We start from the raw sequence: 230,686 nt of genomic DNA on the forward strand, positions 1-230,686 counted from the left end.
GTATTGGTTTGATGTTTTGGGGCGTTGCAGAACCTTTAGCATATTACACCGGTTGGTATGAAACACCATTGAATGTGGTTGCTAATACACCTGAAGCTGCAGAACTTGCACTTGGTGCCACAATGTTCCATTGGGGATTACATCCTTGGTCAATTTATGGCGTGGTAGCGCTGTCTATGGCTTTCTTTGCTTATAACAAAGGTTTACCACTTTCTATTCGTTCGGCTTTTTACCCTATATTGGGTGACCGCACATGGGGCTGGCCTGGACATATCATTGATATTTTCGCCGTATTAGCCACATTATTTGGTCTAGCAACCTCATTAGGTTTAGGTGCTCAACAAGCTGCAGCTGGGTTCCATCATGTGTTTGGCATTGAAGCCGGCTTAACCCTACAAATCACTATTATTGTAGTAGTGACGTTGTTAGCTGTTATCTCGGTAGTACGCGGCCTTGAAGGCGGCGTTAAAGTCATTAGTAATATCAATATGTTACTAGCTGTTGCTTTACTCATTTTTGTAGCACTTGTTACTTTTGCTGTTTCAATGGGTACAATTCCAACAACGGTAATGGGTTATATAAAGAATATTATTCCATTGAGTAATCCAATCGGTCGTGAAGACGAAGCTTGGATGCACGGTTGGACTGTGTTTTATTGGGCGTGGTGGATTTCATGGTCACCATTTGTGGGTATGTTTATTGCTCGTATCTCACGCGGTCGTACAGTACGTGAATTTCTTTCCACTGTATTGATTGTGCCAACCGTAGTCACTATTTTATGGATGTCTGTATTTGGTGGTATCGCAATTGATCAAGTTATCAATAATGTGGGTACATTGGGCAGTAAGGGATTAACTGAAGTTCCGCTAGCTATGTTCCAAATGTTTGATTCGTTGCCTTTAGGTAATCTGTTATCAATGTTGGCTGTGCTATTGGTGCTGGTTTTCTTTATTACTTCTTCGGATTCAGGCTCACTAGTTATCGACAGTATTACTGCTGGTGGTAAAATTGATGCTCCGATCCCTCAACGCATCTTTTGGGCTGTAATAGAAGGTGCTATTGCAGCTGTATTACTTTGGGTTGGTGGTACTCAGGCGATTGAAGCACTTCAAGCGGGTGCTATTTCAACTGGATTACCCTTTACCATTATTCTATTGGTTATGTGTGTCAGTTTGTTGATGGGTATGCGTACCGAAAAGCATAATAAAAGCTAATTGTTGAAATTAAGTCCTTAAAGTGCAAACACATTTCAGGACTTAATAATTCACACAAAAAAGCCGATGATTAATTCATCGGCTTTTTTTTCATAAATATTTCTGTTCAGCTAAACTTTATAACCATAAATTTTTAATCGCAGTGTCGGGACTAAAATGATATTTAATTTGAGCCTGCAATAACTCTGCGGTGGCTATGGCATCAGTTAACGCATCATGAGGGGCATAAGCGGGCAAATGATAACGTTCACGACTATTTGCAAGGCGAATTGATTCTGTGCGTTTTCTTTTAAAGAAATTAAATAATCCCTGCGATTTTTCTCGTTGTACATTAGCCTCAATCTGCATGGTATCGATAACCGGAAACACAATGCCTTCATTAATCAACATGCGTAGCGTATGATCAAGAAAATCACGCTCAATATGACGATAATGCACTACCACGACTTTACCGGCTAATTCATTTAAAAGCTGCTCTAAAATCAATAGTAAATCAGGCGCATCTTGTAAATCAGAGTGGGTGATACCGTGAATAATAATAGAGTCTTCTTGTAATTTATCTTTAGGGTTGAGATACCATTTTTTTGCTTTACGGCAGAAAATACGCTGCAAGGTAAATGGCACTAAGCCAATACTAATGATGCTGTTTTTCTGTGAATCTAAACCAGTTGTTTCAAAATCCAATGCGACAAACTCAATATCACTTAATGGTGTTTCATTGTGATAAGTTCCCGCATGATAGAAATCATGCAGGCGTCTATCTTTACTGTTTTGCACTTTTAATTCTAGAAAGGCTTGCCAGTTTAAAATCGCCTGGTTACTGAAATTAGTCATGAGTTAACCTTTAAAGTTTGTTCGAACTGTAGCGATATTTTAAAAAGTTTTGCGCATTGCTTAACACTAAAAAGGCATCTTTAAGATTTCGTCTTTCAAAATCTGACATACTTTCAGGTTCAATATTATTATCAGGCTCAATCCCAGACTCTATATCCGTTGATTGATGACGTAAACGTACCAGAGAGATAAGCTCCATAGCATGTTGTAAATCTTCGCCCTTTGATGTTGGCAGAATGCCTGCGTCGATAATATCTTCTAAACGTTCAAATGAGTTTTGCGATTGCGAGCCGATTGCTAATGCGTGTACTCGGATCAAATCTGCCAATGGTGCAGTACCACGACGTTTCAAATTAATAGAGTTGTTATGACGACCATCTTTTTCCATCACAAAATCTTTAAAGAATCCAAGTGGTGGTTTTCGGTTGAGGGCATTGTGCGCTAAACAGGCTAGAAAACGGTTGTTTTTCTTGGCCTTACTTAAGATAAATGCATTTAGCTGTTCCGCCCATTTTACTCGGCCATAAACACCGGTAAGATCAAAGAAAATAGAGCAGTTTAATAAAGCTTGCGGGTTAGGATTTTCTATCCAATCACCGAAACAATCTTCCCATTGAGCACGAGTTTTACGGTATTCTGGGTTGCTTGCCATAATATCACCAGTGCAGTAACTATAACCGCAGGCGGCTAAACCATCGCAAACAAAATCTGCTAGCTTCGCAAAATACTCACCATGTAACGCAGCGTTATAGCTGTTATCAAGGATAATGGCATTATCTTGGTCGGTCACCATTAGCTGTTCATCACGGGCCATCGACCCCAGTGCTAAAAAGCAATAAAGAACAGGCGGTGGGCCGAATTTTTCTTCTGCTAGTTCTAACAAACGTTGTTTAAAGTTACGACCAATTTCAGACATTGCCCGTCCGACCATGTGTGAATTGGCATCTTCATTAACCATGCGTACGAAGCAGTTTTTTAACTGCGCAGAAAGTAGCACTAAATCTTCGCAACTATTTTGTTGGAAGATACTGCTTACAAACAACAAACTATTTTGTGATTCGTAGCGAATGATATCCGCAACTTCAATAAGACCAATCGGTTTTTTATTTTTTAAGATAGGTAGATGATCAATATTATTGCGCAGCATAAGCAACATAGCTTCAAAAATGTATGCGTTATGATCCAGCGATATTAAACTGGTCGACATGACTTGTGAAATAGGATTATCTACATTAACTCCGGCAGCGATGACTTTAGCGCAGAGATCATGTTCGGTAATAATACCCACAAAACTGCTATCTTGTTGATCATCTATATCAGGGTCATTTATTAATACCGCAGAAATGTTTTGCTCGGCCATTATTTTGGCCACCACTTGTATGGAGCTATGGCAAGATAGAACCACAGGCTCTCTGGTAACTAAGGTTTTCACTTTTGAGGTGGTTAGTGCATTAGCATCATCGGTTTTACCCTTTACCGCTTGTTTTAAACGGGTGGTATCCTCAGCTTCAACGAAATCAGCAAAATCATCATAATTCTCGCATAAGTCATTGAATACAGACTCAGGAATACAGTAAACCAGCGTATCTTTTACTGCTTTAGCGGGGAAACGTACTTTATTATTGGTTAATAAGCCCATTTGCCCAAATAACTGACCTTGGTCTAAACGATTATAAAGTTCACCTTTACGGCGATATAACTCTACGACTCCGCTGCGGATCATATAAAGCTCTTTAATGTTGTCATTAAAGTTAACAATCATGCTGTCTGTGCGGTAATAAGAAATCTCAACACTTTTGGCAACGTCAATTAAGACTTGTTCTGGAAGCTGATCAAAGGGGGCGTACTGAGCAATAAAGCTCTGAATTTCGAGTACTTCGGCTGTCATGAATAGACCTGCTAGTTTGTGATGACTAAAGAATTGTTAATATCTATTTAGCATTATACGAGTAAACACGACAATATTGACGTTCGACATTGTGGTCGAATATATCGCTGTCGCAGAGGCCATTAGTTATCTTCATTTATTAACCGGTAATGATAGTGATGTAACCAAGGCAAACGATAATCTATTTAGGTTATTCGCTATAGTAGCACTGCTGTTCTGCTATTGTCCGTAAAGCATTTCTGTGTGGTCAGATATTGAGTTAATTTGCTTAAACAAATGACAATGTGGATTATTGACATTAAAGGTGACATTCACTCTTCGAGTTCATTAGAGTTGTTAACTAGATTCCAGTATAACCGGTTGATTTATCTCGCACTGATTGGGACGTAATTAACACCATAGAAGCACAATAAACCGAATTTGCGTTGAGGATAAAGGCTATTCATGACGCAGGGCTTCTATTGGATCTAGTTGCGCGGCTTTACGGGCAGGGAAATACCCAAAGATGACGCCTACAGCTGCAGAGAATAGAAACGATACCACCACAATACTCATGTTGAATACAAACGGAACTTGTATTAAATTTGCTAGCGCAACTGAGCCTGCCAATGCCAGTATAATGCCGACAATTCCGCCGAGTGAAGACAGCACAATGGCTTCGACCAGAAACTGTAATAGGACTTCTCGTTCAAGTGCGCCAATGGCTAGACGAATGCCGATTTCTCGTGTTCGTTCAGTGACCGACACCAACATGATGTTCATAATGCCAATGCCGCCAACCAGTAAACTCACTGCAGCAACGGCACCCAGTAGCATAGTTAATACTCGTGTTGTACCACTTAGCATATTGGCGATTTCTTTTAGATCCATTACCGAAAAGTCATCATCTTCATTGGCTGATATATGGCGACGTTCACGCAGCAATTCAGTCACAGCTTGTTCTACTTTCTGGGTTGATACGCCATCTTTAACTGATATTTGGATCAGTCTGACATCCTGATTACCCGCTAGTCGTCGTTGAAAAGTGCGTAACGGAATCACCACCAAATCGTCCTGATCCATTCCCATTGTTGACTGCCCCTTGGAATTAAGTAGCCCTATGACTTCACATGACAGCTTTTCTAGGCGGATTTTTTGTCCAATTGGGTTTTGTTCCCCAAACAATTCCTTGCGAACGGTTTCACCTATTATGCAAACAGCCTTGCCTGCTCGTAATTCACTTTCGACAAACTGACGCCCCGATTTAAATTCCCAGTTTCCGGCTTCAAAAAGTTGATTGGTTGAACCGCTAATACTGGTACTCCAGTTCTCATTGCCGAAAACGACGGTAACACTCTGCGATGCGGAGGGAGCAACTGCGCTGATGTTGCTTATTTCTCTGCTGATAGCTTCAGCATCATCGAGACGAAATGCCGATGCTGAGGACCGCTGGCCCATTCCCATTCGCTGACCAGGAGAGACCATTAACAGGTTACTGCCCAGGCTCGAAATTTGCTGTGTCACCTGTTGTGTTGCACCGCCACCAATAGTGACCATAATAATCACCGCCGCTACGCCAATGACAATACCCAAAACCGTAAGAAATGACCGCATAACATTGCGACGAATTTCTCGCATAGCCAATAATAAAGCATTCCATAACATCAGCTGTGTCCTTGGTTGTTGGCATCATGAGCGACTAAGCCATCGAGGAAGTGTATTTGGCGTTTGGCAAATGCTGCCATGTCTGGCTCATGAGTCACCATTACGATGGTGATGCCTTGGTCGCGATTAAATGAGCTTAACAGTTCCATTATTTCTCGACTGCGCGATGAATCTAAATTACCCGTGGGTTCATCGGCTAATAACACCGAGGGCTGAGTCACAATCGCGCGGGCAATCGCTACTCGTTGTTGTTGGCCACCAGATAATTCTCCCGGGGTGTGATCTTCCCAGCCGTTAAGGCCTACTACTTTGAGTGCATTCAATGCATGCTCACGACGCTCAGCAGCTGGCATGCCTCGATAGATGAGTGGTAATTCAACATTTTCCAGTGCAGATGTTCTGTTAAGTAAATTGAATCCCTGAAACACAAAACCGAGATAGTTACGTCTTAGTAATGCTAATTGATCGCGAGTTAACGAACCAACATCAATACCATCAAACCTATAACTGCCTGCAGTTGGTGTATCTAAGCAACCTAGCACATTCATGCAGGTTGATTTTCCTGATCCACTAGGCCCCATCACCGCCACAAACTCGCCGCGCTCGATGGTTAAATCTATTCCGCCCAAGGCCTGCATCTCTGCTTGTCCTGAGCCATAAACTTTGGTGACGTCCCTGAGCTCAATCAGGGAGGGTTGCTGGCTTTGCATCATATCCTTCACTGTTTGTTACTGATGGTATCGATAATTAATGCCATGCCCGTTTCAATGTCGCCAGCAGTGATTTCAGTGTTAATTCCATCACTCGATCCGGTGGTGACTTCTATGGAAATGGGTTGGCCGTCGCGTAGTGTCCATATGTGTTGTTGATTTTTGTTGCTGTTTACTGCGTGTTCTTGAGGTTGTGAGCTGCTTGGAGGTCGTGGAAGTAAATTACTCATTAAGCCGCCACTGCTAGCGGCTTGTTGCTCCTGTTCTGGAGGACTGAAACGCAAGGCTGCATTGGGAACCAGCAATGCATCGGATACTTGTTTAACTAAAATATCCGCGGTGGCCGTCATCCCAGGACGCAGTAATAAGGCTGAATTATCGACAATTAGTACGGTTTCATAGGTCACCACACCATCAACGGTTTGAGAAGCAAAATGAACCTCAGAAATTTTGGCTGGAAAATTTCGATTGGCATAAGCATCCACAGTAAACAATGCCTCTTGTCCCACGCTAATCTGGCCAACATCGGCTTCATCTACGTCTACGTGTAATTCCATTTGAGTGAGGTTTTCTGCCAAGGTAAACATCACCGGTGTTTGAAATGAGGCAGCCATGGTCTGCCCTGGTTCAACATCACGAATTAACACAATACCATCAATCGGTGAATGTATGGTGGCTTTTGCTAGTGTGGTTAACTCTGAATCAAGCGCTGCTTGCGACTGTACGACTTGGGCTTTAGCACTTGCAAGATTGGCTACAGTGCGATCATATGTCGCTTGTGATGCTTCACATTCTTGTACTGAACACATGCCCGTTTTAGCGAGTTCTCGGGAACGACTTAAGCTGTTTTTGGTTTCGATAATGGTCGCTTCAACTTGTTTAACCTGCGCTTTTGCCCAGTCAAGAGATGCTTTAGCTTGGTTTACCTTGGCCTGCAATTGATCTGTATCCATGCGCGCAAGTACTTGGTCCTTTTTAACGTAATCATTAAAATCGACCAGTACCGTTTTAATTGTGCCAGAAATTTCTGAGCCCACTTCAACCTGATTGACGGGTTCGAGCGTGCCAGTAGCGGTAACCGTTATACTCAATAATCCACGGTTGGCATTGGCCGTTTTATAGTGAATAGTTTGCGATTGGCCGTTAGTGAATATTTGCCATACTACAATGATAACAATAACAATTCCCCCAACAATCCAAAACCATTTACCCGCAAACTTGTGCTTTGCACTAGACTTATCGAGTCCTAACGTTTGACGAATATCAGTATCGTGTGATGTTGTCGGTTGTTGTTTATCTGATGTCATATTATGGGCCTCTCATTATTTGAGCATCGATACAAGGCTGGAGAACGTGAAGTTAGTCGATAGCACACGCCACACTTGAGGTGTCATTTAAATTAAGTGTAATACTAAGCTGCAACAGCAATGTGATCTGAGTCAACTTGTTGAGATATATCAAGGTAAATCACTCACAATGATGAGTTTACTCTTAACTAATGCTGATTTTTAATCCCCCGAGTTTATGCTGCTGACACTGTTTTTTCGTGCTGTTGTGTCAAGGTGACATCGTGACCAAAACTAGATGATAGTACTGTTTTTGTGTCATTGAGTTAGCTAAATATCGCTAACCAATATGGGCACTTTTTGTGAACAACTCTAAACGTATAATGTGTTGGATATAAATCCATTTCATAGGGTTATGTTGTTGCTGTTTTTAAAAGAGAGATGTTTTTTTAATCATGTAATGCTCATTAACTAAACTCGTTATACTGTAATAGAGTTGATCAAGATCAAGCGTGTTGTTTGTCTGTGGGCCTAAACTCGTTAATGTAGATGGGTTCAAAGTTGTCTAATGATCCGTTGCAAACTTGCTTTTTGTGAGGGGATAAAATGAATTTTAAAGACTATTACACTGTATTAGGCATCGATCCTAAAGCGAATGATAAAGCGGTTAAAGTCGCTTATAAAAAACTCGCCGTGCAGTATCATCCTGACGTGAGTAAACATCCAGATGCTGAGGCGAAATTCAAAGAAATAGGTGAAGCCTATGAGGTGTTACATAACACTAAAAAGCGTGCCGAGTATGACGAATTACGTCATCATCACCTTAATAGAACCCAAAATCGTTATGCCAATCAAGGCGCAGCGAATGGTGCAGGGCAAACCTGGGGACAACAGCAAAGCGATCCACAAACCGATCAAGAGTTTTCAGACTTTTTTAGTTCAATTTTTGGCTCTAGCCGCGGAGGTTTTGAACAAGGTAGCCAACATAGACAGCGCCAAACTCAGCCTCAAAAAGGCCAAGACATTGAAATTGAGTTTCCGATGTTTCTTGAAGAAACATTGGTCGATACTCTAAAGCCAGTCGAGTTTACCTTACAACAACGGGATCCCAGCGGTCGTATCGTTGAGCAACCTAAATTGTTAAAAGTTAAAATTCCTGCTGGCGTTGTTAATGGTGAACGTATTCGCTTGAAAGGACAGGGCGGTCCGGGACCGACCAAGGCAGATAACGGTGATCTGTACTTACAAATTCGTTTTGTGCCTCATCCCATGTTTGATGTTGATGGTCGAGATTTAAGTATTGTTGTACCCGTAGCACCATGGGAAGCAGTGCTGGGTACCAAGCTTAAACTTCCCACGTTAACCAGTCATATTCAACTGACTATCCCTGCTAATAGTCAGTCAGGACAGCGTTTACGTATAAAAGGAAAAGGCTTACTCAGTAAAAAAGTACATGGGGACTTATTTGCGGTACTCAAAATAGTCGTCCCGACATCGCCAGATGAAGCAAGCAAACAATTGTGGACTGAATTAGCAGAGAAAAATATATTCGACCCACGTGCCAGTTGGAGTAAATAACGATGCTGCAGATTAATATAAGCGAACAAGATTGTTGGTTGAGTAGCGATGAACTGTGTGAGTGCAGCGATATCAGCTCAGCATTACTACTTGAACTTGTAGAGCACAGTATTGCCATGCCACTGGAGGGTGAGGTGATAGAACAATGGCGCTTTAGTGTCGAGAATTTACATCAAGTGAAAAAAGCCACGCGCATTCAACGTGATCTGGCACTCGATTGGAGTGGCATTGCATTAATCTTACAATTACTCGATGAAAGAGACCAGTTAGATCATGAAGTCCATATGCTAAAGCAGCAGTTGAGTCGGTTTAAAGTATAATTATAAGCCGCTGACACATGGATGTCAGAGGTAGCTATACTTCTCATTGGCAGTAGCCTAATAAAGCTTGGCCTAATTATTTAAGCACCGCTAATTAGGGCTGCTATTTATTAACCACTACTATTTAAAAATTGCTAGTTAAGCCGTTTATAAAGGTTTATTAAAGCGCTTTACCGCTAATAACACTCCGAATAGGTTACTAAACCAGTAATATTATCCTTGTTAAAATTGAGGGTAATATCTGTTGTATTTTTACAATTAAATTCAATGATTTATCTGTATTTATGAAAACACTAACATTGACATGATGAGCGTTTAGGGACTAGTGTATAAAATATATCGCGAAAGTGTGTGGTAAATATTTAACAGCGCAGAATTTATTCACGTGCTTTTTATGTAGCGTTAGTACAAAAAAGCAGAACGGCGTAAAAGAGCGTCATGGAAAATATTATGGAAAAAATAGTAATAAAAAACCTCTATAAGGTTTTTGGTTCTGAGCCTCGCAAGGGAGTGAAATTACTTGAACAAGGGAAAAGCAAAGAAGAAATTTACGAACAGACAGGGCTTACAGTTGCAGTACAAGGTGCAAGTTTTACCGTAAACAAAGGTGAAATTTTTGTCGTGATGGGTCTGTCTGGCTCAGGAAAATCAACTCTAGTAAGAATGCTAAACAGGCTCATTGAACCAACATCTGGAGAGGTGTTAGTTGATGGTCAAAATATCCTCAAAATGAATAAGGATGAGCTGGTAAGGTTTCGCAGAAGCAAAACCAGTATGGTCTTTCAGTCTTTCGCTCTTATGCCTCATCAGACAGTGTTAGAAAATGCAGCTTTTGGCCTCGAGCTTGATGGCATGGATAAGAAACAGCGTGAAGAGCGAGCTCTAGATGCCTTAAAACAAGTCGGACTTGAAGGCTTGGAGAATGCATATCCCAATGAGTTAAGTGGTGGTATGCAGCAGCGAGTGGGATTGGCGCGAGGCTTAGCGGTTGATCCTGATATCTTGCTCATGGATGAGGCATTTTCGGCGCTTGATCCTCTTATTAAGACAGAAATGCAGGATGAACTGTTGAAACTGCAAGACCGTCATGAGCGCACCATCATTTTTATTTCCCATGATTTAGACGAAGCATTACGTATTGGCGACCGAATTGCCATCATGCAGGGCGGCCGAGTTATTCAAGTGGGGACGCCAGAAGAGATTTTGCAAAATCCCGCTGACGATTATGTACGCGCATTTTTCCGTGGTGTGGATCCAACCGGTGTTATCTCCGCAGGGGACATTGCCCGCGATAGCCAGCCAACGGTCGTTTGGCATACTAAAGCAGGTAGCCCACGAGCCACATTAGAAATGTTGAGTATGAAAGATCGCGAATTTGCCTATGTACTCGACTCAGAACATCGTTATTTGGGTGTTGTTTCTTCTGATTCTCTGCGCGACGCTATTGACCAGGGGAATGGTACCAGCAAACTTGAGCATGCTTTCCTTACAGAAGCTAAATCGGTTCAGGAAACCGATAGCCTTCAGGACATTTTATCTTTGGTAGCATCTCATTCTTGGCCTATTCCAGTTGTAAACTCAGAAAATAGATATCGCGGAGTTGTTTCTAAAAATCTGTTTCTTCGTACCTTAAACCGTGCAGAAAAGGGGACTTATTTTGAGCAGTCAGCATCTTAGAATACTAGCTTCAGGAGTTTTATATTATGTTCAGTTTTGATGAAAGAGTTATTCCCTTAGATGCATGGATCACAAGCCTTGTTGACTGGTTGGTAGAAGGGTATCGATGGTTTTTTCAGATGATAAAATGGCCCGTAGACTTCATTTTATCAAGTGTGTCAGATGGACTTCTGGCAACTCCACCTCTACTTGTTATCGCACTGTTTGGCGTCATTGCTTGGCGGGTGTCAGGTTTCAAACTTGCTGGTTTTACGCTTGCATCGTTGATTCTCATTGGTCTGCTTGGTTTCTGGTCTGAAACCATGATAACCCTCGCCATGGTATTTTCATCTGTTGTGTTCTGTACTGTTGTTGGAGTGCCATTTGGTATATGGGCTGGACGCAGTGATCGTGTTAATAACATTCTCCGACCCATTTTGGATGCGATGCAGACAACGCCAGCCTTTGTCTATTTGGTACCTATTGTGATGCTTTTTTCAATTGGCAACACAGCAGGTGTTCTTGCAACCATCATTTTTGCCCTGCCACCGTTGGTTAGATTAACCAGTCTCGGTATCAGGCAGGTACACCCAGAGTTAGTCGAGGCTGCGCTCGCCTTTGGGGCAACAAGCTCGCAGGTTTTACTTAAAGTTCAGATACCACTTGCTCTTCCGACCATCATGGCTGGCCTTAATCAGACCATCATGATGTCGCTCTCCATGGTGGTTATCGCCGCAATGATTGGCGCAGGAGGCCTCGGGGCACCTGTCGTTCTGGGCTTAAATACACTTGATATTGGTTTGGCCACGGTTGGCGGTCTTGCGATTGTTTTATTAGCAATCATTTTAGATAGAATCACCCAATCAATGGCAACCCCAAAAAATAAGGACGTAAAATGATACTTAAAAAAGTAATACTGGGCGCAGCTTTAGCTGCAATCACAATGACGGGGTCAGTAGCTCTTGCTGATACTCTCAAGCCAGGAGAAGGCATAACCGTTAAACCAGCTCGAGCGACATGGGACACCGGTTTTTTTCAGGAAGCGCTTGTACGACGAGGTCTTGAGACTTTGGGGTATGATGTGGAAAAGCCCAAAACGCTGGTCAATCCAATCTTTTACAAAACGGTCACTCTCGGTGACATTGATTATTGGACCAATGGTTGGTTTCCAATGCATAACGATCAACTACCGAAAAATTTTGATAAAAAAGCTGAAAAGATTGGTTATGTCATGAAAGCCGGTGGACTAGGTGGCTATTTAGTGTCTAAAAAAGAGGCAGATAAATATAATATTACCTCCCTTGAAGATTTTAAACGCCCTGAGGTGAAGAAAGCCTTTGATACCAATGGTGATGGCAAGGCCGATCTGACTGCCTGCCCTCCAGGCTGGGGATGTGAAAAAATAATCACCCATCATATGGACGTGTATGGTCTCAAAGATGCTATCAATCCAGTGAAAGCGGCATATGCAGCAGGAATGGCATCGGCGATGGCGGGTTATAAAAATGGTGGACCAATCTTCTTCTATACTTGGGCACCAAATTGGACCATTTTTAAACTAAAGCCAGGCAAGGACGTTGTGTGGATCAACGTGCCTGAAATCAATCCGACCAAAGCACAAAGTTCTGCTGTTGAACGAATGACGATAAAGGGACTTGAAGGCGCAGTTTCTGACCCGGTAAAACTTGGTTTTGTTGCTTCTGACATCCAGGTCGTCGCCAACAAAAAATTCACCAAGCAAAATCCAGCAGCTAGGAAATTTTTTGAAGTATTTACCCTGCAGCTTGCCGACGTCAACGAACAGAATACTCGGATGAACGATGGCGAAAAGAGTGAACAGGACATTCAACGCCACGTTGATGCGTGGATTGCCAAAAACCAAGATCAATGGAACGGTTGGCTGACTGAAGCACGTAATGCTGCTAAATAGTCTCAACCTGCAATAGCTTATTGGTAACCCGGAGCACACATACCGTGCTTACGGGTTATTTTTATACAACCCCCCAAGTGTTCAGTAAAACGTATGCCAGCGCTTTCAAAATAGAGGACTAAGCTGATAGTGATTTAGCCCCTAAAGAGGCAATGATGTTTTTCAAAGGAACAAGCCTAAGTTCTTATCATATTTTTCAAAATACATTTCGAATTCAACATATTATTTAAAATATAATTCATAAAAAAAATGAATGTGCTTATTTAAGTCCAAAGGTACGGGTCTATTATTGGTAATTATTTAAAGATAATGACCCAATCTATGGCAACAAAAAATAAGGAACGAAAATGATAATTAAGAAAGTAATAATGGGTGTCGCTTTAGCTGCAATGACCATGACAGGGTCTGCAGCTCTTGCCGATAATCACCAGCCAGGTGAAGGCGTAACTGTCAAACCTGCGCGAGCCACGTGGGACACGGGATTTTTTCAGGAAGCGCTTGTACGACGAGGCCTTGAAACACTTGGGTATGATGTAGAAAAACCTAAAGATCTGTCGAATCCGATCTTTTACAAAACAGTGACTCTCGGTGATGTTGATTACTGGACCAATGGCTGGTTTCCAAATCATGATGACCAGATGCCGAAAGGATTTTATGACAAAGGCGAAAAAGTAGGTTTTGTGGTTAAGGCCGGTGGTCTACAGGGCTATTTGGTGTCTAAGAAAGAGGCAGATAAATACAACATTACTTCCCTTGAAGATTTTAAACGCCCTGAGGTGAAGAAAGCATTTGATACCAATGGTGATGGCAAGGCCGATCTTACCGCCTGCCCACCAGGCTGGGGATGTGAAAAAATAATCAGCCACCATATGGATGTATACGATCTCAAAGATGCTATAAATCCGGTGACCGCTTCATATGCAGCAGGAATGGCATCGGCGATGGCGGGTTATAAAAATGGTGGACCAATATTCTTCTATACTTGGGCACCAAATTGGACCATTTTTAAACTGAAGCCAGGCAAGGATGTTGTGTGGATCAACGTGCCTGAAATAAAGCCGACAAAGGCGCAAAGTTCTGCAGTTGAACGGATGACAGTGAATGGAATTGAAGGCGCGGTTTCTGACCCGGTAAAACTGGGTTTTGTCGTGTCTGACATCCAGATAGTCGCCAACAAAAAATTCACCAAGCATAATCCGGCTGCAAGGAAGTTTTTTGAGGTATTTACAGTGCCACTTAGTGATATCAATGAACAAAATACTCGGATGAACGAAGGTGAAAAGAGTACCCAGGATATTCAAGGCCACGTAGATGAGTGGATTACCAAAAATCAGGATAAATGGAACGGTTGGCTGACTGAAGCACGTAATGCTGCTAAATAGTCTCAACCTGAAATAGCTAATGGTAACCCGGAGTACAGAGTATTTCCGGGTATTTTTTAAAATAAAAAATAGAGTATATAAAGACAATTTTAAATATAACCACTAGTCATCAATGCAGAGGTCATTTACTTTTGTGTTTTAAAATAGGGTATGAATAAACATTTATAGCATGCACTATTACGATATAGCCTTTGGTAAGCCATCTCGGTATTGGTCACCATCACGCGCTGATTTCGCATTGGCTAAATGGCTAATACTTTTAAAATAGCTTTAGGAATATAGCTAAGTAGGTCACTGGCTAACATGCCATATTGGCTTAAGTCCTCTGCAGCAATGTTGCCTGCCAAACCATGCAGATACACACCCAAACACGCTGCATTTATTGGGCTAACGCCTTGAGCGCAAAACCCTGAAATCATACCTGTTAACACATCTCCGGTTCCGGCTTTTGCTAGCGCGCTGTTACCTGTTGGGTTAATGAAAACATCATTACCGTCAGTTATCACGGTGTTTTTACCTTTCAGCACCACAATCGTATTTAACTGTTTTGCCGCTAAGCGAGCAAAATGCATCCGCTGTGTTTGTAGTGTTGCGACATCCATATTGAGTAATCTTGCCAGCTCTTTTGGGTGGGGTGTGATAATACTCTTGTTAGGCAAAGTCACCGTAGTTGTTCCGAATGGTACTGGTGGGTTAAGTAAGTGGCTAATAAAGTTTAGCGCGTCAGCATCGAATATTACTGGCTTTGTGCAGGTTTGTATTTCGTTGAGTAGGGCGTAAAAAAAACCATGATTCCCTTGTGGGGGGATTAACTCGTTTGAGTGTGGTTGATTATCTTTGATGACATTACAAATAGGCAACTCTGAACGTAAATCTGAATTCAAATCTGAGTTCAAATCTGAGTTCAAGTCTGTGCTTATCTCTGCGCTCATCTCAGTGCAAAGAGTCACGTCAACATCTACAGTTAACTCAGTGTTAATAGCTGTGATATCGATGCATTGATCGGTACTTTGGCCAATGCTTAAACCACTGCCAATTGAAATGGCGCTGGCTTGAGTCAATTTATCTCTGAGCTGTAAAACAGCTTGTGGTGAAAGAGTTTGTACATCGACGATTTGCGCATCTTTTAGATGTAGATTTGCTGTGCGTTGTAGTGAGTGAACCGATAATGGCGACAACGTTCGTAACGCAAAAGTAACGATGTTGGGTGTTAATGCACTCACACTGTCACATACCGATGGGCTACTGGCTAAGGTGACGTAACCCGCGCCCACTCGTAATGCGGATAGACTCGACAAATAAGCTGCCCCGCGGTAATGCAGCGAACCGGCAATATTCAATACATGGCCAAACGTCATTTTATGACTGTTATCCGGCCGTGGCGGTAATATGCTTTTGATATATTCAAGGGTTAACGTATTCATTATTTAAACCGATTAATATCGATATGAATAAAGTAGCACACACCAAGTTTATTAGTGGTATTTACTGCATACTTTTGATTTAGAGTTAACCTATTTTGTAGGAAATTTTGTAAAAACGACTCTTTGCTATGTGTGACATGAACAAATAGCAAACTAGCTATCTGCTATTTTTTTATAAACTAGCCGGGAATAATGAACTGTATGGGCTGGTGAAAGTAAATCTCAGAAGATAAGCTATCCTTCATGCAGTATATTTTACAAATATAAGCCAAAGGAAGGCATTGATTATGCAACAAATGTTAAAACACAACAGACGTTACTCAGAACTTGATTGGTTAAGGGTAATATTGATTTTTGCGGTATTTTTACACCATGTGTTTATGCCCTTTAATGGTGACGGCTGGCATGTGATGAACAATGAGTCGAGCAAGGTGCTTGACGATATCATGGTGTATTTTGAACAGCTCAGACTGCAAACATTGTTCTTTATCGCTGGTGCAGCCAGCTTTTTGTTACTGCAAAAAATGCCTGTTCGCCAATTTCTATCGAGTAAATTTCACCGGCTTTTTATCCCTTTGCTGGTGGGAATGATATTGATTGTGCCGCCACAAAATTATTATGAGAACATCACTGAATATAGCTCTTTAGCATCGGCCTATGGTCAGTTGCTGTTGTCGTTTGATAGTAATCATTTATGGTTTATAGAGTTTTTAGTCATTTTTATGCTGCTTGCTGTGCCATTTAGGCACTGGTTAACACGTCAAACCGGCAATAAATTACAACAATGGCTTGAACGAATCAGTCGTCATCGTTTTGGCTTACTCTCTTTAGTTTTAGTGTTAATCGTATTACGTGGTGCGCTCAAATATGTTGCGCCATCAGACAGTCATCATATCGAAAACCCGTCATTAAGTGTGTTCTATCTGTTTTTCTTTTTTGCGGGCATGTGTTTTGTTAAAAGTGAGGTTATTTGGCGGGCAATAGCTGAACATCGATACACTTATTTAGTCAGTTTGCTCGTGAGTTCAATCCTGTTTTATGGCTACTATTACTCACCTGATTTAAGCTCGTATTTGTCACTTACAACACGATGGCAATTATGGTGGTTAGTTTGTACGCTAGTGTCTTGGTCTGGGTTATTAACCATGGCAGGTTTTGCGATTGCTCATATTAAAAAGACGCCAACATGGTTACATCAAACCAATGAATTAATCTATCCGTTTTATATTCTGCATCAAACCGTGATTGTTATATTGGCGTTTTATATTGTGCAGTGGCAGGCGTCTATTGCGATTAAATCTGTCAGTGTATTAATGAGTGCTTTTGTGGTGTGTGCCTTGCTATGTTACTACGTGATTAGGCCGTTTAAGCTCACTCGATATTTATTTGGACTCAAAGTATTGCCTGCATCTAAATAGCGAATGAGCAAGATTTGTGCTGCAAGCTTTTGATAAACAAAAAAATGCCATTAAATTCGTTTAATGGCATTTCTCTATCCTTCGTGAGCTAGATACTCAATAATTTGTTCCATGTTCAGGTTAAAATCATCAGCACGTACGCACTTAACAATTAAGTCGTCAGTCACGGTGGCTAAATCAATTTTGTTTCCTGCTTCAAAATGCTCAGGTTTTAAATGATAGAAGGGTCTGACTAACGGACGGATAGGGTCTTTCGGGTTATGACCTTCCACTATAGCGAGTCTATTTGATTCAAGTTGAACCACCGACCCGACAGGGTAAACGCCCATACAGCGAATAAATTGATCGACTAAGTCTTTATCTAATTCATTTTTATCCGCTAACGCGCGCAAAATACTGAACGCTTTAACTTGGGCATAACCTTGTTTGTAACAGCGGTGTGAAGTCAGCGCATCATAAATATCGCATATGCTGATCATGCGGCCATAAAGGGTGATTTTTTCTGCTGGTACGCCAAATGGGTAACCTAATCCATTGAGTTTTTCATGGTGTAAGCTAGCTACTTCTAAACTCAGCGGACTGATCCCTGGGGTGCTTTTCATTATTTCAATTGAGTAACTTGCATGAGTTTTCATAATATGAAACTCTTCATCGGTCAGTTTGTCCGGCTTGTTTAAAATCCGATCTGGGATCATAATTTTTCCAACATCATGTAAAAATGCACCAATAGCTAATTGATTAACAATGTCTTTGTCGATTTTTTTGTACACGGCAAACATGGTCATCAGCACGGACACAGACACAGAATGTTCTAATAAATATTCATCTTTATTACGAATATTAATCACACATGACAAAGCATTTGGATTATTAAAAATTAAATCTGTGGATTCAGCGGTAATTTTTTGTACCGGATCCATGTCCAGAGGCAAACCATGCTGTGCATTATGAAACAGCTTTTTTTGAATGTCTTTTGACTCATTAAACACTTGGCGTGCTCTCACTATTTCTTGATTAAAGAAATTTGCCTTAACATCGGTGCGTGCAGGCGTGAGTTTACGAGGCGGTTGAGGCTTAGGCACACTGATTTTTTGCTCGGATTTTTCGACAATAACTTCAGTTTTACTGGTATCAATAAGCAGTTTAGTAACCGATTTTCGCTTTAATGCTTCAATGACTCGTTCGCTTTTAAGCACACCAGGTTTAGCGAGCGAAAACGTATCTTTGGGTTCGGTTATTTCGACCACATACATTCCAACACAAACGTCAGTAATGTCATGTTCAATCAGCATAAATCGTTTCCTTGGGGTTACTTATCAACGTATGAGCCATGCTAGACATGATATTGTTATAGCAAGATATGTTTAATAATATAGCGTATTCAGTACTGTAATATAAGCGAAATAACTCAATGAAGATCAAGCTTTTACCAAAAACACTTAGGAAGAGTTTATAAATGTATCGACAATGAAATATAAGACTTCATTGCAGTTTATGACGAATTACCTACTACGTCCAATATGTTTGAATTACTGTCATGTGATTGCGGCTATTTTATTCAATAGCTATTATTAATATTGCGAATACATAAGCTTAAATTTTTACTCTATGCTTATTATCTAATACATCCTGTTTAAGTAAACGAGTAAGCATCGAGTGCTAACAATTCATACTCAACATCTTGATGTATTTTTTTGGCAACACTTGCTTCACTTGCTCCTAAAATAGCAATAAGCGGTAAAAAATGTTCCTGAGTCGGATGATTAAACTGGGCAAACGGCGCGAGCTGTATGTAGCTCAACAACGATTCGGTATCATTGTTTACTAATTTCTCTTCAACCCACTTTGTGAATTGATTCATCATATCAACGCCATTGGGTGTTTTAGGCTGACGAAAAACCTCGCTTAAATTATGGCTTATTCCACCAGAACCAATGATAAGAATGTTGTCGTGTTTTAACGATGCTATAAGCTGTCCATAACGATAGTTTTGCGCTGCACTTACACGGGTATTAATGGATATTTGTACAATGGGAATGTTCGCCTGCGGGTGCATTAATTTCAGTGGGATCCACACGCCATGATCCCAACCTTGTGTTATAGATAAATTGACCTTAATACCTGCACTCATAAACGTGTCGGCAATTTGTTTTGCCAATACAGGTGCGCCAGGTGCAGGGTAGCGAATTTGATACAGTTCATCAGGGAAACCATAAAAATCGTGTATTGTTTCAGGACGCGCTCCAGCGGTAATCACCACATCGTCAGTGACATCTAAATGGGCCGAAAATACCACAATGGCTTTTGGGGTAGGGAGCTGTTGGCCTAGTCGTTGTAAAAAACGCGATGTGTTGCTGTTTTCAACAGCCATCATAGGAGAACCATGCGAAATAAACAGGGGGTTTTGATGTTGTTGCATAGTAGGTTTTCTCGTTTAATGTCATTAACTGCGAAGTTATTGTGAACTCAAATAACAATTTTTAAAAGTGTTCATCATCATGCTGAATACGTTAGTAATTGTCGCAAAGAATGTCTGAGTTGCTTAAACACCGGTTCGTGACTGTAGCGATGGTGTTGAATAACATCAACATTTGCTTGCCAACCAATCTCTTTAAATTCAGACGGTAACATGACTAGTTGCCCGCTATCCACGTAGTGATTGGCAATATGATTGGGCAGTAAACACCAGCCATGGCCCTGCAATGCAAGTTCTAGCAAAATATAATAATTGTCGGCGTACCAAACGTCTGGGCTAATGGCGAATTGAAAGCTACTGGATTTAGTATTTCGTGACCGTATCAATAGTTGACGATGCAATTTCAAATGGGCTAAATTATCATATATCTGTTGTGCTAAGAGATGTGTGCTGGCCACATACATATCAAATTTAATTGACCCAATAGATTCAAAATCGATGTGAGCCGGGATCGTTAACTCGCTGAAAATAATGCCGGTGACAGCCCGCTCAGTATCAATCATATCGATAATATCGATGCTTGATGCGGTTAAAAACTCAAGCGTAATTGTCGGAAACTTAGCTTCGAGCTCATTAATAATATTGAACAGCTTTTGTAGAGGTATTCCTTCATCTAAACCAATCGTCAATTCAGATATTGCTTGTTGGTCTAAACTTTGGGCGCAATCGCGCAGTCGTTGATGCTGGCTGAGCAACACTTGGGCATGGGGCAGTAGTTTTTTACCTGCTGGTGTCAATTGAGGATAGCGGCCACTGCGATCAAATAGTTCGCTATTACAGTCAATTTCAAGATTTATCACATGCTGACTGATAACTGATTGTGCTTTATTAAGCGCTCTTGCTGCAGATGAAAATGATCCCGTTTTTACGGTCGCCACAAAGGCCTCAAGCTGTTCAATACTATACATATCGTTTTTACCGATACTTACCAACTTCAATGTATCTATATATTGGATGAAAATAGCCAAAACGTCACCATTAAATAGAGATAAACATGCAAAGAAGAGAAAGAGTGTTCCACGCCGTGTCTTTTGAGGTAATAGCGTTGGCCTTTATTGTGCCAGTGAGTGCGATGTTAGTGGAAAAAAACAGCACAGACATGTTGATAGTGAGTATTTGTTTGTCATTGTTTGCTGTTTTTTGGAACTACGTTTACAACATATTGTTTGATAAGCTCAACGGTTCTGACAGAGTTGAGCGTAAAATTGGCATTAGAGTCGTTCATGCATTGGGTTTTGAAGGCGGGATGTTATTTTTCACCATCCCATTAGTGTCATGGTATTTGTCATTAAGTCTGATTGACACCTTAATATTAGAAGCTGGGGTTTTAGGCTTTATTTTAGTGTATACCGCAGTCTTTAATTGGCTTTACGACGTGTATCAACCGTACCAAAAATGGTTTGCTAATTTGGCACATTAAACTGGTTCATTAGTCTGGCAGTTATAAAGCGTTACCCATTGATGTGAAAGATGATTTAATCAACAAGCAACTTTTTATTCTATTACTATCATCGCTGCTGTGGCATCATAATGTGTGAATAATCAAAGCTGGATGTTAATAGTGAACAAATATTGCCTAAATTGCACTGCTCTGGTTTTCGCCAGTGTGTCGATGCTAGTCAACCCTGCACAGGCTGACGCGCTAACACCTTTCACCAGTGATGGTTGCAGTGCGTTTCCTAATGGGACTTTCGAGCAAAGTGAATTATGGTTGGCATGCTGTCAAAAACATGATTACGACTATTGGAAAGGCGGCACATTTGATGAACGCCTCGCATCAGATAAAGCGTTACGTGCTTGTGTCACAAACGTGGGTCAGCCACAAATTGCTTTATTGATGTTAGCCGGAGTAAGAGTGGGTGGCACGCCTTATTTACCTACTCAATTTCGCTGGGGTTATGGTTGGTCATACCCAAGAGATTATGGTGCACTAACTGACGATGAGCATCAACAAGTCGAGCTGTTATCTGGCCTAGTTATGTAAATTCAAACACCTCTGTTAGGCTGTTTTTCAAACACATGAATTTCAATTCAAAATCACCAGGCCTTTGATACATTAAATAAGAATGGCACCGGTTACCCTTGTACACATTGTGATGCAATTCTTCACCACACAAAGTGCATCTTAAAGAGCTTCATCGTTTCTCCAGATACACGATCTTGCTTTTAGCTACACAAAAATATTTTTGCTACAGCATTACCCTCGCAACAACCTTTTACTCATGAGGGGAAATGACATTGTTAGCGCTTCACTGGTAAGTTGGCTATTATCCCTCGACTTACAGGAACCGAAGCTATTACGTACGACTTTAATACGTCGTTCACCATAAGTATTGTCACTAAATTTGGCAATATCCTTTAGCATTTTAATTTGATTGTTTGAGCCTGTAACCAAGCATTTGAGCGCTAACACCTCAATTTAAACTTGCTTTAGCAGCCGTCACTCTTTGATCTCTAACTAAAAAATACATTAAATGTAAACTCTTAGGTATACCTTTTTCGTTTTTCATTTCTGCTTACTCGTTAGCTTATTATGTCTTAACTGAGGCTGTCGAATCCGTTAAAACACGCCTGTGCTTTGTCGTTTAAACGTGCTTTTTTACGTTTGATGGCTTAGTCCTTTAGTCTTGTTTGCCATAATTGCCATTGAAGTTATTTATAATATTGTTACCTTATCGAGTTAACACTAGCTTGGCGCACATTTACTTAGCTAACACTAAAAGCTCATCAATCTAAATATTAAGTTATAAAATGACATTAAATACTAAGATCATTATCGCAGATGACCACCCACTTTTTAGACAAGCATTGTCGTTCATGTTGAAGTCTAGCTTTGTTTGTTCTTGTTTACTTGAAGCACAGACGATTCCTGAATTAGAGCAAAAATTGGAAGAAACCTCTGATATCGATCTGATACTACTTGATCTTGATATCCCGGGGGCACAAGGTTTTAACACTTTGATTAATATTCGACACACATATCCAGAAATTGGTGTGATTGTTATTTCTGGTTTTGAAGAGCCTGAAACGATTCGTAAGGCCATGAACTTAGGTGCTGCGGGGTTTATACCTAAGTCGACACCTGTACCGACAATGATCAAAGCAATTAATGATGTTATTAACGGGAAGTTATGGACGCCAATCGGAAGTTATAATCCTGATGATGATATCGTAGAACAAGAAGATAAGTTGACATCATTAACACCACAGCAACGGAAAATATTATTGATGTTTGCTGAAGGTTTGCTTAATAAGCAAATAGCTTATGAGCTTAATCTTTCAGAATCCACAATAAAAAGCCATGCAAGTACTATATTTTTAAAGCTAGGCGTAAAAAATCGCACACAAGCCGTTATTCTATTAAATGATCGTCAAATGGCAAATGCATCTTTTACACAGTAGCGATTGTGCTAATTGAATGAGTTAGGAATGTAATTCTGCTCTAGTTTTCTCGTCAATAATGAGCTCATTAAAGCACGTAAAGCGAGTGGTTTTATGATCTTCCTTAAATAGCCAATATCAGCTTGTTGTGCTTGTACTAATACGGACTCATCTGTTGTCGCAGTAATTAATATTGCAGGTAGTGGGTAATGACTTTTCGCGCGTAGACAAGCAATTAACTCAATGCCATTGAGTCTATTTTCATTAGCACAGCGATTATTCTTATTGTGATTATTTGAGAAATTGGTTCTTTTGTGTGAGTTTTTGTATTGCAGATCATCACTTTGCTTTTCGTCAACCAATTGATAATCTACTAATAATATATCGATATCTTCTTCGTGAGCCTGATAAATTTCAAGAGCCTGCTTAGCAGTGCGGGCAGTAAAAACTCGACATTTCCACGCGGTTAATAAGTCACTCATGCCCGAAATTACATCCATCTCGTTGTCAATGCAAAGTACGCCTACCCCTTGTAAAGTTGCACTGGCACGAGTAGCTTTTGCTTGTATTATTTTTGGCTCTTTGGCAATGGGAACTTCAACGCTAAATAAGCAACCGCATCCTACTTTTGAGATGAGTCCAAGGTCATGCTGCAAAATGTTGGCTAAACTTTGTGCTATGTTTAGTCCTAAACCTAAGCCTTTAGGTCCTACCAAATTTGTTGATAACTGAGTGAATTGTTCAAATACTTGTTGTTGCTTATCTTCAGGTATTCCTGGTCCATTATCGAGTACCTGTATACATAAATTTTGACCTTTACGACGACAGCCTAATAATACCTTGCCATGGTTAGCATAACGAAAGGCATTACTTAGGAAGTTTTGCACAATTCTTACTAATAACGTTAAATCACTTTTGATGTATAACTTACTTGAATGACAATGAAAATCGATATGGTAATCTTTAGTTAGCACTGAAAACTCTGACTGCAACATAGAAAATAATTGTTCAACACAGATGATCGAAATATCCGGGATTATATTGCCACTTTCGATACGGGCTATTTCATTTAAGTCTAAGAGTAAATTGTTTGCTATCTCGAGTGAATTGTCTATTTGTTTTATTTGCTGTCGTTCTTGTCGGGACACTCTTGAACTTAAACATACAGCAGATGAAAACAGTCGAGCAGCGGATAATGGTTGCAATAAGTCATGGCTACAGGCACGTAAATATTGACTTTTTTTCAAATGTGCTTGCTCTGCTTTAAGCTGCGCATGCGCTAATTCACGGTTGGCGTTTTCGAGTTCTAAGTTTGCTTGCTCTAATTCTTTAGTGCGTGATAATACGCGACTTTCAAGGTCGGTGTTCTCTTCTTTAAGGTAATTCTCTGTTTGACGAAACTCCGTAATATCGGAGAAAATCATCACAAAACCACCGCCAGGTATTGGGTTCCCCTCAATGTTAATGATTTTATCATTTGGTAGTTTTCGCTCTGACTTATGTTTACTACCAGCCCTTATAAATTGTATCCGTTTTTGAACTTGGGCTTCAATATCGAGTATGTAGTGTTTTTGATTAGCGAGGTTATAACGAATAAGTTGGCTTATTGGGCAACCGATATAAACCAGATCTTTGGGATAATTAAAAATGTCGAGATATTGTTTATTCCATGCGACTAAATTTAAATTTCCGTCAATGACTGATATACCTTCACTGGTATTCTCTATTGCTCCTTGTAATACCGAACGGCTAAATTCTAACTGCTGTGTTGAATTGTCTTTAACAATTTGGGCTACTTGGTCAAATGCTATGTCGCGACCACCTAAAGCGAAGGAAATAACGAGCTTTGCAGATGCTGAGCCCATAACACTGGCGAGAGTGTTTTCTGCATGAAATAACAAGGCTTCGTTGTAGGTTTTATGTTTTTTATTTTTGTGTGATTGATTAAATTGTGCAAAGCAATCGGTTGATTTTTCTTGGCCTATAAAGCGTGCAACGAGATATTCTAATTCGAGCAGATCAACTTTAGGTTGCTTAGGTAAATAAGGGAGCTGATTTTTATCTTCTTTATAAAAAAATTTACTCTGCATTTCTTCACGGATACTTTGCCGTGTTAGTAGTGAAACAATATACAGTACTAAGATGTTAATGCAGAGGCCAAAGAGTGTCACCATGGTTGTTTCAGGCCAGCCTGTATGCGCTAAAGGATGTTGGTAGAAGCCAAGTTGTGGTAATAAATTCAATAATGTCCAGATAGAAAACCCGCTTACTATTCCCCATAACACACCTTTTTGAGTCGCTCTTCGCCAGAAAAAAGCGGCTAAAAGAGCTGGACCAATTTGTGCGATAGCCCCAAATGCAACTTCCCCCAATGACGCTAATGTGTCAGGAGGAGAAAGTAGTAACATACAATAACTGAGTGTGATCACTGCAATGACAAGGGCTTTACGGATCAGTAATAAGCGTGATTGAAAATGTAGAAAATCATGATTTTTACGTGGTGCTAACTTGAACATTAATGGGAATACTATTTCGTTACTTAACATCGTGCTTAACGCTATTGTCGACACGATAACCATAGAGCTAGCAGCAGAAATGGCGCCAAGAAAAGCAAATAAAGAAAGCCATACTTGCCCGTTATAGGCCGGAAGAAACAACACATAAGCGTCTGCATCTATTGATTGACCATAATTTAATGTCCCTGCAAGGCCTATCGGGCCAGCAAAAAAAGCAAAAACAATAATGTAGATGGGGAGCAACCATCTTGCTAAATTACTGGTTTTTTTTTCCTTAATTTCAACAAACATTACTTGAAATTGTCTTGGTAAACATAGGAAGGCAGACATCACGATAATTAATAAACCCACCATACCGATCAGGCTGCTGCTATCAAATTGTTGTGTAAATGAAATATTGTTTTGTGATAGTCGCCAAATGTCGATGGGTGAATCATAGATGACGAAGGAAACAAAGAGGCCCACCAATAAAAAAGCGATTAATTTAACGACAGACTCAAAAGCAATAGCAATCATTACACCGGGATGACGCTCAGTAACATCTATGGTTCTTATGCCAAATATAATCGTGAAGCCTGCCAAAATACCACTCACAACCAGACCAATCTGCCAAACATTAAGATCCTGATTTTGCTGTAATATTTTGTATGAGTAAACAATAGCTTTTAGCTGTAAGGCTATATAAGGCAAAGTACCAATTAACGCAACTAGCGTGACAACAAATGCCAAGCTTTGGGATTTACCAAAACGGGCAGAAAGTAGGTCCGCAATGGAAGTGATCTTGAGCTTGAGACTTGTTGTTATTATGCGTTGAATAAAGGGCCATGCAAAAATAAATAATAATATTGGTGCGAGATATACCGAAATATAAGTAAATGAATTATTTGCTGCTTGTGCCGATGTGCCTAAAAACCCCCAAGAGGTGCAATAAACACCAAGCGATAATGCGTAGATAATTGCATTTTGTTTTTCTAATAATTTATGGCGATATTTACCACCTAAATAGGCAATAAGAAACAATAAGCTGATATAGCCAATACTTACGCTTACCAATAGCCAATTTGAAAACATATATTCCTTATTAATACGCCAGTTGATTTTATTTTATTTGTTCATCTTAACTTTAGCTATTTTCCCTCACAAGATTAATTATACGGAGTTGGACTAAAGGACTAAGTGTAAGGTGCTAGGCCTTATTTCCAATTGTTGATTTGTTCGACTGCCATAGTATTGGTTAAACAAATACAAGGGGAAATAGTTAAATGTTTAATTCAAAATATAAAAAAATTCTACTTGCTTCTTCATTTATGGTAGCAACAAGTCCTGCGATTGCTGGTTACGAAATTGACTTAACAGAAGATGATAAATTAACTTTTGGTGGTTACATTAAAATTGATGCTCGTTATGTTGATGGTGACGTTGCTTATAAAGATTTTTGGATAGGAGATGGCGAACCACTTACCGAAGATGCTTCTAAATTTAAAATTTTTGCCAACGAAACACGCTTCAATACCAAATATGTTCATGGCGATGTTATGGGTTTTATCGAAATGGATTTTTGGGGGGGGTGGCGGTAATGAAATAGTTTCTAATTCAGCCCATCCACGTATCCGTCATGCATTTGTTAAATATAAAGATTTAACGGTTGGTCAAACGTGGTCAACGTTTATGAATACAAGTGCTATTCCTGAGTCCGCTGATTTTGCTGGTGCAACTACCGGCTTAGTGTTCATTCGCCAGGGCCAAATTCGCTATAACATGGGTAATTTTCAAGTAGCAATTGAAAATCCAGAAAGTTGGGGGGGGGATACCGCTAATGACAGCGTACCGGATGTTATTGCTCGATATAATATTGAAGGGGACTGGGGCAGTATTTCTGTTTCGGGTCTCGCACGTCAATTAAATACCAGTTTAGGAAATAGTGAATCCGCTTTTGGTGCCTCAATTGCCGGTCGAATTAACACCACGGGTAAGGATGATATCCGTTTCCAATTTCATAAAGGTGAACTAGGTCGCTATGTTGGCGTTGCTGCTGTTAAAGATCTTTATGGTGAAGAAGTGGAAGATTTAACCTCTGTACTTGTTGCTTACCGCCATTTTTGGACTGAATCTTTACGCTCAACTGTTTTGTACGGAAAAGTCGAAGGTGATGTTTCAAATCGAGAACGTACACAGTGGGGAGTTAATCTGTTTCAAGACTTAACGAAGGAACTCACGGTAGGTTTTGAAGTCGGTAACTTTTCTCTTGATGAGCTAGATAAAAATTCTAACTACATACAAGCAACCATGAGATACGCACTGTGATCTCGTTATCAATTCTACTGTTTAAATTTACGTAACTTTCCCAATCTTTGTTGCGTTTTCGAGGGGGTTTTCCCCCTCTATTTTTTAACATAATAGTTGTGACAGAATTTTATCCCCACTTGAATTTAGGAGGTTGAGTATGACTGTGTCAATACTCAATATAGAGCAAATATCACTGGCGTTTGGTGGTGTGAAAGCCCTTACTGATGTTAGCTTTTCAGTAAAAAAAGGCTCAGTTTTTTCCATTATAGGGCCAAATGGAGCGGGTAAAACTTCAATGCTCAATTGCATTTCGGGGCGCTATCGTCCTAATAGTGGAAAAATAATCTTTGATGGTAAAAATGTTACCGATTTACGCCCCAACGACCGTGCCGATCTTGGTATGGGACGTACTTTTCAAAATTTAGCCTTATTTGGGCATATGTCGGTATTAGACAATATTATCGTTGGTCGTCATCACCTGCTAAAAAATAATTGGCTTACAGGACCTTTATATTGGGTGTCTGGTGCACAAAAAGAAGAGTTAGCACATCGTCGGAAAGTGGAAGAGATTATTGATTTTTTAGAAATCTCTCATATTCGAAAATCAATTGCAGGCACATTATCTTACGGCTTACGCAAACGTGTAGAGCTTGCTCGTGCAATGGCATTAAACCCGAAATTAATTCTTTTAGATGAACCCATGGCGGGCATGAACCTTGAAGAAAAAGAAGATATGGCCAGATACATTCTCGATTTGAATGAAGAGTTTGGTATTACCGTGGTAATGATTGAGCACGACATGGGGGTGGTTATGGATATTTCTCATGAAGTCATGGTACTTGATTTTGGCAAGAAACTGATTTGTGGTTTACCTGATGAAGTGATGGCTGATCCATATGTTAAGCGTGCTTATCTTGGTCTTGAAGAAGAGGAAGAAGACATATTGCAATTAGAGGGGGTTAACTAATGGCTTCATCAATTAGCAATAATGAAAATGATTTTGAAATGGAAAGTTTAAATACTTTCCCTAAAATTTTACAACATAATGCAAAAAATTGGCCTAACGATGTGTCAATGCGTGAGAAAGAGTTTGGTATTTGGAATGAATTCACCTGGAATGACTATAACAATCGTGTGAAATGGCTATCAACAGCTTTACTCGATATGGGAGTAGAAAAAGGCGATGCTATTGCCTTGCTTGGTGATAATAGACCTGAATGGGTGTGGGGCGAAGTCGCTGCCCATGCGATGCGATGTTACTCGATTGGAATCTATCAAGACTCGATGCATGACGAGGTGATTTACCTACTCGATAGCAGTGGCGCGACTGTTGTTATTGCTGAGAATGAAGAGCAATGTGACAAGTTACTTGAGCTTGGTGATGGCATTCCTAAAGTGAAGTACATTGTATATTGCGACCCACGAGGTATGCGTAAATATGATGATCCACGCCTTATTGATATAGAGACACTTTATAAACGTGGTCAAGAAATTGATAAAGCACAACCAACGTATTATGGCCAATTAGTTGCAGCAACAACGCCAGAAGATACAGCTATTTACTGCACGACATCAGGTACCACGTCTAAACCTAAAATTGCACTTTTAAATGGAGGAAATTTTGTTAAGCACTGTAGCGCTTACTTAAGAGCCGATCCTCGTAATGCGGGTGATAATTATGTTTCTGTGCTGCCATTACCTTGGATCATGGAACAGGTTTATGCCGTTGGTCAAGCGTTGATAGCCCGCCAAATTGTCAACTTTGTTGAAGAGCAAGAAACCTTAATGTCTGACTTACGTGAAATTGGTCCGAGTTTTGTTTTGCTTGCGCCTCGCGTTTGGGAAGGCATATTGGCAGATGTTCAAGCGCGTATGATGGATTCAACCCCGCTTAAAAGAAAACTGTTTAACTATGCTATGAAGTTGGCTAAAGAGAGCCAAGCACAGGGTAAAAAGTCTTGGCTTGCTGATGTCTTATTGATGAAAGCTCTACGCGATAGGTTGGGTTTTTCATTTTTAAAATCCGCTGCTACGGGCGGGGCTGCTATGGGACCTGATACTTTTAGGTTTTTCCAAACTATCGGAGTGCCGTTACGTCAACTTTATGGACAAACTGAAATGTGTGGTGCCTACACAATTCATCATGAAGGTGATGTTGATTACGATAGTGTAGGGGTTGCTTTTGATAATGCCCAAGTAAAAGTCATTAACACTGATGAAGAAGGCGTTGGTGAAATTATTGCTAAAACAGTTGGAATGTTTACAGGCTACTTAAATAACCAAAAAGCGTATGACGAAGATGTTATTGATGGTTGGATGCAAACAGGTGATGCAGGCTACTTTAAACCGTCTGGCCACCTAGTGGTCATTGATCGTATTAAAGATCTTGCTTGTACCAGCAATGGCGTCCAGTACTCACCACAATATATTGAAAATAAATTGAAGTTTTCATCATTTATCGGTGAAGCCGTCATCTTAGGAAAAGATCGTCCGTATCTTTCTGCTCTTATCTGTATTCGCTTTAGCATTGTCGCCAAATGGGCGGAACAACAAGGTTATGCATTCACTAACTACACCAATTTATCTACGCTCCCCCAGGTGTATGAAAAAATGAGTGAAGAGATTGCACGTGTTAATGAATCACTGCCTGAAGCACAAAAAATCCATAAGTTTTTACTACTTTATAAAGAGCTTGATGCCGATGATGGTGAATTAACACGTACACGTAAAGTGAGGCGTGGGGTTATTGCCGATAAATACGGCGATATTATTTCATCTATCTATGAAGACAAAGAAAAGGTTGATATTGATACCGTTATTGTCTTTCAGGATGGTACTAAAACGCGTATTCAAACAGCGCTTACAGTGGCTTCGCTTTTACCTAATCCCGATACATCAACAAATGAACTCACATCAGAACGGAGAGCATCATGAATTATGAATTATTAATCCAACTGGTTATCAATGGTTTAATTGTTGGCTTGCTGTATGGCGTAGTCGGTATGTGTTTTGTACTGGTTTATAAATCCACTCAAGTGGTTAACTTTGCCCAAGGTGAGTTTCTATTGGTTGGTGCATGGGTTTGTTGGGCAATGCTGATTTACTTGGAATTACCATTTATCGTCGGCTTTTTAGCAACAATGGTATTTATGGCAATATTTGGTATTTTAATCCAAATGATTGTACTAAGGCCGATGATTGGCGAACCCATTATTTCAGTGATTATGGTCACCATTGGGTTATCAATATTTTTCCAAGCGTTAATGAAGTGGATATTCGGTGTGTCTGCACAGAGTTTTCCAAAAGTATTTGAAACTGAAAATATCCAAATTTTTGGTTTGAATATCGAATCAGCTTACTTAATGAGCACAGTGATAGCGTTAATTATCATGGTCGCGTTCTTCTTATTCTTTAAATATTCCAAATATGGTTTAGCGATGCGAGCAACCGCTTTCGATCAACAAATCGCTCAGAGTTTAGGGATATCTGTTAAGCAAGTGTTTGCTATGAGCTGGGGAATTGCTGCAACAGTATCGGCAACCGCAGGTATTGTTATTGGCATGGTAAACGGTGTTTCAAATTCGCTAGCCGTGATGGGGGTTAAAGTGTTTCCAGCCGTGATCCTTGGCGGACTAGATTCCATTATTGGCGCTATTGTTGGAGGTTTAATTATTGGCGTGCTAGAGAATGTGGCAGAGTTTTTTGATAGTCAATATCTTCATATCGGCAACATGTATGACATCGCACCATTCTATGTATTGTTAATTATTCTTTGGTTTAAACCGTACGGTTTATTCGGAACCAAAGATATTGAACGAATTTAATCTATTTGCAATTTCAAAATAAAACATGAGCAGCGCTAAGGATTAAAAAGTTCTGTTCGTGTATTGCATATTATATGAAATTTTTAGGAGTTAATTATGTCGAGTTTAACAATGCGACCGTGCGGAGATTTTCGTACTAGCTATAAACAAGATAATACTATTTTTGAAACTAAAACCATCAAAAGTATCGCAGTAATTACTATTGCACTGCTATGTCTTGCGCCTTTTGTTGTTGACGCTTACTACTTGACGCTATTTATTCAAATATCGTATTTGGGCATAGCTGCTTTAGGGTTAAACATTCTCGTTGGTTACACCGGACAAATATCCTTAGGTCATGGTGCTTTTTTTGGCTTTGGTGCGTTTGCATCCGCTTGGCTGAATACTTCATTTGGTATACCGGTATTGCTTTGTATTCCACTGGCCGGGTTTTTAACTATGGGGGTGGGCATGATATTTGGTTTACCTGCTTCTCGTATTAAAGGTTTGTATTTAGCAATAGCAACACTCGCAGCACAATTTATTTTGGAAGACTTTTTTGCACGTGCCGACTGGTTCTCAGGTGGTTCATCGGGTTCTTCTGCAGACCCTATTAGTTTGTTCGGCTTTGTCTTTGATACCGATGAAAGCTTTTTTTATGTGGCATTATTTGCTTTAGTTTTCATGTATATCTGGGGTTGTAATTTAATGCGTAGCCGAGAAGGGCGCGCGTTTATTGCCGTAAGAGATCATTACCTTTCTGCAGAAATTATGGGTATTAAACTCAATAAATATCGCTTGTTATCGTTTGGTGTTTCTTCATTTTATGCCGGTATTGGTGGTGCGTTATATGCACATTACTTGGGCTATGTGTCTGCTGAAGGTTTTACCTTATTTATGTCAATTCAATTTCTAGCGATGATCATTATTGGTGGCTTGGGTTCTATTAAAGGCACGTTAATGGGCGTTGTGTTTATGGTGTTTTTGCCAGAAGTGCTAGAAAGCGGTGTTGGCCTAATGAAAATGACTGACTGGGGCAATATTCCTGCCGTGGTTGATGGTTTGGCTTACATCAAAGAAATGGCAATAGGTTTGGTCATCATCTTATTCCTCATTTTTGAGCCCGAAGGTATGGCACATCGTTGGGCACAAATTAAAAACTATTGGAAATTCTACCCTTTTTCTTACTAATCCGTGTGGATAGAAAGGGAAAGAATAAATAAAAATTATTACAACAATTCATTGGCAATATAGCCATTAAAAGAAGAAGGAAATAGTCATGCAACATAAAGCAAAATTAAGTTCTCTATTCGTATACTGTGCTTTGGGGATGAGCACTCAGGTAATAGCAGAAGATTCTGTATTTGTCGGACATTTAGCCGACATGTCAGGACCAACAGCCTTTGTGGGTAAAAACTATGCTGATGGTGTGCGAGATTCACTCGCTTACATTAATGCTAACGGTGGTATTAAAGGCACAACCTTAGAATATGAAACTATCGACTATGCCTACAAAGTACCACAAGCCATCGCATCATATAAAAAATGGCATTCACGTAAAAAAATGGTCGCGATGCAAGGTTGGGGAACCGCTGATACTGAAGCGTTAATTTCTTTTGTTGCAAAAGATAAAATTCCAGTTTTTTCAGCGTCATACTCTGGTCATTTAACTGATCCTACCGGAAAAAATCCACATACTAAAAAACCAGCACCTTATAACTTTTTTTATGGCGCCTCTTACTCAGATGCTTGTCGTGGTTTAGTGCAATGGGCGGCACAAGATTGGAAAGACAAAGGTGAAAAAGGTAAGCCTAAATTCACTCATATCGGTGCCAATCATCCATTTCCTAACGCACCCAAAGCGGCATGTGCGGAATACGCTACTGAACTCGGTTTTGATGTACAACCATCGATTGTTATTTCAATGAAACCCGGTGACTTTAAGGCGCAATGTTTAAGTTTAAAAAGTTCAGGTTCTAACTATGGTTACATTGGTAACTTAGGCGGTTCAGTGCTTTCACTGGTGAAATCTTGTAACACCGTAGGTACTGATATTCAATTTATGTCGAATATTTGGGGCGGGGATAAGAATATCTTCGCAGCCGCGGGCGAAGGGATAAAGGATTATATTTTCCCGACCATGACACCCTTTTGGAATGATGATGCGCCTGGTATGAAGCTAGTACGTGAAATATCTAAGCAGTCTGATAAGTCAGGTACAGAAGAGCGTGTTCATCATTATATGCGCGGTGTTTGTTCAACCTTCTTTATGAAAGAAGCAATGGAATGGGCAAAAGATAACGGTGGTATTACCGGTGAAAATGTGAAAAAAGGCATGTACGTGCATAAAAACTGGGTGCCAAAAGGGTTAGAGGGCGTGTGTTTAGCGGCTAATTGGAGTAATGAAGACCATCGTGGAATTAACCAGGTCAATATCTATAAGGGTAACTATAACGGCGGTGATGTCGTCGTAGAGAAGGTATCGCAAGTTACGCTAGAGCGTCGAGACGATTGGTTAGGTTTTTAATTAACACTTAATTCAATAACGTTTAGGTTGCTGGGAGCACAGCATAGTGTGTGTTTCTCAGTAACCATCTTAATAGCCAAATAGCATCGACGGAGTAGATATGCCACAAATTGCAACAAAAATACAACCCACATCATCTATATTAACGGTGAATAATATTGAAGTGGTTTACGATGACGTTATTCAGGTATTACGCGGTGTAAGCTTAGATGTGCCAGATGGCGAAGTTGTTACCTTACTAGGCCCTAATGGTGCTGGGAAATCAACGACGCTTAAAGCTATTTCAGGTTTGTTAAAAACCGAAAATGGTGAGGTAACGAAAGGTGATATTACTTTTATGGGCGAGCGTATTGACAGTAAAAATGCTGAAGATGTTGTTGCTAGTGGCTTATTTCAGGTGATGGAAGGGCGCCGCATTATTGAGGATATGTCATCAATAGAGAATTTAAAGCTGGGTGCTTTTACCCGTAAAGATTCTCGAATAAATCAAGATATTGAAATGGTATTCCACTATTTCCCTCGCTTGAAAGAACGAACTGGATTAGCGGGTTATTTATCCGGTGGTGAGCAGCAAATGCTTGCAATAGGTCGTGCATTAATGGCGCGTCCAAAGATGATTTGTTTAGATGAACCATCAATGGGTCTATCCCCACTATTAGTCAAAGAAGTTTTCGGTATTATTAAAAAAATTAACCAAGACCAAGGGATCACCATGTTGTTGGTCGAGCAAAATGCCAATTACGCTCTACGTGCAGCAAATTATGGTTATATCATGGAATCAGGAAAAATTGTGCTTGATGGTACGCAAGAACAACTCATGAGTAATGAAGATGTTAAAGAGTTTTATCTCGGCGGCGGTAATGAAGAACGCAAGAGTTTTAAAGGCTTGAAATCTTATAAACGCCGCAAGCGTTGGTTATAACTATTATTGACTAATTAGTTTGTGACGTTAATTAAGTACTCATTTAGAAAAACTCAAATTAAATGAAAAATCACAAATATAGGCTAACAATGAACAGCTATTTTAATAAAAATGCGTGCCAAGATGCAGATGCTCGAGAGCATTCACTATTCACTAAACTGCCTGATTTTCTTAACTTTGCTAAACATGAATGTTTACACTATCAGCAGACACTGAACAATATTGATGTTGATAAAATTGATAGTAGAGCGCTATTAGCTAAATTACCTATTACGCGAAAATCAGATTTGATTAATCTGCAAAAGCTGAATCCTCCGCTGGCAGGATTAAATGCTGCAAGCGCAAAATTTCATCGAATTTTTCAATCGCCAGGGCCTATTTATGATCCTGAACATTGTACTGATGACTGGTGGCGACTCGGGCAAGCTTTCCATGCTGCAGGGTTTAAGCAAGGTGATATTGTTCAAAACTGTCTTTCTTATCATTTAACACCTGGCGGGTTTATTTTAGATTCAGGAGCGCGAGCCTGTGGCTGTGTGGTTATACCGGCAGGGCCAGGACAAACAGAACAACAGCTCGATATAATCGAGGATTTAAAGCCTAACGGTTATTGTGGTACACCTTCATTTTTGAAAATTTTATTGGATAAAGCAACTGCTGACAATCGTGATGTGAGTAGTTTACAAAAAGCATTGGTTACAGGTGAGGCATTACCTACAGCACTTAGACGCGAGTTTGACGCTGCAGGAATTAGTACCTTACAAGCTTATGCTTCTGCAGATGTTGGCTTAATTGGTTATGAAACTATAGCCGACGATGGCTTTATTATTAGCGAGGATGTCATTGTTGAGATTGTGCGTCCAGGTAGCCTATTACCGGTTGCTGATGGCGCAATAGGCGAGGTTGTGATCACAAGTTTTAATCGAGATTATCCCTTAATTCGTTTTGCGACAGGAGACTTATCTGCAATCAAGGCAGGTGAAAGCGCTTGTGGTAGAACCAATATGCGAATAAAGGGATGGTTGGGACGTGCAGACCAAACCACTAAAGTTAAAGGTATGTTTGTTCATCCTGAACAAGTTGACAAAGTCTGTCAAAGTGATGCCTGTATTATAAAAGCGCGTTTAGTCGTGAGTCAGGTTAATCATCAAGATAAGATGCACCTAGTTTGTGAAGTCATTGAATCAGCCCTTCGTGATGGTAATGAACAGGTACTGAAAGATAAAATTGCCCAAACATTAAAGACAGTAACCAAATTAACAGGCTCAGTAGAATTAGTACCCCTTAATAGCTTACCTGATGATGGTAAGGTGATTGATGAACAAAGGGATTTTGATTAACCGTTATCCGCAGTTTTTAATCATTCAAAAATCATAATGTAATTCCAAAGGGCATTACATGAGGGTTTGTTAATCTTTCAAGGTTGTTTTTGCAGCGAGTTGTTGTTCATTACTTAAACATGATCTACAAGGCAGAGGCTTTGTAGTGTAGTTATTCTAAAATAGAAGCCGATAACCCAGTAGAAATGAACAACAAACGCTGCCCAAAGGGTTCGGCTAAAAACGATTTACTCTTTGTTGAGCGAATTTTACTTAGATTGCTAGGCAGCAATCCACTCGCCTCGATTAAAACGTTTTTATCTCGAACAAAATTTAACCCGCAAAGATCAACAGACCCTAGCATAGAAGGAAAATATTGTGAGCGAAGTTGCTTTTCAAGACTGTTACCCAGATGAGCTTAGCCATTGTTATGGCTGTGGAAAAAATAATACTAACGGTCATCAACTTAAAAGTTACTGGCAAAGTAACAATAAAAACCCACAGGGCTTAACCATCGCTCATTATACGCCTGAAGCTTGCTATACGGCTATCCCCGGCTTTGTTTATGGAGGTTTATTAGCATCATTAATTGACTGCCATGGCACAGGTAGCGCCGCAGCGGTGGCTTTTCAGCAGGCAAATCGAGCTATGGGAACATTGCCGCCATTACGTTTTGTTACCGCGGCATTGAATGTGAGCTATCTAGCGCCAACGCCCATGGGCGTTGAACTTGAATTAATTGGGACTTTTGTCGAAGTAAAAGAAAAGAAAGTCGTAGTAGAAATAACAGTCTCTGCAAACAATGTGATTTGTGCTAAAGGCACTGTCATAGCAGTAAAAATGCCAGACTCTATGTTAAATGTTAAATGTTAAATGTTAAATGTTAAATGTTAAATGTTAAAAATTGAATATGAAGCCGTTCTACACTATTTTTGTTGAACATACAGGTGTATACATAATCTATATGGAAATGCAGTTTCTGTGCTAAGCGAAGAAATCAGGGTTGTTATTTAACTAATGTATCTTTTATTGCGCGGTTTTAAGCCAATGACTAAATACTTACGTTGATGTGCTTTAGTATTAATGAGCCATCATAGGCTTAATCAGTATAAGACATTAGGGCCTGGTAAACTTTTTTGGTTAAATTTCGTTCAACATAACAACATTTTAATTGAGGTGCTTACCAAAGAATCGCTCAACAAAGAGTAAATCGTTTTTAGCCGTACCCTTCGGGCAGCGTTTGTTGTTCATTTCTACTGCGTTATCGACTTTTTATGTAGAATGACTACACCTCAACGTCTATTCCTTGTAGCTCCTGTTTAAGTAATGACCAATAATTCGCTGCAAAAACAACCTTGAAAAATCAACCGACCTTAATATAAACCAATCTTTATTTCAGGAAAGCAATAATAATGAAACATTCTGATGGCGGCGTTCGTGCTGTCGCGGTGCTTGAAGCAACAAAAGGCTTACTGGCATTACTGGTTGCCATTGGCTTGCATGTCTACACGGGCCAAAATCTGTCTGCGTTAGCGCTTGAGTTGGTGAGGCATTTGCACCTAAATCCAGCGAGTCATTACCCTGGTATTTTTATTTCTGCGGTGGGTTCAGTATCGCAATCTAGTCTGACGTTAATGGCGTTTGGTGCGGCTGTATATACATCGGTGCGCTTTATTGAAGCCTATGGTTTATGGCATAACATGCGCTGGACCCAATGGTTTGCACTGCTTAGCGGCGCGATATATTTACCTTTTGAGCTTTATGAAATGATTCGCCATTTTAGTATGCTCAGTGTAATTGTGCTGCTGATTAACCTTGTGGTGGTCATGTATATGTATTTTGTGTTGTTTCCTCGTCGTGCAGTAATATGAGATCCACTTCAATGTTTGCTTGTACTTATTAAGATAAAAGTATTAACAGAGTTTAATGGCTAACGGTTGATCCATTAAATGATAATGTTAGTATAAATACTCACTAACATTAACGATGAGTTAGCGAAACCGTAATGAATAGATTCGAGATGATTTAGTTTACGCGAGTTTATTACGTTAATTCATGTAGACATTCAATTAATATATCTGTTTTATAAATGAACATTATTTGAATTGAGTTCAGTTTTATTAGTGGTGTGATATTCGTTTTAACAGCGTGAACTGTTTTCGTTGGTGTCATAAAACGACGACAAAGACACGCTGGGATACAATGTAAGCAAGTTGTTAATAATGTGTTATTGAGCTTGCTGGCTTGTAATCACCATTTATACAAATGCTGTAATGTTATGACTAATTAATTCTACTTTATGAGGAATAAAATGACTGACATCGATATTGGTATAAAAAAAGATGACCGACTAAAAATAGCCGAAGGTTTAAAAAGCTTATTGGCCGACTCTTATACACTTTATTTGCAAACCCATAATTTCCATTGGAATGTCACAGGGGTACATTTTCGCGAATTACACTTAATGTTTGAAGAACATTACACTGAGCTTGCGGTTGCGGTTGATGATATTGCCGAGCGTATTCGTACCTTGGATGTGGCAGCACCGGGAACGTATAAAGAGTTTGCTCGCCTGAGTTCAATTAAAGAAGTTGAAGGTGTGCCGAGTTCTGCTGATATGGTTGACTTACTGACCCAAGGCCATGAACAAGTGGTTAAAACATCGCGACAAGTGCTTAAGTTAGCCCAAGCTGCTGACGATGAGTCAACTGCTGCTTTAGTGTCTGATCGCATGCGAATACACGAAAAAACAGCGTGGATGTTAAGAGCAACTCGCAAGTAACCTGTAACGTACAGATATTTATTTGCGCAATTAATGTTGGCTAATATTATTATCTGAATTGAGACGCAACACAGTACTCAAGAAGACGTTAGCGAGCAAGGTAATCAAGGCATCAACTAAAACGTGAGTTAAAACGTGAATTAAAAAAGCGCCTTAATAAGGCGCTTTTTTGTGGTTAAACGCTGGCGAGTTGCGTAAAAAACTCTTCTTGCTGTTGTCTCACCATATCAACGTCATCGGTAGCTTTTAAATAAGAGCGTAAACCAATAATATTGATTTGAATTTTTTTAGCCGTAAGTTGACTGTCTAAATGGGCAGGTAAGTCGCCTTCAAGTTTAGCTTGGTCAATAATACTGGCAAATCGTTGTTCAAATTTGCTGAGCAGTTCACGGGCAACGTTTAATGTATCAAGATGAGATTCATCTAATTCAGATAACGTTCTTACCAACATGCACAATTCGCTAGGTGAACCTTCACAGCATGGTCTAATCAGTCCACGTAGATAATGGGTTAATCCAACCCACGCACGATCGTGCTGTTCTAACATGTTATTTAAATTCTGTTCGCCAGCTTGGGCATAACGCATAAGTGACGCTTGATATAAATCAGCTTTACTACCAAAAGCGGCATAAATACTGCCTGGTCGCATGTCCATAGCCGTTTGAATTTCTCGCGTGGATGTGGCTAAAAAGCCCTTCTGCCAAAACAGATTCTTTGCTCTTTCAAGTACGTCTTCGCGATCAAATTTAGAAATATTAGCCATTACATCCTCTTTTGTTAGCCTTCTATTTTACGTTAACCCTATGAGATAAGGCCAGTACCTTTTGGCAATTTTTTAATCATAACGGCTATTGCTGCTGATTATGGTTAATTATGGATGTGATATGAACTGAGCAAATAATGTCGATTAATCAACAATGCAGTTTCAATGCTGGACTAATTGAAAAGTTAATAGAGTAGGAGATAACGTAACGGTAAGCAGGCATATTTTTTACTAGTGGTGTTGTCATAGTTCTGTTGTCATAGTTCTGTTGTATTAGTGTGGTCGTAATGGCGCTATTGTAAATATAGGGGCGGAATTGAACTAATTTATTCAATTCCGCTTTAAAACTAACCACTAAATTACACTCAAGTTAACTCTATTGTATAAATACGTTGATTACAGGCTAAGACCACACACCGTCTTCTGTTTTACCTTGTATTTTCACATCGGCCAGTTTGAATTCAGGCTTGTTAGTGGTTTTAAGTTTAACTTGATAATCGCGAGTTAAATTTACGATGGTCGGGGTTAACAGCATTATGGCGCTGATGTTCACTACCGTCATTAAACCTAGTGCCATGTCGGCCATGTTCCACACTTCTTTTAATGAGGCATTGGCGCCCCAATACACCATGCTTAAATACAAAAGTGTATAAATGGTGCGGCCATAGATATTGTCGAGCTTAAATAAATGTAAGTTACTTTCGGCATAAGCATAGTTGGCCACCACAGAAGTAAAAGAGAATAGGGTAATAATGATGGCAACAAACATATCGCCGCTTATTCCCATATGGTAAGTCATGGCGTTTTGAGTGATCCGAATACCTTCCATTTCAGAGCCAATACTGCCTTGAGCCAATAAAATCACAATCGCGGTACAGCTACACAACACCATAGTGTCGATAAACACCCCAAGCATTTGTACGTAACCTTGTGCAACCGGGTGATTAGGAACCGGTGTGGCACCAGCTGCGGCATGCGGCACACTACCGGCGCCAGCTTCGTTAGAATATAACCCGCGTTGAATCCCATTTTTAATCGCAGCACCCAGTGCGCCAGCCGCCGCTTCATTTAACCCAAAAGCAGAGTTAATAATATCCATCAATACTCCGGGTACTTGTTGGATATTAATAATGGTGACCACCACCGCGGATAAAATAAATGCCAATCCCATAAACGGCACCACGAACTCAGCAAAACGCGCAATACTGCGAAGACCTCCCATAACGATGATGCCAGCAATAAACGTAATAACCGCACCGGAATATACCGGCGATAACTCGAAAGTGTGGTTGAGTGCGTCAGTAATTGTGTTGGCTTGCATGGCACTGAAACTAATGCCGTAACCCAGGAATAAACACAGCGCGAATAATACCGCTAACCAAGGTTTATTCAGCCCAGCGCGGATATAATAAGCGGGTCCACCGCGGTATTCTTTATGGTCGTCGCGCACTTTATACAACTGACCTAAAATACTTTCGGCAAATCCAGTTGCCATACCCAGTAGCGCAATAACCCACATCCAAAATACTGCGCCGCTGCCACCCAACGAAATCGCCATCGCGACACCGGCTAAATTACCGGTTCCCACTCGGGCAGAGAGGCCAGTACATAATGCTTGATACGAGCTAATGCCAGATTTGTCACCTTGTGTGCTGCCTTTCATCACTTTAAACATGTAACCAAAATGGCGAAGTTGAATAAATCTTAATTTCAATGAAAACCATATACCGGCAAATACCAATATATAAATGAGTACTTGGTACTCGCCCCATAGCACATTGTTGGCGAGCGATATAATGTCGTTAATCATTGAACAACTTCCTTGGTTTTATCGTTTTATTATTAGATATTTAAAAAGGTTACATTTCGAAAAAATGACCTATGAATGCAAACACTGCCAACGTCCAAATGCGTTAATAACCCTGTAAGAGGGGTTATAATTCAGTTGGTTGATTTTGTTATTTGAATCGATATGCATTGTATCTACATATTTAACGCTAGGCGAGGCGTTTTTGTTAGTTGTTAATTTTATTATTGACTAAAAAAGTGAGTCTGCTTCGCTGAATTAATATCGTTAATATTGGCACTGCAAGGGTAAATTTTTGATAAAATGCTCCACAATTGCAGTGATGTAAGGCTCTAACATTTGAAAGCGGGTTCTTTAGCTTAATGCATCATAAAAATTAGGATAAATAATAGTATGACAAATGCGAGTCTGCCTTTTAATGCAAGTCAGCAACAATTAGCGTTACTGCGATTAGTCAATTGGGGCCTTAAAATCGGCCTTATTCTGTTTGCTACCGACTTATTTGGCTTAACCACGCCTCCAGTAACCTTGTCTTACGTGCTCATATTTGAAGCTTGTTATGTCGGCTTTAGCTACCGATTTTATCGACTAAGCATGAACAACAATGGTTTGTTGTTTTTAACCTTATTGTTAGACACCTTGTTTTGGGCCACCTGGTTATATTTTACCGGTGGAGCAACCAATGCCTTTGTTTCATTGCTGTTATTACCGATTGCGATTTCAGCGATTACCTTACCTAGATGGGCACCGTGGTGCTTAACCATCGTATCGACGATATTTTATACTTTGATGATTGTTGATATCACCGAACAAAATAGTGGCTCGGTAATGGATCATGACATGAGCCAAATGCCAATGACTGCTAATCATGTTATGCCTGCAAGCCACAGTATGGACATGGGATCGCACTATTTAGGCATGTGGTTTAACTTTGTGATTTCCGCATTGGTGTTAACCGTTACCGTAGGCTTTATTGCTAAACGCATTAGGCAAAAAAATGCCGAGCTACGTTATTTACGTGAAGCGCAGTTACGCCAGGAAAAAATATTGGCCTTAGGCACCGCATCAGCGCAAATGGCCCACCAACTAGCAACGCCATTAGCCACATTGCGTTTACTCACCGATGAGTTAGTCGATACCCATCATGATGCAGAACAAATGGAATTGATCAGCGAAATGCAGCAAGCGTTGAATCGCTGCGAGGTCACCTTAGCAGACTTACGTTTAGCGACCGAGTCGATACGAGAGCACAAATTGACAGAGCAGCGTGTCGACAAATTAGTGGCAACCTTAACCGAACAGATAAGTTTGTTGATGCCAGAAGCACAACTGAATATCGCCATAGCACCACAAGTTGAGTCATGTATAGTCATGACCGACATGAGCTTGTTGCCTGCATTAATGGCGTTAATTCAAAATGGCATTCAAGCCAGTGAAGATAACCAACACCAGACCCGCGTAGATATCAATATTGGTTTGTCACAACCCAATCAGCTGAGTATGACTATACGTGATTACGGTGTCGGTATTGCGACTCATTTATTACAAACTTTAGGCAGTAACATGGTAAAAAGTCCCAAAGGGATGGGCATCGCGGTATTATTAAGTCACACCAGCTTTGAGCGTTTAGGCGGTAAGTTATACCTTAAACCACATTCAGAATGCGGCACCGAAGCCATCGTGACGTTGCCGTTAAGCGTACAAAAAACGAGTTGCAGCTATTTTAAACGAATAGACGCGAGTCGAAGTAAACAGACGTTGAAGTAAATACCAGCTGAATTGAGAACATGATGAACAAGCTATTGATTATAGAAGACGATTTAGCCCTAGCGACCATTTTAGCTCGCCGCCTCGGTAAGCATGGCTTTGAGTGTAAAACCTGCCATCACGCCAGCGACAGTTTATTAATGGCCAGGCAATTTGTGCCAACGCATATCGTGTTAGACATGAAACTGGCTGAACATAATGGTTTGTCGTTAATTAAACCGTTAAGACAATTATTACCCAACGTCCACATGGTATTGCTCACTGGCTTTGCCAGCATCGCGACTGCGGTAGAAGCCATCCGCCTCGGCGCAGACAATTACCTCGCCAAACCCGTCGACACTCAAACCTTATTAAATGCATTATTAGTCACACCAGACACTACAACGACTTATGATGATATTGAAGAACTACCCCTTAACCCCAAACGGGTCGAATGGGAACACATTCAACAAGTCCTCGCCACCAACAATGGTAACGTATCAGAAACTGCCCGCCAACTGGGCATGCACCGCAGAACCTTGCAGCGCAAATTGCTGAAAAAGCCAACGGCAGATAATCGATAGAATAGGGGAGTTGGGATTGGATTAATATGGCCTGCGGCCACCAACGTCGTGGCGCTTCACCCACACCAGACTAACATCGCAAGGTTCCACCCTGCACGGGCCAAAAGGGGATCAACAGCAATCCCCTCTTGGATCACCCCTGCCGTTCCGGCAACATTTTCGCTTTTAACCAAACAAAACAGCAGCGAAAAAATTGCGACGGAAATTATCGAGCTTCTGACAGCGAATGTAACCATCTTCAGCCTTATTCGAAAATGCTAACACTTCCGATGGTACATCCTGTACCGCGAAAGCTAGCGGGCCATCCATGGCCAGCTCACGCTATTTTCTTCGACGGCCTCAAGTTCAGAGTTGAATTTAGATATTTTAAAGCAGTGACTAGCTCGTTTTTAGACCGAAGCTAGCTTAATGGACAAGTTTTGAACTGTTTTTATAAAATTTACCCTGACCCTGACGAATCCCCACAAAAGAATGAATAAAAATAATGAGATAGGTTAAAAACTGAGGAACATTCATGGCATTTGGTGATCAAATTTATCGCCAAACAAAAATTACCACGAGTAAATGCCATGAATGCAAAACAAGTTTTATCAAAATGCCTCTCACTTGTCACCCCGTTAATGCACAAAACTCGCCGACAAAGTCTGTTCTCTGCAATTGAAAGCTCAATGAATGGTGGAGCATTATCAATCACAGGGCTTGGCCGTGATATTGAAAGTAAAGCCAAGGAAAAACATAAGATTAAGCGGGTTGATAGGCTTTGTAGTAATCCTTATCTTCATCGTGATATTGAGTTCATTTATACCCGTATGACCTGCTTGCTCGTCGGGAAAATGAAGCAACCCATTATTCATATCGATTGGTCAGATCTTGATGACCGTAAGCAGCATTTTCTCATTCGAGCATCTTTGGCGGCTCAAGGGCGCTCATTGACACTTTATGAAGAAATACATCCGCTAAACAAAAAAGAGAAGCCTAAAACTCATCTATCCTTTTTGACCAAACTTAAGGCGATGCTACCTAATGACTGCAAGCCTATCATCGTGACTGATGCTGGATTTCGAATACCATGGTTTAAACAAATACTGTCACTTGATTGGGATTATGTGGGGCGATTCAGAAACAGAACACATTGTAGAAAAACGATTGTTCATCATTGGTATCCAGTCAAAAGGCTATACATACAAGCAAGTGCAAGAGCTAAGAATCTTGGGGTATATTTTTTAGGTGAGCAGGCGTCTTTCTGTTCACGCTTAGTGATCTTCAAACGTACAGATAAAGGAAGAAAAGATAGAACTGCAACGGGTGATAGAACCAGACGGAGCAAACAATCTCGGTCAAGTGCAGAGCGTGAAAAAGAGCCTTGGTTACTTGCTACATCACTTTGTCATTCAAGTGCTACAGCCAAACGAGTCGTAAAAATTTATGCGACTAGAATGCAGATAGAAGAAAGCTTTAGAGATGTTAAAACGGGTCTAAAAATGAATGATAGTGGCAGTAGAATTAAGGATAAATTAAGCGTTCTACTGCTCATTGCCTGTCTATCTCAATTTATGTTGAACCTGCTAGGTTTGGCAGTTAAAGCAGCGGATAAGCATAGACAATACCAAGCGAATTCAATCAAACATCGTAATGTTTTATCAAGCCAATTTATAGGATTAAGAGCCTACAGAGATAAGTATTTGAGGTTGTTGAAGTCTCACTGGCTAGCAGGAATAAAGACGTTACAAAGTTTAATCAAGGACCCACAAGCATGCTATTAAATTCGTGGGGATCCCTCAGACCCTGACCCCATTAAATTACTGACCCCATTAAATTACTTTACCTGCTTGGTTTGGCTGTCAAAGCAGCTGATAAGCACAGGCAATATCAAGCTAACTCAATAAAGCACCGCAACGTGCTCTCAAACCAATATATTGGCTTGAGAGCCGACAAGGATAAGAATTTGAAGCTGTTGAAATGGCATTGGATGTCAGCAATTAAGATGCTTCAAAATTTAGTAAGGGAACCACAAGCATCCTATTAAATTCGTGGGGATCCCTCAGACTCTGACCCTACTAAATTACAAATGCTTGCCAACTAACAAGGGGGGCCTATTAGTTGCTCTAAAGAATATCAAACTATTTCACACTCACCACTCTCCAACTGAGCTTGAACTTGTTTAAACTTTTTTATTTCCACTTTTCCATCAGAGAACTTAACCCTAACCTTATCATTTCTCTTATATCTTTTGCTTGTATACTTAACTTGTTCAATTGGAGTGTTTTCAAAAATAATTCTATTTGCATTCAACTTAAAATGATTAACTATCTTTCTATTAAGCCTAGCACTCTCATACTCTGAAGAATCCACCTCATCTAGTTTACTATTAATTTTATATGCAAATTGTAATCGTTTTTCAGCAGAATCATGAATTAACATTTTCAAAAATAGGATAGGTATCATTCTCGCACTAATATCGCCTTTCAAACTCCCATCAGAATTTAAAACGATATCACACAATGCGTCCCCTCTTTTAAAATCACTAATACCTCTAAGACGAATAATCTCACGTTCAAATATTGTTATATCTATATTATCTGATATTTCCACATAATTTTGAAATCCTTGAAAATACACACTCTTAGCGCTATCACTATTTTGATCAAAAAATGAAATAAACTTAGAAGCGAAAAAATACTCCTCAGGATCTACGATCTTTCGATTAACAGAAAACACACAATTCAACAACAATAGACTATTTTTATTATCACTTAACTTAATAAACTCGCTAGCAGACTCAATAACAAGAGAGTAAAAATTACCACCACTAACTTTTATATTGCGACTGAATATTTCAACGAGGAGTTGAGTTTTTTCATCATCAAAAACTTTTGCCGAGTATACTATTAAGTCTTTTATAAACTTCCCTGTAATTGTAAAGTCATTTGAATCCAATGATACAACTCTTTCTTTATTACTAGCTAAATCGACAATGATATCGAAATATGAATTAGACACATCTAGTTCAAGATTGAGTATCTTTATAAGTTTCATTAACTCAAAAACCGGAAAAAACTTAGCATCATCATCAGCATGTTTAAGACAGTTTTCAAAACAAAACCTTGCATTTTCAAACATCTTAAGATCTAATCTAAACCTTCCTTCAGTATAGTAAGAAAGAGACAACCAATATGATATTTCAATTGGCTTTAGTGAACTTTCTTCAGACTCTCTCTCTTCTAGAAGTTCAGAAACAAAGTTTCCAAAAATATTATTTACAGATTCTTCTGAAACTTTGTCAAAATCAACTAACTCAAGGAGTATCGCATCTAATTTTGCTCTAAAATAAATATCACTTTTTGTTGAAAAATCTAAACCCAAGATTTCATTATAACATTTTAATGCCAACTCATTATTATTGGTCTTTTCATATGAGCTTCCTTTCATCCATAACAACTCTAAACAAATAGATTTGTTTTCACTTAGACTAAATTTGCAAAGTTCGCTATATTCAATAACTTTATAATATTTTTCAGCTTTAAGATAGCACGCGGCTAGCTTGTAGTACATTTGGTTTTCTTCAATAAAACTTAAATTATCTTTTCGACTCAAAAGCTCTTCATATTGCCTTATTGCAATCGGATAATCCTTGTTAGAATATGAACTATCGGCATTTCCCATAGATAACGACTCAGTCTTACCCAAATTTGCAAGCCATTCATCTTCTAAAGACATATCAATAATTCTATTTTTTATCCGAATAGTCCCTTCTTCGTAATTAGAATCAAGTACTCCTGCTAGGTATAGCTTTGATTTAACATCGTCAGATAAGCTTTCTTCTTTGCCATATTTAATAGCAATAACACCATCCCTAAGCTTTACATCTTTCGATATCAGAGTTCTAATATGATCTACAGGCGGACGGTCAAAGTTTTTCAAGTACATAACATCAACAATATTATCAACATTTACTGCTGTTAATACAACACCTTGATTGACTAAATCCTCTATCTCAGAGCATATTTCCCATGTCAACCTAGGGTTACCATTCGTCCAATAAAAAACTCTATCTTTAACTTCAACATCTAAATGCATATCAGACTTAACTAGCAACTCGTTATATTCAGCCGCAGAAAAATCACCTAAAAATATCTTCTGACCTATGTTAAATGGAGATATAGAGCTATCTTTTATTATATCACTAGGTTCAGCAACTCCTGACAAAATATATGTCAATCGATTGAACTCATTAAAATTAACTCTATCAAAGTATACACTTCTTATTTGAGCAAAAATCTTATCAGAATAATCAGCTTGAGTTAAAGAGTCAATTTCATCTAAACTTATAACCAACTTACCTTTTACATCTTTCAATATACGCCTAAGTTCATAGCTATGTTCTTTGTGTTCAGATGATTTCACGTTCTCGCGTCTTTCAGCAATATCTAACTCTGCTCTTCCCAATAAATTAGGATTTGTTTCAACAATTGTATCGACAATATTTCTAAAACAATCTCTTGCAGTTTCATGTTTATTCGACAAATCAATATAAGTAATAATATCAGAGTCAGACTCCAAATTTCTCTTAGCATTTATTAATAAGTTAGTTTTCCCCATTTGTCGAGAGACCAAAATATATCCAGGCCGGCCCATGTTACCTATTAACTCTCTAATTTGTTTATCCGCATTTCTTGATACATATAGCTCTTGTGGAATAATCGTTTCTGGCTTCAGATTCTTTCTCATATCACGCTCTCATCTCATACAGTGCTAAAAGATTTCTGTAAAAAACCTTAATTTTTCTTGGAGAACCTTCATAACACTCTTTCGCAAAAAAACCTTCATGTGTTACATTCAAATTATCTTCAATGATATCCACTAAGCAGGAGATATTGACATCAGACCAAGAAGAACTCTTAATAACTTTAAATCTTTCTGTTATCTTTTCAAATTCAGTTCCAGTTAGATCTGCTGGTTCAAAGATTGATGACAATATCAACTTTAAATTACCAACTTCTCTTGTCTTAACAAGCACTGAGTATATGACTTTAGAGAATTCATCAAACATAGTTTGGTTTTGGATCGGTATTTCTTCAATATGCAATATTAATGAATCATGTTCACAATGACGTTTTATTATGTCGACAATGCTTTTAATATAAAAACTTAAAGACTGTTCCTTTACTTCAAATTCAGGATTCAGTTCTAAAAGAATTTCGTTAAACATGTAATCAACACTTTCATTCACACATGAACCTAGTGAAATATATCTGAATTTACTATTTGACTTCCAAATAGCTCTCTGCAATGCCACTGTTTTCCCAACACCAGTCGGTCCACATAGCCAAAGGTGATTATTTGTAATGGTCTGAAAGATTTGTTTATCAATTTCACGTTCTAAATAATACTTTTCATTAGAAGGTGTATAAAATTCAAATAACACATCTTCAACCTTATTATCATGTAACTGGCTTAGTGATATTCTAGGATTTTTACTTTCTTTCTGCTCACTAATAAACCAACTAGCATTATTTTGAAAGAATAACACTAAAAGCTCATGAGATGTGTCAGTCTTAGAGCAGGGTTTAACAATACTAGAATGGTCAGTATCAGGTACATTTTTAGGAGCTGAGAAATACCTTCCAGCTGATTGCTTATTCACTACTTTAGGCATACCCAAAAAAGGAGGTTTATTCTCATAGGCTTCATATCCTCTGATCTTCAACTTGTCAGAGTCTAAAAGATCTCTAAACCTACCATCTAAATCATCCAGAACATCACTTCCCCAACTCAACTCCTTTATTAATCTGTGATTAAAAAAAACTGTAATAACAGACAAGTAGCTAGCCAATGAGGAACCAAAGGAAGGAGATGCATATAGAGCTATACCAATATTCTTGTCTTTAAAATTATCCTGATGAGATTCTAGAATATGCCGTGCAATTATTCCTCCAGTACTATGACCTACAAATATAATGTTAGTCTTTTCGATAACAGAATGACCAAATTTTTCATCCTTCAAACACATTGCTCTAAAGACTTCACTTGAACAGTCTGTAACTTTATAATCACCAGAAGAAATGCTAGTATGAAACTCAGCCATAAAAATACTTGGCTCACCAAACCTCAAATCATCCTTAATTAAATCTGGCCAAAAAACCTGCTTTTCATCATTTTTCCAACATTTGACACTATTTGAAAATAGGCCGTGAACAAATACAATTACTGTATCGCTATCTGAATAGTGATACCAACCTTTTAAGTCCGTATACAAAATTGTAATCTCTTTGTAATGTTCCAACTGATTGTTCTAGCTTAACCCCAAACCATTTACTAGTAAAATCAATTACTCTGCAGAATTGAACAAATCCCTCATAGTGCTTTAAGGATAAACATAGGCCTAAAAATTAGAACGTCAGATAATTGAGTACAGTCTAGCTAGGTCGAAGTATTTAACTTCGGATAACTTTTAATAAGGAAGGAACTAACATCATTTGAATGATCTTTTACTCTAACGAATAATGGGGCATATATGATTTGCATACCTTGCTTACAATTGGCGTGATTCAACTCTGAACTTGAGGGCGTTGAAGAAAATAGCGTGAGTCCTGACATGGATGTCAGGCTAGCTTTCGGGGGGAAGGGACGCCCCATCGGAAGCGTTAGCATTTTCGAATAAGTCCGAGGCAGGATTCAAATGAAGTTAAAAGCTGGATCCATTTCCGTCGCAATTTTTTCGCCGCTATTGTTTTGTAAATAGCGAAAATGTTGCCGGAACGGCAAGGGTGATCCAAGAGGGGATTGCTGTTGATCCCCTTTTGGCCCGTGCAGGGTGGAACCTTGCGATCTAATTCAAACGAAGTTTGATAAATCTGGTGTGGGTGAAACGCCACGACGTTAGTGGCCGCAGGCCATAATTCAGATACCATATATCATATGATGAAATAGATACATTACAGATGCAGCAAGCTAAGCTTTCCATTAGTATAACGAGTCGTTACCATGGGTGTCGGTTCCATCCATTTCTCTCAGGCTCTTTCTAATTATACCGCGCAGGCCTTCGACATATATGCTGACAAGATCCGCTTCCAGAAATCGAACAAATCGAATCATCGTCGACACGATGAACCATCAAGTTGTGAACAACCCTTCGACTCAAACAACAAGGTATCCCTATGACTAATCAACTGTCCCAGCAAACTCCCGTTACTGTCGAGACAGTCGACGATCTCGCTAAATTGGTCAACTACTCATTGATGGACACGCTCAACAGCGATCCTGACGCGACAGCTAATGGCGACGACCACGCGCCGCGACAAGTATTCTCTGGCCACTACGTTCCCGTTAAACCGACGCCGATTGAAAATCCAGAATATGTAGCACACAGCAGCAACTTATTTGCTGAATTGGGTTTTGCTGACAGCATGGCGCAGTCTGCCAATTTTATGAGCTTATTCTCCGGTGACCTGTCGAACGTTCCAGAGCCAATGAGCAAGGTTGGGTGGGCGTGTGGATATGCATTGTCCATTTTTGGTACCGAATACATCCAACAATGTCCGTTTAGGACGGGTAATGGCTACGGCGATGGTCGAGCTGTTTCTGTGCTTGAGGCTGTGATTAACGATAAACGCTGGGAAATGCAGCTTAAAGGCGGTGGCCGCACGCCATATTGCCGCGGTGCGGATGGTCGCGCAGTGCTGCGATCCAGTGTGCGTGAGTTTCTCGCGCAAGAACACATGCACGCGCTTGGCGTACCAACGTCGCGATCGCTGAGTTTGTATGTGTCTAAAACCGAGACGGTGCAGCGGCCTTGGTATTCTGAGGGCTCTAACGCACAAGATCCTGACCAAATGATTAGTGAGGCGGTTGCTATCTCGACACGTGTGGCACCCTCGTTTATTCGGGTTGGCCAACTTGAGCTTTTTGGTCGCCGCGCCCGCACGCAGGAACATCCGCAAGCGATGGCAGAGCTTGAACTGTTGATGTTGCATTTAATTGATCGTGAATACGCTGATGTTATCGACCAAAAACTCACTAACGAACAAAAAGTGCTTTTGCTAGCTCGTGAATTCCGTAGCCGTTTAACTTCATTGATAGCGAACTGGATCCGTGTTGGTTACTGTCAGGGTAACTTTAATAGCGACAACTGTGCCGCTGGTGGCTTTACGCTCGATTACGGCCCGTTTGGATTTTGTGATGTGTTCAATCCACAATATCAACCATGGACGGGTGGCGGGCAACATTTTGCATTTTTGAATCAAGGCGTGGCAGCAGAACGTAATTTCTTGATGTTTTGTACAGCACTAAGCCCATTATTGATGTCTACACCAGATTATCTAGAACAGCTCCAGCAGTTGGTCGATGGTTTTGCCACCGAGATGCAAACAAAGATGGAGCAGATGTGGGCGGCTAAGCTTGGGCTTAACACTTTTGATGCGGCGTTATTTAATGAGCTTGAAACGCTGATGCTGCAAACCCCAGTGGATTACACAATATTCTTCCGTGAGCTTTCGTCGTTGCCTGATGATATTGGTCCACTGAAAAAAAGCTTTTACCGAGACTTAGCGCAAGGCCCACAAGGATTGGAGCAACGCTGGTCTGCTTGGTTAGTACAGTGGCAAACACTATTAGGCACCGAGGGCAATAGCACGATGCTTATTGCAGACGAAAACGCTGACACACAGCCACGTAACCGTGATGATATTATTGCGCAGATGCAACGCGTTAACCCTAAATTTACTTTACGCGAGTGGTTGCTGGTGCCTGCTTATCAGCAAGCCAGTGTTGGCAATTATGCACTCGTTCGAGAATTGCAGAAGGTGATGACCCAGCCTTACGCAGAGCAATCTCAAGAAGTTGAAGACAAATACTATCGACTCAAGGCATCTGAGTTCTTTGGGGTAGGCGGATGCTCGCATTTAAGCTGCTCGTCGTAATGCTGAGATAATCTATCAGCTTTGATTGGTGTCATGCTTTATGCCACTTGAGTCAGGATTGTTATCTAACGTATCTGTCGACTTGCCAGGCATATTATCATTAGCCTAAAGTGGCTAAATGTTTATTTTTAGCCATAAACGGCTAAATCAGCCTGTGTACTATCAATGCACGTAGTCGTTATTAGCCAAAAATGGCTAAGCTTGCATTATTAGCCATTTTTGGCTAAATTGGTCTAAGTCTGCAAACAAAGGAGCGTTATGTGGAGCCTACCAATAAACCTATAGCCGTGATTGTTGGCGATGTTGTTGACTCAACAAAGCTAACCTCTGCGCAGTTTGAGCTACTACTTAAACAGATCAAATCTATCCAGTCTTGGATTAGCGAGGGGCATAGCGAAAATGCGCACAGTATTGAGCGCGGTGATGAGTTTCAGTCTGTCGTGCATGATATTGAAAATGCGTTGAGATACACCGTTATATACCGGATTGGTATTAAGGCGCTTGGTAAAGCATTTGATAGCCGGATTAGTTTTGCAATTGCGGCAAATGCCGATTTACGTGAGTCGGTGTCGGAGTCGATGGGGCAAGCATTTGTGCTGTCTGGCCGCGGACTCAGTGGCCTTAAGAATGACCGATTATTGTTTAGCTCCGATAGCATCGCTCTCACTGAGTATTTTGACTTACTGTTTAAGTATCTTGATAAGCAACTTAACGACTTAACTGCGCGCCAATGTGAAGTGATGTTGCCAATGCTTCGAACCAATGAGGATTTGTCGATTAGTGAGTTAGCTGACATGCTTGATGTGGCTACAGCGACTGTTAGCAAGTCACTTAAAGCGTCTGGTTGGCCGTTGATCCATGAGTTAAATTGTCGGTTTATAAAGAAAGTCGCGGGGCTCAAGTATGTTTGATTTTTTCAGCGTGCTCATTCCATTTTTATTAATTCACACCATCTGTGACTTTTATCTTCAGACCGATCGGTGGGTAGAAGCTAAAAAAGCTCGCACTTACCGTTCACCTGAGTTGTACCTTCACGCGACTTTACAGGGCGTTGCATTATTAGTGCCTGCGATGGCACTAGGAATTGATTGGCGTTCAACGGTTTGCTTAATCGTTATTGTCGCGGTAAGTCATTTTATTATCGATTTATGGAAGGTCACTACACCAAAGGGAGATAAGTTAGCCTACTTTGTTATTGATCAGGCTTTGCATGTTTCGGTACTGGCTGCGATTGCTTTTCATGTCGCAGATGGCGCATCGATTGAGGCAGTGTTACAGCATGAACGTTTCTCCGATGGCGTGTTGGTGGTGTTTGCTTATGTACTCATTCTAAAGCCAACTTCAATTGTGATTGGCGCTGTGTTGAATAAGTATCCCATCGTTAACTCAGCAATGGATACTGACACAGACGCCGTTACCGACACCGATGGTGTTGCAGAACCTGTTAGTGATAAGACAGCAAATGTGAGCGGCCTTGTTGCGGGTGGCGAGTTGATTGGTTACCTAGAGCGATTATTAATACTGACGTTTATGTTGGTGGGCAGCTATGCCGCTGTGGGTTTTGTATTAGCCGCTAAGTCGATATTCAGATTTGGTGAGTTAAATCAATCAGCCAATCGAAGCATGACTGAGTATGTACTGATTGGCTCACTGATCTCTGTGGTCATCACAACCTTAATCGGGGTGCTTGTCTCATTGGGTGTAGGTATAAAATTTAAGTGAAAAACCATAAAAAAAGGCCTCTATATCAATAGAGGCCCAATAATCTTATTCAGATTTAAACTGATACCTTTAATCAGCCTTTATCCCCATTCCCATAGCAGATAGAGGCTGAGTAAAGTCACCAAGCATTGAGTAGACATTTGATTGCGACTCAAAGCCATCAACCAAACAACGCCAAAGTGTGTACCAAAAATCGATAACGTCAGTTAGATATAAGTTATTAAAAACGGGGGATGTTTCCGACGTTATCCATCACATGAGTGTGCTTAACCTCAACCATTCTGACAATATAAAAACACCAAACTGCGACACAATGTCGCAGGCTACCGACTTGAATTAATGAACAATGTTAACTACTGGTTGCCATTCATCGATGTATACCATGGTGTTGCACTTATTTATTGCAGATTCATCTGTGAGCATCGGTTTTTGTCGTTATTGATGTGAGCTTTTGGTGCTGATGAAAGTGTTTTTAGATCAAAAGTGAAAAAGTCTGCCGCGATATTTGCTTAATTAGCACTACATTTTATAAGGGTATAGGCATACATTGATAACTCGATAATGAGTCGTTAGCCATTGCTGAGTTGATTTTAAACTCACTCAGATGATGTGTAATAACGCGCCTGGGGATAATACCAACTTATGAAAATAGCACTATTTATACCGTGTCTAGTGAATCAAATGATGCCAGAAGTGGCCATTGCAACGCTGACATTATTAGAAAAGTTAGGCCACCAAGTCATATTTCCTGCTGGGCAAACCTGTTGTGGTCAGCCGATGACAAACTCGGGGTGTTTTGATGAAGCAAAAAACACCACCCTTAAATTACTCAACGCTTTTAAAGGTGTCGATTGTGATGCCATTGTGTGTCCTGCTGCCAGTTGTTTGGTGGCGGCTAAAGAAAACTTCCATGAGTTTGATGGCAGCCAAGAAGCCCAAGAGGTTATTAGTAAGCTTTATGAGTTAACGGAGTTTTTGCACGATATTGCCCCAATTAAAGCATTCGCCCGCCCTGTAGCGGCCAAAATAAGCATGCAAATGAGCTGTCATGGTATTCGTATGCTTAATTTAGCGACGCCGACAGAGCAAATGGGTAAACAACGCTTTAATAAAGTGGAAGCGGTATTGGGTAACATTGCCGGGCTCGAGATTGTCTATCCTGCTCGTATTGATGAATGTTGTGGTTTTGGCGGCACGTTTGCGGTTGATGAAGGCGCGGTGTCGGCCAAAATGGGTAAAGATAAAGCTCAAGCTCATGCGGCAACTGGGGCTAAGTATGTCGTGGGGTTTGATCCTTCATGCTTGCTGCATTTAGATGGCATGATCCGTCGTCAAAAATTACCGATTGAAACCCGTCACATTGCCCAAATCATTAATGATGCTTTATAGGAGCCACTATGACCGAACTATATACCGCATCGGGTTCTAAGGTGCATGCCCATAAAGCTGATATTTTTTGTCGCGATGAAACCCGAGTTGATTGGCATTCTAAAGCCCTGTGGGCATTACGTGAAAAACGTGATCGCGCTGCAGGCAGTTTACCTGAATGGGAACAACTAAGGCTGCTTGGCTCGCAACTCAAACTGCATACTTTGAGCCATTTAGCCCAGTACCTTGAGCAATTTGAACAACAATGCTTGAGTAATGGCATTAAGGTGCATTGGGCTAGCGATGCCCAGCAACACAATGAAATTGTTCATGGGATTTTAGCGAAACATAAGGTTAAAAAACTGGTTAAATCAAAATCTATGTTAACCGAAGAATGCCACATGAATCCGTATTTAGAACGCCACGGCATTGAAGTGGTTGATACCGATTTAGGTGAACGAATTATTCAGCTCGCCAATATGCCACCTTCGCATATTGTGGTGCCCGCTATACACATGAAAAAAGAGGAAGTGGGCGAGTTATTTCACCAACAGTTAGGCACTAAAGCGGGTGAGTCTGATCCGCTGTATTTAACCCGTGCTGCTCGCGCGCATTTAAGAGAGAAATTCCTTACTGCAGATGCTGCCATGACCGGTGTCAATATGGCGATAGCAGACCAAGGTGCGATTGTTGTGTGTACCAACGAAGGTAATGCAGACATGGGCGCTAACTTGCCTAAGTTGCAATTGCACTCGATGGGCATCGATAAAGTGGTTCCTGATATGGATTCTGTTGGGGTGTTGTTGCGTACATTAGCCCGTAATGCCACAGGGCAACCTATTACCACTTATTCATCATTTTACCGTGGCCCACAAGAGGGCGGCGAGATGCATGTGATCATTGTTGATAATGGTCGCACTGAGATGATGAAAGACAAAATTTTAGCTGAGTCGTTGAAGTGTATTCGTTGCGGCGGCTGTTTAAATACCTGTCCTGTGTATCGCCGTTCAGGCGGTTATAGCTACAACTACACGATTCCTGGTCCTATTGGTATTGCGGTAGGTGCTAAGCATGACGATACCAACTCAATTCCTTGGGCCTGTACGTTATGCGGCAGTTGTACTTATGTGTGCCCAACGATGGTGCCGTTAGATAAAATTATTGCCCATCATCGTCGTTTGAAAGCAGAAGCTAAGAGGTTGCCGTATGGCAAAGGTGGCTATATGCCGTTAGTGGGCCGTTTTATGGCTAATGAAACCTTAATGAATACGTCTATGTCTGCAGCAAGATTAGCACTGCGAGTATTACCGGGGAGTTTACTCAAGCCGTTTAGTGGTGCATGGGGTAAATACCGTGAGTTGCCTGTCGCGCCAGAGTCTAGCTTTGCCAGCTGGTATAATAAGAATCGGAGTCGTTAATATGTCGAATAAACACACTATTTTATCTGCACTAAAGCAATCGGCTTTGGATCAACATGCTATGCCTGCCATGGATGTTGTTGCTAATAATGATGATCTTGTTGGCCAATTTAATGCAAGTTTGAACACAGTAGCAGGCACGCTGCATAGTGAAGGCGGTTTAGCAGCGTTACAACAGGCTGTAGATGAATTGATCCAACAAAATATGCAGGTGATCTCGTTATTGGACGGTATTAAAGGTAATCGCCAAGTGCCTGAGACCGCTCACGATCTGGCTGATATTGATTATGCCGTGATCCCTGGCGATCTTGGTGTGGCCGAAAACGGCGCTATTTGGGTTAATCAACCCAGTCATCGAGTAACGCCTTTTATTTGTGAAAACCTGATATTGGCATTGGCCAAAGACAATATTGTCGCCAACATGCACCAAGCGGTTAAACAAGTGGCACTACAGCCAGGCGAATTAGGATTATTTATTGCGGGTCCGTCTAAAACCGCTGATATTGAGCAAGCATTAGTGGTGGGGGCTCATGGTGCCTGTAGTTTAAATGTGTACTTATACTAGACATTAGTGGCTAGTGATTAGTCGCCATCTGTTAGTTGCCAGTGATGTCATTGACTGAGTGTTTCAGTTGATGGCATCACGTTAACCTATAGCGATATTAATCGAACCACTTAAGTTAGAGTAATCTGCTATTAATCAAAATTTTCAGTTTCATATTCCAATTAAAATTCAACTTCCAATTCCAATTCAACTTCGAATGTAGATTTAACTTTCACTTCAAACTCTAAGCATCTAAGCATCTAAGCATCTAAGCATCTAAGCATCTAAGCATCTAAGCATCTAAGCATCTAAGTCTCAAAAATCGAATCGATTAGAACAAGTCGAAGATAGTGGCAGCACGTTGCTGAATAAACTCAATAAACAATTTTACTTTTAAGGGTTGTTGACGACGTTGATGATACAAAATACTGATACGTCGATGCTCACCAGCCCAATCCGCTAGCACAGGCACTAGCTCTTCATTCAATAGTTGTGGTTTAACAAATAATTCTGGCCCATATAAAATCCCGCCATCACCGACAGTTGCCCGTATTGCGCCGTGTAAATCCCCTAGGGTTAATTTAGCGGGTCCATCGTAATAATATTGTTCACCACTGTGATGTTTTAAGGTCCAGTTAAACAGCGGCCACACTTTAATTAACTGATAATCAACCAGCTGCTTTGGGTGGCGAAGCTCAATGAGTTGCTTGGCATACTCAGGTGATGCATACAGGCCGTAATTTAATACTCCCAACGATGTTGATACCCAAGATGAGTCCGGTTGCGCGCCACCGACAATGGCGACGTCGACTCCTTCATCTATCAAATCAATGGTGCTGTTATTTTGGGTGATGTGCAGTTGAATGTGCGGATGTTGTTTGGAAAAGTCATTGATGGCCTCAATTAATATCATCGAGGTTATCGAAACGGGTGTCGATATTCGTAGGGTGCTTTGCGGCTCATTAATAGTTTGACCACAAATACGATCAAATTGCGCCACCACATTATAATAACGGTCAAATAACGCACCACCTTCTTCAGTTAATCGAAGTTTACGGGTACTGCGCATTATCAATTGAGTATTGAGGCTTTGTTCTAATTTACTGATCTTGCGGCTAACAGTGGCAATGGGCAACTTTAACTCTTGTGCTGCAGGTGAAAACCCACCGGCATTAACGACATGGACAAACAAATGGATCAATTCAAGTTGGCAGGCTAAATGTTGGCTCATCAAGAGACCCTTATTGTATTTATTGTTCTATTTATTGTTGGATTAATCGATGTCTCAATCACTTTATAAAGATGAGTGTAACCCAACATAGTGTCTACAGATAGCGGAGTAATCATCGAACCACAATGGCGTGATGAGTCATACCGTGGCGGCTAATATTAGCATGGGCTGACTTAAGGTTTATTGAGTGGTGTCATAAATTGGTAATAGCTAACGCTTTATGATGAAATGGAATAATTGTCGACAAAAAGTGCCTTTCGGGGTTGTTATACGATTTAAAGGTGCTATATTGTCGACAACTTGTTTTGTTTAGCTAATTCTTAATGTCAGTTTTTATTATTCAAGGTATGAATATGATCCAGCCGATTACTTCTGCAGATAAGACTTTTGTAGCCCTTAGAGACGATATAGTCGAAGGTCGTATTCAGGCTGGCTCAAAATTGAGCGAAACTGAATTGTCGACAAAGTATGCCGTGAGTAGAGCCGTGATCCGTGAAGCCATTAACCGCTTAGAGTCGTGCCATATTGTTGAGCGTAAAGCCAACGTAGGCGCTCGTGTGGTGGCGTTATCTCCGCAAGGCTTGATAGAGCTGTATCAAGTGCGTGAATCACTTGAAGGCATGGCGGCACGTTTAGCGGCAAAGAACATGACTGATGATGAAATCGCTGATTTAAACCATTTATTACAATCCCACTTTGACGAGGTCAAAGGGGGCGAGTCTTATTATCAAGAAGCCGGTGATGTTGATTTTCATTATCGGATTATTTTAGGCAGTAAAAACAAACACCTAATTTCAATGCTGTTTGATGGAATTTACCATTTAGTGCGCATGTATCGCGTACAACTTGGCATGGCGGGTCCGCGTGTGACCACCGCTTATGATGAACACAAACACATTGTTCAGGCCATTTTAAATCGTGATGCAGAATTAGCTGAAATGCTGATGCGTCGCCACATTATGTATTCTAAAAATAATATCGAACACAAATTATCGTAATGTCTTGCGTGTGGCGTGTTACGCCCACGGTCATAATTGCATATAAGGAAAATATCATGAGCGCAGGTAAAAAATTTCGTCAAGCATTAGCTAATAACAAACCACTGCAAATTGTCGGTACCATTAATGCTTATGCCGCCATGATGGCCAAGCAAATTGGCCATCAAGCCATTTACTTGTCTGGTGGCGGTGTGGCTAACGCCTCTTATGGTTTACCCGACTTAGGCATGACATCACTCAATGATGTACTGGTTGATGTGCAACGAATTACTTCAGCCTGTGATTTACCTTTGCTGGTGGATATTGATACGGGTTGGGGCGGGGCATTTAATATTGCCAAGACCATTCGTGACATGGAAAAGGCCGGTGCTGCAGCGGTACACATGGAAGACCAAGTGGCGCAAAAGCGTTGTGGTCATCGACCAAATAAAGAAATAGTGCCAGTAGAAGAAATGGTAGACCGCATTAAAGCGGCGGTTGATGCCCGTACCGACCCAGATTTTTTCATCATGGCGCGTACTGACTCGTTTGCTCAAGAAGGGTTAGAAGCCGCTATCGAGCGTGCTAAAGCGTACGTGGCAGCCGGTGCAGACGGTATTTTTGCCGAAGCAATTAAAACAGAAGAGCATTATCGCGCCTTTGCTGAAGCATTAGATGTGCCTATTTTGGCTAACATTACTGAGTTTGGCCAAACTGAATTATGGAATAAGCAACAATTAGGCGAGTGGGGCGCGGCAATGGTGTTGTACCCATTGAGTGCATTCCGTGCGATGAACAAAGCGGCTGAAAATGTTTACAGTGCTATTTTAACCGATGGCGACCAAAAAGCAGTGGTAGATACCATGCAAACTCGTATGGATTTATATGACTATTTGGGTTATCACGATTATGAACAAAAATTAGACAGCTTATTTGCCGAAGGTAAAAATAAATAACGGCCTCAGTACGACAGCAAGACTCGATTACAACTAAAATAACAATACCCTACAATCGCGATTTAGCACGGCTAAATCGTGAAAAGCATAAGAAGGAAGATATCATGGTAGACAAGAAATTATCAGGCGCAGGATTACGCGGTCAGAGTGCTGGCGAAACAAAATTATGTACAGTCGGTAAATCAGGTTCAGGCCTAACGTACTGCGGTTACGATGTCTCTGATTTAGCTGATAACGCTACCTTTGAAGAAGTCGCTTATTTATTATTTAACGGCGAGTTACCAAACCAAGCTCAGCTAACTGCATATAAAGCAGAATTGAAAGCGCAGCGTGATTTACCTGATGCACTAAAAGCGGTATTAAAATTAATTCCTGCTGATGCTCATCCAATGGATGTTATGCGTACTGGTTGCTCGTTTTTAGGTAACCTTGAGCCAGAAGTCGATTTTACTCAGCAACACAAAGCGTCGAACCGCTTATTAGCCGCATTTCCGGCCATCATGTGTTTTTGGTACCGTTACACTCATGACGGTGTAGAAATTGATTGCACCACCGATGAAGATTCTCTGGGTGGACATTTTCTTAAACTGCTTCGCGGTGAAACGCCGTCAGCGCAACATCGCCGTGTAATGGATGTGTCGTTGATTTTGTATGCAGAGCATGAGTTCAACGCATCAACCTTTACCGCGCGTGTATGTGCTTCAACATTATCGGATATGTATTCTTGTGTTACTGGTGCGATTGGTTCATTACGTGGCCCGCTGCACGGTGGCGCTAACGAAGCGGCGATGGATATGATCCAAAAGTTCAGCTCGCCAGCTGATGCTAAAGTGCAAATGGCATTGATGTTAGAACGCAAAGAAAAAATCATGGGCTTTGGCCATGCTATTTATAGCGAGTCTGATCCACGTAATGTGATTATTAAGAAGTGGTCTGAAAAGCTGGCTCACGAAAACGGTGATACCTCGCTATATGACATTTCTGTCGCGTGTGAAGAGTTTATGTGGGACACAAAAAAATTATTCTGCAATGCAGATTTCTTCCATGCCTCTGCTTATCATTTTATGGGTATTCCAACTAAGTTATTTACGCCAATCTTCGTTTGTTCACGTTTAACCGGTTGGGCGGCACATGTAATGGAGCAGCGATCGAACAACCGCATTATACGTCCAAGTGCAGATTATGTGGGCAGTGAGCCTCGTAAAGTGGCGCCTATCAGCCAACGTTAATCAGCATGCCGAGTCTCATTATGATGACTCGGCTTTTTTCGATATAGATTAGCGCTTATTCCTTTCATGTTTATTGTGGATGAAGTTATGAATACTCAATACCGTAAAGCCTTACCTGGCACCCAATTAGATTATTTTGACACCCAAGAGGCTGTTGATGCGATTGAGCCTGGTGCCTATGCCAAACTACCTTATTGTTCTCGTGTGTTTGCCGAGAACCTAGTTCGTCGTTGTTCGCCAGATATGCTTATTGATTCGCTAAAGCAGCTGATTGAGCGCAAAAGTGACCTTGATTTCCCGTGGTATCCGGCCCGTGTGGTTTGTCATGATATTTTAGGTCAAACTGCATTAGTCGACTTAGCAGGCCTGCGTGATGCGATTGCTGAAAAAGGTGGCGACCCCTCAAAAGTGAACCCAGTAGTACCGACTCAATTGATTGTCGATCACTCGCTGGCTGTAGAGCATGCTGGTTTTGAAAAAGACGCGTTTGAGAAAAACCGCGCCATTGAAGACCGCCGCAATGAAGACCGTTTCCATTTCATCAATTGGACCAAAACGGCATTTAAAAACGTTGATGTTATCCAACCGGGTAACGGCATCATGCATCAAATTAACTTAGAGCGTATGTCGCCTGTAGTACATTCGCTAAATGGTGTCGCGTTTCCTGACACATTGGTAGGTACCGACAGCCATACACCTCATGTAGATGCATTAGGTGTTATTGCCATTGGTGTGGGCGGCTTAGAAGCTGAAAGCGTCATGCTCGGCCGTGCATCTTATATGCGTTTACCAGAAATTGTCGGTGTTGAAGTAACGGGTAAACCGCAACCTGGTATTACCGCTACCGATATAGTGCTGGCGTTAACGGAATACTTACGTGCGCAAAAAGTGGTGTCATCGTATCTTGAGTTTTATGGCGAAGGTACCACCCATTTAACCCTTGGCGATCGCGCTACTATTACTAATATGACGCCTGAATACGGCGCTACCGCGGCGATGTTTTATATCGATAGACAAACTATCGATTATCTAACGTTAACTGGCCGTGACGACGCGCAAGTTAAACTAGTTGAAACCTATGCCAAGCAAGCGGGTTTATGGGCTGATACGTTAACGAATGCTGTGTATGAACGTGTATTACACTTTGACTTGTCATCTGTTGGTCGTAACATTGCAGGCCCGTCTAACCCACACAGTCGTGTACCGACATCTGAATTAGCGGCGCGTGGTATTAGTGGCGTGGTTGAAAACGAACCCGGTAAAATGCCCGATGGTGCAGTGATTATTGCTGCGATTACCAGTTGTACTAACACCAGTAACCCACGCAACATGATTGCTGCCGGTTTATTGGCTCGCAATGCCAATGCCCGTGGATTATTACGTAAACCTTGGGTGAAATCATCGCTTGCGCCTGGCTCTAAAGCAGTGCAATTGTATTTAGAAGAAGCAGGTTTATTGCCTGAGCTTGAAAACTTAGGGTTTGGCATTGTCGGCTTTGCCTGTACCACGTGTAACGGCATGAGCGGCGCGCTTGATCCGGTTATTCAACAAGAAGTGATTGATCGCGACTTATACGCTACTGCAGTATTGTCGGGCAATCGTAACTTTGATGGCCGTATTCATCCTTATGCTAAGCAAGCATTTTTAGCATCTCCACCTTTGGTTATTGCTTACGCCATTGCCGGTACGATTCGTTTTGATATTGAAAAAGATATTTTAGGCATCGATAACCAAGGTCAAGCGGTTACGTTGAAAGACATATGGCCAACCGACGAAGAAATTGATGCAGTTGTTAAAGCAAGCGTTAAGCCTGAACAATTCCGTAAAGTGTATGAGCCAATGTTCGACATTAAAGTCGAGTATGGTACTCACGTAAATCCACAATATGATTGGCGTCCGCAAAGCACTTATATTCGCCGTCCACCTTATTGGGACGGAGCATTGGCGGGTAAGCGCACCATGAAAGGTATGCGTCCATTAGCAGTGCTTGGAGACAACATCACCACCGATCATTTATCGCCATCAAATGCGATTATGCTCGACAGTGCCGCAGGTGCATATTTACACAAAATGGGCTTGCCTGAAGCTGACTTTAACTCTTATGCCACTCACCGTGGCGATCACTTAACTGCGCAGCGTGCCACCTTTGCTAACCCTAAACTGTTTAACGAAATGGTGCAGGAAAATGGCAAGGTTAAGCAAGGATCACTTGCGCGCATAGAACCTGAAGGCCAAGTCACTCGCATGTGGGAAGCGATTGAAACCTATATGGAACGTAAGCAACCACTGATTATTATTGCTGGTGCAGATTACGGTCAAGGTTCGTCACGTGACTGGGCTGCAAAAGGCGTGCGCCTTGCTGGGGTTGAAGTGATTGTTGCTGAAGGCTTTGAGCGTATTCACCGCACTAACTTGGTGGGTATGGGCGTGTTACCGCTTGAGTTCACTGCAGGTCATAATCGTCATACTTATCATATTGATGGCACGGAAACCTACGATGTGGTGGGCGAACGCAAACCGGGCGCTATGTTAAATGTGATTATGACTCGTAAAAATGGTGAACAAGTGACCATTCCGGTTAAGTGTCGTGTTGACACTGCCGAAGAGTTGTCAATTTATGAAGCGGGTGGTGTATTACAACGTTTTGCTCAGGACTTTTTAGCTAACGAAACCAAGTGATTATTTGATTTTGTGCCTTATTTAACCGGCAGCTTATAAGCTTATTGCTAGGTTGCCGGTTTGGTCTTTTGTTATTTTAGGAATATGTGATGGCTCATTTACCACAAATGAAAATTCCAGCGACTTATATGCGCGGCGGCACCAGTAAAGGGGTTTTTTTCAGCTTAACTGACTTGCCTGCGGCTGCTCAAGTGGCAGGCGCAGCCCGCGATGCAATATTATTGCGGGTTATTGGCAGTCCCGATCCTTACGGTAAACACACCGATGGGATGGGTGGAGCAACGTCAAGTACCAGTAAAACGGTTATCTTATCTAAAAGTACTCAAGCTGATCACGATGTTGACTATTTATTTGGTCAAGTATCGATTGATAAGCCGTTTGTTGATTGGAGCGGCAACTGCGGTAATTTAACTGCAGCGGTGGGTTCATTTGCCATTAGTAATGGTTTAATCGATCCAAGCCGAGTGCCTGAAAATGGCACCGCAATCGTGCGTATTTGGCAAGCCAATATTCATAAAACCATTATTGCTCATGTCCCTATTACCAACGGCGAAGTGCAAGAAACCGGTGATTTTGAACTTGATGGTGTGACGTTCCCCGCAGCTGAAGTGCAAGTAGAGTTTTTAGACCCTGCTGATGGTGATGGTGCTATGTTTCCTACTGGTAACGTGGTTGATGAACTTAACGTACCTGGCGTAGGGACCTTTAAAGCGACCATGATCAATGCGGGCATTCCAACGATTTTTATTAATGCTGCCGATATTCAGTATCAAGGTACTGAGTTGCAAGATGACATTAATAATGACGATAAAGCCTTAGCCATGTTTGAAACCATTCGGGCTTATGGTGCAGTAAAAATGGGCTTAATTAAGCATATTGATGAAGCGGTAGCCCGTCAACATACCCCTAAAGTGGCTTTTGTTGCACCTGCTGCGAATTATATTTCTTCCAGTGGCAAAGCGGTTAATACTGATGATATCGATCTGGTCGTGCGGGCATTGTCTATGGGTAAATTGCACCATGCGATGATGGGCACTGCTGCGGTGGCGATTGGCACTGCTGCTGCGATTCCTGGCACATTAGTTAATTTAGCTGCTGGCGGCGGTGAGCTGAGTGCAGTTCGTTTCGGCCATCCATCTGGCACTTTACGTGTAGGTGCGCAAGCAGCATTAGTACAAGGTCAATGGCAAGTTAAAAAAGCCATTATGAGCCGAAGTGCGCGAGTATTAATGGAAGGTAAGGTGAGCATTCCACAATAATTACGTTATATGTATGTTATTAATAAAACCTCAGCTTTTGCTGAGGTTTTTGCTTTTAGATAATTAATAGATAAAAAACAATCGATTAGAGTCTAAATTAATGTTGCCATTTGCTGAAGTAATTCAGATGTATATGTTAAAAATATGCAAAAGGTATAAAATGTGATATTGGTCAAAAAAATTCTTGATCCTACTGTTAAATTAGTATGTTATATGCAAAATTTTGTCAGCTGTTTTTAATGGGCTCAAACATATATGCATCAGTTAACTATGTCCCTATGATGAAATAAAAAGAAAGATCAGTAAGTTTTATCGATTAACAGAAATAGATTAATCGCAATTAATGATTTGGCTGATTAAGTTGTTGTAAACAGTCAAGTTGAATGCATTTAGAGCACGATATTAACGTGAGTCGCATTGCTTATTAAGTTAGTCATTAGCAATGATAGCAATACAAAAGGAAACAATTATGGTTGAACACATTACAGGCATGCTGGCATTAATCGGTGTGTTATCGCTTTTGTGTCAATGGGTTGGTTGGAAATTACGTCTACCAGCAATTTTACCACTTTTATTATGTGGTTTACTGTTAGGGCCAGGATTAGGGATATTAGACCCAGATGAAATCTTTGGTGATTTATTGTTTCCTATTATTTCGTTAGGTGTTGCGGTCATCCTGTTTGAAGGTGCGCTGACACTTAACTTTAAAGAAATTAAAGAACATGGACGAATGGTGACCCACCTTGTCACCATCGGCGCATTTATTACCTGGGCGTGTATTGCACCAGCAGCGCATTTTTTGCTTGGGTTTGATTGGGCAATTGCCATGTTATTTGGCGCACTAGTAGTGGTGACAGGGCCAACCGTGATTGTGCCTATGTTACGCACGGTGCAACCAAAATCCAATTTAGCCAGTATATTGCGCTGGGAAGGCATCGTTATTGATCCCATCGGTGCATTATTAGCGGTACTAGTATTTGAGTATATCGCCGTTACAGCCGACCCGACCACGCACGTATTGACTGCATTAGGCTTAACCTTAGTGCTTGGTTTTGGTCTAGGTGCTGCAGGCGGTTACTTAACGGGTTTAGCTATCCGTAAAAACTTATTCCCACATTACTTACGTAACACCGCAGTATTAACCATTATGTTGGGCATTTTTGTTGGCTCTAACATTTTACAAGAAGAGTCTGGCTTGTTAACGGTTACGGTAATGGGTATTTGGTTAGCGAACATGCGCGGGGTTGATATTGCCGACATTTTGGAATTTAAAGAAACCTTAACCGTACTACTGATTTCAGCGTTGTTTATTCTGTTGGCCGCACGCCTTGATTCTGGTGCAATGCTGGACCTAGGATTTGGTGGTGTAGGGGTGCTATTAGTAGCGATGTTTGTCGCACGTCCATTAAGCATTTGGATTTCAGGCTTAGGCACCAATTTGTCGTCAAAAGATAAGTGGTTTTTAAGTTGGGTTGCGCCACGCGGTATTGTTGCAGCAGCCATTTCATCATTATTTGCCATTAAACTAGAGTCGGTTGGCTTAGAAGGTGCCAGTTCGATTGTACCGTTAGTATTCTTAATTATTATTGGTACCGTGGTGATTCAAAGCTTAACGGCCGGTCGTTGGGCTAAGTTTTTAGGTGTGAAAGAGGGCTCTAATCAAGGGGTGTTAATCTTTGGTGCGTCTAAATTCTCACGTGATTTAGCTTCTATTTTAATCTCGAAAAATATTAAGGTTATTCTAGCTGACAACAACTGGGACAGTATTCGCCAAGCGCGCATGGAAAATATTCCGGTGTACTTTGGTAACCCGGCGTCAGAGCATGCATCTAATTTTATGGATTTAAGTGGTATTGGCCGAGTGCTTGTGATGTCGCCTTACCGTCAGTTAAACCCGTTGGTGACATTCCATTTCCAAGATTTAATGGGCACCGAAAAAGTGTATGGTTTAAACAATGCTGACAGCGCCAGTGCTCGTCATCAGTTGTCTGAATCTTATCTTAAGCGCTTATGTTTGTTTGGTGAGAACATATCTTACGCCAAAATTGCCACCTTAATGGCCAAAGGCGCGGTATTGAAAATCACCAATATAACTGAAAACTTTACGTATGATCATTTCAAAAAGCGCTACGGTGACACTGCTATGCCATTGGTTTACTTAACCAAAGAAGGCAAGGTTAAAGTTATATCAGGCGTTGAAGCGATTGTGCTACCTGTGGGCATAGAGTTAATTAGCTTATTGCCACAAGAAGCGCAAGACCAAGCGGTTATTCAGCGCGCATTAGATGACGAAGCCGATCGCCAAGCCAAAATAGTGGCAGAAGCTGAAGCCAAAGCGGCCGCTGAAGCCAGAGCTGTTCGTGAAGCAGAAGAGGCTGAGCAACGCATCATTGAAAAAGCTCGTCGTAAAGAAGAAGAGTTAGCGCAATTTGAGCAACAAGAAAAAGCCCGCTTATTAGCTGACGAAGAGGCTGCATTAGTTAAGCAAGAAACTGCTTTGTTAGCCAAAGAGTTAGCCGCACAAGAGAAGGCTAAACAAGCTGCAAGCGCTACAACTGAGTCGAGTGATGCAGAGACTTCAGCCGATGAAGAAAAGCCACAGCAGCCAAGCGACACTAAAACGGTATAGATTCTAAAACGGTATAGAGACTAAAATAGTGTGAACGTTAGCGCTTAGGCGTTAACGATTTTTCTTAATAGTCTTACTAAAAAGGGCTTAGCAATTTATTGCTAAGCCCTTTTTTATTATTACGTTATAAGCGTATAAGCAAGGTGTTCACCTTGCTTCAATTACTCAGCTAACGTGGCCAGAACCACTTCGTGGTGATCTTTGGTTTTGAATTTATTCAACACATGGCTGATTTTGCCATCTGTACCCACGATAAAACTTAAGCGATGAATGCCATCGTAAATTTTACCCATGAATTTTTTCTGTCCCCATACGCCAAAACCATCAGCAACCGCATGGTCTTCATCACTGAGCAAAGCGAAGTTGAGCTGTTGTTTGTCGGCAAACTTAGCCAGTTTAGCAACAGGGTCTGGGCTAATGCCAAATACGGTCACGTGTAAACCATCAAGTTGTGCTTTGATATCGCGCAGGCCTTGTGCTTGCACTGTGCAACCAGGAGTTGATGCTTTAGGGTAGAAATACACTAGCACAGGGCCTTTAGACAATGTGTCTTGCAGTGATACCGCTTCGCCTGCTTGGTTTTGCAGGGTAAAGTTTGGTGCAGTATCACCAACGTTTAATGTGTTCATGATTGATCCTTTATCAAATGTGATGTGGATATTACGTGACTAGCACGTACAAGGTTCACATCAATGAGAGGTGACTGTAGTAATTATTATGGCGCTGCAATGCCTTGCATACGCTTAATTGTGCACTCTAGAGACATAGACTCTGCCAGCTCATGAATACCTTGTTCAAGTTTCAATAGATTGATTTTATCAGGAATATTGATCGCTAATAAAATAGACTGAGTTTTAAGGTTGTCGTTGTCATCAGCGTGAGAGCGCACTGCCGCTAAGTCGAGGCCTCTTTCGGCCAAAAACTGAGTAATGCTCTTCATGGTTCCGCGTTGGTCTTCACCATTGAATATCACTTCAATACGAGAAACAAAGTTTTTGGGAGTATGTTTGGATGTTCGCTTCATGACGGTCATGAGTTCAAGTTCAACACTCAGCGCCGGTAATAAACTTTCTATTTTTGTTATAGCTGACCAAGAGCCAGATATCATCATAATTAGGGTAAATTCATTACCAAATAATGCCATACGACTGTCGACTATATCGCAATCACATTCGCTTGCTAAACGCGCTAAACGACTTACTAATCCTGGACGGTCAGCGCCCATTGCCGTAACGACCAGATAATTGGTCATGGATTTTCCTCACTTTTGATATCGTAGAGCGAAAACTTATGCCGAAGCATGTCAGTTTTTGTGCGGGTGCTAATGCTATCATTTTTCACTAAAACACCTCAATATAGTAACCTATATCACTCACATAAATGTGATTATTTTTTAGCGCTATGGCTTCAAAGATGCTAGGTTACGCTGCATTAAATAGCATTAATGACTTATTTCAGATTATGGTTACCGAAGAGCTTGTCATTAGTGGTTGGCATCAGTAACATAGCGAATCCTGAAACCGTGGGGAAGATAGATGATAAACGGAAGCATCGTAGCCTTAATCACACCAATGAATAGTGATGGCACAGTAGATTATGCAAGTCTTGAACGACTTGTTGAGTTCCATATTGAACAAGGTACTGATGCCATAGTCGCGGTCGGTACTACAGGCGAGTCTGCAACTTTGCCTATGACAGAACATGCGGCCGTTGTTTGCCAAACTGTTAAGTTTGCATCAGGTCGTATTCCTGTCATTGGTGGTAATGGCGCCAATGCCACTGCAGAAGCAATCGAATTAACCAAATCAATGCAAAAATCAGGTGTTGTCGCCATGCTTGGCGTAACCCCTTATTACAATAAACCAACGCCTAAGGGATTAATTGCCCATTATACGGCCGTTGCTGCAAGTACTGACATTCCTCAAATTCTTTATAATGTGCCAGGTCGTACTGCTGTTGATATGAAACCAGAAACTGTGGCTGAATTATCAAGTGTCAGTAATATTATTGGTGTAAAAGAAGCCACGGGTGATTTAAGCCGCGTTGCACGTTTGCGTGAACTGTGTGGTGAAGATTTCTTACTTTACAGCGGTGACGATGCCACAGCACGTGAGTTTTTATTACTCGGTGGTAATGGTGTTATCTCAGTTGCAAATAATATCGTTCCACATGCGTTTAAAGCCATGTGTGATGCTGCGTTAGCCAAAAATGCACAATTAGCTGAAACAATCGATCAACCATTAACGGGTATTTATCGCTCGTTATTTTGTGAAGCCAACCCAATTCCAGTGAAATGGGCTGTTCATAGAATGGGTTTGATAGCTAATGGTCATATTCGTTTACCTTTAACTGAACTTTCTGAGCAGTTTCATGGTCTGTTAATAGAAACAATGAAACAAGCTCATATTGAGGTAAAATAAATTCATGTTAAAGAAAGTCACTCCGTTACTCCTTGTTGCAGCTGTTTCAGCTTGCAGTACGCCATTAGATCGCCGTCAGGCCAATGGTAATGATGATTTCGTTAATGCTGAAACAACGCCATTATTGACGATCCCACAGGGCTTGAATACGCCTACTTACAGCAAAGAATATGACATTCCTGTTGTAGGTAATAACGTAAATAAGCAGCTTGTAGGCAAGAATCTTGATATTCGTGCGCCATTACAAGTATTGCCAATGGCTGAAGGCACACACATCGAAGAAAGCAGTGATAGTATTCGTGTCGTGATTGAATCGATTGAAAGCACTACTGATTTAAAACAAGAAATCTTTGATGTCATCAATGGCTATCTAAACAAAAATAATATAGCTGTTCGTAGCGAAGACCTTACCGCTGGCTTTATTGAAACTGATTGGATTGAAAATGATGAAATCATCGAATCTAATTGGTGGGGCAGTGACAAAGTTTATCAACTACGTCAACGTTACCGTTACCAAGTGGACGTGAAGCCACATGGTCGCTCTGGTTCTGTGTCAATTGATTTAGTTGAGCATCAAGAGTTTTACGATGATAAAGATCAAAAAATCTTATTAAGCGGTGAAGACAAACGTCGTTACACCACTGATATGCTTAACAATGCTATTGCTTATATGAGCATTAAACGTGATCAAGCTATCCGTGCTGCACGTATTGAGCAAAGCCTTGGTATTAAAGTTGATTTAGTGACTAATGCTACTGAATCTGCTTATTGGTTGGCCGAGGCAAATTATAAGTCGGTATGGGAGCGTTTACGCTTAGTATTACCGGAAATGGGTTTTGATGTTGTTGATACTGATAACAGCAAAGGCCTGTTTTATATTAATTTAGAAGAAAGCGGTGGTTTCTGGAGCTCTTTGTGGAGCGAAGAAAAGTTGTCATTGAAAAAAGGCAATTATCGTTTACTGCTTAAAGAAACTGATGATGTTAATCAGACTAAAATATTGTTACATGATGTAGAAGACAAGCCACTATCGGATGAGTCTATTACCGAAGTGTACAAAATTATCTCTGACTTAATGCAAGAAGACCGTAAAGTTCGCTAAGGTTTAAAATTAAGTTATTAAGCATGAAAGAGACGCATGGAGCGTCTCTTTTTATTTTGTTCACTGGTAAACAACAATGGTATAAACATAAATTTTTATGCTATTCAATAGGACGCTGTTCAGCTCCTATAAACTCAGTTTGAATTAACCTTTTACAAGTAGTATCCCTAACATACTGACTACATTGTTGAGTAATCACAATATTAGGCAGTGCCCATTTCAACAGTGAACACTCTTAATCTGGGCAGCGACAGAATCTGAAGCCCAATACGATTTGTCACAGCATGTGTCGAACAGTTTTGATGTCCATTGTTTAAATATTCAAATAATGAGTAAAACTAATAAAGTATGCATAAATTCTGTTAATAATGTGAATTAAATGCATATTTAGCGCGGGTGAACTATTTGTTTAATCTGTTCGTAATTTGTAAGCAAAAGTAAAACAACTTGATGTGAATGTATTGCGAAGTACAATTACTTTAGATAAAAAAATCATAGATATAATTCATTCAACCTTTGATGGTTACGGACTCGAAATGAAAAAGATAATCGTACTGATTGCCATAGTGCTAGCGGCACTGTCGGCTTACTATTTACTGGCTCCTAAAGAAGCGATAGTTCAACGTCCTAGGCCAATACCTAATGTGGTGGTTGCCAAGGTGGCTATTATGCCTATTCGTGATGAAGTCGAAGCATTAGGTACGGGTAAAGCCTATGAGTCTATTATCGTTACCTCTAAAGTTACTGAAATTGTCACCAGTATTAATTTCAATGATGGCGATTTAGTTAAAAAAGGCTCGTTATTAGTACAACTCAGAAATGACGAACATAAAGCCAAAGTAGCCGTTACCGAAATTAAGTTAGTTGAAAACCTCCGCGAATTAGATCGTATCCGATCATTGGTTACCAGCAAAACGATTGCAGAATTAGAACGCGACCGTTTACAAAGTTTAATTGATACCACTCGTGCAGAAGTGGCTCAGGCTAAAGCTGCACTCGAAGACCGCGCAATTAAAGCCCCATTTCCAGGTAAATTAGGTTTGCGCCAAGTGAGTGTGGGCAGCTTAGTGACCCCAGGTGAGCAAATTAGTACCTTAGATGATGTGAGTAAAATTAAATTAGATTTCTCAGTGCCAGAGCGTTTTATCCAAGAATTACAACCCGGCAAACTCGTTGAAGCTAAAGCTGTTGCTTATCCAGACCGGATATTTAAAGGTGTCGTTACTTCGATTGATAGCCGCGTGAACCCAGATACTCGAGCGGTAGTTGTGCGCGCGGTAATGCCTAATGATGATTATAAGCTACTGCCTGGCATGTTGATGAAAGTGCGTCTTATTAAGCAAAGTCGCGAAGCATTACTATTACCCGAAGCTGCAATTATTCCTATTCAAAACAAGCATTATGTTTATGTAGTAAATGCTGAAAATGTTGTCGAACAGCAACAAGTTACTTTAGGCAGTCGGACACGTGGTTGGGTTGAAATAACCGATGGGCTTAAGGTTGACCAACAAGTGATTATTCGCGGAATTTTAAAAGTTCGACCAGGAGATAAAGTTCAAGTTGAACAAGCCGAAAACTTTAAGTTTGCTCAAGTAGAAGGTATGGAGAAGTCAGCATGATATTAACTGACTTATCGGTTAAACGGCCTGTTTTTGCATCTGTTATCAGTATCTTGCTGATTGTTTTAGGGTTAGTCTCATTCGATAAATTACCCTTGCGGGAATACCCAAACATTGACCCGCCTATAGTGTCAGTCGAAACCAGTTATCGCGGCGCCAGTGCTTCAGTAGTTGAAAGCCGAATCACTCAACTTATCGAAGATCGAATAAGTGGCGTTGAAGGCATCCGCCATATTAGTTCGTCAAGCAGTGATGGCCGTTCAAGCGTTACCATTGAATTTGATATTAATCGTGATATTGAAGCGGCAACCAATGACGTTCGTGACCGTATTTCAGGTTTATTAGAACAGCTTCCAGAAGAAGCTGATGCTCCCTCTATTTACAAAGCCAACGGCAGTGATGAAGTCATTATGTGGCTCAATTTGGTCTCTGACCAAATGGATATCTTGCAGCTTACTGATTACGCGAATCGTTATTTAGTGGATAGATTTTCAGTCATCGATGGGGTGTCAACATTGCGTTTGGGTGGCGGCAAAGTGTATGCGCTGCGAATCTGGATTGATCGCCAAGCATTAGCATCGCGCAACCTAACGGTATCTGATGTCGAAGCTGCATTACGTTCTGAAAACGTCGAGTTACCAGCGGGTTCTATTGAATCGAAAGAGCGTCACTTTACGGTGCGCCTAGACAGAGTATTTAAAACGGCAGAAGATTTTTCTAACCTAGTCATTAAGCAAGGTGATGATGGTTACTTAGTCAAATTAAGTGATGTCGCCAAGGTTGAAATTGGCTCAGAGGAAGAGCGGATTATTTTCCGCGGTAACAAAGAGGCAATGATTGGTTTAGGGGTCAGTAAGCAATCTACCGCTAACACCCTTGAAGTGGCGCGCGCTGCTAATGCATTGGTCGACAAACTTAATCCAACATTGCCAGCAGGAATGGAGATCAAACGCTCATACGACAGCTCGGTGTTTATTGAAGCTTCTATTGATGAGGTTTATCAAACACTGTTTATCGCCATGGTGTTAGTGATTATCGTTATTTACTTGTTTTTAGGTTCTGTGCGAGCGATGTTAATTCCAGCCATCACAGTGCCCGTATCCTTAATGGGGACGTTTATAGTGCTATATGCACTAGGGTATACCATCAACTTACTGACCCTCTTAGCGATGATCCTTGCGATTGGTATGGTGGTTGATGATGCCATTGTGATGTTAGAGAATATTCATCGACGGATTGAAGAAGGTGATTCTCCGCTTAAAGCAGCCTTTCTAGGTGCGCGTGAAGTGGGCTTTGCCATTGTGGCAACGACTTTGGTACTGGTAGCTGTATTTATGCCTATTACCTTCTTAGAGGGCGATTTAGGCAAGTTGTTTAAAGAATTTGCGGTCACCATGAGTGCGGCTGTGATTTTTTCCAGTATTGTGGCGTTAACACTAAGCCCGATGATGTGCTCAAAGTTATTAAAGCCTGCAACACAAGATCCTTGGCTGGTTAAACAAATCGATAAAATGATGAGCAAGATATCGGGCTGGTATTTGATAAGCTTGCAAGCAGGGGTTAAGCGACCTGTATTAGTGTCATTAATCGTATTAATCTCGTTTGCATTAAGTAGTTTTTTACTGAATAAAATCCCTCAAGAATTTGCTCCACAAGAAGACCGTGGCTCGATGTTTTTAATGGTTAATGGGCCTCAGGGTGCCAGCTTTGAATACATTGAAAAATACATGGATGAAGTTGAAGGCCGCTTAATGCCTTTGGTCGAAAGTGGCGATATTAAGCGCTTATTGATCCGCGCTCCGCGCTCCTCGTGGCTTTGGCACCGCATCAGACTTTTCTAACGGTATGGCCATTATCGTTTTGGAAGATTGGGCTGAACGTAGAAGTGCCAATGAAATTATTGTTGATATCCGCAATCGTTTATCAGATTTAGCTGGTATTCGTGCATTCCCGATTATGCGCCAAGCTTTTGGTCGCGGTGTAGGTAAGCCAGTGCAGTTTGTGATTGGTGGCCCAAGTTACGAAGAATTGGCTGATTGGCGTGACATTATGCTCGAGAAAGCCAAAGAAAATCATAAGCTCATTGGTTTAGATCACGATTATCAGGAAACTAAACCTCAGTTGAGAGTGGTGATTGACCGTGAACGTGCAGCAGATTTAGGTGTCTCAATTGCTCATATTGGTCGAACCTTAGAGTCGATGCTTGGTTCGCGCTTGGTGACAACCTTTATGCGCGATGGTGAAGAGTATGATGTGATTGTCGAAGGTAATCGTGACAATCAAAGTACCGCTACAGATATGGAGAATCTTTACGTTCGTTCGGATCGCTCGCAACAACTGATCCCGTTATCGAACTTAGTCTCGATTGAAGAGTTTGCCGATGCTAGCTCGTTAAATCGATACAATCGTATGCGTTCTATCACCTTAGAAGCCAATTTGGCCGATGATTATACGTTGGGTGAAGCGTTAGATTATCTCAACCAGCTTGCAGCGACTTATTTACCTGCAGAAGCAGTGATAAGTTATAAGGGGCCATCGTTAGATTACCAAGAGTCAGGTAACTCAATGAACTTTGTCTTTTTACTCGCATTAGGCATTGTGTTTTTAGTGCTTGCGGCACAGTTTGAAAGCTATGTTCACCCCATGGTGATCATGTTAACCGTTCCGTTAGCAACATTAGGGGCCCTAATTGGGTTATGGTTTACCGGTCAAAGTATTAATATTTACAGTCAAATTGGCATTATCATGCTGGTTGGTTTGGCGGCTAAAAACGGCATTTTAATCGTTGAGTTTGCCAATCAATTACGAGACCGTGGTGTTGAATTTCAACAAGCGATTTTGCAGGCTTCGACTCAACGATTACGACCTATTCTAATGACCGGTATTACGACTGCGGCAGGGGCTATTCCATTAGTGTTATCCAGTGGTGCAGGGGCTGAAACTCGTTTTGTTATTGGAGTCGTGGTGTTATCAGGCATTTTACTGGCAACCTTCTTTACCTTAATCGTTATTCCTGTTGCTTATAGCTTGTTTGCTCGTAATAGTAGCTCACCAGAAGCGGTCGCTAAGCAGTTAGAGATAGAGTTAAAAGAAGGCTAATCGCGTCAACATTGATGTGCAAGTCTTGAAATAACCGGAAATTGGGATAAACAAAAGCCAGTCATGTAATAAGTGACTGGCTTTTTTGTTGCTGTGTTTTGTACGCAAACAACCTTTGATTCAATACAATCTCTAAACTCAGTGACAACACAGAATGACATCACTAATGGAATGAGTATTATGATCCCGTTTCATCTAGTCGTGCAAAGTACAGTTTATCCTACTATCTAAGGGCGAAGAATAAGGCAGGTCGCTGTAGCAGTAGCGAGTAACTTACCTTCTTCAGTGGTTAAGGTGCCTTCAGATATGCCTAACGACTTTGATAAGTTCATTAAGCTTCCCTTAGCGATTAATCGCTGGTTTTGTGGTACAGGGCGAACCATTTTAACGTTCAAATCAATGGTTGAATAACTTACCCCAGCAGGGAGTGCTGAATGAACCGCGCAAGCAGTTACTGTGTCCATAACCGTTGCTGCAAAGCCACCGTGTACGCCGCCCATCGGATTTAAATGACGTTCATCTGCATGCGCTTCAAACGTTACAGCGCCTTCACTGACTTCAATGGCTTTCATCGGTATTGTTTGAGTAATAGAAGGGGCAGGTATGTCGCCATTTAACATGGCTTGCATCAATTGTAATCCGCTTAACTGTTTCATCATTATCCTTCTAACATCATTAAACTGTAGAGATGAAAAAGGGTAAAGCTTGCGCTTTACCCTTTTTATTTTAGGTTTTAACCTAGCAGCTAGGCTGCTTTTTCTTGCTTAGCTTTAGGTGCTAGTTGCGCACGAAGCTCATCGGTATCGAAATCATCAACGTTAATTGATTTTAAGCGGCCAATTTCAGCTCGTTCAAGTAAAGCGATTTCGCTGTCGCTTAACACACCAAGCGCTTTACCTTCTGCAGCAACTTTATCTAACCACATAAATGGCAGACGCTTACCAGCAGCTTTACAGACTTTGTCGTACAGTGGCTCTGCGGCAAGGATATCTTTAAACGTTTGTTCTTGGATACCTACAGCATTAAACTCAGATGCAGTCCAGAACTGGCCTTTACCTAAACGGTCACGGCTAGCACAAGGCGTTTGCATAATCTTAGCCACTTTGTGGTCTAATACATCACTAGGACGCTTAATCGGACGACCGAATGGGAAAATAACGGCACGAAGTGCAATGCCTAATCCCATTGGGAAGTTGTTCAGTAAGTCATCTAACGAATCTTGTAACTTGTATAATGAATCTTCAACAGCCCATTGAACTAAAGGTAAATCTTCAGTTAAACGACCATCATCTTCATAGCGTTTTAGCGTTGCTGAAGTTAGATACAGCTGGCTTAATAAGTCACCTAAACGAGCAGAAATACGTTCTTTACGTTTAAGGTTGCCACCTAACGTTGCCATAGCTAAGTCAGATAATAATGCTAAGTTAGCACTGAAACGGTTCATCTGTTGGTAGTAACGCTTGGTTTTATCTGAGTAAGGGCTATTCGAGAAACGAGATGAGGTTAAGCCCATCCAGAAGCTACGAATAAAGTTAGACGTTGCAAAGCCAATATGGCCAAAGATAGCCGCGTCAAAGTTAGCTAAACCACGATTTGCGTCAGTATCAAAAGCAGATTCCATTTCGGCCAATACATATGGATGACAGCGAATTGCGCCTTGTCCATAAATGATCATTGAGCGAGTTAGAATGTTTGCACCTTCTACAGTAATCGCAATCGGTGCAGCTTGATAGCCACGACCTAAGTAGTTATTCGGCCCTAAACACACACCTTTACCGCCGTGAATGTCCATTGCATCAATAACACACTTTTGCATTCTGTCGGTTAAGTGGAATTTAACGATGGCTGAAACAACCGATGGCTTTTCACCTAAATCGATAGCGGTAGTGGTTAATGTTGCCACTGCATCCATTAGATAAGCATTACCGCCTAAACGCGCCATTGGCTCTTCGATGCCTTCTAACTTACCGATAGGTAATTTAAATTGACGACGAATACGTGCATAAGCACCGGTTGCAACAGCGGCAGTTTTAACGCCACCAGCTGAGTTTGAAGGTAAGGTAATACCACGACCTACAGATAGACACTCAACCAACATTCTCCAACCTTGACCAGCCATTTCTGGACCACCAATGATGAAGCTTAATGGTACAAACACTTCGTTACCGCGTGTTGGACCATTTTGGAACATACAGTTCAATGGGAAATGACGACGTCCAGTTTCAACACCAGGAATGTCAGTAGGAATAAGCGCACAAGTAATGCCTAATTCTTCTTTATCACCTAGTAGGTGATCAGGGTCGCGTAGTTTAAACGCAAGCCCAAGTACGGTAGCAACAGGTGCTAAGGTAATGTAGCGCTTGTTCCAGGTAAGTTTCATACCAAGCACTTCTTCGCCTTGGAATTCACCTTTACATACAACGCCGAAATCTGGGATTGAGCCAGCATCACTACCTGCTTCAGGGCTAGTAAGTGCAAAACATGGCACTTCTAAACCTTGAGCTAAACGAGGTAGGTAATGATCTTGCTGCTCTTTAGTACCATAGTGCTGTAATAACTCACCAGGGCCTAACGAGTTAGGAACACCTACTGTTGAGGCAAGTTCGCTACTTACACCAGCAAGTTTTTGTAATACACAAGATTGAGCATAAGCTGAATATTCAAGCCCGCCGTACTTTTTCTTAATGATCATCGCGAAGAAACCATGATCCTTTAAGAACTGCCATACATCTTGTGGCAAGTCACCTAGCACATGCGATACTTCATGTTGATTAAGCATTTTACACACTTCTTCAACGGGTCCGTCTATGAATGCTTGCTCGTCTGCGGTTAAACGCGCTTTAGGATAGTTATGTAATTTGCTCCAGTTAGGGTTACCGGCAAATAAATCTGCTTCCCACCACGTTGTACCTGCTTCAATGGCTTCTTTTTCAGTAGAAGACATTTCAGGCATGATACCGCGATACACTTTTATCAGCGGACGACTGATAAAATTCTGTCTGAATGATTTGATGTTTAGTGGCAGCGCAATGACAAGGAAAACAATCCATGTAATTACACCAATAATGTCCAAAGTGCTACCGACAACTAACACAATCGCCGCAGCAATTGTTGTAGATAATAACGATACCCGCAGGTATGCCATGGCGCCGAGCACAAAGATCATCGCGATGATCCAAAGTAGGGTGGTCAATGTACTTCTCCTTAAAGCTATTTAAGTAGACAAATAACTTATTTTATTATTGATCTCATTCACAAGAAAGAGCGTGGTCAGACCTGTGTCACGTAAAAGTTAACCTTATGAGCCCTCGAATACAAGTGTTTTTCAAACAATTGTTTAAATATTTGTGTGTCAGAAATATTCCACTCAATAAGCTTAGTAGATACAATACGTTCTTCAAAAGTGTTTAGCTCAACATAGCAACAGAAAAGGCAAGGCAAATGTGTGAATTACTGGCGATGAGTGCCAATGTGCCAACGGATATTGTTTTTAGTTTTACAGGCTTAGCTGAACGCGGTGGTGTTACCGGTCCTCATGTTGATGGCTGGGGAATTACTTTCTATGAAGGTAAAGGTAACCGTACTTTTAAAGATGCTTGTCCTAGCAGCAAATCACATATTGCCGAACTTATTAAGTCATATCCGATTAAAAGTGAAATTGTGATCAGTCATATTCGTCAGGCAAATCGAGGTTGTGTATCGTTGGTTAATACTCACCCATTTAGTCGCGAGCTATGGGGCCGTTATTGGACTTATGCGCATAATGGCCAATTAACAGATTATCAAGCTACCTTCTCAGTATCACGCTTTCAGCCTGTTGGCGATACTGACAGTGAGCTGGCTTTCTGCTGGATATTAGAGTCTGTAGTTAATAAGTTTGGCGAGTTTGAACCTGAAAACATGAACGAAGTGTTTCAGTATATAAGCCAACTTGCGGATGAAATAAGACAGTTAGGTGTGTTTAATATGTTGTTGAGCAACGGCATAGACTTAATGACTTATTGCACTAACAACTTATGTCATATTACCCGCCGCGCTCCATTTGGACAGGCAACGTTGATTGATACTGATGTTGTCATCGATTTTAGTCAGGAAACCACACCGAATGACGTGGTGACTGTGATTGCGACTCGACCATTAACCAACAATGAAAATTGGGTGGTTTTACAACCGGGTGAATGGAAGTTATTCCGTAAAGGCGAGCTAATCAACGGCTAACTGTTTAATTTCGTCTAATTCAGACTCACTAATACCAGCTTCATTTTCAGCTTCAGACATCAGTTCATCCACAGCAGTTGAAGCTTCAGGCTTAGGGCCATCGATGACGACAGGCGTCATGGGTGGCAATGGTTGTTCAAATTGGTAGCTTGCTAGCTGAATATCGAGTTGCTTACTGCCTTTAGAAAAATGGCTTAAACGTACAGGTAGATAGGCTAAATCAGGCGCCATCCAGAAAAATGTTTGTCTTTTGGTACTGTCACGCACCACTTCAACTTTAACCGTATCGTAAGTGCCGCTTTTTATTGTGACTTTTTCTTTGCCTATAACTCTAAATTGATAGTCATCGACTTCTTTTTCTTTGACCATTTTATAATCTAATGGGCGTATATTGGCCGCGAGGTCCATTCTGAATTGTAATTGAACCATTAACGGATCAAACACTTTTTCTTCATATGGCAGTTTTAATGCTTCTTGCTTATAGATGGTGTGAATAAATTTCTGTGCTTTGGCAAATGCAGTCTGTTCGGTGTAATCACTGCCTGTTCCAGTGCGTTCTTGTATGTATCTAAATGGCACCAATTTACCGTTTTCAAGGGTGAATTCGCTGGTAAGATGACGCTGATCAGACAGCATTAATAAGCTGACATCGCTGTCGAAATGATAGCTGTAAAAGCCGCTGTCGGTTGCAGGTAAACGATAATTTGCTTCGCCTAATTCGAAACTGCCATAAAACACATTGTATTTTGCACTGTGGGCCGTTAATGGCGATAAAATAGCAGCCTGTTCAATGGCACTTAATGAGGCCGGGACATCAATTTGCTCGAGTTTTTCTGCAATCACAGCAGTTTCTGACACAGTCAATTTAGCCGTAGACTCAGTATCTGCAGTGAGTTGTCGGTTGTCAGAGGCCTGTACGAATAAGACAGGGCTAGTGCACAACATCAGAGTGAATAAGCGAGTTAATTTATTGACCAATGTATAATTACCTTAAAGTTTAGAATTCTGAATAGGCTAAGATTAAAACGGTAATGTCATTACTAAGGTGGCTAGATCGGGTTTCCATTGATATTGAGACAACGAAATCTTGCCTACGTTCACTGTTATACCTTCTAATCTTAGTAATTCTTGCTGTGTTTGAAAAGGTTCGGTATTTTTTGCGAAGGAAATCCTACCTTGACTACTGATAACCCTATGCCATGGGAGCGCAAGCGTTTCAGGCGCTAATTTCAATGCTCTAGAGACATAACGCGCACGACCAGGTAACCCTGCTAAATCAGCGACAATTCCATAAGGTAGCACAGTGCCTTGAGGGATAATATTAACAATAAACCATATTCGCTCCATTGGCGTCAGTTTAGTCATGTGTTTCCATATAGTGTCTTTAAGCAGAGTTAGCTGTGTATTAGCAACAGATAATAGAAAAATTGCGGCCATAGTACAACCGCAATTTTATGAGAAGTGATATTGTCTTTAGAGCGTTATAGTACGGTGAGATAAATACATAAAAAATGGCTGAATGCCCCACCAAGCACAAATAAATGCCAAATGGCGTGATTAAACGGAATGCGTTTTCCAACATAGAAAATCACTCCTAGACTATAAAATAAACCGCCTATAAGGAGTAAGCTTAAGCCTAAGTAACTCATGTGAGTTTTTAAGTCGCCCATCACAGTGACACATAACCAACCCATCACTAAATACAGCACCACACTAAAGGCCTTAAATCGACCGATAAACAATGTTTTAAAGATAACCCCGCCCAAAGCTAAAGACCAAATGGCAGTAAGTACCACAGTGGCTTGTGTGCTTTGTAAACTGATTAGCATCATTGGCGTGTAAGTGCCTGCAATCAAAGTGTAAATAGCACAGTGGTCTGCCATTTTATAGCGTTTGCGCCACAATGCACTTTTGCTTGAGTGATATAATGTAGAGGCAAGAAACAAAGCGATAATACTAATACCATAAATTACCACACCAGTAATTTGCACAAAGGTTAAATGATCGGGTGCTTTTATCAGCATTAACATTAAGCCGATGATGCCGGCAACAATACCTAATGCATGTGAAAGGGCATTGGCTTTTTCTTCCGCTTGGCAGTAATCTGATCCAGTGGATTCGATAACTGTTTGCTGAGATGCCAGAGTGTTTGATAATGAATTCATAATATCCTGTAAATAGTGCTGATTGGATTTTGAGCACCGCTAGTCTATCAGTCTCAATACTTAATAGCTATATTTAGGTGAACACGTGTAAGCTGAAAATGAAGTATCCATTTATGTTACTTATAATGCTAATTTAACGCTCGATTGGCTAAATATTTGTTAATTCAATTCATCCATAAACCTCATAAAAAGGTGCTACTTAATGAGGTTTATAACGTTATACTTAACCGATCATTCTTGGTGAGTTAGTCTATATGCCTGAAAAAAACCAACAGTCGAGTTCGCTTCAATCTACTACAACTAATAGCGCTGTTCCGCATTGGGGCAACATGCCATCACCGCGGGTTGAAAATGCTAACATTGAATTTAACAAAGACGTGATACCTTTTGTTGAGAAAGAAGATGAAGTGATAGATGAAAATGAATTACAACATCATCAACAACAAGTCGCTGATAATATTCAGTTGCAGTTAACGGGTGCGATTGGATCTGAACCTGCTAGTAGTGAATCGTTACTACAGCCAAACGAATCAATGATGAGTGGCAATGTTTGGCAACGTTTTTTGGCAGTAGTCAGTAAAAGTCGTTACACAACATTGATAGTGATATTTATACATGTGTTCGTTATTACTATTGCGTTGCTATTTGGACGAGTTGATATCAGTGGTATGACAGAAGTTCCTGTGACAGAACCTTCGACTAAACCATTACCGCCATTAAAAAGTTATCTTATTACTCAAGCTGAATACGATAAATTAGTTGAGCGAGCACAATCAAATGCCCCAGTTCAATCTACCGAATCTGAATCTGAAAAATTGACTGTTCCAGGGATGTCTGAGGAAATGGATGGACAAGAGATTGAGTCAGAGTCTGCAGAACCTATAATCAATTAAGCGCACATACCGTTTATCCAGTATGTGCGCTAAAACAACTACGCTTAAGTCAATACAGTTTGCGTGTAGCGTTAAGGCAGGTGGTGATATTTGAAGCGATGGGCAATCGCTGACCAGCACAACGCGCACAATATTCCACAAATAAGACCAACCAGATGTGATTCAGTGGCAACTCTGGCATTAATTAACTGGGTAATACTGCTCGTCGCACCAAATACCTGCTCGTATCCGACTTTAATGATCACGCCAAGCAACAGTAAATAACCTGAACGGTAACCTTTGCGAATGTCCATTACTGCACCAAAAGCAAACAACCCATGCAACAAACCACTTAAGCCTACATAAGCTTTTAGACTAGGATAAAAGAAATATAAACCAATACCTTCTAATAAACATAAACTGAGAAACAGTAATATCAACTTGCCTGGATGACGCTTGTAATGGACTTCATGTAAAAATACAATCACCCAAAATCCTGCCAAATTCATCAGCAAATGCCATAAATTAGTATGCAACAGGTTACCGGTGATTAATCGCCATATTTGTCCATCAGTAATGGCGTTATATTGATAACTTAAATACTGATCAATAGGCAAAAATGCTGGCGTAGGGATATCTGCTGCAAACAGCCCAATACAAATAAGGCTGATGACAACAACAAAGTGATAAAGTCCAACAGTGTTTGATTTATGATTTAGCAAAATATCCTCTTTGCGCACCGTCAAAACAAGCCAATTTAATTTATCCAAAAACACTAAACTTAACTGTAGCGCAAAATTGCCGCATAGCGTTAACCTGTGTGCATTTTTGGTGTCGTCATCAAAATAGCGCTGCGACAGAGCTGCATTAATCCGTTGCAGTTAGTTACAGTATGTTATCGATATTGTTATAGCTTACTGTTTAATGAGTCCATCACTGATTGACTATTTTGCAAGTAATCATCTAGGCCACGTTGACGTAAGACACAAGCGGGGCAGTCACCACAACCTTTACCAACAATACCGTTATAACAAGTTAACGTTTGATGTTGTACTAATGCTAATTGCTGATATTTATCAGCCAGTGCCCAGGTTTCAGCTTTATTGAGCCACATTAATGGGGTAATTATCTTAAGGGGTTTATCCATTCCGAGTGCTAATGAGTTTTGCATTGATTGAACAAATTCATTACGGCAATCTGGATAGCCCGAAAAGTCGGTTTCACACACGCCGGTAATAATGGCATCGCAACCTAATTGGTAAGCATATATACCCGCAAGAGTTAAAAATAAAATATTACGTCCAGGCACAAAAGTATTCGGCAAGCCATTATTCATCAGCTCATGTGATACAGGAATAGCATCACGTGTTAATGCTGAAATGGCTAACTCGTTTAATAAGGTGGTATCCATGACTTTATGGCTAGCTAGTTTCAACTCAGTAGCCAAGGATTTTGCCACTTCGATTTCTTGACGATGGCGTTGGCCATAATCAAATGTTATCCCGTGTACTTCGTCATATTGAGATAAGGCTTGAATAAGGCAAGTGGTTGAATCTTGACCGCCACTGAAAACAACAAGGGCTTTAGTTGGCGTGTTTTGCTTTGCATCTGACATGGATATACTCTTAACGTACTGAACTGACTGGTAAGATCGGAGTGATCAACCCCTAGTGGTCCAGGTAAATAGAACTGATATGTTACCTAAGCCAGACCCAACTGCAAAGCCATAGGTGTAAATACTTGCAGCTAACGTTAAAATACTCTATAAATGCCGACCCGTTATAAGCCAGGTAGCCAATACTTGTCTCTAGAAGTAAGGTAAACGATGAAATATCCCGTTAACGAAGTATTTGAAACAATACAAGGTGAGGGCACATATACTGGTGTTCCTGCACTGTTCGTTCGCTTGCAGGGCTGTCCTGTAGGTTGTGCATGGTGTGATACAAAGCAAACCTGGGATGTGTTACCCGAAAACAAAGTGACCGCAGAGCAAGTGATTCAGGTCGACGGCACCATCGGCAGATGGGCTGATCATACAGGCTATACGTTACTGCAAGCATTTCATGATAAAGGCTTTACTGCTAAGCACATTGTGTTAACCGGTGGTGAGCCATGTTTGTACAATTTGACAGAATTAACCACGATTTTTATTGAGGCTGGTTATCAGGTACAAATAGAAACCAGTGGCACGTTTGACGTAAAATGTCATTCAGATGTGTGGGTTACTGTATCACCTAAAATCAATATGAAAGGTGGCTACAAGGTACTAGAACAAGCATTAAATCGTGCTAATGAAATTAAACATCCTATCGCCACAGAACACCATATTGATGAATTAGATAAATTATTACTGAATATTGATGTCAGCGATAAAACCATTTGCTTACAACCTATTAGCCAAAAGGCGCGAGCAACAGAACTTGCCATGAAGGTGTGTATTAGCCGTAACTGGCGTTTATCGATACAAACACATAAGTATCTGAATATTGACTAAAAGTGTTTATTTAGTGTTCATTATGACCACTTGTTTTTTTACGAAACAAAAAAGCCGTTGAATCAATATTCAACGGCTTTTTAATTTTAACAGGTTAACGAAGTAAACCTGATTCATTAAACGCGACGAGTTTTTCTCGGTAGTGTTCGAAACAGCCAATATTGTCTTCTATCCATTGCGGGTTGTAATAGGTATCAAGATAGCGCTCACCCGCATCACAAATTAAGGTCACAATAGAACCTGTTTGACCTTCGTTACGCATTTGTGTTGCTAACAGCAACGCCCCATATAAGTTAGTACCAGTAGATGCGCCTGTTTTACGCCCTATGAGTTGCTCTAACCACTGAATCGTTGCGATTGAGGCGGCATCAGGGATCTTAATCATAGAGTCAACTACACCAGCAATAAATGACGGTTCAACACGTGGCCGACCAATTCCCTCTATTTTACTGCTCTTATCGCTAATAATGCTCGCGTCACCATTGTGAAAGTAATCGTAGAATACAGAATTTTCGGGGTCGACGACGCACAACTGCGTTTGTTGCTGCTGATAACGAATATAGCGGCCAATGGTAGCGCTGGTGCCACCAGTACCAGGACTCATTACAATCCAGCTTGGAATAGGATGGGGCTCTTTTTCCATTTGGATAAATATAGAATCAGCAATATTGTTATTACCTCGCCAATCGGTGGCTCGCTCAGCATACGTAAATTGGTCCATATAATGGCCTTGCAACTCAGCGGCTAATTTTTCTGATTCAGCATACATTTGGCTACCATTATCGACAAAATGACATCGCGCACCATAAAATTCAATTTGTTGAATCTTCTTTTTAGCAGTCGTTTGTGGCATTACAGCGATAAAGGGCAATCCAAGTAATCGCGCAAAATAGGCTTCAGATACAGCGGTGCTCCCAGATGAAGACTCAATAATGGGAGTGTCTTTTTTTATCCAGCCATTACATAGCGCATACAGAAATAGTGATCGAGCTAAGCGATGTTTTAAGCTACCTGTTGGATGAGTACTTTCGTCTTTTAAATAAATGTCTATACCATCAAGTTGCGGAAGATCTAATTTTATAAGATGTGTATCTGCGGAACGTTGATAATCGGCTTCTATTTTTGCGATGGCCTGATTGACCCAAGTAGATGACATGCAATGATACTCGTTATTCCAAAAAGGAATAAATAATAACTAAAATGTAAAGTTAAGAGTAGTGTTTATCGCTATCAGCTAACATATATTTTAAAAAATGCTGATGTTGAGTTGCATTGATAAAAATAGGTGGAAGAACGAGGTAGTATGGAAAATGATTTTGTGAGAAATACCAATGAATTAAAATGATAGCATAAGGTTTACAGGTTGTATTAGTGGGTTTGTTTTTTTGTAACAAAGAAAAGGTTGTTTGTAGAATATAAACGAGGATTTTTGGTCAAATGAATCAATAGAAATAACAATCAATAATTGAACTAAGCAGCAACAAACTAAGCTCGAGATGTAAAATGGTGGAGGGAGAAGGATTCGAACCTTCGAAGGCTGAGCCGTCAGATTTACAGTCTGATCCCTTTGGCCACTCGGGAACCCCTCCACAGCAAGATAAATAAGATTAAAAGAAAGATGGTGGAGGGAGAAGGATTCGAACCTTCGAAGGCTGAGCCGTCAGATTTACAGTCTGATCCCTTTGGCCACTCGGGAACCCCTCCACATATTTTCTTTTTCTTACTATCTTTTTACATTCTAACTCTTTACATCTTTAACAATTTTAAATTTACACTTTGTAGCAACGCAAATGGTGGAGGGAGAAGGATTCGAACCTTCGAAGGCTGAGCCGTCAGATTTACAGTCTGATCCCTTTGGCCACTCGGGAACCCCTCCTCAATTGCGGTCGCCATAGTAGTCAGAAACCTTTTATATGTAAAGTACATAATTGAATATTTTACTAAAGTTTATGACTGTTTGGTCGATAAAATAGCATCGAGCAGTAGTGGTGATGTTTTTATATGCAAATTGAGTCAACATTAGTCAATGAGTTACAAATAGGGAGCCGATTAAACGTTGCGATTGAAAACAATCGTCGCGGTGAATTTGGTTTGCTGTTGGCTATGCTGTCAATTGATGCTCGCGATATGGCTCAATTTCAATTAGACAATGATGTAGAGAGCACACAAAAACTGCGACAACGATTTTCTGTACCTCAACCTCAATTATTAGTCGATGATATTTCTGTTCACCCAGACACTATCGATAACGCGATGATATTTCAGCAACAAGGTGCACGTCAGTTTCAACTTCAACAAGCATTAACGCCAGAAGCATTAGTGATTAGAGGTTCTCAATCAGATTCTATGGTTGAAGTATTAAGTAACTGCGACTACCTAACTAAAAATAAAGCGATTAATGCCTACCAACAACATACCCCGTTAGAAGATATGCACTTTTTAGAACAATTGAGCACGCAACGTAAGATATCTAGAATTTTATCAAATTAAGATCGCAGAGAAAACGCATGTACACCTAAAAAAGTACAAGTGATAACTTAATGATTTTTAAAGTATAATATAAGTTTCAAAAAATAAATCTCAACGACCAGCTAATAAATGTGAGTAATAAGCAGATCTGGATCAAAAAGAACCATCGCCAACAAACATATATTCAAAAATCACCTCGAAAGAATGAATGTTCAGGTGCATAAAAACATCACGTTTTAACCCTTTTTGAAGTCTGAACTATACTTAGTAGCAGAGTAATAACAGTGTAAGGTTCCTCATAAAATAATTTTTTGTTTTATGTTCTATACGCGACAATTTTTCTGATTATTTTGGTATTCGGTTGGGGTGTATATCCCAATTATTTGACATTGTAGTGACGAACTAAAGCTGATGCTCTATTTGCTGAAGATGATGCAATACCAATCGAACTAAATTAAGTGTACAGAGATTGATCTGGAGCAATTAGCACTTACTAGCCGATGTTGCAGGAGCTAGGTGTTCTTACTTCAAAACTGACTACACGGTAAGGTTAAACTCGTTTATCTTTGAATTAACATGTTGATAAGGTGATAATCGTTTGCATTTTTTACCCTTGCCCTACAAACTCTGATCTCACCTTAATCGGATTACTGTAACCCTAAATCGAAATCATAATTTTTTAAGTTCCGTAAAACAATAAGTTCCGTGAAACAAACTGAGATATCGTTATTCTCAATTAAGGAGCAATAATGGGATTTTTACTACTTTTCTCAATGAGTGTTATCAATTACTGTTTGAAGCGCCTTCTAATCGCGACAGGAATGTTCTCTTTCATGCTTTCTACTATCGGATTAGTTGCCATCGCGCTGGCGGCAACTAATCACGCCCATGCTGAGGTCATTGATATTGTACGTTTTCATCAACCGCACCCTAAGGAAGATCTGCGCTACCTTTATACTACTGAATTAATAGAGCTCTCATTAAAGAAAACCCAACCGCTTTATGGGGATTATCGTATCCAGCAATCTCATAACCCCATGGCGAGGGATCGTGTTTTAAGACAGCTAATCAAAGGGCAAACAATTAATGCTTTTGTAGCCGCAACCAATTCAGAATGGGAAAGTAAAACTATTCCTATTCGTATTCCAATTTTCAAAGGTTTGCTTAGTTATCGTTTATTATTAATTAATGCCAAAGATCAATATAAGTTTAATAAAATTATCGATGCAGAGCAGCTTAAGCAGCTACAAGCCGGACTCAAACCACAGTGGACAACCACTTTGTTAATGCAAGCCAACAACTTCCCCATTGTCAAAGGAAATACCTATAAGGGCCTATTTGCTATGCTCAGTCGTGGTAGATTTGATTATTTCCCACGTGGAATCAATGAAATATTTGTTGAATTTGATAAAAATCATGATCAATTTCCTAATATTGTCATTGAATCAAACTTGGTGATTTATTTACCATCGCCATCTTATCTATTTATTAGCCAAACTCATCCGAGGCTTGCAGAGCGTATTTCGACCGGACTGGAAATGATGGTAATTGATGGTAGTTTTGATGAGATTTTTTATCGCTATCATAGTGAAAATATTAAAAAAGCAAAACTAGAAAATAGACGAGTTATCAACATAGAAAATACTTGGCTTCCTCCTTTAACACCTTTATCTAACAAATCATTATGGTACCAACCTGATTTCAAATAATGGTATTAAGCTCACTTATAAACTTGCCTTATAACTATTAATTGCTTATTAAACAGCATGCTAGTCTGTGTTTGTTGGTTGATTTAACTAGTGAGAAATCAGATCTAAGCTTAAATCCTATTAAAATATAAATCAGATTAATTTGATGAATATGACTCTATATTCTGCACTTATTCGCGTACTTGTTCGATTAACACTTTGCATTTTACTACAGCTCCGGTGATATCGGTTTTAATTGCTTTGAGTTTAGTGTCTTGCCCTCACAGTTAAATTCTTGCATCATCAAGTTTAAACGACGGGAACAGTTCCGCCATTTTAAAGTCCGTTACACACTCTGAAATGTGCGAATCTACACGATCTAATTCTTATGTCTCGTCTGATTTTTTGCTAATTTCACTAACTCTTGCTCTACACGAGTGCTGTCTAAGTCCACCAGTGTATCTTGACACTTTTTGAGAATCCTAGGTTTTTCTATGAAAGTCGCACTGACATGAATTTACGCACTTTTGTTGCTGAGCGTTTACCCCAACTAAGCGTTGGTTTATAAATACTGCCAATTATTTACAACTGGCTTAACTGCTGAGATATCAGTCTATTATCCTGAGACAATCAATTAATTTTTGATAATTGTGAGCATGGTAAGTAAAAGCCTGCCTAAACTGAGTTATATTTGCCGTTTGACGTTGTTCAAACTGATGGGGTGACATAATGATTAAGCAAATTAAACAGCAGCAAGGTAATGTCAGTGACAGTTGTACTGAATGCGGCAGTTATGTAGATATTGGCGCTGTTGTGGAAGCAGAAGATACGATATTACAGCTTAGCTTTGTAGGAGACGATGCCTTATTGCAAGCTCAATCTATGCAGCAAGTGGCTCAAGAGCGTTTTCCTGATACTAAAGCTGACATTATTGATGAAGATAGTGCTATTTCTTTAAAGCTTGATTTTGCGTTCAGCGTAGAGAAAATGATTTTTCAACTTGAAAATCAACTGTAGACTTCAGTCATTAGTATTATAAATTAAAGCGGTCATATAATTGTTGTTAAACACTTTTTTGTGGGAGTGAGCTGAGCGTGTCAACTATCCAAATAAAGCGTAACAATATATTAGTAAAGGATTGCTGTTTTTGAGTATCGCGTGTAATGTGCTTTACTTAACTGAAGGTATAGTAGCTCATGGTAATGTAATGCTATTGAGGCTTTTTACGCGAACTTCACTCCCTGTGTATTATTGTTACATTGTCACTCAAATTCTGAATGTCAGAACTAATAAAAACAAGTGTACTGAGTTAATAATGTAAAAATTTAGGGTTATGAAGCCAATTTCGGGATGTAAATGAATCGAAAAGAGCAACAGCACTTATTGGAATTAATTGTAAATTCCAGTGCTAAACAACAAGGTGATTTCACAAAAACCGCAGAGTTGGTGTGCCAACTTCTGCGTGAGTATTTCACTGCATCATTTGTGTCAGTTTGGACTCTGGTCAGTAAAACCGATAACGATGACTTTGCTGCTGATGACAATTTCATTTGTGAGCATACTTTAGTTGCAAGTAAGATTGATGAAAAGTTGAGTCATTCATCTCATTTGAGACAAATCACAATAGATCCTCAGTATTTCAATGAACTACGGTCTCACCGTTACATTTTATCTTCTGACAATCCGCATATAAATCTAGTTCAAACATTTTCTGATTACTACCAACATCATAACATCATCACCAGCATTGATATTGCCATCCGAATCAATGGCCATATTGAAGGTGTGTTATCGGTTGAAAGTTGTGCCGATGTCAATTGGATAAAATCAGATATTCAGTTTGCGATTCAATGTGCTGACCAATTAGCGCTGACGTTAGCTACACGTTATACCTATGATAGTAATGAGCAAATTTATTTATTACGCAATGCAACCGAACAATCAGAACATGTAGTGATGCTGGTGAATACCGATAGTCGAATCATCGAGTACGTTAATAGTGCACATGAGAAAATGACAGGGTTACCTCGCACTACGGTTGAACATCATAGTGCTTCAAGTCTTGATATTTTTAGAAATACCCCGCAATTACTCGACCATATCATCAGTAAATTACGTAATAGTGAGATTGTTAAAGGTGATCTTAAACTCGCGCGAATAGATGGCAGTGAATATTGGCTGAATTACCACATAACACCGTTCGTAACAGAACAGGGTAAGCATTATGCGTTAGTGTCTAGTTATGACAATTCGGCTGAATATTTACACAAAGCAGAATTAGAGCGTTTAGCATGGCATTGCTCATTAACTGGCTTACACAATCGCAGTCATTTTACCCCTCAATTAGATCGTGCCACTGATGGGATATTGATTCTTATTGATTTATTAGGCTTCAAACGCTTTAACGATACTAATGGTCATGCACAAGGCGATAGCTTATTAATTGAGACTGCTCGGCGCCTAAAACACTTTGCCGTATCAACCAATGCTATTGATGTTGCCAGAATAGGTAGCGATGAATTTGCGATATTATTGCCGCCAATGTTACCGGAAACGGATATAGAACAAATGATCGGCCGGCTGTATATGAATCTAGCCGCTCCATCAGTTATCTCACGAGAAAAAGTTGAACCTAAGCCTGCGATTGCAGTGGTTGATATTAAGTCTGTTGTCGGGATGTTTGCCCCGTTATCTTGTGCTGATATTACCTTGCAATATGCAAAAAAGAAAAATGGTACTCATTACCAGTTTTTTAATGAAGCACTATTGGAAACATTCACTATCAATGCTGAAATAGAGCGAGACTTACACCATGCGATCCGTGGTCGTGAGTTTGAGTTGTATTATCAACCCTTAATGGATTTGCAAAATAATAAATATATTGGCGCTGAAGCATTAATTCGCTGGAATCATCCTAAAAAAGGCGTGTTATATCCAGGCGCGTTTATTGAAATTGCAGAACAAACTGGAATGATTAATCAAATCGGTGAGTGGGTATTAGAAACGGCCTGTAAACAATTGAATTTGTGGCAACATAAAAACGTTAATATTGCGATGCATGTGAATGTAGCCGCGCGGCAATTTTTTAGCGGCAATCTGTACGAACAAGTTTGGCGGTTGATTACCCGTTATCACATCAAACCAAAGACTTTGATCCTTGAAATCACTGAAACAGAACTCATGGGTGACATTCGTTATGCTATTAATTTATGTCACGAATTAGCAGAGTTAGGCGTAGGTTTAGCGATTGATGATTTTGGAACGGGTTATAGTTCGATGAAATACCTTAAACAGTTTCCTATTTCGAAATTGAAAATTGATCGCTCATTTATTATGGATATTTCTTCTAGCCACGAAAGCCGTGAGATTGTCAGTGCGATTATTGCGATGGCAAAAGCATTGAATATTTCGTTAACTGCAGAAGGGGTTGAAACCAAAGAGCAAGAGGAATTTTTAACATTGAGTGCTTGTCATCATGCTCAAGGATTTTTGTACAGTCCAGCTATTCGCGTTAATGATTTTGCCTTGTTTATTAATGCACATGAAACAATACAACACTAATTTATATCAGTGATGGATTCATTGTTTAGTCATAATAGTCCATTGTCGTGCTCATCTTGCTTTGTTTCACATGACTCTGTTACAACCGATTTATTGAACAATCGTGAATTTCGTGATTGTTCAATACCGATATACCAAGCCTGAGCCTGCAATGACATCAATAATCAATAATATCCTAGGCATGTTGCGCAGAAATGCTAACGCATAAGCTTAGCGCAACATAGCTTAAATTTTTTGCCACTAGAACAGATACAAGCATCATTTCGGCTAGGTAATGGAGTTTGCATTTGTTGCCCGTGAGTATAAAACCAACAACCATCCTGCTTGATAAAAGACGAACATTCATAAATAGCATCAATGTGTTTATCTTCAATAAACCACGCTTTAAACGTTACTTCACCATGGTCAGACTCTTGTTTAGACGACAACACCTGCAACCCTAACCACTGAACATCACCTTGAGCAAGCTGTTGCTCTGTCAAACCGTGTAAATAGTCAGCATGATGCGTTGTTATCAAGTAATGAAATTGTCTTAACACAAAGGCGCTATATCGCGAACGCATTAAATGCTCTGGTCGTTCTGCTACGGCATGACTCAAATGATAGGGTTCACAACATTTGCTGTAGAGCTGTTTACTGCCACAAGGGCAGAGTGTAGATTTGGTGTTTATTAAATCATTCTTGTTCATCGGGTCATTCTTGTGATGTAGCAGCGATAAATTGTCGACCATAGTAAAGATTTGGTACTGGTTTAGCATCATAGTAAAAATGCGGCGCAGCGTGAGTATTAGAGTCGACACTAATTTTCCACTGTTGCTTACTGTCTTTGGTAAACACAGTCACAAATTTACCCGCAAACTCACTGACCGGTTCGCCTGATTCTTTACCCGGGTGAAAACGTACTAAATAATAACCTATATCGGTTGCACTATTTGGCTCGCTATAACGTACAAGTACACGGAAATCGACTTCAAGCTTGGCATTTTTATGTTTAATTTTATTAAAAAATCGACTGTAAAGATTGAGTATGCTTTCTTTGCCACTAATAATTCCTCTATCTTGTGTTTCAGAAATATACACGGCATCGTCTGTGTATATTTGTTCCATAGCGGATAAATCAAGTTGTTCAAAAGCGTTAGTCAATTTTGTAAAATTAGTATTCAATGTTTGGTGGGGGATCGGCTCTGCGCCATAAACATTCAAAGTGCTTACGCATAGACTCACAGCAAGTAACAATAAAGATAGCCATGGCATATTCAAAATGGTCAATATTCTTTTCAAGGAATGATTCTCTTTTTATCTAATGTAAATCAAATAATGGCAAGCGATACCGTTAGCATAACTATAAATTATTCATCAACTTTGCTAAAGGATTGAATCTTTACAAAGTATGTAGGAGGTGACATATGTCATTAAGTGATGACGAATTATTTTTACAAGAAATGGCCGATGTGACCCCTCTAAAGTTTGAACATCAGCCAACATCCCCTCAAGTATGGCTTAATCCATTAAGTTTAACAGATGCACAACTAGCAAAGCGAGCGGCTGCTGAACAACATGAGTTGTTACAATTATTACCTATAGAGCCTTTTCTGTTTACTCCAGTTAAGCCGGATGATGTAGTGAGTTACAAAATGGATGGCATTCAAGACGAAGTTTTTAGACTACTCAGACTTGGAAAGTACCGTGTTCACACTGAACTAGACTTACATGAATATCGACTTTTACAGGCACGTGATAGTTTGGTTAATGGTGTGTTGAGTGCTTATGAGCGCGGCGAACGTAATATATTGGTTATTCATGGTAAGGGCTATAAAAGTAAACCTTATCCAGCGTTGATGAAATCCGCGGTTTGTCATTGGTTACGATCTATTGAGCCTGTAATCGCATACCATTCAGCCACTAAACAGAGCGGTGGGGTCGGAGCTGTCTTTGTGATGCTAAAAAAATCACAGCAAAAAAGAATTGAAAATAGCGAGCTGAACAGAAAAGGTCACGGTTTTAGGTAGGTTTTCAGCTGATTAATTATCGGTATAAATAAAAAAGACGCCAATTTATATTGACGTCCTTTTTAAGGGTGAATTAATTAGATGATAAAATGCTAGTTTCTGAGTGGCCATTTATTTGAGTCAGCTACTGATTCAGCCCTAGCATTTATTAATTCAACCAATCGCTATAACCCTTAGTACATATCATTAGTACAATTGGTCATCACTAGCGTTACCAGCCACACTGGCGATTAGCTTGGGTATTTTGCTCATCTAACCACACTTGCAATGGTGCAAAGTAATCTAATACTGCCTTGGCATCCATTTTATCAGACCCAGTCACAACACTCAGTGCTTCCGGCCAAGGTTTGCTGGCGCCCATTTCGAGCATTTCATTCAACTTAGCCCCAGCTTCTTTATTTCCATAAATGCTACAGCGATGAACTGGGCCGGTGTCTCCTGCAATATCACACAGTGCTTTGTGGAATTGGAACTGCAACACATGTGCTAAGAAATAACGTGTATAAGGAACATTGCCTGGTACATGGTATTTAGCACCAGGATCAAAATCGGCTTCTGTACGTTCAATTGGCGCTTTAACACCTTGGTATTTTTCGCGTAAGTCCCACCAAGCTTGATTATATTGATCAGGTTTAATGGTGCCGTTAAATACTTGCCAGCGCCATTGGTCAATCATTAAACCAAAAGGCATAAAGGCAATTTTATCTAATGCTTGTTTTAACAATAAACCAATGTCTTTTGATGCATCAGGTACAGTTTCGAGTAATCCGATTTTTTGTAAATATTTAGGTGTAATTGATAACGCAATCGTGTCACCAATGGCTTCATGGAAACCATCGTTGGCAGAGTTTTTAAAGATAAACGGCTGATTTTTATAAGCGCGTTGATAGAAGTTATGGCCTAATTCGTGATGAATGACGGTAAAATCTTCAGCGTTTTTCTGGATACACATTTTTATGCGGATATCATCCAGATTATCTAAGTCCCACGCAGATGCATGACACACTACATCACGGTCTTGCGGTTGAACAAACATTGAGCGAGTCCAAAACGATTCTGGCAGCTCGCCAAAGCCAAGTGAAGTGAAGAAACCTTCAGCTTGTTTGACCATTTTAATTTCGTCATAGCCATTTTTAGCTAACAGTTCGGTAACATTGTATCCGGGATCAGCATCTTTAGGCGCTACGTTGTTATAAATCGTGCCCCATTGCTGAGCCCACATGTTGCCCAATAAATGTGCAGGGATAGGGCCCGTCTTAGGCGCAACATCATCACCGTACTGCTGGTTTAATTCACCACGCACATAACAATGTAATGAATCATATAAAGGCTTAATTTGTGCCCATAGGCGGTCTAATTCGGCAGAGAATGCTTCTGGCTCCATGTCATACTGACTACGCCATAATTCAGATAAGTCGGCGTAACCTAAATCTTGCGCGCCTTGATTGGCTAATTCGACTTCACGTTCAAATAGTGGACGCATTGGTTTTGCTATTTCACGCCAACCTTGCCAAGCTTCTAAAAGTACCGCGGGATCTTTAGACTCCGCCATAAGGTTTGATAGCTCTGGTTGAGTTAAACAGCGACCATCAGCAAAACAATATTTTCCTTTACCATATAGACCGTTGAGTTCAGATGCGATACTCGCAAGTTCTGCGTTCTTAGCTGGGTCTAGCGGGGCAGGTAAAACAAGGCTGCTGCGTAAGCTGTTAAGTTTTCTGGCATTAACGGCATCAAGTTCTACATTGGCATATTTTGCCGCTTCTGTTGCATAGCGCACAGATGTTGAAGTGACTTTTTCACCCATTGCGGCAGATAAAGCCGCGGTGTCGTCAGTGATAAAATTGGAATAAATCCATTCCGCACGATTAGCTTCAATCGACAAATCCGCTAAATCGGCTTCTGCTTGGTTAATGAAATTAATTGCTGCAGTGGCATCAATTTTTTCAACTGGAGCGGGAGCAGGCTCTTGAGTGTCATTACAGGCACTTAATCCTAATGCTATTGAGACAATTAGTGCAATTTGAGACGGTCGTTTTAAAGGCAAGTTCATATTGGTTGCATCCTTGTTTTTATTATCGGCGTCAGTGTACCGAAAAATAGCAATCATTGCATATAAGTTAACAATCTGGTGCAGTTGTTACGATTTCTGTTGTCTAGATTAATAAAGAAAGCTGACAATTTCGATTGACATCTGTGCGCTCAATGATTAATTTAAACAGGTGTTTAAATTAATTTGGGTCTGGGAATGGCAAGCCGTACTGATACAAAAACAAGAATACTCGATGCAGCTGAAAAGTTGTTCGCTGAAAGAGGTTTTTCTGAAACGTCGTTACGACTGATCACCAGCAAAGCTGAAGTCAATTTGGCATCTGTTAATTACCATTTTGGTTCGAAAAAAGAATTAATTCGTGCTGTATTAGCAAGATACTTAGATGTGTTTATGCCAAGCGCCGCGATAGAGATTAAACGTATACATCATGCGCCTGAAAATTCGTCACTAAATGAGATTTTTTCTGCTTTAATTAAACCGTTACTTGAGCTTAATAAAGTACGCAACGGCGGCACGATTATTTTCTTGCAGTTGTTAGGTCGTGGTTATATTGAAAGCCAAGGTCATTTGCGCTGGTTTATTACCACACATTATGGCGAACATTTAGCGACGTTCGTACAAGCTGTATCGGCAAGTGCACCACACATTCCTGCGGCAGAAATGTTTTGGCGTTTGCATTTTACTCTAGGAACTATAGTGTTCACTATGGCTTCTGCAGATGCACTAAATGAAATTGCTGCAGCAGATTATGGCGAACACAACAATATTGAAGCCATTATACGTAAAGTTATCCCCTACATGGCAGCAGGTGTTGCTGTCCCTGTGTTAACAAACTAAGAAGGTATAAAATGAGTATCGTCATATTGCTAGTTATAGCGATCATTGTCCTCTTTGGCGTGCGTAATATCAGGATGCAATTTATCACGCGTCCAGTATTTTCGTTCTTCAAAAAAGTGTTGCCTCCTTTGTCGACTACCGAGAAAGAAGCAATGGAAGCGGGTGATGTTTGGTGGGAAGGTGAGTTATTCCGCGGAAAACCAAACTGGAATACCTTACATAGTTACGGTAAACCAACCTTAAGTGCAGATGAACAAGACTTTCTTGATAATCAAGTTAACACCGCATTAACCATGATTGACGATTTTGATATCGTCCATAACCGTAAAGATCTCCCGCCAGAGTTATGGCAATATTTTAAAGAACAAGGCTTCTTCGCATTAATCATTCCTAAAAAGTACGGTGGACGCGAGTTTTCAGCATATGCAAACTCAACAATTGTAGCCAAAATTGCCACGCGTAGTGTCAGTGCAGCCGTGACTGTAATGGTACCTAACTCTTTAGGCCCTGGTGAGTTGTTGACACATTACGGTACTCAAGAGCAAAAGGAGCGTTGGTTACCTTCGCTTGCAGTTGGTAAAGACATTCCCTGTTTTGCGCTTACAGGCCCAGAAGCGGGTAGTGACGCTGGTGCAATACCCGATATCGGTGTTGTTTGCCTGCGCGAATTTGAAGGCGAAGAGACATTAGGCTTAAGCCTAACGTGGAACAAACGCTATATTACCTTAGCGCCAGTTGCTACTGTACTCGGTTTAGCGTTCCAAATGCGCGATCCCGACGGTTTACTCGGTGACGTTAAAAACATTGGCATAACGTGCGCGTTGATCCCAACTGACCATAAAGGTGTTGAGATTGGTCGTCGTCATAACCCATTAATGATGGCGTTTATGAACGGTACAACAAGTGGTGAAGATGTATTTATTCCATTAGATTGGATTATTGGTGGCCCACAGTTTGCCGGTAAAGGCTGGCGTATGCTGGTTGAATGCTTGTCTGCAGGACGTGGTATCTCATTACCTGCTCTGGCAACCGCATCGGGCCATGTGTGTACCAAAACGACCACAGCCTACAGTTATGTTCGTCAGCAGTTTGGTATGCCTATTGGTCTGTTTGAAGGTGTACAAGAAGCGATGGCGCGTATTATCGCCAATACTTACCAGCTTGAAGCTGCACGTCGCTTAACCACGCAAGGTATCGACTTAAAAGTTAAACCTTCTGTGGTGACTGCAATTGCAAAATACCACATGACAGAGCTAGGCCGTGATGTGTTAGAAGATGCGATGGACATTCAGTCTGGTAAAGGTATCCAATTAGGACCAAAAAACTATTTAGGTCATGCTTATATGGCAACACCTATTTCAATTACCGTTGAAGGTGCAAACATCCTCACTCGTTCATTGATGATTTTTGGTCAAGGTGCAACCCGTTGTCATCCATATGTTTTGGCTGAAATGGAAGCCGCTGCAATGGAAGATGAAACTTCTGCATTAGATCGTTTCGATTCATTATTGCTCGGTCACATTGGTTATGCGATGGGTAATGCATTACGTTCATTTGGTAGTGCACTAACAGGCAGCCGTTTCGCCAGTGCACCAGTGAGTGGCCCAACGCAGCAGTATTATCGTGACATGACGCGTATCTCTTCGTCACTTGCCATTATGACTGATTTATCGATGTTAATTATGGGTGGGGATCTTAAGCGTAAAGAAATGATATCTGCACGTATGGGGGATGTACTAAGTCAGTTATATCTTGCATCTGCTACGTTAAAGCTGTTTGAAGATAACGGTCGTCAGCAAGATGATTTACCAGCCGTGCATTATGTGATGACTGAACGTTTACATTTAGCGGCTAAAGCGCTTAATGACGCGATTCGTAATTTTCCGAGTAAAATCGCTGCTGTATTACTACGAGTGTTGATTTTCCCATTAGGTAACCACTTCAATGCACCAAGTGATAAATATGCAGTTGATTTAGTCAAAGGTATGCTTAAGCCTGGACCCGCGCGTGACCGCATTACTTTCCTTTGTGGAGAGTTTGACGGTGACACTAGCGGTATTGCTGAAGTTGAAAGTGCGTTCTTAGCTAAATATGCAGCGAAAGATTTGTATAAGAAGCTTAAGAAAGCACAACGCAGCGGCCATATAAAATCTAAACTTCCTATGCTTGAGTTATTTGACGTGGCGTTAGAGAAAGACATTATCACTGAAGCTGAGCATAAACAGCTTGTTGAGGCGGACGTATTACGTTTAGCTGCTATCAACGTGAATGACTTTGAAGAACTATAAGCTCAGTTGATTACCTTGATGTAAATCTTAGATGCAAATTGGCCCTGACTCTGTCGGGGCTTTTTTTATCCATCACCTTATGGTTAGGCGAGTAAGCTGACGAATGATTAAGCGGATAAGCAGGGTACTGTAACAGCTTTGAAGGTCACTTTATTTCGGTATATCGTTAGTATTCAAAATAACCAATAAAAAAGCCAATCCGAAGATTGGCTTTATCGTTAACGAGATTATCACTGGATGTACGTTAGTGAATGTTGCTCGTTATGTTCGGCTTATTTAAGCAACGATCAACACTTTACACGTGTTAGTGCCACCGATGGTTTCCATCGCGTCACCTTTAGTCATCAGTACCATATCACCACTGACTAAATAACCTCTGTTCACCATGCAATTTAATGCTTCTTTAGCTAGCTCATCAGCAGGGTATGCCGTTGAGTCAAACTCAATTGGTTGTACACCACGGTACATTGCCATGCTGGCCAATGTCTTTTGATGACGAGATAATGCAAAAATAGGTAAACCAGAACTGATGCGTGACATTAACTTAGCTGTCGCGCCAGATTCAGTTAACGAAATAATCGCTTTAACACCAGGTAAATGGTTAGCCGCATACATGGTAGAAAGCGCAATCGTTTCTTCAACAGAAGAGAAACGTTGATCCATGCGATGCTTAGATACATTCACACTTGGGTGTAATTCTGCACCTAAACAAACGTTAGCCATAGCCAAAACCGTTTCTTCAGGGAAATCACCAGCAGCGGTTTCTGCTGAAAGCATTACCGCATCAGTACCGTCTAACACAGCGTTAGCCACGTCCATGACTTCTGCACGAGTTGGCATTGGGCTAGTAATCATCGATTCCATCATCTGGGTCGCAGTGATCACCGCTTTGTTTAGTTGGCGAGAACGTTCAATTAAGCGTTTTTGTACGGCAACAAGTGCAGCGTCACCAATTTCAACACCCAAATCACCACGTGCTACCATCACTACGTCTGATGCACGGATAACATCATCCATCGCTTCATCGCTTTCAACTGCTTCAGCACGTTCAACTTTAGCAACGATTAGCGCTTTACTGCCTGCTTCAAGTGCTAATGCACGAGCTAAATCTAGATCAGCACCGGTACGTGGGAATGATACTGCTAAATAATCAACATCAATCATGGCTGCGGTTTTAATATCAGCCATGTCTTTTTCAGTAAGGGCAGGAGCTGTTAAACCGCCGCCTTTCTTATTGATGCCTTTGTTATTCGATAACGGGCCAGCAACAGTAACCGTTGTGAAGACTTTGTGGCCTTCAACACGGTCAACTCTTAACTGCACTCGACCATCATCAAGCATTAAGATATCGCCAATGACTACATCATTAGGCAATTGCTTGTAATCAATACCAACTTGTTTATCATCGCCTTCGCCTTTTGCTAAGTCAGCATCAAGAATAAAGCTATCACCTAAGTTAAGTTTGATTTTTTGGTTATCTTTGAAGGTAGAAATACGTATCTTAGGACCTTGTAAGTCACCTAAAATAGCGACATGCTTGCCCAATTCTTTAGCAATTCTACGAGTATCCGTAGCACGCTTTAAATGATCTTCTGGTGAACCATGTGAGAAGTTAAGTCTGACAACGTTAGCACCTGCTGCGATAATTTTACGTAAATTATCATCGCGGTCAGTTGCTGGCCCAAGTGTGGTAACGATTTTAGTTCTGCGGAACATAAGATACTCCGTTAAGGATAAGAAAGATTTTTTGTTAAATTGAATTTGGTTATTTAAAGTACTCAAACAATATTAGCACTTAAATGATGCAACTATATTAACAGACATTCTGACTAAATGTAGTAAAGTTACCAACAAAATGATCGTTTTTAATATGTAATTTATGTGACAGATCAGCGATTTTTACAATAAAAAAAACCAAACAGACTAATCCGTTTGGCCTCGTGAACAATATTTGATTGCTGTCGATGAAATTTTACGCGATCAAACATAACTGAATTGTGTAATTATTTATCAGTTATCTTGAAAGCTTCATGCAAAACTATCAATTTATAGAGTATAGGCTCTATCGTTACACAGCCTAAAGCGAACAATTTACTCAGTTTAATAAAAATCCAGTAAGAGATGTTTATTTCACCTCCCATCAATTTAGATGGTCAAATCCTTGTTCACACGAGATTCTTTCAACACTTCCTTCACACGTTTTAAATTATCACGGAAACGAGGGCCTCTACGTAAGGTAAAGCCTGTTGCCAACACATCTATGGTAACCAATTGTGCTAAGCGCGATGCCATCGGTAAATACATGTCAGTGTCTTCAGGGACTTCCATCGTTACAGGCAGAGTGCACTCATAAGACAATGGTGAATTTCGGGCGGTAATGCCAATCACGGCAGCGCCATTTTCACGCGCAATACGGGCAATTTCAATCAGTGATTTAGTGCGACCTGTATGCGAAATCAATACGACCACGTCACCTTCATTACAGTTAATACAGCTCATACGCTGCATTAACACATCATCGAAACATATCACTGGTACATTAAAACGGAAGAACTTGTTTTGCGCATCGTGGGCTACAGATGCTGATGCGCCAAGGCCAAAAAACGAAATAGTCTTAGCTTGAGTGAGAATATCGACCGCTTTATTTATCGCTGATGTATCTAAACTTTGACGGGCAGTATCGAGCGATGCCATTGAAGATTCGAAGATTTTTGTCGTGTATGACTCTGGCGTGTCATCTTCTTCAACGTGGCGACTAACATAAGGTGTGCCGTTAGCAAGACTTTGAGCCAAATGTAACTTAAAATCAGGGAAACCCTTTGTGTCTAATCGACGACAAAATCGGTTAACCGTTGGTTCACTAACATCAGCCATCTTTGCTAATGTGGCAATACTTGAATGTATAGCTGTTTGCGGTGAGGCTAATATGACTTCGGCAACTTTACGTTCCGATTTACTAAATTGGGTAAGGCTTTTTTGAACCTTTTCAAGGGTATTCATAAGCAAGCATCCGCTAAAAAGTAGCTAAAAGTAGGTAATGTAATTTTATATCATAACTTACAGGAATTACGTGATTTAAGTTATTTATTTACCTTTGACAGTAATCTGTAGTTATTTTTCAAGACATAGATCACGGTAGAATGGTTCTCAAGCCTTGTAATTGGTAGAAAATCATAGCAGATAATAGATACACATGACTAGATTAACAACAATAGAATAAATGCAAATTAAAGATGCAATATTTAAATTCTGTTGTTATATTACAACAAAAGTGTGCTTTTATTCATCGACCGAATTCGAACATGACACACACATATTATTAGGAGAGCTTTCAGCAATGGGCAAATCAATTGGAGCCAAGGCTTGCGACTTCGTACTTTTCGGTACAAAAGGCGATTTAGCTAGGCGTAAATTATTACCTTCTCTATATCAGCTAGACAAAGCAGAGCTACTTGATAAAGAAACCAAGGTAATCGGTGTAGCAAAAGACGCATTTACTCAAGAAGAGTTTGTCGCCCTCGTTACTAAAGCACTAAATACATTTGTTAAAGATGAACTTTGCCCAACCACGTTAGCGCGCTTCCTCAGTCGTTGTCATTATATCGGTACCAATTTTACAGAACCTGAAGGTTACAGTGCCTTCCACGATTTACTTGAACCAAGTAAACGCGTCATGGTGAACTACTTCGCTACACCTCCTTCGATTTTCGGTGCCATATGTCGTTGTTTACATGAACAAGACCTTATTCAATCTGACACCCGTGTTGTGCTCGAAAAGCCGATTGGTACTGATTTAGAATCATCTCATGTGATTAATGACCAAGTGGCTGAATTCTTCAACGAGAACCAGGTTTACCGTATCGACCATTACTTAGGTAAAGAAACAGTACAAAACCTGATTGCTTTACGTTTTGCTAACTCATTGTTTGCCTCTAAGTGGGATAACCGCACGATTGACCATGTACAGATTACTGTAGCTGAAGAAGTGGGGATCGAAGGGCGCTGGGGCTACTTTGATGGCGCAGGCCAAATGCGTGACATGATCCAAAACCATTTATTACAAGTGTTAACTTTGGTTGCGATGGATCCACCTGTCAATTTAGATGCAGATAGTATTCGCGATGAAAAAGTAAAAGTACTTAAGTCACTGCGTCCAATTAACCAAGACAATGTGTATGAAAATACCGTCCGTGGTCAATACAGTGCGGGTTTCTTAAAAGGCTCGCCTGTTCCTGGTTACCTTGAAGAAGACGATGCCAATACACAGTCGAACACTGAAACCTTTGTGGCACTTCGCGTTGATATTGATAATTGGCGTTGGGCTGGTGTGCCATTCTATTTACGTAGTGGCAAGCGTATGCCGTTCAAGAGCAGCGAAATTGTGGTGTATTTTAAAAACCCACCGCATAACTTGTACCGAGCAAGCTTGCGTAATCTTCCACCAAACAAATTGACCATCCGCTTGCAACCTCATGAAGGGGTTGAAATTCAGATGATGAACAAAGTTCCTGGTCTTGAGCAAAAGCAGCGTCTACAAACAACCAAGCTTGATTTAAGTTTTAGTGACACCTTTAAAAATGAACGTATTGCAGATGCATATGAACGTTTGTTATTAGAAGCCATGTTAGGTAATCAAGCCCTGTTTGTTCGTCGTGATGAAGTTGAACAAGCATGGAAATGGGTTGATGGAATTATTCAGTCATGGGAACAAAGTGGCGAAAGACCTAAGCCTTATCCTTGTGGAACATGGGGACCTGTGGCATCGGTTGCATTGATAACCAAAGATGGTCGTTCTTGGGACGAGTAGGGAGCTCACATGATTAAAGATACTGTATTTAAATCGTTCGACACTCCAGCTGATTTAGAAGCTAAATTAGCCGACAAAATTGCTAAGCAATTACAGGATGCTGTCGACACACGTGGTAAAGCCAGCTTGGTGGTATCGGGCGGTTCAACACCGTTGAAATTATTTGAGCTATTAAGCCATAAACTTGTCGATTGGAGTGATGTTTATATTACTTTAGCCGATGAGAGGTGGGTTAATGCTGATGAAAAAGATTCAAATGAAAGATTGGTTCGCGAGCATTTATTGCAAAATAGAGCTGCCAGTGGAAAGTTTCGTGGTTTAAAAAATATGTTCGCAACCCCTGAAGCCGGTTGCGATATGACCAGTGAATCATTGGCTAATTTCCCACGTCCTTTTGATGTGGTGATATTGGGAATGGGTACAGATGGACATACTTGTTCATGGTTCCCTTGCAGTGCAGAACTTGATAATGCATTAACCACTAAGGCTTTGTGTGTTGCGGTCAATCCGACTACGGCTCCATATGCACGTATTAGTTTGTCTAAAGATGCCATTTTAAATAGTCGTCAGATTTATTTGCATCTTGTCGGAGAACCAAAATTAACGGTTTATCATCAGGCTCTTGAGAATGATGATGTTACCCAAATGCCCATAAGAGCAGTATTAGCGCAGCGTAAAACGCCCGTTGATGTGTTCTATAGCGCGTAAGGAGTTTTACCATGCACTCAGTAGTACAAGCCGTCACCGATAGAATTATTGCACGCAGTAAACAGTCTCGTTCAACGTATTTAACAGCGTTAAATGATGCCAAAGCAAAAGGTGTTCATCGCAGCGCCCTAAGTTGTGGCAATTTGGCTCATGGATTTGCGGCCTGCCAGCCAGCGGACAAAGACTCTTTACGTCAACTAACGAAAGCTAATATTGGTATCGTAACCGCATTTAACGACATGTTGTCAGCGCATCAACCATACGAAACCTATCCGAATATGCTTAAGCAAGCATGTGTGGACGTAGGCAGTGTTGCGCAGGTTGCTGCCGGTGTACCTGCTATGTGTGACGGCGTGACCCAAGGTCAGCCTGGCATGGAGTTAAGTTTACTGAGTCGTGAAGTCATAGCAATGTCTACTGCGATAGGGTTATCGCACAATATGTTTGATGGTGCGTTACTGCTGGGTATTTGTGACAAAATCGTGCCAGGTTTATTAATTGGCGCGTTAAGCTTTGGTCATTTGCCGATGCTATTCGTGCCTGCGGGCCCAATGAAATCGGGTATTCCGAATAAAGAAAAAGCGCGTGTTCGTCAGCAATTTGCTCAAGGGCAAGTTGACCGTGCAGCACTGCTTGAAGCTGAAGCGAAGTCATACCATAGTGCTGGCACATGTACTTTCTATGGTACGGCTAACTCTAACCAGTTAATGCTTGAAATCATGGGCTTACAACTACCTGGTTCATCGTTTGTTAATCCTGACGATCCATTACGTGATGAATTAAGCAAAATGGCCGCTAAACAAGTTTGTCGTTTAACGTCTATGGGCACTCAATATACACCAATTGGTGAAGTGGTATCTGAAAAGTCAGTAGTTAACGGCATTGTGGGTATTCTTGCGACAGGCGGTTCTACTAACCTAACCATGCACATTGTTGCTGCTGCCCGTGCTGCTGGCATTATTGTTAATTGGGACGATTTTTCTGATTTGTCAGATTCAGTGCCATTGTTAGCACGCGTATATCCAAATGGACATGCTGATATTAATCACTTCCACGCTGCTGGCGGCATGGCATTGTTGATTAAAGAGTTACTAGATGGCGGTTTATTGCATGAAGATGTCAATACCGTTGCTGGCTTTGGATTACGTCGTTATACCCAAGAACCTCGTTTGCTTGACGGCGAACTTAAGTGGGTTGACGGTGTGACTGAAAGCTTAGACAAAGAAGTATTAACCCACCTTGCGACGCCGTTCCAAAGCAATGGCGGCTTGAAATTATTGAAAGGTAACTTAGGTCGTGCGGTGATTAAAGTGTCTGCTGTACCTGATACTAATCGTGTGATTGAAGGTCCTGCGATCGTGATTGATGATCAAAACAAACTCGATGCACTATTTCAGGCTGGTGAGCTTGACAGAGATTGTGTTGTGGTTGTTAGAGGTCAAGGCCCTAAAGCTAATGGTATGCCTGAGCTTCATAAGCTCACACCCTATCTAGGCACCTTACAGGACAAAGGTTTTAAAGTGGCATTAGTCACTGATGGCCGTATGTCTGGAGCCTCTGGTAAGGTTCCTGCCGCAATTCATTTAACCCCAGAAGCACTTGATGGTGGTCTGATTGCCAAAGTTGAAAACGGCGATGTGATTCGTGTTGATGCTACAACCGGTGAGTTAACTCTATTTGTTGACGAGAAAACACTTGCAAGCCGAACTGCAGGCAAAGTGGATTTACATCATTCAAGTTATGGCATGGGCCGTGAATTGTTTGGCGCGCTACGTAACAGTTTAAGCAGCCCAGAAACGGGTGCTCGCAGTACTAATGCGATTGATGAATTATATTAAAAATAAAAGGAAGTCGGTTATATGATTGAGCCTAATAATTGGTTGCTTCAACCTCAAGACGTATTTAAACGCAGCCCGGTTGTTCCGGTCATGGTAATTAATAAACTTGAGCATGCAGTGCCTTTAGCTAGAGCATTAGTTGCTGGCGGTATTAGTGTACTTGAAGTTACGCTTCGTACACCTTGCGCCCTTGAAGCGATTGCAAAGATTGCTAAAGAAGTACCTGAAGCACTTGTTGGTGCAGGCACTATTTTAAATGAAGCTCAGCTAAACCAAGCGGTTGCTGCTGGTTCACAGTTTATTATCACTCCTGGTGCAACTGTTGATTTACTAAAAGCAGCCAAGAAAGGCACTGTGCCATTGATCCCCGGTGTGGCTAGTATTTCTGAGATCATGGTGGGTATGGAGTTGGGTTACACTCACTTCAAGTTTTTCCCAGCAGAAGCGTCTGGTGGCGTTAATGCACTGAAATCATTCTCTGGCCCATTGTCTGATATTCGTTTCTGTCCAACAGGCGGTATTAGCCCTGCGACTTATAAAGATTACTTAGCACTATCGAATGTTGATTGTATTGGCGGCAGCTGGATAGCACCGACTGATGCAGTAGACAACGAAGAGTGGGATCGCATTACCCAACTGTGTAAAGAAGCGCTTGCTGCACTGTAATATCTTTATTGTGTGATAATTCAAAAACCAGCATCTGCTGGTTTTTTTATAAGCATTTACTGGTGTTTTATTATAAACCGTATACTGTTTAGCACATTGATGCCGCTTACTAAAATACTCATTAATCACTATGGTATGTGAGATAAACTTTTCCTAGCAGCACCATTCATCGCGATTCCATAAAATGATGATGAATGATCCACACAAATTTATTGATGGTTTAAGTCGATAACAAAGCAAGTCCATTTATATTAAGAGGTATTCTCAATGCTTTATGATTTAACGGTTGTTCAATTTAGTAAAATGCTTAATAACCTAAGTGCAATCCTTGTCAAAGGTGAAGGCTTTGCAGAAGCTAAAAAAATTGAAATGTCGGTGCTACTTAATTCACGTTTAGCCCCAGATCAATTTAACTTAACTCGTCAAGTGCAAATTGCGTGCGATACAGCCAAATTAGCCGTAGCGCGTTTAACTGGCCAAGAAGATAGTGCGCCAAAACATGAAGATAATGAGACGACATTAGCGGAGTTACAAGCTCGTATAGCTTCTGTTGTCGATTATTTAGCCACGTTTACAGCCGAAGACTTTACTGGTGCAGAAACTCGCAAAATTACTCATCGTCGTTGGGAAGATAAATATCTTACTGGGCGTGATTTTGCTTTGGAACATGCCATTCCTAATATTTATTTCCATGTGACAACTGCCTATGCAATTTTGCGCCATAATGGTGTTGAAGTGGGTAAAAAAGATTACTTAGGCGCAATGCCATTTAAGTCGTAAACAACCAAACGTTTATGCATTGATAGCACCATTTTATATGGCAACAATAAAACCAGCATTAGCTGGTTTTTTGTTACCTGCTTAACATGAATCTACGACAGTCAAGTAATCAATGTCAGTCATGACACCTTATCTCCATAAAGCGGTTAATGGACCCAAGCCTGAAAATAACAATATTGATCCGCCATTAAGCTTGTTATCCCATATTATGTTTCTATCATGGGAATAGTATTTTTATAGACGTACAGCATTCAGTGACAGGAGTGAGTATGAAAACAATCGGTATGATAGGTGGTATGAGTTGGGAGTCGACACTCAATTATTACAAAGCCATTAATCAAGGTGTTAAGTCTGCATTAGGTGGGCTGCATTCGGCCAAAATTTGTTTATACAGTGTCGATTTTGCTGAAATAGAAACCCTGCAACATAAAGGATTGTGGCACGATACTGCTATTCATTTAACCACAGCCGCTAAAGCGGTTGAAGCTGGCGGGGCAGACTTCTTATTGATTTGTACCAATACCATGCACAAAGTGGCTGATGATATCCAAGCACAAATCTCGATACCTATTTTGCATATTGCAGATGCCACAGCGGAGGTGTTGTTAGCCGATGGGATCAGTAAAGTCGGCCTATTGGGCACGCGCTTTACCATGGAACAGGACTTTTATAAGCAACGGATAAGTGATAACTATCCCATTGAGGTACTGGTTCCTTCACCACACGAGCAAACATTAATTCATGACGTGATATATCAAGAGCTATGTCTGGGCACGATAAATCCGCAATCACGACAATGCTATCTTGGCATTATTGATAAATTATATGAGCAAGGGGCTGAGGCGGTGATTTTAGGTTGTACAGAGATAGCCCTATTAGTGCAGCAACAACATACGCATGTTCCTTTGTATGATACGACTCAAATTCATGCCAATAAGGCCGTTATGCTGGCCTTAGCTAAGTAACCTCAACTCGGGATAATAAACGGATATCAAACAGTCCTTTGTCTCGCTAACTGAGTTGAATAGCCATAGGTTCATTTTCGGTGGGAATGTTAAGACAAAAAAACGCCTTACAATATTGTAAGGCGTAATGTTTAAAGCTTACTGCTTATTTTAGAATCGACTAGTCTTTATAAGCTCGGCCATAGAAGCTGTCTAATAGCACTTGTTTAAGCTCTTTAATCAACGGGTAACGTGGATTGGCACCAGTACATTGATCATCAAATGCATCTTCAGCAAGTTCATCCAGTTTGGCGATAAAATCTGCTTCATTAACACCAGCATCCTGAATTGATGCAGGGATACCAATGGTTGTTTTCAGCTGTTCGATTTTCTCAATCAGTTTTTCAACTTTTTGAGCATCAGTTTTACCACCTAGCTTTAAATAATCTGCAATGGCAGCATAACGACACAACGCTTTAGGACGGTCGTATTGACTAAACGCTGCTTGCTTAGTTGGCATATCTGTCGCGTTAAAGCGGATCACGTTAGAGATTAGTAGTGCATTAGCCAAACCGTGAGCTAAGTGGAATTCGGCACCTAATTTGTGCGCCATTGAGTGACAAACGCCTAAGAATGCGTTGGCAAAAGCAATACCGGCTATGGTGGCACCATTATGGACTTTTTCACGAGCGACTGGCGCTTTTGCACCAAATTCATAAGAGTCCGGTAGGTACTTAAACAATAGGTCTAATGCTTGTAGTGCTTGGCCATCACTGTATTCGTTTGCCATTACACTCACATAAGCTTCTAACGCATGTGTGACAGCATCAATACCACCAAAAGCGGTCAATGATTTTGGCATGTCCATGACTAAGTTAGGATCGACAATCGCCATGTTCGGTGTTAATTGATAGTCGGCAATAGGGTATTTCTTTCCGGTTACTTCATCGGTTACCACGGCAAAAGGAGTCACTTCTGATCCTGTACCTGAGGTTGTCGGAATGGCAACCATTTGAGCTTTAACACCCATTTTAGGGAATTTGTAAATACGTTTACGAATATCCATGAAACGCAGCGCTAAATCAGCAAAATCAACCTCAGGGTGTTCGTACATAACCCAAATGATTTTCGCTGCATCCATTGGTGAGCCACCACCTAACGCGATAATGACGTCCGGTTGGAAGCTTTGCGCAACTTTAGCACCTTGACGAACAATAGCTAAGGTTGGGTCGGCTTCTACCTCGTAGAACACTTCGGTTTCAAGCCCTTGTGCTTTAAGAATTTTTAAGGTTTCATTACAGTAACCGTTATTAAATAAGAACTTGTCAGTGATGATCAACGCGCGTTTTTTATCACTTAATTCTTCAAGTGCTATTGGTAAGCTACCGCGACGGAAATAAATAGATGATGGAAGCTTATGCCACAACATGTTCTCAGCCCTCTTAGCGACCATTTTTTTATTGATTAAATGACTTGGGCCGACGTTCTCAGAAATTGAATTACCGCCCCATGAACCACAACCTAGTGTTAACGATGGTGCTAGCTTGAAATTATATAAGTCACCGATACCACCTTGTGAAGCAGGTGTGTTAATCAAAATACGGGCTGTTTTCATTCTAAAACCAAAGGCTTTAACGCGTTCATCTTGGGTATCTTGATCGGTATACAAACCAGATGTATGGCCAATACCACCCAAGGTGACTAAAGCTTCCGCTTTGTCCATTGCCTCATTAAAGTCTTTTGCTTTATACATCCCTAATAACGGGGATAATTTCTCGTGAGCAAAGGCTTCAGCATCATTAATGTCAGTTACTTCACCGATAAGCACTTTGGTGGTACTAGGCACTTCAAAACCAGCCATTGCAGCTATAGACACTGCACTTTGGCCAACGATATCAGCATTAAGGCCGCCGTTTTTAAGGATCACACTCTGCATGGCTGCGGTTTCAGCTTTAGATAGAATATGACCACCGTGGCTGATAAAACGCTCTTTAACTTGCTTATAAATGCTGTCTACTACAATTACCGCTTGTTCAGATGCACACACCACACCATTGTCGAAAGTCTTTGACATTAATATAGAGCTTACCGCGCGTTTGATGTCTGCGGTCTCATCGATAACGATAGGTGTATTACCAGCACCAACACCAATGGCAGGTTTACCAGATGAATAGGCCGCTTTAACCATGCCTGGTCCACCAGTGGCTAAAATGAGGTTAACTTTCGCATGAGTCATTAACTGATTAGACAAGGCAACACTAGGTTGATCAATCCAGCCAATAATATCTTTGGGGGCACCTGCTGCAACGGCTGCATCTAAAACAATTCTAGCTGCCGTTGTGGTTGAGTTTTTAGCTCTTGGGTGCGGCGAAAAAATAATGCCATTACGGGTTTTTAAGCTAATAAGCGCTTTAAAAATAGCAGTAGAAGTAGGGTTAGTTGTTGGGACAATACCGCAAATAATACCTACAGGCTCTGCAATGGTAATGGTACCGAAGGTTAAGTCCTCAGATAAAATACCGCAGGTTTTTTCATCTTTGTATTTGTTATAAATGTATTCAGATGCAAAGTGGTTTTTAATCACTTTATCTTCTAATACACCCATCCCCGTTTCTGTTACGGCCATCTTCGCCAGAGATATGCGCGCATCTGCTGCAGCTAAGGCTGCCGCTCTAAAGATAGTATCAACTTTTTCTTGGCTAAAATTGGCAAACTCGGCTTGGGCTTTGGCCACGCGCTCAACTAATAAATCAAGCTCTTGTGTATTGGTGACTGTCATAGTGGTTTCCTTTAAAAATATTCAACAAATCAGTTTTGCAAAATATTCTTTGTAAATAAAATTACAACTTTAATGGGGTGTTTGCTGTGATGGTGACCACAAATGCATAACTAAATGTAATTTTATTACAGCAATTGGTTGTTTTATGAACGCTAATTATTGTTTGAATAGTAAACATCAATTTGTCTTGGTATGTAAACATTACCAACGTTGGTATGAGTTCATCATTAACACCAGTTTATAGCACCAATGTAATACAGACATCCGTGCTTCCTTTATTTTCTTGTCGCTTACCCTAGTACAAGTCTCAACCGAGAAAGCGATAATTTTTAATTGTTTTGCAATAGGAATAGTCTGTTTTTTGAACTTATTACATTGATGAAATAACAGACTGAATCACTATTTTGAAAATATTCTATTGAATTTAAATAACATTTTATGATTGAGCTACGTGTATAAGCAATAGCTAAAGCTCGTTTAGCTTATTTAATTAGAGAATTGTGATTGACATCAATATTTATAAAAGGGAATATGCTCACCAGCAGGGCATATGCTCAGTATTGGTGCGAATGTGTAATGTTGTTGGATTAATGATGTGACTCTACTGTGTAAACTTAGCTTAGTTGACTGCTTAAGTATTGTTATGGTGGATTGAACCTTGTGGTGTTAAGTTCAACAGGCTGTAAAATATAGTGAGTTATCTGACTTGATCGAGTAAGGCGAGCATATGAACATAAATACCCAATTAATAATATTCGACTGCGATGGGGTTGTGATCGACAGTGAGGTGATTAGCGCCAAAGTGTTAATCGATAAACTGGCTCTATTGGGCGCCTGCATTGATATGGCTTTTGTACAACAGCATTTTCTAGGCTGTCAATTTTCCACCGTCGCCGACAAAGTACAGCGTTTGCTCGCGATTACATTACCTGAACAGTTTGAAGCAGAATATCGTCAGCAGTTATTGATTGAGTTTGAGCATAATCTGACAGTAACCGATGGTATTAAATCGATATTAGCAGACTTGAAAGTACCGTATTGCATAGCAACCAGCAGCAGTTTACCGCGTACAACCAGAGCATTAGAAGTTGTAGGGTTAACGGATGTGTTTGGTTCAAATGTTTTTACTGCCAGCGAAGTTAAGCGAGGTAAGCCAGCACCTGATTTATTTTTGCATGCCGCTAAAAGTATGGGGATTGAGCCCCAACATTGTTTGGTGATTGAAGACAGCTTTTTTGGCGTCAGTGCAGCTGTAGCCGCCAAAATGCAAGTGATTCATTATATTGGCGGTGGTCATATAGTTGATAACGTTAGTGATGAGTTACACCCAGTGTCACAAGCTTATCCAGAGATAAATGTACTAAGTCATTGGCGCCATTTTAATCGTCTAATGCCAGCGTTATGCGTTGATACTGAATATAAGGGATAACATGGATAGCAAGTCGAATTCAGAACTCGCGCGATTAGAGCAAGCGGCAAGAGCAGCATGGTTATATTACGTCGCCAAGAATACTCAAGATGAAATTGCCCAAAAATTAGAAGTATCAAGACAGTCAGCGCAACGTTTAGTCGCATTAGCGGTTAGTGAAGGGTTAATTAAAGTCCGTTTAGATCACCCCATTGTTAAATGTATGGAGTTGGGCCAACAGTTAACGCAAGCTTTCAATTTATTGGAATGCGAAATTGTCCCCAGCGATCCTGCTGACGACAGTTCCGTGCATGGTTTAGCCCAATGTGGCGCAGGTGTATTAGAGCGGTACTTAAAATCTGAACAGCCTAAAACTCTAGCCTTTGGTACCGGACGAGCACTCAAAGCTTGTATTGATGAGTTACCTTCGATGCAATGTCCGCAACATAAAATAGTGTCGCTATTAGGCAATATGATGTTAGACGGTTCTGCATCAGCATTTGATATCGTGGTCAGTATGGCTAATCGAGTGCAGGCTAAACATTACCCTATGCCGTTACCCGTTATTGCTACTTCAGTGGCGGAAAAGCAGTTATTGCATGACTTAGCGCCGGTAAAAAGTATTTTTGAATTAGTTATACAAGCAGATGCTACTTTTGTTGGAATAGGGCACATGGGCGCAGAGTCACCATTATTGCTCGATGGTTTCATTAATCAGTCACAGTTAACCGAGTTAATTAATGACAATGCCACTGGTGAAATCATCAGTTGGGTGTACAACCAGCAAGGGCAGTTACTCGATCATTCAATAAATGAATTAGTGATGAGCTCACCGTTGAGGATTGATTCAAATAAGCCTGTTTACGGTATTGCTGCTGGCCAACATAAAGTTGATGCTATATTTTCAGCATTGCAAGGTCGCTTAATTAATTCATTGATAACCAATGAATATACAGCCGAAAGAATATTAGCAAAACTAAAATGAATGATTAAATAAACTTATTCTTGGAATTCAAGTTAGATCAATAACAAGTAAATATTCTATAAAAATAATATGAATATAAATGGGGTTATTATTTCAACTCAATAGAAATAATAAATAGTCAGTAAAGGAAAGACAGTATCACTTTATCATCGATTTTTGGTGAGGGTTTTACTTATTTTCTAAATAGGAATATAAAAACAATGACAATAAGTCAACATGAGGCTTCATTCAAACAAACGAATGAAGAGCAGCTGCCTGTAGCTAAAAATAAATTACATGGTTGGAAACACTTTGCAGGTTTATATGCTGGGGAGCATGTTGCCGCGACAGAGTTCGTTATTGGTGCCACTTTTGTTGCTCTAGGTGCCTCAACCATTGATATATTACTTGGACTATTAATTGGTAATCTATTGGCGATGTGTTCGTGGTGGTTATTAACGGCACCGATTGCTGTTGAAACTCGACTCAGTTTATATAACTATTTAAATAAGATTGCTGGCGACTCGATGACCAAGCTCTATAACTGGGCTAATGTGATTATCTTCTCGGTGATATCCGCAGCGATGATCACAGTATCGTCCACAGCCGTTCGTTTCTTATTCGACATTCCGGCACAATTAAATTGGTATCCCAGTAGTCTATGGTTTGTGATGATAGTATTAGCGGTAGGATCTATCGTCGTTGTGGTTGCCATGTATGGTTTCTCGACCGTGGCTGACTTTTCTAAAATTTGTGCGCCGTGGTTATTTGTTATCTTTATTGCGGGTTCATTTACCTTATTCCCAGTGTTATCAAATCATGTTATTGGCAGTACCACATTAACGGGCTGGCAAGACTTCATGACCATAGGTGACAGCTCAATTTGGACTGGATTAAATGACAAAGGTGAACCCGGTATCGGTTTACTTGAAGTGATAGGCTTTGCGTGGGCCGCTAACTCAATTACTCACTTCGGTTTGATTGACATGGCTATTTTCCGCTTCGCAAAGCGTAAAAGTTATGGTTTGATTTCAGGTGTTGGTATGTTCTTCGGCCACTACTTAGCATGGATTTCTGCTGGTATTATGGGGGCAGGTACCGCTGTACTATTAAAAACCACTATTACCCAACTCGATCCAGGTGATGTTGCTTACCATGCCTTAGGTTTTTCAGGCTTTGTGATTATCATTATCGCTGGTTGGACAACGGCTAACGCCAATTTATACCGTGCAGGCCTTGCCGCGCAGTCAATATTTGTTAATCATTCTCGTGAACGTACCACCGCCATAGTGGGCTTAGTCACTGTCGTGATAGCGTGTTTCCCATTTGTGTTTTCGCAGATGTTACCGTTACTGACGTATGCCGGTCTTTTAGTTGTACCAGTGGGTGGTATTGTATTTGCTGAGCACGTGTTATTCCCTAAGATTGGCTTAACCCGCTATTGGGCTAAATATCAAAAACTGTCAAAAAGCACACCGGCAATTGCATCTTGGGCATTAGCGTTAGTATTTGGGTTTGGTTTAAATAGTCTTGATATTATTTCATTCTATTACTTATTTATTCCAACGTGGATATTCACCATTATAATTTATACCGTATTAGCTAAAAAGTATGGTGCCGATTTAGATTATACAGGTGCTATATTATTAGATGAGAAAGAACAGCAACAAATAACAGAGTATCAAGATGAAATGGCTAAAGACGATAAGCCTCATGTTGAAGATGGCAGCAAACTCACTAAGTTATTAAATAGCTTCGCGGTGATCTCTTTGATGGTTATTAGCATACTGGCTGCGAAAGTGATGTTTTATAGCCCAACAATGACAATCTATGCAGAGAATAAGTCTTTATTTGAAACGGTTTGTTTTGTTTGTACGATAATTTATTTTAGTTGTTCATACATTGCTCTGAAACTGAGGGATCCCCACGAATTTAATAGCATGCTTGTGGGTCCTTGATTAAACTTTGTAACGTCTTTATTCCTGCTAGCCAGTGAGACTTCAACAACCTCAAATACTTATCTCTGTAGGCTCTTAATCCTATAAATTGGCTTGATAAAACATTACGATGTTTGATTGAATTCGCTTGGTATTGTCTATGCTTATCCGCTGCTTTAACTGCCAAACCTAGCAGGTTCAACATAAATTGAGATAGACAGGCAATGAGCAGTAGAACGCTTAATTTATCCTTAATTCTACTGCCACTATCATTCATTTTTAGACCCGTTTTAACATCTCTAAAGCTTTCTTCTATCTGCATTCTAGTCGCATAAATTTTTACGACTCGTTTGGCTGTAGCACTTGAATGACAAAGTGATGTAGCAAGTAACCAAGGCTCTTTTTCACGCTCTGCACTTGACCGAGATTGTTTGCTCCGTCTGGTTCTATCACCCGTTGCAGTTCTATCTTTTCTTCCTTTATCTGTACGTTTGAAGATCACTAAGCGTGAACAGAAAGACGCCTGCTCACCTAAAAAATATACCCCAAGATTCTTAGCTCTTGCACTTGCTTGTATGTATAGCCTTTTGACTGGATACCAATGATGAACAATCGTTTTTCTACAATGTGTTCTGTTTCTGAATCGCCCCACATAATCCCAATCAAGTGACAGTATTTGTTTAAACCATGGTATTCGAAATCCAGCATCAGTCACGATGATAGGCTTGCAGTCATTAGGTAGCATCGCCTTAAGTTTGGTCAAAAAGGATAGATGAGTTTTAGGCTTCTCTTTTTTGTTTAGCGGATGTATTTCTTCATAAAGTGTCAATGAGCGCCCTTGAGCCGCCAAAGATGCTCGAATGAGAAAATGCTGCTTACGGTCATCAAGATCTGACCAATCGATATGAATAATGGGTTGCTTCATTTTCCCGACGAGCAAGCAGGTCATACGGGTATAAATGAACTCAATATCACGATGAAGATAAGGATTACTACAAAGCCTATCAACCCGCTTAATCTTATGTTTTTCCTTGGCTTTACTTTCAATATCACGGCCAAGCCCTGTGATTGATAATGCTCCACCATTCATTGAGCTTTCAATTGCAGAGAACAGACTTTGTCGGCGAGTTTTGTGCATTAACGGGGTGACAAGTGAGAGGCATTTTGATAAAACTTGTTTTGCATTCATGGCATTTACTCGTGGTAATTTTTGTTTGGCGATAAATTTGATCACCAAATGCCATGAATGTTCCTCAGTTTTTAACCTATCTCATTATTTTTATTCATTCTTTTGTGGGGATTCGTCAGGCTCTGAAACGACATAAGAAAATAAATTTGTAATTGAGTATTAATAACTCAAGGTTAATGGCTAATCTTAATAGCTTAAGGCTAATGATATTAATGAAGCATTCGCTTTGAGTTAGCCGTGTTATTCATTAGATAACACATATATCCATATTGTTTAATTATTTTATGAGGCACAATCCACATGGATCATTCTCAAGATTCAAATGTTCAACTGAACACGTTAAACCAACAAAGTTTGTCAACATTACCCGCTAATGTTGATGTGCCAAAATACGACCGTAGCCAGTTAACCGCTGGGATAGTACATATTGGGGTTGGTGGTTTTCATCGAGCTCACCAAGCTATGTATATTAATGAGTTGTTGAAGCAGCCTGGTTCTGAGTCTTGGGCGATTTGTGGTGTCGGTTTGTTAGAAGCTAATCGCAGTCTTCGTGATGTGTTGGTGAAACAAGACTATCTGTACAGTTTAACAGTACGTCACCCGAATGGTCAGATTGATCATCAAGTCATGGGGTCGATGATTGATTTTTTATTTGCACCAGAAAACAAACAACAGGTTATTGATAAACTGATTCACTCAGATACTAAAATTGTGTCGTTAACCATTACAGAAGGCGGTTATAACTTTAACCCTGCAACGGGTGAGTTTGATTTCAACAATCCAGACATTATCCATGATATGGCGAATCCTAATGACCCTATCACTGCATTTGGTTATTTAACGGCAGCACTTAAACAGCGTAAAGCTAAGGGCATGAAACCTTTTACCATTCAGTCTTGTGACAATATTCAGCATAACGGCGACATGACCCGTAAAATGTTATTAGCGTTTGTGAATAAACACGACGCTGATTTAGGCCAATGGATTGATGATAATGTCGCGTTTCCTAATGCGATGGTTGATCGTATTACTCCTGTAACAACCAAAGCGGATATCGAGTATGTGGCTAACACATTACACATTAACGATGAATGGCCAATTACGTGCGAAGCCTTTACTCAATGGGTGATAGAAGACAACTTTAGTGATGGCCGCCCAGCGCTGGATACCGTTGGTGCACAATTTGTCAGTGACGTAACACCATTTGAAAAAATGAAAATCCGTTTATTAAATGCAGGCCATTCAGTATTAGGTTTATTAGGTTCTATTCATGGTTTTGCCACGATTGATGAGTCGGTAACCGATCCATTATTTGCAACTTATTTACGTAAATTTATGGACGATGAAGTAACGCCGTTAATTGAGCAACTTGAAGGTATTGATTTAACACAATACAAAGACACGTTAATTGAACGTTTTGCCAATCCAAACATTAAAGACAGTTTGGCGCGAATTTGTCTCGAAAGTTCAGCCAAGTTACCAAAGTTTATCATTGCTTCAATTAATGAAAATATCGCATTAGGCCGTGATACTTCATTGGCAACATTAGTGATTGCAACCTGGTGTTTATACAGTGACAAACGGGTAGACCAACAAGGGAATGCGTTAGAGATTAACGATCAAATGGCCGCCCAATTACATGCGTATGCCAATAAAACAGCTCAAGATCCATTAGCGTTTTTGCAGTTAACAGATTTATTTGGTGATCTAAACAATCAAGCCAGTTTCTGTAAAGATTATCGTCAAGCGATTACGGCCTTATATGCACCGGGCAGTGACATTAAATCGATTATGCAAGCAAGATTACAAGCGAAAGGTTAAGCCGCATGAATAGCATATTAATTAATCATAAAGCTAAGGCCGACATTAGCATCAGTTGTTTTGGCGAAGTATTGTGGGATTGTTTCCCTGATGGTAAGCGTGTTGGCGGGGCACCTTTAAATGTGTGTGTCAGACTTAATGCCCTAGGCATTAAAGGTTCAATGATAAGTGCCGTTGGCGATGATCCACTAGGACATGAGCTCGTTAGCTTTATAGATGATCGCGGCGTTAATCGCGACTGTATCGCTATCGATCCCGTTAAAAGCACCAGCACAGTTCAAGTCACTTTAGACAAAAATGGATCTGCGTCATATGACATTGTCGCCGATACTGCCTGGGATAATATCGCATTAACAGAAGATATTATTGAGCAAGTTAATCGTACTGATGTGTTGGTCTTTGGTAGCTTGATTGGACGCAATGATGTGTCTCTTAATACCTTAACAGCTTTAGTTAAGTTGGCATCGTTTTCGGTGTTTGACGTTAACTTACGTGCGCCGCATTATCAGATTGATAGTGTGATTAATTTGATGAAAAAAGCTGATTTCATTAAATTAAATGACGATGAGTTGTATGAAATAGCCAAAGCGATGGGGTCGCCATTTCATTCTTTAGAACAAAATTTGGATTTTGTTGCCATTCAAACAAATACAGACTACTTGTGTGTCACCAAAGGCAGTCATGGTGCATTACTGAGTATTGGTGGACAGAAGTATTATAATTCAGGTTATTTAGTCAATGTAGTTGATACCGTCGGCGCCGGAGATTCGTTTTTAGGCTCGTTACTGTATCAATTATGCAGTGATAGTAATCCGCAGTATGCGATTGATTTTGCTTGTGCTGTGGGTGCTATGGTTGCTGAGTCTCATGGCGCTACGCCAATGATCACCTTAAATGAAATACAAGCGTTTATGCATCCGGTATAAATTGATTGGTGTTTTTGTTTTGTTTTATTTTTTGTGAAGTGTGAAGTGTGAAGTTTGGGTTATTTCCCCTTTATATAACCCGTTAGCGCTTGGTTGTTATAACCAAGCGCTTTTTTTATGAAAATAAACAGGACAATAAATGTTATTGCTCGCGACTTAACTCCATAATGCCTGCGGTTTTTGAACCAAATAATTGCTGATGTAAACGCCCAGCAAATTCATCGGTCATTCCAGAAATATAATCAGCAATCACCCGCATTGGATTATTATTGGCATTCCGCTCTGCTAACCATCGGTCCCGAGTATTAATCGGTAACAGACGTTCAGGATCCGAGGCAAACGCTTCAAACAATTCCATCACAATCTGTTGGCCTTTGTATTCCAACATCTGGATTTCAGGTTTACGAATAACATACTTAAATACTAATTGTTTCAGTACATGCAATGCAGCAGCAAAGTCGGGCTCTAATTCGGCATTATATTTTAGTAAGTCTTCGTCAAATTGCGAATTGGTGCTAATGCCAATCGCGGTGACGAAACCGTTGACCAAGGTACCGATAGCATCTTTGCGTAAATGATGTTCATGAGAGAATAGCTTGTCACCAATGTTAGCGATTTCAGATATCAGCCATTGATCTTTTATTTCAGTTAATTGCTCAACCACATCGCGCTGCCACTGATGTTGGTTAACAATCCCCATGACAATAGCATCTTCGAGATCATGTACGGCATAAGCAATGTCATCGGCTAATTCCATAATCGAGCAATCAAATGATTTATAGCGCGTCTTTAAATGGGGATAATCTACATGTGTATGGTTTTGTTCACTGCTGATAAACAACTGCCTATCCGATGCTGATAATGCTGCTAATACCCAATCAATAATGGGCATATCATCATCAAACAATCCTTTTACAGGTGGCCATTCTGAGGGTTTTAATTGGCGATGGTTGGCAATGTCGGGCCTAAGCTGATCGATATACAATTGCGAATAAGTTGCTGGGTATTTCATTACCCCAAGCAAAGTACGCCGAGTAAGGTTCATCCCCCATGAAGGGGTATAGGGTTCTAAACGAGTTAAAATTCGAAAAGTTTGCCCGTTGCCTTCAAAGCCACCGTGATGGCGCATCATGTAATTTAATGCGACTTCACCGCCGTGGCCAAAAGGTGGATGACCGATGTCGTGAGCCAAACAAATTGATTCAATGAGGCTCATTGAATTGAGTAAATACCTAAGGTCTGGATATTTTCGACGCAGCTGAGCAATTATGCCTGTACCAATTTGTGATACTTCTAATGAATGCGTTAGCCGTGTACGATAAAAGTCATTCATGCCAACACCAAGCACTTGCGTTTTGGCTTGAAGCCGACGAAATGCTGCTGAATGTAGAATACGTGCGCGGTCACGCTGATATGGGCTGCGATGATCATTACGGCGCTGTTTATCTTCACCGAGTAAACGTTGCTGCCAACGACTGTTCTGTTCTGCATTACTGGACTCGATGGTGTTATCAGGCATAAAATTCCTTTACAACATTTGATTAATTTCGTCTAAATTCAAGGTGAAACTTGGAATAAAACAATCACGGAAATAACTTACTGCCGGGTTAGGGTTGTCGTCTAACATTTGTTCTAAACGTTTACGGGCACTATTAAATTCACTGTTACCGGCTTTTTGTTCTTCTAAACACTTTAAATATGCGCAGAGAGTATCAGCAGCTTTCACAATGGCTTTGTATTGTGGATCCGCTGCTTCACTGATAAATAGGCTGCGGTAATCGTCTTTAAACTCATCAGGCACCATTTCTAACATTCTCTGTTCAGCAATGGCTTCAATCTTTTTATATTCGGCTTCAATTTCTTTATTAAAGTATTTTACTGGTGTAGGTAAATCGCCGGTTAAAATTTCGCTAGCATCATGATAGATGGCAATGGTTGCTGCTTCATTAGCGTCTAAGTTGGTAGCGAATTTTTTATTACTGATAATCACTAAAGCGTGAGCGACCATCGCCACTTGTAGTGAATGCTCTTGAACGTTTTCGCGGCGTACATTATGCATTAACGGCCAACGTTGGATCAGTTTCATCCGAGATAAATGGGCAAATAAATGACTCATGAGACTCCTTACTGCGCTCAATAGTTTGTCTCAGCTTACATGAGCTTTTCAATAAAAAAAAGCGACTGTTCAGTCGCTTAGTATTTTATTAGTGAGATATCTCGTTAAGATGTTATTGACGATAGTCTTCTAAAAACTCACCAAACTCAGTGAGCGCTTTAGCCAAGTCTTCTTTATGGGGTAAAAAAACCACTCTAAGGTGATCTGGCTCAGGCCAGTTAAAGGCAGTTCCTTGTACTAACAGAATTTTTTTGGTTTTTAACAAATCAAGCACCAAACGTTCATCATCACGTAAATTAAACTTTTTCATGTCTAATTTCGGGAATGCGTATAAGGCTCCTTTAGGTTTTTTACAGCTTACCCCAGGAATTTGATTAAGCAATTCGTACACCGCATCGCGTTGTATGGTTAAGCGGCCGTTAGGTAATATCAGCTCATTAATTGACTGATAACCGCCTAATGCCGTTTGAATGGCATGTTGATTGGGTACATTGGCACACAGACGCATAGACGCCAGCATCTCTAAGCCTTCAATGTAACTTTTGGCAGCTTTTAAATTACCCGACAACATCATCCAACCAACACGGAAACCTGCGGCGCGATAGGCTTTAGATAAACCATTAAAGGTAATGGTTAAAATGTCGTCAGATAAACCAGCAGCAGGAATATGTTTGGCTTCGTCGTATAAAATTTTATCGTAAATTTCATCAGCGAATAATATTAAATCGTGTTGACGACATAGCTCAACAACCTCTAACAACAATTCTTTACTGTAAACAGCGCCAGTTGGATTGTTTGGGTTGATTATCACAATCGCACGTGTGCGGCTGCTTATTTTACTTTTAATATCGTCTAAGTCTGGAAACCAATCGGCTTCTTCATCACAACGATAATGGACTGCTTTACCGCCAGCAAGGTTTGCTGCAGCTGTCCATAACGGATAATCAGGTGATGGGATGAGCACTTCGTCATCGGTGTTAAGCAGCCCTTGCATGGCCATTACGATTAATTCAGAGACACCATTGCCGATATAGATATCTTCAATATCAACACCAAAAATACCTTGAGCTTGGTAATGCTGCACAATGGCTTTACGCGCAGAGAATAAGCCTTTTGACTCGCAGTAACCTTGGGCGCTGGGTAAGTTTAAAATAACGTCTCGAACGATTTCTTCTGGGGCTTCAAATCCAAAGGGGGCAGGGTTGCCGATATTAAGCTTTAAAATACGATGACCTTCGTCTTCTAAACGACGGGCCTCTTTATGTACAGGTCCGCGGATGTCATAACAAACGGAATCAAGCTTATTGGATTTGATAATGGGTCGCATACTACTACTCTCGATAACTAAATACGGCTTAAGTTAGCGAACCATAACGAATTTATCGGCATTGTGAAAGAGGCAAACAAGCAAAATGAATAATAATATTAGTGTTAAATGCTGATTTTATAGGTAATTCAGTCTTTGCTTTAGTGTTTTATGCTGTTTATTGGTTGTTCTTCAGTGTGAAATCGGTGTTTTATAACAAAAAAGCCAGCACTAAGTGCTGGCTTTTACTGAGTTGACTTGTGTTATTACTATTTTACTAATAACTCAAGTTAACGGGCGATTAAACGCGCTTCTTGAACTCGCCTGTACGAGTATCAATTTCAATCTTGTCACCCACTTTAACAAAATCAGCGACGGTAACAGTACCACCACCGGTAATGGTAGCTGGCTTCATTACTTTGCCTGAAGTGTCACCACGAGCAGAAGGCTCGGTGTAGATAACTTCACGAACAATGTGCACTGGTAATTCAACAGAAATAGCCTTGCCTTCATAGAAGGTCACTTGGCAAACGTCTTCCATACCATCAATGATATAGTCAGCAGCATCACCTAAGTTGTCAGCTTCTACATCATACTGGTTGTATTCTTCATCCATGAATACATACATAGGGTCAGCGAAGTATGAGTAAGTACAATCAAGACGTTCTAAAATAATATCGTCTAATTTGTCTTCACCTTTGAAGGTTTGTTCAGTACCAGAATCTAGCAATACGTTCTTTAATTTTAACTTAACGATTGCAGCGTTACGGCCAGAACGAGTTGTTTCAGTCTTCTGAACAACCCATGGGCTGCCATCTAACATGATCACGTTACCAGGACGGATTTCATGAGCAGTTTTCATTTCACTATTTCCTATATATTTAGACTTTTTTTATTTATAGAGCAGTATCTTAGCTATTGTTAACGAATTGAACTAGTCGACTCGCAAGATCTGCTTCATTTAACGCGTTAATTGGCCATTCAATAGCATGTTGCATTAAAGACAAATTAACAGAATGTAATTGTTGCCAGTGCATTACTACTGCATTTGTATTCCCCTGATTGAAGGCCAAATTCACCTCAGACCAAGTAGTAGCAATTTCTGGAGCAAGATTATCGCAGTAAATTTGCATAAAAGCTTGTAATTTTACCAAGTGATAATCATCTTCTTGAGGATAAATGTGCCATATGAAGGGTTTTGCAGCCCATTGAGCACGTAAAAACGAATCTTCACCCCGCACAATATTAAAATCACAGCTCCATAGCAAGCGATCGAAACCATTTTGATCGGTCATGGGTAATATATGTAGGGTTAAGTTACCTATTGTAAATTGTTGACCGGGTATCAAATCTTTAATGTCACAGGGCAATATGCTAGTTAAGCTATGTAAACTTCGTCCTTTAGGGATTAGAGCATGAATTGGGGTTAGAGATGCTTGCCATAATTCACACAACGCAGCTAAGGCTGGTGTTTCATAACTAAAGACACTGATAACCGTGTCTTCGGCATTTATCCCTTGTAAACCCAGCTTTTTGAACAACGCTAATTTATGTGTAGAGTCAGCTTGCCATTCGTCTCGTTGATTAAATAATTCACGCTCACAGATAAGCCCGCCAGTCTTAGTGGTAAAACCTGGGAAGTAGAACCACTTTTTAACTCCACTAGGTTGTGAAGAGGGCAACCCATGGCAACCCTCTACCCAATCTTCAGCACTGAGGTATTCAAGGTTTAACCAAGTAGGCGCTTGAGAAAGAGGGTGTTGATGCAATTGATTTATTATGGATTTTATTTGTGATGGTAATTCACAGGCAAATGCTTCAATAACGACGCTACCAGCAGTAAACTCTATATCTAATGGGTTATTCCATTGAAATATATTCACTCCATTGAATGTTTGTTTCGATTTTTGTGGATCTAGCATAGGTAAAATATGTGAAAAACTCAGCAAGTCATCGACCCATAAATTAATGGGGATGTCATATTCTGCTACCAATTGCTTAGCCAAACGCCAGGTGACACCTATGTCGCCATAGTTATCGACAACAGTACAAAAGATATCCCAATGATGATGTAATGGGTTGGAATTATTGACTGACATATTAATCGTTACTTAACCGTTAACCTAAACTATAGGCATAAAAAAGCGGCAATGAAGCCGCTTTGATTCACAAATCTAATTTGTTGATGTGGGTTAGTCTTCTAACTCAGCTAAACACATTTCTTCATAAATTTGCTTAACCCAGCCGTCAACACGTTCTTCGGTTAGCTCTGGCTGACGATCTTCGTCAATCCCTAAACCGACAAAGTGCTTGTCGTCTGCCATGCCTTTAGAGGCTTCAAAGTTGTAGCTTTCAGATGGCCAATGGCCAATGATAATACCGCCTCGAGCTTCAACAATGTCACGTACCATGCCCATCGCATCAAGGAAATATTCAGCATAATCTTCTTGGTCACCACAACCAAAAATAGCGACTAACTTATCGGTAAAGTCGATTTGCTCAAGCTCTGGGAAAAAGTCGTCCCAATCACACTGTGCTTCGCCGTAATACCATGTTGGAATACCAAACATAAGCAAATCGTATTCAGCAATTTGCTCCTTGGTGCTCTTCGCGATGTCTTTAACATCAAGCATGCTTTTACCCAGTTTTTTCTGGATCATTTTGGCTACAGCTTCGGTGTTGCCAGTGTCGCTACCGAAAAAAAGACCTACAGTTGCCATTGTCTATCCTTTAAATATCTAGTTCGCGTTGTGCGATGTTCTAAAAAGTCTCAGTTGTCGAGTTGCTGTTGCAGAATAAATTCGATTAACTGGCTACGGCTGATGTTACTGTTCAAAGCTTGTTGGTTCAAGGCATCATACAAATCTTGTGACACCTTTAGCTCTATTCGCTTTAAACCGTTAGCGCGATCACGCTGAATTTGGTTACGCTTATTGATCTTTAATTGCTGCTCCCGAGAAAGAGGGTTACTTCTCGGACGCCCACGGCGAGTTTCTGCGGCAAAAAGGTCAATAGTCGTTCTATCTGTTGTTTCTTTTGCCATTGTACTCTTTAACCGATCCCAGAGCCTTCCCAGGTCATCTGAATAATACCTTTTGCAATAAACCCGGCGCAGCCGAGGAATAACACTGCCCAAACAATATATCGACCAAATTTAGGGACTTCACCTTGTTTAAGCACATCATGGATAGCCATGCCGATAAAAAAGAATATCGATGCAAAAAACAAGTTTAAGCCTACAACTTCAATTTGTTCCATGTATTGGTTTAACATACTTCTACCTTCGCTATTGAGTGTCTGGCGAAAAGAGGGCGCGAATATATCACATCACGATACAATCGGCTATGTTCAAAAGGGTAAATATTAAAAATTTACCCTTGGTTTTGTTCAATAAACTCAGACACGATGCGATTAAATATCTCAGGTTTTTGTGCGTGTAACCAATGGCCTGTACCGTTCAATGTTTTTGCACTGGCTTGTGGAAATTGGCGCATGATTTCATCTCGATGCTCAGCAGTGACATAATTGGACTCACCGCCACGGATAAATAGTGCGGGTTTATCAAAATGATCGTTACCGGTTAAAGGCAAATCCCAACCGATAATACGGTCGTAAGATTCGATTAGCCCAGTTAAATTCATTTTCCACTCAAAGCCGCTGTCGGTGCGTTGCAAATTCTTTAGTAAGAACTGAGATGTCGGCTCATCAATACCGGCGTTGATCAAATGTGCTAGGGCAGACTTTCGAGTGGTATCGCTGTTTAATACTAAACTGGTTAGGCCTGCAAACACGGTTTGATGTCTTGGGCTATACGCTACCGGTGCGATATCTGCGATCACTAAGCTTTTAATACGTTCGGGGTGTAAAAGTGCCATTGCCATCGCAATTTTCCCGCCCATTGAATGACCGACTACATGGACTTGTTTGATGTGTAAATCATCGAGTACATCAATCATGGCATCAGCAAGTTGGGGGTAATCCATGTTGTCCCAATGCTCGCTTAATCCATGATTAGGCACATCAACCCGTATGACTTGATGTTGCTGCTGAAGAACACTGCCGAGATTTTTTAGATTATCAAGATTACCAAAAAGCCCATGAATAAGTAGGACAGCTTCACCTTGACCAGAAGATACATAATGCATAACGCAACAAACTCATTGGAACAATTAATGCTGAAGATTTTGCTGCAATGCGTCAGTCAAATCAAGTTTTGCAGACTCTCGCCGCCATAGTTGCTGGTATTTTAAACTGCTTTTAATAAAAACTTGGTAATATCGTCCATTAAATGATTTTGCCACTTTATTAGTAGGTTAAGCATGGCTTACACTGAAGCAATATTTTTTTGATCGCATTAATGCTAATTCGATCTGCGATCCCGACTTACCTGATGCCAATTTTATTTTTGGCTACAGTAATGACAAAGACTAATAGAAAAAGGATGACTCTGATGAAATACATTGAAATTGACGAAGAACTTTATCGCTTTATTGCCAGTAAAACTGAACGCATCGGCGAAAGCGCTTCCGATATTTTGCGTCGTTTATTGAACTTGTCAGTAGAAAATGTCGATGTAAGCTTACCGACAGACATTAGTCACCCAAGTTTAGAATCGCAATCGCCAGTGAATCGTCATCCCGTTTTTGATCAAGCCAAAGCGGCTGTAGAAAAAGTCATCGCTGATCAAAATAGCGCAAATGAGCATTATCCTGTAGATGAAGACATTGCATCGTCAACCAGTATTGATTTTGATGCCATGGTTAGCCAGCACTTATTGAGCCAACAGAAAGGTGCCGTCGGGCGTTTTATGTATTTATTATCCAGTCTTGAATCCACTGCTGGCAGTGATTTTGACAAAGTGCTTAATGTGCAAGGCAAAGGACGTTTGTATTTTGCCCGTTCTAAACAGGCTTTATTAAATTCAAGTAAATCTTCTAATCCAAAAGAAATCGCGTCAAGTGGATTTTGGGTCACCACCAATAACAATACCGCCAAAAAACAAACCATCTTAACTGAGGTATTGGAACATTTAGGTTGTGACAGTGAAAGAGCGAAGAGCATCGCCGAACACATTTAACTTTTGAGTTTTGTCGAAAATTCCATTTTCATTTTACTAACTAGGAGACCATTCGTGGCCATTCATCAACGCGCAGGACAGCAAGCTTTACAAACGGATTTAGTGAATATTCCTAAATTGATGAGTCATTATTATCGCATTATTCCCAATGTGGAAGACGTGCAACAAAAAGTGACATTTGGTACATCGGGTCATCGAGGCAGTGCGTTTTTATCCAGTTTCAATCAAAATCACATTTGGGCCATTACCCAAGCTGTAGTCGATTATCGCCATTCAGCCAATATTAGCGGGCCAATGATTGTGGGGTTTGACACCCATGCTTTGTCTTATGCAGCATTTATGTCTGTGGTCGAAGTATTAACGGCTAACCAAGTTAAAATGTTAATTCAACAGCATGATGGTTTTACTCCAACACCAGTAGTGTCTCAAGCGATTGTTCGTGCAAATTCCTCAGCACCTGCTGCGTTAATCGATGGGTTAATTATTACTCCTTCGCACAATCCTCCACAAGATGGTGGCATTAAGTACAATCCACCTCATGGTGGCCCAGCTGAAGGTGAAATTACTAAACTCATCGAAACCAAAGCCAATGAATATTTAGCCAATCAGCTTTCAGGGGTTAAAAAAGTCAATTATGGCGTCGCCGTTAAGTCGGGTTGGATTGATGAAGTCGATTTTATTGCACCTTATGTTGAATCTCTTGCTGAAGTCATTGATATGGATGCCATTAAAAAAGCCAATATTCGTATAGGTGTCGATCCTCTGGGTGGTTCGGGTATTTACTACTGGGAGAAAATTGCCGCTAAATATGGTGTAGATATTACCTTAGTCAATGACAAAGTTGATCCCACATTTGGTTTTATGCCATTAGATAAAGACGGAAAAATTCGAATGGATTGCTCGTCTCCTTATGCCATGGCAGGTTTGTTAGCGTACAGCGAAGATTATGATTTGTGCGTCGGTAATGACCCGGATTATGACCGTCACGGTATTGTTTGCCCAGGCTTTGGGCTGATGAACCCTAATCATTATTTGGCGGTAGCGATAGATTATTTAATGACTCATCGTCCGCAATGGTCTGAGTCACTGGCTGTGGGTAAAACCTTAGTATCGAGTGCAATGATTGATCGTGTGTGTAACGCCTTAGGTCGACAATGCTTAGAAGTGCCTGTGGGCTTTAAATGGTTTGTTGCTGGTTTAGCAAATAGCACGATTGCTTTTGGTGGCGAAGAAAGTGCTGGTGCAGCGTTTTTAAAACGTGACGGCAGTACCTGGTGTACTGATAAAGACGGCTTTATTTTAGCATTACTAGCGGCTGAGATTTTAGCCGTAACAGGCAAAACACCTGCACAACGCTATAAAGAGTTAACCGATCAATTTGGCGAAAGTTTTTACACTCGTATCGATAGCCCAATTAGTCTTAAGAAAAAAGCTAAGTTTGAACAGTTAAATCGTGACAGCTTTACCGACACAGAATTAGCGGGTGAGGCGATTACAGCAATATTAAGTCATGCACCAGGTAATAATGCTGCGATAGGTGGTATTAAAGTGACCACTGAGAATGGCTGGTTTGCTGCGCGTCCATCGGGTACTGAAGCCTTATTTAAAATCTATGCTGAAAGCTTTATTAGTCAGCAACATTTGGATGAGATTATTGCTCAAGCGCAGACAATGATTGATGGAGCTCTAAAAGGCTAATGAACTTTTGCTCTATCTAAAAGCACTGATCTTTCAGTGCTTTTTTGTGGTCTATTTTTTACTAACGACTCTGTGATAAGTTAATTTTTATTGAAATCACTTTTACAACAAAAGCACTCTGTAATATTGTTGTTCAAAATTTCTTTATTATTGTTTCAAGGAAGAATTGAATGAAAAAATACCTTTCACTTATCACGCTATCACTTTTTATTACGGCGGGTTGCCAAACCCAGCCTGAGATCGCTACATTGCCTGAAGCTACTTTTAATCATGATATCGTTATTATTAATTCTGCTCAGTTAAATCAATATTGGTCACCACAAACATTAAAACCTGTGATGTTAAATAAAAGACCTGATTGGCTACCTAAAGGTGCTGGTAAAGGTGAATATTATCAAACGATTGATTCAAATGGTAATGAAGTCAGCAAAACGTTAATTAGCTCAACACCAGAAGGTTGGATGACACAGGCATTGTTGAATAAAATGCCTAAACAGCAGTTTAAGCCTACCGCGCAAAATGACAAGCGGCTTCCGGTTAAAGTGAAATTAGAATTTGAAGTGAAGCGGATGAATTAAACATATTTTTGTCGTGTTGAATCATTAAAACAGGTGCAGAAAATTTATTCTACACCTGTTTTTTATATTGGCAGTAAGGTTTACATAAGATCAAACCTATCTGCATTCATTACTTTAGTCCATGTTTTAACGAAATCGTTAACAAACTTCTCTTTTGCGTCGTCTTGCGCATAAATCTCTGCATACGAACGTAAAATAGAGTTTGAACCAAAGACTAAATCGACTCGGGTTGCAGTCCATTTCACTTTATCGGTGCTGCGATCCACGATGTGATAAAGGTTTTTACCTGCAGGTTTCCAGTTATACGACATATCAGTTAAGTTGACAAAAAAGTCATTTGATAACACACCAACATTGTCGGTAAATACGCCATGTTTGCTGTTGTCGTAGTTGGCACCTAATACTCGCATACCACCCACCAATACCGTCATTTCATGCGCGGTTAGTCCCATTAATTGGGTACGGTCGAGCATCATTTCTTCTGGCTGAACAACATAGTCTTTCTTTTGCCAGTTTCTAAATGCATCGTGTAGAGGCTCTAATACGTCAAAAGATTCAACATCTGTTTGTGCTAGGGTTGAGTCACCGCGACCAGCGGCAAAAGGCACCTTAACGTGAACACCAGCCGCATGAGCTGCTTTTTCTACTGCAGCAGTGCCGCCGAGTACAATTAAGTCTGCAATACTGACAGATTTAGTTAAGCCTGCTTGAATAGTCGCTAACACGGCTAATACTTTTTGTAATCTTGCCGGCTCATTGCCTTGCCAGTCTTTCTGTGGCGCTAAGCGAATACGAGCACCGTTTGCTCCGCCACGAAAATCTGAGCCACGGAAAGTGCGGGCGCTGTCCCAAGCGGTAGCAACAAGTTGAGCAATACTTAATCCACTGGCCAAGATTTTAGCCTTAATATCGGTAACTTCTTGTTCAGTTAAGCTGTAATCAACTTGTGGAATAGGGTCCTGCCAAATTAACTCTTCAGCGGGAACATCAGTTCCAAGATAGCGACTTTTAGGGCCTAAATCACGATGGGTTAATTTAAACCAAGCTCGGGCAAATACCTCGGAGAAGTAAGCTGGATCTTGATAAAAGCGATCTGAAATTTTTCGATATTCAGGGTCCATTTTCATCGCCATATCAGCGTCTGTCATAATAGGACTTAGGCGAATCGAAGGGTCTTCAACATCAACAGGCTTATGTTCTTCTTTAATATTGATAGGCTGCCATTGCCAAGCACCTGCAGGACTCTTTTTAAGTTCCCAATCGTAATTAAGCAATAACTCAAAGTAACCATTGTCCCACTGTGTTGGATGGGTTGTCCAAGCGCCTTCAATACCACTTGTTACAGTATCGCGGCCAATACCGCGGCTTGTTTTGTTTAACCAACCTAAACCTTGGTCTTCAAGCTCTGCGCCTTCTGGAGCGGCTTCGAGGTTTTCTGCTCGACCATTACCGTGACATTTACCGACAGTGTGTCCACCAGCAGTAAGGGCGACAGTTTCTTCGTCATTCATTGCCATGCGTTCAAAGGTGACACGAATGTCTTGTGCAGTTTTTAACGGATCCGGTTGACCATCTACACCTTCAGGGTTGACATAAATTAACCCCATCATCACAGCAGCTAATGGATTTTCAAGGTCGCGTTGTCCAGAGTAACGACTATTTTCAGCGTCGCTTGCTGCCAGCCATTGTTTTTCTGAACCCCAGTAAATATCTTTTTCTGGATGCCAAATATCAGCACGGCCACCAGCAAAACCAAAGGTTTTTAAGCCCATTGATTCATAAGCAATAGTACCTGCGAGTATGATTAAATCTGCCCAAGATAACTTATTGCCATATTTCTTTTTAATTGGCCACAGTAATCTACGTGCTTTGTCTAAATTGGCATTATCTGGCCAGCTGTTGAGGGGCGCAAAGCGTTGATTACCGGTTCCAGCACCGCCGCGTCCATCTGCCATACGATAAGTTCCAGCAGAGTGCCAAGCCATACGGATCATCAGACCGCCATAATGGCCCCAGTCGGCAGGCCACCAATCTTTACTATCAGTCATTAACGCGCGAAGATCTTGTTTTACCGCAGACAGGTCGAGGCTTTTAAAAGCTTCGCGATAATCGAAATTTGGATCCATTGGATTGGTTTTATTGTCATGCTGGTGAAGAATATCGAGATTAAGTGCATTAGGCCACCATTCCATTACGTCGCTTGCGACTGTGGTATTGCCACCGTGAGCTACTGGGCACTTGCCTTGGGTATGTTGTGCTTTGTCCATGATAGGTTCCTTTATCACTAAAAATAGCATAAATTTTATGCATCACTGGATTGAGTTAACAGGCTAACTGACTGTGACTATGAATGAAAGCGACTTTTATTGGTCCAGCTAATCGGTTTTATTGATGAGTAAGATTAGTCACTTTAGCATTAAGGTTCGTTCAATAATCGAACAGTTGTTGATAGAGATTAGGCCAAAAGTTTAGTATTAGACATGATCCAAGTCATTAAAAGCTATTTTGATTGGCTACGGCGCTTACTGATTGTTGTTCTTGGATATAATTGGCAAAAGATGAAATGGGTATCGGTTTACTGTAGTAGTAACCTTGGGCAAGATCACAACCAAGTGATGCCAATAATGTTGCCGTTGCACTTCGTTCTACACCTTCTGCTACAACGTTACATTTCAAGTGCTTTGACAGAAATATTACCGATTTAACTATCGCCAAGTCAGCATCGCTATGATGAATACTGTTGATAAATGAGCCGTCAATTTTAATTTGGGTAACAGGAAGGTCTCGCAATAGTTCTAGTGAAGAAAACCCCGTGCCAAAATCATCAATACTGAATGTACCACCTGCGGCAGTAATCTGTGCCATGGCACCTTTAGCTTGCTCTACGTTGGTCATCATTGCGCTTTCGGTTATCTCAAACATTATCTTCTGCGATGAATGATTACCCTTAACAAGAGAAATACTTTTATTGACCAAATTGGGGTCTTGTAAATCTTTAGCTGATAAATTGAGGTGGATACAGAGAGATAGTCCTAAGGATTCAAAATGTTCAACATCCTTTGCAACTTGTTGCATAACCCAGTCGGTTATTTGGTTTATTAGGGTGGTTTGTTCCGCGATATGAATAAACACACTTGGCGGGGTGTAACTGCCATCTGGCCGAGGCCAGCGAATAAGCGCTTCAACACCATAAAGACGGTTGTTGCGTAAATTAATGATAGGTTGATACCAGAGTTCAAATTCTTGTTGTTCAATGGCACGTTTTAATGAAGCACTGATATTCATTTTTTCGGCAGCATTGTTTTCAAGAGTCAGGTCATAAATAGTGTATAAGGTGGCTAACTTCTTACTTGAGTACATTGCAATATCTGCTTGTTGTAATAGCAGACCTATTTCATTTGCAAGAATAGGAAAATGGCTTAAGCCAATGCTTGCACCAACAAGTAAATCGTAGTTTTCAATACAAAATGCTGATTCAAGTGCTAAATGGATTGTGTTAATGGTGTGTTGAAGGGGTTCTAATTCTACTTGGGTGACAATGACGGCAAACTCGTCTCCGCCTAGTCTAAATAACTGTGAATCATCGGGTAAATGTTCAGAGATGTTTTTACCGACTTCGATAAGCAATAAATCACCATAGTAATGGCCTAATGCATCGTTTACTTGCTTAAATCTGTTCAAATCAATCAGCAGTAGACTAAATGGCAGCCCAGCATTGACATGCTGGCTTAATGAATCCATTAAGTATTTTCTGTTAGGTAGGCCTGTTAAGCTATCGTGTAAAGCATTACTACGTTCATTAATGACCAATTTTTCGACTTTTACTAAACTCAATAAACTCAGTCGAGTGACCAAAACGACAAATCCTCCTCCACAGAACATAATGATGCAAAAAATGATATCAGATACAGCTAAATTTGATTGTTTACTCAGATAATAAAAAACGCCTAAATAGCCCAACACGAAAAAGAAGATCAACCCTCTCAATACTCGCCAGCCAGTATTATTGTCCTTAATACAAATTTTATTTACTGCTCTTAAACTAAAGACCAGCATGCCGAGTCCTAAAATAAGCATAGATAAAGCCAATATCTGCAACAATCGCTATTTCCTGTGGTTAGTAAGGGTGAACATTAAAAACGGACGAGCAGTCATTAATGATGGTATTAATTTAAATGTTAACGTGTGTGGTTAAGTCCGTGTGGGTAGCCTAGAGTCATTAACGGTAGCGCATTTAAATTTGATTACAGTACATTACATTAACTTTGAGTGAATAAAATGCAAATGAAAAAAATGGCTAACCTCATATAGGTTAGCCATTTAACAATAGTGTATTAACGAACTTTTTGCATAATGAAAGTAAAAAATGGAATCAATTGTTTAACCACTGATAAGTTATCATTTTTCACCTAATGCCTAATACTCAATCCCAGCGTAACTAACCAAGGCATGGTATCTTAGTTATCGTAAAAAGTTGCTCTATATTCATTAGCCGCGGTAACCAAATAATTTTTGTTCCATGATGGCTTTACTGACAGCTTCGGGGACGGCGCCAACCCATTCTCCTTGACCGCGACAAATTTGCTGTAAAATCTCTCGAGAAAAAATATTAAACAAATCTAGATTGCTTGATTCAATACTGGTGATAAAGCCGTTATCGAGCACATGGCGGAATAAATAACGCAAATTATTAGGCACGCTGACCGTGTTTAAGTCATTTAGCTCACCCTTTTCATCTCGTTCTGGGTAGACGAATAAACGCGTATTATCAGGAAATAACTTACCAAAAGCTTCGAGAATTCCGCCTTCCATCCCACGATAATATTCTTCATCAAAAATTTGTTTAATGTTAACAATACCCACCACAATGCCGATTTGCAATTGGGTGTACTGACGGAAATAAGCACGTAATGAGAAATAGCGGGTGTAATCAGAAATCATCACGTTATAGCCTAATAAATTAAGCAATTTAACCCGTTCCATAATGTCCTTTTCGGTCATATTGGCATCTTTACCGTGTAAGTCATTCAGTGATATTTCTGCGATTAATACGGTATTTTTATCAGTTACCCCTTCTAATGTCGAAAAGGCTTTGTAGCCTTGCTGGATCATATCAACATTAAGGTTGGTAACAGGTTTAAATGAACCTCGAATGGTTAACACGTTCTTTTTGTACAGCATATCGGCAGGTACCGCGACAGTGCCATCGGCTTTGAACATAATCGCGCGAGTTTTCCAGCTGCGAATAAGATGAATATTCTTTGCTTGATTGTCGACATCTTCAAAGTAGGGACCCTGAAAGTCAATACAGTCAATTTCAATACGATTGGCTTTCATGTTATCGGTTAACGAATCGATAATCATTTTTGGATCTTCAAAATAATAGTAGCTGGCGTAAATAAGGTTTACACCTAAAATACCTAGCGCTTGCTGCTGAGCTTCAGCGGTATCGTCAAACATGCGCACATGGACAATAATATTAGAAGGCTCTGCACCAGGGTACATTTGAATCCGCACACCACACCACGCATGGCATTCATTTTTACGATTAAAACTTTTAGCCGATACGGTTGTTGCGTAACTGAAATAACGTGATGATTTTGAACGAACGCCGCCGACACGATCGACAACAAGGTCAAACTCCTGCTCCATCATTGCTAATACGCGGGCTTTACTGACATAGCGTCCATCTTCTTGCACGCCGTAAATCGCGTCAGAAAACTTCATATCGTAGGCTGACATGGTTTTAGCTATTGTTCCCGCAGCGGCGCCAGCCACAAAAAAGTTACGTGCGACTTCTTGTCCGGCACCAATTTCGACAATGGTGCCGTACTTTTTTTCGTCTAGATTTAAACGAAGGGCTTTTTCTTTGGTGCCACGCGAACTCACTTGCTTATCCATATTATCTCCACACGATAAAATATTCATATCTTAAGGTTACGGCTAACAATGTTATAGCAAGTTGAAATATGCGCTAGTGCTGAAAGGAAAATTGTGTCGATATAATGATGATTTTACGTTATTTGTTACTTTATTGATGTTTAAAGTATCATTTTTACTCAGGTCACCGATGCTGGTGGCCATAATCGTTATTTTTAGATTATGCAGAAGATAGCAGCCACCGTTTTAGCAAAATATGGCTGCTATGGATATGCTATCTCTAGTACAGGTTATCTTGGGACATCCATCATGGTTTGCAAAAACACCGCCGAAAAAGGCGCTTTTTGTTGTTTTTTAATCTGCGGACTTAACCCATTTTCGAATAAAACAAATAAATAATCATGACCATTACTTACATTAACTCGTCCCGCTAAGTTTGCAATGCCCAGCATACTGCCAGTTTTAGCAAACACGTGGTTTTTCAACGGAGATTTATTGAAATAGCGTTTATAGCGCAAAGTACCACTTACACCAGATTGTGGTAACAACTCGAGTAAGAAGCGGTATTCAGGTTGTTGGTATAGGGTAGTAAGTACACTTAATACGTGTTCAGGCGTGAGTAAATTATAACGCGACAAACCAGAGCCATCAGCGATGTTTGCATTTGATAAATCGATGCCAATTGAATACAGAATGGTTTTCAATGCTTGGCCACTCCGGGCAAAGTCACTTGGTGCTTGATAATAAACCTCACCCAATTTTTTTAATAAACTGTCGGCAATTAAATTATCTGATTTGAGCAACATGGTTTCAAGTAACTGAGGCAAGGCTGCAGATTGGTGGCTGGCGATGACTTGTCTTTGAGCCATAAACTGCGCTTCTGTGTTCATTATGCTTGCTGTAATGGGTAGCTGATGCACAATACCTAAAGAAGCCAATTGTTTGGCTACGATCTGTTGCGCGTACAATTGTGGTTCGGTAATAGCTATTGCTAAAGGTAACGATTTAGCCCCGACATGACAGCCACTCAGATGATAGCGATTATTATCGAAACGACTTAACGTTAATTGACACTGTGGTACTGATTCCGTGAGGTATGCAGGAAGCACAACCGCATCAGTTAATGTCTGAACAGCGGGTTTAGCGACAGGTCGGTTGACAATTGGGGTGACAAAATAAGCATCATTGCTGATTTCAATGGGCCGATTTCCCATCATGGTGATGTTGGCCACTTTATTGTAGCCCGTTGTTGCTAATCGACCATAGACACAATTTTTATCAATGATGAAAGGCGATATTGGCGCCGCGTAGCAGATCCCTAAATCATCCCATACCCAACCAGGCGCCTGCAGTTGGCTATCTTGCTCGCTGGTTAATACAATATTCCCCGTAAGCTCAGTAATACCTAACTGACTTAAAGAGGCAAGTAACTGTCGCAAATCTTGGTATTTTAAGGTTGGATCGCCACTAAATTCTATGTAAATATCGCCAGAATATATGCCATTTTCAATCAAACTTTTATCCAGAGGTTGCTGGGCTAACGTGGTTAAGCGAGTTTGGTAAATAAAGTCTTTACCGAGTTGTTTAGTTGCAGCCAATGCGGTTAATAGTTTTTGAACACTTGCCGGCTGCATTAACGATTGATTGTTGTACTCAAATACTGTTTTTTGAGTCGTCATGTCCCACACTGTGATGCCTAGCTGTGAATGTGCTGGTTTTAGTAGCTGCAGCATATTATCAAGATACAATGCTGTAGGTTGCTGGTTAATATTATCGCTATTGATTGTTTGTTGCTGACTCAGTGCTACCTGGCTGGGGACTTCTGCTGCGAGCGATACATTGGGCAGGCTTGAGGTAATAAATGCTCCTAGCAGACATAAAGCTTGAGTGAACCGCAAAGATGGTTGTTTATGAAAGAAACGAGGCTGGGGGAGACAAAAAAGAATGGAATTCATAAAAGCCTATAACAAGAGTTCAGTAACGATAGGTTATGTTAGCTGATGATATCCTTGTCTGATACGCATTTGATGATTTTTGGTTATATTTCCTTATTTATGATTATGTAAATTGGTGTTTACTTCATTACCATTGGTGTTTTAGTTGGCTAGTTAGCAAGCAATCTTGCTTTATTGCGCAAATTAACAACAAAAAAGCGTACTAAAACCGCCGTTAAGTGAGAAAAATCTTGCTCATCACCTTGTTAGTCGGTAATTTCTATCAGCTTAACAGAACGCCAAGCTCGCTCACTCTGTCAGATTTAGATGCCTAAGAGCTGCAATAGTACAATTTTACAGCATGTTGTGGCGTGATATAAGTTGATTAGAGCGGATAGACTGACCAGGATAAACCATCTAACAATGATATTTATTATTGCAAAGGTTATCTCGTTAACACTATCGATATTGCGTTATAAGAAACATCATCAATTGAGGTTGAAGTTACTTATTCCCTCAATTTATCAGTAAACATGGCATGTGTTACTTGCTAAACAGTTGAACAGCGTACTTACAATTACAATATATCGCTGTGATGTTTTTTAAATTTGATCCCATTACTGATTATCGTAATGGCCACCCATTTTAAGGAGGATGCCTTGCTGGATAAGCTAGGTGGTATTGCCCTAAATGCAGATGCTGTGTCTTGGTTGCTTAAGCCAAAAGATTTTAAGCAAGCCTTACTTACTAAAATTGCATCGGCAACATCTTCAATTTACATCGCAGCATTATATGTTGAAGATGATGAAGCTGGCCGTGAGGTATTACAGGCGTTATTAGACGCAAAAAACCAAAACCCACAATTAGATATCAAAGTGTTAGTTGATTATCATCGTGCACGCCGAGGCCTAATAGGTCAAAAGGGTGACAGTGGTAACTATATTTTATATCGTCAATTAATGGATCAAGCATCGCACCCGTTTGATATTGTCGGTGTACCGGTAAAGTCTCGCGAATTTATGGGTGTACTGCATCTTAAAGGTTTTATCATTGACGACACTGTTATTTACAGTGGTGCGAGTATTAACAACATTTATTTACACGAGCAAGAAAAATACCGTTTCGATAGATACCATGTTATCGATTGTCCTGAACTAGCACGCAGTATGCGTGACATGATAAAGCAGGATATTGTTAGCGATCCTGCCGTGAGTGTTTTAAGTCAAGCGGCAGACAATGAAGATAACCCTGAAAAGAACGATGTAAAAAGTTTTAAACATCGTCTATCACAGGCGCGTTATCAGTATACCTCTACAACAGTGGGTAATCGTGTTACGCCATTGATGGGTTTAGGTAGAAAAAACAACGAATTAAATGACACTATTGTTAAGTTGGTTGATTCGTCGACTAAAGAGTTGTTTATTTGTACGCCTTATTTCAACCCGCCGACAATTTTAACTCGTGCATTAGCAAGACATCTGCGTGATGGCAAAAAAATTGATATTGTTGTCGGTGATAAAACGGCGAATGACTTCTACATTCCGCCGGATCAAGATTTTTCAACGATTGGTGCGTTGCCGTACATGTACGAGCAATCACTGCGTAAATTTGCCAAAAATCAGCAATGGGCTATTGAGAACGGACAACTGAATATTCATCTATGGAAAGATGGTATTAACAGTTTTCATTTGAAGGGCATCAGCGCCGATAATAGAAAACATCTGATAACAGGTTCGAATCTAAACCCACGAGCGTGGGCATTGGATTTAGAAAATGGCTTATTATTGCATGATGAGTCAGGATGCTGGAAAGAGTCGTTTATCCAGGAGCAGCAATATATCTTGCTACACACTGAGCGATTATTCCATTACAGCCAAATTGATACTTTGCAGAAATACCCTAAACCGGTGAAAAAAATCATGAATCGAATTCGCCGTTTAAAAGCAGACTTTTTATTACGCCGTATTCTATAATTTCCTCCTAATGCATTTATCAGTTCATCACCAATATTGGTGATGAACTTTTTTCATCTCAGAGTTGCCAAATGTCAGAACTGCCGAGCAAACCCACTAAAGCGCCAATTCATGCAGTTCACCGTTTGCATGAACATCGAAAATCCTTGTCGACGAAGCCTTTTGGCGCGCGAGGAAAGAAGCTTGTTAGATGCAATTTGTGCCTCTTGGGTGAATTATTTTGCACCTGCAAACATCGTCAATACTTAAACACCAATACCAGTTTTATGTTGATTATGTATAACGATGAAGTGTTGAAACCAACCAATAGTGGTAGGTTAATTGCCGACTTAATTCCTGACACTCATGCGTTTTTATGGACTCGAACCGAGACAGACACTGCAATGTTGGCCTTATTATCTAATCCAACATATCAACCCTTTTTAGTGTTCCCACAACAATATATTGAGAACGATCAAGTCGTCGTTGAGCAAATAACGGCCACTTCATTAACCACTGAGCAGGGCATAACTAAAATACCTTTGTTGGTGATGCTTGATGGTAGTTGGCGTGAAGCCATTAAAATGTACCGTAAAAGCCCGTATTTACAGCAAATGCCAGTGCTTTCATTTGCACCAGAAACTTTAGCAACTTACGCTCTTCGTAAAGGCAGTCATGATTTTCAACTGGGCACGGCAGAAGTCGCGGCAATGGCATTAACCGCAGCTCAAGAGCCTCAAAATGGTTTAGCATTATCGACTTGGTTTGACTTATTCGTAGAATCTTCATTGCTTGGGCGTAACCGTCGAGCAAAAGAAACCTTAACGCCTATTGCTGAGTTTATTAATGCTTTTAAACAAGCATTAAAAGCCAGTCATGAGTGCGCTGAAAAATAGCTTAGTCGGCGCCAAACGGTTGCATATTTTGCTAAATTACGCGATGCTAACTGAACCCCAGTGGTGTTAGTTATTGCTATGAGGTTACAAGATTTACTTAGGTAACATTCTAATCAACAGGATTTTATTAAGGACCGTTTCGTACACATTATGGAAGAGTTGATAAACAGTGCTAGAGAGATAAATACTAAAAAATTAGTTGTTTTGTGTCGTCTTGAACCCGGTTGTTTAGGGCCCGATGGTGCTGAGCATATCAACACCTTTTGCCAAATAGCCGAGCGAGCATTAGTAAACTTAAATGCTGATGTGTGTCATTGGTTTCTTGCGCCTCGCTTAGACAAAAGCTTAGTAGAAATTCAATACAGTCTTGCAGGTAAAGTGTTGTCTCGTGACAAAGCGGTTAAGTTTATTGGTTCTTTCGATCAAGATCTTGATGACATAGAAGAGCGTTTTGAAGATAAGTTGACCCAATTGATTAATCAATATATTGCCCGTAAACGGCAAACGTAGGTCATGTGTTTTACATTCCTTTCATAGCACTTTAGACCGTATGTTAACTATTCCCATAGTGCTAAGGCTTGCCGTTTTATCAATTATCGTATAATCCTATGTTGTTTGGGGTTAACAACAGGATTTTATATGACTCCCTCACCATATAGCGACGCAGCAACTTCTGAAGCCGCTTCAAAGTTTTTCGATCAACAGACGCTATATCAATTGTTACAGCAACAATTTGGTTTTACTGAGTTCAGAGAAGGCCAACAAGCGGTTATTGAAACCATTTTGGCAGGTCATTCTGCATTAGCGATATTTCCTACCGGTTCAGGTAAGTCCTTGTGTTATCAGTTTTGTGCCCAACAGTTACCCAATCTAACCTTAGTTATTTCGCCGTTGTTGGCTTTAATGAAAGATCAGCTGGCATTTTTAGCGAGTAAAGGCATCGCCGCGGCCAGTATTGATTCAAGTTTAACTTATGATCAAACACAACAAGTGATGCGTGATGTACGAGATCAACGTACGCGAATTTTGATGGTATCAGTTGAACGTTTTAAAAATGAACGTTTTAGGCAATTTCTTAAATCAGTACCGATTTCGTTGCTGGTGGTTGATGAAGCGCATTGTATTTCAGAATGGGGGCACAATTTCAGGCCTGATTATTTAAAAATTCCACAATATTGCCAAGAATTTTCAATCCCTCAAAGTTTGTTATTAACCGCAACGGCAACTGAACAAGTAAAACTGGATATGGCCAAGCGTTTTGGTTTATTAGCGGAGCAGGTAATACAAACCGGTTTTTATCGCCCGAATTTAGATTTGTCGGTTGTCGCGGTTAATCAGCAACAAAAGCTCACTCAACTCGCGCTTACCGTAAAACACTATACTGGTGCTGGCATAGTGTATGTAACTCTACAACAAACTGCTGAGGACGTTGCTGCACACTTAATCCGTCAGGGGATAAATGCTGCAGCGTACCATGCAGGTATGGAGCAGACGGTTAGACAACATATTCAACAACAATTTATGCAGAATCACATTCAAGTGATTGTGGCGACGATTGCTTTTGGTATGGGCATTGATAAATCAGATATTCGATTTGTTATCCATTTTGATTTACCAAAGTCGATTGAAAATTACAGCCAAGAAATCGGTCGAGCAGGACGTGATGGTTTGCTAGCTCATTGTGTGACGTTAGCAAATTTAGATGGATTAAATACTGTTGAAAATTTTGTTTACGGCGATACGCCAGAAGCAGATAATATAGGTCAATTATTAGGCATTATTGCATCTGAAACCGAAAATGGTCGCTGGGAGGTACAAGAAACGCCATTATCTACAGCATGTAACATTCGTTCATTGCCTTTGAAAACGTTATTTGTGCAGTTAGAACTATTAGGCGTGATCCGTCCAAGCTATGCTTATTTTGCTGAATTTAAATATCGGTTTGTGGAAGACCAGCAAGCCATCCTGAGTCGATTTAACGATCAGCGCCAGCAATTCTTGAGTCAGGTATTTGCCCATACACAGTTTAAAAAGGTGTGGGGGCAACTGGATTTTGACAGTTTATATCAACAACATGGTTGTGAACGACAACGAGTTGTTGCGGCATTAGACTATTTAGCTGAACAGAATTTGATAATTCTTGAGACAAAAAAAATCACTCAAGTGTATGATGTACAACAGCAGGCATTAGCGACACCGCAGCAATTACAACAATTGACCCAGCAACTCAGTCAATATTTTAGTGAGAATGAACATAAAGAGATTGTGCGGATTGGTAAGCTAGTCGATTTTTTTGAACTTGATCGTTGTTTAAGTGCAAATTTAGCTCACTATTTTGATGACCACTCGGTGCCACAAGAATGTGGCCACTGCAGCGTTTGTCGTGGGCAAATTGCCGTCTTATCCAAACAGGCTGTGGCTCCGTTACCAGACTCGGCCACAGTGACAACATTGCTCGAACCGTTAATGTTAGTGGCTCGAGCAAAATCGTTACCCACTCCAACCATTGCTACGCAGGCTAAATTTCTTGCTGGTATGATAATGCCAATGTTTAGTCGTTTGAAAGTTAAACAATTAGATGGCTTTGGACGTTTTAGTGCTTATCGATATCAAGATATTCTGGATACTGTTAAGAAGGTAAATTCATGAAACCGGTTCCTAAAATACTGTTAGAGCGACACGGTGAGTTAATACAAAGTGAAGGCGTGACGGTGGTGTCCCATATTCAACGGCAAGTTGGAGAGTGGGTGGTTCAAACGTTAATGATTAAAGATTGCGATGTGCCATTTAAATACAAGCGACCTCAACGTTTCAAGAGTTTGTTAGACCATAAAGTCAATTTGATTTACTACCCGGCAAAAGAAGTCGTGGGCGGATTTGAAATTGAAATAATGCAAGTGGTCAGGGTTCGCCGTTACTAAATCGAGTTGATTAAGCTCAGCACACGAGTGTCTCGGTGTGCTGAGTGTTAATAGTGGATCATTTTAACGTTTCCCAATGTTATCCAATTATTGATGAGCCATTTTCATATCACCTTTTCCAACCAAGGCAATACCGCCGCTTAGCCATTGTAATCGTTGAGTGTCAATCTACACTACTCACTGGCATTACTCTTGCCGCAGCCTCCCACATTGGCCGTTAGATAGGGGTCAACTAACTCAAATGAAATAGCCAAAAAATTTCAACGAATTAGCAAGCTATCCCAAGTATAAGTACAAGCCCTGTGGGTCCCAATGCTACTGGCCACTAAACTCAAATTCGCTCACTGTTTTCCACACTCTATAGCGTAATTCGGTGCCTTCTGGCAAATAGAACACTTTTGGTTGACGGCTGTCATAGCGTAACGTCATGGCTTCATTAAGCACAATAAACTCAGCTGATTTGGCGTTAGTGCACATCATTTTGGTTGTCGGACCTTGCATCACCTTATCTACTTGGTAATAGACATATCCCCAACCAGCTAGCGATATTTTGTCAATTTCACCGATGAGTTTAGTCTTATTACAATCGACAATTTTATTTTGGCCTATTTGCACTTCAAGCATGTAATCTTGCTCATCATTTAGTGCTGGTAGGGTTAATACATGTTGGACCATTCCCTCTGTGGGGGCAGGATACATTTTACTAGCTTCTTGCGGCTTATATTGACTGACATCCATAACCGTACTATTGATTTTTAGGGTGTTCAGATAATTATTGTCAACGGGACTGGTTGCTCTGGTTCCAAATGAGATAACACTAGCAAAGATGACAGTAACCGTCATCGCGATTTTTATGGTATCAGTAACACTGAGAGGTTTCATATTCTGTCCTTATAAAAATGCATGTAACGCTACCTCTATAAAATAGCATTGTATTTGTGGTTACCAGCTCAAAAGGTTATTGATTTTTAATGTGTACTTACTGTCAATTGAACTCCAAACAAGGGAGTAAATGGTCTTTTAACATACCAATTGCACTGTTAATAAAAGTCATGGCAGGTTTGATATCAACTCATTCAGTTTGAATGTAGATTATTCCTCTTTATCCCATAGTAAGCGTGGTTTGTTTAGTGTAAACGATGCTTGATATGGAAAGGGTTAAATGAATATATTTTATTTACGCTAGTTTATTGTGCAACAGAAACATCAATAATTGAGTTTAGTTCATAAGTATGACATAACATACTGATAACCTTTGACACATTGTATTTATTAATAAGGTATCGTCTTCGATGCATAATACCCAAAATCTAGAACAAACCTCGCATATACTGCATTTAGCGTTACCTAAAATGGCGACCTTATCGATTCCTGTTACGCCAGAAAACTATGCTATTTGGTTTGATTATTTTGCTGAGAGGAACCTTAATTTAAAACGCGCAATTGACGGTTTAATTGCTAATGGTGTTCAATTTACTCCCGAAGTTAATTTAGGCTTATACAATCGATTTATTGAAGAGCAATCACCAGAAGTTATTGAGAACGTACAAATCGAAACTCAAATCCTGATTAACAGCTTACTAAATAAGATTGAGCAGTTAAATGTTGGCACTGAATCATTTTCAACTAACCTCAATGAATTTGGTGAAAAGCTACAAACAAATCCTAATACTGATGAACTTAATCTTATTGTTGGCTCTATCATCGCCGAAGTTGACCAAGTCATTGCTAATAATCATCAAATGTCTGCAAGTCTTGAATCATTATCGGATGAAATTGCCAACCTTAAAGACGAAATGGAAAATTTGAGTAAAGTGGCTATGACGGATGAACTCACATCGTTAAAAAACCGCCGCTCCTATGAATTGTTTGCCGCGGAGCAGATGACCAAGTTTGTCGACACTCAAACAGTATGCAGTTTGTTGATGATAGACATCGATAATTTCAAGATGTTTAATGATACTTTTGGACACTTAATTGGTGATAAAGTGTTGGCTTATGTGGCTTTAGCCATGAAGCATACCGTTAAAGGCGATGATTTGGTTGCCCGCTATGGTGGTGAAGAGTTTGTGGTAATGTTGCCCAATGCCAAGCTTATTGATGCCGTTAATGTGGCTGAAAAAATACGTGAAAGAATTGCATTAAAACAGCTTTCTATTGGCAAAGAAAAGAAACAGAACCTGGGCCATATTACCGTTTCTATTGGTGTGGCCACTATTCAAACGGGTGATGATGTAGATACCTTATTATCGCGTGCTGACGAACAACTTTATATTGCCAAAGCCGCTGGTAAAAATTGCGTCAAGTTTGGTTAATCACTCGTAGTGGTTGTACTGTGTTATTAGCATTTGTTTTGCTTATTCGCTGATACTAAGGTTTGATTTAACACCGTTAAACCCACAATGAATCAACTTCTATATGTTTAGTCATGTGGGCTTATGTTTACCTGCAGTTGATTACATTTAATACAACCAAAATGTTATTGCGCTTTTGGTTGTAAATCCATGTGCATCTTTATCAAATGTTCTTCCATATCAAATGATACGGTAAACCCAAGTGACTTGGCGAGGTTGGCCATACTGCGGTTTTCAAACATGGTAAAGCCCGTTAAATACAGTGTATTGTTGGTTTTATAGTAAGCAATCAGTTTTTCCAGTAATAACTTGCCTAAGCCAATCCCTTGATAATTACTGCGAACAGCCATAGCAAACTCAGCTTCGGTATTATCAGGGTCGATAGACGCTCTCACAGCCCCTAACGTTAGCTCTTCACCATCCTCTGTCATTGTCGTCGCAATAAACGCCATCTCACGCGAATAATCAATTTGCGTTAAAACTGCCATTTCTTCATGGGTCATTCGTGAGCGCACCCCAAAATAGCGTTTGTATCTGTCTTCATCACTTAATGAATTATCAAAATCTAAGTGCTTAGGTTCATCTTCTGGCAAGATGGGACGCAACATTATCTCGAGTCCATTTTTCAGCGTGGTAGTTTGTTCTAATTCTTTTGGGTAGGGCAAAATGGCCAGACGGTTAATGTTGTCTTGCGGGGTGGCATGAAGACGCATATTGACGTCTAATAAGGTGATTATTTCCCCCGCGGCCAACACAGGATTAATGTCTACTTCGGCAATTTCAGGACAATCAATAATTAAGTGAGATATTTGCGTCAGCATCACGCATAAAGCATTCATGTCGAGACCAAGTGGCAAATGACGGTCTCGCAACTTATGGGTTTTAAGTGCTTGAATCACCATATAGCGAGCCAGTGCCATGTTTAATGGTGGCAGTGCAACCGCGGCATCGCGTGTTGGGTCCCATTCAGAGCCACCTTCACCTAAACAGATTGCTGGACCAAATACTGGGTCATTAATTACCGATACTCTAATCTCTTGAGCACCTGCGGTTAACGCCATTTTTTGAATAATTAATCCATCAATTTTGGCCGAAGGGTTAATTTGATGAACCCTGTCAATAATAGAGTGGGCGGCGTGACTAACATCTTCATCAGAAGCTAAATTTAACACTACGCCGTGCACATCTGATTTATAGAGTAGGTCTGGTGATTGCACTTTTAACGCTACAGGATAACCCACTTGGTTGGCGACATTAACCGCTTCATCAACATCTTTTACAAAGCGGGTTTCAATGGTGTTGAGTCCGTAAGCCCGCAAAATATCCACAGCTTGATGTGTTTCAACCACTGTTTGACCATTATCCAAGGCGCGTTGCAGCAATAGCCGTGCAGCTTTGCTGTCAGTCGGAATATTATCGGGTATTGACTGCGGTACTTCTTGGAGTAACTTTTGGTTACGACGATATTCGACCATGTGCATAAATGCTCTCACGGCACCCTCAGGGGTTCGATAGGTCGGAATGCCTGCTTTGGTAAATCGTTTACGGGCCAAATAAGCTGAGTCTTCACCGCTCCAATTGGTGAGCATATTGATTCGATTGCGATTAGGGTGTTGATTGATAGTGTCGATAATACTGTTAGCGATTTCAACACTTTCACCTAATATCGATGGCGAATGTAGCACCAAAATAGTGTCAGTATCGTTACTGCTCATGAGCACTTTTAATGTATCTGCGTAGCGTTGGCTGTCTGAATCACCAATCATGTCGATAGGATTTTGTCGTGACCATGTACTGGGTAAAATAGCATTCAGTTCTGTCACGGTTTTTTCTGACAATTGTGCCAGTTTGCCACCTTTAATAATCAACTCATCCGCAGCCAAGACTGCAGGGCCGCCGCCATTACTCATAATAACTAATCGTTCACCTTTTAATGGGGTTGAATGAGCAAGGCTTTCTACTGCAGCAAATAATTCAATTAAATCGTTTACTCTTAACATACCGGCACGTCTAAAAGCGGCTTCATAAACGGCATCGTTACCGCCAATACCACCAGTATGGAGCATTGCAGCTTGTACTCCTTCACGGCTGCGCCCTGATTTAATCACAAAGATGGGTTTATTGCGTGAGGCAGCGCGGGCGGCTGATAAAAAGTGACGTTTTTCGTTAATGGAATCGATATACAGCATGATAGCGCTGGTTTTACTGTCGCGGCCCAAATAATCGAGTAATTCGTCAAAGTCGATATCGGTGGCATCGCCGAGTGAAATAAACGACGAAAAGCCAATACCTTTATTGTTAGCCCAATCGAGGACTGTGGTGCAAATAGCAGCCGATTGCGACACAAATGCAATTTTGCCGACGTTGGCTCCTGCGTGCGCTAAACTGGCATTGAGCCCTATAGGCGGTAAAATCATTCCTAAACTATTGGGGCCTAATAAACGCATACCGTATCGTTTCGCATACTGTTTGGTGAGTTCCAGTAAATTATTACCTTGCTCGTCAGTTTGCGATGCCATGCCAGAAGCCATAATAATCGCAACTTTGCAGCCAAATTGAGCCAAACGTTCAACAATACTGGGCACTTTCAGGGCGTTGGTACAAATTATAGCTAAATCAGGTTTGATCGGTAATGCTTCAATATTGGGGTAAGCCAATACGCCCATTACTGCGGTGTATTTGGGTGTCACAGGCATTATTGGACCAGAAAAACCGCCTGATAGCAGGTTTTTCATCACTGCTTTACCTGCGCGTTTATTGCCGTTAGATGCGCCAATGACTGCCACAGAAGTGGGTTTAAAGAGTGCATTAATACTGCGTTGACTCATAAAGTGTGACCTTAGCTGGCTGGCAATAAACAAGGTAGTTAGCGCTAGATTAGCATATTATTTTATCGAATAACGATAAAGAGATTATTTTAACGGACGGACTATTTTGTGAATAAAACCAATTACTCACTTAATCTTTGAACATCGATTATCACATCATAAAAAACCATCGATAGAGTCGATTTATAAGTGTTGTCTCGAACATAAAAAATGCAATAAAAAAGGGCCATTTAGGCCCTTTTTTATTGTAGTTGTAATTGCTTTTAATGCTGTTCGGTTGCTGGTATCGCAGACGAAGGAGCAGGGACGTAAATATTGATGACCTTGCGGATCAATGCTTTACCGTCTTCAATTGCAATATATAAACATGGAATAAGACATAAAGTTACCACAGTCGCAAATAATACTCCGAACGCTAATGAAACCGCCATTGGGATCACCATTTGAGCTTGCATACTGGTCTCAGCCATAATCGGCACTAAACCCATGAATGTTGTTAATGACGTTAGCATGATAGCCCTAAAGCGACGGCAACCGGCATTGAGAACGGCTTGTTTCATCGGCACACCGGCTTTGCGTGAGTTATTGACATAATCCACCATCACCAACGAGTCATTCACCACAACACCAGCCGCGGCAATAATACCGAACATCGATAGTACACTTAAATCGATACCTAAAATGATGTGGCCCATTACGGAACCAATAACCCCAAACGGGATCACAGACATGATCATCACAGGCTGAATATATGAGCGTAGTGGAATAGCTAACAAGCTATAAATCAGCAATAACGATAAGATAAAGTCACGCATTTGTGTATCTGCGCTGTCTAATTGCTCTTGAATACTACCAGACACTTCACTGTGTACCCGCGGATACTTAATCAATAACTCAGGCATAAAGTTATCACGGATATCTTTAGCTAACTTAAACGGTTCAGTTTGATCTGCATCTACATTGGCCCACACATTAATGGTACGGTTACCATTTTCGCGGCGGATACTGTTAACGCCTTGAACCACCATTATTTCAGCCACTTCAGATAGCGGTAATTCTGCACCTTGTGGGGTGTTAATCATCACATCTTGTACCAGTGCGATTGAATTACGTTGCTCTTCAGGGTAGCGAAGCATCACTTTTATTTCTTCACCATTACGAATAATACGTTGTGCTTCAAGACCGTAAAAGCTGTTGCCCACCTGTGAGGCGATATTGGCTAAGGTTAAACCCAATGCATTGGCCAACGGCTTTAGCTGAAACTGCACTTCTTTGGCACTTGATTGACGGCTGTCGTTTACGTCACTGACGCCTTTAAGTGAATTTAGTTTGGCTTTTAGGGCTAATGACGCTGCCACTAACTGACTTTCATCTTTACCTTCGAGTCTAAAGCTAATGTCGCCATCTTCACGACCTCCGCCCATTAAACTGTCTTGAATGCTAAACGATTTAACTCCTGGAATTTGTGGCATTGCTTTACGCCATAAGTCTGCTAAAGCAAAGGTATCCATTGGTCTAAGTGATGGGTCGACCAATTTAGTCATCACTTCTGCTGTTGTTTGCCCTTTAAGATCGACTTGCATGTCAGAAATCATTTTCTGGCCATATTGCTGTTCAATCTTTTTATCAACATCATATAAAGTCTGCTCTATGGCCAGTGCGGCCGCGAGTGTCGATTTTTCTGATGCATCAACGTTCATTTCAACGGTGACTCTTGGAAAGTCGTGTGGAATTTTTGGTTGACCGATAAAACGAACCAAACCGCCCATATAAAGCCCAACACAGATCAAAATCAAGCTGATAAACAACATGATAACCGCGTAACGATACTCAACCGCTAATTCAAGGGAAGGGCGATAGACAGACTTAATAAATTTCGTTAAGCCGCGATCAATTTTACCTTGAACAAAATTAACGCCGTTACGCAGCCAATCTAATGGATTTTTTGAACCTGGTTTAACAATGGTAGGCTTTTTCATGTGCGCCAAATGCGCAGGCAAAATCAATTTAGATTCTATTAATGAAAATAATAAACATAAAATAACAACAAAACCAATAGCCTGCCCAAATGCAGATGATGGACCGTCGTCCATGGTTATTGGTAGAAAAGCGGCTATCGTGGTCAATACACCAAAGGTTGCTGGCATGGCGACTTTTTTAACCCCACGAATAACGCTGTCAATACTTTGGCCGTGTTCTTCTGATTCGCTGTGGGCACTTTCGCCCATCACAATGGCATCATCGACCACGATCCCCAGCACTAAGATAAAGGCGAACAAGCTGATAACGTTAATGGTGACATCAAAAAATGCCATTGGCATAAACAATAATGTACCTAGAAAACACACCGGTAGTCCCATCATCACCCAAAAAGCCAATCGAACTCGCAAGAATAAGGCCAGCATGATAAACACTAATATCGCACCACTTTTCATGCTGTCGAGCATCAGTTGTAAACGGCCATCCAAGTAGTAAGTCATGTCTACCCAAGGTTCAAGTTTTACACCTTGTGGTAATATTTTTTGCTGTTTATCGACAAAGCTATTAATGGTATCCGCCACATCGGTAATACTTTGATTTTTACCCGCACCAATGAAGAAGGTAACTGAGTTTTTACCATTAAATTTAGAGTATTGAATGCCTTCTTCAAAGCCATCATTTACGCTGGCAATATCACCCAATAAAATCTTGGTACCATCATCTAATGTTAGTAAAGGCAGTTGTTCAAACTCGTAACCCACATAGGCTTGATTCTGAACGCGTAAATTGATGTAACCATTTTCTGCTTTGATTTGGCCAGCCGACATATTGCGTGAATAGCCACGAACGGCCTCAGCGACATCGTTAAATGTGATCCCAAACTCACGTAAACGGTCTTTACTGACTTCAATGCCAATTTCATAACTTAAGCCGCTATAATATTCGCTAATGTTGACACCAGGCAATTGCATGATTTCATCATTAATGCGCTCGCCTAAATCTTTGAGTTGCTTTTGGTTTAAGTCACCATAAAGGCTTAAATACATTACTTCTTGGCGAAATTTAATCCGTTCAACTTTAGGGGGCTCCATGCCACCAGGAAACGTTGAGATCGAGTCAATTTCAGACTTAACCTCTTCAAGTACGACTTGTGGGTCATATGAGTCTTCAACCTGAAAATATCCCTGCGCTATATTACGATTTGAATAGGTAATAACCCTTTTTAATCCTTGAACGCTTTCTAAGGCTTGTTCAATTTTAATGGTAATGCCTTCTTCCACTTCTTGTGGTGCAGTACCTGGGTAAACGGCGCTAAATTGAATCCAGTTAACTTCAACAGCAGGGAAGAATTGCTTACGGATTGTATTGGCGGTCAACAGACCACCGAGTATGATAATGATCATCAACAAGTTTGCAGCTACGCTATTGCGGGCAAACCAGGCGATAATTCCTTTGTTAGTATCGTCCATGATGTTTATTTACCTTCCATCGCAAGTTCAGTTTTTTCTGTTTCTACTGACTCATCTTGTAAGATTTTATCTTCAGGCAAAGCGAGTTGCATACCTTCTAGCGGGTAATCAAGCGCTGATGTAATAACTTGCACGCCTGATTCAATACCTTCTGAAATCACGACATTCGCGCCTTCTTGGCGAATAATGTTAACAGGTTTATAACGTAAGGTTTTGTCGCTATCCATCACGGCAACTAAACCATTTACAATCAAATGACGCGGAATAATGGCCACATTACCGGCATTACTGCCTTCAACATAGGCGGTAACATAGGTGCCAAATCGTAATTCATTTTTATCGCTATTGAGTCCGTATGGGTCGTCTATTTCGGCAACCAGGTATGTCATGCGGCTTTTGCTGTCGACCACGCCTTCACTGCGAACAATTTTTCCTATCCACTCTTGTTTGCTTCCAGCAAAGTTACCCACTAATCGTACCTCAGCATGAGTGCCTTTTTGATCTAAATATTGCATTTCTTTATCGGCAAGCGGTAAGCGGATTTCTGCTGTATCAGTATTGTAAACATGACCAATTTTACTGCCAGTGGTGACGTATGCACCTAAACCGATTTCACGGCTGGAAATCAGTGCATCATACGGCGCGCGGATAACCGTACGCTCTAAATCACGTTGTGCACGTAATAAACCCGCTTCAGCACTTTTTAGTTTGGCTAATTCTTGTGCTAATTGTGGCTTGCGTAAACTGAGATCGGTTGGCTTACTGCTGGTTATCTCGGCCCATTCTCGTAAGGCGACTTCCGCATTGGCTCGTTCTTGCACCATGTTTGCTTTAGATGAGGCTATGTTTGCTTGAGCATCCAATAAACCTGCTTCATAGTCACTGGGATCAATTTTAGCTAGAACATCACCTTTTTTAACAAAGCCACCCTTGACGAATTTATCGGCTAAATAAATAATTTCACCGCTGACTTGTGCGACGAGTTCGGTGTCGTATTTTGCCGCGACAACACCGTATGAACTGACTGAGAAGGTCATCGGTTTATATTCAAGTGCTTCAACCGACACTAAAGGGGTGGTATCAACTGCAGGCTTTTCTTCAGGCGGTTTTTTTAGTGCAGCAATCCCAACTAAACCGGCTATTCCAATACCTAATACTATGATGGGTAATATTATTTGTTTTTTAGTAGCCACAATGCTTCCTTTTTATAATCCGATATTTTTGCAGTAAGTTCATTTCATACCGCCAATAGTCTTTTTTCTACTGTATATGTTAATCGATATGTTTAGGATTTGTTGTTTCATTGTGTAAACTTGTGTGTCAACTACTAGCATGTGAACTCATGATATAAAACCTTTAGGGAACAGATATTGTGCAGATTGAAAACACCTCTAGATTACAGCTGTCATTAATGACCCTTAATGACAGCGCGCTATTATTTGAATTAGACCAAGATGAACGAGTCATGCACTTTCTCAACGGCGGTAATAAAACCACTCAGCATCAGATAGATACGATCATGTTGCCTAGATTGGCTCAATATTTAAATCCGTCAAAAGGGTGGGGATTATGGAAAGTCCATGCGCTCGATTGTGACGAAAATGCCCAGCATGGGTTAAGCGGCGAGTATTTAGGCTGGGTATTAGTCAGGCCGATGCACTTTTTCACCCAAGCACAACCGCATAACTTGGAGTTAGGTTGGCGTTTTAAGCATATCAGTTGGGGCAAAGGCTACGCGACAGAAGCAGCTAAAGCGGTTATGGATGCTGTCAGTGAGCCTGATGACGTGACTCATGTCAGTGCCGTTGCTGTAGAGGACAATCTTGCCTCAATTGCGATTATGAAAAAACTCGGTATGACGTTTCAACATAAAAGTATTCACCGCGATCCTTTAGGCGATACTGAAGCAGTGTTTTATCAAAAAGCGGTGTAATGTTTTTTAAGGCAATAAAAAAGAGCAGCCTGAGCTGCTCTTTTGTTGTATCACATCCAGTAGATTACTTTTTTGCGTCTAAATAACGCTCAGCATCAAGTGCTGCCATACAACCTGTACCGGCTGAAGTGATTGCTTGACGGTAATGTTGATCCATTACGTCGCCACAAGCATAAACACCTTCGATGCTAGTTTGTGTTGCATTGCCTTGTAAACCACTGTTTACTTGTAAGTAACCGTGATTCATTTCTAATTGACCAGCAAAAATACCAGTATTAGGGCTGTGACCGATAGCAACAAATACACCAGCGACTTCTAAATCTGTCACTGAACCATCTTTAGTGCTTTTCTTTTTAAGACCCGTCACACCCATATCGTTACCAGTGACTTCTTCAAGTGTTTGGTCAAGATGTAAAATGATATTACCGTTAGCGACTTTGTCCATTAAGCGGTTAATCAAAATCTTTTCTGAACGGAAGCTGTCACGACGGTGAATTAAGTGAACTTCAGATGCAATATTACTTAAGTAAAGTGCTTCTTCAACAGCAGTATTACCACCACCAATCACCGCAACTTTTTGGTTACGATAAAAGAAACCGTCACATGTAGCGCAGGCAGAAACACCGCGGCCCATAAATGCTTCTTCAGATGGAAGACCTAAGTATTTAGCAGATGCACCAGTGGCAATAATTAATGCATCACAGGTAAATTCGCCATTGTCGCCTTTTAAACGGAAAGGGCGCTCAGTTAGGGTCACTTCATTGATATGATCGAAAATAATTTCGGTATCAAACTTTTCAGCGTGTTTTTGCATGCGATCCATTAATGCTGGACCAGTTAAGTCTTCAGCATCGCCTGGCCAGTTTTCCACTTCAGTTGTGGTTGTTAATTGACCACCTTGCTGCATGCCTGTGATCATCACAGGATTTAAATTTGCACGCGCTGCATAAACAGCAGCGGTATAGCCGGCAGGGCCAGAACCTAAAATTAGTAGGTTAACGTGACGAGCTTCACTCATGATTTTGTTCTCCGATAACATGCCTTAAGCAATTTGCATGGGATTGTATGGAATTTACCTCTGCGGGTAAAGTGAAGTTGAGTGTAGGAAATCGATTGGGGTTATCTATTGTGTAAATATTCCGTTTCAAGTGAGGTAATGGTGCACATTAGCTTGCTTGAAACGGTTACTTGTCGCTCTATACTGTTTGCTAGCGTAGGTTTAGTAAACCAAATGACAAGTTGGTAAATTATTTTTTTCTAAATAATTCTGATGGTATTCTTCGGCAATGTGGAATGTTTGTATCGGTACAATTTCAGTCACAATATGACGCTGCCCCCATTTACCACTGCGTGCTAACGCCAGTTTAGAGCTTTCAGCTTGGGCTTTTTGCTCTTTATCGTGGAAAAAAATCGTACTGCGATATTGTGTGCCAATGTCGCCGCCCTGCATATTCAGCATGGTTGGGTTGTGGTTTTTCCAAAAAGTGTCCAACAAGTCGTTGTAACTGACGACTTCTGGATCAAACTCAACTTGCACCACTTCTGCATGACCAGTGGAACCCGTCTTCACTTCTTTATATGTCGTCGCACTGTCTTTGCCACCCATGTAGCCACACGTTGCGTTACTGACGCCGTTAATTTCACGGAAAAAATATTCAACACCCCAAAAACAGCCTGCACCAAATGTTGCTAACGCCATGACAAACCCTTAAAACAAATTATAGAAGTCTAGATGGCTGTAATTGTGTTGAATATCGACAATATTTGCAAGCAAACTTTTATTAATAAATAAATCTAAGTTATGCCACCAATAAAATAGCGTTTGGCTATGATAGAATTCGCCACAATAGGCAGTAATAGTTAACATCGTTTTACGTCAAAGTTAACTACGCCATATAATAATGAGACAAGGAGTTGATAGTGTTATCTGACCTGATGATAAACCGCGATTTTTTAGCCTATACCTTAGCCAATCCAAATCAATTACCTGCGGCATACGATTTTATGTTGGCAGATCATACTCGCGTAGATGTGTGGGATACGGGAGTGATTGTATTTACGCCGGCTAATGCCACCAAAGATATCGTGCTGTCTTGTGCTGTGCACGGTAATGAAACTGCGCCGATTGAAATCTGTAATCAACTCATTAAAGATTTGCTCAGCCAACGCATTATTGCCAAGCAGCGTGTGATGTTTTTAATTGGTAACCCTACTGCTATTCTCAATAAAACCCGTTTTATTGATGAAAACATGAATCGTCTTTTTAGTGGCGCGCATTCTAAAGGCGAGGGCTTAAGCCATCCAGAGCGTCACCGTGCCAAAGCATTAGAGCAATACGTGGCTGATTTTTTCAATGCTAATAGCGACAACCAACGTATTCATTACGACTTACATACTGCCATCCGTGCCTCAAAGCATGAAAAGTTTGCCATTTACCCATACCGCCCAGGCCGTGCTTTCAGCGGTGAACAAATTATGTTTTTGGCGGCATGTGGCGTTGATACTATGTTGTTTCACCACGAACCAACAACAACGTTTAGTTATTATTCGTCACAGCAATTTCAAGCAGATGCTTTTACGGTGGAATTAGGCAAAGTGATGCCATTTGGCCAAAATGACATGAGTCGTTTTGCACAAACTCATACTATGCTTGAAAAGTTGATTACTGAAACTAAGTTAGCACCTGTTGAGTTCGACCCTAGCAAGGTCAACTTGTATAAGGTATCGCGCTCTATTAACAAGCACTTTGATGATTTTGAATTTAGCTTTGCAGGCGATGCAGAAAACTTCAGTGCCTTTAGTCAGGGCGAGGTGTTAGCGACAGAAGGTGGTAATGCCATCATTGTGGAATACCCACAAGAAGCCATCGTATTTCCCAATGCAAATGTGCCTATTGGGCAACGTACAGTGCTATGTTTAGTACCTGCACCAAACGAGTCAATTTTATAGTCGTAAAGCAATATATACATGTCAATCGTGAGTAAAATGCGTTTACAGTGAGAGTAAGTATTGATAGGTAGTTTACGTTAACGTAATGTCTACTCGCATAGTATAAATAGAGCCATGTTTATGTTGAACATGGCTCAACAATAACAAGAGCATAATATGAGCAACGCACCACTGACCAATGAAACAGTGCACCGTGTCAGCTTCTTAGACAAAGCGTCATTGCACATCCCCATTTTGCGTATTTTGCAAGCCGATGGCACTACGTATGAAAACGCGGTTCTACCAGTAATCGACAAGGCTTTGGCCGAAAAAATCTTTGATACTTGTGTTTTTACACGCGTATTAGACGAGCGTATGTTGGGTGCGCAGCGTCAAGGAAGGATTAGTTTTTACATGACCTGTACCGGTGAAGAAGCCTCAATTATTGGCAGCACAGCAGCGCTTGATAAAGACGATGTCATTTTGGCTCAATATCGTGAGCACGCCTCATTGCGTTATCGCGGTTTTACGACTGAACAATTTATGAATCAAATGTTCAGTAACGAGAAAGATTTAGGTAAAGGTCGTCAAATGCCGATTCATTACGGCAGCCGCGAACTCAACTACCAAACCATTTCATCACCACTGGCAACTCAAATTCCACAAGCCACAGGTGTTGCTTATGGTATGAAGCTGCAAGGCAAGCGTAACGTCGCCATTTGTTACTTTGGCGAAGGTGCAGCATCAGAAGGTGACTTCCATGCTGGTTTGAACATGGCTGCAGTGCTTAAGTCTCCGACCATCTTTTTCTGTCGTAACAATGGTTATGCTATTTCAACCCCTACAGAAGAGCAATTTGCCGGTAACGGTATTGCGAGTCGTGGAGTTGGGTACGGTATGCATACCATTCGTGTAGATGGTAACGACATGCTAGCGGTGTTAGCTGCCACACAACAAGCCCGTGCCCATGCACTAGAACATAATGCACCGGTATTAATCGAAGCGATGACTTATCGTTTGGGCGCGCATTCTTCATCAGACGATCCATCTGGTTATCGTTCAAAAGAAGAAGAAGCCAAATGGCAGCAACACGATCCAGTAAAACGTTTTAAGTTATGGATGGTCAATAAAGGCTGGATAACTGAAGCCGATGAAGCCAAGTTATTTGAACGTTATCGCGAAGAAGTGCTAGCAGCAGTTAAAGTGGCTGAAAAGTTACCTATTCCGAAACTAGATGAAATTATTGAAGATGTGCTTGATAAACCGACCCCAGCATTGAGAAAACAGCTTAAAGAGCTGAAAGAACACATTGCTAAGTATCCAAAAGCCTATCCAAAAAGCGCAGGGAGACTCTAAACCGTGGCTCAAATGAATATGTTACACGCCATCAATGAGGCGTTATCAATAGCCATGACTGCCGACGAGCGCATGGTGATTTTTGGTGAAGACGTTGGCCACTTCGGTGGAGTTTTTCGCGCGACTTCTGGTTTACAAGAGCAGTTTGGTCGCGACCGTTGTTTTAACACGCCGCTAACTGAACAAGGTATTGCTGGTTTTGCTAATGGTCTAGCATCTTATGGCATGACTGCGGTTGCTGAAATTCAGTTTGCTGATTATATTTTTCCGGCATTCGATCAAATCGTTAATGAATCGGCAAAATTTAGATACCGCAGTGGTAATCAATTTGATGTGGGTGGGTTAACCTTCCGCACACCATACGGTGGTGGTATTGCCGGTGGACATTACCACTCACAATCACCTGAAGCCTATTTTACCCAAACACCTGGTTTAAAAGTGGTTATTCCGCGTAATCCAGAACAAGCTAAAGGGTTGTTGCTGGCGTCTATTCGCGATCCAAACCCGGTGATTTTCTTTGAACCTAAGCGTTTGTACCGCGCATCTGTTGGCGAAGTCCCTGCCGGTGACTACGTAATCGAGTTAGGCAAAGCACAAGTGGTTAAGCAGGGCAGCGATATTACTGTACTGGCTTGGGGCGCACAGATGGAAATCGTCGAAAAAGCCTGCGAACGTGCCGAGAAAGAAGGTATTTCATGCGAAATTATCGACTTACGCACAATCGCGCCATGGGATGTTGAAACTATCGCAAAATCAGTGACCAAAACGGGTCGTTTACTGATTAACCATGAAGCGCCATTAACTGGCGGTTTTGCTGGTGAAATTGCGGCAACGATTCAACAAGAATGTTTCTTATCGCTTGAATCACCGATCAGTCGAGTGTGCGGCTTAGATACGCCTTATCCATTAGTGCATGAAAAAGAATACATGCCAGATGAGTTAAAGACCTTCGAAGCCATCAAGGCCACTGTGTCGTTTTAGGAGTAAGATATGATTAAAGATTTTATTTTACCCGACATCGGTGAAGGTGTGGTGGAATGTGAATTAGTTGATTGGTTAGTCAGCGAAGGTGACATCGTCACAGAAGATCAACCGATAGCAGATGTAATGACAGACAAAGCTTTGGTGCAAATTCCGGCGCCCCATGCTGGAAAAATTACCAAGCTTTATTACGCCAAAGGTGAAATCGCCATTGTGCATCAACCATTGTACGCAGTAGAAATGGATGGAGATGACAACGATAGCGTCATTGAAGCCCCTGTTGCTGCCATGACACCGGTTAACGATTCAGCTGTTAACAACAACAGTAATGCAGTTACGGCTACAACCAGCAGTCAGTCAAACATTGAAGAGTTCTTATTGCCTGATATCGGTGAAGGGATTGTTGAATGTGAATTGGTTGATTGGTTAGTCGAAGAAGGCGATATCGTCGTTGAAGATCAACCCATCGCTGATGTGATGACCGATAAAGCGTTAGTGCAAATCCCGGCCATGAAAGCCGGTAAAATTGTAAAACTGCATTATCGTAAAGGTCAGCTTGCTAAAGTGCACTCACCTTTATTCGCCATTGAAGTGGAAGCTGAAGTTAATGCTCCGTCAGCTCCAGTTGAAGTAGTTGAACAAGCACAAGCAGCTGCGCCACAAGTTAACCTTGAACCTGTTGCACAAGGTAAAGCCTTAGCTAGCCCAGCCGTTCGCCGAATGGCGCGAGTACTGGACATTAATATCGCTATGGTTGTGGGCACAGGCAAAAATGGTCGAGTTTACAAAGAAGATATTGAACGTCATCAGCAAGGTGGTCATGCCACTCAAGCTGCAGCAAGCACAACGGCAGTGTCATCAACGAGTCACGTAAGTGCTCAAGTTGTCAGTTCTGTGAATAGCGACACAGTGACTAATGTAACGGCAAGTGACCGAGTTGAACCCATAAAGGGCGTCAAAGCCATTATGGCGAAAATGATGGTTGAGTCAGTATCGACTATCCCTCATTTTACTTACTGTGAAGAGTTTGACCTTACCGAACTCGTAGCCTTACGTGAAAGCATGAAGCAACGTTATTCAACTGACGAAGTGAAGCTCACCATGATGCCATTCTTTATGAAGGCCATGTCATTAGCGATCACTGAATTTCCGATATTGAATAGTCAAGTTAATGCAGATTGCACCGAGTTAACGTACAAGTCACGTCATAATATTGGTATGGCAGTCGACTCTAAAGTCGGTTTATTGGTGCCAAATGTCAAAGATGTGCAAAGTAAGTCTATTTTAGATATTGCCGCCGACATAACTCGCTTAACGACTGCCGCGCGCAGTGGCCGCGTGTCGCCAGCAGATTTAAAAGACGGAACTATTTCAATCTCCAATATTGGTGCATTGGGCGGCACGGTGGCAACACCAATTATTAACAAACCTGAAGTGGCCATTGTTGCGTTAGGCAAGTTACAAATATTGCCGCGCTTTAATGCTAAAGGCGAAGTTGAAGCACGTAAGATTATGCAAGTAAGCTGGTCTGGCGATCATCGCGTCATTGACGGTGGCACCATTGCACGCTTCTGTAATCTATGGAAACACTACTTAGAGCAACCGCAAGAAATGCTATTAGCTATGCGTTAACAGTGTTTAATCTATCTTATCCAAAAGGACGCTAAAGCGTCCTTTTGTTTTTAGCCTCTTTTTCGTATAATACTCGGATATTGTCACTAGATTGGAACATGTATGAGTCTGTCGGCACCTAGAATTGAAATGATTGAATATCCGTTTCCGCCAAAACCTGCCGTGTTGTCTGACGTTGAGAAAGCACAATATAAAGCACGTATTAAACAGCTATTGATTGATCAAAACGCGGTACTTGTTGCCCATTATTATACTGATCCTGAAATCCAAGCGTTAGCTGAAGAGACGGGCGGTTGCGTGTCTGATTCTCTGGAAATGGCACGCTTCGGTCGCGATCACCCCGCAAAGACATTAATTGTTGCTGGGGTTAAGTTTATGGGCGAAACCGCTAAAATATTAAGCCCAGAAAAAACCATTTTAATGCCAACCCTAGAAGCAACCTGCTCATTAGATTTAGGTTGTCCAATTGAGCAGTTCAATGAATTTTGCGATGCGCATCCAGATCATACTGTCGTGGTATATGCCAATACCTCAGCAGCAGTAAAAGCCCGCGCAGATTGGGTTGTCACCTCCAGTATTGCGTTAGAAATTGTTGAGCATCTCGATAGCCAGGATAAAAAAATTATCTGGGCACCCGATCGTCACTTAGGTTCGTATATCAACACACAAACTGGCGCTGACATGTTGTTATGGCAGGGCGAATGTATTGTGCATGATGAGTTTCAAGCCAAAGCACTTCGTGAGCTTAAAAAACAGCATCCTACGGCGGCGATTCTAGTACACCCAGAATCACCTGCCAGTGTAGTAGAACTTGCTGATGCTGTCGGCTCTACCAGTCAGTTAATTAAAGCCGCGCAAACCATGCCTAACGATACCTTTATCGTTGCGACAGATCGCGGTATTTTTTATAAAATGCAGCAAGCAGCGCCAGGTAAAACCTTGCTCGAAGCCCCAACTGGCGGCAACGGTGCCACCTGTAAAAGTTGTGCCCATTGCCCGTGGATGGCCATGAACGGTTTGCAAGCTATTGAAGCTTCATTAGTCGATAGCGATAAAACTAATCATGAAATATTTGTGGATGAAGAACTGCGTATCAAAGCTCTCATCCCACTCACACGCATGCTTGATTTTGCTAAAGAATTGAACATGAAAGTGAAGGGCAACGCCTAAAAGCTTGGGTTTAGTGATCATAAAAACATAAAGCCGACATCTCGTCGGCTTTTTATTGGGTCTTTTACGCTAATGTTCGCTAGCCTTAAATATTAATATAATGCCCAAGCGAGCCATTATAGGATAAGCAAAAAAACCAAGTGGTGTAGACTTGGTTTGTTGTATTTCGTTTTGTTTAAATCTTAAATTGGCCTACTAAGGAATTCAGTTGTTTAGATAAATCAGCCAGATCTTCACTTGCACTTGCTGTTTGCATTGACCCTTCGGTTGTTTTGGTAACAATATCGTTGATATTGGTAATGTTTTTATTTATTTCATTTGAGACTGCACATTGTTCGTTTGCTGCGCTGGCGATTTGAATATTCATTTCTGTAATGGTGTTTACCGCTGCAAAAATGTCATCGAGTGCATGGTCTGCATTTATTGCCTGAGTAACGCATGAGTCTGTAACTTTACCGCTATCTTTCATTACTTGAACAGCTTTAGCCGCACCACTTTGCAATTGTTCTATCATTGCTTGTATATCTTGCGTGGAAGCTTGTGTACGACTGGCTAAGGTACGAACCTCGTCGGCAACAACTGCAAATCCTCGACCTTGCTCTCCTGCTCTGGCTGCTTCGATAGCTGCATTCAGCGCTAATAAATTTGTTTGGTCTGAAATATTTCGAATAACTTCTAGAACACTATCAATGGCTGTCGTTTGATTTTGTAAATCGGACACTGCATGTGTTGCAATATTGATTTCAGAAGCCAATTGATTGATTTCCGATGAAACCTTGCTAACTACCTGCTTACCAGCTTGAGTAGCCTCATTTGCTTTTTGAGCCGCATCAGCAGCTTCTGTTGCATTTTGTGCAACATCTTGAACTGTCGCGCTCATTTCATTCATTGCTGTAGCAACCTGCTCAGTTTCTTGCTGCTGTTTTACTGCATCAGCTTGAGTTTCGAGTGTGATGCCTGATAAACGCTCGGCAGAGTGATTCAGTTGCTGTGTGGCGGACATAACTTGATTAATTGTATTATGTACCTTTGTTGCAAATTGATTGAATGCTTTGGATAATGCGGTAATTTCATCATTTCCGCTTACTGATAAACGGAGCGTTAAATCACCATCGCCATCGGCAATGTTGTTCATTGTATGGGTTGTCATATTTATTGGGGTGGTGATACTTCTGCTAATAACCCAAGCAATAGCGATACCTAATAACAAGGCGATGACACCAACACTAATCATAGTAAAGGTCACATCATTGATAGCATTTACATTGTGTGTGCGATCCAACGCTATTTCTAGGACACCTATTGGCTGTCCAGAGAAATCTTTAACTTGATGTAAATAAACAGCATAGGAAGTGTCGTGTAATGTAGATTGGTTGTTCAGTATTACTCCATTGAATGCTTGTGCTAGACGAGTATTATCAGAAAAACTATGAGGTTCAGTCGTCGCTCCAAATGCTTCAAATTGTCCATTTTTTTGAGTATAAAGCGCAATATCGACCTTATAATCATTCTTAAATTGGTCAAAAAATGCCTGGCCGAAAGACATACCAAACTCTACAGAACCAATATGTGCATTCTGATAATTGACAGGCATAATTCCACGAATTCCGATGCCTGCAACGCCTTTCTCTAATCCTCTTACTGGTTTTTGGTCTCTATTGGTAACGATAACGGTTTGTCTAAATGATGATAAATCGTCTCCAAACTTCTCAGGCTTATGTACTCTTAAGAATGAGGTAGCAGGTGGCAAGTGAAACTGGAATTGACGAACGGCATAATCTTCTTTCAAGGTTTCAAATAATGGTAATGTTTTTAATGCTAACGTCTCTCGGTCGCCTTCGGCAAACAACTTTTGTAAGTCTGAATTGCGAGCAACGACGGTTGCCAACGCTTGGGCTAATTTCCCAGTTGACTCAATTTCAGCGGTAGCGGTTTCATAGAGTTTATGTAACTCGCGTTGCTCTGCACTATCAATATTGGTTGTGAATTCTGATAATACGAAGGGGATAACAGTACCCATGACCAAGATCAATATGACCGTAATACCTAAGATTATACGGTTGCCGATATTGAGATTAAATGTATTGACCATGTACTGTTCCTTTTAGCGATTTTAAAATATAAGCTAGCATTAATTAATATTTTTATAGAACGCAATACTATCTATAAATTATAAAAAAAACCGTGTTCAATGGCTCACATGCCATTTGTGGTTAAAAAAATAAGCGGTCTTTGTTAATGATTTATGAATTCCTTCACAGTAATTGTATTTCAGTGCGCCAAGCCGACATATCGAAAGCAGATGAGACCTTCGCCGGTGAAAAGCTAATTATAAAAGCCCTCATCATTCTCACCTCCATGCCAAATTATGCCAAAGAATTGAATATGAAAGTGCTACGCTTAAGCTTGTACATATGATTAAAAGCCGACTTAATGTCGTTTTTTGTTTTTTTATTAACATTTAGTTGGAGCGATAAGGGGCAATCACTTTACATCTTGACGCTGTCGTGGGCGGAGGCCGCATAGATCAAAAGAAAGTTAATAAACAGAAATCAACACAGCATGAAACAATAAGAGAAGGGGATGTTGCTTACCTAGCAGTCAAAACAAAAAGCCCCGCATAAATGCGAGGCTCTTAAGCTAACTATATGTCTATAAAGTATTAAATAATACTTTTAGATTATTTAGCGTTCATTAACGCAACAGCGTTGTCTAACATGCGGTTACTGAAACCCCATTCGTTATCATACCAAGACATCACTTTCACTAAACGACCATTAACACGAGTTTGTGTTGCGTCGAAATTAGAAGAGAAAGGATTATGGTTAAAGTCGATAGACACCAATGGTTCTTCGTTAATCGCTAATACTTCAGACATTGGAGACTGTAGTGAAGCACGAGTAATGATGGCATTAACTTCTTCAACAGTAGTGTCGCGTGACGCTAAGAAAGTTAAGTCAACTAAAGACACGTTAATTGTTGGTACACGTACCGCTAAACCGTCAAATTTGCCTTGAAGCTCAGGAACCACTAAACCTACTGCAGCAGCTGCACCGGTTTGGGTTGGGATCATAGACATTGCCGCAGCACGAGCACGACGTAAATCTGTGTGATACACATCAGATAAACGTTGATCGTTAGTGTAAGAGTGGATTGTGGTCATTAAACCAGACTCAATACCAAGCTCATCATTTAACGGCTTAGCAATAGGCGCTAAACAGTTAGTTGTACAAGAAGCATTTGAAACTACTGTCATATCAGCAGTTAACACTTCGTTGTTTACACCGTAAACAACAGTGGCATCAACATTCTTACCTGGTGCAGAAATAAGTACTTTCTTTGCGCCAGCGATAAGGTGCGGTTGCACAGATTCTTTAGAAGTGAAAATACCAGTACATTCGAAAACGATATCAATTTTCAGCTCAGCCCAAGGTAACTTTGATGGGTCACGTTCTTGGAAAGTTAAGATCTTGTCGCCATTAACATAGATAGCTTCATCGTCGTGATCAACTTTTGCGTTGAAGCGACCATGTACAGTATCGTACTTAGTTAAGTGAGCATTAATAGATGCATCACCTAAATCGTTTAATGCAACGATTTCGATTGGATAATTTTTTTCGCTTTCGTACAGTGCACGTAAAACATTTCTACCGATACGGCCATAGCCGTTAATTGCTACACGGATAGTCATCTCATATCCCTCAAGTTAAAATAATTAGGTGGCATGTAAATCGCCTGGTTGTAAAATTACCAAATTGGCCGTAATAATCAAGTTAAATCACCTAAATATGCTTAATTAAGCCAATAATTTTGTATTTTTTTTACATTAAGCACATTATGAATATAAATTAAGCACAGTTTTGTAAGTTGAACACTACCGTGCGTTATATAAAATTGGTCTATTAGCGGGCTGATTAATGCCTATTTTAGTAACATTTCACTGCGACTCTGTGCAAATTGCTTACTCATTACCGCTGAGATTAATTCAAGTGCTTGTTTATCGAGTTCAGTCGCTAATGTTTTATTACCATTAATGATAGCCAATAACTTTTCTTCATCAGCATGATTGTCACTCATTAACAAATTTGCTCGAGTTAACAGGTATTCTTTTTCAGCATTTTGTTGTTGTCGATATATCGATGCTAACGCTAAAAACCAATCAGGATCGATTTTGGCGGGTTCAGTTGTGGCTAACAAATGCAAATAAAGTGTTTTAGCGTCGTTAGGTGAAACTCGCACATAATAAGCAGCAAGCTGGGTAATGATGTCATTGTCAGTGAGGACACCTTGCTTATAGGTGTCTTCTACAATAGTGAACGAGTCTTGATCGTTGAAACGCATCCAGCGATAAAAGGCTAAATGTACCTCATTATTAGTGCGAGTAAACTCTTGAAGTTCAGACAGTGTTTGAGTACTTACCGCAAATGCTCGCTCGCGATCACGTGTACGGTCGGTATTCAACTTATGTTGAACCCCTGCGGCTAATTCGATGCATTTACTGTAATTTTCTAGATATACCAACTGTTGATAAAGTTGCTTGCCTGTGGGCGACGAGCTCTGTTTTAACGCGTATCGATGACGGATCAAGTCGCCTTTTTCAAATCGGCACCAACTATCTTTGTGTAAATCGCTACAAAGTTCGGGATTATTTTTACAAATGAGGTCGCTATTACGGTCATTATCGCAGCCAAAAAGGCCAAATAATGCCCCAATAACTGTAAATGATGTAATTAATACAAAATTATTGCTCAAAATGCTCTCCGAGAGGTAAATTGTCTAATAAAATTACACATTTACCGAAAATTTGTTACTAGCGAAATAGCCTGTATTTCATTACAATGTCGGCGACCAACAGGGGCCACCCCCATACAATATACTAAATTATTGGTCTTTTCTTTTTGTTACTCAAACCTTTCTGAAAAAACGAGAAAAGTGAGATAAAGGATCCCTACATGAGCGCAGATAAACATTTACAGAGCTGGCAAGAACGTTTCGAAATGGCAGAAGCAATGCAACCATTGCTTGGCAAGTTGTATCGTAACCAAGGCATTGAAGTAATGGTATATGGTAAACCATTACTAAATGCATCAACCATCGAAATCATTAAGTCACACCGTTTAGTACGTCGTCATGTCGGTGAAAAATTACGTCTTCGTGAAAGTTTCCCATTTGTTGTAGCACTTAGCAAATTAGCGATTAAACATTGCAGAGTGGATATTGGTAAATTAGCGATTAATTACTGGCGTAATAACAAGGATGCGAGCGGTATTGAAGCTTATATGACACAGGAATTGTCTGAAGCGGTTAATCACGGTGATGATACCCCGGCTCGCGATGTTGTACTTTATGGTTTTGGTCGTATCGGCCGTTTACTCGCTCGTTTATTAATAGAACGTACCGGTAAAAGCAACAAATTGCGTTTGCGTGCCATTGTATTACGCGGTGGTAAAAAGGGCGATTTAGAGAAACGTGCTAGCTTGTTGCGTCGTGACTCGGTACACGGGCCATTTAATGGCTCTGTCGAAGTTGATGAAGAAAACAACGCAATCATTGCTAATGGCACTTATATTCAGATTATTTACGCTAACTCGCCTGATCAAGTGGATTACACTCAGTATGATATTAAAGATGCGTTAATTGTCGATAATACTGGTATTTGGAAAGATGAAGAGGGTTTAGGTTTACACCTTAAAAGCCCAGGAGCTTCAAAAGTATTGTTAACGGCACCTGCTAAAGGCGCCATTAAAAATATCGTCTACGGTGTTAATGAAAACGATATTCTTGATGAAGACACTATTGTATCGGCGGCAAGCTGCACCACAAACGCTATTACGCCAGTATTAAAAGCGGTTAATGACAAATACGTTATTGAAAATGGCCACGTAGAAACCATTCACTCGTATACGAATGATCAAAATCTAATCGATAACTATCACAGTGCTGATCGTCGTGGTCGCAGTGCACCGTTAAACATGGTGATTACTGAAACGGGTGCCGCTAAAGCTGTTGCTAAAGCATTACCTGTTTTAGCGGGTAAGCTAACCGGTAACGCTATCCGTGTGCCAACTCCTAACGTATCAATGGCGATTATTAGTGTTAATTTGCAACATGAAACTAATCGCGATGAACTGAATGAATACTTAAAAGATGTCGCATTACAGTCTGGATTACAAAATCAAATCGATTTTACCGAATCGACTGAAATTGTATCTAGCGACTTAGTTGGTTCACGTTATGCCGGAGTTGTTGATTCGCAAGCAACGATTGCAGAGGGCAAACGTGCCATTTTATATGTATGGTACGACAACGAATTTGGCTATAGCTGTCAGGTTGTTGGCGTTATGCAAAAAATGCTCGGTTTAACCACATTATCGTTACCAAAAAGCTAATGTGTTATAAAAGCTAACCATACATGGTGGTGAATACTCGAAAGCTGAACGAGCTTAATATCGCTGTTTATTGAGTACTTACCGTCATGTTAATGATAAAGCATCTCCTTGGAGGTGCTTTTTTATGCGCGTTGTAATTTATTTAATCATAATGATGATTTATGCATCAAACAGTCATTATGTTGCAATAAATGTGTTTTTATTGATTGACTATCGGGGCTAAAACGGTAGAATGCCATTCCGCAGTCAGGGGAAACTTCTTCTACTGTTAAATTTGAAAGGCGATATCGTTCTGACAAATTTAGTAAAGATTATAAAGCGGTACAAATGCGACATTAGCTCAGTTGGTAGAGCGATACCTTGCCAAGGTATAGGTCATCGGTTCGAACCCGATATGTCGCTCCAATTTCTTATCTTATCCGATGGATTAGAATTTGGTTAAAGCATGGCGCGATGGCAGAATGGCTATGCTACGGATTGCAAATCCGTCGATCTCGGTTCGACTCCGGGTCGCGCCTCCACGAAATTGAGTTTGATGGTTACTTCTAGTAACGGTTAAAACAACACTTTGCCCGAGTGGTGGAATCGGTAGACACAAGGGATTTAAAATCCCTCGCTGAATAAGCGTGCCGGTTCAAGTCCGGCCTCGGGTACCATCATTTACATACGTAAGTATGGTGTAAAAAAGCCTCAACATTAGTTGGGGCTTTTTTACATCTGAAATTTGTGAAATAGATCGAAAGATTAAAATCCCTCGCGCTCTGGTTGAACATCAGGCGTACAGGTTCAAGTCCGGCCTCGGGTACCATTATAATCTCTAGTAATAGAGAGTGGTGTAAAAAAGCCTCAACATAAGTTGGGGCTTTTTTACGTCTGAAATTTGTGAATTAGATTGAAAGATTAAAATCCCTCGCGCTCGGGTTGAACATCAGGCTTGCCTCGCTTTATTAATAGCAATCCTCAGAAAATTGAGCTGAATATTAATTTTATAGGATGTATGTGGAAATACGATAGAAGTGGGTGTTGATAATAAGATCTTCGGATAGCAGGTTACACTTTGGGATAAAATGTTAGCTTGAAGCTAGGCTTGTTTAAAATGAAACATAACGTGTGAGAATTAATAATTTATGACTCATCACGTTATGAATATAGAAAGGGACTTATTGAGATTGCTCTTCTACTTGAATTTGGCCTACATATAAAACTGGGGCAGCATCAATTTCATTGGCATCCATCATGGTGGCTATTCGTTCAACGGCAGACAATAATTGACTTTGTTCCCACTCTTCAAGATTTTGATAACGCATAATAAAATGTTCTTGCAGTGGTTTAGGAGCGCTATTTAATAATGTTTTACCTGCGTCACTCAATGATAAATGAACTTTCCGTTTGTCAGTCTCGCTGCGCGTTCTAATCACCATGCCACGATTTTCTAATCGATCAATAATGGTCGTCACTGTCGCTGCACTCAAATTAATTTCTTGAGCTATTTGTTTAGCTAGTGGAGCGTCAAGTTGATCAATTTTCTGTATGACCATTAATTGTGGTCCAGTCAGACCCGATAGTTTATTTAATTGACGTGAGTGTATATCAATAGCTCTGATCACCCGGCGCAATGAAATTAATAGTTGTTCGTATTTTTCCATAATCCCCTCATAATTCACCATGCACCTTAGCAGAATTCGGCTTATTACTCATGTCTAATATCAAAAAAAGCAGAATAATGTCAAAGACATTATTCTGCTTAGCTAATTTATCAACAATTTTTGACTTATAGACTGAAAGTACGTGATACCGATAAGACTGCGCGGGTATCGCTAGTATCAGTGTCCATACTGGTATCTTCAACGGCAACGTTGAAATCAAAACCTTCCCAGCTTGTCATATACTCTGCACGGTAATGGTTGTAAGACTTGTCGCCGTCCCATGCCCATTTGTCTTCGTCTAGTGACGTTGAACGGTCAAAGCTAACACGGATGTCGTGACCTTCTGCGACAGTAAAGGTATGAGCTGCCATCATGATGTAATGATCGGCATCAACACCAAAGTAATCCCATGAATACCAAAAGTTCAATTCACTCTGACCAAGCGATGAAGCATAGCCAAACTTGGTGTAAAGCTCTGGGTAGTAATACTCATCAGAGGCATCATCACCATGGTATGTGTAATATGCAATACCTGCATCAACAGACACTCTGTCGGTTAGTTCAAAATATTTACCTGCGTAAAAATCAAGTTCTAACCAAGTATCATCACCGCTTCCAAAATCAACATTAGATGCCCAAGCACCTACATACCAACCGTCATCGGCTGCGTAGTCTAGGCTAGCCTGTAATGCAGGGTCATTATCTGTTTGGCTAACACCATTAAAGGTATAGTCAGAGGTTGCATTAACAGTTGTGCTTAACTCACCAGCCATTACTGAAGTCGGTAAAGCAAATAAGCTTAGTAGGGCTAACTTTTTCATTGTTGTATTCATCATTTTTCCTTGGATCATTATTATTGTTTAGTCTGCTAATTCGATTTTAGTGAAATCGATTTCATTTTCTTTTGGAGAGAGTTCAATCGCTCTCACTTTACGGTAATGCGATTTTAAAATGTATGCGAAACAGCTTAATATCAAGGCAATAGCCAGTGCACCGACCCATTGAATTTGTAAAAAGTCTAGTTTGAATAACAATGTTAGGCCACTCAGTACCACAACATTACCGACGATATAAGGTACTTTACCAAAACGTTCAACCGTAAGGTTTAAGTTATCTGTATATAAACGGACCAGTGAATCGAGTGAGTTAATAACAAACGTTACCCCTACAATCACCATTGCTAGATTATAAAAACCAGATGTATCAATACCATTTGCACTGTAGTAGTACAGAACCGTGAACCAAATCGCGATTGGAATTGAAGGGAATACCATCATGGCTAGTAATACTTGATAGGTTTTCATTCCGCCAACAAAACGTGCGGTAAATTGACCAATCATAATGCTCCATGCAAACCACCAGAATAGGTAAAATTCGTGGTAATCGTTTATTGGAAGCACAAAGTTATGGATGTTGCCAAAGTAGTCACCGATTAACGCAAATGTAGTAAAGAACTCACCCACACTTGAATCGTCTGATAAAAATGCACCAGACCACATAACAGCGATTAAACCAAAGAACAACCAGGTACTGCCTAAACTCAGGTAACGAACATAGCGAATACTGGTACTTGAATACACTGCGGCGGCAATAACCATAAATACGATTAAGTAGAAGCTGCTGACAACGGTTTCACCATCACCTAATTGTGGTAAATACCACGGTAAGTTAGTTAATAATAAATAAGCAGTAAAGGCACAGGTACCAATAATGACCACGTTATTAATAAACTTTATCAATGGAATTTCAAAGTACTTAACTCTTGGTTCAATCACACAGAAGTAGAAACACGTTAAAAAGTAAAAAGCCCAAATTAAGCAGGCCCAAAAACCAAACTCTATGGCTAACGGATTACTAAATCCATATTCTGGACTGGTTGCCAAATCTGCATAACCAGCAAATTCCGTTAACGGAAACATGATTAAGCCAACATCAAGCCCTGAAGTGAACAAAATGGCAATAAAGGTAAATTTACGCACCGGTGTGACACCAATGCACTGCATGTTACCCCAACGATAAATAACAAATGCGATAGCGGCAAAAGTGAATAAAATGCCTATTGATAACCAAGTCGTCATTATTTAACTCCTGGGTGAATAGTGTGTGCGAACATAATGTTGGCTCCTTGTTGTATATTTTTTATGCCATAGAACAATTTTTAAAGGCAAAACGCCCTCAAGCCTTAAGTATCGTGTTGACGATAGTTAAACCCTGATAGATTGAACTTGGCTAAATTGGCCATTTACAAAAACGTAGGTTGGCCATCAACCTGTTGCCGATGTGCATAAATGAATACACATCGACGAATGGGTGTTAATCAATTTGTCGTTTAGGCGCTTGTAATCGTTGTGATGTTTGCCATTGCTTAGCAATAGTCACTTTTGCCAAACTTGGCGCAAGAGGTTTGTTGCCTAAAATAATATCGGCAGCGCGCTCGGCGACCATTATCGTCGGGGAGTTCAAATTGCCATTTGGAATGGTCGGAAAAATTGACGAATCAACTACTCGTAAACCATTAATACCATGTACTTTTGTTTCCGAGTCGACAACTGCCATCTCATCTTCACCCATTTTGCATGAGCAAGAAGGGTGGTAAGCGCTTTCTACTGAGCTTCTAACAAAACGGTCTATTTCTTCATCTGTCTGTATTGCTAAGCCTGGTTGAATTTCTTCACCACGATATTCATCTAAACCCGGTTGATTAATAATTTCACGGGTTAAACGAACACACGCTCTAAAGCCTTCAATATCATCTTGATGCGATAAATAATTGAACTGAATTTGTGGGGCAACCTTGGCATCATTTGATACAACCGTTACTGCGCCACGGCTTTTAGGTTTATTGTGGCCAATATGAACTTGGAAACCATGGCCAGCAAACGCTTCTTTTCCGTCGTAACGCATGGCAGCAGGTAAGAAGTGGTACTGTAAATCAGGCCACTCTAAGCCCGCTTTTGAGCGGATAAAACCACACGATTCAAAATGGTTAGTTGCACCCAAACCTGACTTATTTAAAATCCAGCGAGCACCAATAAACAATTTGTTTAACGGATCAATTTTGCCATTAAGCGATATCGGCTTTAAGCACTTAAATTGGAAGTAAAACTCTAAGTGGTCTTGCAGATTCTGACCAACACCAGGTAATTGATGTACTTGCTCAATTCCAGCGTTAGCTAATGTGCTTGAATCACCAATACCCGACAGTTGTAAAATATGCGGTGAACCAATTGAACCTGCAGATAAAATCACTTCTTTATTGCAGTTAACATCAATCAACTCGCCTTTACGTTCGTAACGAACGCCGACAGCCGTTTTACCTTGCATAATCACTTTATGCACAAGCGCATGAGTGACCACGGTTAAATTAGGGCGTTTCATTGCAGGGCGAAGGTACGCATTTGCCGTAGACCAACGTACGCCGTTTTTAACGGTCATGTGCATTGGGCCAAAGCCTTCTTGCTGACTGGCATTGTAATCATCAGTGGCTAGGTAGCCGGCATCGACACCTGCATCAACAAAAGCTTGATATAACGGGTTTTTCATTTCATTACCGTTATTAACCGCTAATGGGCCTTTATCACCGCGATAAACATTACCGCCAAAAGACCATGTTTCAGCTTTCTTAAAGTAAGGCAGACAGTGAGCATAATCCCAGTCTTTTGCACCTTGTTGTTGCCACTCATCAAAATCACGCGCATGACCACGTACGTAGACCATGCCATTGATTGATGATGAACCGCCTAACACTTTGCCACGCGGGCAATGCATACGGCGATTGTCCAAATGTGGTTCGGCTTCGGTTTCAAACTGCCATGCATACTTTTTAGTATTCATGGGAATTGAAAGGGCGGTTGGCATTTGGATAAAAATGCTCTTGTCGCTACCACCGGTTTCAAGTATCAGGACTTTATTGTCTGGATTTTCCGTTAAGCGGTTGGCTAATACACAACCTGCGCTACCGGCACCGACAATAATATAATCGTATTCATTAGACATTAATTGGGTCACTCCTAAAATGGGCTTTCAAGTGACTGCATACCAACGTAAACAGCTTTTATTTGGGTGTATGCTTTTAATGTTTCAGAGCCATTCTCACGACCAATACCAGACATCTTGTAACCACCAACCGGCATTTCTGCAGGAGAGGCACCATAAGCATTTATCCAACAAATACCGGCTTGCATTTGATGAATAACGCGATGTGCACGGGTAATGTCTTGCGTAAATACCCCTGCCGCTAAGCCTAGGTGAGTACTATTGGCACGCTTAACAACTTCATCTTCATCAGTAAAGGTAAATACTGACATCACAGGGCCAAATATTTCTTCTTTTGAAATCGTCATCTCATCAGTGCAATCTGTAAATACCGTCGGTGCCACAAAGAAACCATTAGGTGCATTGTCAGGCGTTAATGCTGTTCCGCCTGTTAATAAGGTGGCGCCTTCTTTTTTACCGATTTCAATGTAGTCGAGTACTTTTTGTTGATGGTCGCGTGATATCAATGCACCAAAATTGGTGTCAGGGTGCATTGGGTCGCCACAAACGATGTTTTGCTCAGTACGTTCTTTTAAACGTTGGATAAAGCGCGGATAAATATCTTGCTGCACAAATACGCGAGTACCGTTGGTACACACTTCACCTTGAGTATAGAAATTAGCTAACATCGCGGCTGATACCGCATTTTCTACATCGGCATCGTTAAAGATAATCAATGGCGACTTTCCGCCTAACTCCATGGTCACTTCTTTTAGTGAACCCGCTGCAGCGGCCATGACTTTTTTACCTGTTCCGACTTCGCCCGTAAATGACACCTTAGCGATATCTTCATTGGTGGTTAGCCATGCGCCAACTCTACCGTCACCTTGAACAACGTTAAACACGCCATCTGGCACACCCGCTTGAGTGAATATTTCAGCCAAACGCATTGCGCCACGAGGTGTTTCTTCTGAAGGTTTAAAAATCATTACGTTGCCGCAAGCAAGTGCAGGGGCTGCTTTCCAACAAGCAATTTGTAACGGGTAGTTCCATGCGCCAATACCGGCACAAATACCTAATGGCTCACGGCGAGTATAATAAAAGTCCGCTCCAACAGGTTGTTGATTGCCTTCAATACTTGGGGCTAGACCGGCAAAAAACTCAATAGAGTCGGCGCCAGTAACGATATCGACAACCGAGGCTTCTTGCCATGGCTTACCCGTATCCAATACTTCGCCAGCAGCAAGTTCATCATTTTGTTCACGTAGTAGGGCAACAGCTTTTAATAAAATGCGGCTACGTTCTATCGGCATCATCGCTGACCAAACAGCAAAACCTGCTTTGGCACTCTCTATTGCGGCTTTTTGCACAGACTCGGTGGCTACTTCAACTAAATAGCTGACATCTCCAGTAGCAGGATTGATCACTTCAAATGTTTCGCCAGTACCGTTTGATTGGTATTTTCCATGAATATAATTTTGATAAATAACTAACGATGACATTATTCTACTCCGTTGTGCACGATCACAGCCTTGATAAAGGCTTTAGATAAAATTTGGGCTTGTTTAAAATCTTCTATTGGGGTGGTACTCAACGCACTGCGTAACCAAAAACCATCAATTACTGCCGCTGTTTGCTTGGCTGCACTTACAGCGGCTGCATTGGGTAATAATTGTTTAAACGAAAAAAGCAGGTTGCTGTATAACCGCTGACTATTAATGTTTTGTAATCTTGCTAACCCCGGATCGTGCATCGCTTGGGACCAGAAGCTTAACCATGTTTTTGTCGCGGCTGTTGAACGTTGTAATTCGGTAAAGTTTGCTTCCACGATCATTGAAAGCCTATCTATTGGGGTTAATGTTTTGCCTGACGTTCTTGTCAGTAATGCTTGCTTCAATTCCTCTAATAGAAATTTCTGCGTGGCTTCAATTAACCCTTGTTTACCACCAAAATAGTGGCTGATGATCCCTGATGACATTCCCGCCAATCCACTAATGGTATTAATAGTAGTGTTTTGTAACCCATGACGTTCGATTGACATTAACGTGGCATCTATTAGCTGTTGTTGTCTGACGTTTTTCACTGTAGGTCTTGGCATAAAGGGGGTCCGTTATCTGTATTAAGTGTTGTTAATTGAACGCTCAATTAATAACGATACTAATGATTAGTGCTGTAATTATCAAGTTATAACTTGATATAGATCACAACATTGCAGCAGCATAATGAGATAGGAAATAGCCTGTAAAAAATAAATCATTGTTTCTAATGGTTTATTTTTCACTTTATTGTGGTTAGTGATTTGTTGTAAAAAACGAAGAGATTTTACATCAAATCATTACAGCTGCAGTTATTATTGGCGTTTTGGCTGATAAAGCATCATTTAAATATGGAAATTCTGCTCCCCAAACACCCTAACTCGTGCACATATTGCTTGGCGAGTCATAATCCCTATATTGATTTATTAACGATGGAGTTGTTAGCACATGGAGGGAGGTATATTGATTAAACCTGTTTGTTTTAGACAAATCTTCACCAACATTTTTTGTATGTCACTATACAATCACAGCCTTATTTCTCGCCGACTAATGTTATGGATTAATGTTATGCATATGGGTTATGCATTCTGCTAAGTGTTCCAATGTTCAAAGATTAAGGGTTGAGGATTGATTATTAAGTACTGAGGAGGGCTGTTTGATTCACTCTACAGTCTGAATGATGTCACCAATGATGATCTGGATTCATCATAGAGACATGATAGAAAAACATTAATCATGCTATAACCTTATTTAAAGATTCAAATACCAAGATGATTAGATAAGAGGAATACAGATGGGCAGTTCATCAATGAGCATGTGGAGTGTGCTATTTGGCGCTATAGGCATGGGGTATTTTGTTTATGGTAAGCGCCAAAGGGCGATTGTTCCCTTGTGTGTAGGAATGGCATTAATCGTGTTTCCTTATTTTGTTGCCAGCGTGACCACTTTGCTGATTATGGGAATAATCTTAGTGGCGATACCGTATTTTATCCGGCTTTAGTCGCTGTAGGCATTATTGTTTATCTGTTTTATCACTCAGAGTCATGTATGGCCTAAGTTAGTTTGGAATATGGTCTGTGACCACTAACGTCGTGGCGCTTCACCCACACCAGAGCAAATGGGTAAAGCGCATTGTTGTTTATGGATCAGCCTTTGCGAACCCTCAGCGTTCCGGCAACATTTTCCCAATTGGCTTAAACATCAGATGCGAAAAGGTCGCGACGTAAACTAATCTAGCTTTTGGCCTCGTTTGAATCCTGCTTCGGCCCATCTTGTATTAAGGAGTGAAAATGCTAACGCTAATTTCTTTAACTGCTTCAAGTTCAGAGTTGAATTTGGCCTTTTTCAAGACAAGAAAGCTAACTTGTTTTTGACCCAAAATGTGTTTGGAATATGGCCTGTGGCCACTAACGTCGTGGCGCTTCACCCACACCAGACCAAAAGGAAATCAACGGCTATTCCCTCTTGGATCACCCAGCCGCCCCGCAACATTTTCGCTATTTACAAAACAAGAGCTGCGAAAAGGTCGCCATGGGGTAGATCCAGCTTTTAACTTTATTTTTAGTCAGCCTCGGCCTTATTCGAACATGCTAACGCTTCCGATAGGCCATCCTTGGCCAACGAAAGCTAAGCTCACATCCATGTGAGCTTCACGCAATTTTCTTCAACGTCCTAAAGTTCAGAGTTGAATCACACCATTTCCAAGTCAAGAAAACTAACTCGTTTTTGCCCCATTATTAGCTAGACCAAATACTCTACCTTCAGTTTCTGCTGCAATTTTCAATTGCATATTCTTGCACTTTTAATTTATCGCTCTTCAGCTAAAATTAATAAGGCCATTTCAGTAGTCATACAGGAGATAGCGTATGTGGACGAAGAAAGGTCATTTAACTGGGCAGAAAAAGCCCTTTAAGCTTGAGGATATCTGGCGTATCCGTACCAGGCTCGAAATCGAAGGTAATATTATGGAGTTGGCTCTGCTCAACCTCGCCATCGATTGTAAATTACGTTCATGTGATTTGCTCAGAATGAAAGTTCGAGATATTTCATCGGGTGGTGTTATTCAAAATAGAGTTCTTTATCAACAGAGTAAAACGGAACGTGAGGTTCAATTTGAAATAACTTCTCGTACAGCTCAATCATTAACACAGTATTTAATGCAAAGTGGCTTATCGTCATCAAGTTATATATTCCCTAGCCCTCGTAAGAACGGGAGACCTATGAGCTATAGCTGCTATGCAACTATAATTCGTCGCTGGGCGTCACAACTTGGTTATGACTATTACCTGTATGGTACTCACTCTATGCGAAGAACAAAGGCAACCTTGATCTATGCACGAACGAAAAACATCCGAGCCGTACAGCTATTGCTTGGTCACGCCAAGTTGGATAACACAATTCGTTATTTAGGGGTAGAGATGGAAGATGCCCTTAATATATCTGAGGATATAGAGTTGTAACATTATTGTGTTAAAGCCATGCGCATGAGCAGGTGGTAGATTGGATAATGAGCAAAATGGAGAGTTCGGGACTGCAAATTAGATAGCAAATTAAGGCAATTCGGTTTATATTAATCACAGTTTTGTCAATTTTATAAACCAAGCCATTGCTGAGAGGATACCATGTTTGCAGAGCGCCTAGAACGAGCCCGCAAGGCTGCCGGGCTATCAATGAATGCATTAGCCAGCGAAGTTGGCCTATCCGCTAACGCCATTAAAAAGTACGAACATGGCACGACTATGCCCTCTTCTTCAAATCTACTTAAGCTTGCAAAAGCGCTAGATGTGCGCAGCGAGTACTTCTTTCGGCCGACCAAGGTGAAGTTAGAGGGTGTTGAGTACCGCAAGCGTGCGAGCACACCAAAGAAAGTGTTAGACCGAATCAATGGTGACGTATTAGACCAAGCTGAACGTTGGCAAGAGCTTTTAGAGTTGTATCCCGACTCAGTGAAGCCTATCCCTGAGTTTGCTCTACCTGATGAACTTCCAGAACAAATCTTTAGCTTAGAACAAGCGGAAGACTTGGCTATTCAGATGCGCCATGCTTGGGAGCTAGGGCTAAACCCTATTCACGATATGATCGATACCCTCGAAGCTAAGGGCGTGATGATTATTACCACGGATGTGGAAACAGATAAGAAGTTTGACGGTTTAGCGGGCAAGATTGGTAGCACTCCTGTAGTGGTGATCTCTACCGCCCAAAGTGGTGACCGTCAGCGCTTCACCTTGGCCCATGAACTTGGGCACTTAGTCGTGCATGGTCGTTTAGCTGAAGGGATTGATGAGGAGAAGGCTTGTAATGCCTTTGCTGGTGCATTTCTTTTACCTACCCAATCACTTATTGAATACTTGGGTGAAAAGCGCCGTCATATTGAACCACGTGAATTACTGATGCTAAAGCACGAATACGGTATTAGCATGCTAGCGGCACTGTTTCGAGCTGGCCAATGTGGAATAATTACGCCTGCGACTCAGAAAAACCTACTTATGCTGTTTAGCAAAAATGGCTGGCGAACGGAGGAGCCAGGAAAAGCATACCCTCATGAATCGACTTATCTACATAAGCAGTTGGTATATCGTGCTTTAGGTGAAGAATACATAGGGGAGTCAAAAGCTGCAGAGTTACTTGGCATGTCTGTTTCTAGCTTTCGTAAAGAACGAAAGTTGGAGGTGTCGACTCAAGCACAGTTAGCTCAGGAGGCTAGCCGTGCAGCAGCTGCTAATTAGTGATGCCAATATCCTCATTGACATGGAAGAAGGTGGTTTACTGGAAGCAATGTTTCAGTTGCCCTATGACTTTGCAACGCCAGATATTCTTTTTGTTGAAGAACTTGAAGAAGATCATCCCCACCTTCTGGATTTAGGGTTAGCGCTAAAAGAGGTTTCTGCAGAATCAATGATGTATGCCATGCAGCTAACGGGGACCTATACCCAAGCGAGCCGAAACGATTGTTTTGCCCTTGCTTTAGCAAAGCAAGAACAGTGTCCTTTACTGACTGGTGATATGGCACTGAGAAAAGCAGCAGAAAAAGAAGCTGCCATTGTTAAAGGCACAGTTTGGCTAGTAAGCCAACTGGTGGTTCATCAGCAAATCAATACCGAACAAGCGCGAGCAGCCTATAAGCAGATGCAAGCCAATGGCAGGCGTCTACCTTGGCATATCGCAGAACAAGCTTTAGTAGAACTAGAGCAAGTAAATTAATAATTAATAGGTTGCCCTCATAAAGTGCAATTTAGAACGATCAGGAATTCTAATAATGACAAGTTTACAACAACGTGCCGAACTTCAACGCCAAATATGGGCGATTGCCAACGATGTGCGAGGCTCAGTGGATGGCTGGGATTTTAAGCAATATGTATTGGGTACGCTGTTCTATCGGTTTATCAGTGAGAACTTTGAGCTTTACATTACTGGCGGTGATGAAAGCGTTAATTATGCTGCCATGGACGACAGTGATGAAAATATCATAGCGGCAAAAGATGATGCCATTCGTACAAAAGGCTATTTTATTCTTCCTAGCCAGTTGTTTAGTAATGTTGCTGCCAATGCACACAAAAACGAAAACTTAAATACCGATTTAGCTACTATTTTTGCTGCAATTGAAAACTCAGCCAATGGCTATGATTCAGAAAAAGACATCAAAGGCTTGTTTGCGGATTTTGATACCACCAGTAATCGTCTGGGTAATACGGTAGAGGCAAAAAACAAACGCCTAGCCGCTGTGTTAAAAGGCGTGGCAGGTTTAACCTTCGGTAATTTTGAAGGCGGTTTTGAAAATAATCAAATTGACTTATTCGGTGATGCTTACGAGTTCCTGATTTCAAACTATGCCGCTAATGCGGGTAAATCCGGTGGCGAATTTTTTACCCCTCAGCACGTTTCAAAATTGATCGCACAGCTCGCCATGCACGGCCAAACCAGTGTCAATAAAATCTATGACCCTGCGGCGGGTTCGGGCTCGTTGCTGTTACAAGCCAAAAAGCACTTTGATGCGCATATCATTGAGGATGGATTTTTTGGTCAAGAGCTCAACCACACCACCTACAACTTGGCGCGTATGAATATGTTTTTGCACAACATTAACTATGACAAGTTTAATATTCAGTTGGGTGATACCTTAACCGAACCACACTTTTTAGATGACAAACCCTTTGATGCCATTGTCTCTAACCCGCCTTATTCGGTGAAATGGATTGGCAGTGACGACCCAACCCTAATCAACGATGACCGCTTTGCGCCCGCAGGTGTACTTGCGCCCAAATCAAAAGCCGACTTTGCCTTTGTGCTGCATGCACTGAGTTACCTATCAAGCAAAGGCCGCGCAGCCATTGTTTGCTTCCCCGGTATTTTTTACCGTGGTGGTGTTGAGCAAAAAATTCGTCAATACCTTGTAGATAATAACTACGTTGAAACCGTGATTTCATTGGCACCAAACCTGTTTTTTGGCACCACCATTGCGGTGAATATCTTAGTGCTGTCTAAACACAAAACCGACACCACCACCCAGTTTATTGATGCCAGTGGCCTGTTTAAAAAAGAAACCAATAACAACACCCTAAGCAATGAGCACATTGAGCAGATCATCAAGGTGTTTGCCAACAAAGAAAACGTAGATCACTTTGCTAAATCCGTTGATTTGGATGTTATCGCAGGCAACAGCTACAACCTTTCGGTGAGCAGTTATGTAGAAGCGAAAGATAATCGCGAGTTAGTGGATATTACAGAGCTTAATGCCGAGCTTAAAACCACCGTTGCTAAAATTGATGCGCTTCGCCGTGATATTGACGCCATTGTAGCGGAAATTGAGGCTGAGGAGATTGAGGCATGAGTCAGTTGAACTATTTAGAGAAACTGCTGGATGGGGTAGATGTTGAGTGGAAACCATTAGATGACATTTCTGTAAAGATTTCTTCTGGTGGTACACCAAAAACAGGTGTTGCCGAATTTTATGATGGTGATATTCCTTGGCTGCGTACTCAAGAAGTTAATTTTGATGAAATCTGGGATACTGGCGTAAAAATTACTGAAGCTGGAGTTGATAACTCAAGCGCAAAATGGATTCCTGCAAATTGCGTTATTGTAGCTATGTATGGAGCAACGGTTGGGAAAATTGGCATTAACAAAATTCCTATGACCACAAATCAAGCATGCGCGAACATACAACTAGATGGGAATATAGCTAATTACCGATATGTGTTTCATTTTTTATTAAGCCAATATGAATATATAAAGTCACTCGGGTCTGGCTCGCAGACCAATATTAATGCGGGAATAGTAAAAAAACTTGTAGTCCCCATCCCATGCCCAAATAACCCAGAAAAATCGCTGGCAATACAAGCTGAAATAGTGCGTATTCTGGACGCATTTACCGCCATGACCGCCGAGCTGACCGCCGAGCTTATCATGCGGAAAAAACAATACAACTACTACCGCGACCAGTTGCTAAGTTTTGAAGAGGGTGAAGTTGAGTGGAAGACGTTGGGCGACCTTGCAGAAAATCTGGACTCAAAGCGTAAGCCTATAACCAGTGGTCTGAGAGAAGCTGGCGAAATTCCATACTACGGTGCATCTGGTATCGTCGATTATGTCAAGGATTACATATTTGACGGTGATTACTTATTAGTCTCTGAGGATGGCGCAAATTTATTAGCCCGTAATACGCCTATAGCATTTAGTATTAGTGGTAAAACATGGGTAAACAATCATGCTCACGTGCTTAAATTTGAAACTTACGCGGAGAGGAAGTACGTTGAATACTATCTGAACAGTATCGACCTAACTCCTTACATTTCTGGAGCAGCCCAACCAAAGTTGAATAAGAAGAACTTGGAAAGTATAAATATTCCAAATCCAGCGCCTAAAGAAAAAGAACGCATTGTGGCTATCTTAGATAAATTTGATTCTTTGACCTGTTCAATTAAAGAAGGTCTGCCCCGCGAAATAGAACTCCGCCAAAAGCAATACGAGTATTATCGTGACCTGTTGTTGAGCTTCCCTGCCAGTCCGGCAGGCGGGCCTCAATCTCATTCAGATGAGGCGGCTTAATGAGTAAAACGCTAACGGAAATAGCAGAGTCAGTTATCCGGAAATTCCGGATAACTGTCAACGAAGGTAAGCATAAGGAGGAAGCTTAATGGCCTATCAACCACCTTTTACCATCACCACCGATATTTTGAACTTGGTGGCACAAATCAGCCAGCAGGTGGGTGAATTAAATGCCAGCCAGCTCAATGCCTCGCCGCAACTGCGCAAGCAAAATCGCATTAAAACCATTACCGGTACGCTGGCGATTGAAGGCAATAGCTTAACTGAAGAACAAATTACCGCCATTGTTGAGGGTAAGCCCGTGCTCGGCAGCGTGCGCGAGCTGGCCGAGGTAAAAGGCGCGATTGCCGCTTATGATGCACTGCCTGCATTCACACCCAGCGAGATTTCCGATTTACTCACGGCTCACGGTTTAATGCTGTCAGATATTCTTGTGAATGCCGGTGAGTTTCGCAGTAAAGGCGTGGGTATCCATAAAGGTGGGGTGGTGCACCATGTTGCACCGCCTGCCCATCAAGTATCCGGTTTAATGGCTGATTTAATCCAATGGCTCAAGCAAACAAAAGACCACCCATTGATCGCCAGTTGTGTATTTCATTACGAATTTGAGTTTATTCACCCCTTTGCCGATGGTAACGGCCGAATGGGGCGGTTATGGCAAACGCTGATTTTGTCCAAGTGGCATCCGTTGTTTTTATCTTTGCCGCTAGAAAGTGTAATTAAAGACCATCAGCAAGCCTATTATCACGCCCTTGAGCAGGCCGATAACCAAGCAGACAGTACGCCGTTTATTCATTTTATGTTGTCGGTTATTCAGCAAACGCTGGCGCAAAACGCCTCTGTAAGCGCCCCTCTAAAAGAAGGTCAAAACGCCCCTGTAAATACTCTTATCAATGTAACGGGCCTTAAAACGCCTGAGGCTATTTTAGCATTGCTCAGTAACACGCCCGAGTTAACCCGACAACAACTCGCCGATACCTTGAATAAAGACGTTAGAACCATTGGTCGCGCCATTAGCAAACTACAAAAAGAAGGCAGGTTAACTCGGGTAGGTTCAGATAAAACCGGCCATTGGCAAGTCACTGAATAATGCGACGCCGTGGCTATTTCCATATTGGAACACACCACGGCGAACAAAAAAGGATGTAAACGAATGACAACGTATAAAACGGTTGCTGAATCCAATAACTTTATTGTGTTAGATAAATACGTCAAAAATTGGCAAGTCGCAGAAAGCTTTCAAAGTGAAGGTGATTTAGAACGTGAGCTGATTCAGGACCTAAGCAACCAGGGCTATGAGTATTTACCTGCGCTAACGACACCCGATGCCATGCTGGCGAATGTGCGCAAGCAGCTACAAGCCCTTAATAAGGTCCAGTTTACCGATGCCGAATGGGCGCGCTTTTGCGAGCAGTATCTGAATACACCGAGCGACAATATTCTTGATAAAACTCGCAAGGTGCACAGCGACTATATCTTCGATTTTGTCTTTGATGATGGCCATATCGAAAACATCTACCTGTTCGACAAGAAGACCATTGCTCGTAACAAAGTGCAGGTCATTAAGCAGTTTGAGCAAACGGGAAGCCATGCCAACCGTTACGATGTGACGATTTTGGTTAATGGTTTGCCTTTGGTGCAAATCGAGCTGAAAAAGCGTGGTGTGGCAATCCGTGAGGCGTTTAACCAAATACATCGCTACAGCAAAGAAAGCTTTAATACTGAGAACTCTTTGTACAAGTTCTTGCAGCTGTTTGTGATCTCGAATGGCACCGACACGCGCTATTTTGCCAATACCACGAAGCGCGACAAAAACAGCTACGACTTTACGATGAACTGGGCGAAGTCAGACAATACGCTGATCAAGGATTTAAAAGACTTTACGGCGACTTTTTTCCAGAAAGAGACCTTACTTGAAGTGATCTTGCGTTACTCGGTGTTTGACGTCAGCAATACCTTACTTGTAATGCGCCCCTACCAGATTGCGGCCACTGAGCGCATTTTATGGAAGATAAAGAGCGCGTTTAACGCTAAAGACTGGGCTAAGCCTGAAAGCGGGGGTTACATTTGGCACACCACGGGTTCAGGAAAAACACTCACCAGCTTTAAAGCGGCACGTTTGGCCACCGATTTAGACTGCATCGATAAAGTATTTTTTGTGGTGGACCGAAAAGACCTCGACTATCAGACCATGAAAGAGTATCAGCGCTTCTCACCTGATAGTGTGAACGGTTCAGACAGTACCGCAGGGCTTAAGAGTAACCTGGATAAAGACGATAACAAGATTGTCGTCACCACAATCCAAAAGCTCAATAACTTAATCAAAAGTGAAAGCGATTTAGCTATCTACAACAAGCAGGTTGTCTTTATTTTTGATGAGTGTCATCGAAGCCAGTTTGGTGAAGCGCAGAAAAACCTGAAGAAGAAATTCAAAAAGTACTACCAGTTTGGATTTACCGGTACGCCAATTTTCCCTGAAAATGCCTTGGGTGCTGAAACCACGGGCAGCGTGTTTGGTCAGCAGTTGCACACGTATGTGATCACTGACGCCATTCGTGATGAAAAAGTACTCAAGTTCAAAGTGGACTATAACGATGTTCGTCCGCAATTTAAGAGCATTGAGACTGAGCAGGATGATAAGAAGCTTAGTGCGGCGGAGAATAAGAAAGCCTTCTTACATCCAATGCGCATTCGTGAAATTTCGCAGTATATTCTGAGCTATTTTAACCAGAAAACGCATCGAGCCTATTCTGGCGCTAAAGGGTTTAACGCCATGTTTGCGGTCAGTAGTGTTGATGCGGCGAAAGCGTACTATGAAACCTTCAAAACATTGCAGGCCGAGGCTGAGAATGGACCTACAAGTAAACCTCTGCGCATTGCAACTATCTTCTCATTTGCTGCCAATGAAGAGCAGGACGCCATTGGTGATATTTTAGATGAGAGCTTTGAAGTCAGTGCCATGAACAGCAGCGCGAAAGAGTTTTTGAGCGCCGCGATTAACGATTACAACGCCATGTTTAAATCTAACTATGGCGTGGACAGTAATGGTTTTCAGAATTATTACCGTGACCTTGCCCAGCGAGTGAAGAATCAAGAAATAGATCTACTCATAGTGGTTGGTATGTTTTTAACGGGCTTTGATGCGCCTACGCTTAACACCTTGTTTGTTGATAAGAATTTGCGCTATCACGGTTTGATGCAGGCGTTTTCTCGCACTAACCGCATTTATGATGCAACTAAGACCTTTGGCAATATTGTTACCTTCCGTGATTTGGAGCAGGCAACCATTGATGCCATCACCTTGTTTGGTGACAAAAACACCAAAAACGTGGTGTTGGAGAAGAGCTACAAAGAATACATGGAAGGTTTTAACGATATTGCTACTGGCCAAGCGCGTCGAGGTTTTGTTGATATCGTAAAAGAGCTGCAAGAACGCTTTCCAAACCCAGAAAATATTGAAAAAGAACAAGATAAAAAGGAATTTGCCAAGCTGTTTGGTGAATACCTCAAAGCAGAAAATATTTTACAAAACTACGATGAGTTTGCTGGATTAAAAGCGCTGCAAAGCTTAGATACCAGTGATGAACAAGCGGTTGAAGAGTTCAAGTCAAAGTACTATCTGGACGATGCTGACATCGAGGCAATGCAAGCTATCGATATGCCAAGCGAGCGCGCTATTCAAGATTATCGCTCTACCTACAACGATACCCGCGACTGGTTGCGACGCGATAAAGAAGGTCAGGACAAAGATAAGTCAACGGTAGACTGGGACGATGTGGTCTTTGAAATTGATTTGCTTAAATCGCAAGAAATCAACCTCGACTACATTCTTGAACTGATTTTTGATCACAATAAGAAGAACAAGAGCAAAGAAGGCTTGATTGAAGAAGTCCGCCGTATGATCCGCGGTAGCCTTGGCAATAGAGCGAAAGAGAGCTTGGTGGTTGATTTTATTAACCAGACAAACCTAGATGAGATCAATGACAAAGCCAGCATTATCGACGCTTTCTTCAAGTTCGCCCAGGCGGAGCAGAAGCGCGAAGCCGATGCCATCATTGCCTCTGAAAAGCTCAATATCGATGCTGCCAAACGCTATATTGCGTCATCACTCAAACGTGAGTACGCCTCTGAAAATGGCACTGCACTTAATGAGGCGCTGCCCAAACTTAGCCCATTGAACCCACAGTACCGAACCCAGAAGCAAACGGTTTTTCAGAAAATTGCCGCTTTTGTTGAAAAGTTTAAAGGTGTGGGTGGTCAGTTGTAGTGATATGAAGAGCTCTTTTCACGTAGTTAATGCTTGATGAAAAGAGCTCGATATTTTTAAATTAGTGCTGTTTTTTTTCGAGATAGCAGATATGAATATTTAAATTAGTTTAATTATTATGCATTTTCTGGATAGGTCATTGGCCCACAAATGGAGCTAATAAGTAAAGCTACTAAATGATTTCTGTCCAAAAATGAGTTGGTTTTAATTAAAAATAGATGACCTTAACTCTGATTTTAAAGCCTGTTTTGGTTGATTTTGAATGTAAGACAGTACGGCGTTCAAATTATTCAAATGATTTAGCCACTACAAGATGGTACATGACCATGGTTCAAAGAAAAGTTAAAATGCTATTATTGGGTACAATTTATCCTCAAGGATATTGGTGTGATGAACGACATTTTATAAATAAAGGCTTCTTGGATTGACGCGCTAACGCGTTCTGTTGTTTTAGGTTTTAGTTCAATATATACGTACAAATATTAATAATATTAGGAAGATAAATGCGTACATCAAAAATAATATATTTCACAATTTTTATACTCGTCATGTTTTCTTCTTGTATTGCAGTTTGGGTATATTATCTTAAAGAGGGCAAAGATTTACTGAGTTTTACAATATCGACAGTTGGTTTCTGCATTGCACTATTAGCTCTATTTATAGCTGTCAGGACGTATACATCAATCGATAGTGTGAACAATATAAGCAAAATGGAAGGTAACATTCTTGATAATGAGCACTATGTAACTTCTCTTCCTGAGTTAATCAATCAATTTAAGTCTAAAGACGAAAAAACACTAGACAAAGAACTATTTGATTCAGTTGAGTATAAGTTGAAAAAAGAATCCGGTACTGCCGTACTTTTTGCCGATACGTTACAGTATATGATTGATCTTATCGTTTTATTTCCTGCTGTTTTTAATGCTTCTGATACGGATAAAAAACTCTATAAAAAACGCATGGACAAGATATTAACAGAGGTAGATAGGCAACGAGACATACTGCATTCGGTAAGCAAGGGAAATTCAATTCAAATAACTGAAACAATAAAGTTATTTAAAGCTGTTGTTTCATATCAGAATTTTGTTGCTGATGGTAATTTTAATATCCATGCAGATCTTCTCCATGTTCGTGGTCCTATACTTCGAAATCCTGTCACAAAAACGATTTATCACAATTACCTTGGTTTATATTACAACAAAAAGGGCATGCACTTGCTTAGAGAGTCCCTGAATATGGGGGATATCGATATTCTCTCACTTAACGGCCTTAGCTTGGTACAGAAAGGTATTGGCTCTATATCTCCGTCAATTATAGAAGATGTGACCATGTATTTAAAATCTGCATGTGACCAGTTTGATAGAGCACTTAATATTTCTAGTGAAGATGTTATGTGGCCAGGATTTATTAATTATAACAAAGCACGTACATTGTATTTTTTGGCTTTGTTATCAAATACTGAAATAAAATGGCTTGAGGTTATGGATGAAGCGATTGAGTTTCGTAGTAGATTAAACCGCCTAATTGACGAAATTTTAACAATAGACAGATCCAAAACTGCCAAAATAGAGAATACACATTTAAGGCAATTTTTTCTCTATCAAGAAGAGTTGGCCCGTGTAGTCAAATTAAATTTAATATTTGCAGATAATTCCATGAAACAAAATACGGTACCAGCACTGTATAAAGGGGTTAATTTAACGGATGCATCTAAAGAAACTGCTTCGGACTTATTTATGAAAATACACAGTTTCTCTACGGTAAAAGCTTATCAAGAGAAAATTGTTAACCGACTTGAAAAGTGTTCAAACGATATTACCAGTAGCTGATTAATCAATCCGAATGTTTGTCTAGGTCTTCACTCGCCTCTGCTATTAACCATAAGCTTGCTGATATTATTTTAGGAATTGGCATAGATAGTGATACAAAAATGCCCGGCAGTTAACTGACGGGCATTTTTGTGTCGGATGCTTGTTGCTATCGCGGCACATTATTGCAGCTATTTACGCACTAAATTACCAAATACGTACGCGCTGATCTTCTGGCAAGTACAACTTATCACCTGGTTTAACATCAAAGGCTTTATACCAAGCATCGTGGTTACGCGGGGCGAGGGCACGGTAACGACCTGGTGCATGAGTGCCGGCACGTAACTGAGTTAACATACTTTGCTCGGTACGTTTTTCTTTCCACACTTGAGCCCAAGCTAAAAAGAAACGTTGATCGCCAGTAACGCCATCTATCACCGGGGCTTCTTTACCATTCAAGCTTAATTTGTAAGCATGGTATGCCATTGACAAACCGCCTACATCGCCAATGTTTTCACCGAGACTGTTGCGTCCGTTAACAAAGTTTTCAGGGATTGGTTCATATTGGTTGTATTGCGCAGCGAGTTTATCGGCTTTAGCATCAAAAGCGGCACGATCTTCATCTGTCCACCAGTTACGCTGAACGCCATTGGCGTCTGATTTAGAACCTTGATCATCAAAACCATGACCCATTTCGTGACCAATTACGGCACCGATACTGCCATAGTTAACCGCAGCATCTGCGTTTGGATCAAAAAACGGCGGTTGTAAAATTGCCGCAGGGAACACAATTTCATTAAACGAGCTGTTGTAATAGGCATTGACCGTTTGCGGTGTCATCCCCCAACGATTACGGTCCGTTTTTTCCAGTTCTTTTGTTACGCTATCGGCTTGGAAGTATTTGCGTAGATTCTTAATATCACCCACTAAATCATTTTTAGTGAGGGTTAAGCCATCAAATTGTTGCCATACATCGGGATAACCAATTTTTGGATTAAATGCTGCTAACTTAGCATGAGCATTCACCTTGGTTTCTGCGCCCATCCAATCTAAACCATCAATGCGTTGACCTAATGCTGTGCGCAGATTGTTAACTAACTCTGCCATCTTTTGCTTAGACGACTCAGGGAAATAACGCGACACATACACTTTACCAATAGCGAAACCTAGAGATTGAGTGCCTGACATCTCTTCAACTGCACGTTTCCAGCGTGGACGAGGTTGCTCTTGCCCAGTGAGTTCTTTGCCAAAAAAAGCAAAATTGGTATTGAAAATGTCTTCTGACAATAACCCTGCATTATTACTAATGGTGTGGAAGGTTAAATAGTCTTGCCACACAGTGAGTGGTTGTTGGTTAATTAAGTCAATCATTGCTTTAACGGGTTCTGGCTGCGAAATATTTAGTTTCGGCACTTGGTAACCGGTTTGTGCAAAATAGATATCCCAATCAAATCCAGGATATTGCTTAACCAATTCTTCACGTTTGAGTTGGTTTAAGGTTAAATCACGGTCACGACGCTTTTCTCTAGGCCATTGTGCCTGTGCAATTTTTGTTTCGAGTGCCAAAATAGTTTGGGCACGTTTTGCACCGTCGTTTATACCAGCAAAGGCGAGCATTTTAGCGATATGGTCGACATACGCTTTACGGATGTTAACGAAACGCTCGCTGTCTTCGAGGTAATACGAGCGATCGGGCAGACCTAAACCACCAGCACCAATAGTCATTTCATATTGATCTGGATCTAGGCGATTAAACCACATACCACCCCAAATAGGTGATGATGCACCAGTAAGCCATGCTTCACCGAATACTTTGGTTAAATCTTGTGTTGAGCTAATCGCAGCAATTTGATCTAAGGTGCCTTTAATTGGCGTGATACCCAACTTATTAATGGTGTCGGTATCCATATAGGCATGATAAAAATCAGCAATTAATTGTTCTTCGGCAGTTAAGTCGCTGCGGCTGGCAATATCGTCGATAATGGCTTTCACTTGATTCTCACTGCGCTCAGCTAAAGCATTAAATGCGCCATAACGAGTTTTGTCGGCAGGCATGACAAAGTTGTCGTACCAAGTGCCACTTGAATACATAAAAAAGTCATCACCAGGCTTAACGGCTTCATTACGTGCAGCTAAATCCACCCCAAAAGTACCTAACTCTGCTTTAGCGGGGGCTGGTGAGGTCACGGTTGCAAGTTTAGTGTTATTTGTATCAGATACGCCGCAACCACTTAATAGTGCTGTGGTTAATCCAATCGCAATTAAGGATTTATTCATTGTTATCGTGTTCCTTGGTCTATTTTTACAGAATTATTTGCCTAGCCATATTGAAAGACTGACAAAAAATGTCAATGTTCGAATTGTTAGCAAATTTAACCAATGCTGAGTTAAGCAATGAAATGAGCTGCAGAATATGCGCTGGTTTGATTTTATTTAGATGTATTGTTTATTTGAGAGGCACAGATAAGGGCAGTTGATTATCATCAGCATAATTAACCAAAACGTGGAATAAAAGTGAGTTTGGCTTTGTAATATTAACGCTGCCAGTGTTTAAGCAACCTAACCATTTTTGATTGTTACTTTTCTTGGGACTGGCATCTGTATTGATAGCGCTATTGTTTGAGTTTGTTTACTCAATACCCTGTAAATCAGCTTAATCGTTAGGTTTATGATTTACACCACCGCTCATAAAACAAAGCTTGCACAACATCGCTGGCGCGACAACTCTGACGCGAGAATGCTGACAGTTGGCTGGAGTGTTTAATCTGAATTTTGTGGTAATGATTTTTCAATTTCCTTAGCCAACTGAGTCAATAAGTTGCTGTACGCGCTGACCAACTCCGCAGCCGTCGAACCAGCGTTAGTGACCGCGATGAAATTTTGTTTTGCCAACGTTTGGTGTAATGAATTGTTTGTTAGCTCCCAGTTGGCATTGAGTCTGGCGTTATTGCCATCTCGGTTGAGGGAAGTAACCTTGATTTTAATGCTGTACTGGGGAGTGTTGTTTGCTCGCCAAGGAAATAACACCAGATTACGACGGCGATCTCCTTGGCTTAGATTGATACTCATGACTCGGCTGATACCTTGCTCAAGCGGTTCAGCCCAATAACTATTGGCAAATCGTTGCAGGCTACCATCGTCCAGTTGATACATCAGTTGCGTAAAATGTAGGTATTCGGCTACGTCAATTGGCCCGATACCAATGTCATGCTCTAATGCAATACTGCCAGATACCATTTGGCTGGGCATTGTAGTTAACACAAAGTATTGTTTTTCGGGAGAGCTTTGGCAGCCACTCACTAAACTCAATAGCAGTAAACCGATCCCCCAGTTAATGCTCCAAACTTCATATTTTTCCATGACATTATTCTCCTAAAGGTAGGGCTTTTTTGCCACGTATGATGGCCTCAGGTTGTTCATCTAAGGTTTCGCTCAAGCTTCGTAGCGATCGAGCTGTGCGGCGGATTTCTTCCAATGTATTGGTGAGTTCTATCAACAATGGCGAGTTTTGGTCGAGTGTGTTGCCTGCTTGGTTTGCAAGCTGATTAATGCTTAATAGTGTACTGCGTAATTCAGTTAAACTATGGTTTAGCGACTCAACGAACTTGGGTTCATCATGATTTAATTGCACCAGTAAATTATCGAGTTTTAGCAGCACTTCAAGCCCATTTTTACCTAATGCTGCTTGAGTGTTGTCTAAGTTAATCGCGGTGCTTTTAACTGCTTTGGCTGCATTATCAAAATTATCCAGTGCTTGCTGTATTTTTCCGCTGGCGGCAATGTCACTGAGCTGCTGAGCTAAATTATCGACATTGTTGACTAAACTTTTTAAGTTTAACGATTGCAAGTCTTTCGACAGTGATTCGAAATCAGTCGCGATGGTCGGCAATTCTAATAATTGATCTTTTTCTCCGTGAAATACCGGTGACGTGTTGGGAAAGAAATCCAGCTCAACATATAGCAGTCCGGTGAGTAAACTCAGATAATTCAGCTGGGCGCGTAAGCCGTTATCGATGGCGTGAGAAAAAAACTCTTCACCTACTTGGATCCCTTTTATATTGATACGTTTCAACAATAAGTCGGCATGAACCGCAGCCGTGACACCCTGGCTACTGTCGTTGGGGAAATCGATACTGATATCGCTTATTTCACCTATTATGACCCCTTTTAATTTTACCGGTGCGCCTACCTGTAACCCTTGCACAGAACTGTTAAAAAACATCACTACAGGGGCTTTCTCTGCAAATATACGCCCACCGGAAAAGAACAGTAATGCAATAAACACTAAGATAATTGCGCCAAATATAAAGGCACCAATCGCGAGCGGAAGTCGTTGGCTTTTACTCATGAGATCTCCGATTTTTCGGTACGATTGAGAAATTGACGAACCCTAGGCTGGCTACTGTGTATTTTTAATTCTCGTGGGTCACCACAATCGAGCATAGTATTGGTCTCATTATCCAGAAATACACAGCGAGTGCCGATTGACAATATACTGGGCAGCTCGTGGGACACAATGATCACGGTAGAGTCTAACGCCTGGCATATTTGCACGATCAATTGATCTAAACGCATCGAGCTAATAGGGTCTAAACCTGCAGAGGGTTCATCAAAAAATAACAATTGAGGGTCTAATGCCAGCGCCCGTGCTAATCCTGCGCGTTTGTGCATACCGCCGCTTAACTCGGCAGGATAAAATTTCTCGAAGCCCGCTAAGCCGACAAGTGCCAGTTTATAGGCGACGGCTTCGGCAATTTGTCGCTCCGAAAGGTCGGTATAGAGCTGCATGGGTAACGCCACATTCTCGCCAAGCGACATGCTCGAAAACAATGCGCCAGTTTGGAAGGTAATTCCCCAATCTTTGAGCATTGCTACCTGCGTGGGTTCATCTGCCTCATAAAAGTTTTTGCCTTGATAGAGTACTTCACCCTTTAGTGGTGTGAGTAATCCCACCATCGATTTCAGCAAGGTTGTTTTGCCACAACCACTGCCGCCAATGACAAAAAAGATATCATTCTTGTTAATGTCGAAGTTGAGTTTTTTTTGCACCTCGGTACTGCCGTAGCCGACTGATAGATTACGTACACTGATAAAGGCATCATCAACCATGGCTAGATCCCTAATTTATCGTACAAGATATTAAGCGCCGCATCGGCGACAACCAAAAACACGATGGCCTTAACCACAGCGTGGGTTGTCGCTAAGCCAACGGCATTAGAGTCACGTCCGCAAAGCAGTCCCGCCTGGCAACCCGCAATCGCAATTAAAAACCCAAAAATTAAACTCTTGATTAAACCGGTAGAAATATCTACCCAATCAATCGCAACCTGGGTTTGCAAAATATACTGGGTATAACTTACGCCCATCCCGTTAGCAACTAACGCACCGCCAAGCATGCCTATTACATCTGAATAAATACACATTAGTGGCATAATGAAAATTAATGCTAATAATCGCGGTAAAACCAGAAACTCCATGGTAGGAATGCCCATTACTCGCAGCGCATCAATTTCTTCATTAACCTGCATGGTGCCTAACTGCGCCGCATAAGCAGCTCCGGTTCGGCCGGCCATAATAACGCCTGTCATTAGAGCGCCCATTTCACGCACCATTCCGATAGCCACTAAATTAGCCACATATACCTGGGCGCCTAATTGACGCAGCTGTACCGAACCTAAATAAGCCAAAATCATTCCCACGAGCAGGCTAATTAAGGTGACAATCGCAAGTCCTTTAGGCCCCGCCTGTTCGATAAAAAAAATAATATCACTTCTACGAGTCCTCGCTTTACCTCCCAACCAACGGCCTAATACCAAGGTACAGTCGCCAACGAATACTAATCCATCGTGCACCTGTAAGCCTTGCTTAATAAGACTTCGGCGTAAGGTCGGCCACAATCCGCCAATAGCGCCATCATTAGTGGGTTGATAAACAGGAACATCGGTAGCCAGTTGCAGTAATTGCTGCAATCCTTGAGGTGTTTGTTGAGTGTCTAGTGATATTTTTTGCTGTTCACACCAGCGAGATAATTGTAATAAGGCAATGGCGAGGCTTGAATCCCAGTGGGATAATTCTGTGGTGATTAAGGTGATAGATTGGCAATTGGATGGCAGCTCAGCACAAATATCTGCGCCTAGCGGTGCTTGGCCTAATTGCCAATCACCAGCAAGGTTCAGTAAGCAGTTATCATCGTGCATGTCGATATGGAATGTTGCGAGTGTCATGCTAGACCCCCGAGCCAATATGAAATAAGTATATTCGTTTGTTTTATAAACAGGTTAGCTTGGTTTTTGCTCCTGTTAACAGTGTAGACCAAGCTTACTGATTATATTTTGACCTTGGACATATTATTTCATCAATAATGAAGCTATCACTTTGATGTATTGACGCTTTGCTACATTGAAGAAGCGTTAGCTATAGAACATAACTGCCGCTTGTCGCGATTTAAAGCAAATAAACTTGCGCTGACAAAATTTAACGCTAATATATACTGTTTATTTATACAGTGTGTTTTTATACAGTATATATTATATTAGAGGTTGTCATATGCGCGTTATTCCCATTGCAGCCAGTGCCGGTATTACCGGTTTCGAATCACCTGCCGCTGAGTATCTTCAGTTAGGCCTCAGCCTTGATGAGATATTAATCCAGCATCCAAGTTCCACTTTTATCGGCTTAGCCCAAGGTGAGTCGATGCAAGGCGTGGGAATATATGATGGTGACTTATTGATTGTCGACCGCCATGAAACGGCTAGAAATGGCGACGTGATAGTGGCTAATTTTAATGGTGAATTTGTGTGTAAAATTCTCGACATGCATCGGCGAATGCTGATGTCGTCTAATGAGCAACATTTACCTGTGACCATCTGCGACTATGATGACTTTAGTATTGAAGGTGTGGTGATTCGCTCGATTCGTTGTCATCGTCAAAGCCCACTGCTTATCAGCAAAAAAGGTTAGGTAACAATGTTTGCCTTAGTCGATGCCAATGCTTTTTATTGCAGTGCAGAACAGGTTTTTCGCCCTGACTGGCGCGGCAGACCTATTATTGTGCTGAGCAATAACGATGGCTGTATTGTTGCTGCTAATCGGCAAGCAAAAGAGGCGGGTATTGAGAAGTTTTTGCCTTACTTTCAAGCTAAAGCATTATGCGTTCAGCGCAATGTCATTGTGTGCTCATCTAATTATGAATTGTATGCCGATTTATCGGCAAAGATGATGGCAATAATAGGTCGTTTTGCGCCAGAACAACATGTGTACTCCATCGATGAAAGCTTTCTGTCTTTTAAACATTGTTATCCTGCTATCAAATGCCTGTATACCCAGGGTCAGTTAATTCGTCGCGCAGTTTGGAAAGAAGCCCGCCTGGCGGTTTGTGTGGGCATGGGGCAAACGTTAACCTTAGCTAAAATAGCCAATCACGCCGCTAAAAAAATCCCGGGATACCAAGGAGTGTGCGTTATCGACACTGCGCAACTACGTAATGACATTTTACGCCAACTTGCCGTAAAAGAGGTGTGGGGGATTGGCAGGCGCATCAGTAAAAAGCTTGAATTGATGAATATTCGCAGCGCATACGATCTCGCCTCTATGCCACCCAGTTTGGCCAGAAAACAATTTAGTATTGAAATTGAACGCACGGTACGCGAACTTAACGGCGAAGTGTGTAAACAATGGGATGAGGCTAGGGCAGATAAAAAACAAATTTTCTCCACCCGCAGTGTGGGCGAACGTATTTGTGATTTTGAATCGCTATTACAGGCATTGAGTAAACATGTTGGCATCGCAGCAAGTAAAGCTCGTCAACAAGGCTCACATTGTAAAACCATGTTGTTATTTGCCAGTAATTCGCCCCATGACGAACGGCCTGTGAGTTATAAAGTTATCGTCCATTTTCCATGTCCAACCAATTGCACCATTGAACTCACCAAAGCCATGACCGACGCCGCCCCGAGATTATTTAGCAATGGTGTTCGTTATTACAAAATTGGTGTAGGCCTAGTTGATTTAACCAGCGAGAAACATTTTCAATTTGATTTATTTAATACCGCGAAGGTTAATTATGCCTTAATGGACACGCTTGACGGCATCAACCAACGATACGGCCGCGATACAGTGTTTTTGGCTGCACAAGGGATACAACAAAAATGGGCCATGCGCCGTGATTTACTCACACCTCAATATTCAACCCAATGGAAATGCTTACCTAGCATTAAATGCTAAGATTTTTTATTACTAAGGTTTATTACTTAGGTTTATTGTAACAGTGGTATTACTCTGCCATAGCACATGTAAGGTAAAGGGCATTCAACTATGGCTAAATCTTAAAATGTGATTCAGCTCTGATTATCGCTCTAGTTAAATTGTTAATGTTAAATCGTACTCATCATATGGCCGACATAATGCGAAATACGCTGTTAAACATAGCAATGATAATTTCACTACTTGGACAATTACTTGTTCCAAGTTTTGCTATGTCTAATGAAATGGCTATGTCAGATATGCAGTCGAGTAGCATGCAGCAATCAACGATGATGCAAGGTGACTGCGACACTAACGGTGACTGTTGTTTAAACGATATGAGTCAATGCATTAGCCATTGTCATGCTGTCGCGAATGCATTTTTGATATCAGCAACAAATCTCACCGATGCTCCACTAACAAGTGCTAAAGTGAGTTCGTCTTTATGGGCATCAACTCCCACCATTCTAGTAAGCCAAAATCCACCTCCGATAGCTTAATTCTTTATTTTTATTAGTTACCCACATTAATTTATAAAGATTTTTGTTGCTTCAACTATAAGCATCAAAAACTATAAGTATCAAAAAGTTAACGGAGTTTATTATGAAAAAATTCATTGCGATCACACTATTATCTTTAGCTAGCTCAGTATCTATGGCTGCCACAATTTCATTACCTGACTATTTAATTTTTACCGCGATCGATGGTAAATCGGTATCAAATAGTGCCCAAATGGAGGTGTCTCCTGGTCAACATCTAATAGAATTACAGTTTTATGATGTGTTTTCATCAGGAGCAGACGATACGAATTTTATTAAATCCGATGCGTTATATTGGAGCCTACATCTAACCAAAGATGAAGATATTCAAGTGCGTAGCAAAGAGATTTTCTCTTCAACTAATGCAAAGAAATTTATTGCATCACCGATGATAACCTTAGACCGTGACAGCGTAAAAGGTGAAAACGTGAAATTAGTTAATCACGAAGAGTTAATGGCTATTATCATGAAACAACACAGTAAAATGATGCAACAATAGTCAAAATCGATAGGGCGCTTGTATAGCGCCCTATCGTTATAAAAACCTGCTTGACCTATGTGCTGCACGTAGGTTTATAGTCAATACTAAGCAAAACAATTTTACATAACCCTTGTTTAAGATAATACATTTCACTATTCTGTTTGCTGTTATTTTTGGAGAGTATATTTTGCGTAAAGCCCACTTAATCATGATGTTTGTCTTACTGACGTTTGTCGGTCAGGCTTTTGCGTCTGTGATTATGTCAGCTAATATGCCAATGAGCTCAATGACAAAGTCAACATTATCGACAGATAATAACAATGATTGTCATGACATGAATATGCTAAAGAATGCCATGAATAATATGACTGACAATGAGAGTGACAATTGTTGTGCTCAAACCTGCCATTGTCCTGTCGGCTCATGTTTATCAGTCGCTTTAACGATGGCAATGCCAACGCTTAAATCAGAAGTCAGCTTAGTTAATTCTGCAACAATGTTTACCTCAGCACTAATGCCTCAGTATTTTTCATCTTTATACCGTCCTCCAATATTTGCCTAACATAGGCACAGTTACGCCTTTTTTTGCTAACTGTCCTAGCCAATCATGTAGTTTCAACTTTTTAACTTTTCGGTTAATAAATTGACATTAAACCGCGTTGTTTAATGTGACGAAATTTGATTTGGAGGCAATATTATGTCTGCTCTATATCGCAATTCTATTCGTTTTTTTCGTGTCATAGGTACTATTTTTATTCTGCAAATTATGGGAGGGATGTTACCTGCCCATGCAGCAGAGCCCGGCACTACGGCGCCATTACTCACTGTTTATAAAGATGCCAATTGTGGCTGTTGTGAGAAATGGCTAACGCATATTCGTGAGCGTGGATTTAGTGTTAATGCCCACAATATTAACAACCTTTATGAGTTTAAACAGTCAAAGGGTATTCCTGCTTCAATGCAATCTTGCCATACCGCAGTGTCATCTCAAGGTTATGTGTTTGAAGGGCATATCCCTGCAAAATTCATTAGTCGTTTTTTAGCCACCCCCCCTAAAGATGCTATCGGCCTAACCGTACCCGCTATGCCTGTGGGCAGCCCTGGTATGGAGTACCAAGATAAATTTATGCCATACCAAGTATTACTGTTGAAAAATGATGGCAGTAGCCAGGTTTACGCCCAAGTGAACTCGCTTGAGGAGTCTGTGCAATGAAATCGCAATACATGATAAAACCCATGATTCAAACGACAAACAGTGAACTCAACAACAGCCGACGCCGTTTTGTGTTTGGTGCATCCGCCATGTTGGCATTGATGTCGATCCCTTTCCCTAAAAATGCCTTTGCCAATGCGTTAAGCCAATCGTTGAGCCAGCTTTCTGGCAAAGTGTTCGACTTATCAATTGACTATAAAATGGTTAATTTTACCGGGAAATCTGCTCGAGCTACTGTGGTAAACCAATTACTGCCCGCGCCGTTATTACGTTGGAAAGAAGGTGAAACAGTCACCTTAAGAGTAAAAAATAATCTCGACCATGATAGTTCTATTCACTGGCACGGTATTATTTTACCCACCGAAATGGACGGTGTGCCTGGCTTTAGCTTTGATGGCATTAAACCCGGTGAAACATTTGAGTATCAATTTACCGTCCAGCAAAGTGGCACATATTGGTATCACAGTCATTCAGGCTATCAAGAACAAACCGGTTTATTCGGCGCTATTGTGATTGATCCAGCGACCCCCGATCCGGTCATATATGACCGTGACTATGTGATCATGCTGTCTGATTGGTCTGACGAAGCCCCTGAAAACATTTATGCCAAATTAAAGAAGCAAGCCGACTACTATAATTACCGTGAGCGTACGGTAATGGATTTTTTCTCTGACGTGAATAAAAATGGCTTAACCAATACGTGGAACGCTCGTTCGATGTGGAATAACGCACGCATGAGTGACAGCGACATTTCTGATGTGACCGGCTCAACTTACACTTATTTAATGAATGGCAATCCACCGCAACAGGGCTGGCAAGGGTTGTTTAAACAAGATGAGAAGGTGCGCTTACGCTTTATAAATAGTTCTGCGATGACCATATTTGATGTGCGTATACCGGGTCTCAAAATGACTGTTGTTGCCAGTGATGGTCAGAACATTCAACCGGTTTCTGTGGATGAATTTCGAATAGGTGTTGCTGAAACCTATGATGTGGTTATTGAGCCAGAGGTTGATAATGCCTATTGCATTTTTGCTCAGAGTATCGACCGCACCGGCTTTACGGTAGGTAACCTTACCTCAGATGCCAGTTTACATGCTCCTATTCCCCCAATGGATCCAAGGCCCGTCCTTGGCCACAGTGATATGGGCATGGATATGAGTGGCGGTGATTTGCCAGGCATGGATCATAGCAAGATGGCTATGGGCGGCGGTGATATGTCAGGCATGGACCACAGCAAGATGGCTATGGGTGGCGGTGATATGTCAGGCATGGATCACAGCAAGATGGCTATGGGCGGCGGTGATATGTCAGGCATGGACCACAGCAAGATGGCTATGGTCGGCGGTGATATGTCAGGCATGGATCACAGCAAAATGAACATGGACGCTGCTAAAGCGACAGTCTCAGGACTAGGGCTTGCAGGCTTTGGCAGTAACTATGAAATTAAACACATTGATACCGAGTTCGGCCCACAAGTGGATATGCGTGCCGATGCCCCAAAAAGTGGTTTACACGATCCAGGGATTGGATTGCGTGACCATCAACAACAATTTAACCGCAAAGTATTAACTTATGGCGATATTAAAGGCTTACATCCTACCTACGACACGCGCCAACCTAGCCGCGAAATTCAACTGCATTTAACCGGCAATATGAACCGATATATGTGGTCTGTGAATGGGGTGAAATTTATGGACGCCGCGCCATTAGAGTTTGTATACGGAGAAAGACTGCGGATCACCTTAGTGAACGACACGATGATGACTCACCCTATGCATTTGCATGGTATGTGGAGTGAGTTAGAGACAGGCGACCCTGATTTTATTCCCCGTAAGCACACGGTATTAGTTCAGCCGGGTTCTAAGATCAGTTACTTAGTCACCGCCGATGCAAAAGGGCAATGGGCATATCATTGCCACTTGTTATTCCACATGCCAGGCATGTTCAGAAAAGTCGTGGTGAAATAAGGGGAATACAGATGAATAAAACGAATTTAATGGCCTTGGGACTGTTGAGTCTGAGCGCCACATTGACTAGCTCAGCTGTGTTTGCCGGCGGTAATGATGATCCTCTATTAACAAAAGTCATGCTGGATCAATTTGAAAAAGGCGTCGATCCGCAAGATCCCACCCAGTTTAGTGCACAAGCCTGGTTAGGTTACGATTTGAATAAGTTGTGGCTTAAAACCGAAGGTGAATATTCAAATAGTGATAAGCAAGACCTTGAAATTCAGGCTCTTTACAGTAAGCCCATCGCACCATACTGGGATGTACAATTCGGTATTAAAACCGATATCAAACCGACGCCGAACCGTAATTGGGCTGTGATTGGGGTTCAAGGGTTAGCGCCATATTTCTTTGATATTGATGCGGCCTTATTCATCGGTGAACAAGGCCGTACGGCTATGCGTTTGAGTGCGGAATATGAACTGTTAATCACTCAAAAATTGATACTCACACCTGAAGTAGAAGTTAATTTATTTGGTAAAGACGATGCTGAACTTGGAATAGGCTCAGGCTTATCTGACGTCAGTGCAGGGCTGCGATTGAGATACGAGATTGTTCGAGAGTTCGCACCCTATATCGGTGTTGATTGGCGTCAGAAGCTCGGTAATACCGCCGATTACGCCCGAAGTGAAGGGGAAGATACACAAGAAACCCAGTTTGTTATTGGTTTTAGCGCGTGGTTCTAAGACCTCGTTCGTACACTGAGTTATAAGCTTGGCGCCAAGATGTTAGCTAAGCAAATATTTAATCATTTATGTAAACCGTTTTTCGATCGTTAAAAACAATATAAAAGGAAATATCATGAAATTATTTAACAACGTTTTAGTCGTAACAAGTCTATTCCTGAGTGCTTCAGCATTTGCTCATGTCGGACTGGGCAGTTCTATGCCCGCTAACGGTGCCATGCTAAGTCAAGCCCCAACAACGCTTGAAATGACCTTTACGGCTCCGGTACGTTTGGTCAAATTAACAATGCAAGATGAGAAGCAGCAAAGCGTACCGCTAACATTACCTTCAAGTGCGACCAGCCAAGCAGCATTTTCATTCGCTCTACCAGCATTAAGCGCAGCTAATTACACGGTTAACTGGATGATCATGGGTGATGACGGTCATAAGATGAAAGGCAACATGAGCTTTATGCTTCACGACTCTGGCATGAACACTCGCAGTGCACCGCCTATGACAATGGAGCATGAGACTAGCGAGCACACTGCACATCAATAAGTGGATGAGTAAACATGATATTAACCGTATTTGAAATATCTGTGTTGATATCTAAATGGGTTATCTATCTGAGTGTTGCCGCCGTTATTGGCGGCACATTGATGCAATATCTCATTAAGGGTCAACCGAACCTTGGTATTAGCGTTACAAAATATACCGGCCTAGGTGCCGTGTTGGGGTTGATTGCCGTTAGTATCAATTATTTTACTCAAGTAGGGGCTTTTGCTGAAAACGGCTTGATGGGAATATTCGATGCGCAGATGCATGCTTTTCTGTGGCCAACCCAGGTAGGGCAAACGGTGCTTTGGCGCTTAATCGGCTTTGGGTTAATGCTAGTGGCTAGTGGTTTACTGTTACATAAGAACCGCTATATCAAAAAGTTTTCAGCTGTATTAGCGATTATCAGCTGTCTGTTAATTGCTGTCACGTTTACTTTTATTGGCCACAGCACTGAACTGGGATTGCTTGCTCAAGGCTTAATATTGATACACGTGTTGATCATTGGCTGTTGGATAGGCGCTTTTTATCCATTATGGAAATTATGTAGCACCGATGACCACAGTAATGACAACGTCTATGACAACATCGTCATAAAAAATGTCATGGATACATTTGGTCGTTTAGGCATAGTGATTGTCATTCTAGTGTTGCTTTCAGGCATGGGAATGGTGTGGATGTTGTTTGATAGTCCCACTGAATTATTCTGTTCCAATTATGGTATTGCGGTCACCATCAAGCTCTGTTTGGTGGCTATCATTTTGCTTATAGCAGCATGGCATAAATTGGTTTTAGTACCGAAATTAACGATTGCGAACACATCACTCGCAAAACAAAAACTACAAAAATCGATTGGATTAGAAGCATTAATAGCAGTACTGATATTAGCGACAACAGCGGTACTTTCGAGCGTGCTAGGTCCTATGAGCCTTGGATAATCACTATACATTAACAGAGAGATAAAAATGAAAAATAGCCCTTTAACAATACTCATAACGACCGGGATATTACTGATGTCAGCAGGACAAAGCTCATTGAGCTTTGCCCATGGTGATGAAACTCACCCCATAGAACAAAAAGCGTTTATCGGTGTTGATTCCGCCGCGGGTAATGTCGTCAAACAATTTCATGCTGCATTACAAATGGGCAACGAGGCTATTGTCAGGCAGTCATTAGCAGCCAATGTGCAAATTTATGAAGGTGGAAAAGTAGAACGTTCACTTACGGAGTATGCCAATCATCACATGCTTGCGGATATGGCCTACTTAAAAGGGTTAACCATAACGCCAAAAGAACACCAAATAACGATTACGGGTGACATTGCTATTTCAACGTCAATAAGTCACGCCCAAGGTGAATATAAAGGTAAAAGTATTGACTCAATGACCATGGAAACGCTTGTGTTAATTAAACAAGCGGATGGTCGTTGGAAAATAACTCACGTGCACTGGTCGTAAACATAACAAGTTCATCATGTAGATAAAGGATTATCTCGAGCCACTTTGTAGGTGCTCCCAAGAAAACCACAAAGACTCATATCATGTAATAACATGGTATTTTATGGAAAAGGATTTCCATTTTTTTTAAGTCAATCCATTTACCATCCTTCATCGTTTTGTTTAATCCTCGCACGCCTTATGACAGGTAAAATACTTGTCATCATAAATAATGTCACGCGTCACAAAACTTAAACCATAATCAAAATCATTATTGGCATATGCTATTTATTGGCGTATATATAGCATATGCCAATAAATTAAGCCGATTATGCCAAGACCAAAATTCAACGAACAATCTGTGGTGTCCCTGCCAACAGTTGTTTCAAGCCCAATGGTATTCCGATGAAGCAACCCGAACAGATTACGTTAGATAGCGATGAGTTTGAAGCATTACGCTTGGTTGATTTATTGAAAATGCAACAACAGCACGCGGCTATTCAAATAGGAGTGTCGCGCCAAACGTTAGCCAATGTACTTAAATCTGCGCGTTTTAAATTAATGGACTGTTTAACCCACGGTAAAGCACTGTTAATGAAAAATGCACCGGAGGAGAAATTATGATTACCGCTATACCAATGAAAGACCAACATATTGCCAACCACTTTAGCCGTGCCGATGAGATGCTATTTATGGATGAGCAAGGCCAAGTAAAAGGGCGCTTTGCCAACCCAGCATTAACAGAAGGATGTGAAGGTAAACAACAATTGGTCAGTATGATACTGGAAAATGGAGCGGATCGCGTCATCATACGCAACATTGGCCAGCAGCTTTTATCTAAGTTATTAAGCCAACAGTTGAGTGTATTTCACGCAAAAAATGGTCGTACTGCAATAGAGTATTTTGCTAGTAGTCATTTAGCGGACTGTGAGCCATTTACCGAGGCAAGCCAGGGGCGACCATCAATCAATAATATTGCTAAGAAAGCCAATGGTGGTTGCTGTAACCATGAGCATGATCATCAACACGCTCATGGTGAAGAAGACTGTCATAACCAATCTGACTCGGGGACACATAAACGTTGCTGCGAGTCTAAATCTGAATTGGCGAATGAAACAGCTACAATGAAACGTTGCTGTAATAAAAAACATCCACTAATTGCTCATTAATGATCACTAGGCATGTTTTGTCACAGCGCTGTGGTGGCTAGCTAAGCTTTAAACCATAGCGTTGTAATTTTCGATATAAGGTACGCACACTGATATTAAGCGTTATCGCTAGTTCGGCTGGCGATCCTGCATATTGCTCACATACCTGCGAAAGGTACGCACATTCCATGTCATCTAACGTCATCAGTTCGGTGTTAAGTTTTACAGCAATTGTTTCATCCGTAGATGTGCGACTAAGTTGAACGCTTTCAGGCAAATCACTGCTGTGTATAACATCCTCATTGGCGATAAGTGCCGATTGCTCAATAATATTTTTCAATTCGCGAATATTCCCCGGAAATGCATAACGACCCAAAAGAGTTAATGCATTGCTCGAAAACTTTTTATGTTTGTAATCAGAATATTTTATAAAGTGATTCACCAGCGTTGGAATGTCATCATAGCGCTCACGTAACGACGGTAAGTAGATTGGAAATCCTGCAATGCGGTAATACAGGTCGCGCCTAAATTCACCTTTTTCTACTAAATCGAGTAAATTCTTATGGCTGGCACTGACTAGCCTAAAGTCAGAACGTTTCTGTTTTAATCCGCCGACGGCACGATAACACTGGGTTTCAAGTAACCTGAGTAACTTCACTTGCATGTTCATCGGTACATCGCCAATTTCATCAAAAAATACCGTTCCACCGTGCGCTATTTCAATCAAGCCTTTTTTACTGCTTGTCGCCCCTGTAAATGCACCTTTTTCATAACCGAACAGCTCACTTTCGAACAGGTTTTCACTCAGCCCAGTACATTCAATCACCACAAACGGTTTATCATTTCGGTTGCTGGCCTGATGTACCGCTTTAGCGACTAACTCTTTACCTGAACCAGTTTCACCTTGTAACAGTACCGCTATATTGGATTGAGATGCTCGATTAATCCTGTTGAGCATCTGTTTAAATGGCGCTGACTGACCGACCATAGTGCCTTTTTTTGATTCCGTCGATGCGTAATCTATAGCATCTAAAATCTCTAGAAACCCCAATACCATGCCACTGTTATCTTTTATGGGTTTCATTAAAATGTCGCAGTAAGACTTACCTTGCACTGTGCTGTGAATATGCACTGCACTGGCAGCTCGGTTAGTACTCTGGCATTGTAATAACGGGCATTCCTCACCGTGTTTATCGCAAGGTTGGTCACTGTGATGAGAGATTTGATGGCATTTACTTTGGCCTAAAATAACGTCGGCATCATAGGTTTCTCTATAGGCTTGGTTAACCGCATGGATCACATAATCGGGAGTAATAAAAATCGCCGGTTTATCAATGGCGTTTATCATAGATTGTACAACGGTGGTGTTGTTCATTGGTTACTCTCGCTTGCGATTTATATTAATCGGCCAACCTTTATAATGACATTAATAGCACGATAAATGTCATTACGATGTCATATTTGTCACTCAACAACCTAGCATGGGTATCCTGTTAATTTCAATATTGTTTAAGCTAATGATTTTAAGCGATTAAACCTTACTAGCGTGATATGGCACAAGCTTTGTATTCATTGTGTTATAGCGCTTATGACCGAACGATGCACTGGCAGTAGTGAACCCATGTACGAAAATTATGTCCTGAAGTTAATGGGAATTGCCCGACTTGAAGACGAGGATGACAAATAATGAAATTAACATCAAAGCACAAAAAAACGGTTTTAAATGCACGTAACATCAGTGCGTTATTAGTGATTGCTGGCATGAGCAGCCTTTGCCATGCTGAATCACTAACGGAACAGCAGGTGCTTGAGCAACAGGCTAATCAACGTATTGCCGAATTTAGCCAAGCGTTAAAAGGTCAGTTACAGGCCGCAATTAAACAAGGTGGCTTAATCAATGCGGTGTCGGTGTGTAAATCGGTTGCACCTGCCATTGCCGCTGAAAACTCGAAAGAGGGCTGGACACTGACTCGAACAAGTTTGCGTGTGCGTAATTCAGACAATACGCCAGATAAATGGGAGTTATCGCAATTACAGCAATTTGAGCTGGTGAATGCCTCCGGACAACAACCTGAAGATAAGCCAATCGTGGCGAGTGAATTTATCGTCAATGAAGGTAAAACTCAGTTTCGTTATATGAAGGCCATACCAGCGCAACAATTATGTTTAGGTTGCCATGGCAGTAATATTGAACCGGAAGTGAGTGCATTGCTGAGCAAAACCTATCCCGATGATAAAGCGATTAACTTTTCCCTTGGTGATATTCGTGGCGCATTTTCACTGAAAAAAGATATCGAAACACCTGCATCATCGGTTACTGCTAAGCCATAGTCGAAAACCATAGCCGAAAATGAACACTAGCAGACCACCGCGTGAATAAGGCTTTATCATTAAGCCTTATTCTTCGGAGCTTAAATCATATAATGCTTATTAATTCGCTGTTTGTTGCGACTTAATACGCAGTTTACATTAATGGTTTAATTTAACATCATGCTGTAGTGATTAACCCTCCTCAGTCATTGACTCAATGATGTTGAGAATATTACCAATATTAATCTGAGGCTTTATCTGACAAATACCTGTGTATTGTGTTGGGAGTTAATGTGTCATGAGTAGAATCCGTATCGATCCTTTTTATCATCAAGCTAGCCATACGATTACGTACGTGGTGACAGATATTGCTACGCGTCAATGTGCGATTATTGATCCTGTTTTAGATTTTGACATGGCGTCTGGCACCATAAGCACGAGTTTTGCTGATAGCATCATTGAGCATATCGATGAACATGGATTTGAAGTTGAATGGATTTTAGAAACCCATACCCACAGCGACCATATTTCTGCGGCCTGTTATATCAAGAAAAAACGCGGAGGGATGACCGGAATTGGCGAGCACATCACCAAAGTTCAGCATACCTTTAAGCGATTACTGAATCTTGATGATAGTTTTAAATGTAATGGCGAGCAATTTGAACAATTATTTGTGGATGAAGAACTCATTAAACTGGGGCATTTAGATATTCACATTATGCATACACCGGGTCATACACCAACCTGCGTGAGTTATCTTATTGAAGATGCTGTGTTTGTAGGCGACACTTTGTCTACGCCGGAGTTAGGCACCGTTAATGCTGATTTCCCTAATAGCAGCGCAATAACCTTGTACCATTCAATACAACGAATATTGGCATTACCAAATTGCACTAGGGTATTTGTTGGCCATGATCCACATGCACAAAAACGTGCAGATAATGGGTTAGAAACATCGGTGATTGCGCAAAAACGCTATAACAGTGTGGTAGGGGGGAAAGTCACTCTAGCAGAGTTTATTAAACGGCATCAACAACGCCATATTGGCTCTGAGATACAACAACTATTATTAGCCGCTATTCAAATTAATATTCGTGCGGGTAATATGCCAATAGCTGAAGGTAGGGATAACTACTATCTTAAAATCCCGCTTAACCAACTCTAAAAGTGAATACACAATCAGCCATTAGCACCGTTAACAATTAATACCGTTAGCCATTAACCGCAGCCATCAGTAAATAATAAGCCATGAGCCACATAACGCTAACTCATGTTAAGTTAATTTATTTCTTATGAGGCACCAATGGAAAGCCATCTTGTTGCCATTGCATCATGCCACCGGCGACAGACATAGGTTTGCTAAAGCCCATATCCTGTAATGATGCAGCAGCCAGTGCAGAACGGCCACCGGTTCGACAAATAAGGTATATGTCTTTATCAGCTAATTCATTTAATGCCAATACCCACTCACAGTGATGACTGACTAAAGGATGTTCGTGTATTTTCATCTCTAATACGCCACGAGGAAAATTCACTGCGCCTTCTATATGGCCCGTCGTAAACTCATCATGCTCACGAACATCGATAATGATCACATCAGGGTTAAGCATTGCCGTCAGCAATTCTTGGGTACTCACTTCAATAATGTGGGTTTTAATCTCACTTATGTATTCCTGGGCAGTTTTCATGTGTACCTCGTGATGTCAAATAATGGATTTAGTTACAATGAATAGCGCCATTAGCACTAAAAAAACGGCAAATATTTTTTGTAAAACCGCTTTGGGTAAATATTGGTTTATCCATTGGCCGGCAATACTGCCGACAAGTCCGCCAGCAATCATGATGGCAATAATCGACCAATCGAACTCAAACCCTTTACTTGAAAGTAATGAGTAATATTTAGCAAAACCGACCAGTGAGTTCATTGAAATAATCAGTAAGCTGGTACCAATCGCCAGCGACATTTCAATGCCGCCAAGTAACACCAGTGCAGGCACAATTAAAAAACCACCACCTACACCCACAAAACCGGTGACAACACCAACCGCTAATCCTTGCGACAAGATTTTAGCAATATTCAGTTTGCCAGCTTGGTAGCGGCTAGATTGATTTCGCCACATCATCACCGCGCCAATGAGCATCAAAATGACAAACACAGTGAGTTGTATGTCGCTACTAAAAAAGCTGCTTAACCATGCGCCTAAATAGGTGCCTGCCATGCCCGGTAAACCAAACAAAAGCACATGAGGCCAAGAGACCTTTTTATGCTTAATAAAGCCCATACTGCTGATTAAACTGATGGCACCCACAATGCACAATGACGAAGCGATAGCTAATTGGGGTTGCATTCCAATAAGGTAAAGCAACACCGGAACAGTAAGAATGGAGCCACCAGACCCTAATACACTCAGCACTAAACCAATTAATAATGCGCCAATGATTGCTTGTATCATCATGATTACTCTTAAACTTAAAGCAGGTTAATCGGGATTTTTAAATACACAGTGCCGTTGTCTTCAGGTGAAGGCATTTGCCCCGCGCGAATATTGATTTGAATCGCGGGCAATATCAGCCTGGGCATGGGCAATGTGGCGTCTCGTTGTTGACGAAGCGTCACAAAAGCAGATTTGGTCATTGTGTCATTCACATGGATATTGTGCTGTTTCTGTTGGATAACTTGAGTTTTAAATTGATGTCCGCGCCCTTCAGTAGGGTAGTCATGACACACATAGAGATCAGTGCTTTCTGGTAGGGTAAATAATGTTTGAATTGAATCGTACAAAGTATTGGCATCCCCACCGGGGAAATCGCATCTGGCGGTACCCACGTCGGGCATAAAAATGGTGTCTCCAACAAAGGCGGCCTGCTCATTAATAATATAAGCAAGATCAGCCGGAGTGTGACCCGGTGTGTGCATAACACGAATGGTCATATTACCGACTTGTAACAACTCATTATGTTTAAATAGATGGTCAAATTGGCTGCCGTTAGGCAAGAAGCTAGCGTCTAGGTTAAATACCTTTTTAAAGGTTTGTTGTACTTTGGTGATGTGCTCGCCAATACCAATTTGGCCACCAATTTTGTCACGTAAATAACTGGCAGCAGATAAATGATCGGCATGAGCATGGGTTTCAAGTATCCATTTTACGGTTAGCTCTTGACGTTCAATCCAATGTAAAACCCGATTAGCATTTCGTGTGTCTGTTCGACCTGATTTATAATCAAAGTCTAAAACAGGGTCAATAATGACAGCAAACGATGTTGTATTATCAGCAACGACATAAGTGAACGTTTCACTGTCTTCATCTAAAAATTCATGGACACTAAATGTTGAAATCATCACAAGCTCCTGTTAAATAGTGCACAGGGACTAAGCGTCCCTGAGCTTGCCACGTGTTAAAGAGACTTCTTACTGAAATACCAATCTACGTAATCGTAGCCTTGGGATAATCGTGCTTTAGCGTCAGCAGTAGTTGCTGGCGGTGGCACTATAACGTCATCGCCAGGTTGCCAGTTTTCTGGAGTCGCAACGCCATTGGCATCACTGGTTTGCAGCGCTTTTACTAATCGAACAAATTCATCTATAGAACGACCATTACTCATTGGATAATACACCATGGCTCGTAACATACCTTCGGGATCGATAATAAAGGTTGCGCGAACGGCAGATGTGTCGCTCGCACCGGGTTGGATCATGCCGTAAGCTTTAGCCACTTCCATTGATAAGTCGGAAATAATCGGGAAGGTAATGTCAACGCCAAAGTTTTCTTCAATGTTACGTACCCAAGCGATGTGAGAATGAACACTGTCGATGGATAAACCTAATAATTCTGTGTTGATGTGAGCAAATTCTTCAGCTCGTTGAGCAAACCCAATAAACTCAGTAGTACAAACAGGGGTAAAATCTGCAGGATGAGAGAACAACACTAGCCACTTGCCTTTATAATCTGTAAGTGAACGCATGCCATGTGTTGTTTTTGCATTAAACGCAGGGGCTGGGCGGTTTAATTGCGGGAAAGAAACAATAGAGTCAGTCATGTTATTACTCCAATAATGATTAAGTTAAGTTAGCGTTAATCTGTAAAATAGATTGCAAGCATACTTAATAATAGCAATAGCTAGGCCAATATCGGTTAGATGATAATAAACAACCTGATTCAATTTAAGCATTTGATTTTAAAATAAAAAATTATTTCGTGATTAGTTGCTAGATAGCTTTTTACATGAGCCACACTATAAGTCATGTTTTGTCCGTGTCATAAATGGCACAAAAGACAAAAATGACCACGTTAACTGTCACAATCACTAAACCGACTAAGCAATATTGGTGTTACTAGTAAGGTTTTTGAGCGTGTAATCAACAAGTCTGTGCATAAAGCCACATTAGATGAATAAAAAAACAGAGCTGATTTCGGTAAAAATTATATTTAACCGTTAGCAATGTGAAGCGGGTCTTGATTATGCTTGTGAAGCGTATACCGCAAAGTGATTTAGGTTTATATTTTCGTAAACAAATACATGACTTATAAAGAGTAAATCGCAATGGAATTGGCCAAGCTTTCACGTATCAGTATGAAACACTTGATCACTTTGCATGTGATGCTTGAAACCCTCAGTGTCACAGCCTGTGCTGAACGGTTATGTCTAAGCCCATCGTCGGTGAGTAAAACCTTAAGTCAGCTAAGAGAAAGTTTGCATGATGAATTATTCTATCGTCATGGCAATTCACTCATCGCCACTGCATTAGCACGACGACTAGGCCCAAGTGTTAAGCAGATGATTAATGATATGAATCAGATCATGAACCAGGATGTATTCAAGCCACAACATTATCAAGGTAGCTTTTCGCTGGCGATGCGCGAAAGCACATTTGAGTTATTAGCCGCCACATTAACGGCTCATATTCTCAACTTAGCGCCCAATATCCATATCGATATTTACAATAAAGACAACATCGGCTTTGACGGCTTAGTAAAGGGTTCGTTGGATTTTATTCTTTTGCCACATGACTTAAGCCAACCAACCAATATCGATGAAGACTTAGTCTGGGAAACCTTAATCAACGATGAAATGGTCTGCCTAATGAGTGCTAGCCATCCATTGGCTTCACAGCAGACTATTAGCCTTGATGACTACTTAAATTTCAGCCATATCGGCATAACAGATACTGATTTGAGCACACCATTTTTTGATATTTTACTGGCACAGCAATCAAAAAAACGGGCGATACCGATTTCGGTACCTGACTTTGGCAGCGCAGCGTTAATGTGCCATCACAGTGAACTGCTATTTACCTGTTCGCGCCACTGGGCCTCAATAGCCAAGCAAGCCCAAGGATTACTGATCAAACCGTTACCGATCGATTATGGCAAAGTTGCTTATAGCCTTGTGTGGCATCGGCAAAGTATGAACGATCCTGCTCATCGCTGGCTGTATGAACAAATATTGCTTTGTAGTCGCTAACCGCACCAATACGATTTTATGTATTGATTAAATGGTACTTTATCATCGGATTTATTTAGCATTAAATCGAAGCAAAGCCGTGTTAGCCATTTATTCAACCTCAGTTACCTATAGATGTTACCTATAGAAGTTACCGATAGACGCTAAATATAGGTGCTAAATATAGCGATTAGATATACAGAGATTAGATGTACAGCGACGGTAAGACGATATTGGTTACTCCTCGCTGAGTAAGTTGATTTGCTAAACGCGCTATATCCGCTTGAGTACATTGTGGCCATGTAGAGCCTATGCCTTTAACACCATGATGATGAAACGCATTTAACTTCACCCGAGTCTCTGTGGGGAGGTTGGATAAATACCCGCCCAGGGCGTCAACATCATTCTCATAATCCGTGATGCCGGGAATGTGTAACAGTCTTACTTCATACAATTTATTGTGCTGAGTCAGTAACTCGATTGACGTAAATACCGGCTGGTTATCACGCCCTGTGATGTAATGATGGGTATCTTGTTGCCATGCTTTTAAATCAACCATTGCGCCATCTAAAAATGGCAGTAGCTTATGCCAACCTGTTGAGCTCAAGCTGCCATTGGTGTCGAGCATGCAACTTAGATGCGATAAATGTTCTGAGGACTTTATCGCACTAAAAAGCTCAATAATAAAAGGCAATTGTAAGCTCGCTTCGCCGCCACTGAGTGTAATTCCATTGATAAAATGACGTTGTCCGTAGATAACCTCTAGCATTTGCTCAACGGTGTAATGAGACGTTTTAGGCGTCGATTGTCTAGGGCATACCGCAAGGCAAGTATCGCATTGGCTGCATTTTGTGCTGTCCCAGACAATATGGGGCTTACTTGGCGAACTACATGGTGAATGATTAACTGGTATTGGATCTCCATGTAACGACATTTCTTGTGACCGCATTTGGGGCAACGGCATTGCTTGTGAATGAATAAGACTCAACGCCTGTTCAGGGCAGCTATCAATGCAGTCACCACAAGCATCACACAAACTGATGGTGTGAGGATTATGACAATTTTTACATTGATAGTTGCAGCCTTGCAAAAATATCACCAAACGACTGCCAGGCCCGTCGACACAGGAAAATGGCAGTATTTGGCTGACAACGGCATGTTTACTCATGAATAAAAGGAGCCTGTTCGTGAGCAATTACCCGAGCTTGGCGTTGAAATATTCCCGTATTGATTGCGGCTTCAGCAGCTAACCCTGTGGTGTTGGTGCGTGAACCGCATTGCTTAAAAGTTTCAATGTCCGAGCGTTTAACCATATAACCAGTAACACGGACTAAATCGTTATTAGCAACGTTGGCACTAAACTCTCTAAAACCTGAACTAAGGGCGCCTTTACAGAGTTGGAACATCGCTTGAGGATTAGCTTTAACGGTTTCATCTATGGTTAGAATATCGCTGATTCCGGCAGTATAATATTGATGATGTTTAGCTAGTGCTTGAATATGACTAATGGGGTCTGGTTCTGAGCCATAGGGAATACGCACGCCAGGGGTGACATTTTTATCCAAACTAATGCCACTTTGAGAATGCAATAACGCGCGACCGTTATAACCGTAAGTGACCGGGGTCGACTTTACTATGTTGTCTAAAGCTGCAGATATTCTGAGCCCAAGTTCATTTGCATCTGGGTTATAGCCGTAACCTGTATTGGGTTTGCTTGCGACATTAGCAGTTGTAATCTCAGCAGCATTAGGTAGTAAGGCTTGTAAAATATTGACCGCTTCAGCCATACCATAAATACCGAACATAGGTGCAAAGCGAGATTCATCGATCAACTGTTCCTTAACTAAAAAACTGTCAAAGAAATGAGATTGTTGGTGTAAAAATGCCGAACGAGCTTCAATAAGCTCGAATGTGAGTTGGCTGTAATATGGCAGCGTTTGGGCAAAAAAATCATCAATACTGTTAGCGTTTAGAGCGACTTCTTTGAGGTTAACGCGCACCAAGGTATTGGCTCCGCCAGCTAACGGTAATGCGTTATAACAACTGACAATCCCAAAACCACGAGCATCGAAGGCGTCGGCATGTAGCGGATAGTTGGCAATATGAGGTTTACCGCATTGACAAATATTGCTGGTGGCCTGAAATAATAAATCATCTGGCGTTACGGCAGGGTCATACATGAAGGTTAGATTGGGGGCAATTTGTTGTAATTCTGCATCTATACGCAAAATGGTTCGGCAAATAATGTTATCAGTTGGGCCAATATTCACATGCATAAACGCATCGGGTAACGTGCGGTCGAGTAATATCCAAAACCGCTTGAGCTTACGATAGATGGCTTCAGCATCAAGCCCCTGTGTAAAAGGCATTAATAACGTATCTAATTGGCCTAAGTAAACTGGGATATTCGTCACCGATGGCACATGAAAATAAAGAATGGTTAATGCATTTAAGGCGTCATCAAAGTCTTCGGCGGGCGACAGCTCCAAATACTCAGATCCTTGCTGCAGGTATTTGGCATAATCTGGCAACACATAACGCGGTTTAAATGGCGCATGACCTTCAAACATATCGCAGATAATACCTTGTTTCATGGCATTATTTATCCGTTCAGACACCGCCACATAAGGCAGACTGTTTTCAGCTTCTAATGCTAAATAATTCGATTTTTGCTTTGGAGAAAGGTGAGGGTGGGTGACAATTTTCTCAATGTTATCTTGTAATGTCATGATGAAACTCACTTTTTATAGATGAATGCTTGATAACAACTAATCTACTGAAAGGTAGGAGGTTTAAACAGTGAAAATAGTCAACATTGGCATTGATAAAATCGAAATCCGATGATGAAGATCACATCCCAAATGACAGAACAAGTGGACTAGTGAGTAATGAACCCTATAAACAATGAGAGGCAGAAAAATCGAAATCGATAAAGAGGAACGTTATTAGATTATTACATTACTACATTACTACATTACTACATTACTACGTTGCTGAGCGCTGAGCGGGCAAACTTGAAATTGTTGGGGTAATGTGACGAACGCTTTTTAAGTAGGGTGTTACTGGTTTTGTAGCAAAACTAACAGGCTTAATCCAAACAATAAATTTCAGTTCTATTTCTTCCAAGTGCTTTTGCTTTATACATAGCTTTATCCGCTTGAGTAAATAAATCTGTAAATTGTCTTTTATCATCACAAATGCTGACCCCAATACTGACAGTTAGTACGTCGTCACCCACTTTAATTTGCGAGATGCTGTCTTGGAGTCTGTTACAAAATAATAAAGTATCACTTTTGTTCGTATCGGGTAGCAATATCAAAAATTCTTCGCCGCCAAAGCGAGAGACAAGATCGGTTTGTCTACAAAAATTCTTCAAAATATGCCCGAGCTCTTTCAGTACTCGATCGCCTTCTAAATGACCAAAGCTGTCATTAATAATTTTAAAATGATCGATATCTAACAATAATAAACCAACAGATTGTTCCGATCGAGTCGCTTGTTCAAGTGCTAACGTACTACGATATTTCATTTCTCTTCTATTTAATAACTGCGTTAACTCATCAGTTGAAGCAAGTAATTTTAATTTTTCAGCTTGCTCCTCAAGTTTTTCTCTTGTTTTTATTAACTCATCATAAAGTTGGTCTCTTTTGGAGGCATTGAAAAAACTCCAATAAATACAGCCGTCATCGCTTAAACGAGCATTTACCGTTATCGGAATTCGCAACCCTTCAGCATTAAAAATAATCAGCTGCATTTCTTCACAAATTTGTTCGTGTAAAAGTGTTGGAATTAAATAACTTTGAAAAAATATTCTGGAAGATTGGGTGAAAATGATATCAGCATTTTTGCCAATAAGTTGCCCCGGCTTCCACAATAGTTCGTCGGTAAAGTATGTGTTTACATAAATAATAATGTTTGATGCATTGGTGACTAAAGCACCGCACTGAAAATTATCCGGAGAGTAATCGAATGCTGTATGACTGTTGGGTTTACTCTTTAGCGTGGTGATCATTTAGCGAATTTCATTATCGATTTTAAGATTGCTTCAGGGTGAGTCATATGCAGACAATGGCCATGGGCAGCGATAATGTTAAGTTCACTATGGGCTATTTCGCTAGCAATAAACTCACCAACAGATGTTGCTGCCAGGGCATCATTTTCACTTTGTAAAATTAAACACGGTTGTGTAATCTCTTTTAGCAGATAACGGTAATCAGATAAAAAAGTCGCTTCAGCAAAGCTCTTCGCTATAACAGGGTCGGTAGAACAAAAGCTGCCTGATAACTCACCAATAAGTTCATCCGAATTGGTTGTTCCCATTACTAACGGGGCTAAATAATTTGCCCAGCCAATATAATTTTTGTCCATCAGATTTAACAATTCGAGTAAGTCTTCCTTATCAAATCCGCCAAAGTAATCAGGAGGGAAATTTAAAAAACAGGGTGAAGGACACACCATTACCAACTTAGAAAATAACTTAGGTTTTTGAATTGCAGCAATAGCACCAATGATACTACTAACGGAATGTCCTATAAAAATGGCGTCAGATAAATGTAAAGCATCACATATTTCGATGATGTCTTCTGCATATCCTTCAAGTTGACCATAACGTTTTTTACTATATTGAGAGATATCGGAAGCACCTGAACCAACATAATCAAATAGAACAATAGTAAAGTGCTTCATCAGTTCTGGGGTTACAAAACGCCACATATTTTGATCGCAACCAAACCCATGTGCGAGAACTAAGGTTTTGCTACCATTACCGATTAATTTAACATTATTTCTAACAAGAACAGCATTTGAATGAGACATGATTTTTCCATTTTTATCAGGTGACCAATGATGACTACCTGCTGGATTTATTGGCTAAACAGTAGATGTTTAACGGATAAAAGTAAAATACCGACACTCTGAAAATCAGAATAAACTTTTTAATAGCCTGAGCACAATTTGTTAAGGTAAAAGCAAATTGTTAACCTGCTCGTTATGAGTCACAACCAAAAGAGCATAATCTATTATGTGGGTAAACCTGATTGGATCCCAATAGTTACAACAATGTTAACACCACGGTTGAAGTATACACAATGAACACTGCTATACCTATATATCCCTAAAAGGGCGTGAAGTAGGCTAGCGTTGTCTAATCACGGCTTAATAAAAGAAGTTAGCACCATGAGTTGATCAAACAGACGCTTTAAAACAGATGGATAGAAAAATAAAACTAAATTACAATGTACGACTTTTTCTGAAATAACTCGCGCTATAACACTAACAAAGCAGCGTAATCACTGAGGAAAACCTTTAATTGAGAGCATCAATCTTCCTTATTGCGACAGGTTTTATCCTGTTGAGTGGTTGCCAAACTGTTGCTGTAGAAGACGTCGAAGCAGAAAAAAGTCTTAATGGTGTGAATAAACTAACATCATTGAAAGTTCCCAAATTGTTAGCTCGGCGCAATTATCAAGACAGCGGTGATGTGTGGGAACGCATTCGTTATTCAATGGACATGCCCATTCCAGACCAACAATTAGTTAACCAATACCGTGATTGGTATATTAATAATCCACAGCATCTTGAGCAGATATCTCAGCGCGCCAAGCCGTTTTTATATTTAATTGTTCAAGAGTTTGAACATCGAGATTTACCCATCGAACTCGCCTTACTCCCTATGGTAGAAAGTTCATTTAATCCTTTCGCTTATTCCAGTGCCGACGCATCAGGCCTGTGGCAATTTACCTCCCCAATGGCCAGCCATTTTGGCCTAGAGATGAATTGGTGGTATGACGGCAGAAGGGATGTGCCTGCTGCAACTACCGCTGCATTAGATATGCTCGAATACCTGTATAAAAAAACTGACAACTGGTTATATGCATTAGCTGCATACAACGCCGGTGAAGGGCGCTTGCGTGAGGCGATTAGATATAATGAAGCCAGAGGGCTAAGCACCGACTTTTGGTCTTTACCCTTACCTAAAGAAACTCGGCAATATGTACCACAATTGCTGGCAATAGCAGATGTGATTAAACATTCTGAAAGCTACGGCATCAGTCTTAAATCCATTCCTAATAAACCACTAGTTGAAGTTATTGATGTCGGTAGCCAAATTGACATCGCAGTTGCTGCCGATCTAGCCAATATATCCATTGCTCGGTTACAAAAATTGAATCCAGGGTTTAATCGCTGGGCAACATCACCCGATGGACCGCATCAATTGATAGTGCCCGTGAGTAAAGTCAGTGGGTTTAAACAAGCTCTTGCGGATACTGATATTAGCGCTAGAGTAAAATGGTTTAAATATCAGATTAGAGCTGGCGATAATATTAGTGTCATTGCAAAACGTCACCTTACAACGGTGTCTGAAATAAAAGCGATGAATGATATTAATGGCGATAAGATCGTTGCGGGTCAATTTTTGTATATGCCACAAGGCGTATCGAGCATGACACCAGAGGTCGAACTCGCTTCAACAAACACAGCTCAAGTATCAAGCAAAAAGCAAGCTGCACCAAACAAACAACCAAGGATCGTCAGCACATCTAATCAGCCAGCAGTTCGGAGCGATCACACGGTAAAATATGGCGATACTCTTTGGAGTATTGCCAAAGTGTATAAGGTCAGTGTGGAACAAATTATCGCTTGGAACAAAATGACGGACAAAGACAAGTTGACGGTAGGCAAAACCCTGCAGTTTTATCAACAGCCCTTCCAGCAACAGCAGACTCAATTGTAAGCCTGTTGTTTAAAAACTGATAAGCACAATAGCTCAAATGTTGTAAAAGTTGAGCGTTACATAAATGTGAGTATTTACCGATTTAACCTAGTGAAGCACATCGAAATCCAGCTTTGCCATCTGGACACTTTTGATTATACAGATCGATCATTCATGTTTAATAGAGTGACCCACAAGGCTTGAGTGATGTTAAATCTTAGTGTTCATATTTTTTCATATTTGTTTCCCATCAGTTCATAACCCACTCAACAGCCATTCATAAGTTTTGAATATAGTCACCCTATCAACAAGAACATATATTTTAGGGTAATGAATATGAACATTAGAAAAACTCAACTAGCTCAGTCAATTTTGTTAGGCAGTCTAATCTTATCGGCTACCTCTTTTGCCAATGCTGCAGATGATAATGTCTTCGATGGAGCCATAAGTGGTAAATTAACCTTTGCTTCAGATTATGTTTTTCGTGGCGAATCGGAAACGATGGATGCAGAAGTACCAGTGGTACAAGGTACTCTAGGGTGGGGTAATGATCTGGGCTGGTATGCCGGTGTATTTGCTTCCAATATCAAATTTGCAGACCCCAATTTAGAAATTGTTACTGCACCTTATATAGGTAAAGCAGGTGAGTTTGGCGATAGTGGTATCAGTTACGACGTTATGGTTTTTTCTTACCTGTATCCAGGTGCCTCATATTCAAATTATACCGAACTGTGGATAAAAGTCGGTAAACAATTTGGTCATGCAAATGTGCAATTAGAAGTGACTCCAACAATCGACGATTGGTTTGGCGTAGAGGGCTGGCAAGGTGTTAACTATGCCGTTCATCCGAGCTATCAGTTTGACAATGGTTTACATGTTTCAGCAAGTATCGGCTACCAAGATTTAGATGGTAATGGAGCAGAAGGTTGGGGACACTGGAATTTGGGAGTGAGTAAAGCCTATGCCGGCCTCAATTTTGATGTTCGTTATCATGGAAGTACCATGGATAGCGATCATAAGGTCTATGGCACTCAAACAAAAATCTTTGATGACCGAGTGGTTGTTGGCATCAGCAAAAGTTTCTAATATAAAAACATAACGTCTTTTATTGCTAAACGACAAATATAATTGGATCTTGTTTTACATATCCCCATTATGTGATCTAGGTCCTTTTTTATAAACCAATTTTGCTAGCTGCCACTCATTCCTTGTATATCTTTATAGGCAAATATGAAAAGTTATGAATAATAACGACCATTATTAGCAACACTATCTGGATTGGACGATGGCACATCCTGGTTTAACAAATACAGTACTCGTCGTTGACGATGAAGCGGTGATCCGAGCTCGATTAAAAGGTTATTTTGAGCGTGAAGGTTATCGGGTGCTTGAAGCTGGAGACGGCGAACAGATGTGGCAACAGTTTACAAATCAACATATCGATTTGGTGATGTTAGATATTAACTTACCCGGTACCGATGGTTTGAGCTTGGCACGTGAACTGAGAAGCCGTTCGGATGTGGGCATTATTTTAGTCACAGGTCGTGATGAAACCATTGATAAAATCGTTGGTCTTGAAATGGGCGCTGATGATTATGTGACTAAACCATTTGAATTAAGAGAACTATTAGTAAGAGTTAAAAATTTGTTGTGGCGAATTTCATTAGTTAAAAAAGCACAGCAAGACGTTGTAGAACAATTTGAACAGTGTGACGATATCATTGCGTTCGATAAATATATTCTTGAGTTAAACAGCCGAAAACTGAGTCGTGGTGACGAGGTAATAAAGCTGACTAAAGCAGAGTTCGAATTACTTACCGCCTTTGCATTGCATCCGCAGCAAGTACTATCTCGTGAGCGACTAATGCAGCAAACAAGCCACCGTAATGAAGATGTAAATGATAGAACCATTGATGTCATTATTCGTCGATTACGAAACAAGCTACAGGCTGACCTGTTTGTAACGGTTCATGGAGAAGGCTATTTGTTTGCGACAAAGATTAAAGATTAGTTTTTGGCGTCACGCGGTAAATAGGGTAAAAACTTGCAGGGGCTAAGCTGTTATTAAACATATCGAGTTGCACCTTTCCTTGTTCTAACGCCTGTATTTGTGGGCCAATATCACCAAATGATTGTGCTCCCTCAAGTAGTTTTACCATGATGTCTATTGCTAATTTACCTTGTAACACCACTTGATCATCACTGCTGAAAGCGACTTTATTACGATGCAGTCCTCGCAATGTCGCTGGCGATAGATAACTGCTCACAAGCTTTACTTGGCCAATTAATTGTTTATGTTGCAATGTTCCAATTGCTGCTTCGATAGCAACAGCACTGCCTATAATATAGCTAGGAATATGATCATTAAGCAGATTATGAAGTTGGTCACGATAAAGGTCACGATTATTATCGGTATGGCGAATTGATGTAATCTCAATATGACTATTGGCAATAGCATCTTGAATACCGAGCTCAACCCAATCGCTGCCACCAACACTTTCTGGACCAGTGAGTAGTGCGAGTGTTACTGGAGATGATGGCGGTATTTTTTTAACAGCTTTAGCAATAAAGTGGCCAGCTTCCCAGCCCATTTGATACCAATTAACGCCTACACGAGTCGTTATCATGGGGTTATCGAGTCTATTCACTAACGCTATGATGGGTTTATTAATCTGTCCCGGATAGTTATCAAGTAAATTAGGGGCCACGGCACCGAGTAAGATGGCATCGAACGGCTGATTAAGGCAGTATTCAAGTTGTTTTAGTTGTTGCTCTTTTCTGTAATAACTGCCGGCTTCAAATAATTCTAAATTAATGCCTAATTGGCTGGCTTTTGACACCAAACCGTAATCAATGCCGATCCAATAAGCATCTTTGAGGTGAGGTACTAAGGCACAGATCTGCCAAAGCTTTTTGGCCGAAGTCAGTTGTTTATATTGTATCGATTTTACTGTTTGAATTTTGGCATTAAATGGCGTCCGCTGTTGTAATGTCCAGCTAGAATCTAATGTAGCCTCAGCAAGTAATGGTATTGTCCCTAAGCAAGCTATGAGCAAATAAATAAGTCGGCGCATTATATTGTCTCGATTAAGGTTTCTAAACAGAACACTAAGATTTTTTGTAATTATAACATTTTAAGGAATGACTGTGAGCCCTTTATCACTATCAGGCAAGAGCTTAGTGGGTCGCCTTATGTTGGCATTTTGTCTGCTCGGATTGTTATTGTTAATGTTAGTTAGCCTTGGCAGCATTTCGCTTTATTGGGTAAAGCTGGCTGACCAATATTTATATGAAGAGGCGTTACCCGCATCTGAGGCTGCAAGGCAATTGATGCAGTCTTCTAATGGCTTGCTCGACAATGCCCAAGCGCTGGAACGAGTGGAACAAGAGGCACAACGCGTTTTCCTTGGTCGTAAGTTGTCACTCGAAAGCACTAATTTACTTTCCGCTATTGAACGACTCAATTCGTTAAATCTACAAAATCATGGTGTCGATAAAGATAAGCAATTAGCGCTATTAGCTGGTGAAATTATCCATGACTTATCGGTATTCGGCCGCCAAGTGGGTAAACGTTTAGTGTTGGCGGCTCAATTGAATAATAAAGGAAGCGCACTCGCGGAAGCAGCCAGTAAGAGTAGTGTTTTACTTGAAGCAGAACAAGCTGTGGTCGATTCAACCATTCTGGCCAAGTTGAGTTTAGCTTACCCTCAAGTGGTTGGTGCTGAACAAAGTGCCCAACTTTTGGACTCCATCATAGAACAAGACTTGGATGTCCGTGAACGTTTAAATCGAGCTTTGGGATTGATCCATCACATTGAGTTAGTAGGGCAGTTATTACAGTCTCCAGAACAACAACTTGGATTAAATAACGTACTCGACAATATGGCTCGAGTACTGTCTCCAACGACTTATACCATTAATTCTACTCGCGATAACTCCCAAAACGGTAATGAAATACCGAGCCCTTATACTGCTTCAGGCACGAGTGGGCAAATTGATTTAATGCCTCTAGAATTACTTAAAGGCTTAATTCGAGATCCGGTTAGAGCGACAGAGCTTGAGCACCAATTGATAATGTTAAGGGAGGTGAATGTTGGCTTAAGTTTGCAGCAGCAATATGCTCAATTGCTAACGAAACAAAATGCGCAGCTGTTAACGCTGACGGATAAATTAGGCCAACTGAATAAGTCAGTCGATAGCGCAATGAAAGCACAACAGCTACAGGCAGAACATGCCCGAAGTAATTTTTTACAGCAATTACTGTGGGCTAAATCAGGACTGTGGGCGACAGGTATTTTGATGTTAATCATTATGCTGTTGGTGGTTTATCGAGTTATTTATAAAGGTATAGCTTTACGCCTAAGTGAAGCAACTGCAGCATTATCTCAATTAAGTCAGGGCAATACCGAAGTAGTACTTGATCCTCACGGAGACGATGAACTCACCGCGATGGCTTCTGCCATTGAAGCTTTTAAACAAAAAACCGCGCACAATCAAGCACTGCAATCTGAATTACAACAAACGGCATCAGAATTATTTGCCCATAAAGCCTCACTTGAAAGTACCGTGCAGGCACGTACACTCGAACTGGCTGAAACCAACCGTCAACTAGACGCTGAAGCAAAAGGGCATTCGACGGCTAGAGTGATGGCAGAACAAGCTAACAAGGCAAAATCGCTATTTTTAGCGACCATGAGCCATGAAATCCGTACTCCGCTAAATGGTCTTTTAGGCACCCTGACTTTACTGAGTCACTCGCCATTACCTCCAGCACAAAAACAAATGTTGGCATTATCGCAATACAGCGGCACCTTACTGCAAAATGTACTTAATGATATTTTGGACTTTTCCCGTTTGGAGCAAGGTAAATTAACTAACGAACCACGGGCTGTTGCGCTTAATGAGCTGCTCGATGAAGTGATGGCAATCATGTTAGCTGGTGCGGGATTGTCAGGTATCTCGTTATATTTAGTTCGCGGTAATTTACCTAAATGGATAACGGTAGATGGCCCCAAATTGCGCCAAGTGTTGTTTAATTTGCTCGGCAATGCCATTAAATTCACTCCAGCAGGAGAGGTTACATTACGGGTAAATGTGGTCGAAAAACGATTAACCTTTGAAGTGGCAGATACTGGCGTTGGCATAAGTAAAAAGGCCATGGATCAATTGTTTATCGCCTATGGTGCACAGCCTAATCAAGGCAGAACCAGAGGCACAGGACTCGGGCTCGCAATTTGTAAAGAATTAGTCTCGTTAATGAATGAGGTTAATACTGCCAATGATTCTATTTGGGTCAATAGTAAAGTGGGTGAGGGTTCCACCTTTGGTTTTAGTTTGCCATTGCACATCTGTGAGCAAGAACATGAGGTTATCTGTGCAACATTACCTAAAGTTGATCCTAAATGTGTACTCGTTATCGAAGACAACAAAGTCAATTCCATGGTGGCCCAAGGGTTTTTAGCACATCTTGGACATCATTCCGTACTGGCTGATAGTTGTACTCAAGCAAGAGCGTTGTTTAACGTCGATAGTGCGTTGCAGTTTGACGGCATTATGCTTGATATTCAATTAGGTGATGGCTCAGGAATTGAGTTATTAGTAGAGTTGAAGAATATTGCTAATGCAGCCAAAAAAAACATCAGCATAGCCGCTTTTACGGCACAAATTCAACATGATGACATAAACGAGTATCGAGCAGCGGGCTTTGACGACGTATTAGCCAAACCGCTTAATATGAAGTTTTTAGCCAATTGGATTGGTGATGCAAGTGACAAGTCAGCAATCAACAGCGACAACACGAATAAGTTAACTAAGATGGATAAACACAAAGGCTTTACACAAACGACCATAGATCAAAAATTTTCAGTTGGTAATGAAGACAATCAGCCTTTACTCGATGAAAAGCAAATTAATGAAGACTTACAATATCTTGGTACAGAAGCTGTTAAAGAGATGTTAGCGTTATTTAAAGTCAGTAGTACACAACACATCAATGCACTGGCAGCTTTACCTACAGATAGGCCAAAAGTGTTACACGCACTTAAAGGCAGTAGTGCCAGCATTGGCTTTATTCAGTTGAGTCAGTTGTGCAAACAATTAGAAAAAGATGGCATTAGTGATGATTCATATTTGTTGCTTAAGCAAGTATTGCAAGCATCCATTAACGCACTTGAGTTGAAAATCTCTATCTAAGTTGTTGTAAATCAGGGATATTAAATATAGTTGAGTGTTAATAACCCTAACTCTATTTATCCTGAACTCAAACATTACATATAAAAACACCGAGCTTGCTCGGTGTTTTTATATGGGGGTTAATTATATAGATATCCTGTTACTGAGCACCTTTTAGTCCTACACAATCGCTTTCAACCCAAGCCAGAGTGAGGTGAGCAATGGCTGAATAAAACTGACCAGTATCCACAGAGGTAAGTCTATCTACAAAACGGGGTAACCAAGCGTGGAGATATTGCCTAATAAAGCTGAGCTGAGTGTTATCGTCACAAGCACACGCTTGGTGAGCGACATAAGCCAAAATAACGGCAATATGGTCAGACGGTTCAGGAAATTCACTTTGAACCGTTAATTGGCTTTGTTTTAGATATGTTTGCATTTGCTGATGCTGTTCACCAAATAAGAGTATGTCGTCCTTGGCAACTGCATTATCGTTAAGATATAAACTGGCATAAGGACTGGCGCTATGCTTTGTACCTACTAAAAATAGGCCACAATAATCGGCAGCAAGCTCTAATAAAGCATGATCAGTATTGACGCTGTTAAGGGTTGAATTAAGCACTGAGTTTATGGTTTCAATGTCTTGACTCAATAACGGGTCACTGGCCAATTGAGCAAAGAATGCCTGAGCCTGACTTGCAGTTAGCTCTTGTAATAGCTGTTGGTCTAGCTCTTTTGCAAACAGTGATGAGAGCAGCTTATACACCATCGAACGACCCTGGTTCATTGGCGTGTTATACAATATCTTGTCATTCATCTATG

General features: G+C 40.9%; 183 protein-coding genes, 6 tRNA genes and 2 pseudogenes (1 of these 191 only partly in view). 112 read left to right on the forward strand and 79 right to left on the reverse strand.

The annotated features are described in order from the left end of the window. Positions 1–1,214, forward strand: partial view of a BCCT family transporter gene (locus tag SFRI_RS09305; RefSeq protein WP_011637275.1) — the 3' portion only. 367 nt of this gene lie to the left of the window's left edge; 1,214 of the gene's 1,581 nt are visible here — the last part of the coding sequence; its start codon lies off the left edge, out of view; it ends in the stop codon at positions 1,212–1,214. Positions 1,215–1,331: 117 nt separating this feature from the next. Here SFRI_RS09305 and SFRI_RS09310 read toward each other — a convergent pair whose 3' ends face one another. The 5 genes from SFRI_RS09310 to SFRI_RS09330 form a co-directional block, all read right to left on the reverse strand. Beyond that, entirely contained in the window at positions 1,332–2,048 is a 717-nt protein-coding gene (locus tag SFRI_RS09310; RefSeq protein ID WP_011637276.1) for a 3'-5' exonuclease, read from the reverse strand. A 10-nt stretch (positions 2,049–2,058) separates the two neighbouring features. Next, complete coding sequence (locus tag SFRI_RS09315) at positions 2,059–3,936, reverse strand: putative nucleotidyltransferase substrate binding domain-containing protein (protein ID WP_011637277.1); 1,878 nt, start codon at positions 3,934–3,936, stop codon at positions 2,059–2,061. A gap of 438 nt (positions 3,937–4,374) precedes the next feature. After that, complete coding sequence (locus tag SFRI_RS09320; RefSeq protein WP_011637278.1) at positions 4,375–5,580, reverse strand: ABC transporter permease; 1,206 nt, start codon at positions 5,578–5,580, stop codon at positions 4,375–4,377. Continuing rightward, positions 5,580–6,290, reverse strand: a complete 711-nt coding sequence (locus SFRI_RS09325; protein ID WP_011637279.1) for an ABC transporter ATP-binding protein — start codon at positions 6,288–6,290, stop codon at positions 5,580–5,582. Before SFRI_RS09325 ends, SFRI_RS09320 begins: the two co-directional genes overlap by 1 nt. A gap of 8 nt (positions 6,291–6,298) precedes the next feature. Next, complete coding sequence (locus tag SFRI_RS09330; RefSeq protein WP_011637280.1) at positions 6,299–7,597, reverse strand: efflux RND transporter periplasmic adaptor subunit; 1,299 nt, start codon at positions 7,595–7,597, stop codon at positions 6,299–6,301. 585 nt (positions 7,598–8,182) lie between these two features. On the opposite strand from SFRI_RS09330, the gene SFRI_RS09335 reads away from it, so the two are divergent. The 6 genes from SFRI_RS09335 (at position 8,183) to proX (SFRI_RS09360) (ending at position 14,442) form a co-directional block, all read left to right on the forward strand. Then, positions 8,183–9,154 (forward strand): DnaJ C-terminal domain-containing protein, encoded by a 972-nt coding sequence (locus SFRI_RS09335; RefSeq protein WP_011637281.1) that lies wholly within the window; start codon positions 8,183–8,185, stop codon positions 9,152–9,154. Between the two features lie 2 nt (positions 9,155–9,156). Beyond that, positions 9,157–9,474 carry a chaperone modulator CbpM gene (locus tag SFRI_RS09340; protein ID WP_011637282.1) on the forward strand — a complete coding sequence of 106 codons (318 nt, stop codon included), beginning with the start codon at positions 9,157–9,159 and terminating at the stop codon, positions 9,472–9,474. Positions 9,475–9,924: 450 nt separating this feature from the next. Next, entirely contained in the window at positions 9,925–11,151 is a 1,227-nt protein-coding gene (gene proV, locus SFRI_RS09345) for a glycine betaine/L-proline ABC transporter ATP-binding protein ProV (RefSeq protein ID WP_182750827.1), read from the forward strand. A gap of 26 nt (positions 11,152–11,177) precedes the next feature. Continuing rightward, positions 11,178–12,029 (forward strand): ABC transporter permease, encoded by an 852-nt coding sequence (locus tag SFRI_RS09350; RefSeq protein WP_011637284.1) that lies wholly within the window; start codon positions 11,178–11,180, stop codon positions 12,027–12,029. After that, positions 12,026–13,060 carry a glycine betaine/L-proline ABC transporter substrate-binding protein ProX gene (gene proX / locus SFRI_RS09355; protein WP_011637285.1) on the forward strand — a complete coding sequence of 345 codons (1,035 nt, stop codon included), beginning with the start codon at positions 12,026–12,028 and terminating at the stop codon, positions 13,058–13,060. The genes SFRI_RS09350 and proX (SFRI_RS09355) overlap by 4 nt, the downstream gene beginning before the upstream one ends. Before the next feature lie 347 nt (positions 13,061–13,407). Beyond that, complete coding sequence (gene proX, locus SFRI_RS09360) at positions 13,408–14,442, forward strand: glycine betaine/L-proline ABC transporter substrate-binding protein ProX (RefSeq protein ID WP_011637286.1); 1,035 nt, start codon at positions 13,408–13,410, stop codon at positions 14,440–14,442. Between the two features lie 242 nt (positions 14,443–14,684). Here proX (SFRI_RS09360) and SFRI_RS21000 read toward each other — a convergent pair whose 3' ends face one another. Next, complete coding sequence (locus tag SFRI_RS21000) at positions 14,685–15,866, reverse strand: NAD(P)H-hydrate dehydratase (protein WP_011637287.1); 1,182 nt, start codon at positions 15,864–15,866, stop codon at positions 14,685–14,687. Between the two features lie 287 nt (positions 15,867–16,153). Here SFRI_RS21000 and SFRI_RS09370 point away from each other — a divergent pair, with 287 nt between their 5' ends. Next, entirely contained in the window at positions 16,154–17,284 is a 1,131-nt protein-coding gene (locus tag SFRI_RS09370; protein ID WP_011637288.1) for an acyltransferase family protein, read from the forward strand. Between the two features lie 74 nt (positions 17,285–17,358). Here the strand turns inward: SFRI_RS09370 and SFRI_RS09375 are convergent, their stop codons facing one another. The 3 genes from SFRI_RS09375 to SFRI_RS09385 form a co-directional block, all read right to left on the reverse strand. Then, positions 17,359–18,576: a cyclic di-GMP phosphodiesterase gene (locus SFRI_RS09375; protein ID WP_011637289.1), complete on the reverse strand. Its 1,218-nt coding sequence runs from the start codon at positions 18,574–18,576 to the stop codon at positions 17,359–17,361. A 341-nt stretch (positions 18,577–18,917) separates the two neighbouring features. Then, a complete protein-coding gene (locus tag SFRI_RS09380) occupies positions 18,918–19,703 on the reverse strand; it encodes a DODA-type extradiol aromatic ring-opening family dioxygenase (protein WP_011637290.1) in 786 nt (261 codons plus the stop codon). A gap of 77 nt (positions 19,704–19,780) precedes the next feature. Next, complete coding sequence (locus SFRI_RS09385; protein ID WP_041413545.1) at positions 19,781–20,668, reverse strand: LysR family transcriptional regulator; 888 nt, start codon at positions 20,666–20,668, stop codon at positions 19,781–19,783. Between the two features lie 86 nt (positions 20,669–20,754). Between SFRI_RS09385 and SFRI_RS09390 the strand changes: the two genes are divergently transcribed. The 3 genes from SFRI_RS09390 to SFRI_RS09400 all read left to right on the forward strand — a co-directional run bounded on the left by SFRI_RS09390 (position 20,755) and on the right by SFRI_RS09400 (position 23,162). Next, positions 20,755–21,180, forward strand: coding sequence for a PACE efflux transporter (locus tag SFRI_RS09390; RefSeq protein WP_011637292.1), 426 nt, complete (start codon positions 20,755–20,757; stop codon positions 21,178–21,180). Positions 21,181–21,312: 132 nt separating this feature from the next. After that, positions 21,313–21,744, forward strand: coding sequence for a hypothetical protein (locus SFRI_RS09395; RefSeq protein WP_011637293.1), 432 nt, complete (start codon positions 21,313–21,315; stop codon positions 21,742–21,744). A gap of 767 nt (positions 21,745–22,511) precedes the next feature. Continuing rightward, positions 22,512–23,162, forward strand: a complete 651-nt coding sequence (locus tag SFRI_RS09400; RefSeq protein WP_011637294.1) for a response regulator transcription factor — start codon at positions 22,512–22,514, stop codon at positions 23,160–23,162. Between the two features lie 8 nt (positions 23,163–23,170). On the opposite strand, the gene SFRI_RS09405 is transcribed toward SFRI_RS09400, so the two are convergent. Then, positions 23,171–26,728, reverse strand: a complete 3,558-nt coding sequence (locus tag SFRI_RS09405) for a hybrid sensor histidine kinase/response regulator (protein WP_011637295.1) — start codon at positions 26,726–26,728, stop codon at positions 23,171–23,173. Positions 26,729–26,919: 191 nt separating this feature from the next. Between SFRI_RS09405 and SFRI_RS21880 the strand changes: the two genes are divergently transcribed. The 12 genes from SFRI_RS21880 to SFRI_RS09460 all read left to right on the forward strand — a co-directional run bounded on the left by SFRI_RS21880 (position 26,920) and on the right by SFRI_RS09460 (position 39,296). Beyond that, positions 26,920–27,234 carry a hypothetical protein gene (locus SFRI_RS21880; protein ID WP_341853336.1) on the forward strand — a complete coding sequence of 105 codons (315 nt, stop codon included), beginning with the start codon at positions 26,920–26,922 and terminating at the stop codon, positions 27,232–27,234. Further along, positions 27,188–27,961, forward strand: coding sequence for a DcaP family trimeric outer membrane transporter (locus SFRI_RS09410; protein WP_341853338.1), 774 nt, complete (start codon positions 27,188–27,190; stop codon positions 27,959–27,961). Before SFRI_RS21880 ends, SFRI_RS09410 begins: the two co-directional genes overlap by 47 nt. A gap of 139 nt (positions 27,962–28,100) precedes the next feature. Beyond that, complete coding sequence (locus tag SFRI_RS09415; protein WP_011637296.1) at positions 28,101–28,910, forward strand: ABC transporter ATP-binding protein; 810 nt, start codon at positions 28,101–28,103, stop codon at positions 28,908–28,910. After that, positions 28,910–30,877, forward strand: a complete 1,968-nt coding sequence (locus tag SFRI_RS09420) for a long-chain fatty acid--CoA ligase (protein ID WP_011637297.1) — start codon at positions 28,910–28,912, stop codon at positions 30,875–30,877. Before SFRI_RS09415 ends, SFRI_RS09420 begins: the two co-directional genes overlap by 1 nt. Continuing rightward, complete coding sequence (locus tag SFRI_RS09425; RefSeq protein WP_011637298.1) at positions 30,874–31,767, forward strand: branched-chain amino acid ABC transporter permease; 894 nt, start codon at positions 30,874–30,876, stop codon at positions 31,765–31,767. Before SFRI_RS09420 ends, SFRI_RS09425 begins: the two co-directional genes overlap by 4 nt. Before the next feature lie 96 nt (positions 31,768–31,863). After that, positions 31,864–32,937, forward strand: coding sequence for a branched-chain amino acid ABC transporter permease (locus tag SFRI_RS09430; protein ID WP_011637299.1), 1,074 nt, complete (start codon positions 31,864–31,866; stop codon positions 32,935–32,937). A gap of 88 nt (positions 32,938–33,025) precedes the next feature. After that, a complete protein-coding gene (locus SFRI_RS09435) occupies positions 33,026–34,273 on the forward strand; it encodes an ABC transporter substrate-binding protein (RefSeq protein WP_011637300.1) in 1,248 nt (415 codons plus the stop codon). Positions 34,274–34,373: 100 nt separating this feature from the next. Beyond that, positions 34,374–35,195: an ABC transporter ATP-binding protein gene (locus SFRI_RS09440; protein WP_011637301.1), complete on the forward strand. Its 822-nt coding sequence runs from the start codon at positions 34,374–34,376 to the stop codon at positions 35,193–35,195. Between the two features lie 89 nt (positions 35,196–35,284). Then, the gene (locus SFRI_RS09445) at positions 35,285–36,535 is read left to right on the forward strand and encodes a phenylacetate--CoA ligase family protein (RefSeq protein ID WP_041412919.1); all 1,251 of its coding nucleotides are present in this window, start codon (positions 35,285–35,287) and stop codon (positions 36,533–36,535) included. Between the two features lie 357 nt (positions 36,536–36,892). Beyond that, positions 36,893–37,387, forward strand: a complete 495-nt coding sequence (locus tag SFRI_RS09450; RefSeq protein ID WP_011637303.1) for a PaaI family thioesterase — start codon at positions 36,893–36,895, stop codon at positions 37,385–37,387. Between the two features lie 539 nt (positions 37,388–37,926). After that, positions 37,927–38,385: a DUF2127 domain-containing protein gene (locus tag SFRI_RS09455; RefSeq protein ID WP_011637304.1), complete on the forward strand. Its 459-nt coding sequence runs from the start codon at positions 37,927–37,929 to the stop codon at positions 38,383–38,385. A 440-nt stretch (positions 38,386–38,825) separates the two neighbouring features. Then, on the forward strand, positions 38,826–39,296 hold the full coding sequence (locus SFRI_RS09460; protein ID WP_011637305.1) for a Dps family protein: 471 nt from the start codon (positions 38,826–38,828) through the stop codon (positions 39,294–39,296). A gap of 175 nt (positions 39,297–39,471) precedes the next feature. Here the strand turns inward: SFRI_RS09460 and SFRI_RS09465 are convergent, their stop codons facing one another. Both SFRI_RS09465 and SFRI_RS09470 read right to left on the reverse strand, forming a co-directional pair. Continuing rightward, on the reverse strand, positions 39,472–40,059 hold the full coding sequence (locus tag SFRI_RS09465; RefSeq protein WP_011637306.1) for a TetR/AcrR family transcriptional regulator: 588 nt from the start codon (positions 40,057–40,059) through the stop codon (positions 39,472–39,474). Between the two features lie 403 nt (positions 40,060–40,462). Continuing rightward, positions 40,463–41,869 carry an alanine/glycine:cation symporter family protein gene (locus SFRI_RS09470; RefSeq protein ID WP_011637307.1) on the reverse strand — a complete coding sequence of 469 codons (1,407 nt, stop codon included), beginning with the start codon at positions 41,867–41,869 and terminating at the stop codon, positions 40,463–40,465. A gap of 390 nt (positions 41,870–42,259) precedes the next feature. Here SFRI_RS09470 and SFRI_RS09475 point away from each other — a divergent pair, with 390 nt between their 5' ends. From SFRI_RS09475 to SFRI_RS21535, 4 genes and pseudogenes are all read left to right on the forward strand, one after another. Beyond that, on the forward strand, positions 42,260–43,633 hold the full coding sequence (locus tag SFRI_RS09475; RefSeq protein ID WP_011637308.1) for a sensor histidine kinase: 1,374 nt from the start codon (positions 42,260–42,262) through the stop codon (positions 43,631–43,633). 23 nt (positions 43,634–43,656) lie between these two features. Continuing rightward, entirely contained in the window at positions 43,657–44,196 is a 540-nt protein-coding gene (locus SFRI_RS09480; protein WP_041412921.1) for a response regulator transcription factor, read from the forward strand. Between the two features lie 569 nt (positions 44,197–44,765). Next, positions 44,766–45,959, forward strand: coding sequence for an IS4-like element ISShfr1 family transposase (locus tag SFRI_RS09490; protein ID WP_011637310.1), 1,194 nt, complete (start codon positions 44,766–44,768; stop codon positions 45,957–45,959). A gap of 53 nt (positions 45,960–46,012) precedes the next feature. Then, positions 46,013–46,222 (forward strand): annotated as a pseudogene (locus SFRI_RS21535) (IS4 family transposase); the annotation flags it as partial. Between the two features lie 89 nt (positions 46,223–46,311). Here SFRI_RS21535 and SFRI_RS09495 read toward each other — a convergent pair. Then, entirely contained in the window at positions 46,312–48,924 is a 2,613-nt protein-coding gene (locus SFRI_RS09495) for an AAA-like domain-containing protein (RefSeq protein ID WP_011637311.1), read from the reverse strand. A gap of 1 nt (position 48,925) precedes the next feature. Next, positions 48,926–50,479 (reverse strand): hypothetical protein, encoded by a 1,554-nt coding sequence (locus SFRI_RS09500; protein WP_011637312.1) that lies wholly within the window; start codon positions 50,477–50,479, stop codon positions 48,926–48,928. 874 nt (positions 50,480–51,353) lie between these two features. Between SFRI_RS09500 and SFRI_RS09505 the strand changes: the two genes are divergently transcribed. From SFRI_RS09505 to SFRI_RS09530, 6 genes are all read left to right on the forward strand, one after another. Further along, positions 51,354–53,114 (forward strand): protein adenylyltransferase SelO, encoded by a 1,761-nt coding sequence (locus tag SFRI_RS09505; protein ID WP_011637313.1) that lies wholly within the window; start codon positions 51,354–51,356, stop codon positions 53,112–53,114. Between the two features lie 260 nt (positions 53,115–53,374). Beyond that, a complete protein-coding gene (locus SFRI_RS09510) occupies positions 53,375–54,025 on the forward strand; it encodes a MarR family transcriptional regulator (RefSeq protein WP_011637314.1) in 651 nt (216 codons plus the stop codon). Then, positions 54,018–54,836 carry a DUF3307 domain-containing protein gene (locus SFRI_RS09515; protein ID WP_011637315.1) on the forward strand — a complete coding sequence of 273 codons (819 nt, stop codon included), beginning with the start codon at positions 54,018–54,020 and terminating at the stop codon, positions 54,834–54,836. Before SFRI_RS09510 ends, SFRI_RS09515 begins: the two co-directional genes overlap by 8 nt. Positions 54,837–55,478: 642 nt before the next feature. Continuing rightward, positions 55,479–56,225, forward strand: a complete 747-nt coding sequence (locus tag SFRI_RS09520; RefSeq protein ID WP_011637316.1) for a (Fe-S)-binding protein — start codon at positions 55,479–55,481, stop codon at positions 56,223–56,225. 8 nt (positions 56,226–56,233) lie between these two features. After that, entirely contained in the window at positions 56,234–57,622 is a 1,389-nt protein-coding gene (locus tag SFRI_RS09525; protein ID WP_011637317.1) for a lactate utilization protein B, read from the forward strand. Position 57,623: 1 nt separating this feature from the next. Then, entirely contained in the window at positions 57,624–58,187 is a 564-nt protein-coding gene (locus SFRI_RS09530) for a LutC/YkgG family protein (protein WP_011637318.1), read from the forward strand. A 310-nt stretch (positions 58,188–58,497) separates the two neighbouring features. On the opposite strand, the gene SFRI_RS09535 is transcribed toward SFRI_RS09530, so the two are convergent. Further along, entirely contained in the window at positions 58,498–59,397 is a 900-nt protein-coding gene (locus tag SFRI_RS09535) for a LysR family transcriptional regulator (protein ID WP_011637319.1), read from the reverse strand. Positions 59,398–59,750: 353 nt separating this feature from the next. On the opposite strand from SFRI_RS09535, the gene SFRI_RS09540 reads away from it, so the two are divergent. From SFRI_RS09540 to SFRI_RS09565, 6 genes are all read left to right on the forward strand, one after another. Beyond that, positions 59,751–60,395: a GntR family transcriptional regulator gene (locus SFRI_RS09540; RefSeq protein ID WP_011637320.1), complete on the forward strand. Its 645-nt coding sequence runs from the start codon at positions 59,751–59,753 to the stop codon at positions 60,393–60,395. A gap of 56 nt (positions 60,396–60,451) precedes the next feature. Continuing rightward, complete coding sequence (prpB, locus tag SFRI_RS09545) at positions 60,452–61,330, forward strand: methylisocitrate lyase (protein WP_011637321.1); 879 nt, start codon at positions 60,452–60,454, stop codon at positions 61,328–61,330. Between the two features lie 104 nt (positions 61,331–61,434). Next, positions 61,435–62,559 carry a bifunctional 2-methylcitrate synthase/citrate synthase gene (gene prpC, locus SFRI_RS09550; RefSeq protein WP_011637322.1) on the forward strand — a complete coding sequence of 375 codons (1,125 nt, stop codon included), beginning with the start codon at positions 61,435–61,437 and terminating at the stop codon, positions 62,557–62,559. 87 nt (positions 62,560–62,646) lie between these two features. Next, positions 62,647–65,238, forward strand: a complete 2,592-nt coding sequence (gene acnD, locus SFRI_RS09555; RefSeq protein WP_041412924.1) for a Fe/S-dependent 2-methylisocitrate dehydratase AcnD — start codon at positions 62,647–62,649, stop codon at positions 65,236–65,238. An 89-nt stretch (positions 65,239–65,327) separates the two neighbouring features. Further along, complete coding sequence (gene prpF, locus SFRI_RS09560) at positions 65,328–66,497, forward strand: 2-methylaconitate cis-trans isomerase PrpF (protein ID WP_011637324.1); 1,170 nt, start codon at positions 65,328–65,330, stop codon at positions 66,495–66,497. Between the two features lie 469 nt (positions 66,498–66,966). After that, positions 66,967–69,126 (forward strand): cation:proton antiporter, encoded by a 2,160-nt coding sequence (locus tag SFRI_RS09565; protein ID WP_011637325.1) that lies wholly within the window; start codon positions 66,967–66,969, stop codon positions 69,124–69,126. A 161-nt stretch (positions 69,127–69,287) separates the two neighbouring features. Here SFRI_RS09565 and bcp read toward each other — a convergent pair whose 3' ends face one another. Together bcp and SFRI_RS09575 are read right to left on the reverse strand one after the other, a co-directional pair. Then, positions 69,288–69,755 carry a thioredoxin-dependent thiol peroxidase gene (gene bcp, locus SFRI_RS09570; protein WP_011637326.1) on the reverse strand — a complete coding sequence of 156 codons (468 nt, stop codon included), beginning with the start codon at positions 69,753–69,755 and terminating at the stop codon, positions 69,288–69,290. A gap of 86 nt (positions 69,756–69,841) precedes the next feature. Beyond that, the gene (locus tag SFRI_RS09575; RefSeq protein WP_011637327.1) at positions 69,842–70,378 is read right to left on the reverse strand and encodes a glycine cleavage system transcriptional repressor; all 537 of its coding nucleotides are present in this window, start codon (positions 70,376–70,378) and stop codon (positions 69,842–69,844) included. Between the two features lie 283 nt (positions 70,379–70,661). Between SFRI_RS09575 and dapA the strand changes: the two genes are divergently transcribed. The 4 genes and pseudogenes from dapA (at position 70,662) to SFRI_RS09595 (ending at position 77,366) form a co-directional block, all read left to right on the forward strand. Beyond that, positions 70,662–71,546: a 4-hydroxy-tetrahydrodipicolinate synthase gene (gene dapA / locus SFRI_RS09580; protein WP_011637328.1), complete on the forward strand. Its 885-nt coding sequence runs from the start codon at positions 70,662–70,664 to the stop codon at positions 71,544–71,546. 4 nt (positions 71,547–71,550) lie between these two features. After that, on the forward strand, positions 71,551–72,648 hold the full coding sequence (bamC, locus tag SFRI_RS09585; protein ID WP_011637329.1) for an outer membrane protein assembly factor BamC: 1,098 nt from the start codon (positions 71,551–71,553) through the stop codon (positions 72,646–72,648). 536 nt (positions 72,649–73,184) lie between these two features. Next, the gene (locus SFRI_RS09590) at positions 73,185–74,267 is read left to right on the forward strand and encodes an efflux RND transporter periplasmic adaptor subunit (protein WP_041412926.1); all 1,083 of its coding nucleotides are present in this window, start codon (positions 73,185–73,187) and stop codon (positions 74,265–74,267) included. After that, a pseudogene (locus SFRI_RS09595) lies at positions 74,264–77,366 on the forward strand (efflux RND transporter permease subunit). The gene SFRI_RS09590 and the pseudogene SFRI_RS09595 overlap by 4 nt, the downstream one beginning before the upstream one ends. Positions 77,367–77,593: 227 nt before the next feature. Here the strand turns inward: SFRI_RS09595 and SFRI_RS09600 are convergent. Both SFRI_RS09600 and fadE read right to left on the reverse strand, forming a co-directional pair. After that, positions 77,594–78,022, reverse strand: coding sequence for a PaaI family thioesterase (locus SFRI_RS09600; RefSeq protein WP_011637331.1), 429 nt, complete (start codon positions 78,020–78,022; stop codon positions 77,594–77,596). An 89-nt stretch (positions 78,023–78,111) separates the two neighbouring features. Next, entirely contained in the window at positions 78,112–80,559 is a 2,448-nt protein-coding gene (gene fadE, locus SFRI_RS09605; protein ID WP_011637332.1) for an acyl-CoA dehydrogenase FadE, read from the reverse strand. A 248-nt stretch (positions 80,560–80,807) separates the two neighbouring features. Between fadE and SFRI_RS09610 the strand changes: the two genes are divergently transcribed. Continuing rightward, positions 80,808–81,584: a class II glutamine amidotransferase gene (locus SFRI_RS09610; RefSeq protein ID WP_011637333.1), complete on the forward strand. Its 777-nt coding sequence runs from the start codon at positions 80,808–80,810 to the stop codon at positions 81,582–81,584. Here the strand turns inward: SFRI_RS09610 and SFRI_RS09615 are convergent. From SFRI_RS09615 to trhA, 3 genes are all read right to left on the reverse strand, one after another. Next, positions 81,570–82,529 (reverse strand): DUF3108 domain-containing protein, encoded by a 960-nt coding sequence (locus SFRI_RS09615; RefSeq protein ID WP_011637334.1) that lies wholly within the window; start codon positions 82,527–82,529, stop codon positions 81,570–81,572. The two genes, SFRI_RS09610 and SFRI_RS09615, sit on opposite strands and share 15 nt — an antisense overlap. A gap of 75 nt (positions 82,530–82,604) precedes the next feature. Further along, positions 82,605–82,949, reverse strand: a complete 345-nt coding sequence (locus SFRI_RS09620) for an MGMT family protein (protein ID WP_041413551.1) — start codon at positions 82,947–82,949, stop codon at positions 82,605–82,607. Positions 82,950–83,065: 116 nt separating this feature from the next. Then, on the reverse strand, positions 83,066–83,749 hold the full coding sequence (gene trhA / locus SFRI_RS09625) for a PAQR family membrane homeostasis protein TrhA (RefSeq protein WP_011637336.1): 684 nt from the start codon (positions 83,747–83,749) through the stop codon (positions 83,066–83,068). A 254-nt stretch (positions 83,750–84,003) separates the two neighbouring features. On the opposite strand from trhA, the gene SFRI_RS09630 reads away from it, so the two are divergent. Beyond that, on the forward strand, positions 84,004–84,642 hold the full coding sequence (locus SFRI_RS09630; protein ID WP_011637337.1) for a hypothetical protein: 639 nt from the start codon (positions 84,004–84,006) through the stop codon (positions 84,640–84,642). Between the two features lie 71 nt (positions 84,643–84,713). Here SFRI_RS09630 and rrtA read toward each other — a convergent pair whose 3' ends face one another. Together rrtA and queC are read right to left on the reverse strand one after the other, a co-directional pair. Next, positions 84,714–85,343 (reverse strand): rhombosortase, encoded by a 630-nt coding sequence (gene rrtA, locus SFRI_RS09635; protein ID WP_011637338.1) that lies wholly within the window; start codon positions 85,341–85,343, stop codon positions 84,714–84,716. A 185-nt stretch (positions 85,344–85,528) separates the two neighbouring features. Continuing rightward, positions 85,529–86,236 carry a 7-cyano-7-deazaguanine synthase QueC gene (gene queC / locus SFRI_RS09640; RefSeq protein WP_011637339.1) on the reverse strand — a complete coding sequence of 236 codons (708 nt, stop codon included), beginning with the start codon at positions 86,234–86,236 and terminating at the stop codon, positions 85,529–85,531. A gap of 210 nt (positions 86,237–86,446) precedes the next feature. On the opposite strand from queC, the gene queE reads away from it, so the two are divergent. Beyond that, positions 86,447–87,115, forward strand: a complete 669-nt coding sequence (queE, locus tag SFRI_RS09645) for a 7-carboxy-7-deazaguanine synthase QueE (RefSeq protein ID WP_011637340.1) — start codon at positions 86,447–86,449, stop codon at positions 87,113–87,115. A 94-nt stretch (positions 87,116–87,209) separates the two neighbouring features. Here the strand turns inward: queE and SFRI_RS09650 are convergent, their stop codons facing one another. The 4 genes from SFRI_RS09650 to SFRI_RS09665 all read right to left on the reverse strand — a co-directional run bounded on the left by SFRI_RS09650 (position 87,210) and on the right by SFRI_RS09665 (position 88,991). After that, positions 87,210–88,271, reverse strand: a complete 1,062-nt coding sequence (locus tag SFRI_RS09650; protein WP_011637341.1) for a PLP-dependent cysteine synthase family protein — start codon at positions 88,269–88,271, stop codon at positions 87,210–87,212. Between the two features lie 348 nt (positions 88,272–88,619). Then, positions 88,620–88,704: transfer RNA gene (locus tag SFRI_RS09655), tRNA-Tyr, on the reverse strand. A gap of 30 nt (positions 88,705–88,734) precedes the next feature. Continuing rightward, a tRNA-Tyr gene (locus tag SFRI_RS09660) sits at positions 88,735–88,819 on the reverse strand. Positions 88,820–88,906: 87 nt separating this feature from the next. Further along, a tRNA-Tyr gene (locus SFRI_RS09665) sits at positions 88,907–88,991 on the reverse strand. Between the two features lie 125 nt (positions 88,992–89,116). Between SFRI_RS09665 and SFRI_RS09670 the strand changes: the two genes are divergently transcribed. The 4 genes from SFRI_RS09670 to SFRI_RS09685 all read left to right on the forward strand — a co-directional run bounded on the left by SFRI_RS09670 (position 89,117) and on the right by SFRI_RS09685 (position 94,833). Beyond that, complete coding sequence (locus SFRI_RS09670; RefSeq protein ID WP_011637342.1) at positions 89,117–89,605, forward strand: VC2046/SO_2500 family protein; 489 nt, start codon at positions 89,117–89,119, stop codon at positions 89,603–89,605. Between the two features lie 728 nt (positions 89,606–90,333). After that, complete coding sequence (locus SFRI_RS09675; protein ID WP_011637343.1) at positions 90,334–91,293, forward strand: hypothetical protein; 960 nt, start codon at positions 90,334–90,336, stop codon at positions 91,291–91,293. A 708-nt stretch (positions 91,294–92,001) separates the two neighbouring features. Next, positions 92,002–92,289 (forward strand): DUF406 family protein, encoded by a 288-nt coding sequence (locus SFRI_RS09680; protein WP_011637344.1) that lies wholly within the window; start codon positions 92,002–92,004, stop codon positions 92,287–92,289. 339 nt (positions 92,290–92,628) lie between these two features. Beyond that, positions 92,629–94,833, forward strand: coding sequence for a sensor domain-containing phosphodiesterase (locus tag SFRI_RS09685; protein WP_011637345.1), 2,205 nt, complete (start codon positions 92,629–92,631; stop codon positions 94,831–94,833). A gap of 197 nt (positions 94,834–95,030) precedes the next feature. Here the strand turns inward: SFRI_RS09685 and SFRI_RS09690 are convergent, their stop codons facing one another. Beyond that, positions 95,031–95,522, reverse strand: a complete 492-nt coding sequence (locus SFRI_RS09690; protein ID WP_011637346.1) for a YchJ family protein — start codon at positions 95,520–95,522, stop codon at positions 95,031–95,033. Between the two features lie 4 nt (positions 95,523–95,526). Beyond that, the gene (locus SFRI_RS09695) at positions 95,527–96,114 is read right to left on the reverse strand and encodes a YybH family protein (protein ID WP_244262866.1); all 588 of its coding nucleotides are present in this window, start codon (positions 96,112–96,114) and stop codon (positions 95,527–95,529) included. Positions 96,115–96,239: 125 nt separating this feature from the next. Here SFRI_RS09695 and smrA point away from each other — a divergent pair, with 125 nt between their 5' ends. Then, positions 96,240–96,842, forward strand: coding sequence for a DNA endonuclease SmrA (gene smrA, locus SFRI_RS09700; protein ID WP_011637348.1), 603 nt, complete (start codon positions 96,240–96,242; stop codon positions 96,840–96,842). Between the two features lie 211 nt (positions 96,843–97,053). On the opposite strand, the gene SFRI_RS09705 is transcribed toward smrA, so the two are convergent. Continuing rightward, on the reverse strand, positions 97,054–98,895 hold the full coding sequence (locus tag SFRI_RS09705; protein WP_011637349.1) for a M2 family metallopeptidase: 1,842 nt from the start codon (positions 98,893–98,895) through the stop codon (positions 97,054–97,056). A gap of 195 nt (positions 98,896–99,090) precedes the next feature. Between SFRI_RS09705 and psrA the strand changes: the two genes are divergently transcribed. After that, on the forward strand, positions 99,091–99,732 hold the full coding sequence (gene psrA / locus SFRI_RS09710) for a TetR family transcriptional repressor PsrA (RefSeq protein ID WP_011637350.1): 642 nt from the start codon (positions 99,091–99,093) through the stop codon (positions 99,730–99,732). Positions 99,733–99,743: 11 nt separating this feature from the next. Beyond that, a complete protein-coding gene (locus SFRI_RS09715) occupies positions 99,744–102,020 on the forward strand; it encodes an acyl-CoA dehydrogenase (RefSeq protein ID WP_011637351.1) in 2,277 nt (758 codons plus the stop codon). A 276-nt stretch (positions 102,021–102,296) separates the two neighbouring features. On the opposite strand, the gene pyk is transcribed toward SFRI_RS09715, so the two are convergent. Next, a complete protein-coding gene (gene pyk / locus SFRI_RS09720; protein ID WP_011637352.1) occupies positions 102,297–103,736 on the reverse strand; it encodes a pyruvate kinase in 1,440 nt (479 codons plus the stop codon). 429 nt (positions 103,737–104,165) lie between these two features. After that, on the reverse strand, positions 104,166–105,020 hold the full coding sequence (locus SFRI_RS09725; RefSeq protein WP_011637353.1) for a MurR/RpiR family transcriptional regulator: 855 nt from the start codon (positions 105,018–105,020) through the stop codon (positions 104,166–104,168). Between the two features lie 337 nt (positions 105,021–105,357). On the opposite strand from SFRI_RS09725, the gene zwf reads away from it, so the two are divergent. The 6 genes from zwf (at position 105,358) to SFRI_RS09755 (ending at position 111,784) form a co-directional block, all read left to right on the forward strand. Continuing rightward, positions 105,358–106,827 (forward strand): glucose-6-phosphate dehydrogenase, encoded by a 1,470-nt coding sequence (gene zwf / locus SFRI_RS09730; RefSeq protein WP_011637354.1) that lies wholly within the window; start codon positions 105,358–105,360, stop codon positions 106,825–106,827. A 9-nt stretch (positions 106,828–106,836) separates the two neighbouring features. Beyond that, positions 106,837–107,535, forward strand: coding sequence for a 6-phosphogluconolactonase (pgl, locus tag SFRI_RS09735; RefSeq protein WP_011637355.1), 699 nt, complete (start codon positions 106,837–106,839; stop codon positions 107,533–107,535). 11 nt (positions 107,536–107,546) lie between these two features. Then, positions 107,547–109,373: a phosphogluconate dehydratase gene (gene edd, locus SFRI_RS09740; protein WP_011637356.1), complete on the forward strand. Its 1,827-nt coding sequence runs from the start codon at positions 107,547–107,549 to the stop codon at positions 109,371–109,373. 21 nt (positions 109,374–109,394) lie between these two features. Further along, on the forward strand, positions 109,395–110,039 hold the full coding sequence (locus SFRI_RS09745; protein WP_011637357.1) for a bifunctional 4-hydroxy-2-oxoglutarate aldolase/2-dehydro-3-deoxy-phosphogluconate aldolase: 645 nt from the start codon (positions 109,395–109,397) through the stop codon (positions 110,037–110,039). A 267-nt stretch (positions 110,040–110,306) separates the two neighbouring features. Continuing rightward, a complete protein-coding gene (locus SFRI_RS09750) occupies positions 110,307–110,819 on the forward strand; it encodes a DUF1993 domain-containing protein (protein ID WP_011637358.1) in 513 nt (170 codons plus the stop codon). Positions 110,820–111,088: 269 nt separating this feature from the next. Then, the gene (locus SFRI_RS09755; RefSeq protein WP_011637359.1) at positions 111,089–111,784 is read left to right on the forward strand and encodes an aspartate/glutamate racemase family protein; all 696 of its coding nucleotides are present in this window, start codon (positions 111,089–111,091) and stop codon (positions 111,782–111,784) included. Between the two features lie 160 nt (positions 111,785–111,944). Here SFRI_RS09755 and adhE read toward each other — a convergent pair whose 3' ends face one another. Further along, positions 111,945–114,542, reverse strand: coding sequence for a bifunctional acetaldehyde-CoA/alcohol dehydrogenase (gene adhE, locus SFRI_RS09760; RefSeq protein ID WP_011637360.1), 2,598 nt, complete (start codon positions 114,540–114,542; stop codon positions 111,945–111,947). A 727-nt stretch (positions 114,543–115,269) separates the two neighbouring features. Here adhE and SFRI_RS09765 point away from each other — a divergent pair. The 3 genes from SFRI_RS09765 (at position 115,270) to SFRI_RS09775 (ending at position 118,872) form a co-directional block, all read left to right on the forward strand. Continuing rightward, positions 115,270–115,971 (forward strand): HAD family hydrolase, encoded by a 702-nt coding sequence (locus SFRI_RS09765; RefSeq protein WP_011637361.1) that lies wholly within the window; start codon positions 115,270–115,272, stop codon positions 115,969–115,971. A 1-nt stretch (position 115,972) separates the two neighbouring features. Further along, a complete protein-coding gene (locus tag SFRI_RS09770; RefSeq protein ID WP_011637362.1) occupies positions 115,973–116,935 on the forward strand; it encodes a sugar-binding transcriptional regulator in 963 nt (320 codons plus the stop codon). Between the two features lie 200 nt (positions 116,936–117,135). Beyond that, positions 117,136–118,872, forward strand: a complete 1,737-nt coding sequence (locus tag SFRI_RS09775) for a purine-cytosine permease family protein (protein ID WP_011637363.1) — start codon at positions 117,136–117,138, stop codon at positions 118,870–118,872. On the opposite strand, the gene SFRI_RS09780 is transcribed toward SFRI_RS09775, so the two are convergent. Further along, positions 118,847–120,040 carry an IS4-like element ISShfr1 family transposase gene (locus SFRI_RS09780; RefSeq protein ID WP_011637310.1) on the reverse strand — a complete coding sequence of 398 codons (1,194 nt, stop codon included), beginning with the start codon at positions 120,038–120,040 and terminating at the stop codon, positions 118,847–118,849. The two genes, SFRI_RS09775 and SFRI_RS09780, sit on opposite strands and share 26 nt — an antisense overlap. 300 nt (positions 120,041–120,340) lie before the next feature. Between SFRI_RS09780 and SFRI_RS09785 the strand changes: the two genes are divergently transcribed. Together SFRI_RS09785 and SFRI_RS09790 are read left to right on the forward strand one after the other, a co-directional pair. After that, positions 120,341–121,861, forward strand: coding sequence for a mannitol dehydrogenase family protein (locus SFRI_RS09785; RefSeq protein ID WP_011637364.1), 1,521 nt, complete (start codon positions 120,341–120,343; stop codon positions 121,859–121,861). A 5-nt stretch (positions 121,862–121,866) separates the two neighbouring features. Then, the gene (locus tag SFRI_RS09790) at positions 121,867–122,787 is read left to right on the forward strand and encodes a carbohydrate kinase family protein (protein ID WP_011637365.1); all 921 of its coding nucleotides are present in this window, start codon (positions 121,867–121,869) and stop codon (positions 122,785–122,787) included. A 142-nt stretch (positions 122,788–122,929) separates the two neighbouring features. On the opposite strand, the gene SFRI_RS09795 is transcribed toward SFRI_RS09790, so the two are convergent. The 9 genes from SFRI_RS09795 to SFRI_RS09835 all read right to left on the reverse strand — a co-directional run bounded on the left by SFRI_RS09795 (position 122,930) and on the right by SFRI_RS09835 (position 130,354). Continuing rightward, positions 122,930–124,306 (reverse strand): anti-phage deoxyguanosine triphosphatase, encoded by a 1,377-nt coding sequence (locus SFRI_RS09795; RefSeq protein ID WP_011637366.1) that lies wholly within the window; start codon positions 124,304–124,306, stop codon positions 122,930–122,932. A 9-nt stretch (positions 124,307–124,315) separates the two neighbouring features. Next, positions 124,316–124,903 carry a 5'-deoxynucleotidase gene (gene yfbR, locus SFRI_RS09800; protein ID WP_011637367.1) on the reverse strand — a complete coding sequence of 196 codons (588 nt, stop codon included), beginning with the start codon at positions 124,901–124,903 and terminating at the stop codon, positions 124,316–124,318. A 112-nt stretch (positions 124,904–125,015) separates the two neighbouring features. After that, on the reverse strand, positions 125,016–126,230 hold the full coding sequence (locus tag SFRI_RS09805; RefSeq protein WP_011637368.1) for a pyridoxal phosphate-dependent aminotransferase: 1,215 nt from the start codon (positions 126,228–126,230) through the stop codon (positions 125,016–125,018). Between the two features lie 280 nt (positions 126,231–126,510). Beyond that, on the reverse strand, positions 126,511–127,071 hold the full coding sequence (gene efp, locus SFRI_RS09810; RefSeq protein WP_011637369.1) for an elongation factor P: 561 nt from the start codon (positions 127,069–127,071) through the stop codon (positions 126,511–126,513). 49 nt (positions 127,072–127,120) lie between these two features. Continuing rightward, entirely contained in the window at positions 127,121–128,308 is a 1,188-nt protein-coding gene (gene earP / locus SFRI_RS09815) for an elongation factor P maturation arginine rhamnosyltransferase EarP (protein ID WP_011637370.1), read from the reverse strand. Between the two features lie 93 nt (positions 128,309–128,401). Next, positions 128,402–128,929 (reverse strand): flavodoxin FldA, encoded by a 528-nt coding sequence (fldA, locus tag SFRI_RS09820; protein ID WP_011637371.1) that lies wholly within the window; start codon positions 128,927–128,929, stop codon positions 128,402–128,404. 50 nt (positions 128,930–128,979) lie between these two features. Then, positions 128,980–129,252: a LexA regulated protein gene (gene ybfE / locus SFRI_RS09825; RefSeq protein WP_011637372.1), complete on the reverse strand. Its 273-nt coding sequence runs from the start codon at positions 129,250–129,252 to the stop codon at positions 128,980–128,982. An 8-nt stretch (positions 129,253–129,260) separates the two neighbouring features. After that, on the reverse strand, positions 129,261–129,482 hold the full coding sequence (locus SFRI_RS09830) for a DUF2788 domain-containing protein (protein WP_011637373.1): 222 nt from the start codon (positions 129,480–129,482) through the stop codon (positions 129,261–129,263). A gap of 98 nt (positions 129,483–129,580) precedes the next feature. Next, positions 129,581–130,354 (reverse strand): alpha/beta fold hydrolase, encoded by a 774-nt coding sequence (locus SFRI_RS09835; protein WP_011637374.1) that lies wholly within the window; start codon positions 130,352–130,354, stop codon positions 129,581–129,583. 305 nt (positions 130,355–130,659) lie between these two features. On the opposite strand from SFRI_RS09835, the gene seqA reads away from it, so the two are divergent. From seqA to SFRI_RS09850, 3 genes are all read left to right on the forward strand, one after another. Beyond that, positions 130,660–131,286 carry a replication initiation negative regulator SeqA gene (gene seqA / locus SFRI_RS09840; protein ID WP_011637375.1) on the forward strand — a complete coding sequence of 209 codons (627 nt, stop codon included), beginning with the start codon at positions 130,660–130,662 and terminating at the stop codon, positions 131,284–131,286. 54 nt (positions 131,287–131,340) lie between these two features. After that, on the forward strand, positions 131,341–132,984 hold the full coding sequence (gene pgm, locus SFRI_RS09845; protein ID WP_011637376.1) for a phosphoglucomutase (alpha-D-glucose-1,6-bisphosphate-dependent): 1,644 nt from the start codon (positions 131,341–131,343) through the stop codon (positions 132,982–132,984). Positions 132,985–133,154: 170 nt separating this feature from the next. Further along, the gene (locus SFRI_RS09850) at positions 133,155–133,562 is read left to right on the forward strand and encodes a hypothetical protein (RefSeq protein WP_011637377.1); all 408 of its coding nucleotides are present in this window, start codon (positions 133,155–133,157) and stop codon (positions 133,560–133,562) included. Between the two features lie 80 nt (positions 133,563–133,642). Here the strand turns inward: SFRI_RS09850 and katG are convergent, their stop codons facing one another. From katG to dacB, 4 genes are all read right to left on the reverse strand, one after another. Further along, positions 133,643–135,829: a catalase/peroxidase HPI gene (gene katG / locus SFRI_RS09855; protein WP_041412930.1), complete on the reverse strand. Its 2,187-nt coding sequence runs from the start codon at positions 135,827–135,829 to the stop codon at positions 133,643–133,645. A 226-nt stretch (positions 135,830–136,055) separates the two neighbouring features. Then, a complete protein-coding gene (locus tag SFRI_RS09860) occupies positions 136,056–137,417 on the reverse strand; it encodes a putative bifunctional diguanylate cyclase/phosphodiesterase (protein ID WP_244262867.1) in 1,362 nt (453 codons plus the stop codon). Between the two features lie 633 nt (positions 137,418–138,050). Further along, on the reverse strand, positions 138,051–139,463 hold the full coding sequence (locus tag SFRI_RS09865; protein ID WP_011637380.1) for a hypothetical protein: 1,413 nt from the start codon (positions 139,461–139,463) through the stop codon (positions 138,051–138,053). Positions 139,464–139,732: 269 nt separating this feature from the next. After that, a complete protein-coding gene (gene dacB / locus SFRI_RS09870; protein ID WP_167526093.1) occupies positions 139,733–141,340 on the reverse strand; it encodes a D-alanyl-D-alanine carboxypeptidase/D-alanyl-D-alanine endopeptidase in 1,608 nt (535 codons plus the stop codon). Between the two features lie 668 nt (positions 141,341–142,008). On the opposite strand from dacB, the gene pssA reads away from it, so the two are divergent. From pssA to SFRI_RS09895, 5 genes are all read left to right on the forward strand, one after another. Further along, complete coding sequence (gene pssA / locus SFRI_RS09875) at positions 142,009–143,349, forward strand: CDP-diacylglycerol--serine O-phosphatidyltransferase (protein WP_011637382.1); 1,341 nt, start codon at positions 142,009–142,011, stop codon at positions 143,347–143,349. A 71-nt stretch (positions 143,350–143,420) separates the two neighbouring features. Beyond that, positions 143,421–144,224, forward strand: coding sequence for a tRNA-uridine aminocarboxypropyltransferase (locus tag SFRI_RS09880; RefSeq protein WP_011637383.1), 804 nt, complete (start codon positions 143,421–143,423; stop codon positions 144,222–144,224). A gap of 150 nt (positions 144,225–144,374) precedes the next feature. Then, positions 144,375–144,734, forward strand: a complete 360-nt coding sequence (locus SFRI_RS09885) for a hypothetical protein (protein ID WP_011637384.1) — start codon at positions 144,375–144,377, stop codon at positions 144,732–144,734. A gap of 129 nt (positions 144,735–144,863) precedes the next feature. Beyond that, positions 144,864–146,873 (forward strand): RecQ family ATP-dependent DNA helicase, encoded by a 2,010-nt coding sequence (locus SFRI_RS09890; RefSeq protein ID WP_011637385.1) that lies wholly within the window; start codon positions 144,864–144,866, stop codon positions 146,871–146,873. Beyond that, positions 146,870–147,145 carry a hypothetical protein gene (locus SFRI_RS09895; RefSeq protein ID WP_011637386.1) on the forward strand — a complete coding sequence of 92 codons (276 nt, stop codon included), beginning with the start codon at positions 146,870–146,872 and terminating at the stop codon, positions 147,143–147,145. The genes SFRI_RS09890 and SFRI_RS09895 overlap by 4 nt, the downstream gene beginning before the upstream one ends. Before the next feature lie 315 nt (positions 147,146–147,460). Here SFRI_RS09895 and eco read toward each other — a convergent pair whose 3' ends face one another. After that, on the reverse strand, positions 147,461–148,027 hold the full coding sequence (gene eco, locus SFRI_RS09900; RefSeq protein WP_011637387.1) for a serine protease inhibitor ecotin: 567 nt from the start codon (positions 148,025–148,027) through the stop codon (positions 147,461–147,463). Between the two features lie 410 nt (positions 148,028–148,437). On the opposite strand from eco, the gene SFRI_RS09905 reads away from it, so the two are divergent. Then, positions 148,438–149,460: a GGDEF domain-containing protein gene (locus SFRI_RS09905; RefSeq protein ID WP_011637388.1), complete on the forward strand. Its 1,023-nt coding sequence runs from the start codon at positions 148,438–148,440 to the stop codon at positions 149,458–149,460. A 164-nt stretch (positions 149,461–149,624) separates the two neighbouring features. Here the strand turns inward: SFRI_RS09905 and SFRI_RS09910 are convergent, their stop codons facing one another. The 3 genes from SFRI_RS09910 to SFRI_RS09920 all read right to left on the reverse strand — a co-directional run bounded on the left by SFRI_RS09910 (position 149,625) and on the right by SFRI_RS09920 (position 156,969). Beyond that, the gene (locus SFRI_RS09910) at positions 149,625–152,327 is read right to left on the reverse strand and encodes a bifunctional acetate--CoA ligase family protein/GNAT family N-acetyltransferase (protein ID WP_011637389.1); all 2,703 of its coding nucleotides are present in this window, start codon (positions 152,325–152,327) and stop codon (positions 149,625–149,627) included. A gap of 263 nt (positions 152,328–152,590) precedes the next feature. Next, the gene (locus tag SFRI_RS09915; RefSeq protein ID WP_011637390.1) at positions 152,591–155,776 is read right to left on the reverse strand and encodes an efflux RND transporter permease subunit; all 3,186 of its coding nucleotides are present in this window, start codon (positions 155,774–155,776) and stop codon (positions 152,591–152,593) included. A 5-nt stretch (positions 155,777–155,781) separates the two neighbouring features. Continuing rightward, on the reverse strand, positions 155,782–156,969 hold the full coding sequence (locus tag SFRI_RS09920; RefSeq protein WP_011637391.1) for an efflux RND transporter periplasmic adaptor subunit: 1,188 nt from the start codon (positions 156,967–156,969) through the stop codon (positions 155,782–155,784). 179 nt (positions 156,970–157,148) lie between these two features. Between SFRI_RS09920 and SFRI_RS09925 the strand changes: the two genes are divergently transcribed. Further along, positions 157,149–157,709: a GNAT family N-acetyltransferase gene (locus SFRI_RS09925; RefSeq protein ID WP_011637392.1), complete on the forward strand. Its 561-nt coding sequence runs from the start codon at positions 157,149–157,151 to the stop codon at positions 157,707–157,709. 64 nt (positions 157,710–157,773) lie between these two features. On the opposite strand, the gene trxB is transcribed toward SFRI_RS09925, so the two are convergent. Further along, complete coding sequence (trxB, locus tag SFRI_RS09930; RefSeq protein WP_011637393.1) at positions 157,774–158,727, reverse strand: thioredoxin-disulfide reductase; 954 nt, start codon at positions 158,725–158,727, stop codon at positions 157,774–157,776. Positions 158,728–158,928: 201 nt separating this feature from the next. After that, positions 158,929–159,408 (reverse strand): peptide-methionine (S)-S-oxide reductase MsrA, encoded by a 480-nt coding sequence (gene msrA, locus SFRI_RS09935; protein WP_011637394.1) that lies wholly within the window; start codon positions 159,406–159,408, stop codon positions 158,929–158,931. 221 nt (positions 159,409–159,629) lie between these two features. Here msrA and astE point away from each other — a divergent pair, with 221 nt between their 5' ends. The 5 genes from astE (at position 159,630) to nadA (ending at position 165,776) form a co-directional block, all read left to right on the forward strand. Beyond that, on the forward strand, positions 159,630–160,658 hold the full coding sequence (astE, locus tag SFRI_RS09940; RefSeq protein ID WP_011637395.1) for a succinylglutamate desuccinylase: 1,029 nt from the start codon (positions 159,630–159,632) through the stop codon (positions 160,656–160,658). Positions 160,659–160,814: 156 nt separating this feature from the next. Next, positions 160,815–161,993, forward strand: a complete 1,179-nt coding sequence (locus tag SFRI_RS09945) for a thiamine pyrophosphate-dependent dehydrogenase E1 component subunit alpha (protein ID WP_011637396.1) — start codon at positions 160,815–160,817, stop codon at positions 161,991–161,993. A gap of 3 nt (positions 161,994–161,996) precedes the next feature. Then, complete coding sequence (locus tag SFRI_RS09950; protein WP_011637397.1) at positions 161,997–162,974, forward strand: alpha-ketoacid dehydrogenase subunit beta; 978 nt, start codon at positions 161,997–161,999, stop codon at positions 162,972–162,974. Between the two features lie 9 nt (positions 162,975–162,983). Next, positions 162,984–164,606, forward strand: a complete 1,623-nt coding sequence (locus SFRI_RS09955) for a dihydrolipoyllysine-residue acetyltransferase (RefSeq protein ID WP_011637398.1) — start codon at positions 162,984–162,986, stop codon at positions 164,604–164,606. A gap of 102 nt (positions 164,607–164,708) precedes the next feature. Next, positions 164,709–165,776: a quinolinate synthase NadA gene (gene nadA, locus SFRI_RS09960; protein ID WP_011637399.1), complete on the forward strand. Its 1,068-nt coding sequence runs from the start codon at positions 164,709–164,711 to the stop codon at positions 165,774–165,776. A gap of 175 nt (positions 165,777–165,951) precedes the next feature. On the opposite strand, the gene SFRI_RS09965 is transcribed toward nadA, so the two are convergent. From SFRI_RS09965 to SFRI_RS09975, 3 genes are all read right to left on the reverse strand, one after another. Further along, positions 165,952–167,868 carry a methyl-accepting chemotaxis protein gene (locus SFRI_RS09965; RefSeq protein WP_011637400.1) on the reverse strand — a complete coding sequence of 639 codons (1,917 nt, stop codon included), beginning with the start codon at positions 167,866–167,868 and terminating at the stop codon, positions 165,952–165,954. Between the two features lie 588 nt (positions 167,869–168,456). After that, the gene (gene gap / locus SFRI_RS09970) at positions 168,457–169,467 is read right to left on the reverse strand and encodes a type I glyceraldehyde-3-phosphate dehydrogenase (protein WP_011637401.1); all 1,011 of its coding nucleotides are present in this window, start codon (positions 169,465–169,467) and stop codon (positions 168,457–168,459) included. 230 nt (positions 169,468–169,697) lie between these two features. Beyond that, positions 169,698–170,528: a DUF2989 domain-containing protein gene (locus SFRI_RS09975; protein ID WP_011637402.1), complete on the reverse strand. Its 831-nt coding sequence runs from the start codon at positions 170,526–170,528 to the stop codon at positions 169,698–169,700. A 200-nt stretch (positions 170,529–170,728) separates the two neighbouring features. On the opposite strand from SFRI_RS09975, the gene SFRI_RS09980 reads away from it, so the two are divergent. The 4 genes from SFRI_RS09980 to SFRI_RS09995 all read left to right on the forward strand — a co-directional run bounded on the left by SFRI_RS09980 (position 170,729) and on the right by SFRI_RS09995 (position 172,821). Continuing rightward, positions 170,729–172,165 (forward strand): glyceraldehyde-3-phosphate dehydrogenase, encoded by a 1,437-nt coding sequence (locus tag SFRI_RS09980; RefSeq protein WP_011637403.1) that lies wholly within the window; start codon positions 170,729–170,731, stop codon positions 172,163–172,165. Between the two features lie 329 nt (positions 172,166–172,494). Further along, positions 172,495–172,570, forward strand: a tRNA-Gly gene (locus SFRI_RS09985). Positions 172,571–172,612: 42 nt separating this feature from the next. Continuing rightward, positions 172,613–172,686: transfer RNA gene (locus tag SFRI_RS09990), tRNA-Cys, on the forward strand. A gap of 49 nt (positions 172,687–172,735) precedes the next feature. Next, positions 172,736–172,821, forward strand: a tRNA-Leu gene (locus SFRI_RS09995). A 504-nt stretch (positions 172,822–173,325) separates the two neighbouring features. On the opposite strand, the gene SFRI_RS10000 is transcribed toward SFRI_RS09995, so the two are convergent. The 6 genes from SFRI_RS10000 to betI all read right to left on the reverse strand — a co-directional run bounded on the left by SFRI_RS10000 (position 173,326) and on the right by betI (position 179,884). After that, positions 173,326–173,811, reverse strand: a complete 486-nt coding sequence (locus SFRI_RS10000; RefSeq protein ID WP_011637404.1) for a MarR family winged helix-turn-helix transcriptional regulator — start codon at positions 173,809–173,811, stop codon at positions 173,326–173,328. Positions 173,812–173,936: 125 nt separating this feature from the next. Then, complete coding sequence (locus tag SFRI_RS10005) at positions 173,937–174,644, reverse strand: TorF family putative porin (protein WP_011637405.1); 708 nt, start codon at positions 174,642–174,644, stop codon at positions 173,937–173,939. A 27-nt stretch (positions 174,645–174,671) separates the two neighbouring features. Continuing rightward, a complete protein-coding gene (locus tag SFRI_RS10010) occupies positions 174,672–175,889 on the reverse strand; it encodes a BCCT family transporter (protein ID WP_011637406.1) in 1,218 nt (405 codons plus the stop codon). A 235-nt stretch (positions 175,890–176,124) separates the two neighbouring features. Then, positions 176,125–177,807, reverse strand: a complete 1,683-nt coding sequence (gene betA / locus SFRI_RS10015; RefSeq protein ID WP_011637407.1) for a choline dehydrogenase — start codon at positions 177,805–177,807, stop codon at positions 176,125–176,127. A 14-nt stretch (positions 177,808–177,821) separates the two neighbouring features. Then, on the reverse strand, positions 177,822–179,288 hold the full coding sequence (gene betB, locus SFRI_RS10020) for a betaine-aldehyde dehydrogenase (protein ID WP_011637408.1): 1,467 nt from the start codon (positions 179,286–179,288) through the stop codon (positions 177,822–177,824). After that, entirely contained in the window at positions 179,288–179,884 is a 597-nt protein-coding gene (gene betI, locus SFRI_RS10025; RefSeq protein ID WP_011637409.1) for a transcriptional regulator BetI, read from the reverse strand. Before betI ends, betB begins: the two co-directional genes overlap by 1 nt. Before the next feature lie 731 nt (positions 179,885–180,615). Between betI and SFRI_RS10030 the strand changes: the two genes are divergently transcribed. The 9 genes from SFRI_RS10030 to SFRI_RS10070 all read left to right on the forward strand — a co-directional run bounded on the left by SFRI_RS10030 (position 180,616) and on the right by SFRI_RS10070 (position 192,962). Then, positions 180,616–180,822 carry a hypothetical protein gene (locus SFRI_RS10030; protein WP_011637410.1) on the forward strand — a complete coding sequence of 69 codons (207 nt, stop codon included), beginning with the start codon at positions 180,616–180,618 and terminating at the stop codon, positions 180,820–180,822. Between the two features lie 865 nt (positions 180,823–181,687). Continuing rightward, on the forward strand, positions 181,688–182,281 hold the full coding sequence (locus SFRI_RS10035; protein ID WP_011637411.1) for a tyrosine-type recombinase/integrase: 594 nt from the start codon (positions 181,688–181,690) through the stop codon (positions 182,279–182,281). 162 nt (positions 182,282–182,443) lie between these two features. Beyond that, positions 182,444–183,547 carry a helix-turn-helix domain-containing protein gene (locus SFRI_RS10040; protein ID WP_011637412.1) on the forward strand — a complete coding sequence of 368 codons (1,104 nt, stop codon included), beginning with the start codon at positions 182,444–182,446 and terminating at the stop codon, positions 183,545–183,547. Continuing rightward, on the forward strand, positions 183,528–184,022 hold the full coding sequence (locus SFRI_RS10045) for a PIN domain-containing protein (protein ID WP_011637413.1): 495 nt from the start codon (positions 183,528–183,530) through the stop codon (positions 184,020–184,022). Before SFRI_RS10040 ends, SFRI_RS10045 begins: the two co-directional genes overlap by 20 nt. Positions 184,023–184,077: 55 nt before the next feature. Then, positions 184,078–185,649 (forward strand): type I restriction-modification system subunit M, encoded by a 1,572-nt coding sequence (locus SFRI_RS10050; protein WP_011637414.1) that lies wholly within the window; start codon positions 184,078–184,080, stop codon positions 185,647–185,649. After that, a complete protein-coding gene (locus SFRI_RS10055) occupies positions 185,646–186,866 on the forward strand; it encodes a restriction endonuclease subunit S (protein WP_011637415.1) in 1,221 nt (406 codons plus the stop codon). Before SFRI_RS10050 ends, SFRI_RS10055 begins: the two co-directional genes overlap by 4 nt. 88 nt (positions 186,867–186,954) lie before the next feature. Next, the gene (locus SFRI_RS10060; protein WP_011637416.1) at positions 186,955–187,956 is read left to right on the forward strand and encodes a Fic family protein; all 1,002 of its coding nucleotides are present in this window, start codon (positions 186,955–186,957) and stop codon (positions 187,954–187,956) included. Between the two features lie 63 nt (positions 187,957–188,019). Then, complete coding sequence (locus SFRI_RS10065) at positions 188,020–191,133, forward strand: HsdR family type I site-specific deoxyribonuclease (protein ID WP_011637417.1); 3,114 nt, start codon at positions 188,020–188,022, stop codon at positions 191,131–191,133. 503 nt (positions 191,134–191,636) lie between these two features. Then, positions 191,637–192,962 (forward strand): hypothetical protein, encoded by a 1,326-nt coding sequence (locus tag SFRI_RS10070; RefSeq protein ID WP_011637418.1) that lies wholly within the window; start codon positions 191,637–191,639, stop codon positions 192,960–192,962. A gap of 186 nt (positions 192,963–193,148) precedes the next feature. Here the strand turns inward: SFRI_RS10070 and SFRI_RS10075 are convergent, their stop codons facing one another. The 5 genes from SFRI_RS10075 to SFRI_RS10095 form a co-directional block, all read right to left on the reverse strand. After that, on the reverse strand, positions 193,149–195,218 hold the full coding sequence (locus SFRI_RS10075; protein ID WP_011637419.1) for a M13 family metallopeptidase: 2,070 nt from the start codon (positions 195,216–195,218) through the stop codon (positions 193,149–193,151). Positions 195,219–195,701: 483 nt separating this feature from the next. After that, the gene (locus SFRI_RS10080; protein ID WP_011637420.1) at positions 195,702–196,301 is read right to left on the reverse strand and encodes a PqiC family protein; all 600 of its coding nucleotides are present in this window, start codon (positions 196,299–196,301) and stop codon (positions 195,702–195,704) included. Positions 196,302–196,305: 4 nt separating this feature from the next. Continuing rightward, a complete protein-coding gene (locus SFRI_RS10085) occupies positions 196,306–197,289 on the reverse strand; it encodes an MlaD family protein (RefSeq protein ID WP_011637421.1) in 984 nt (327 codons plus the stop codon). Then, positions 197,286–198,050 carry an ABC transporter ATP-binding protein gene (locus tag SFRI_RS10090; protein ID WP_011637422.1) on the reverse strand — a complete coding sequence of 255 codons (765 nt, stop codon included), beginning with the start codon at positions 198,048–198,050 and terminating at the stop codon, positions 197,286–197,288. The genes SFRI_RS10085 and SFRI_RS10090 overlap by 4 nt, the downstream gene beginning before the upstream one ends. A 2-nt stretch (positions 198,051–198,052) precedes the next feature. Beyond that, the gene (locus tag SFRI_RS10095; protein ID WP_011637423.1) at positions 198,053–199,165 is read right to left on the reverse strand and encodes an MlaE family ABC transporter permease; all 1,113 of its coding nucleotides are present in this window, start codon (positions 199,163–199,165) and stop codon (positions 198,053–198,055) included. A gap of 322 nt (positions 199,166–199,487) precedes the next feature. Between SFRI_RS10095 and SFRI_RS10100 the strand changes: the two genes are divergently transcribed. The 13 genes from SFRI_RS10100 (at position 199,488) to SFRI_RS21005 (ending at position 209,250) form a co-directional block, all read left to right on the forward strand. Further along, positions 199,488–199,901 carry a LexA family protein gene (locus SFRI_RS10100; protein ID WP_011637424.1) on the forward strand — a complete coding sequence of 138 codons (414 nt, stop codon included), beginning with the start codon at positions 199,488–199,490 and terminating at the stop codon, positions 199,899–199,901. Between the two features lie 6 nt (positions 199,902–199,907). Further along, a complete protein-coding gene (locus SFRI_RS10105) occupies positions 199,908–201,164 on the forward strand; it encodes a Y-family DNA polymerase (RefSeq protein ID WP_011637425.1) in 1,257 nt (418 codons plus the stop codon). Positions 201,165–201,370: 206 nt separating this feature from the next. Continuing rightward, the gene (locus SFRI_RS10110) at positions 201,371–201,682 is read left to right on the forward strand and encodes a hypothetical protein (protein WP_244262868.1); all 312 of its coding nucleotides are present in this window, start codon (positions 201,371–201,373) and stop codon (positions 201,680–201,682) included. A 103-nt stretch (positions 201,683–201,785) separates the two neighbouring features. Beyond that, positions 201,786–202,220 carry a DUF2057 family protein gene (locus SFRI_RS10115; RefSeq protein ID WP_011637427.1) on the forward strand — a complete coding sequence of 145 codons (435 nt, stop codon included), beginning with the start codon at positions 201,786–201,788 and terminating at the stop codon, positions 202,218–202,220. A 169-nt stretch (positions 202,221–202,389) separates the two neighbouring features. Further along, positions 202,390–202,764: a hypothetical protein gene (locus tag SFRI_RS10120; RefSeq protein ID WP_244262869.1), complete on the forward strand. Its 375-nt coding sequence runs from the start codon at positions 202,390–202,392 to the stop codon at positions 202,762–202,764. Positions 202,765–202,899: 135 nt separating this feature from the next. Further along, complete coding sequence (locus SFRI_RS10125; protein ID WP_011637429.1) at positions 202,900–203,415, forward strand: DUF411 domain-containing protein; 516 nt, start codon at positions 202,900–202,902, stop codon at positions 203,413–203,415. Further along, positions 203,412–205,385 (forward strand): copper resistance system multicopper oxidase, encoded by a 1,974-nt coding sequence (locus SFRI_RS10130; protein WP_011637430.1) that lies wholly within the window; start codon positions 203,412–203,414, stop codon positions 205,383–205,385. The genes SFRI_RS10125 and SFRI_RS10130 overlap by 4 nt, the downstream gene beginning before the upstream one ends. A gap of 11 nt (positions 205,386–205,396) precedes the next feature. Continuing rightward, positions 205,397–206,110: a copper resistance protein B gene (locus SFRI_RS10135; protein WP_011637431.1), complete on the forward strand. Its 714-nt coding sequence runs from the start codon at positions 205,397–205,399 to the stop codon at positions 206,108–206,110. Between the two features lie 115 nt (positions 206,111–206,225). Next, on the forward strand, positions 206,226–206,648 hold the full coding sequence (locus SFRI_RS10140) for a copper resistance CopC family protein (RefSeq protein ID WP_011637432.1): 423 nt from the start codon (positions 206,226–206,228) through the stop codon (positions 206,646–206,648). 14 nt (positions 206,649–206,662) lie between these two features. Then, positions 206,663–207,583, forward strand: coding sequence for a copper resistance D family protein (locus SFRI_RS10145; RefSeq protein WP_011637433.1), 921 nt, complete (start codon positions 206,663–206,665; stop codon positions 207,581–207,583). Between the two features lie 27 nt (positions 207,584–207,610). Then, positions 207,611–208,102, forward strand: coding sequence for a YybH family protein (locus SFRI_RS10150; RefSeq protein WP_243638346.1), 492 nt, complete (start codon positions 207,611–207,613; stop codon positions 208,100–208,102). A 324-nt stretch (positions 208,103–208,426) separates the two neighbouring features. Beyond that, entirely contained in the window at positions 208,427–208,705 is a 279-nt protein-coding gene (locus tag SFRI_RS10155; RefSeq protein ID WP_049763535.1) for a DUF134 domain-containing protein, read from the forward strand. Further along, entirely contained in the window at positions 208,702–209,250 is a 549-nt protein-coding gene (locus SFRI_RS21005; RefSeq protein ID WP_011637436.1) for a NifB/NifX family molybdenum-iron cluster-binding protein, read from the forward strand. Before SFRI_RS10155 ends, SFRI_RS21005 begins: the two co-directional genes overlap by 4 nt. A 37-nt stretch (positions 209,251–209,287) precedes the next feature. Here the strand turns inward: SFRI_RS21005 and SFRI_RS10165 are convergent, their stop codons facing one another. After that, positions 209,288–210,604: a sigma-54 interaction domain-containing protein gene (locus tag SFRI_RS10165; RefSeq protein ID WP_011637437.1), complete on the reverse strand. Its 1,317-nt coding sequence runs from the start codon at positions 210,602–210,604 to the stop codon at positions 209,288–209,290. A gap of 311 nt (positions 210,605–210,915) precedes the next feature. Here SFRI_RS10165 and SFRI_RS10170 point away from each other — a divergent pair, with 311 nt between their 5' ends. Continuing rightward, entirely contained in the window at positions 210,916–211,560 is a 645-nt protein-coding gene (locus SFRI_RS10170; RefSeq protein WP_011637438.1) for a Tll0287-like domain-containing protein, read from the forward strand. A 277-nt stretch (positions 211,561–211,837) separates the two neighbouring features. Then, positions 211,838–212,704 carry an MBL fold metallo-hydrolase gene (locus SFRI_RS10175; protein ID WP_011637439.1) on the forward strand — a complete coding sequence of 289 codons (867 nt, stop codon included), beginning with the start codon at positions 211,838–211,840 and terminating at the stop codon, positions 212,702–212,704. 118 nt (positions 212,705–212,822) lie between these two features. Here SFRI_RS10175 and SFRI_RS10180 read toward each other — a convergent pair whose 3' ends face one another. From SFRI_RS10180 to SFRI_RS10195, 4 genes are read right to left on the reverse strand one after another with little or no spacing between them, the layout of a single operon-like run. Further along, positions 212,823–213,227: a rhodanese-like domain-containing protein gene (locus SFRI_RS10180; protein ID WP_011637440.1), complete on the reverse strand. Its 405-nt coding sequence runs from the start codon at positions 213,225–213,227 to the stop codon at positions 212,823–212,825. Positions 213,228–213,242: 15 nt separating this feature from the next. Next, complete coding sequence (locus SFRI_RS10185) at positions 213,243–213,995, reverse strand: sulfite exporter TauE/SafE family protein (protein ID WP_011637441.1); 753 nt, start codon at positions 213,993–213,995, stop codon at positions 213,243–213,245. 14 nt (positions 213,996–214,009) lie between these two features. Then, complete coding sequence (locus tag SFRI_RS10190) at positions 214,010–214,879, reverse strand: MBL fold metallo-hydrolase (RefSeq protein ID WP_011637442.1); 870 nt, start codon at positions 214,877–214,879, stop codon at positions 214,010–214,012. A gap of 56 nt (positions 214,880–214,935) precedes the next feature. After that, positions 214,936–215,577, reverse strand: a complete 642-nt coding sequence (locus SFRI_RS10195) for a peroxiredoxin (protein ID WP_011637443.1) — start codon at positions 215,575–215,577, stop codon at positions 214,936–214,938. A 504-nt stretch (positions 215,578–216,081) separates the two neighbouring features. Here SFRI_RS10195 and SFRI_RS10200 point away from each other — a divergent pair. Continuing rightward, positions 216,082–217,002 carry a LysR family transcriptional regulator gene (locus SFRI_RS10200; protein WP_011637444.1) on the forward strand — a complete coding sequence of 307 codons (921 nt, stop codon included), beginning with the start codon at positions 216,082–216,084 and terminating at the stop codon, positions 217,000–217,002. A 184-nt stretch (positions 217,003–217,186) separates the two neighbouring features. Here the strand turns inward: SFRI_RS10200 and SFRI_RS10205 are convergent, their stop codons facing one another. The 4 genes from SFRI_RS10205 to SFRI_RS10220 all read right to left on the reverse strand — a co-directional run bounded on the left by SFRI_RS10205 (position 217,187) and on the right by SFRI_RS10220 (position 221,796). Continuing rightward, positions 217,187–218,149 carry a YjjW family glycine radical enzyme activase gene (locus SFRI_RS10205; RefSeq protein ID WP_011637445.1) on the reverse strand — a complete coding sequence of 321 codons (963 nt, stop codon included), beginning with the start codon at positions 218,147–218,149 and terminating at the stop codon, positions 217,187–217,189. Continuing rightward, on the reverse strand, positions 218,142–219,710 hold the full coding sequence (locus SFRI_RS10210) for a YjjI family glycine radical enzyme (protein ID WP_011637446.1): 1,569 nt from the start codon (positions 219,708–219,710) through the stop codon (positions 218,142–218,144). The genes SFRI_RS10205 and SFRI_RS10210 overlap by 8 nt, the downstream gene beginning before the upstream one ends. A 359-nt stretch (positions 219,711–220,069) precedes the next feature. Continuing rightward, on the reverse strand, positions 220,070–220,993 hold the full coding sequence (locus tag SFRI_RS10215; protein ID WP_011637447.1) for a GGDEF domain-containing protein: 924 nt from the start codon (positions 220,991–220,993) through the stop codon (positions 220,070–220,072). Further along, positions 220,990–221,796 (reverse strand): alpha/beta fold hydrolase, encoded by an 807-nt coding sequence (locus tag SFRI_RS10220; RefSeq protein WP_011637448.1) that lies wholly within the window; start codon positions 221,794–221,796, stop codon positions 220,990–220,992. The genes SFRI_RS10215 and SFRI_RS10220 overlap by 4 nt, the downstream gene beginning before the upstream one ends. Positions 221,797–222,289: 493 nt before the next feature. Between SFRI_RS10220 and SFRI_RS10225 the strand changes: the two genes are divergently transcribed. The 3 genes from SFRI_RS10225 to torR all read left to right on the forward strand — a co-directional run bounded on the left by SFRI_RS10225 (position 222,290) and on the right by torR (position 225,704). Further along, positions 222,290–223,714 (forward strand): LysM peptidoglycan-binding domain-containing protein, encoded by a 1,425-nt coding sequence (locus SFRI_RS10225; protein WP_011637449.1) that lies wholly within the window; start codon positions 222,290–222,292, stop codon positions 223,712–223,714. A gap of 315 nt (positions 223,715–224,029) precedes the next feature. Further along, entirely contained in the window at positions 224,030–224,779 is a 750-nt protein-coding gene (locus SFRI_RS10230) for a TorF family putative porin (protein WP_011637450.1), read from the forward strand. A gap of 199 nt (positions 224,780–224,978) precedes the next feature. After that, positions 224,979–225,704 carry a two-component system response regulator TorR gene (gene torR, locus SFRI_RS10235; protein ID WP_011637451.1) on the forward strand — a complete coding sequence of 242 codons (726 nt, stop codon included), beginning with the start codon at positions 224,979–224,981 and terminating at the stop codon, positions 225,702–225,704. Here torR and torT read toward each other — a convergent pair. Next, positions 225,694–226,767, reverse strand: coding sequence for a TMAO reductase system periplasmic protein TorT (torT, locus tag SFRI_RS10240; protein ID WP_011637452.1), 1,074 nt, complete (start codon positions 226,765–226,767; stop codon positions 225,694–225,696). The genes torR and torT overlap by 11 nt on opposite strands. Before the next feature lie 73 nt (positions 226,768–226,840). On the opposite strand from torT, the gene torS reads away from it, so the two are divergent. Beyond that, entirely contained in the window at positions 226,841–229,885 is a 3,045-nt protein-coding gene (torS, locus tag SFRI_RS10245) for a TMAO reductase system sensor histidine kinase/response regulator TorS (RefSeq protein WP_150099382.1), read from the forward strand. Between the two features lie 139 nt (positions 229,886–230,024). Here the strand turns inward: torS and torD are convergent, their stop codons facing one another. After that, a complete protein-coding gene (torD, locus tag SFRI_RS10250) occupies positions 230,025–230,666 on the reverse strand; it encodes a molecular chaperone TorD (protein ID WP_404948498.1) in 642 nt (213 codons plus the stop codon). Positions 230,667–230,686 lie beyond the last annotated feature (20 nt).

Source organism: Shewanella frigidimarina NCIMB 400 (genome assembly GCF_000014705.1).
In the GTDB taxonomy this organism is placed as follows: Bacteria; Pseudomonadota; Gammaproteobacteria; order Enterobacterales; family Shewanellaceae; genus Shewanella; species Shewanella frigidimarina.

What these genes read in the sequence shown, in the direction of transcription:
- SFRI_RS09610 (WP_011637333.1), top strand. Translation starts at nt 80,808, where the DNA reads ATGTGTGAATTACTGGCGATGAGTGCCAATGTGCCAACGGATATTGTT.
- bamC (WP_011637329.1), top strand. Translation starts at nt 71,551, where the DNA reads ATGTTAAAGAAAGTCACTCCGTTACTCCTTGTTGCAGCTGTTTCAGCT.
- SFRI_RS09590 (WP_041412926.1), top strand. Translation starts at nt 73,185, where the DNA reads ATGAAAAAGATAATCGTACTGATTGCCATAGTGCTAGCGGCACTGTCG.
- SFRI_RS10140 (WP_011637432.1), top strand. Translation starts at nt 206,226, where the DNA reads ATGAAATTATTTAACAACGTTTTAGTCGTAACAAGTCTATTCCTGAGT.
- SFRI_RS09375 (WP_011637289.1), bottom strand. Translation starts at nt 18,576, where the DNA reads ATGCTGATTGAACATGACATTACTGACGTTTGTGTTGGAATGTATGTG.
- SFRI_RS10145 (WP_011637433.1), top strand. Translation starts at nt 206,663, where the DNA reads ATGATATTAACCGTATTTGAAATATCTGTGTTGATATCTAAATGGGTT.
- edd (WP_011637356.1), top strand. Translation starts at nt 107,547, where the DNA reads ATGCACTCAGTAGTACAAGCCGTCACCGATAGAATTATTGCACGCAGT.
- SFRI_RS09775 (WP_011637363.1), top strand. Translation starts at nt 117,136, where the DNA reads ATGACAATAAGTCAACATGAGGCTTCATTCAAACAAACGAATGAAGAG.
- SFRI_RS09905 (WP_011637388.1), top strand. Translation starts at nt 148,438, where the DNA reads ATGCATAATACCCAAAATCTAGAACAAACCTCGCATATACTGCATTTA.
- SFRI_RS09535 (WP_011637319.1), bottom strand. Translation starts at nt 59,397, where the DNA reads ATGAGCCAACATTTAGCCTGCCAACTTGAATTGATCCATTTGTTTGTC.
- acnD (WP_041412924.1), top strand. Translation starts at nt 62,647, where the DNA reads ATGAATACTCAATACCGTAAAGCCTTACCTGGCACCCAATTAGATTAT.
- SFRI_RS10170 (WP_011637438.1), top strand. Translation starts at nt 210,916, where the DNA reads ATGAAATTAACATCAAAGCACAAAAAAACGGTTTTAAATGCACGTAAC.
- zwf (WP_011637354.1), top strand. Translation starts at nt 105,358, where the DNA reads ATGGGCAAATCAATTGGAGCCAAGGCTTGCGACTTCGTACTTTTCGGT.
- prpF (WP_011637324.1), top strand. Translation starts at nt 65,328, where the DNA reads ATGGCTCATTTACCACAAATGAAAATTCCAGCGACTTATATGCGCGGC.
- proV (WP_182750827.1), top strand. Translation starts at nt 9,925, where the DNA reads ATGGAAAAAATAGTAATAAAAAACCTCTATAAGGTTTTTGGTTCTGAG.
- proX (WP_011637286.1), top strand. Translation starts at nt 13,408, where the DNA reads ATGATAATTAAGAAAGTAATAATGGGTGTCGCTTTAGCTGCAATGACC.
- SFRI_RS10050 (WP_011637414.1), top strand. Translation starts at nt 184,078, where the DNA reads ATGACAAGTTTACAACAACGTGCCGAACTTCAACGCCAAATATGGGCG.
- SFRI_RS09520 (WP_011637316.1), top strand. Translation starts at nt 55,479, where the DNA reads ATGAAAATAGCACTATTTATACCGTGTCTAGTGAATCAAATGATGCCA.
- SFRI_RS10135 (WP_011637431.1), top strand. Translation starts at nt 205,397, where the DNA reads ATGAATAAAACGAATTTAATGGCCTTGGGACTGTTGAGTCTGAGCGCC.
- SFRI_RS09420 (WP_011637297.1), top strand. Translation starts at nt 28,910, where the DNA reads ATGGCTTCATCAATTAGCAATAATGAAAATGATTTTGAAATGGAAAGT.
- SFRI_RS09515 (WP_011637315.1), top strand. Translation starts at nt 54,018, where the DNA reads ATGTTTGATTTTTTCAGCGTGCTCATTCCATTTTTATTAATTCACACC.
- SFRI_RS09780 (WP_011637310.1), bottom strand. Translation starts at nt 120,040, where the DNA reads ATGAATGCAAAACAAGTTTTATCAAAATGCCTCTCACTTGTCACCCCG.
- SFRI_RS10085 (WP_011637421.1), bottom strand. Translation starts at nt 197,289, where the DNA reads ATGAGTAAAAGCCAACGACTTCCGCTCGCGATTGGTGCCTTTATATTT.
- SFRI_RS09565 (WP_011637325.1), top strand. Translation starts at nt 66,967, where the DNA reads ATGGTTGAACACATTACAGGCATGCTGGCATTAATCGGTGTGTTATCG.
- SFRI_RS09755 (WP_011637359.1), top strand. Translation starts at nt 111,089, where the DNA reads ATGAAAACAATCGGTATGATAGGTGGTATGAGTTGGGAGTCGACACTC.
- SFRI_RS09330 (WP_011637280.1), bottom strand. Translation starts at nt 7,597, where the DNA reads ATGACATCAGATAAACAACAACCGACAACATCACACGATACTGATATT.
- SFRI_RS09745 (WP_011637357.1), top strand. Translation starts at nt 109,395, where the DNA reads ATGATTGAGCCTAATAATTGGTTGCTTCAACCTCAAGACGTATTTAAA.
- betB (WP_011637408.1), bottom strand. Translation starts at nt 179,288, where the DNA reads ATGTCATCGTTAGTTATTTATCAAAATTATATTCATGGAAAATACCAA.
- SFRI_RS10080 (WP_011637420.1), bottom strand. Translation starts at nt 196,301, where the DNA reads ATGGAAAAATATGAAGTTTGGAGCATTAACTGGGGGATCGGTTTACTG.
- SFRI_RS09380 (WP_011637290.1), bottom strand. Translation starts at nt 19,703, where the DNA reads ATGCAACAACATCAAAACCCCCTGTTTATTTCGCATGGTTCTCCTATG.
- SFRI_RS09495 (WP_011637311.1), bottom strand. Translation starts at nt 48,924, where the DNA reads ATGAGAAAGAATCTGAAGCCAGAAACGATTATTCCACAAGAGCTATAT.
- SFRI_RS09895 (WP_011637386.1), top strand. Translation starts at nt 146,870, where the DNA reads ATGAAACCGGTTCCTAAAATACTGTTAGAGCGACACGGTGAGTTAATA.
- SFRI_RS09475 (WP_011637308.1), top strand. Translation starts at nt 42,260, where the DNA reads ATGACAAATGCGAGTCTGCCTTTTAATGCAAGTCAGCAACAATTAGCG.
- SFRI_RS09750 (WP_011637358.1), top strand. Translation starts at nt 110,307, where the DNA reads ATGCTTTATGATTTAACGGTTGTTCAATTTAGTAAAATGCTTAATAAC.
- SFRI_RS09685 (WP_011637345.1), top strand. Translation starts at nt 92,629, where the DNA reads ATGAATCGAAAAGAGCAACAGCACTTATTGGAATTAATTGTAAATTCC.
- SFRI_RS09405 (WP_011637295.1), bottom strand. Translation starts at nt 26,728, where the DNA reads ATGTTTTCAAATTGGCTATTGGTAAGCGTAAGTATTGGCTATATCAGC.
- SFRI_RS09445 (WP_041412919.1), top strand. Translation starts at nt 35,285, where the DNA reads ATGAACAGCTATTTTAATAAAAATGCGTGCCAAGATGCAGATGCTCGA.
- SFRI_RS10210 (WP_011637446.1), bottom strand. Translation starts at nt 219,710, where the DNA reads ATGACATTACAAGATAACATTGAGAAAATTGTCACCCACCCTCACCTT.
- SFRI_RS10180 (WP_011637440.1), bottom strand. Translation starts at nt 213,227, where the DNA reads ATGAAAACTGCCCAGGAATACATAAGTGAGATTAAAACCCACATTATT.
- SFRI_RS09525 (WP_011637317.1), top strand. Translation starts at nt 56,234, where the DNA reads ATGACCGAACTATATACCGCATCGGGTTCTAAGGTGCATGCCCATAAA.
- SFRI_RS09540 (WP_011637320.1), top strand. Translation starts at nt 59,751, where the DNA reads ATGATCCAGCCGATTACTTCTGCAGATAAGACTTTTGTAGCCCTTAGA.
- SFRI_RS10165 (WP_011637437.1), bottom strand. Translation starts at nt 210,604, where the DNA reads ATGAACAACACCACCGTTGTACAATCTATGATAAACGCCATTGATAAA.
- nadA (WP_011637399.1), top strand. Translation starts at nt 164,709, where the DNA reads ATGAGTCTGTCGGCACCTAGAATTGAAATGATTGAATATCCGTTTCCG.
- trhA (WP_011637336.1), bottom strand. Translation starts at nt 83,749, where the DNA reads ATGAATTCATTATCAAACACTCTGGCATCTCAGCAAACAGTTATCGAA.
- SFRI_RS10095 (WP_011637423.1), bottom strand. Translation starts at nt 199,165, where the DNA reads ATGACACTCGCAACATTCCATATCGACATGCACGATGATAACTGCTTA.
- pyk (WP_011637352.1), bottom strand. Translation starts at nt 103,736, where the DNA reads ATGTTCCGCAGAACTAAAATCGTTACCACACTTGGGCCAGCAACTGAC.
- SFRI_RS10105 (WP_011637425.1), top strand. Translation starts at nt 199,908, where the DNA reads ATGTTTGCCTTAGTCGATGCCAATGCTTTTTATTGCAGTGCAGAACAG.
- queE (WP_011637340.1), top strand. Translation starts at nt 86,447, where the DNA reads ATGAAATATCCCGTTAACGAAGTATTTGAAACAATACAAGGTGAGGGC.
- SFRI_RS09620 (WP_041413551.1), bottom strand. Translation starts at nt 82,949, where the DNA reads ATGACTAAACTGACGCCAATGGAGCGAATATGGTTTATTGTTAATATT.
- SFRI_RS09385 (WP_041413545.1), bottom strand. Translation starts at nt 20,668, where the DNA reads ATGTATAGTATTGAACAGCTTGAGGCCTTTGTGGCGACCGTAAAAACG.
- SFRI_RS09830 (WP_011637373.1), bottom strand. Translation starts at nt 129,482, where the DNA reads ATGTTAAACCAATACATGGAACAAATTGAAGTTGTAGGCTTAAACTTG.
- SFRI_RS09400 (WP_011637294.1), top strand. Translation starts at nt 22,512, where the DNA reads ATGACATTAAATACTAAGATCATTATCGCAGATGACCACCCACTTTTT.
- SFRI_RS10090 (WP_011637422.1), bottom strand. Translation starts at nt 198,050, where the DNA reads ATGGTTGATGATGCCTTTATCAGTGTACGTAATCTATCAGTCGGCTAC.
- SFRI_RS09390 (WP_011637292.1), top strand. Translation starts at nt 20,755, where the DNA reads ATGCAAAGAAGAGAAAGAGTGTTCCACGCCGTGTCTTTTGAGGTAATA.
- SFRI_RS21880 (WP_341853336.1), top strand. Translation starts at nt 26,920, where the DNA reads ATGTTTAATTCAAAATATAAAAAAATTCTACTTGCTTCTTCATTTATG.
- SFRI_RS09680 (WP_011637344.1), top strand. Translation starts at nt 92,002, where the DNA reads ATGATTAAGCAAATTAAACAGCAGCAAGGTAATGTCAGTGACAGTTGT.
- SFRI_RS09980 (WP_011637403.1), top strand. Translation starts at nt 170,729, where the DNA reads ATGAGCGCAGATAAACATTTACAGAGCTGGCAAGAACGTTTCGAAATG.
- SFRI_RS09465 (WP_011637306.1), bottom strand. Translation starts at nt 40,059, where the DNA reads ATGGCTAATATTTCTAAATTTGATCGCGAAGACGTACTTGAAAGAGCA.
- SFRI_RS10065 (WP_011637417.1), top strand. Translation starts at nt 188,020, where the DNA reads ATGACAACGTATAAAACGGTTGCTGAATCCAATAACTTTATTGTGTTA.
- katG (WP_041412930.1), bottom strand. Translation starts at nt 135,829, where the DNA reads ATGGACAAAGCACAACATACCCAAGGCAAGTGCCCAGTAGCTCACGGT.
- SFRI_RS09805 (WP_011637368.1), bottom strand. Translation starts at nt 126,230, where the DNA reads ATGCGACCCATTATCAAATCCAATAAGCTTGATTCCGTTTGTTATGAC.
- SFRI_RS09440 (WP_011637301.1), top strand. Translation starts at nt 34,374, where the DNA reads ATGCCACAAATTGCAACAAAAATACAACCCACATCATCTATATTAACG.
- SFRI_RS09765 (WP_011637361.1), top strand. Translation starts at nt 115,270, where the DNA reads ATGAACATAAATACCCAATTAATAATATTCGACTGCGATGGGGTTGTG.
- SFRI_RS09915 (WP_011637390.1), bottom strand. Translation starts at nt 155,776, where the DNA reads ATGGACGATACTAACAAAGGAATTATCGCCTGGTTTGCCCGCAATAGC.
- SFRI_RS09690 (WP_011637346.1), bottom strand. Translation starts at nt 95,522, where the DNA reads ATGAACAAGAATGATTTAATAAACACCAAATCTACACTCTGCCCTTGT.
- SFRI_RS10010 (WP_011637406.1), bottom strand. Translation starts at nt 175,889, where the DNA reads ATGACGACTTGGTTATCAATAGGCATTTTATTCACTTTTGCCGCTATC.
- SFRI_RS09530 (WP_011637318.1), top strand. Translation starts at nt 57,624, where the DNA reads ATGTCGAATAAACACACTATTTTATCTGCACTAAAGCAATCGGCTTTG.
- pgl (WP_011637355.1), top strand. Translation starts at nt 106,837, where the DNA reads ATGATTAAAGATACTGTATTTAAATCGTTCGACACTCCAGCTGATTTA.
- SFRI_RS10035 (WP_011637411.1), top strand. Translation starts at nt 181,688, where the DNA reads ATGTGGACGAAGAAAGGTCATTTAACTGGGCAGAAAAAGCCCTTTAAG.
- SFRI_RS10005 (WP_011637405.1), bottom strand. Translation starts at nt 174,644, where the DNA reads ATGAATACAACAATGAAAAAGTTAGCCCTACTAAGCTTATTTGCTTTA.
- SFRI_RS09310 (WP_011637276.1), bottom strand. Translation starts at nt 2,048, where the DNA reads ATGACTAATTTCAGTAACCAGGCGATTTTAAACTGGCAAGCCTTTCTA.
- dapA (WP_011637328.1), top strand. Translation starts at nt 70,662, where the DNA reads ATGATAAACGGAAGCATCGTAGCCTTAATCACACCAATGAATAGTGAT.
- eco (WP_011637387.1), bottom strand. Translation starts at nt 148,027, where the DNA reads ATGAAACCTCTCAGTGTTACTGATACCATAAAAATCGCGATGACGGTT.
- SFRI_RS09455 (WP_011637304.1), top strand. Translation starts at nt 37,927, where the DNA reads ATGAAACATTCTGATGGCGGCGTTCGTGCTGTCGCGGTGCTTGAAGCA.
- SFRI_RS09460 (WP_011637305.1), top strand. Translation starts at nt 38,826, where the DNA reads ATGACTGACATCGATATTGGTATAAAAAAAGATGACCGACTAAAAATA.
- SFRI_RS09315 (WP_011637277.1), bottom strand. Translation starts at nt 3,936, where the DNA reads ATGACAGCCGAAGTACTCGAAATTCAGAGCTTTATTGCTCAGTACGCC.
- SFRI_RS10220 (WP_011637448.1), bottom strand. Translation starts at nt 221,796, where the DNA reads ATGTCTCATTCAAATGCTGTTCTTGTTAGAAATAATGTTAAATTAATC.
- SFRI_RS09470 (WP_011637307.1), bottom strand. Translation starts at nt 41,869, where the DNA reads ATGATTAACGACATTATATCGCTCGCCAACAATGTGCTATGGGGCGAG.
- SFRI_RS09615 (WP_011637334.1), bottom strand. Translation starts at nt 82,529, where the DNA reads ATGTTGTGCACTAGCCCTGTCTTATTCGTACAGGCCTCTGACAACCGA.
- SFRI_RS10055 (WP_011637415.1), top strand. Translation starts at nt 185,646, where the DNA reads ATGAGTCAGTTGAACTATTTAGAGAAACTGCTGGATGGGGTAGATGTT.
- torR (WP_011637451.1), top strand. Translation starts at nt 224,979, where the DNA reads ATGGCACATCCTGGTTTAACAAATACAGTACTCGTCGTTGACGATGAA.
- SFRI_RS09350 (WP_011637284.1), top strand. Translation starts at nt 11,178, where the DNA reads ATGTTCAGTTTTGATGAAAGAGTTATTCCCTTAGATGCATGGATCACA.
- SFRI_RS10100 (WP_011637424.1), top strand. Translation starts at nt 199,488, where the DNA reads ATGCGCGTTATTCCCATTGCAGCCAGTGCCGGTATTACCGGTTTCGAA.
- SFRI_RS09490 (WP_011637310.1), top strand. Translation starts at nt 44,766, where the DNA reads ATGAATGCAAAACAAGTTTTATCAAAATGCCTCTCACTTGTCACCCCG.
- SFRI_RS10070 (WP_011637418.1), top strand. Translation starts at nt 191,637, where the DNA reads ATGCGTACATCAAAAATAATATATTTCACAATTTTTATACTCGTCATG.
- SFRI_RS09425 (WP_011637298.1), top strand. Translation starts at nt 30,874, where the DNA reads ATGAATTATGAATTATTAATCCAACTGGTTATCAATGGTTTAATTGTT.
- SFRI_RS09880 (WP_011637383.1), top strand. Translation starts at nt 143,421, where the DNA reads ATGTCAGAACTGCCGAGCAAACCCACTAAAGCGCCAATTCATGCAGTT.
- SFRI_RS10215 (WP_011637447.1), bottom strand. Translation starts at nt 220,993, where the DNA reads ATGATCACCACGCTAAAGAGTAAACCCAACAGTCATACAGCATTCGAT.
- SFRI_RS09725 (WP_011637353.1), bottom strand. Translation starts at nt 105,020, where the DNA reads ATGAATACCCTTGAAAAGGTTCAAAAAAGCCTTACCCAATTTAGTAAA.
- SFRI_RS09435 (WP_011637300.1), top strand. Translation starts at nt 33,026, where the DNA reads ATGCAACATAAAGCAAAATTAAGTTCTCTATTCGTATACTGTGCTTTG.
- SFRI_RS09370 (WP_011637288.1), top strand. Translation starts at nt 16,154, where the DNA reads ATGCAACAAATGTTAAAACACAACAGACGTTACTCAGAACTTGATTGG.
- fldA (WP_011637371.1), bottom strand. Translation starts at nt 128,929, where the DNA reads ATGGCAACTGTAGGTCTTTTTTTCGGTAGCGACACTGGCAACACCGAA.
- SFRI_RS10230 (WP_011637450.1), top strand. Translation starts at nt 224,030, where the DNA reads ATGAACATTAGAAAAACTCAACTAGCTCAGTCAATTTTGTTAGGCAGT.
- SFRI_RS09505 (WP_011637313.1), top strand. Translation starts at nt 51,354, where the DNA reads ATGACTAATCAACTGTCCCAGCAAACTCCCGTTACTGTCGAGACAGTC.
- SFRI_RS10125 (WP_011637429.1), top strand. Translation starts at nt 202,900, where the DNA reads ATGTCTGCTCTATATCGCAATTCTATTCGTTTTTTTCGTGTCATAGGT.
- SFRI_RS09670 (WP_011637342.1), top strand. Translation starts at nt 89,117, where the DNA reads ATGCAAATTGAGTCAACATTAGTCAATGAGTTACAAATAGGGAGCCGA.
- SFRI_RS10075 (WP_011637419.1), bottom strand. Translation starts at nt 195,218, where the DNA reads ATGAATAAATCCTTAATTGCGATTGGATTAACCACAGCACTATTAAGT.
- SFRI_RS21000 (WP_011637287.1), bottom strand. Translation starts at nt 15,866, where the DNA reads ATGAATACGTTAACCCTTGAATATATCAAAAGCATATTACCGCCACGG.
- SFRI_RS09865 (WP_011637380.1), bottom strand. Translation starts at nt 139,463, where the DNA reads ATGGATAAGCAAGTGAGTTCGCGTGGCACCAAAGAAAAAGCCCTTCGT.
- seqA (WP_011637375.1), top strand. Translation starts at nt 130,660, where the DNA reads ATGAAATACATTGAAATTGACGAAGAACTTTATCGCTTTATTGCCAGT.
- psrA (WP_011637350.1), top strand. Translation starts at nt 99,091, where the DNA reads ATGGCAAGCCGTACTGATACAAAAACAAGAATACTCGATGCAGCTGAA.
- betI (WP_011637409.1), bottom strand. Translation starts at nt 179,884, where the DNA reads ATGCCAAGACCTACAGTGAAAAACGTCAGACAACAACAGCTAATAGAT.
- SFRI_RS09325 (WP_011637279.1), bottom strand. Translation starts at nt 6,290, where the DNA reads ATGCAAAGCCAGCAACCCTCCCTGATTGAGCTCAGGGACGTCACCAAA.
- yfbR (WP_011637367.1), bottom strand. Translation starts at nt 124,903, where the DNA reads ATGAGTCATTTATTTGCCCATTTATCTCGGATGAAACTGATCCAACGT.
- SFRI_RS10060 (WP_011637416.1), top strand. Translation starts at nt 186,955, where the DNA reads ATGGCCTATCAACCACCTTTTACCATCACCACCGATATTTTGAACTTG.
- SFRI_RS09415 (WP_011637296.1), top strand. Translation starts at nt 28,101, where the DNA reads ATGACTGTGTCAATACTCAATATAGAGCAAATATCACTGGCGTTTGGT.
- SFRI_RS09955 (WP_011637398.1), top strand. Translation starts at nt 162,984, where the DNA reads ATGATTAAAGATTTTATTTTACCCGACATCGGTGAAGGTGTGGTGGAA.
- ybfE (WP_011637372.1), bottom strand. Translation starts at nt 129,252, where the DNA reads ATGGCAAAAGAAACAACAGATAGAACGACTATTGACCTTTTTGCCGCA.
- SFRI_RS10000 (WP_011637404.1), bottom strand. Translation starts at nt 173,811, where the DNA reads ATGGAAAAATACGAACAACTATTAATTTCATTGCGCCGGGTGATCAGA.
- SFRI_RS09650 (WP_011637341.1), bottom strand. Translation starts at nt 88,271, where the DNA reads ATGTCATCTACTTGGGTCAATCAGGCCATCGCAAAAATAGAAGCCGAT.
- SFRI_RS09705 (WP_011637349.1), bottom strand. Translation starts at nt 98,895, where the DNA reads ATGAACTTGCCTTTAAAACGACCGTCTCAAATTGCACTAATTGTCTCA.
- gap (WP_011637401.1), bottom strand. Translation starts at nt 169,467, where the DNA reads ATGACTATCCGTGTAGCAATTAACGGCTATGGCCGTATCGGTAGAAAT.
- SFRI_RS10115 (WP_011637427.1), top strand. Translation starts at nt 201,786, where the DNA reads ATGAAAAAATTCATTGCGATCACACTATTATCTTTAGCTAGCTCAGTA.
- SFRI_RS09850 (WP_011637377.1), top strand. Translation starts at nt 133,155, where the DNA reads ATGAAAAAATACCTTTCACTTATCACGCTATCACTTTTTATTACGGCG.
- smrA (WP_011637348.1), top strand. Translation starts at nt 96,240, where the DNA reads ATGTCATTAAGTGATGACGAATTATTTTTACAAGAAATGGCCGATGTG.
- SFRI_RS09335 (WP_011637281.1), top strand. Translation starts at nt 8,183, where the DNA reads ATGAATTTTAAAGACTATTACACTGTATTAGGCATCGATCCTAAAGCG.
- SFRI_RS09430 (WP_011637299.1), top strand. Translation starts at nt 31,864, where the DNA reads ATGTCGAGTTTAACAATGCGACCGTGCGGAGATTTTCGTACTAGCTAT.
- msrA (WP_011637394.1), bottom strand. Translation starts at nt 159,408, where the DNA reads ATGGCGTTAGCAACATTTGGTGCAGGCTGTTTTTGGGGTGTTGAATAT.
- SFRI_RS09630 (WP_011637337.1), top strand. Translation starts at nt 84,004, where the DNA reads ATGCCTGAAAAAAACCAACAGTCGAGTTCGCTTCAATCTACTACAACT.
- SFRI_RS10190 (WP_011637442.1), bottom strand. Translation starts at nt 214,879, where the DNA reads ATGATTTCAACATTTAGTGTCCATGAATTTTTAGATGAAGACAGTGAA.
- SFRI_RS10195 (WP_011637443.1), bottom strand. Translation starts at nt 215,577, where the DNA reads ATGACTGACTCTATTGTTTCTTTCCCGCAATTAAACCGCCCAGCCCCT.
- SFRI_RS09480 (WP_041412921.1), top strand. Translation starts at nt 43,657, where the DNA reads ATGAACAAGCTATTGATTATAGAAGACGATTTAGCCCTAGCGACCATT.
- SFRI_RS10200 (WP_011637444.1), top strand. Translation starts at nt 216,082, where the DNA reads ATGGAATTGGCCAAGCTTTCACGTATCAGTATGAAACACTTGATCACT.
- SFRI_RS10150 (WP_243638346.1), top strand. Translation starts at nt 207,611, where the DNA reads ATGAAAAATAGCCCTTTAACAATACTCATAACGACCGGGATATTACTG.
- SFRI_RS09320 (WP_011637278.1), bottom strand. Translation starts at nt 5,580, where the DNA reads ATGTTATGGAATGCTTTATTATTGGCTATGCGAGAAATTCGTCGCAAT.
- SFRI_RS09835 (WP_011637374.1), bottom strand. Translation starts at nt 130,354, where the DNA reads ATGCATTATGTATCTTCTGGTCAAGGTGAAGCTGTCCTACTTATTCAT.
- SFRI_RS09965 (WP_011637400.1), bottom strand. Translation starts at nt 167,868, where the DNA reads ATGGTCAATACATTTAATCTCAATATCGGCAACCGTATAATCTTAGGT.
- SFRI_RS10130 (WP_011637430.1), top strand. Translation starts at nt 203,412, where the DNA reads ATGAAATCGCAATACATGATAAAACCCATGATTCAAACGACAAACAGT.
- SFRI_RS09910 (WP_011637389.1), bottom strand. Translation starts at nt 152,327, where the DNA reads ATGAGTCAACGCAGTATTAATGCACTCTTTAAACCCACTTCTGTGGCA.
- SFRI_RS09790 (WP_011637365.1), top strand. Translation starts at nt 121,867, where the DNA reads ATGAATAGCATATTAATTAATCATAAAGCTAAGGCCGACATTAGCATC.
- SFRI_RS21005 (WP_011637436.1), top strand. Translation starts at nt 208,702, where the DNA reads ATGATTACCGCTATACCAATGAAAGACCAACATATTGCCAACCACTTT.
- SFRI_RS09600 (WP_011637331.1), bottom strand. Translation starts at nt 78,022, where the DNA reads ATGAAACAGTTAAGCGGATTACAATTGATGCAAGCCATGTTAAATGGC.
- efp (WP_011637369.1), bottom strand. Translation starts at nt 127,071, where the DNA reads ATGAAAACTGCTCATGAAATCCGTCCTGGTAACGTGATCATGTTAGAT.
- betA (WP_011637407.1), bottom strand. Translation starts at nt 177,807, where the DNA reads ATGTCTAATGAATACGATTATATTATTGTCGGTGCCGGTAGCGCAGGT.
- prpC (WP_011637322.1), top strand. Translation starts at nt 61,435, where the DNA reads ATGGTAGACAAGAAATTATCAGGCGCAGGATTACGCGGTCAGAGTGCT.
- SFRI_RS10175 (WP_011637439.1), top strand. Translation starts at nt 211,838, where the DNA reads ATGAGTAGAATCCGTATCGATCCTTTTTATCATCAAGCTAGCCATACG.
- trxB (WP_011637393.1), bottom strand. Translation starts at nt 158,727, where the DNA reads ATGAGTGAAGCTCGTCACGTTAACCTACTAATTTTAGGTTCTGGCCCT.
- proX (WP_011637285.1), top strand. Translation starts at nt 12,026, where the DNA reads ATGATACTTAAAAAAGTAATACTGGGCGCAGCTTTAGCTGCAATCACA.
- SFRI_RS09340 (WP_011637282.1), top strand. Translation starts at nt 9,157, where the DNA reads ATGCTGCAGATTAATATAAGCGAACAAGATTGTTGGTTGAGTAGCGAT.
- SFRI_RS09770 (WP_011637362.1), top strand. Translation starts at nt 115,973, where the DNA reads ATGGATAGCAAGTCGAATTCAGAACTCGCGCGATTAGAGCAAGCGGCA.
- SFRI_RS10040 (WP_011637412.1), top strand. Translation starts at nt 182,444, where the DNA reads ATGTTTGCAGAGCGCCTAGAACGAGCCCGCAAGGCTGCCGGGCTATCA.
- prpB (WP_011637321.1), top strand. Translation starts at nt 60,452, where the DNA reads ATGAGCGCAGGTAAAAAATTTCGTCAAGCATTAGCTAATAACAAACCA.
- torT (WP_011637452.1), bottom strand. Translation starts at nt 226,767, where the DNA reads ATGCGCCGACTTATTTATTTGCTCATAGCTTGCTTAGGGACAATACCA.
- SFRI_RS09890 (WP_011637385.1), top strand. Translation starts at nt 144,864, where the DNA reads ATGACTCCCTCACCATATAGCGACGCAGCAACTTCTGAAGCCGCTTCA.
- SFRI_RS09410 (WP_341853338.1), top strand. Translation starts at nt 27,188, where the DNA reads ATGTTATGGGTTTTATCGAAATGGATTTTTGGGGGGGGTGGCGGTAAT.
- earP (WP_011637370.1), bottom strand. Translation starts at nt 128,308, where the DNA reads ATGTCAGTCAATAATTCCAACCCATTACATCATCATTGGGATATCTTT.
- SFRI_RS10205 (WP_011637445.1), bottom strand. Translation starts at nt 218,149, where the DNA reads ATGAGTAAACATGCCGTTGTCAGCCAAATACTGCCATTTTCCTGTGTC.
- SFRI_RS09575 (WP_011637327.1), bottom strand. Translation starts at nt 70,378, where the DNA reads ATGACCAATTATCTGGTCGTTACGGCAATGGGCGCTGACCGTCCAGGA.
- SFRI_RS09945 (WP_011637396.1), top strand. Translation starts at nt 160,815, where the DNA reads ATGAGCAACGCACCACTGACCAATGAAACAGTGCACCGTGTCAGCTTC.
- SFRI_RS09885 (WP_011637384.1), top strand. Translation starts at nt 144,375, where the DNA reads ATGGAAGAGTTGATAAACAGTGCTAGAGAGATAAATACTAAAAAATTA.
- pssA (WP_011637382.1), top strand. Translation starts at nt 142,009, where the DNA reads ATGGCCACCCATTTTAAGGAGGATGCCTTGCTGGATAAGCTAGGTGGT.
- SFRI_RS09785 (WP_011637364.1), top strand. Translation starts at nt 120,341, where the DNA reads ATGGATCATTCTCAAGATTCAAATGTTCAACTGAACACGTTAAACCAA.
- SFRI_RS09395 (WP_011637293.1), top strand. Translation starts at nt 21,313, where the DNA reads ATGTTAATAGTGAACAAATATTGCCTAAATTGCACTGCTCTGGTTTTC.
- SFRI_RS10030 (WP_011637410.1), top strand. Translation starts at nt 180,616, where the DNA reads ATGGGCAGTTCATCAATGAGCATGTGGAGTGTGCTATTTGGCGCTATA.
- queC (WP_011637339.1), bottom strand. Translation starts at nt 86,236, where the DNA reads ATGTCAGATGCAAAGCAAAACACGCCAACTAAAGCCCTTGTTGTTTTC.
- SFRI_RS09675 (WP_011637343.1), top strand. Translation starts at nt 90,334, where the DNA reads ATGGGATTTTTACTACTTTTCTCAATGAGTGTTATCAATTACTGTTTG.
- SFRI_RS09795 (WP_011637366.1), bottom strand. Translation starts at nt 124,306, where the DNA reads ATGCCTGATAACACCATCGAGTCCAGTAATGCAGAACAGAACAGTCGT.
- adhE (WP_011637360.1), bottom strand. Translation starts at nt 114,542, where the DNA reads ATGACAGTCACCAATACACAAGAGCTTGATTTATTAGTTGAGCGCGTG.
- SFRI_RS10185 (WP_011637441.1), bottom strand. Translation starts at nt 213,995, where the DNA reads ATGATGATACAAGCAATCATTGGCGCATTATTAATTGGTTTAGTGCTG.
- bcp (WP_011637326.1), bottom strand. Translation starts at nt 69,755, where the DNA reads ATGAACACATTAAACGTTGGTGATACTGCACCAAACTTTACCCTGCAA.
- SFRI_RS10110 (WP_244262868.1), top strand. Translation starts at nt 201,371, where the DNA reads ATGATAATTTCACTACTTGGACAATTACTTGTTCCAAGTTTTGCTATG.
- SFRI_RS09715 (WP_011637351.1), top strand. Translation starts at nt 99,744, where the DNA reads ATGAGTATCGTCATATTGCTAGTTATAGCGATCATTGTCCTCTTTGGC.